Origin of the sequence: Thioalkalivibrio sp. ALJ7 (assembly GCF_000376865.1) — a bacterium.
Classification (GTDB): domain Bacteria; phylum Pseudomonadota; class Gammaproteobacteria; order Ectothiorhodospirales; family Ectothiorhodospiraceae; genus Thioalkalivibrio.
This window is the reverse complement of the sequence record NZ_AQXQ01000012.1, coordinates 57,672-286,279: the sequence shown is the minus strand read 5'-3', so window position 1 is coordinate 286,279 and position 228,608 is coordinate 57,672. Positions and strand designations below refer to the sequence as shown.

Below are 228,608 nucleotides of genomic sequence, written 5' to 3'. Positions count from 1 at the left end.
GGTGCCCGGCAGCCACGAGTCGCACGACATCCTGTGGGTCCCGTTGCAGCACGTATCGCGCTACAACAACAGCCGTTCGCTGTGGCGCATGGTGGAGAAGACCCGCCAGCTACGAACCTGGCAGCATATCCATCCGAGCCGGCGCTAACCCGGCATTCCGGACGGGCGCTGTCACGCGCTATAGTCGGGTTCCCCTCCCCGAGCTGCTGGTCTCTACCGCATGAAAACCGCCTTGTCCCTGGCCCTTGGGCTGTGGTTGCTCCTGAGCGCCGGGCTGCCGGCTGCCGCGGTCGAGCCGCGCACCCAAAGTTTCACCGACCCGGAAGGGGTCGAACTGGAGGTCACGGTGTTCCCCGCATCGGGCGAACGCCTGTATCTATGGCTATTGCCGCAGGCCGGCGAGCACCCCAATCATCGGGTCCTGGGCCAGACCCTGGCGGCGGCCGGCGTCGAGGTGTGGCAGGTGGACCTGCTGGATGCGCACTTTCTCCCGCGTACGAACGAGAGCATGCGCAGCCTGGACGGTGTCTCCGTGGCCGCGTTGTTGCGCGAGGCACACGCCCATACTGGTAAGGAAGTGATGCTGGTGGCGTCCGGGCGGCCTGCCCTGATCGCGCTTCGGGGCATGCGCCAATGGCAGGAGGACGCGCCAGAGGGTGATTACGTACTGGGCGCTGCGCTGGCGTTTCCCAATCTGATAACCGATACCCCGGTGGCGGGCGCGCCAGCGGTGCGCGAGGACGTGGTGCGAGCCACTAGCCTGCCGGTCTTCTTGCTGCAACCCACGCAGGGCGTGTACCGATGGCACCTGAACGACATCCTGGCCGACCTGCGCCAGGGCGGGAGCCCGGTGTTCGTGCAGATGGTGCCTCAGGTGCGGGATTTCTATTATCTGCGCCGTTCCGATCCCGCGCCCGAGGAACAGGTGGCGACCGACCAGCTACCCTCGCAGTTGCTGCAGGCCGGGCGCCTCCTGGCGAGTGTTCCGCGTGCCCGGACTGCGGCGCCTTTGCCGGAGGATACGCCTCGGGTCGAGGCCGGACGTGGCCTGGTGGAGCGCGATCGCGCGGCGCCCATGGCGGACTTCACGCTGACCGACCACCTGGGCGATGAGCAGTCGCTGTCCGATTACGCCGGGGACGTTGTGCTGTTGAACTTCTGGGCGAGTTGGTGCCCGCCCTGTGTCCACGAGATCCCGTCGATGAACCGCATGGCCGAGACCCTGGGCGAGGGGTTCTCGATTGTCTCGGTCAACTACCAGGAGAGCGCGGAACACATCGCGACGTTCATGGACGAGGTACAGGTGGATTTCCCGGTATTGATGGATTTCGATGGCCGCGTGGCGGCGGGCTGGCGAGTATTCGCCTTCCCCAGCTCGTTCATCCTCGACCGTGAAGGGCGCATCCGGTATTCGGTCAACAGCGCGATCGAATGGGATGAACCGGACGTGTTGGCCGATATCCAGGAGCTGATGGACGAGTAGTCCTAAGCCAGAGTTCCGGCGCGCGTTGCGAGCGCGCTAGGGAGACGCTGATTGAATCGCACGTCCGCGTTGGCGCCCCCTGTTTTCCGAGACAAGGCGCGTCGTGCAGCGGGTAGTGGTTCTACCCGCAAGCGTCGCAACGCAGTATCGGGCCATATTCATTCAGAATCGGGGGGCGCCAACCCGACAAGTGATTGAAAGAGCGGGCTCGGCCGCCCGTTGTTGATCAATAACGGGCGCGCGCACGGCGTTGCGGTTCCCTTGTGCAGAGTGACTGCACGGCAGTCACCGCGCCTTGTTTGCACGTAAAAGCGACTCGAGCGCGGACGTGCGATTCAATCAGCGTCTCCCTAGTCATCCGTCACGCCCTCTACCGTGGTCAGGCCGAAGGCATGCCATAGCTGCATGCCGCCGCGGTACCACTTGATGCGTTCCGCCGGATAGCCAAGGTTGGTCAGGGTGCGGATGTTGGTGGGGGACTGGCCGCACCAGGGTCCGTTGCAGAACAGCACCAGTGTCTTGGCCTGGCTGAAGTCGTAGAAGTCGCCGTCGAAGACCACGCCAAAATCGTCGGTCAGCACGTTTCGTACATCCTCCGGATCGGCGCCCGACGCGAAGTGCAGCCGGTCCCAGGGGATGTTGATGGCGCCGGGGATCGTACCGCGGTGGTATTCGCGCGGGGTGCGTGAATCGATGATCAGAAGATCGTCGCGCTGCGTGGTTTGCTGGAGATAGTCGATGAACTCCAGTTCGCCCAGGGTCTCGACCCCGCGCCCGAGGTTCATCGGCTGGATGCAGAAGGGCGGACAGGGGCGTGCAATCTGCGCATAGTCGAGATCGATGGTCGCGAAGGTGTCCTGATCGCGGGTGACCGTCATGCGCTCATCGCCGTGGCGCACTTCGAACTCGGCCATGTCGGTGGTGATACCGACCTCGGGTTCGGCCGGCACTGGGCCTGCGAGCCCCAGAGCCGCGGCGAGCAACAGGCCCTGGCTAGCGTGTCGGATTGTGATGGGCGAGTTCATGGTGTCCTCCCGGGCAAACGTGCCTTCTTCAAGCGTAGTCGGGCCGGGCCGCTTGCGTGTAATAGTCCGGTATTCGGGTAGGGATCGATTGGCTGCCGGGATGGAGCGGCCGGGTGCTATTGAGGATCGTTTCCGGGGATTCGACCCGGGCCACGGGGCCATGCCAGGCGGGCCCACAGCTCGTCGGCAGGCATCGCGCGGCCATAGTGGTAGCCCTGGCCGTAGGTGCAGCCGAGCGCGGCGATCAGGCGCGCGATCTCGGGGGTCTCGATGCCTTCGGCCGTTACCGCCAGCTCCAGCGCCTCGGCAATCCCGATGATGGAGCGCACCAGGTTCAGGTGGTGCTTTTGGTCGGCGACTCCGAAGACAAAACTCTTGTCGATCTTGAGGGTGTCCAGCGACAGCCACTGCAAGTAGCCCAGCGAGCTGTAGCCGGTACCGAAGTCGTCCAGTGCAATCGCAATGCCGCGTGCGCGCAGTGCGGCCATGCGCGTGCGGATGTGTTCGTCGCCTTCCAGATAGACATTCTCGGTGATTTCGAGACAGACCCGATCGGCGGGCAGGCCGGTTTCCGCCAGGATCTGATCGAGCGTGTCGAGGATGCGGTCATCCTGTAGCTGGACGGGGGACACGTTGACCGAGATCCGTTGCAGGTCACGGCCTTCATTCAACCACTGGGAGGCATGTTGCAGGGCGGTGCGTAGTACCTGGGTCCCCACCTCGTGCATCAGCCCCAGGCGTTCAAGGATGGGAATGAAGACATCGGGCCCCGGCGCGTCCGCCATCTGCCAGCGTAGCAGGGCCTCGGCTCCGATCACGCGCTCGGAAGGCAGCTCCACCAGGGGTTGGTAATACGGGGCAAATGCGCCTTGTTCCGCAGCGGCACGCACCTGTTGTTCCAGTTGCCGGCGCTGTTCGTTGCGCTGCGCGAGCGCCGGGTCGTAGGCCACCAGGCGGTCGCCACCCTCGGCCTTGGCCCGCTGCATGGCCGTCTCCGCGCAATGGGCAAGACCTTCGGCGTCGCGGGCATCGTCCGGGTAGATCGCGACACCGGCGCTTTGCGTCGGCGTCGGCGTCTGCGTGGCCCTCTTCGCGTTCAGCGCCTCCGGGGTGAGATTGCGCAACAGGCGCTGGCCCAGCGTGGTGATGTCTTCGGAATCGCCCAGGCCATCGAACACGATCATGAATTCGTCGCCCCCCAGCCGGGCGACGGTGTCGATATCGCGTATGGACGACTGGATGCGTTGTGCCAGTTCCACCAGAAAGGCGTCACCGGCGCGTGTACCCGCACTGTCGTTGATGTCACGGAAGCGGTCGACGTTGATCGCCATGACGGCGACCTTGTGCTGCTCGCGCCGTGCGCGGCGGATCGCCAGATCCAAGTGGTCGAATAGCTGGGCACGGTTGCCGAGCCCCGTCAGGGGGTCGTGATAGGCCATGTGTTCGATCATGCGGCGATCGTGTTCGCGCTTGTATACATAGCCCAAGGTCTGGGCGATGCCTTCGAAGAATTCGCGGCTGAGTGCCTGATCGCGATCCGGGACGTTGGAAAAGGCCTCGATAAGTCCGAAACAGCGACCGTGCACGCTGATGCTGCAGATGCAGCAATGCTGGAGACCGTGGCCGCTAGCCGAGGCGCCAGCGGCAAAAGGAGGTTCGTCGAAGAACTCGCAGCGCACACCGTTGGCCTGATTCAGGAGTTCCTGGCCGCAGGTCGTCCAGGGGGCTTCACGGGATGTATCCGAGCCGGCCAGATGATCCACCCACGCCACGGCCGACAGCCGGTCTGATGGGTCGCGATAGAAGATGTGGGCGCACTTCCACACCGTATGCTCGGTGAGGCTGGCCAGCCCCTGGCGAGTGGTCTCTTCGATATCGTTGCTTTCATTCGCGCGCGTGGCGACCTGGAGTATGGCCTCCAGCTTGATCTGCTCGCGGTAGAGCCGGCGGGTGGCGTCTTCGGCGATCGTTTCGGCCTCGCTGCGGGCCGTGCGTTCACGCGCGAAGCGCCGCTCCAGGCGACGCCAGGCGAGGGAATCGCCGGGGGTGGCCGGATCAGCCAATGGACCCCTCGGCGCGGATATCGAACAGGCAGCGGGCATCGCCCCGGTGCACGCATTCGTGGTGTTCGACGCGCAGCGTCTGGCCGTAGCGGTCCCCGGCACCGAGCATCAGTCCGTGTGCCAGGGAACACAGTTGGCGCTGGGAGTCGTATTCCATCATCAGTTGGTCTTCGGCGACCTTGTGATAATGGAATATGGGCACGATGGCCCCTGGATACAGCTTGGTCACCTCTGGATGGATCACGTCGTTCAGGGCACGCAACAGGGCAATGGTGTCCGGGTAGTCCTCGAATACGCCGGGGTAGATGCTTTCGAAGCGCGGCAGCATCTCGCGGCCGATCCAGCGCAGGCAGGTGGCTTCGTCCATGCCGGTTGTGGCACTGGCGGCCTCTACCAGCTTGAGCATGTCGGTGTCGTCGTAGTTGCCAAGCGAGGTGTAGGCCCCGCTGAGCTTGGCATGATCGAGCAGGTCCTCCCAGGTGTCCGTGCCGTAGTGCTCGGTCACGATCTCCTCGAGGACATTAAACACAACTCCCTTCATGCGTGGGCTTCCCTGTGGTTTGGCAGCACAATGCTGTGTGCAGAGTAAAGCATTGACCCGGTGGGCAAACAGGTGCGAATCGCAGGGGCTTTGCGCGGTATGGTTCAGGCCCCCTCGTCCAGCAGTTCGCGGATTTGTTCGATGACGCCGGTCTCCATCCACTCGATGGCGCCAAACAGGTAGTAGCGCAGCCGGCCCTGGCGGTCGATCACGTAGCTGGTGGGAAAGGCCATTGCACGCCAGTCGTCGAGCGAGTCTTGTTCCGGGTCGAGCAGGATCGCGAAATCGGTTTGAACTTCGTCTTCGATGAAACGCTGGATGGTGTCCTCGTCCTCGCCCAGGTTGACGGCGAGGATGCGGAATCCGTCTTCCCGCAGTTCATCTTCGAGGCGTTGCATGGACGGCATTTCGTGTACGCAAGGGGGGCACCAGCTGGCCCAGAAGTTCACCAGGATCACCTCGCCGTGGTAGTCCTCCAGACGTTGCAGGTCGCCCGCCAGATCGGGGTGCTCCAATGGCGGGGCATCCACCGGTTCGTCCAGCGTACTCAGCTGTGCATCACTGCCGCTGGGTGTCCGCACGGTCAGGTCGGTGCCCGCCGCGGCCACGGCGGGAACGCGCTGGTGGGGCAGGCGGGTGAGCAGGTCCATGCCGAACACGATTTCTCGATGAAAGGTCTCGCTGGCGAGCCGCTCCTCGGGGGTGGCGTCGGGCCGGAAAAAGAAGCGGTCGCGGATCTCGGGCAGCAGTCGTGCGCCTACGCTGCTGCCGCCGGCGGACAGTCCCGCCTGGATGCGTCCAAGATGCTGGCGTTGGGGCGACAGGGCAGGCTGCAGGATATACACGGGCAGGTTGGTGAGCTCGACGATGGCCTGCAGTTCGGCTGCGTCGGTGTCCGCTCCGGTGTGCAGATAGGGGCTGGCCATCAGGAGCCCGGCGAGGTGTCCGGCTTCCGGATGGGCTTGTTGCCATTGGTAGAGGCCGGTCAGCAGCCAGGGCATGGCGCGGTCGTGGCCAAAGACGAAAAGGGGTCGGTCGGTGTCGTCGTGGGCCGCCTCGATCAGGTCGGGGACAGTGGCCAGCGGCATCTCGTTGAAGCTGGATGCCGCCTCCGGCAGGAAGTGCCCGGTGAACGGGTCGACCAGCCAGACCTCGATCCCGGCAGCCTGCAGGGCCAGGGCCTGATCGCGGTGACCGTCCTGCACGCCGTGCTCGGACGGGAACCAGAGCAGCACGGCATCGCCGTCCGCGCGGTAACGTTCAACCGGGATGTCGCCATCCCCCGCCGCGATGGTGGTGGCCGACTCGACGGCGCCCGTGGGGGTGTCGGCATCCTGCGCCGTGGCGAAAGGGGTGATCGCGAGAGAGGAAAGGGTTAGCAGGAGCGAGGTGGTCATCCAATGGGGCATGCAACAGGCCTTCTGGTCGTCAGGTCTCCGGAGTAGACGCGCGAATGCCGGGATTTGCTCCTTGGGGTATGTAATCCATTCTCCTAGTTCGAGGAAGGCGCGGCGTGGTCGTCGGCGATCACGTTACGGGCACGTCCGCTGCTCTTCGCCGCATAAAGCGCCCGGTCGGCTCGACCCAGCAGGTCATCCGGCGTATCGCCTGCGTGGAAGCTGGCGATACCGGCGGAAAAGGTCTGACCATAGGGGACGACCGCCCGCAAGCGTTGCAGCAGTTGGTCGCACTGCTGGGTGTCGATGTGGGGAGAGATCAGTACAAACTCCTCGCCCCCAAAGCGGGTCAGCACATCGGTGGGGCGCAGGTTGGGACGCCAGGCATGCACCATCTCATGCAGCAGGGCATCCCCGGCGGAATGGCCGTGGGTATCATTGAAACGTTTGAAATGGTCGAGATCGAGCAGCGCCACATTGAGTGGGCCCTGGGTGCGCTCGGCGCGGGCGATCTCTCGACTCAGTTGCTCTTCCAGCTGGCGGCGATTGCCGGCCCCGGTCAGTGGATCGGTGCGCGAGAGGTGCTCCAGGCGGTGGGCCTGCCGATGGCTCTCGCGGAGCATTCCAGCCATGCGGTACAGGACCAGCACGAACATCACGATGGAGGCAATCGCGGCGCCGCGGATGGTCTCCATATCGTCACCAGCCGTGAACAGGATGATCATTGGCACCAGGACCACGGCCGCACCCAGCACGAGCAGCCGCCGGCCGGAGACATCGGCCGCCGATGTACGCGCCTGGGGTTCTATCTGCGCCGAGGGATGCCATACGGCCGCCACGATCAGGGTGTAGGCGACTAGCCAGCCGGCGTCCGTCAACCCGCCCGGGGCGTACCAGCCGGAGGCGTTGCCATGGGCATACAGCAGATCGGCGGTCAGGTAGGCGAGCATGCCCAGGAGCAAGAAAACGTGGGCGGTGAGATGGGCGCGGTGCAGGAACAGCAGACGCAGGACCAGGGGTAGCAGGATCAGGTCCGCCACCGGGTAACCGGCGGATACCAGGAGTTGCAGCCAGCTCAGACTTGGGTCGTAAGCGTACGGGGCGATCAGTACGGCCCACGCCAGCACCGCCGCCGAGATTCCGATAATCAGGGCATCCACGAAGGCGCCGTCCGCCCGAACGTTCCGGTCACCCAGGCGCCAGAGGGCGACGGCGAACAGGGGATAGACCAGCAGGTAGAAGATGTCTGCGGCGGAAGGGAAGGGTTCCAGTCCCTGCAGGTCCAGCCAGTACCAGATGCCGTGGCCGATGGCGGCCAGGGCCAGGGCCGTGGCGATCAGGCCCCAGGCGCCCGTGGCGAAGGGGCGCGGATGGCGCAGTGCGGCGACGCCTACCGCGGTGGCCGCGCCGGCCGTCAGGAGTACGTAGAGGGTGCTAGTCCACAGCCCGTGGGGTAGTACCACATAGCTGGCGGTCAGGATCAGACCAATGGGCAGCAGCAATCGCCAGGCGAGTGCCCTTGCGACAAGGTCGCTACCCCAGGAGGCCGTGCTTGCCGAGCGCGCAGGGCCGTGATCCATGCCAGCCTGTTTCCCCATTCCGATAATGGTGACAGACCAGGGCAGCATTGTCCCGCCAGGCGGCGGGAATTCTGGGTGGGGGCGGCTACAAGCCGATCAGTTCGGCATGCACTCCGGAGGCCGTGACCGTGTCCAGCAGCTTGCGGCTGTTGATGCGTTGTGGGTCGTACTCCACCACCATCAGGTGCGGACGTTCATCGTGGCTGGAGGCGGCCATTACGCCCGGGAGCTCGCGCAGGGCGTCCTGGATGCGCTCACGCGCGGAGTGATCGGTGTCTTCGTCGATATGGATGGTGACATCCGCCATGTGGTTGCTCATTGGGGGCTCCTTCGACCGACGGGCCGTGTGCCTTTCCCTGAATATAGACCTTGCAAGCGGCGGCTCAACCAGTGGGCTATGGTGAGGGGATAGAACGACCGAAGGAGAGAGACGATGCGAGCGATCTGGCTGGGGCTGGCCCTGGTCGCGGTGACAGGCACCGCGCAGGCCGAAGAGTTGACCGGGGAGCGGCTGATCGAGGCGGCCAATGCCGAGATCACCAACATCGACAAGGAAGGGCTGCAGGACCTGATCGCCAACGAGCCCGATCACGTGGTGATCGACGTGCGCACGCGTACCGAGATCGAGCACACCGGTGGGCAGATCCGCTCCAGCGAGACGCTGAACATTCCGCGCGGCTGGATCGAGTTCGAGGTCCGCGGCGAGATCCCGGACAAAGACACCCCGATTGTCGTCTATTGTGGCCAGAACCTGCGCAGCGTCGCCGCCGCGCAGACCCTGCAGCAGATGGGCTACACCAACGTGCACAACTACCCCGGTGGCTTCTTCGAGTGGAAGGACGCTGGCCTGCCGCTGTACGTGCTGGACAAGGCACGGGACTCGTTCCTCTACGACCGGCCGCGGAAGGTCACCGAAGGGGTCTGGTCCGCGATCGGCGCCACCCAGCCCTCCACCTACGAGAACTCCGGCCATAACAACAACCTGTCATTCATCATCACCGATGATGGCGTGGTGGTGATGAATGCCGGCGACAACTACCTGCTGGCCAAGTCGCTGCACCACGAGATCAAGCAAATCACCGATCAGCCGGTGGAATACGTGGTGCTGGAGAATGCCCAGGGCCACGCCATGCTGGGCATGACCTACTGGCAGGAGCAGGGCGCCCGGGTGATCGCCCATAATGATGCCTGGCGCGAGATCGAGGCCAACGGCCAGGCCAGTCTGGAAGGGGCGGCCAATCGCACCCGCGAGAAGGCCTTCATGACCGAACTGGGCATCCCGGACATCACCTTTGCCTCGCGTCTGGATCTGGAGATGGGTGGCGAGACCATTCAGATCCTGTACCTGGGTCCGGGCCACGCGCCGGGCGATATCGCGGTCTTCGTACCCGGTCGCAGCACCCTGATCACTGGGGACCTGGCCTTCCATCAGCGCATGCTGCCGATCTTCGACTACACCGATACCGCCGGCTGGGTCGACACCTGGCACAAGCTCGAGGCCCTGGGCGCGGACTACATCATCCCCGGCCACGGCGAGCCGGTGAATGACTTCGAGGCCCTGCGCCGCTACACCCATGACTACCTGGTGTATCTGCGCGAAGAGGTCCAGCGCATCCTCGACGAGGGCGGCACGCTGAACGATGCCTACAACATCGACCAGACCGCCTACCGACACCTGGACACCTACGGTGAACTGCACCGCCAGAACGCCGGCCGCGTGTTCCGCGCCATGGAGTTCGAGGACTTCTGATCGCAATCCGGTTGCGCTGACCCCGTCATTGCGAGCGCAGCGAAGCAATCTCCATCCGGAACCCGGGCCGCCAATCCCTGGCCTGGCTCTTCTCCCGCGTATCGGTCGGGCCTGAGTAACGCGCGGGCTCGGCCGTTTCTCTGCCATGCCACGCGGCCAACGTATGGCATTTCCCATATCGTCGCGCTAAATTAGAACGAACGTTCGGTTCGGTATTGACGATGACGAAAAACCCCAAGCCCTCGGTACGCGGTGCAGCCCTGCGCAAGCTGGTGCTGGACACCGCGTTGGAGCGCTTCAGCCGTGATGGCTATTTCAATACCTCGATCCACGACATCCGTCGCCAGGCGGATGTCTCCATTGGCTCGATCTACCACCACTTCGGCAACAAGGAGGCGCTGGCCAAGGCCCTGTACGACGACCTGCTGCAGCGCATGGACGCTGGTCTGGCCGATGTCATGCAACACGAGAGCGACTGCCGTGCGCGCTGTGACGGGATCATCGCCTTCATGTTCGATGCCTCCACCGAGGCCCCTCAGACCATGCGCTTCGTGCTGGAGGCGCGGCACCGCGAGTTTCTTCCCAACGAGCCGCCAGTGTGCTCCTCGCAGCCCTTTCTGCGCATGCGCGAATGCATCGAGCAGGGCATCGAGAACGGCGAGGTGCGCCCGATGGAAGTGCCGGTAGCCGCCACCGCTGCGTTCGGGGGGGCGATTCGCCTGCTGCACCTCCACCTGGACCGCGTTCTGGAACACCCGCTGGAGCACTACCTGCACGAGACGCAGGAAGCCGCCTGGCGTGCGATCGCCATGACCCCGGCAGACCCACTGTAAGTCCACTTATCCCCTGGAGAACCCCTGATGAAGATCGTTAGCTCGCTGTTCCTGCTGCTCGCGCTGTCGTTGACCACGCTGAGTGTTCAGGCCGATGCCCCCACCGATGCCCGAGCCCTGGAGGGCGTGGATCAGGGCCGTGTGGTCTTTGATCTCAACAATAATGACCCGGAGCTCATGGCGCTGTACCTGATGGTGATCCGCGAGACGTTCGAAGACCTGACCGATCAGGGCGTGGAGCCGGACATGATCCTCACCTTCCGTGGCCGGGCCGTGACCATGGTCAGCGAGGATCGCGAGCGCTTCGAGTTGACCGAGTTCGACCATCTGGACGCCATCGAGGACCACATCGCGGCGTTGCAGGAGAAGGGTGTGCATATGGAGTCCTGCTCCGTCGCCACGCGGTTGTTCGGTGTGGATCACGGCGAGCTGCTGCCCGGCATCGAGCCGGTGCGCAATACCTTTGTCTCGCTAACCGGGTATCAAGCCCAGGGCTATGCGGTGATCCCGATCTACTGACCGACCCGGTCCGACAACAAAACAAACGGACCACCACCCCAATAGGAGGAATCTCACCATGCGAAATCCAATACTGATCCTGTTGCTGGCCGTTCTGCTGCCGTTCGGACTGGTCTCGAAGGCGAGCGCCGAAGGCCTGGATAACCGCGAGGCTACCCAGGACATCGAGACCATGCGGGCCGTCTACGACATGCGCAAATCCGATCCGAACGTGATGCTCGCCTACCTGCGCGGCATCGCCACCAACCACGAGAACCTGGTCAAGGAAGGCGTGGAGCCCGACCTGCGCATGGTGTTCATCGCCGATGCGGTCAAGTTCATCACCACCGATCCGGAGCCCGAGGTCGCGATCGATCACGGTGACACCCTGGAAGAGATCGCCAAGGCGGTTGAGCGACTGGATGAGCTGGGCGTGAAGATGGAGGTCTGCGCCGCCGCGACCCGCGCCTACGGCGTGGACAACGACAAGGTGCTGGACTCGATCAAGCCGGTGCGCAGCGGTTTCATCGCCATCATGGGCTACCAGAATCAGGGCTATGCCCTGGTACCGGTCTACTAAGTACGACCGGACCCCGCACACGGGGTGTGTCTTGTCGTCGCAGGGATGCGGCGACTCTTTTGCCTGCAACGGTTCGCTGAAGGGTTCGCCAACCCGCGTGAGATTCCACACCTGGGGGCTTGGGGCAGGGCTTCCCTGTGGCGCTCGTATGCCGTAGTGGTTTGAATGGCAGGACGTCCCCCGACTTGGCGCTCTATTTTTGCGGTAACATACTGCGCGAAAGGTGGTTCCGGCCCGCCATGACCTAGCCGGGTTGTGCCACCACCCATGCGCAATGCCACACACGGTGTCGTGCACCCAATTGATTTCGCACCGTTGGCGCGGCGAATGATCGATTCTGGACGCCGGCGGTCTCCTCCGACCCGACGAGATCAGCGCCATGACCAGCGGTCGCGATTTGCTTGAGGGCCTGGCCCACCTTACGGGCATCCGCAATGCCCAGCGTCTGGAATGCAGTCTTCTCAAGACGCTGGACGGCATCTACGAGTCTGCCCATATCTGGGCGATTGCGCTGGATGCCGAAGGCCGGCCCAAGAGCTTGCACTCCTTTGACCGCAAGCACGATGCCGTAACCACGGTCCCGTTCGATCGGAGCCATCAGCCCCTGCCCGACGGGCTGCTGGAGCAGGCGTTGCGGACCGGCGAGGCGGTTGCGGATATCGACGACGCGGGCCGCCGCGTGTCGGTCTTTCCGATGTCCGGGCTCAACGAGTTCAGTATCTGTCTGGCATTTGCGTTCGAGGGTGAGGAAGCCAGCGAGTCGCTCGATGGTTTGCTGGTGCAGAGCTTCCTCTCCGTGTATCGCAATTTCGTGCGCCTGATTGACGATGCCCAGACGGATGAGCTGACCGGCCTGCTCAACCGCAAGACCTTCGACGACAATTTCCGCGAACTGGCCACGCTGGAGCGCAGTGTCCATCGGCCGGGTCTGGTCGAAGATCGCCGCCAGGAGCCCAACCCCGACGAGACTCAGATCTGGCTCGGCGTGATCGACATCGACGACTTCAAGAAGATCAACGACAGCTTCGGCCATGTGTACGGTGACGAGGTATTGATTCTGCTGGCGCGGTTGTTGCAGCAGAGTTTCCGCGAGCATGACTTGATCTACCGCTTTGGCGGGGAGGAGTTCGTGGTGCTGGCCGAAATGGCGGGTGCCGACATGGCCGCCGCGACTTTCGAGCGTTTGCAGCGCGCCGTCGCCGACTACACGTTGCCGCGGGTCGGCCGGGTCACGACCAGCATCGGGGTCACTCAACTGCGTCCTTACAAGACCGCCAGTGCCGTGCTGGACGAGGCGGATCAGGCCCTGTACTACGCCAAGGCCAACGGCAAGAACCAGGTCTGCCTGTACGACCGCCTGGTCGCCGCCGGCGCGATCCAGCGGTCCACGATCCAGCCGGGTGAGATTGAGCTGTTTTGAATAGGCCGCGGCGGGGAGCAGCAGGCCATGGTCGGAGGATGGATTGTGCTACCCGCGCGCCAGACGGCGGTTCAGGGCATAGACCGACAGGGGTGCGAACACCAGTGCGATCCCTAAGGCCCAGGCCAACGACCAAAGGGCGGGCTCCAGCGCGGGGCCGTCGGCGTTCATCAGGCCGCGGGCGGCATCGGCCAGTAGCGACACCGGGTTCGCCTGCACAAAGCCCTGCAACCATCCGGGCATCGTATCCACCGGCACGAAGGCGGAACTGACAAAGGTGATCGGGAACAGCGCGGTAAAGCCGAACAGCTGCACATGCTCAGGGTCGCGTGCGAGCACGCCGACCAGCACCATCACCCAGGAAAACGCCACCGCGAAGCTCAAGACCAGCGCGACCATCGCCAGCAGATGGGCCCAGGATGTCTCCAGACGAAAGCCCAGCAGAAAGCCGACGATCAATAGCAGCGCGATACACAGTACTTGCTTGACCACGTCGGCGAGGATGCGTCCGGCCAATGGCGCCCAGCGCGGGATGGGCAGGGCGCGAAAGCGATCGAACACGCCGCGGGTCAGGTCCGTATTCAGGCCGTGGCCGACATAGACCGTCACGAACAGCATGTTCATCACGATAACGCCCGGTAGCACGAACGCCAGGTAGTTCTCCGGCGAGCCGGCGATGGCCCCGCCGAACACGAACAGGAATAGCACCAGAAACAGGATCGGCTGGATGCTGTAGTCGCCCAGTTCCCACGGGTTGCGGCGCACCTGAACCAGGCTGCGCCAGGCGAGCGCCAGGGTCTGATCGATCGCGTTCATGCCGCGTCCTCCGCGCCCTAGGGCTGTTCGCGGCTGGCGCCGCTGCGTCCGGTCAGGGACAGGAATACATCATCCAGGCTGGCGCCGCGCAGACCCAGCTCCGCCACCTCGATATTCTGGGTATCCAGGTCGCGCAGGACGGCGGGCAGCAGGCCCGGATCCGACACCGGGACGCTGATCGTTTCGCCCTCCACGACCGGCATGCCGCCCGTGACCGTGGCCACTCGTTCGGCGGCCATCGCCGCCTGCTCTGGTTGGGCCACCATCAGGAACAGCGTGCGCCCGCCAACCCGCGCCTTCAGCTCGGCGGCCGTGCCCTCGGCGATGACGCGGCCGTGGTCCAGCACCACGATGGAGTCGGCCAGGGCATCGGCCTCCTCCAGATACTGGGTGGTCAAAAGCACCGTGGTGCCGTCGGTCTGAAGCTGGCGGACGCGATCCCACAGGTCGCGCCGGGCCCGAGGGTCCAGGCCGGTGGAAGGCTCATCCAGAAACAGGATGCGCGGGTGCCCGACCAGGCTTGCGGCCAGGTCGAGCCGCCGCCGCATCCCGCCGGAATAGGTCTGCGCCGGGCGTTGCCCCGCCTCGCGGAGGTCGAAATCGGCTAGCAGCTCATCGGCGCGGGCCCGCGCATCGCGGCGCTTCAGGCCCAGCAGGCGTCCGATCAGGATCAGATTCTCGCGCCCGGTCAGCTTTTCGTCCACCGAGGCGTACTGGCCGGTCAGGCCGATGATCTCGCGCACCCGTGCGCCCTCGCGGGCCACGTCGAAGCCGCCCACCCGAGCCGCCCCGGCGGTGGGCGTCAGCAGCGTGGCGAGCATCCGCACCACGGTCGTCTTGCCGGCCCCGTTGGGGCCCAGAAGGCCCAGCACGCGCCCCGTTGGCACCCGCAGGTCGACACCGTCCACGGCCCGTGTACCGCCAAAATCGCGTACCAGGCCTTCTACTTCGATGGCATTGCCCAAACGTTCCTCCTGAGCCGCTATTGCATCGGGATCCATCTGGCCGTCCGGGCGCCTGCCGCGTTACCGTGTCTTTAGCAGGTCACGGATCTCGGCCAGTAGTCTTTCCTCGTTACTGGGGGCGGCGGGTTCCGCGGCCTTCGGTTCTTCCTTGTGCTGCAATCGGGTGATCATCTTAATGGCCGCAAACACTACGGCCGCGATGATCAGGAAATCCACCACGCGCTTGATGAAGATCCCGTAATTGACGGTCACCGCGGCCATACCGTTCTCCGCCTCACGCAGCACGAACGCCAGCTCCGAGAAATCGACCCCGCCGATCAGCAGGCCGATCGGTGGCATCAGTACATCCCCCACCAGTGAAGCCACGACCTGACCGAAGGCGATACCCACGATCACGCCCACGGCCATATCCATCACATTGCCGCGCGCTACAAACTGCTTGAACTCGTTCACCATGCCCATGTCCATCTCCCTCGCATCGTCAAAGCAAAAGCTATAGTCCAGCGCAGGGGCTGGTGCGCAGGGCGACGGTCGCAGGGGTTAGGCGCCGTGGGCGTTGCGTGAGTCGCCCGGCGCCTGCTCGCGGTCGTGGAGGCCGTAATCCCGCACGACCTCGGCCACGCGCAGCCGATAGTTGGCGAAGATTCCGCTGCGCCCGGCCGCCTGCACCTGACGATGCTCTTCCAGATTGCGCCACTGGCTTACGGCATCCTCGTCGCGCCAGAACGACAGCGACAGGACCTTGCCGGGCTGGCTCAGGCTTTCAAAACGCTCGATGGAAATGAAGCCCTCCACTTCCTTCAGATGCTCGCGCAGCTGGGCGGCTGCATCGAGGTAGTCCTGTTTGTGCTCGGCGTGCGGTTCCACTTCAAAGATCACGGCAATCATGGCGGTTTCGCTTTCAGAAAGACGAGGAGCCGATTAAAGCACGCGCGCAGGCGCAAGGTGTGGCCACGCCCGCCTGCGGATGCTCGGGCGCAAAGCCTCTCATCGATCAGTGTTTCCTAGGTCTCCTTGGGTGAGGATGCCTCGAGGGTGTGCGGGTCCGGCCGGGTGCGGATGCCAGCGCTGCACGGCCTCTGGCCGTGATCTATGTCGGGACACCCGGCAGGAACCTGCTAATTCCCTTGTGGTCGTAGGGAGTTCAAAATATCTTCAAATCCATATATAGGAAGAGCCACATGAAAAAATCACTGATGGCCCTTGCGGTCGCCGCCGCCTGCCCGGCTCTGGCGCTGGCCGAACCCCGTCTCGTGGACACCGATCGCAATGTCTTTATTCCCGCCGAAGAGGATGCCCGCGCGGTTCTGCGGGTCGCCGCGGTCTATAACGACGAAGACTTCCGCATCCACTACGAGTACGAGACCGATACCCCCAGCTGGTATCACCAGGTCTGGCGCTACGAAGATGGTGAGTGGGTGCGCTACGGCTCCGGCGGCCCGGGGCCGGACGAGCACGGCCTGTACGAGGACCGGATCTCCATGATGCTGGACGACGGCAAGGTGGAAGGTTTCGACCGCATGGGCGGGTGGATGACCGCGCATGACGGTATGCGCAGCCTGACCTCCGAGGTGGACGCGGATGCCGTTCGCGAGCACCCCAAACTGGGTGGCGACCTCGGGCGCAGTGACGTCCGCAAATACCTCCCGCAGACTCGCGTCACGGACGATCCGGAAGAGACCTCCTGGGATCAAGTTGCCGATGATGACGCCTTGGATCAGTTGCAGTCCGATGGCGTTTTCCTCGACCTGTGGCAGTGGCGGTCGCACCGCAGCCATCCGATGGGCTATGCGGACAACAATTACGTGCTGCACTACCGCCTGTCGTCCGAGGGCACCAGCATGTTCACGACCAACTGGGACAATGACGCCGATCAGCCCGCCTGGATGTTCGATCCGGAGAAGGTCGGAGCCCCCGCCCTGGAGTGGGAGGCCCTGATCGCCCGCGAGTACCGGCAGGACGACGCCTATTACATCCACGAGGGCAACGCGGTCGCCTTTGATCCGGACCACGACTGGCAGGAAGGCGACGTGATCCCGCAACGGTTCCTGCAAGAGCCGAGCGGCAGCCGTGGCGCGATCCGTGCCGATGGTGGCTACGAAGACGGCGCCTGGCGGATTGCACTGACCCGTTCGCTCGAGGCACCCAATGACCGTGACAGCAAGACCCTGGAACCTGGCGAGTCCTACAACGTCGCCTTCGCGGTTCACAGTGCCGTGGGCGCGCGCTGGCACCTGGTCTCGTTGCCGATGACCCTGGGGCTGGAACACGGGGAGGCCGACATCGTGGCCCGGCGCGTCGATGGGGATCTGGACGACGCTGATCTGGAATGGACCGAGGTCGAGGTGTTCTACCCCGGGCAGATCACCTATCAGTTCCTGCACAGCGACAACCATCCTGGCCGCGAGCTGGTGCGTGAGGGCGAGCAGGGTGTGCGTGATCAGCACGATCTCGACACCCTGCCGGACTTCATTGTCGATATGGAGCAGCAGCTCCTGCACGACGCGGACTGAGCCGAACCGGCGCGGATCGGCGCCGTGTGTGCTCAGAACAGGCGCGCTCAGAACAGGGGCGCGTCCGACGCCCTCGCGCCACCCGGCGCGCAGGGTAAGGCACACGGTCTGACGTCGGGTCTCCCGTCCTTCGGCGTCCCGGACACCGCGCAGCGGTGATCCGGGGTCTCGGCCGCAGGGATAGGCCTGGTCGCCGGGCAATGCCGGCGCGGGAGGTCCCGGCTCTGCGCTTTGCTGCGGCCGGGGTGATGACGGGTGTCAGGCTGTTTCGGCCTTGCCGCTGGGGGCGGTTTCGCGCCGGATCAGGTAGTCCACGTAGAGAAAGCCGAAGGGCACCACGCCGAGGAACAGCACCAGCAGCCATTTCCAAACCGGCCAGCCGCTCAGGTGGCTGGCCATCACCGACGCCGCGCCGTAGACGATGAACAGGATGCCGTGGACCCAGCCGACATAGGTCACGGCCAGAGGCATGTCCGCGTAGGTGCGCAGCGGCATCGCGATAAACAGCAGGGTAATGAGCGACAAACCCTCGAGAACGCTGATCAGGCGGAAGAATTTCATGGGCGGGACCGGTGGATCGGGAAACGCGGCGGAGGGTAGCACGAAGTGCGAAAGGCGCCACGAAATGGACCCGGCAGTGTGGTTGGGTTAGTCCTTGCGCTGGTTGCGCGCGGATTGTGCGTAGCCCTTGGCCCGGGTGCGGATCTCCTCGAAGAACAGCGCCTCCCAGCGGGTGTTGCGCTCGTCCGGGGATAGCGAGCCGTCGGCCTGCTCGTCTTTCAGGCGGGTATCGGCCGCCGCCTCCGCATCGTCCAGGATCTGGCGAAAGGCCTCCTTGGCAGCCGCCGCCCTGGGATCGACACCGTTACGCTTGAGCACGTCGGCCAGTAGCGTGCCGCCCTTTTTCCACTTCGACCAGAGTCTCATGCGACCTCCCGGGTAAACGCCGGACGACTATACCGCCATGGTCGTTGTGCCCGGAAGCCCGGTCCGATGGCCGCCGCGGCGCGGGCCGGGCCTGGGCCGCCTGCGTGGGGATCAGGCGATGCGGTAGGCGGAGGCCAGGTCGCGCACGCGCGACGCGATATCCGCGACCTCCTGGCTGGCAGTCGCGGTCTGGCGCGAGCCATTGGCGGTGTCGCCGGTGATGTCGTTGATCGCGTAGATGTTGTGGTTGATCTCCTCGGCCACGGCGTTCTGTTCTTCCGCGGCGCTGGCGATCTGGGTGGTCATGTCGCTGATTCGGCCGATGGCCTGGACGATGGATTCCAGCGCCTGGCCGGCGCGCTCGGCATCGTTGCTGGTGGCCTCGGCCATCTCGCGTCCCCGACCCATCGCGGTGACCGCGTTGCGGGTGCCCGCCTGCAGGGCCTCGATCATCGCCTGGATGTCGGCGGTGGAGTCCTGGGTGCGCGAGGCAAGGGTGCGGACCTCGTCGGCGACCATGGCAAAGCCACGACCCTGTTCGCCGGCCCGGGCGGCCTCGATCGCCGCGTTCAGGGCGAGCAGGTTGGTTTGTTCGGCAATGCCGCGAATGACGTCCAGCACCGAGCCGATCTGGTGGCCCTTCTCGTCCAGGTTGCGCACGGTCTCTTCGATGGTGGCGACTTCACCGGACAGGCGACCGATGTCGCTGACCACCGTGCGCACGACCTCGCCGCCGGTGCGGGACTCCTGGTCGGCCCCTTGGCTGGAGGAGGCGGCATCGGAGGCGTTGCGCGCGACCTCCTGAACCGTCGCCGCCATCTCGTTCATTGGGGTCGAGACCTGTTCGGTCTGCGAACGCTGCTGGTCGATGTTGCCGTCGGTCTGCGCGCCGACCGCGGACAAGGTTCTCCCCTGTGGATGGGTCACGTCAGGTCTTCTTTCTCAGCAAGTCGGCGAAGCCGTGATTGACGTCCCGATGGCCGGCCTCGTCGTTGCGCACGGCGCGGATGACGTCGGACAAGCGGGCGTCTTCCGCAAGCTGCCAGTACTGGATGGCGCGGTCCGGCGCGGGGAGGTCCTCGATCGCGCCGGATTCCACCTCCTCCAGGTACTCGGTGTAACTGACGACGGCTTCCTCTTCGAAGTAACCGACGATCCTGTGGGCTGTGCGTGAGGAGACCACGTAAATCATAAAGTACAACGTATAGAAGAAGCCCTGAGCCAGGATGATCAGGAGGCGTTCTAGCCAGTTGGGTGAGGCGATTTCGACGAAGGTCAGCAGGTGCATGCGCTCGTTCTCGGCCTCGTCCATCAATTTGGCAATCCAGCCATGGTCGTCTTCCATGCGTCGCAGTGAACGCAGATGCTGTAGCGTCGCACCCACCATGCCGGGGACGCCGGCCACCGTCTCCAGCACCACGGCGCGGTGTCCGTAGCGACCGGCAAAGAACGTATCGGCGAAGAATCGCATGAGCGAGGTGAAACCCCTGGCGGCGCGATCGGAGAAATCGCGGGGTTCGTGGTGACGGCTTAGATCGATGTCTTGGTCGTTCATCAGGATGCCCCTCGGGCCGTGCATCGTTACTGGTGGCGGTTATCCAACGAGCGTAGAACCCGCAATCTGGAATGTCGTGGGGCCGCTTCACAAAGTACAAAGTATGAGCGCCCTGTGTGTCCGCGACTCATGGACAATCGCAGCCGCGAGAGTGGCCTTGGCGCAATACGCAACGTAAAGGAGAAGGCATGGTAGACGAGACAGATAAGCCGCACCTGGAGATTAGTGCGGCGGCGTCGCGCGAACTGGTCGATATTGGGCTGGCTGTCCTGTTGGACATTCGCCAGCCGTTCGAACTGGAACTGGAGGGCGCCGTGGACGGCGCGGTTCCGGTCCCCCTGTTCCGGTTGAAACAGCTGTTGGGGAGGGAGATCACGGAGGAAGAGCAGGAACTGCTCGACGCGGACGAGCCGGACGATCGGGATTTTCAGCACTTCATCGCGTTGATCAACAAGTACCACGTGACTCAGGACCAGATCCTGCTGTGCCTGTGCAACAGCGGGCGACGCAGCCTGAGGGCTGCGGAACTGCTGCGGGATCTGGGGTACGCCCGCAGTTTGTCGGTGCGGGAGGGTTTTCGCGGCTGGCAGGACTAGCAGGCCTTTATCCAGGCGCGTTGACCGGGCCCGTTGAGTATCCACTCGGGGAACCCACGGACCGGCGTGACTGTCGCTGGTGCAGACATATCGGGAGGGAAGGCATGCAGCTCACGGGGAACGGTTCGGCGGATGATTCGGAGCAACGGGGCCGGCTCCGCCATGCGGCGGTCGGGTGGATGGGTCTGCCCCTCGCGGTAGCGCTGGGGTCGCTGGTCGTCGGCGTCCCCGCCGCGAGTGCGACGGAACGCGGGGTCGAGGCCAAGGCCGTGGAGGTCGATCAGGGCCCATGGGCTCGTGGCGACGCGCCGCCGCTGCTCGAGCTGGAGCAATTCTTTCGTGATCCGCAGCATGCCGCCGGCCGTATTTCGCCGGATGGCGACTACGTGGCACTGCTCAGTGCCCACGAGGGTGCGATGAACCTGCACCTGATGGAGCGCGGCGCGCCATTGGAGTCGGCACGCCCGCTGACAGCCGAGGAGCGTTCGATCATGGGCTTTTTCTGGTCACGTGATGGGCGCTACCTGATCTTTGCGCGCGATCGCGATGGCGACGAGAACCTGGAGTTGCGTGCGATTGCACTGGAGGACGCGACTGACGCTGACGATCTACCCGAGTCGCGCAAGCTGGCTGGAGGTGACGGCGTGCAGGCGCGGGTGCTTCACGTGCCGCGTGCGACCCCGGACACCATCTTCGTCGGTCTGAACGAACGCGACCCGCGTCTGCACGATGTCTATCGCGTCTCGCTGGAAACCGGCGACAAGACCCGGGTGGCGAAGAATACCCACGAGATCGAGGGCTGGCGGTTCCACGAAGGCGAGCTGCGCAAGGCCGTGCGCACCACCGACGCGGCCGGCACCGAGATCCTGCGTGTGAAGTCCTAGGATGAGTTCGAGCCTGTGTACACCTGTGCCTTTGGCGAGACCTGTTCGGTGGCGAACTTCCATGCCGACGGAGCGCGTTTCTACCTGCGTACCAATGCAGGTGATGAGCGCGACCGAGTGGAACTGGTGTTGTTCGATCCCGCCACGGGCGAAGAGGAATTCATCCACCGCGACCCCGAAGGTGAAGTGGATCTGGGGAGTGCGATGTTCTCGGAGCGGGATCATCGCCTGCTGGCCACCGTGTACACCGGGGATCGCCAGCGTATCTACGCGCATGACGAGGCATTCGAGGCACATCTGGACTGGCTGCGCGAAGAACTGGGCGAGGGCGAGCTGGAGCTCACCTCGCGCACCCGTGACGAGTCCCTGTGGACCGTCGCGGCCATCCGCGATACCGATCCGGGCAGTGTGTACCTCGCGAACGTCGAGGCACGCGAGATCGAGCGACTGTACGAGGGGCGCCCGGATTTGCCGCGTGAGCACCTCGCGCCGATGGAACCGATCCGCTATACGGCACGAGACGGCCAGGAGATCCCCGGTTATCTCACGCTTCCGCACGGTGTGGAGGCCGAAGGTCTGCCGCTCGTAGTGATGCCGCATGGTGGCCCTTGGATCCGCGATACCTGGGGTTACAGTGGGACGGTCCAGTTCCTCGCCAACCGTGGCTATGCCGTGTTTCAACCCAACTTCCGCGGCTCCTCGGGGTTTGGGAAGGCCTTTCTCAACGCCGGCAACCAGGAATGGGGCACCGGCGTGATGCAGCACGACGTGACCGACGGCGTGCAGTATCTGATCGACGAAGGCATTGCCGATCCGGATCGGGTCGCGATCTTCGGCGCCTCCTATGGCGGCTACGCGACCCTGGCCGGTCTCACCTGGACGCCGGATCTCTACGCGGCCGGCGTCTCCATGGTTGGCCCCTCCAGCCTGATCACGCTGATGGAATCCATCCCGCCGTACTGGGAGGCGGGCATCCGTCGCATGCACGGCCGGGTCGGGGATCCGGAGGACCCGGAAGATCGCGAACGGCTCAAGGCCCAGTCGCCGCTGTTCCATGTCGAGAAGATCGAGGCGCCGTTAATGGTCGTGCAGGGCGCCAACGACCCACGCGTCAAGCAGGCCGAGTCCGATCAGATCGTCTCGGCCCTGCATGCGGCGGGCCACCCGGTCGAATACCTGCTGGCCCCGGACGAGGGCCATGGCTTCGTCGGCCAGACCAATCGTCTCGCCTTCTTCGCGGGGCTGGAGGCCTTCTTCGCCGAACATCTGGGCGGACGCCAACAGGCCGACTACCCCGAGCCCATCCAAGAGCGCCTGGACTTTCTGCGCCAGGACGTCGAGGCGGTAGAGGCGCCCTGAGCGTCGGGAGGGCCATTGGAAGGGGGGCTTCACCCGTTCGCCAGAACGTATTCCAGGTCCGAGACTCGGTGATACCCCCTGCCGTGGCCACACCCACGGGATGAGTGGCACGGCAGTCACCATCACTAGCAGCGACAGCCCCATACGCCAGTAGTCGTGGAATCCGTAGCCATCCGGCGCCATGGCGGGACAGGTAGTGAGTTGGCTGGCCTCTGCTTGCTGCGCTTAGGGTGCCCGCGCTGGTGGACTAGCGGGAGCTCTCGGTCTTGCGCGCCTCGGCCTCGCGGCGTTGTTCCGGGGTGAGCTGCTGGTGGACGTAGTCGCGGGCCTCCGCGGCCGGCTTGTGGCCCTGATCGGCGGCGCGCGCGAACCAGGCCCAGGCGCCGGGCAGGTCGGCCTCCACGCCACGGCCCTCGGCGAGCACGATGCCCATGTTGTACTGCGCCGGGGCCAGCCCCTGCCGCGCCGAGGCCAGGTACCAGGCGGCCGCGGCCGACTCGTCTTGCGTCACCCCAAGCCCCCGTTCCAGGAGGACGCCCAGATTCGCCTGAGCCTGGGGATGGCCGGCTTCGGCCGCGGCGCGATACCAGTGGGCCGCCGCCGTCAGGTCTTCCTGCGTGCCGTTGCCGTCGCGGCAGAGGTTGCCCAGGCGGGCGGCGGCGTCCGGGTCCCCGGCCTCGGCGGCTTGCCGATACCAGTGGGCGGCCCCGGTCATGTCCGTTGCTACGCCGTCGCCCTGTTCCAGGGCCAGGGCGAGGTTGAAGGCCGCATCGCGGTGTCCCGCTTCGGCGGCACGGGCGTAGTACTCGGCGGCGGCGGTCCGATCGCGGGCGCACCCACTGCCTTGCTGGTGCGCGACACCGAGACTGTTCAGGGCGTCGGGGTCGTCGTGCTCCGCGGCGCGTTTCCACCACTGGACGGCTTCGGTGGCGGCAGCCTCGTCGCCCGTGTTCTGCAGCAGCACGGCCAGGTTGTTCTGCGCCACGATGTGACCCGTCTCGGCCGCATGGCGGTACCAGTGTCGGGCCGCCTCGGTATCGGCGGGGTCGGCCTTCTCCGCCATCACGCCCAGGTTAAAGCTGGCATCGCTCAGTCCCTGCGCCGCGGCCTGCTCCCAGTACCCGCGCGCACGCTCGGCATCGACATCCAGCCCGAGGCCATCGGCATACAGAATCCCCATACCCAACTGGGCCCAGGCGGAGCCCGCCTCGGCACTGGCCGCCCACAGTTCCCCCGCTGTCCGATAGTCGCCCCGTTCGAACGCGGCAAAGCCGTCCTGATCGGCTTGGCTCGGGCCTTCGGGCTGTTCCAGGTCCGGGGAGTTGTCAGGCGTACCCATGGTGGTGGTTCTCGCTGGCAGTGTTTGCGGAGCGCCCGAGCATACAGTCTGGACACTTGGCCGCAAGCAACCCCGGGCGCTGACCGAACGTTGCGGAACGGAAACGATAGGGGTCCTCGCCTTCGTCGCCCCTGCGAGGTTTCATCACGACGGAGAAGCAAACACCGTCATCGCGAGGCGCGCAGCGTCGTGGCGATCTCTGTGGATGTCCTCGGCGCTGACAGAGGCGGACGTTTGGGGTCGCGTTCGGAGATGGCCACGGCCCCTGCGGGGCCTCGCCATGACGGGGCGGAGAACGTGGGTGCCTTCGTCTTCGTCTTCGTCGCCCCTGCGAGGTTTCATCACGACGGAGAAGCAAACACCGTCATCGCGAGGCGCGCAGCGCCGTGGCGATCTCTGTGGATGTCCCCGGCGCTGACAGAGGCGGACGTTTGGGGTTGCATTCGGAGATGGCCACGGCCCCTGCGGGGCCTCGCCATGACGGGGGCGGAGAACGTGGGTGTCTTCGTCTTCGTCGCACCATGCCACGTCTTGACCCGCAAGGGCCTATTCGAAACGCCCGAGCCTCGGCCCGTTACTGATGGTTCTCCACCGCCCGCTGCAGCATCCCCGAGAAATCGGGCAGACCGAGATCGGGCATCCAGCCGCCGGCCTCGGCCCAGGTCCACAGCCCCACCAGCAGGAACAGGCCGGAGGCCACGAAGCGCAGGGGGGCGGCCGGGATGCTGTTGGCAAAGCGCTTGCCCAGGATCAGCGCCGGGGTCGTGATCAGCAGAATCCCGACCGTGGCGCCTAGCACCACCGGCAGTAGCGCACCGGAGGCCCCGGCCAGGGTGACCACCGCGAGCTGGGTCTTGTCCAGCATCTCGAACACGAAGAAGGCCACCGCCGCGGCGAAAAAGGCGCTGCGGGCGCGGGTGTCCTTGTCGAAATCCTCGTCGTCCTCCGGGATCAGCACCCAGACCGCCATCGCCAGGAATGCGGCCCCGACCACCCACAGATGCCAGTCGGTCGCGATCACCGCGAACAGCCAGATCCCGGCCACCGCGGACAGCAGTTGATTGAGAAAAAGACCCGTGGCCATGCCCCAGAACACCGCCCAGGCGCTGCGACAGCGCATCCCGAACAGGGCGGCCAGAAACATCGAGCGGTCGCCGATCTCCGCGATCGCAACAGCCACAATGGAAAGCAGGAAGAGTTCCATGAAGATCATCCGGGGCGAGCGGCACGACAAAACCGGTGACACCGACATCGCCGCCCGCCCACGGGCCGGGCCTGCCACAAGGCAGGCCGGATATCGGTGCCACAGGTCTTGTCAGGCCCGGTGCGGAACCGGCGCCATAGCGCCTTCGCACGGGCTGCACACGCCACGGCCATGCGGCCAAGTATGTTGACGTGTGCCTCCGGCCAGGGCGGCCGGAGCGACTACTCCCCTGAGGGTGCGCGCATCTTAGCGAAGCCTTCCGGCCCCGTCCACACGTAAGTCGGTCAGGAGCTGACTTCGGATTCAGAAGGCCGGCCTCAAGAGGGTGGGTGTCCTCGTCTTCGCCCTCGTCTTCGTCGCCCCTGTGAGGTTTCACCACGGCGGAGAGGCAAACACCGTCATCGCGAGGCGCGCAGCGCCGTGGCGATCTCTGTGGATGTCCCCGGCGCTGACAGAGGCGGACGTTTGGGGTTGCGTTTGGAGATGGCCACGGCCCCTGTGGGGCCTCGCCATGACGGGGCGGAGAACGTGGGTGTCTTCGTCTTCGTCGCTCTATGCCACGCCTTGACCTGTGGGGGGCCTATTCGAAACGCCCGAGCCTCGGCGCATTACTGATGGTTCTCCACCGCCCGCTGCAGCATCCCCGAGAAATCGGGCAGACCGAGATCGGGCATCCAGCCGCCGGCCTCGGCCCAGGTCCACAGCCCCACCAGCAGGAACAGGCCGGAGGCCACGAAGCGCAGGGGGGCGGCCGGGATGCTGTTGGCAAAGCGCTTGCCCAGGATCAGCGCCGGGGTCGTGATCAGCAGAATCCCGACCGTGGCGCCTAGCACCACCGGCAGTAGCGCACCGGAGGCCCCGGCCAGGGTGACCACCGCGAGCTGGGTCTTGTCCAGCATCTCGAACACGGAGAAGGCCACCGCCGCGGCAAAAAGGCCGCTGCGGGCGCGGGTGTCCTTGTCGAAATCCTCGCGGAGCAAGTCCCGGAGAAAGGAGGCAAGACATCCGCCACTCGGGCGCGGCAATCGTAATGGCGTTCAGCTAGAAGAGTTTGTGTTGTTTGGTGCCTGGATCCCAATTTTCTGGTCCGTGCTACACCGTTTCTGCTCCCCTTCGATGCAATGGCGCGCCTAATGAGTGCGCCCCTTCGGGCTTTAGCCCTGTATGAGTGCGTTCCGCATCGAAACAGTGCAAAAAGACGAGAAAAAGTGATCTGAGGGACGTGCTGTCCGTTAAGTAGTCTTGGCACGCCTGTATGGCCCGTTAGGTCCTTAAGGCTGAGCGCGAGGCGCATTACCTCGCTCCGCTCGTGCTCACATGATGGAGTTGGTGCCAAATTTGCTTCGGTGGTGGGTATGGCGATTGTCCGCACTGAACTCAGGCCGGCTGCATGCAGTTGACGCAAGTCGATGTCGTCTGGCTGCTGGTCAGCGCGACACTCGTGTTGTTGATGCAGTTGGGTTTCCTCTCCCTTGAGGCGGGCGTGACTCGAAGCAAAAACGCGATCAACGTCGCGATGAAGAACGCGACGGATCTCGTGCTGACCCTGCTGGCTTTCTGGGCCGTGGGCTTTGGCCTGATGTTCGGGCCCAGCTCCATGGGCCTGATCGGCAGTGGATTCTGGCTGCCGGACCTGGGCGAACTGGGCGTTGAGAAGACCGCGTTCTTCATCTTCCAGGCGATGTTTGCGGCAACCGCCGCGACTATCGTATCCGGGGCGGTCTCGGAGCGGATGTCCTATGTCAGCTACGGCCTGGTGACGCTGGTCGTGGTTGTATTGATCTATCCACTCAGTGGCCATTGGGCTTGGGGCGGCGTCATCGCTCCAGGGGATGGTTGGCTGGCCGCGATGGGCTTCGTCGACTTTGCCGGCTCGACGGTGGTGCATAGCGTGGGCGGCTGGGTTGCGCTGGCGGCCGTGATCGTGATCGGCCCGCGAATCGGGCGCTTCACCGAGGACGGCGTGCAGCGAATTCCCGCCAGCAACCTGCCTATGGCCGCGCTCGGTGGGCTGTTCTTCATGCTCGGCTGGATCGGATTCAATGGTGGCAGCGAGCTGGGCCTCACTGAACGGGTGCCGGCGATCATCGGCAATACCCTTCTGGCAGCGGCGGCAGGGGCGGTCACGGCCTTTTTCCTGAGCCGGCGCATTGGGGGTGGGCATTCCGACAACCTGCTGGTGCCGCTGAATGGCCTGATTGCCGGTCTGGTGGCCATTACAGCCGGGGCGCACGCTGTTTCCACCAGTATGGCGGTGCTCATCGGTGCGATCGGCGGAGCGGTCATGCTGGCCGCCGACCTTTGGATGATCCGGCGCCGTCTGGACGACAGTGTCGGGGCGATACCGGTTCATCTGGCAGCCGGCATCTGGGGCACGCTGGCGGTAGGTCTCTTCGGGCAGCCGGAGCATCTGGCCACTGGTCTGGGGCGTCTGGAACAGGTGGGCGTGCAGGTGCTGGGCATCGTTGCAATTGGCGCGACTACCTTTGTCCTGGCCTGGTTGATCTTGCGCGGGATCGACCGTTGGCGGCCGCTGCGTGTCAGCGCGGAAGATGAAAGGGTTGGTCTCAACGTTAGCGAGCACGGTGCTCGCACCGACCTGATCGATCTCCTGAGCGCGATGGAGCGGCAGGCCAGCGATACAGATCTCGCCCGGCGCGTGCCGGTCGAGCCATTTACGGAGGTCGGACTGATCGCACGCCGGTATAACGAAGTGATGGCTGCACTGGAGAGCGCAGTAAACCGGACGCGAACGATGTTTCGCGACATGAGCGAGGGCATCGTGACCTTCGATCCGGCCGGTCAGGTGATCAGCCTGAATCCCGGCGCGGAAAAACTGCTGGCAATCGACGAGAAGGGTGTCAGTGGCCGTCCTTTGGACGAGTTATTGCAGCCCCTGCTTGGCACGCGTTTCGCTCGAGGGATCCAGCAGCGTCTCCAGTCCGGTGGTGTCGAGGAAGTCCAGGGTCAGATCGGCGATCGGAAACGCTATCTTGAGCTGCACGCCTCGCCAAGCACTGATGGGGGCCAGTCTTTCTACACGGCAGTGATTCGGGACGTCACCGAGCGGCGGATGGTGCAGAACCAGCTGGATCGCGAGCGGGAACTGGCTCAGGTAACCCTCGAGTCGATTGTGGATGCGGTTGTCGCCACGGACGAAACGGGACGGGTTCGATTCATCAATGCCAGCGCCGCAAGCCTCAGTTGCCAGCTGGCTGACAAGGCAGAAGGGCTCCCACTGTGCCGATTGTTCCGTTTCGAGGATCAGTCAATGTTGGCAGATTGCGACAACGTGATCGCCTCACTGCTGCGCGAGAGGAACGTTCAGAACAGTTCCACGACCTGGAGTCTGGTCGATGCATCCGGTGAGAAGCGGGTGGTGCGATATACCGCCGCGCCAATTCTGGATCGGGAGGACAGCGTAGCGGGCGGCATTCTGGTTTTGCACGATGTGACCGAAGCGCAGGCGATGGAGCGCCAGTTGTCCTGGGAGGCCACGCACGACGCCCTGACCGGCCTGTTTAACCGCAGGGAGTTCGAGGCGCGACTGGGCGAGTTGCTGGCGGGGGCCCGCGACCCGCACCGGCGCCATGTGCTTTGCTATATCGACCTGGATCAGTTCAAGGTCGTCAACGATACCTGCGGCCACCTTGCAGGAGACGAACTGCTCCGCCAGATCAGCCGCGTGATTGGAGACTGCCTGCGCGAGAGCGATATCTTTGCTCGCCTTGGCGGGGACGAATTCGGCGTGATCCTGCGCGACTGTCCGGTTAGCGGAGGGCAGAGTGTCGCCGAAAAAATCCGCGAAAGAGTTCATCGATTCCGGTTTCCCTGGAAGGGCCGTCAATTTGCTCTCGGTAGCAGTATCGGTCTGGTCGCCCTGGAAGCGGGCGGCAGTGATCTGGCTGAAGTGCTCGGACAGGCCGATGCTGCCTGCTATGTGGCCAAGGAGCACGGGCGCAACCGCGTGCACCTGTTCGAACCCGACGACAAGGACCTCGCCGAGCGGCAGGGCCAGATGCAGTGGGCCGCCCGCATCCGCAGCGCGCTCGACCGCGACCGGCTGCGGCTGTACTTCCAACCCATCGTTCCGGCGGCGGACCCGGACGCCCCGGCGGTCCACTACGAGATCCTCGTTCGCCTCCTTGATGACGAGGACAATCTGGTTCCGCCCAGCGCCTTCATACCGGCCGCGGAGCGTTACGGGATGATGCCCGAGGTCGACCGCTGGGTGCTGCGCAATACGCTCGCATGGATGGGAGATCTGCAACGCTCGGACCCCGGACATTCCATCATCTGCGCAATCAATCTCTCTGGTGCGAGCCTTGGGGATTCGGCCCTGCTCGCCGAGATACAAGCGTTGCTGGAGCAGCACCAGGTACCTGGCGAGTCCGTCTGTTTCGAGATCACCGAGACCAGTGCCATCGGGAGTTTCGATGCCGCACAGCAATTCATTGAGGCGCTGTCCACCAACGGTTGCCGGTTTTCGCTGGACGACTTTGGCTCGGGGTTGTCCTCTTTTGGGTACCTGCGCAACCTGCCGGTGCATTACGTGAAGATCGACGGCGTGTTCGTGCGCGAGATCGCGAACAACCCGACCGACGAGGCCATGGTCCGATCGATCCACGCCATCGCCCACACCATGGGCCTGCAGACCATTGCCGAATTTGTCGAGGACGCGGCATCCGTCGAGTGCCTGGCCGCCATCGGCATCGACTACGTGCAGGGCTACTACATCGACCGCCCGCGACCACTGGAGCAATTGGGTGGGGTGAAATGTATGCCGCGGTAACGCCTGCAACAGGCCCGTGGTCTCGGCAGCGTGGTTCTACCGGTTACTGGCCTGGTGTTCCCCTTGGCGGGGGCTGTCGAGTTCGAGCAGTTCCAGGCGGTGGTTGCCGGTCGGGTTGGGCCCCGAGGGGCCCTGGATGAGGAGGGCGAGGCCCTCATTGATGTCGTTCTCGGCGAGCCATGCCCGGGCGAAGTCGTTCCAGTCGCTGCGGTCCTCGCTGACCTCCACCGGCTCGACGCCGTAGGAGTAGGGTTAAAGGTGGGCGTCCCCTTCACGGGTGGACACCGTCATCGCGAGGCGCGCAGCGCCGTGGCGATCTCTGTGGATGTCCCCGGCGCTGATCGAGGCGGGCGTCTGGGGTCGCGTACGGAGATGGCCACGGCCCCTGCGGGGCCTCGCCATGACGGGGCAGGGAAGAAGGGTGTGTTCTTGTTGACCGTTTCTCAGGTATGCCCTGGTGCGTCCCCCTGGCGGGGGCTGTCGAGTTCGAGCAGTTCCAGTCGGTGGTTGCCGGTTGGGTTGGGGCCCGAGGGGCCCTGGATGAGGAGGGCGAGGCCGTCGTTGATGTCGTTCTCGGCGAGCCACGCCCGGGCGAAGTCGTTCCAGTCGCTGCGGTCCTCGCTGACCTCCACCGGCTCGACGCCGTAGGAGAACTGCAGGCCCTGGGCGGTTGCGGCGTTCGGGGTAAAAGCGACCGTCCAGCAGGGCAGGCGCAGGCAGGCGATACGCCGGGCGGTGGTGCCGCTGAGCGTGGGCGCCAGGGTCACCTGTGGCAGGCGCCGCTGCGCGGTGTGGAATACGCTGCGCACGATCAGATCGACGGCGCGGTCGCGCCCGGCCTCGTCATGGTCGTTCGGGCCATCAGGCATCATGCCTCGGTCGCGTTCCGGTTCGATCGAGCGGGCAATAGCCGCGAGCATCGCCACGGATTCCACCGGATAGCGTCCCATGGCCGATTCGCCGGAGAGCATCACGCAGTCGGTGCCGCCGAGGATGGCATTCGCCACATCGGTCGCCTCGGCCCGGGTCGGGCGGCGCGAGATGACCATGGACTCCAGCATCTGGGTGGCGGTGATCACCGGGCGGTGGTACTGGTTGGCGCGCCGGGTGATGCGGCGCTGGGCGAGGGCGATGCTCGCGATCGGGATCTCTACCCCCAGATCCCCGCGCGCCACCATGATGCCGTCCGCCGCCTCCAGGATGCTGTCGAGCTGCTCCAGTGCCGCGGCCCGCTCGATCTTGGCGATGATGAAGGGGCTGTAGCCCAGCGCCTCCGCCGCCTTGCGCACGGCCAGGATGTCGTCGCCGTCGACCACGAAGCTCTGGCTGACGGCATCCACGCCGTGTTCCGCCGCGAACCGCAGCCAGTCGTGATCGTCCAGCGTAAAGGCGCGGATGCCCAGATCGATGCCCGGCAGGTTCAGGCCCTTGCGCGAGCGCAATTCCCCGCCGGTCTGCACGCGGCAGGTGACGTCGTGGCCCTCGACTGACACCACCTCCAGCTCGATGTAGCCATCGTTCAGAAACAGCGCATCACCCGGCTGCACCGCCTCCGGCAGCTCGGAGAACGACACGCTCACGCGCGAGGCATCGCCGCTGCAGTCCTCCGTAGTCAGGGTAAGGCTCTCGCCGGGCTCCAGCTCGATCGGTTCCTCGGCCAGCTCACCGATACGCATCTTCGGCCCCGGCAGGTCGCCGAGGATCGCAACGCGGGTGCCGGTATCCTGCGCCGCCTCTCGGATACGGCCGATCACCTCGGCGTGGTAGGCAGGATCACCATGCGAGAAGTTCAGCCGCACCACATTGAGCCCGGCGTGCATCATTCGGCGCAGCGTGTCCGGGGAGTCGGACGCCGGCCCGATCGTGGCCACGATCTTCGTCTTCTGCGCGGGAAACGGCATGGGCAGGCCCTTACTCGATTAATCCTTACGAGGGTAAACCGTCCGTGCCAGCCTGTCGCCGCCGGTTCGCGCATGCGGCCTCATGCGGAACAAGCCGGGTGTCCTCTTCCTCCGTTCCTGTGCTGACAAAGCGGCCAAACCGGGCGCTTTGGCCGACAAAGTGCTGAATTGTCCGTTGGATACGCCGCCGGTTCTGGCCTGTATGCGGCGAAAACGGCTGTAGCAAGGGGCGGCGGGGCTGTTGGCGCGCTTTCTGCAGTGGTGATGAGTGGGCCGGCTGAATGCCGGGGAACCATAAACCCCAACCGTCAGGAGTTCGCTCGCATGAAGCACTCACGCTTGTTCGCAGCGGGGCTTGTCGCCTCGCTGGCGATGGCCGGCACCGCATCCCAGGCTATCGCCGACAATGACGAAATTACCCGTGGCCAGTTGATGGCCGCTTCCTGCAAAGCCTGTCATAACGCGGCCGCGGCCGAAAAAGGTGTTCCGGATCTCAGCCGTGTCTCGGCGGGAGTCATCCAGAGCCAGATGCGCGCATTCCGCGATGGCGAGCGTGACGCGACCATCATGGATCGTCACGCCAAGGGCTACACCGACGAGGAGATCGAAGCCATGTCGGTCTACTTCGCGCGCTTCTGATCACGGGGGATAACAACAATGCATAACTTTACGCGACGTCACTTCCTCAAGGCCTTCGGGATCACTAGCGCGGCTGCCCTGACCGGTATCGGTTTAACCCCTCATGCTGCACATAGCGCTGGCAAGGCCCACGTAGTCGTGGTCGGTGGCGGCACCGGCGGTGCCACCGCGGCGCGCTACCTGAAACAACTCTCGCCAAGCATGGCGGTCACGCTGATCGAGCCCAACGCCACCTACGTCACCTGCTACGGCAGTAACTGGGTGCTTGGCGGCTTCGAGAGCATCGAGGCGATCACGCACGGCTACGACAATCTGCGCGACCGCGACGGTGTCGATGTCATCCAGGACAAGGTCATTGGCGTAGACGCCGACAGCCGCACCGTGCGCCTGGAAAGCGGCGACAGCCAGCAGTACGACAAGCTGGTCATGTCCCCGGGTATCGACTTCAAGTACGACGACATGCCCGGCATCGAAGAGGCCGATGCAGAGACGATCCCGCACGCCTGGAAGGCCGGCTCGCAGACCGAACTGCTGCGCGCGCAGCTACAGGCCATGCCCAACGGCGGCGTCTACGTCATGGTCGCCCCGCCCAACCCATATCGCTGCCCGCCGGGGCCGTACGAGCGCGTCTCGATGGTGGCGTACTACCTCAAGACCCACAAACCACGCTCCAAGGTCATCGTCCTCGATCCCAAGGAGGGCTTTGCCAAACAGGGCCTGTTCGAGGAGGGATGGGCCGAGCACTACGGCGACATGATCGAATGGCGTGGCGGCTCCAACGGTGGGCGCGTCGAGGAGATCGACGTCAGCGGGAAGACCGCCCATGCGGACGGTGGCCAGGAGCGTGTCCGCGCGGACGTGATGAACTTTGTCCCTGCACAGCGCGCCGGCCAGATTGCCCACGATGCAGGCCTCACCAACGAACAAGGCTGGGCTTCGGTCGATCAGCGGACCTTCAAGTCCGTCATGGACGACAACATCTATGTGATCGGCGATGCCAGCGTGGCGGGTGCGATGCCCAAGTCCGGTCATGCGGCCAACAACCAGGGCAAGATCGTCGCGGCGGCCATCTTGCGCGAGCTATCGGGCCAAGAGCCGCTGGACCCGTCGTCGGCCAGCACCTGCTACGGCCTGATCACCCCGGACTATGGCGTCAGTATTGCCGCCGTGTACCAGTACCAAAACGGCGCCCAGGCGGCAGTAGAAGGCTCCGGTGGCGTCAGTCCCCTCGGCCAGTCTTCAACCTTCCGCCGCCAGGAGGCCGAACACACCCGCGCCTGGTACGCCGGCATCACCCAGGACATCTGGGGCTAGGCCCCAGCGTTCTCCCAATCACTTCGATCGGCGCCTCCGGGCGCCGAGTCCTTTTGGGCGGGCCGGCAAAAGATGGGTTTCCTCTTCTTCGCAGCCCGGGGCTAGAAAATAAATCTATCCCCAATATCCAAAAAACCGTCATCGCGAGGCGCGCAGCGCCGTGGCGATCTCTGAGGGGCTCCCCGGCGCTGGCCCCGGCCCGCGAGCAACCGGCGTCCTTTGCTTTCTCAGATTTTTGTCGGCTGCTTTCCCGATTGAATGGCTCCGTTAAGTGCTAAAGTCCGGTCCTTCGGATCCGGAAAACCTTTACTGTCATAGAGTTGTCGAGGTCCGACCCCGCGTTCGGTCAGACGAGGCACCTACTCCTTGTGTTCAGAGGCTTGTCGAGATTCGACCACGTTCTGTCGCTCTCCGTGATCCGTGTGGCCCCATGAGATGGCGCTCTTCTTTATGCGATACAGCAGTGTGTTACGGGTAAGCCCAAGCAGGCGTGCGGCACGGGAACGGTTGCCACCGGTGCGTTCCAGGGCCTGACGAATCAGGTCGATCTCAAGACGCTCCAGACACAGGCCATCGGGTGGGATGACCCACGACCCCTGTCTTTCGTCGCGCGGGGACTGGAGCCAGGCATCGGGTAGATCCTGCGGCCGGACCGTCTGGGCAGACATGAATATCACGCAGCGCTCGACGAGATTCTTCAGCTCGCGCACATTACCGGGCCATGGCCAGCGTTCGAGCCAGCGCACGAGCTCCGGTGAGAAGTGCGGCGGCTCGAGCCCGTGGGCCGAGGCGAGCTCCTTGCGGAAATGTTCCACTAGACGGCGCACATCGCCTTGCCGCTGTCGCAGGGGCGGCATTTCCAGCGGTACCACGAACAGCCGGTAGAAGAGGTCCGCTCGAAAGCGACGCTCGGCAACATGCTGGTTCAGGTCTTGGTGGGTCGCGGCGATCACTCGGACATCGACCTTTTCGGGTCGGGCCGCGCCCAGCGGCTGGCATTCGCCGCTTTCCAGAAAGCGGAGCAGTTTGGCCTGTGCCCCGGGCGGCAGTTCGGCGATCTCATCCAGCAGCAGGGTGCCGCCATCTGCCTGACGAATCAGTCCCTGCTGGGCCTCGTGCGCCCCAGTGAACGCCCCGCGCCGGTGGCCGAAGAGTTCCGACTCGATCAGATCAGCCGGCAGGGCCGCACAGTTCACGGTGATCAGAGGTGCCGCATTACGGCGGCTGTGCGCATGGATCCTGCGTGCCAGTCGTTCCTTGCCGGTACCGCTTTCGCCCTGGATTAGAACCGTCGCGTCGGTACGTGCCACAAGGTTGGCCTGCCGCAGCAGGGCCTGCAACTCCGGGGAATCACCAATCAGTTCGCGGGAGGCGTCCATGAAACTACTCAGCGCCTGGGTTATGACCGAGAAGCCTGCCCGGACCCAGCCCGTTTGACAAGGTGCGCGGTCCCTTCGAGGGGAGCGCAGTGAGCCATTTGCCGTATCGGGTGCGTCATTTCACGCACTCTGGCTCAGGCCCCGAGCCGCTCCCTGCGCCCAGGCCGCGTCGGAGCGCGAATTGTCGTGACAGAGGGGTTGGCCCCCAACTTGCTTACGTTCGGGCACCCAACGGACCAAGGAGAAATTACCATGAATACCCGACTCACCCCGCCATCGATCCGCTTGACGGTCGCGTGCCTTGCGCTTGCCGGTTTGTTTGCCGTGACGACCAATACCCATGCCCATCATGTGGATGGCCACGATGAGCCGGGATTCTGTGACTGCATGGAGGGAGTCGAGATCGACGATCGGCCCTGGGTACGTCTGATGCCTTCGGGCATGCCCAGCACTGCGGCCTACATGACCCTGCGCAACACGACGGACGAAGACATCGAGATCGTTTCCGGTTCGTCGCCGGTCGCAGCGGTGACCGAGTTGCACGATCACGAGGAAGACGAAGCGGGGGTAATGCGCATGCGCGAGGTGGAGGCCATCATCATTCCTGCCAAGGGATCGGTGTCGCTTGAGCCTGGCGGTCTCCACGTGATGTTGATCGACCTTAAAGAACCTCTCGCAGACGGGCAGGAAGTCCGAGTGGAGCTGCACACGCGCACGGGTGAACTATTCACTGTAAAAGCCGAGGTGAAGCGTTCGGATGAGCATGAACCGGGCGGACATCACCACCACGAAGGAGATCATCACCAACACTGACTCTCGGTGAAACTCTGATAATGGCCTTGGACCGAGCCCCACTTCCCCTCGGTTTACACACCCAATGGTCGTCCGGCCCAATAATGCATGCCGCCCTACCGTCGGACGTCAGAAAATAAATCTGTCCCCTTTTTTCCCTGTCCCCTTTTTTCCCTCCACTTCGCTTGGGCTTTTCGGCCCGAAAATTGGACGTTTAAGCGCCTATGGAGCCTCAAGCGAGGAAGCGCAGCCTTTGCTTTCAGCGGCTTATCGAGGTTCGCCCCCGAATTCTTTGTCCATTCTTTCCTCGAATGTTGTGACGAGGAAGAGCGACACAGTTCCCGCGAGATTGACGGCCAGTTCGGCATGTCTTGGTGCTGGCTTCACTGGGCGTTTGCCCTGCCCGTGGGCGTCGCCCAAGGAGTTCCGCAGGGAGCCGAGTCCGGTCACGATCCCGGAGCAGCCACCAAGAATCTGCTTGAAGATCTTTTCGCTGTGCTGGTCTGGGGACAGATTGAGTTCCCTTGCAGTGAGTGAGTAGAGTTGGTGCAACTCGACGTTCTTCGGGTACGCAATCAGGCGCCTATCCAGGATGTGCTTGCAGACCGACTCTAGCAGCGTCCGTGCTGCGGTGATTGCACCCTCAGGATCACGGTTCTTGCGCTCAATTGCTCGGGACCAGACACGATGAACGTTGTCTTGATCGAACTGCTGGAGAGCATCCGAAATTGGCTTGTCGGCCGGTCCACTTGTCCCTGACTCCAAGTGGTCCAGAAGTGGGCCGAATTCCTTCCAGAGGAACTCACGTCGCTGAGCGTAGTGTGCGAACTTCCCCTTGATGAATTGCCAGAACTGGGACAGGTCGCGGCTTGTTCGAACGAAACGGGGTACGAGTGCCCTCGTGTCTGGATTGTCGAGGAAGTGCCTTCGAAGAATCTGGTAGTCGCCCTGGTCGCCAGAACCTCCGGTTGCCTCGGCAACAAGTAGGTTCTGAAGGTACTCCCCGCGCTCGAATTCCGTCTCGAAATCTTCCAGCGGCATCCTGGCTCCCCTTTTTCCAGCGTCCTAATCCCGGCACACGAGCCCGACTAAAGCACTACAACGTTGGAAGACCCCTGGCTGTGGAGCCCCCTGATAGGCAAATGGTATCACTCGGGCCCAAAGCGGCGCGGGACTTACCTTTCTGGCCCTGCTGTCGCGCAGTCGGACGGGGGGGCAAACAAGATCGGGCCAAAAAGCAAGCTCTGACCCCTATGACCCTCGCTCTCGCCTCTCTTCTATGACAATTTCGATTGTCCTTCGGTGCTCTGCGGATGTTATATTGTCCATGTGGGGCACTGCAACGCGGTTCAAGAAGTCCGATACGTCGTAGTCTGTAATGATCCCGCCGAACTGGTTGTTTGCAACAGCTGCATCGAGAATTCTGATTACCTCCTTGGCAGAGAAGTACCGATAGTTTTCGAGTTTTGCAACAATGTTGTGCGTTTGTGCAAAGGAACCGGAATCGAACAACTCTTCAATTAAGGCTTCCTTGTCTTTGTCGAATGAGAACGCGACGCCGTCAAAGTGCTCGGACATAAACCCTGATAACGTGCGATAGACAAACAATCGTGCGCCCTTGACTCTCTCCCATTCTTCCGTTAGAAAAGGGTGTGCCCTCTGATCGTCCAAAGTTGCATAAAAATCCCCATCTTCGCTGATGATGTGAACGTCTTGGCCATCTGGCACTGATCCTAACAGAAGGGCCCAATTGATGGCGTCACCGATCGAGTCGTTCTTCCCCGGTGGGTTCCCAAGGGCAGATCGCATCGACCCCTCCCTGTACACCCGTGTTGTAACGGGAACAATTTCTGAGGATTCGAAGATTTGATCGATCAATCGGTCAGCCACCAAGTCTTTGACAGATATATCGGCCTCAACTTTCGTAAGAATGGACTTTTGAAGATTCCGCAAGTGGTTGCAAAGTTTCCGAATCTCCCCGTACTCGTCGTAACCCTTCATGAATGATGGGAACTGTGGCGAGAACTTCGTTTCCTTGAACTTAGTTAGAGCGTCTTTAATTTTTGACTCACGATTTCTTCGAAACTCATTACAGACCTGTTCCGTAAGATGGACCGTTGCTGATCCATGCTCGTGCGATGCGAACACGTCATTCAGTGAGTCAAGCTCGTCCTTCGTGAAGTGAAAGAAATTGAGCAAGATGTTGGTGTCGATAAAAACGTGCATTGTGATTCCTAACGCTTGCATTAAGGAGTCAATTTGTCCGCAGGGCACATGTGCCGAATGGAACCCATTGTTATATTGTGCTCAAATCGGAGGGCGGTTCGAATTCCGAGTCAACGAAGGGGTCCAACGAATGGGTCAGACGCCCCTGTCATCGTACTGAGGCAAAAGGCAAGGTCTGACCCTCCACTGACCGAGCGGCCCGCGGTCGTCTGATACACCCGCAGAAACAGCGCCGCTTTTGCGGGTCGCTTGGAGCCGATTGTTAGGTATTACGTTCTGCGACTTGAAAGCGGCCACCTTCTGTATCCATTTTTTCGAGATGGGCGTGAACGAAGAGAATCTCATCAGCCACAGGCTCTATCAAGAACTCCTCATCTAGTAACCGGAACTCACCCGTATCTACGAAGAACGCGCGAAAGAAATGCCCAGGGACGCCATCCTCTTCGGGTTTGGGGCCAACATACTCAGGAAAAAAGTAACGCACCGAAGGGGTCAGGTCTTGCCTTTTGCCTATTCCGCGCCTTATCGAGGCCCGACCCCATGATGGCTGGGTCATGTCTTGCCTTTCGCCGCTGTCGTGGCAGGGAGGCAAAAGGCAAGACCTGACCCCCATGGTGCTCGCGAAGATGGATCCTGGATATGTTGCGGCGTGGACAGGTTGCGGGAGGCGGTAGGCTGGGGCTGCGCCGTCTTGCATGACAGTTAGCTGGATTCTGGCACGGGCGTTGTGGTTTTGCGAGCTGGTCGGTGCATGGTGCGATTCGCGGCGGACGCGAGGGCCATTCAGTCGAGAAAGGCGACAGCCTTGACGAGTGCGTGTGCGCGAGTGCCGGGCTGGAGACCAAGCCGTTCGGTAGATAACTGCGTCAACTCCGCCATCAAAGTCTGCCCATCATCCTGCCGACACACGGCAAGCACGCGGGCGGGCCCGTGGTGCCCAGGCGCCTCATCCAGCGACTCGATGGTTACGGGGATGATGTTGAGGATAGAGACGTCCTGGGGCGGCGACAGGGCGATGGAGACGTCGCGGGCGTCGATGCGCAGACGTGCCTGTCTCCCGGCGCCGTTGGTGGCGCCGGGGGTGGACGGTACGCGGTAACGGGCCTCGGGAGGGCCGAAGGGGTGCAGTCCGTGTTCGTCGGCCGGTCCCAGTTCGCCTTGCAGGACGGAGACGGCGCCTTCGTCGCGGAACAGGGGGGAGTCGGCGCGGGCCAGCGCGTCGCGCAGGGGTTCCAGGCGTTCAAGCTGGCCGTCGTGCATGAAGGCAACGCGGGTGGCGAGGCGTTCGACCTCGTCGGGGGCGTGGGTGACGAGCAGGCTGGGGATGCCGGTCTCCTCGGACAGGCGGGCGAGGAAGGGCATGATCTCGCGCTTGGTCTGGGTGTCCAGGGCGTTTAGAGGTTCGTCGAGCAGCAGCAGGTCGGGGCTGGTGAGCAGGGCGCGGCCGAGGGCGACGCGCTGGCGCTGGCCGCCGGAGAGCTGGTCGGCGCGGCGCTCCAGCAGGTCGTCGATGCCGAGCAGGCGGGCGACCTCGTCCAGGTGCAGGCGGCGCAGGGGCTCCGGCGTGCGCTTGTAGCCGTAGAGCAGGTTGCCGCGCACGGACAGGTGCGGGAGCAGGGTGGATTCCTGGAACACGAGGCCGACGCGGCGGCGGTGCAGCGGGACGAAGGTCTTGCCGGACTGCCAGGCGGTATCGCGAAAGTGCACCTCGCCGCCGGGCGGGTGTTCCAGCCCGGCGATGATGCGCAACAGCGTGGTCTTGCCGCAGCCGGAGCGGCCGAACAGGGCGGTCACGCCCTCCAGCGGGAAGGCGGTGTCGACGTCCAGTGCGAAGCCGGGGCGTTCCAGCCGGGCCTGGATACGCAGTGTGTCGGGCTGGGGCCGGGTCACAGGCGCACCGTGTCGAAGCGGCGGTTGATTGCGTAGACGATGAACAGCACGGCGAAGGCGAACACCAGCAGCCCGAAGGACAGGCGGTGGGCGGAGTCGAAGTCCATCGCCTCGGCGTGGTCGTAGATCAGGATGGACAGCACCTGGGTCTCGCCGGGGATCGCGCCGCCCAGCATCAGGATCACGCCGAACTCGCCGAGGGTGTGGGCGAAGGCGAGCGTGGCGGCGACGATGAAGCCGCCGCGGGTCATCGGCAGGATCACGGTCACGAAGCGGTCGATGCGCCCGGCGCCCAGCGAGCCGGCGATCTCCACCGGGCGGCGGCCGAGGTTGGCGAAGGCCTGCTGCAGCGGCTGCACGGCGAACGGCAGGGAGTAGATCACCGAGCCGATCAGGATGCCCTGAAAGGTAAAGGCCAGGTGGTTCAGACCCCAGCTCTCCAGCGTGCTGCCGACCGGCCCGGCCGGGCCGAGCAGCACCAGCAGGTAGAAGCCGAGCACGGTGGGCGGCAGCACCAGCGGCAGGGCGACGAGGGCCTGCACCGCGGTGCGCACGCCGGGCGAGCCGCGCCCGTTGGCCAACCACCAGGCGATCGGCGTGGCGATCACCAGCAGGATCAGCGTGGTGTAGAGCGCGAGCTTGAGGGTGACCTCGATCGCCATCCAGTCCGTGGGGCTCAGGTCGAACATACAGCTCTACATAGCCTCGCGGTCGGCGCCTTTGGAGGCGTTCTCGGCGGCTTCATCGTCGGGCATGACAAAGCCGTAGCGGCGCATGATGTCCCGTGCGGTGTCGCGATTCATGTACTCGGCGAAGCGGTGGGCCGAGTCCTTGTCCTTGCCGCGGCGGGTAATCACGAAGCCCTGGGTCAGTGGTTCGTGCAGGGCGTCGTCTATCAGGTGGTGCGGGTGCTCGGCCAGATCGGGGAACTTGGCGAGCGACAAGGCGATGATCCCGATGTCCGCGCCGCCGGCCTGCACCATGCGCGCGGTCTGGGCGATGTTGTCGCCATTGACGATCTTCGGCTGCAGGTCGTCCCAGACGCCAACGGACTTGAGTGCCTCCATCGCGCGCACGCCGTAGGGCGCGTGGCTGGGCGATGCGATGGCGACGCGGCGGATGTCGTCGCCTAGCAGGTCTTCCAGCATCATCTCTGAGGTGTCCATGCGGTTACTCCACAGCACGATGCGGCCGATCGCATAGACGGACGGCTCGGTGACGGCGGCACCCTCCGCGTAGAGCCGCTCCGGGTAGGCGATATCGGCGGAGAAGAAGATGTCGTAAGGCGCGCCGTTCAGGATCTGCGTCGTCATGCGGCCGGAGGAGCCGTAGGTGACGCGTACCGCGTCTTCCGGATGGGCCTCGCGGTAGGCGTCCAGGATCTCGTCCAGGGCGAAGCGCAGGTCGGAGGCGGCGGCGATGGTGAGCGGCCCGTTGGCGCTGGAAAGGCCCGGTAGCAGGAGGAGCAGCGTCAGGAGGAGGGCGCGCAGGTGCATGCTGTGGGTTTGTTCCCTGTGGGTGCGGGTTGTAGAGGGTTCGGGTGGTTCCGTTGGGAGACTGCTTCGTCGCGTGGTTCCTCGCAGTGACGGCCTTCTGGTCAGGATGGGTGCCCGGTTCGTTATATTTCAGTTTGCATATCGATTGGGGCAATGATGCGGGGCGGGGGGAGGGCCGTCAAGGCTGGGGTCGGGGTTACGGCTTGTGGTCGTCGGCGAGGAAGTCGGCGAAGGCGTGCAGCTCGTCGCGCAGTGCCTCGCAGGCTTGGCGTTCCATGTCGCGATAGCGCCCAAGCACCGTCTCGCCAAAGTCGGTGACCTGAGCCCCGCCACCCCCAGCGCCGCCCTTGGCGGTGGCCACGACGGGCTCCCGGAAGCTCTGGTTCATGGTCTCGACCAGGTCCCAGGCGCGGCGGTAGGACATGCCCACACTGCGCGCGGCGGCGGAGATCGAGCCCTTGTCGCGGATCGCCTCCAGCAGCATCGCCTTGCCTGGGCCCATTGCCGTGACCTCGCCCAGCAGCACACGCAGGCGCGGGGCTTGGGGGTGGTCCTTGTGGTCGTCGGAGTGGTGGGTGCTCATGCGGGGGCTGGCCTGGGGTTTGCCGATACGGGTACGGGAAGGGCGTATTAACAAATGATACCCCTCCTTCCTGTCATTGCGAGGAGGCGGAACCCTCCTCCCCGTCATTGCGAGCAGCGCAGCGACGAAGCAACCTCTGAACGCTGGCACGGCGGCATTTTCACCCCCGGTGGTTTCGGGTGAAGATTGCCACGTCGGCTTCGCCTCCTCGCAATGACGGGGAGGGGGTGGTTGCCGTGTCGCGGCGCTCCCTGCAATGACGGGGAGGGGGGCTCATGGGTAGGGCGGCCTGGGGTGTGTCGATATGGGTAAGGGCTTGTGATGACGAATGATACCCCGGAATGGTAGGAGGCCAGCCCTCTGGCCGATTGAGGGCCGATCCGGCGCTCTATCGGCCAGAGGGCTGGCCTCCTACGGGAACAACAGGGCCGGGGCGTGGGGCCCCGGCCCGAGGCTCAGGCCTTGCCCTGGAGCTGCGGGATGACGGCCTCGTTTTCGAGCGTCGAGGTGTCGGAGGTGATTTCCTCGCCCTTTGCGATGGAACGCAGCAGCCGGCGCATGATCTTGCCCGAGCGGGTCTTGGGCAGGCCGTCGGCAAAGCGGATGTCGTCCGGCTTGGCGATCGGGCCGATCTGGTCGGAAACCCAGTTGCGCAGTTCCTTGACCATCTCCTCGGCCTCGTTACCGGTCAGGCGATCGCCCTGCAGGATCACGAAGGCGACGATGGCCTCGCCCTTCACGTCGTGCGGGCGGCCGACCACGGCGGCCTCAGCGACCTCCTTGTGCGCGACCAGGGCGGATTCGACCTCCATGGTGCCCATGCGGTGGCCGGAGACGTTCAGCACGTCGTCGATGCGGCCCATGATCCAGAAGTTGCCTTCCGCGTCGCGGCGGGCGGAGTCGCCGGCCAGGTAGTACTTGCCGCCGAACTTCGGGTAGTAGGTGTCCTTGTAGCGCTGGTCGTCGCCCCAGATGGTGCGCAGCATGTGCGGCCACGGCTTCTTGATGACGAGGTAGCCGCCCTGGTCCGCCGGCAGGCTGTTGCCGTTCTCGTCGACCACGTCGGCCTCGACACCCGGCAGTGGCTGGGTGCAGGAGCCGGGGACCAGCGTGGTCGCGCCGGGGATCGGGGCGATCATGTTGGCGCCGGTTTCGGTCTGCCACCAGGTATCGACGATCGGGCAGCGCTCCTGGCCGACAGCGGTGTAGTACCACATCCAGGCCTCGGGGTTGATCGGTTCGCCGACCGTGCCCAGCAGGCGCAGCTTGGACAGGTCGTACTGTTTCGGCAGGTCCGGGCCGGCCTTCATCAGCGCGCGGATCGCGGTGGGGGCGGTGTAGAACACGGTGACGCCGTGGTCCTGGCACATCTTCCACCAGCGCCCCGCGTCGGGGACGGTCGGCGTGCCTTCGTAGACGACCTGGGTGGCGCCCACGGCCAGCGGACCATAGGCGACGTACGTGTGGCCGGTGATCCAGCCGACATCCGCGGTGCACCAGTAGACATCGTCGCCCTGCAGGTCGAATACCCACTGGTTGGTGATGATGGCCCCCAGCAGGTAGCCGGCGCTGGAGTGCTGAATGCCCTTGGGTTTGCCGGTGGAACCGGAGGTGTAGAGCAGGAACAGCGGGTGCTCGGATTCGACCCACTCCGGCTCGCAGTCGACGGACTCGCCGTCCACCGCGTCCTCCCACCAGACGTCACGCTCGTCCCGCATGGAGACGTCGTTGCCGGCGCGCTTGCAGACCACGACCTTTTCCACATCGCCAGGGTTGGAGTCCAGGGCCTTGTCGACATTCGCTTTGAGCCCTACGACCTTGCCGCCGCGCTCGCCGCCGTCGGCGGTGATCACCAGCTTGGCGCCGGAGTCCACAATCCGGTCGCGCAGCGCATCCGCGGAGAAGCCGCCAAACACCACCGAGTGGATCGCACCGATGCGGGCGCAGGCCTGCATCGCGATCACCGCCTCGGCGTTCATCGGCATGTAGATGACGACCCGGTCGCCTTTCTCCATGCCCATGGTCTTGAGTGCGTTGGCGAGCTTGCCGACCTCGTTGTAGAGGTCGCGGTAGGTCAGTTTGCGGGTCTGGCCGTTCTCCGCCTCGAAGATGATCGCGGTCTTGTCCCCGCGCACCTCCAGGTGACGGTCGATGCAGTTGTAGGACACGTTCATGCGCCCGTCGGCGAACCACTTGTAACGCGGCGCGTTCGACTCGTCGAGGCCCTCGGTAAACTCGGTCTGCCAGTCGATCTTCTCGCGCGCGAGGTCGCACCAGAAGCCCTCGTAGTCGGCGGCGGCCTTTTTGTGCAGGGCCTCGAGGTCCTCCGGCTTCAGGCGGGCGTTTTCGGTGAACTCCGCCGGCGGCGCAAAGTGGCGCGTCTCGGTGAGGGTGGACTCGATGTTGTCACTCATCAGGGCCTCCAGAACGGTTTTTTGTATTCGTTGGCGGGATGCCGGATGGGCACCTCCGTTGGTGGGTGCGAGGATAGCATGCGAGCGGGCGATTGGCCGCGCTCACCAGAGCCACGCAGGACGGAACAGGACGCGCCCGAGTGGCAGGTCTCCGTCCGGTGATTGGCGACTCAGCAGCGCGGCGAATAGCTCGCCCGCAGCGATCGCGTCGAACAGCGCGTCGTGGGCCCGGTAGGCCGGAAGGTTGTAGCGTGCCCGCAGGGTGTGCAGCCGCAGCCCGTGCGCCGGGATGGGCTGTCCGGCGCGACGCAGGGCCGTCTCTGCCAGGCGCAGCGTATCCACGATGGCGAGCGGCGGGCGCACGCCGTACAGACGCTGGCAGGCCTGTTCCAGGAAGCCGATTTCCAGGGCCGCGTGATGCGCCACCATGATGCGGCCCGCGAGCGCCTGGAACAGGGCCTCCAGGGCCTCGTCCAGTGCCACGCCCCCGGCCGCCTGTTGATCAGTGATGCGGTGGATGACCGCGCTGGCCTCGGGTACCAGGCCCTCGGCGCGCACCAGCCGCTGGTCGGCGGTCGCCAGATCAATGCGTGGGCCCTCCAGCGCCACCCAGCCGAGGCTGAGGATGCGGTCGCGCTCTGGATCCAGACCGGTCGTTTCCAGGTCCACCGCCAGGAAGCGCGCGGTCGCGACCGGCTGCCGGGCATTGGGTAGCGGGGTCTCCATGCAATCGCGCAGTGCGCCGGGTGGCGTTTGGCGGGCCGCTTGGCGGCGCTTGTGGCAGAAGCGCCAGTGACCGGGTGGACGCAGCCAGTCGTTGTTGTGCAGGTGGCATTCCATCAGATGGGCGGATGCATTAGCCGTGGACCCGTTCGGCGTTGGCCAGCGTCGTCTTGCGCGCATCGCTTACCAGACGGAAGGCGGTCTTTAGATGGCTGCGTTCCAGGGAGGACAGTTGTGTCGGGTCCAGCGCGTTGTCCGGTGCCATGCCGCTGCGGATCTGGGCGGCCTGGTGGCGCGCCCGCAGCCCCGCGATGTAGTGCCAGGCGTCGATCAGGTTGTCGGTGGTGGCCTCGCCGATGACCCCGGCGCGGGTCGCTGCGCGCAGGCGATCCACCGTGCCGTGCGCCCGGCTGCCGGCGTTCAGGGCGAATACCCGGGCCATGGCGACGATCGGAAGCAGGCCACGCATCTTCAGGTCCAGGGTGTCGGCGTGTTCGCCGCTGTCTTCCAGTACGAACTGGCGGAAGAAGCCAAGTGGGGTGGGGAGGTCGCGGGCCTGATCGGCCAGGGCGGTCAGCAGGGCTTCGTGACGTTGACCTGCCTCCAGGGCGCGCCGACGCAGGGGTTCGTACAGGTCCGTCTCGCCGTGGATTACGCGCATATCAAGGTAATGGGTCGCGAGCATGGCGTCGCGTGGAGCCGGGTGGTGCAGGACGCGCTCCATCTCCCGCGCCCAGTCGGCGGCCGGGCGGCGCCAGTCCGGGTGAGTCGGGTCGACATCACCGGGGCAGGCCCGAATGCCGCAGGCGTCCAGACCCGAGGTGACGTGCCCGGCGAGCTGGGCGAACCAGTTGTCGGCCCCAGAGGGCGCATCGTCGGCGATGATGAGAGCGGTGTCCTGGTCGGTGAAAACCGTCTGTTCCAGACGCCCCTGGCTGCCGCTGGCGAGCCAGGCGTAGCCGCAGGGGGCAGAGCCGTGATCGCGCTCAAACAGCTCAATCAGGCGCTGAGTCAGGGTGTCGATCACCGTGGTGATGGTCTGGGTGATCTGGGTGGCATCCGCACCGGCCTCTACGAGCTGGACCTGGAGCTGGGGCAGGGCCTGCATGACGTTCTTGAGGGCGGCAAGGTTATCGGCCCGGCGCAGGTCGCGGACCAGGTAGACGGCACTGGTGCCCTGGTGGCGGATCAGGTCCGTACTGGAGAGGATGCCGGCCAGTGCCGAGCCCTGGTCGTCGACCACCGGTAGATGGTGGATGTCATGCCGGGCCATCAGCAGCAAGGCCTCGAACGCCGGGGTGCCGCGAGTCACGGTGGTCAGCGGAGAGGCCATGCATTCGCCCGCGGGCCGTTGCGGATCTTCGCCTCGGGCGAGTGCGCGGCGCAGGTCGGTGTCCGTGAGGATGCCGCAAGGCTCGCGCGGGCGGTCCGGGGTGTGCAGCAGCAGGGCCGAGATGTCGGCGCGGTCCATCAGGCGCGCGGCGTCGCGCAGGCTAAGGGTGGTGACACCCAGTACCGGATCCGCGCTCATCAGCGCACGCACTGGAGTGGTGAGCAGGCTGCGGTCGCCGGCGGTCCCTGCCGTATCGCGGCGCGCGTTGAGGGGGCGTGGCGCATCGTCGGCGAGATATTCCGCGATGGCACCATCCTGCGCGGCCAGTTCACGAGCGCGATCACGCGGCAGGTGATAGATCAGTGCGTCCTCGGTGACCGTGCCCACGGCGTTGTTCGGGGCATCGGGGATGTGGGCGGCATCGCCCTCGCCGAGGCGGTCGCGCAGGGTGTCGCGCTCGTCACGGATCTCCACCGTGCCGGTGCGTACGATCCACAGCCCCGGCTCGGCCTCCGGCGGAAAGTCGCTGCCTTGGCGCAGGTAGCGCAGGACGAGCCGACGCACCAGTGCGCCCCGGCTGGCCTCCGGCAAGGTGGCCAGGTCCGGGCAGCGATCGAGAAACTCGCGGATCTCTTCGAGTTCACCGTTCATGCGAGGTCCGTATGGGAGGGTTGAGGGTCGGGACAACCGGCAACCGACCATAGCGTGATCGATTGCCGGTTGTCCCCGAGACGGTTAGAAGCCTCGGAGACAAAAAGGGTCGGCTAGGAAATCCCGAGCCGACCCCGTCGTTAGTACAACTGAATGTCCATCCAGTCATGGTGGTGGGGACCCCTTCATGCCGTTGAAGCCTGGCATGAAGGGGTCGTCCATCAGCTCTCGGTACGCGGTACGCGCACGCTTTCCACCAGATCCTGGATGTCCTGCGGCGGCTCCTTGGTCAGCTTCATCACAATGTAGGCCGTGACGAAGTTAAACACCGCGCCGATGGCGCCGAAGCCGGTCGGGTTCACACCCAGCAGCCAGCCGTCCGGGTTATCCGGGAGCATGGCGGTGCCGGAGAAGAAGAACCAACCCTTGTACGTGAAGATGTACAGCAGGGTGGTACCCAGACCGACCAGCATGCCGGCGATCGCGCCTTCCTTGTTCATCTTCTTCATGAAGATGCCCATCATCAGGGTCGGGAAGAGCGACGCCGCGGCGAGACCGAAGGCGAGTGCAACCACCTCCGCTGCGAAGCCTGGTGGATTCAACCCCAGGTAGCCAGCGAACAGGATGGCGCCTGCCATCGATATACGTCCCGCCAGCAACTCGTTTTTCTCACTGATTCGGGGCATGAAGACCCCCTTCAGCAAGTCATGCGAGATGGATGACGAGATCGCCAACAACAACCCGGCCGCGGTCGACAGGGCCGCCGCGATACCACCGGCTGCAACCAGCGCGATCACCCAGCCCGGAAGCCCGGCGATCTCGGGGTTGGCCAGCACCATGATGTCGCGGTCGAGGGTCACGATCTCGGAACCGGCCCAGCCGTATTCCTCTTCCGCCATCGCGGCGAACTCTTCGTTGGCGTCGTTGTAGTACTGGATGACACCGTCTTCGTTCTTGTCCTCGAACGCGAGCAGACCGGTCTGTTCCCAGCGCTCCATCCAGGCCGGCTTGTCCTCGTAGGCCAGGTGGCCTTCCTCGGTGCCGATCTCGCCCGGATGCACGGTGTTCACCAGGTTCCAGATCGCCATCGCACCGACCGCCGGGGCGGTGGTGTAGAGGATGCCGATGAAGACCAGCGCCCAGCCGGCGGACTTACGCGCATCGCGCACACGCGGCACGGTAAAGAACCGGATGATCACGTGCGGCAGACCGGCGGTACCGATCATCAGCGCCATCGTCAGCAGGAACATGTTGAGCATGCTCATGCCGCCCTCGGTGGCCGAGTACATGGTGAAGCCAAGATCCACCATGGTCTGGTCCAGGGCCTCCAGCAGGTAGGTGTCCTGACCCTGCAGGGTGGAACCCAGGCCGATCTGCGGGAACACCTGGCCGGTGAGCGTCAGCGAGATGAAGACCGCCGGCACCGTGTAGGCGAAGATCATGATCACGTACTGCGCGATCTGGGTGTAGGTAATCCCCTTCATCCCGCCGAGCACCGCGTAGATGAACACCACCGCCATACCCGACATCAGACCGATGGCCAGCGGCACTTCGAGGATGTTGGAGAACGCGATCCCCACACCGCGCATCTGCCCGATCACGTACGTGATGGACATGGCCAGCAGCGAGATCACCGCGACCACACGCGCGACCTTCGAGTAGAACCGATCACCGATAAACTCCGGCACCGTGAACTTCCCGAACTTGCGCAGGTACGGCGCCAGCAGCAGGGCCATCAGCACGTAACCGCCAGTCCAGCCCATCAGGTAGGCACCCCCGGTGAAACCGAGGAAGGCGATCAGGCCGGCCATGGAAATGAACGAAGCAGCGGACATCCAGTCCGCGGCCGTGGCCATGCCGTTTGCGACTGGGTTGATGCCGCGTCCGGCAACGTAGAACTCGCTCGTCGATCCGGCCCGCGCCCAGATGGCGATGCCGATGTACAGGGCGAATGTCGCCCCGACCACGAGCAGACTTAGAAGCTGTTGATCCATGACAGTCTTACTCCTCGTGGACGTTGAACTTGCGATCCAGGACGTTCATGCGCCAGGCATAAACGAAGATCACGGCGATGAAGGTGTAGATCGCGCCCTGCTGAGCGAACCAGAAGCCCAGTGGGTAGCCGCCGATTGAGAATGCGTTCAGCGGCGCGGCCAGAATGATCCCCAGCCCAAAGGACACGAGAAACCAGACGGCGAGGCAGATTGCCAACAGGCGCAGGTGCGCGCGCCAGTAGGCCTGCCGGCTCAGGTCTTCTTGTGACATGACGTTGCTCCTCTCATAGGTTTTATTGTTCGCCGTGACTCGTCTATGCGATTCGTCACAGCTGGTACTGCACTTCAAGCTGGCCTTGCAGCTTGCGAGCCTGCCGGAAGGACTCCTTGAGGATGCGTCCCTCAAGAGTGCCCAGTTCCTCCGGCCGGATTCGGTTGTCGTCGTCGCGCCCTTCGCGCATGGCCTTCTGCTGGGCCCGCAGGCGCAACATCTGCAGATAGCGCAGGGCGGCGTGGTAGTCGCGTGCGTCGCCCTCGCGCATGACCTCGGCAGTGACTGCCTGGTCCAGGCGGTCGTGGGTGCGGGTGGCCGGCAGCTCGGCGGCCAGTGCGATGACCCGCGCACCATCCACGAACGGCGTCAGGCCCTGTTTCTTGATGTCGATACCCTTGGCGCCGCTCTTGATCTCTCCGAACAGCCCCAGGGGTGGGCGGAACATCTGTTGATTGGCCGCCATCTGGCGGCGGAAGCGACTGTTGAAGGCAGTCTTTTGCAGCAGGCGGGTGCGCAGGGCCTCGACCGGTCCCGTGTTGCCGTCTACCGCGCGCAGATCGAAGAAGATGCTGCTCTTCAGCAGATGCTCCGGGGTGCCTTGCTCGATCCAGCGGGTGAAGCGCTGGTCCCACTCCTCGCCGCTCAGGCAACATTCCGGGTTGCCCGCCATGATGTTGCCCGGGCATCGCGTGAAGCCGCATTCGGCCAGCGCCTGATTCACCGCCTTGGCGTAGGGCAGCAGCCGCTCGCGGATGGCGTCGGCGTCATCGGCTTCGGCGTCGAACAGGATGCCGTTGTCCTGGTCGGTCACCAGGGCCTGTTCCTCACGGGCCTGAGAGCCGAAGGCCAGCCAGGTGAACTCGATGCCTTCGATGGCCTCATGCTCGGGGCGCAGCAGGGCCAGCACGCGGCGAGTCGCGTGCTCGTTCAGACGCGTGATCAGACGCAGGACCTGATCGGCCTCGGCCCCCTGCCCGACGATGGATTCGATCAGCCGTGGCACTTGGCGCAGGCGTTCGGCAATCGCGGCGACGCTGTCCGCTCGGCGGATCTCGCGCACCAGCCCGTCCAGCGTCAGTGGTTGGCTGGTCAACAGGTCGCGTTCGCCCAGCACGCCGACCAACCGCCCGTCGCGCACTACGCACAGGTGCGTCATCCCGTGTTCGGTCATCGCCTCGATGCCTTCGAAGCCGGGTGTGCTTTCCTCCAGTGCCACCGGGTCGGGGGTCATGACCGCCTGCACGGGCGTATCCAGGTCGACATCGGCCAGTGCGACCCGAGAGAGCAGGTCGTGCAGGGTGAAGATGCCGACCGGACGTTGCTGGTCGTCGGTTGCGACCACGGAGCCGACGCGCTCGTCGCGCATCTGCGTCAGAACATCCCGCAGATGGGTGTCCGGGCGGCAGACCACGGGGCCTCGCGCAATGCGCAACGCGAGCGGTGTGTTCAGCTGGCCGGCACCGCTGTCGCGAGCCGACAGTGTGTCCATGCCCTGTTGCAGGCGATCCAGCAGGTTCGCGAGGCGTCGGGTGCAGAAGTCATTGAACACCCGGGAACGCCCGCGCAGACGGTCGAAATCCTCCAGGCTCAGCTCCAGGCAGACGGTGTCTTCCGCCGCCCGATGAACGGTGTGTACCGCCCGGCGGCCCAGCAGAGCGCCGATCGGGAAGCACTCGCCAGGGATCAACTCCCAGGCCTTGCCGGAAAGCTGTTCGTCCTCACTGGGCGATTCGCCCCGGATGCGGCCCTGGCGAATGATATGGAAGCGTTGGGCCGGACCGCCCTCGGGATCGGTAATACGTGCGCCGCGCGCGTAAAAGCGGCTCTCCAGGCGTGGGAGCAGGAACTCCAGCGCGTCCGCTTCGAGCTGGTCGAACGGAGCATGAGCGCCGAGGAATTCCCGGGTGCTGTCGAGCGCGTCGGCCATGGCGGTGCGGCATCCCAAGGTGAACGGGTTCAAGAAACTTGTTCGCCCGATGCAAAAAGCACGCCATCAATCTTCAAGTTTGGGAATCAGTCGCTTGCCTGAGAGACCTTCCTGATAGACGTTACGTACCGTAACACCCAGTGTTTCGATGCGTGACACGTCTCCCTAGCGTAACCCGAACTCAAGGAGATCCTGGTACCAACACCGGACCGTTGCATCCTCGGGCGGGTTGATCAATGCGCTCGCCTGGCGCACTTCCTCCTCGAGATCCGGGCGCGGTTGCAGCATCCATCCGATGAGCTGCATTTCCCTACGAATCAACCTGTGCTTGGGGTGCACTCCGGATCTCCGCCGTGCGTGTGAGCCGTTCCTTCAGTCCATAGCGCAAGCGGGCCTGGCCCATTGGAAAGATGGAACGATCCAGATCGATGACATGGATCGTTTGATTGTTTGATGTTGGGCACGGTTTTAGGCGTGCAGCGTGTTTCAGTTCTCAGTTCTGTCCTTTTTAACGGCGCATTGAGTCCCGGCTGAAGTCTATCTCCAGTAGGCCGCAGGATGGAAATTTATAAATTCTTTAATGCATTTGAATACGAAAGGAATGAAAAATGAACAAAGATCAGATCAAGGGTCGGAGCCAGCGTCTCCAGGCCAGGCTGAAGCAGGAATGGGCGCGTCTGAATGATGATGAGTTGATGGAGGCCGAAGGGAATATCGACGAGTTGGCAGCCCGAATTCGCGAGAAGTACGGGGAAAGCCGAGAGAAGGTGGCATCCAGGATCAACGAACTAATGGAAGAGGTTCGCCATGAAGAAAAGTCCTAAGACCTACGGAGCGCGAGCGGTGGTGGCGTGTGTTGCCGCAGTGGGTCTCGTGGTGATGGTGGGTTGTTCCGATACGGATACGGGCGAACAGGCGGATGATGCGTTCGAAGAGGCTGTCGATGCAGTGGACGAGTCAGGCGATGAGGCGCGCGGATGGATCGAGGATCTCCGTGAGGAGGACGAGATCCAACGCGAAGAGGAAGAGAACGAGGAGCAGTACGAGGAGGAAGCTTACGACGAGTATCGGGATGGAAACCCGGTTCGTATGGATTAATCGGTAGTCAGGGTTTGCCTGAGGGCTGAAGGACAAGGCTGGGGCGCGGGTGGCCATGAGCGGATGGTGACTTGCGCCTCAGCCTTTTTGTTTTAGCGAAATACTGATCGATGTGTTGAGCTACCTCTATGGGCGGGGGTCTCCAGAACAACTTAGGTTAAGGGCGATGTGCGCCTGATCAACAATTGAAATTCATGTCGTAAGGGCCATGAAGTTTTATGATTCGGTTCAATAATTAGGTCTTCCCCATTATGGGTTATTCGTGAAGAATAACCGTGCGCGTGGTTGCTCCATTCATTTTATTAAACCGCCCGTTTTTCAGGAGACATAAATGAAGCGAAATATGTTTGCCAGTGTTGCGGTGTCGACACTTTTTCTTTTCGGATCTCAGGCTGTTCTGGCTCAGCAGGATCGGGATCGAGCTCAGCAAGATCGGGATCGGACGTCCGGTTTTTATATGGGCTTGGGTACAGGTTTTGGATCGTTGGAGAATGACCGTGACGAGGTGTCTGATTTTATTGGCTCAGGCGCGTCGGACTTCAGTATTGATGATGACGACAATGTCTGGCGTGGTTTTGTGGGCTACAACTTCAATCAGTACTTGGCGGTCGAGGGGTTCTATTCGGATCTAGGTGAGGTGACGCTGCGAGGGAATGAAGATGGAGCGAACTCGAGTATTCGTTCCAGCGCCTATGGTGCCAGTGTGCTGGGTAAGTTGCCGATCGGGCCTTACGTAGAGGCCTTCGCGAAGGTCGGGGCCGCGAAATGGGACGCGGACGTACGTGGGAACCTCGGAGATGAGGGCCGTACATTGCGTAGCCAGGACGGCTTCGATCCGGTCTACGGGGTTGGGATGCAGGTGAACTTGAATGCGTTCCTGATCCGTGCCGAATACGAACGCTACGATTTCGACAGTGACTACAAGATCGATGCCTTCACGGCGTCAGTCGGCTGGAGATTCTAGCGATCCATGATGCCGAAGGGGGAAACCTGCGTGTTGCCCCCAGGCTCATCGGGTGCGTCGCCCCGGCACTTTGCTTGGGCGGCGTGTTTTTTGTGTTCAAGTTTGGGCCTTCACAGTGGGCGCAGATCAATCGGTCGGGCTGCGTTGGTATTCCCGATTGCTCCGAAACCAGTACGTAATTGGGGGTAGGTCTACGGGCAAGGCCGCAACGCGGGATCAGAGACGATGGGGAGCGAAGCTCCGAGCGGTGGGATGCAGGGGCGGTGGTGCTCCTGCATATAGTGAGCGGCCGCCCGCATGGGGCGGTTCCGTAGTGCAACGTCCATGTTCGGCGGTTGGCGCGCGCAAAAGCACATTGAGCAAGAGCGTGCGATTGCGTGCGCGGTCGCCTGGCCTGTCTGGGGGTCGGCTACAGCGGGGGGCGCCTGCCGGTGATGAAGAAGACGACCGCCAGGATCAGCCCTACGATGAACAGGATCCACGCGATTTGCGTCGCGGCCCCGGCAATACCGCTCAGTCCGAGGGCGCCTGCGACAATCGCGACGATCAGAAATAGTAGTGCCCATCCCAGCATGCTTTCTCTCCTTGCGGATTGTTTGAATCTGCAAGTGTAGGCCAGATTTATGGGTAAGGACCTGATCGACCGCACAAAACGACGCCGCCCCGGTCGTTGCACCGGGGCGGCGTTTTGTTTCAGGGGTGGTGGTGTGGGCCTCAGGCGGCCTTCGACAGCCCTTTCTGGCGGCCTGGACGGCCTTCCTTGAGGGTGACCAGTTCCTCGGCGCTGGTGGGGTGCAGCGGGATGGTCAGGTCCAGGTCGCGCTTGGTGGCGCCCATGCGCACCGCCACCGCGAAGCCTTGCAGCATCTCGTCGACGTTCGCGCCGATCATGTGGATGCCGACCACCTTTTCGTCGTCTCCGGCGCAGACCAGCTTCATCGCGACCGGCGGTACCTCGCCCTCCGCGAAGGCGCGGTTGAGGCCGCCGAACTGCGTTTCGTAGATGCGCACGCTGTCCCCGTGCTTGTCCACGGCCTGCGGTTCGGTCAGTCCGACCATGCCCGCGGTCGGGTGGGTAAAGGTGACCGTCGGGATCTGATCGTAGTCGACCGGCACCGGGTTGGACTCCGGCGCGTACCAGTGGTCGGCCAGACGGCGGCCGGCCGCGATTGCCACCGGCGTTAGCGGGCCCTTGCCGATGATGTCGCCAAGGGCATAGATGCCCTCGACATTGGTCGCCTGCCACTCGTCGACCGGGATGATGCCCCCGCGGGCGATCTCGACGCCGACCTCTTCCAGGCCCATGTTGGCGGTGGCCGGCTTGCGGCCGACGGCCCACAGGACCTTCTCATAGGGGCCCAGCTCCTGGCCGCCTTCGAGCTTGATGGTCACGGCGCCGGGCTTGCCGCCAAGGCCGGCGACTTTCACGCCCAGATGGCGGTCGATGCCCTGGTATTCCATGTGCTGGTCCAGCGCCTGCGAGATCATCGGGTCGAACATCTCCAGAACACGGTCTTCCATTGCGACTACGTCGGTCTTCACACCCAAGGAGCGCAGCATTCCGGCCATCTCCAGGCCGATATAGCCGGCACCGATCACGGCGATGGACCCCGGCAGTTCGGTCCACTCAAAGAAGTCGTCGGAGGTGGCGCCCAGCTCGGCGCCTTCCAGAGGCGGTACGATCGGCGCGCCGCCCATGGCCAGCACGATGCGTTCGGCGGTGTATTCGGTGCCGCTCTCGCTGACGACCTTGTTCTTGTCCGTCAGACGCGCACGTTCCGGGATGTGCGTGACGTCCAGCTTTTCCAGGTGCCCGGACCAGAACTGGTTCAGATCCTTCAGCATGGACTGGCGCTTGTTGGCCAGGTCGGCGTAGCGGATGCCCTTGATCTCGACATCCACGCCGAACTCGCCCGCCTCGCGGGCATGTGACATGTGCTCGGCGGAGTACCAGGTGAGTTTCTTGGGCACGCAACCCTCGTTCACACAGGTGCCGCCCAGCGGCTTGGGATCGAACACGGCGACGCGGGCGCCGTGCGGGGCGGCACGTTCCGCCACGGCCAGGCCGCCGCTGCCGCCGCCAATCACGATGATGTCGTAGTGTTCCATGTCGGTTCCTCGAAGGGTTCGGTGAAAGTGTTGCATAGCGAACGCACTCGTTGCGGTCGCCGGGGTCTGCCATCCGTGTCCGGACGTCCGATTTGCGGGATCCGGACACGGATGGCCACCCATCCGGGTGACCACCGGGGACGGGTCACGAGGACCCGTCCCGGCAGGCAGGGTTTACGCCGCCTTCTTCTCGCGGGAGATCCACTCCTGCAGATCGTCCGAGCCGCCGATGCGGTGGCCGCCCACGAACACCTGTGGGACGGTCATCGCGCCGGTGGCGGCGCGCAGGCTGCGCAGGCTGGCGTCGCGGCCCAGCACGATCTCCTCGTAGTCGAGACCGGCGTTCTCCAGCATCTCCTTGGCGCTGGCGCAGTACGGGCAGCCCGGCTTGGTGAAGACGACGACGTCTTCAGGGCAGGCCGCATCCGGCGCGACGTGGGCGAGCATGGTGTCGGCGTCGGAGACCACGAAGGGGTCGCCCGGTTCGTCCGGTTCGATGAACTGCTTCTCGATCACGCCGTCGCGCACCAGCATGGAATAGCGCCAGGAGCGGTGGCCGAAGCCGAGGTCGCTCTTGTCGACCAGCATGCCCATCTGCTCGGTGAACTCGCCATTGCCATCGGCGATGAAGGTCACACGCTCGGCCTGCTGGTCGGCCTGCCAGGCCTCCATCACGAATCCGTCATTGACCGAGATGCAGACGATCTCGTCGATGCCGTGCTTCTTGAACACCGGGGCCAGCTCGTTGTAGCGCGGCACGTGGGCCGAGGAGCAGGTCGGGGTGAACGCGCCCGGCAGGGCGAAAACGACCACGTTGCGACCCTTGAACAGGTCGTTGCTGTGCACGTCGTTCCAGTCGTTGTCCTTGCGGCAGCGGAAGGTGACGTCCGGGATGCGCTGACCTTCGCGATTTTCGAGTTCCATTTGTCGTACTCCTTAGTCGAGTGTTGATTGCAGTAAACCAGAGAGAAGATTGTTGTTCAGCCAGGCCGATGCCCGACTACGAGACTCAAGATAAGGGTTGGCTTATGATTGATCCAGTTTTTGTTTTCTATTCTCTTGTTAGGCTACGGCTATCACGGTGGTGGCCGCCTTCATCGTCGCGATTGTCCTTCAATGCAGGCCTCCAAGGTTGACGCGTTCGCCGGAAATGCGGAAGCTTGCCGCCCGGATTCGGAAACTCCGAATCGTGGACCGCGTTATGGTGGTCCGTATCAGTCCCCTCGCGACGACAGGCTGTGAACCCCGCCAGGCCCGGAAGGGAGCAACGGTAGCAGCTGCGTCGGGCGCCGGGGTGTGGCGGGTGCGGGCCACCACCTTATTCCTAGCGGATCGGATTCCTGCGGTGATGGCCCCGCTTCCCGGTTCGCGACAGACTCCACTGACGGGGGAGGCATGAGTCACCAGGTTCTGGCCCGCAAGTGGCGTCCCTCGCGCTTCGAGGACCTGGTCGGGCAGCCGCACGTGGTGCGCGCCCTGGCCAATGCCCTGAGCGGCGATCGCCTGCATCACGCCTACCTGTTTGCCGGTACTCGTGGCGTGGGCAAGACCACTATTGCCCGTATCCTTGCCCGCTGCCTCAACTGCGAGACGGGTGTGACCGCTACACCCTGCGGGGAGTGCCGTTCCTGCATCGAGATTGCCGAGGGTCGCCACCTGGACCTGATCGAGGTGGATGCTGCCTCGCGCACCCGGGTGGATGACACCCGCGAACTCCTGGACAACGTCTCCTACGCCCCGACGACCGGGCGCTTCAAGGTGTACCTGATCGACGAGGTGCACATGTTGTCGGAGAAGAGCTTCAACGCCTTGTTGAAGACGCTGGAGGAGCCGCCGGAACACGTGAAGTTCCTGCTGGCGACTACCGACCCGCAAAAGCTGCCGGTCACCGTCTTGTCGCGCTGTCTGCAGTTCAACCTGAAGCCGATGCCGCCGGCGATGATCGCCGAACACCTGACCCAGATCCTCGCCGCCGAAGGCGTAGAGGCGGAGCCGGGTGCACTGCTGCGTCTGGGCGAGGCGGCCGAGGGCTCGATGCGTGATGCGCTGAGCCTGACTGACCAGGCCATTGCCTACGGCGGCGATCGCCTGAGCGAGTCCGACGCCTGCGACATGCTCGGGTTACTACCGCGCACGCGCCTGGCGGGGCTACTCGATGCGGTGTTTGCTGGGGATGGATCGGCGCTGCTGGCGGGGCTAGCCGAGTTGGATACGCTGGGACCCGACTGGTCGCGTCTACTGGACGAGTTGGCCGCGCTGGCGCATCAGGTCGCAGTGCAGCAGGTTGCAGGAGCCCCACCAGCGGCGGGCGAGGAGGCGCAGGTCTGGGCGCATGAGGCCGCCGGCCGGGTGGATCCGGAGACGATTCAGCTGGCCTATCAGATCCTGATCCACGGCGTCCGCGATCTGCCCTATGCGCCGGATGCGCGCATGGGTGTTGAGATGACGCTGCTGCGCTTGCTGGCGTTCCGCCCGGAGCCTGCCCCGGCCGCAGGGGAAGGCGGCCACCAGACGGGTCGGGATCCGGCGGCGGCTGGTAGGGCCGCATCGAGCCCGAGTCATGCCGCGTCCTCGGCTGCACCCTCGAATGAGGCTGCCGCGCCGCCACCCCGTGAGCAGGTCAGAGAGCCCGAGCCAGAGACTTCTCCATCGAAGCCGCGCCCCAACGCGACCCGGCCCGAGGATGGCGCTCAGGCCCAAGCGGCGCCGGTCGCTCCTGTGGCGAAAGCGCCCGATGCACCGGCGCCGGAAATGGCGGCGGACGGCATGTTCGACTGGCATCGGTTTGCCGAGGCTCTGCCCATGGGCACGGTGCGCGAACTCGCCCTGCACGCCGAGCTCCGCAAGCATGACAACGAGCGTGTCGTGATCGCGGTGGCTCCGGGCACGCTCTGTACGGACCGTGCCAAGACGCGGCTGAAGGATGCACTGGAAAAGGCCCTGGGCCAGTCCCTGCGCCTGGAGATTGTCAGTCAGTCCGAGCCCCTGGATACGACCCCGGCGGCGCGGCTTGCGGCCGCCTCGGCAGAACGTCAGGCTAGCGCCGAGACGACGATGCGCGAGGACCCAGTGGTGCAGGCCTTGGGTCAGGAGTTCGGTGCGGAACTGGGCACCGTTCGTATTCGCGATCACCATTCGGGAACCACGGTGGACGACGCATCGTCGACACCGCGTTAAGGAAACACTGATTAATGTACACACTCGCGTTGGTACCCCAGGTTTTCCGAGACAAGGCGCGTCGCGTAGCGGGTAGTGGTTCTACCCGCCCGTTTCTGATGGATTTGGGGCGCAACGCAGGATCGGGGAACCTGGGGTGCCAACCCCACAAGCGATTGAATGCAGGGGCTCGGCCGCCCGTTTTTGATAACAACGGGCGCGGGAACCGCGTTGCGGCTCCCTTGTGCAGAATGACTGCACGGCAGTCACCGCCCCTTGTTCGCACGCAAAAGCAACTCGAGCGCGAGCGTGTACATTAATCAGTGTTTCCTTAAACGTTACATAGTGAGATCTCGCGCGACGCGCGGGACAGGAGATCGAAATTATGATGAAAGGTGGCATGGGTGGCCTGATGAAGCAGGCCCAGAAGATGCAGGAAGACATGCAGAAGGTGCAGGCCGAACTGGCCGAGATGGAGATCGAGGGCCAGGCCGGCGGTGGGCTGGTCAGCGTGGTCATGACCGGCAAGCACGCCGTGCGCCGCGTGAAGATTGACCCGAGCCTGTTCGATGACGACCGCGACATGATCGAGGACCTGGTCGCTGCGGCCGTCAACGATGCCGTGCAAAAGGTCGAATCCACGACCCAGGAACGCATGGGCAGCCTGACCGAAGGTATGGGCCTGCCGGCGGGCATGAAGCTGCCGTTCTGACGCAGCGGATCGGGCGCGCCTGATGGATGCGGAACTGGACGAGCTGGTCCAGGCGCTACGTTGCCTCCCCGGTGTCGGGGCCAAATCGGCACGGCGCATGGCGCTGCACCTGCTGGAGCGTGACCGCGAGGGTGCGCGGCGCCTCTCGCGGGCAATGGACGAAGCCGTGGCCCGTATTGGCCACTGTTCGGTCTGCCGGACGCTGACCGCGGCCGAGACCTGCAGCCGTTGCGCGGACCCGGAGCGGGATTCGCGGGTGGTCTGTGTGGTGGAAAGCCCCGGCGATGTGATGGCCATCGAGTCGGCGACCGACTTTGGGGGGCGCTTTCATGTGCTGCTGGGTCGTCTGTCACCGCTGGATGGCATCGGTCCAGAGGAGTTGGGGCTGGACCGTCTGGAGGCGCGGCTGCAATCCGAGGGCGTCGAGGAATTGATCCTGGCCACCAACACCTCCGTCGAAGGCGAGGTGACCGCCCATTACCTGGCGGAGATGGCGGCGCGTCACGGGGTCCGCACCACGCGCATCGCTCAAGGCATCCCCAGTGGCGGGGAGCTGGAATACATCGATGCGGGGACCCTGGCGCACGCGTTATCGGGTCGTCGGGACTATTGAGCGGCCTGCGCCAGTGGCGCATTGAATCCATTACCGTTCCCTGATATAAATCCGCTCCGTTCATGCGGGAGACGACAATGGCCGACTGCATCTTTTGCAAGATCGTCGCGGGCGAGATCCCGGCGCAGGTGGTGTTCGAGGACGAGGCCGTGCTGGCCTTTGAAGACCTCAACCCGCAGGCCCCGGAGCATGTGCTGGTCATCCCGAAAAAGCACATCGCCACGTTGAACGATTTGTCGGCCGAAGATGCCCCGGTGATCGGCGCGATGACCCGCGCGGCGGCCCGGATCGCACACGATCGCGGTTTTGCTGAAATCGGTTATCGAACCGTGATGAATTGCAACGAACACGGTGGGCAAACGGTCTACCATATACATATGCATGTCCTTGCCGGACGTGCACTGAGCTGGCCACCAGGCTAGCCAGGACCGACAACACGGATTATCGGTGTGACGCGACACGGATTGAACGGTGCAGCCTTGAAGCGGCCGCAGGCGCAAAGCCCGCGGTCTCTGCCTGTTTGTGCCTCACGTTCGTCGCTGATGTTTGTTGTCCTGGCGGTGGCTGGGCTTGCGCTGGGCGCGGGCACGGCCAGTGCCGATGACCGTTTCTCGCTGCTTGAGGCGTCCTCGTCAGGCGTGATGCCGCAAGAGAATCCGGATGCGGCCCGCGATGCCGAGTCTCGCTACCGCTTGTCGGTGCGCAGCACTGGAGATGCCGCGGCCCTTGATGAAGCGGACAATGCGTTCAGTGGAGCGCGCCTGTTCGAGGCGGTGGGTGCCTATCACCAAGACCTGGGTGCTGGCTTCGGTTACGGCCTGAATCTAGGCCTGGGCATGGAAACCCGTCCGGACTGGAACGATCTCGGGCCGGCGAGTGAAACCACCGCCTACTTTACCGACTTCAGCTTTGGGCCGACCTTCGCCTCTGGCCGATTTGATAGCCAGTTCCGCGTGGGGGTGCGTCAGCCCCTGTCCAGCGACGATCGCGGCCTCGGCTTCGGTTATGGCGACCGCTATCGCGATACGGGCCGTACCGCGGGTTACCTGAGCCTGGACGGGCGTATGCGTCTGCAGAACCAGTCCGAGCTGTCCCTGAGCTTGTATTACGACGACTATTCGCTGAACTCTGCCGACAACTGGCTGGCCGACCGCCTCGAATTCGAAGGCGCAAGCCGCGAGCCGACCTCCTCGGTCATCGGCCTCGAAATGGGCCTGACCTTCTGATCCCGGCCCCCACCGCTATTCCCCCCACCGCGGTGCCCGCCAGCCATTCCCTTGTGACTCTCACTGCACGCTATCCACGGTGCGGCCTCCCTGCGCGCGTCTGATTTTCACCACGAAGCGCACGAACTATTGTCACCACGAAGCGCACGAAGGCACGAAGAAGATCGAAACCGTGTGACCACAGAGATCACAGAGGACACGGAGAATGGCCAGACAATTGCCGGAATGCTCGAAGCGCGGGTGAAACGCCCCAGAAACCTGGACATCAGGTTTTCGCTGTTACCGTCCCCAAGGCCCACTCTGTGCCCTCCGTGGTAGAACGCCCTTGCCCTTGCCCTTGCCCTTGCCCTTGCCCTTCTTCGTGCCTTCGTGCGCTTCGTGGTGAAAACAAACGGCCCTTACCCGCGGGCGCGGGTTTGGGCGGGGATTTCGGCAGCAAGGTCATGCCAGGCCTGGAGGCGGGCTGCGGGCAGTTCGCCTGAGTCGATTGCGGCCAGTACCGCGCAGCCGGGCTCGCGTTGATGGCGGCAATCGCGGAAACGGCAGTGATCGGCGCATTCCGCGATATCGGGAAAGCCCCGTTCCAGCGTGTCCAGTGACGGGATTTCGGGTGTGAAATCGCGTACCCCCGGGGAGTCGATCCAGGCGCCGCCATTGGCCAGCGGGAACCACTGGGCCGTGACCGTGGTATGACGGCCTTCCCCAGAAGCGGCAAGCTCGCCGGTGGCGGGTGCGGTGGCGTCCGTCAACCCGTACTGATCCAGCAGCGCGGCGACCAGCGAAGATTTCCCGACACCGGATTGCCCCACCAGGATATTGGTCTGGCCGGCGGCTGCCGTTGCCAGGTCATCGAGCCCATAGCCCGTCTTGGCACTGACGTACAGCGGCTCCAGGTCCAGCTGGCGGTAGGCATTCAGCCATTCGGGTGGGGCCGCGGGGCCCGTATCCTGTTTGTTGATGAGCAGGCGGGGTCGAGCTGGTAGGTTTAGCACTGCCACGAGGAAGCGGTCGATCAGGTTGCGCGAAGGCGCCGGTTCCGGGGCAATCACGATCCACACGCAATCGATATTGGCCGCGATCACTTTGCGCCGCCCGAAGCCGTCCCGGCGCACCAGTACATTGTCGCGCTCAAGCAGGAGGTCCACCTGCTCGCCGGTGGTGTCCAGCTCAACGCGGTCGCCGCAGGCGAGATCGCGGAAGCGCCTGTGCAGGCGCAAGCGGCGCGGGGGTTCATCGTCCCGCGCGATGTCGGCCATCTGGTTGTGGCGAGCGAAGACCCGGGCGAATGGGGTCAAGCCCGAGCCTCCGTCCGTCCAGGTCGATTATTCGAAAAGGGCATCAATACGCGCGGCACAAATGAAGTCGTTTTCGCTCAGGCCGCCGATGGCATGGGTGGAGAACTCCACCGCGCAGCGATTGAACCCGACCGCCATGTCGGGATGATGATCCTCGACGTGCGCGATCCAGGCGACTGCATTCACGAAGGCCATGGTTTCGTGATAATTCTTGAATTTGAAACTTCGTTGGATGCTCTTTCCGGCTTTGTCGATGCCCCAGGCTTCTTGCAGTTGTCCCAGCGCCCCCTCCGCGTCCGCGCGGGGCATCGGGGCGGTCATGCCCTCGCAGGATTGGCAATGCCGGGTCTTCAGATCACTCATCGAACTGGTAGTACTCCGCGTTGAGGTAGGCGACTACGGCATCAACCTCGTCGTCGAACCAGTTGGTGCCGAGGTTCGCGTTGCAGTTGTTGACCTGGGCCACCAAGTCGTCGTGCGAGCCGACCATGCGGTTCTCACGGGTGTACAGCTCAGAACCATCACCTCCGACCATGTCGGCGTGACAGCTAATGCAATTATCGCTGTGCAGTTCCTGCCCCTTGCGGATGTCGTCGGCCAGCGCGGTGCTTGCGCCACCCAGGCTCAGGGCCAGCACCGCGGTGCCGGCGGCAATGTGTGCGTTGTTGAATCGCATGAATCCCTCCTGTCATCGGGAGTTGTAGCGGGGCCACAGACCCCGCAACCATGATGATAGACTCCTGCGCCAGATGAAAGGGTCCCGGCCGTGACCGATGGCCTGCCCGCGAAGGAGTACGCAATATGGCCGTGAACGCCGAAAACCTGATCTGGATCGATCTCGAGATGACCGGTCTCGAGCCGCAGACAGATCGTATCCTGGAGGTGGCGACGATCGTCACCGACAAGGAACTGAATGTGCTTGCCGAAGGACCCGTAATTGCGGTCTATCAGCCGTCCGAGGTGCTGGGGGCGATGGATGAGTGGAACCAGCGTACCCACGGAAATTCGGGGCTCATCGAACGGGTTCGCACCAGCTCGTCGGATGCGGCGGATGCCGAGCAGGTCACGCTGGAGTTTCTGGCGCAGTATGTGCCGAAGGGGGCCTCGCCGATGTGCGGGAATTCCATCTGCCAGGACCGGCGGTTCATGGCGCGCCTGATGCCGGAGCTGGAGCAGTATTTCCACTACCGCAACCTTGACGTCTCCACGCTGAAAGAACTGGCGCGGCGCTGGGCGCCGGATGTGATCGCGCAGTTGCGCAAGAATGCGTCGCACCAGGCCCTGCAGGATATCCGGGACTCGATCGACGAGCTACGCCTGTACCGCGAGAAGTTCATCAAGCTGCCGCCTGCGGCATCGCACGACTAGGGAGACGCTGATTGAATCGCACGTCCGCGCTCGAGTTGCTTTTGCGTGCGAACAAGGCGCGGTGACTGCCGTGCAGTCACTCTGCACAAGGGAACCGCAACGCCGTTCCCGCGCCCGTTTTTGATCAACAACGGGCGGCCGAGCCCGCTCTTTCAATCACGTGTCGGGTTGGTGCCCCCTGTTCCCCGATCCTGCGTTGCGCCCCGAACCCATCAGAAACGGGCGGGTAGAACCACTACCTGCTGCACGACGCGCCTTGTCTCGGAACGCTTTGACTCGAAAAACTGGGGGGCGCCAACGCGGTCGTGCGATTCAATCAGCGTCTCCCTAACCGCAGCGATCGTTTGGTTCTCGGAGTGTCCGGCGCCTTCCTCAGGTCGCCCGCCAATCAGGTCTAGACAATGGTGGCAGGTGGGATACCGGGCGATGTAATGGTGGCCGGCCTCGGGGCGGTTGGGTGTGCCCGGAGACTGAGGCAAGGACTGAAGAGCGGAGGGCGTGCGGCCGCCAAACGCGTTAGCGCGGTGAGCCGAGGCCTTTTTCGATGCGGTCGGCCAGATCGATCAGGCGCGCCGAGCTGGCGCCGGACTTCTGCTGCTGGCACTCCAGCATCTCGTGCGCCAGGTTGAGCGCGACCATCACCGCGATGCGCTCCGCGCCCACGATGCGGCCTCCATCGCGCAACTCGCGCATGCGTTCGTCCACCAGGGTTGCCGAAGCAAACAGATCGGCGCGTTCCTCCGGTGGGCAGGCAATCTGGTACTCCTTGCCCATGATGGAGATGCGAACGGGTTCGGACTGGCTCATTCGCTGTGCTCCATCGATCTCAGGCGCGCGATCATGTTCTCGACCCGGTGGCGGGCTTGTTCGTTGCGTTCCTTGAAGGAGGCGCGTTCGCTTTTGAGCTGACGGACCTGTTCCTGCAGCAAATGATGCTCCTCACGCAGGGCCGCATGCTCTTCCAGGAGGCGCGTGATCGCGGCCTCAAGGCGCTCGGTCGGGTCAGGTGCGGAATCGTCGTTTGGCTGCATGGCCTTGAGTCCCGGTTGGCAAGGGCGGCGTCCGCCGCAGGTCATTCACTACTGGAGTCTAGGAGCCGTCCGCGCAAAGCGTCAACTTGCGTGATCTTCTTGCGGGAACACCTTCACTGTATGGGCCGGTAGCAAACCCTCGCAGCGGGGTTTGTTGCGGCCTGCGGCTCAGGCTGGCCACAATAGGTCGATTTCCCCTGATTGAGTATCTGCCGCCCATGACCCAGCCGCCCGAACCCGGCCCCGAGGCCACCGTAATCGAGGGTACGGCCCATAATGGAAAGCCGTGCCGGATTGTCGACAATACGGGCACCGTGCCGCACCCGGAATTGGAGCGGTTGTTGAACGCCTTGATCGAGGACAAGCGCTTCGGTCTCAACATGCTGTCCTCCACGGGTTCCAGCGCGATCAAACTGGGCGAGCCGCAGTTCACGCACCTGCAGGTGGGGGACGAGCTTTACCGCTTTCTGCTGTTCCCCTATGAAGCCCGCCTGGAGTCGTTTTGATGGCGCGGGAATCACATGCCGGCAATACGAAATCGCTGGACGGTCTGGAGCGCGACCCCGACGCTCTGCGAGAGCAGCTGGAGCATGGCCTGCGCAGCATGGGGTATGCGCAGACGCCGGCGTCGGCACATGGTTTGTTTACCGGCTGCCTGGTGGCGGACCCGGGCGCCAATGTCGACGCCCTGGAGCGCAGCCTGGGTGATGCGTTCCCGCTAACTGAAGGGGCGGGCGATGCGTTCGGCAAGACGGTCGAGGCGATTCGCCGGGCGTTGCTGGCCCAGTTATACGACGTGGAGCTGGGGTTTGGCCCGCTGTTGCCGGACGACGAGGCCATCGAGGCCCAGGCCCAGGCGCTGTCCGAATGGGTGGACGGCTTCATCGCCGGGCTGGGGCAGACACCGCGGGTGGGCCAGCTCAAGCCCTCGGCCGAGGCCAGCGAGATCCTGCGCGATTTCGCCGAGATTGCCCGCATCGAGCTGGAACCCGACGACGACGAGGAAAACCTGGCGGCCTTCGAAGAGCTGAACGAATACGTGCGCGTGGGCGTGCTGCTGATCGCCGACGAGTTGGCCCCGGACGACCCGAAACGGATCCCAATGCAATGACGCGAACGCGACAAGCCCCCCGGCCGGGCCGGATGCCCGAGATCCCCCAGGGCGAGTTCGCCCGGCGCCGCCAGCGACTGATGCGGGCGCTTGGCCAGGACTCGATAATCGTCGTCCCCGCTGCGCATGAGCGCACCCGCAACCGGGACGTCGAATACCCGTTCCGCCAGGACAGCGACTTCCTCTACCTGACCGGGTTCCCGGAGCCGGATGCGGTCGCCGTGCTGGTGCCGGGGCGACCGGCGGGTGAATACATCCTGTTCTGCCGTGATCGCGATCCCACCCTGGAAACCTGGCAGGGCCGCCGCGCCGGGCCGGATGGCGCGATGGAGACCTATGGCGCCGAGTGTGCCTTCCCCATCGAGGACATCGACGAGATCCTGCCGGGGCTGATGGAGAACCGCGGTGTGATGGCCGCGCCGTTCGGGCGCGACGAGCCGCTGGACCAGCGCCTGTTCGGCTGGGTCAACCAGGTGCGGGCCAAGGCGCGTAACGGCGTGCGTGCGCCGCACGAATTCGTCGCGGTCGAGCATCACCTGCATGAACAACGGCTGTTCAAGAAGGCGCCGGAGCTGAAACTGATGCGCCACGCCGCAGCCATCTCCACCCAGGCGCATGTGCGCGCGATGCAGGCCTGCCGTCCGGGCCTGACCGAGTTCGCGGTGGAGGCCGAGCTGCTGCACGAGTTTCACCGCTTTGGCACCGAGACCGCGTACCCCTCCATTGTCGGTGGCGGCGAAAACGGTTGCATCCTGCACTACATCGAGAACCAGGCTGAGTTGAACGACGGCGACCTGCTGCTGATCGACGCCGGCTGCGAGGTGCAGGGTTATGCCTCCGACATTACCCGAACCTTCCCGGTCTCCGGGCGCTTTGGCGAGCGTCAGCGCGAGGTCTACGAATGCGTACTGGCCGCGCAGCTCGCGGCGATCAAAGAGGTGCGCCCCGGCAATGACTGGGATACGCCACATAGCACAGCCGTGCGCGAACTGACCCGTGGGCTCAAGGACATGGGCGTGCTCAAGGGCCGTCTCGACAAGCTGATCCGCGATCAGGCCTTTCGACCGTTCTATATGCACCGCACTGGCCACTGGCTGGGGCTGGATGTGCATGACGTTGGCGACTACCGCGTCGGCGACGCCTGGCGCCAGCTCGAGTCGGGCATGGTGATGACCGTGGAGCCGGGTCTGTACTTCGGGCCCTACAGCGAGGCACCCAAGGAGTTGCGGGGTATCGGCATCCGCATCGAGGACGACGTGGCCGTCACCCGCGACGGCCACGAGGTCCTGAGCGCCGATTGTCCCAAGAGCGTCGCCGACATCGAGGCCTGCATGGCCGGTGACCTTCCGGGTTGGGACTAACCATGCCCGCCCGCCGCGCTGTCCATTGCGATCAAAGGCCGAGGATTCGGTTCGGCGCCTTTTGCGTGCAAGCAGCCTCTTGTAGTGGGCAGCATGCACGATCCTCCGTGGGAGCCTGCTTGCAGGCGAATGGGGGAGCGACAATCCCGCTCCGCCCGTCAGGAACCGCAGGGTGCGTTGAGCTCCGCGAAACGTACCGCTCACCCCGGAGCCACGCGCCCCGTGCTGCCATTCGCTGCGCTCATCCGCATCCTGCTCAGCGGTATTTTGCCAACGGTCCATCAGGAGCCTGCGTGTTTTGGGGTCGGCATGGCCATGGCTACCAATGGACGGGAACCCACCACTCCCGTCATCGCGAGGCGCACAGCGCCGTGGCGATCGCCTGCCGTTACCATCCGGTCCCGCCAATGTACAGGCATCCAGAGGTTGCCACGGCCCCTGCGGGGCCTCGCAACGACGGGATATCTGGCTGACATGACCGAACAGCGATCCGACATCGCCATCGTCGGCGGCGGGCCGGTAGGTGGCCTCGCCGCTTGCACTCTGGCGCGGGCGGGCTACGCGGTCACGCTGTTCGAGCGGGGTGTATCCCCGGTGCCGAATGCACACGCCAACGACACCCGTGGCTATGCCCTGGCCGCTGGCACTGTGCAGTTTCTGGACGACCTCGGGTACTGGGCGCCGCTGGCGGAACGGGCCACCGCGATCCGCTCCATCGTCGTCAGCCGCCGCGGGGGCCTCGGGCGCGTCCACTTGAACGCGGCCGATCACGGGCGCCACGCGCTCGGGCAGGTGGTGCCGGCCGTCGCGCTGGAACCGATGCTGGACGCCGCCTGCCGCGAAGCCGGCGTGGACGTGCGCTACGAATCGACGCTGGCGGGGGTTGGCGAGGTCACGGACGGCCGCCGCGAACTCTGTATCCACGGCACGGAAGGCGAAGGTGCCTGGTCGGCACGCCTTATTCTGGCCGCCGATGGCATCGGCTCGCCCACGCGCAAGGCCCTGGGGCTTCCGGTCAACCGGCATCGCTACGCGGCGGATGCCCTGGTGTTCGATGTCCAGCCCGCCCGGCCGCACAATGGCCAGGCCTTCGAGCGTTTCACCGATGAGGGCCCGCTGGCGCTTCTGCCGCAGGCGGATGGACGCATGAACGTCGTATGGGTTGCGCCACCGGAGGCCTGCGAGCGGCGATTGGAACTGAACGGAGCGGAACGACTGCAGGAGTTGCAGGCCCGCTTTGGCTGGACCCTGGGGCGGCTGCAGCCGGCGGGTCGCGTGGTGCGCTTCCCACTGGAGCGTGTGCATGCCCCGGAGCCGGTTGCGGAACGCGCGCTGCTTCTCGGCAACGCCGCGCACTCGGTGCACCCGGTGGCGGGGCAGGGGCTTAACCTGTCTCTGCGCGACGTGGCGACATTGCTGGGTGCACTCCGTGAACGTCACGGGCAGGGCGGGGCGCCGCGTTTTGTGGCCGATCCCGGCGCGTCCGATACCCTCGCGGCCTATGCCCAGGCCCGACGCAATGACGTTAACGGCGTCGTTGCGGCCACCGACTTCCTTGCGCGCGGCATGCTGCATGCCGCTGGGCTTCGCGGGCATGCCCTGGGCAGCGGGATGATGGCCGTAGACCGCCTGCGCCCCGCGCGCGATCGTCTGGCGCGCGCGGCGATGGGGCTGGGGGCATTGCCGCGACATACCGCGCGGCAGCTCACGCGCCCGGATGTCGGGAGCAAAGCATGAGCCAACACCCATCCAAAGACGTGCTGGACGTCCTGGTCGTCGGGGCCGGTGCCGTGGGCGGAGCGATTGCCCTGGGTGCGGCCCGTCAGGGCCTGCGTGTCGGCCTGCTGGAACGCAACACGGCTCCCACCTTCCATGAGGTCATGCCGGTTACCCGCGTCGCGACGCTCAATATCGCCTCCATGGAGTTTTTCGCCAGGCTTGGAGTGCAAGACGCCCTGGAGGCCCGCCGTGCTCACGCCTTCTCCGGCATGAGCGTCTGGGATGCCCATGGCCCCGGCCATATCCGTTTCGATGCCGACGAACTGGGTGTTCCGGCCCTGGGCTGGACCGTCGAGCACGCCGCACTGGAGGCGGTTCTGTGGGACGAGATGGAGGCTGCGGGGGTCGCCCTGTGGCCCGAGACCGAGTGGAAGACCGTAGACACCGGCCCGGATCGGGTCGACGTCTATGGCAACGGCCATGCGTTGCTTGCTTCTGCACGGCTGGTAGTCGCGGCCGACGGGGCGCAGTCCTCATTGCGCACCCGTATGGGCATTCCGGTGCACGAGCAGGACTACCACGCCCGCGGCGTAGTCGCGACCGTGACCACCGAGCGCCCGCACGAGGACACCGCCTGGCAGCGTTTCGTCGACGACCAGATCATCGCCTTCCTGCCGCTGGCGGACGGGCGCAGCTCCATTGTCTGGTCGCAGCCTGAACTGCAGGCCGAGGACACGCTGGCGCTGGACGATGCCGCGTTCTGCGAGGCGCTGGGTACCGTGATCGACCATCGACTTGGGGCGATCACCGCCACATCCAGGCGCGCGAGCTTCCCGCTGGTGGCCCGCCATGCCCAGTACTACCACGCTGGCCGCGTCGCCCTCGCGGGCGATGCCGCCCACACCATCCACCCACTGGCCGGCCAGGGCCTGAACCTCGGCCTGGCCGACGCCCGCGCCCTGGTGGAACGCCTGTACGGCCCCGCCCGCCGCGACCCCGGCGCCGAGACGGTTCTGCGCGCCTACACCCGCGACCGCCGCGCCGAAAACGCCTTCATGCAACGCGCGATGGATGGCTTCCGCCTGATCTTCGCCACCCATGCCGCCGGCCTCCCCGAGCTACGCGGCCTCGGCATCCGCCTGGTCGACCAGGTTGCCCCCATCAAACGCCGCCTCGCCCTACGCGCCTTCGGCCTCGACTAACCACCCACCGAACCCCCCTGTAGGAGCCTGCTTGCAGGCGAAGCCCCTGCCCGCATCCACTCCTGGCGCGGCTTCCCCGCCGAAGCGGCTCCTGCAGCAGGCCCCTTGCTGTTCGGGCGCCGGCAGACGCTTCGCCTGCAAGCAGGATCCCACGGGGGCATGCGTCGCCTTTTCGCAACATCTCGCGTGCGGGATCGGTCCAGATCGCCCTTCGTTGCAAAAACGCAACGCCCGTGTGCGGCGATCATCACGTCTCATGGAGCCCGAGAACCGATAATTTTTCCCAACGCAGAAAAAATAAGTGAAATCTGATGAATTCCTCGATTTCAATGGGCACGAGCACATCAGAGAAATCTTATTGGCCCATATTTTCAGTGAGTTGAAGGTTTATTCGGGCATTCCTCGAGCGTCTGCACGCAAGTGCTTGATCCTTCAAACGGGGGTATTGGGGCCAGAACCGGGGCGACTGTGGCAAATTTTTCCCGCTTGGGGGTTGAAACGCGACACCGTGGTGTATATAAAACACCTGTCATTCGCGGCATCGACCGTGGATGCTGGCGTAGAAACATCCAAAACACCTCTCCTGGGAGACACGCAACATGAAAAAACAGATTCTCGCAGTCGCCGTTGCCGGCGCCTTCGCAATCCCGGCCTTTGCCGCCGCCGACTCCAGCGTCACCCTGTTCGGTCAGCTGCAGACGCAGATCGTCCACCACAGCGCCTCCGGCGATGATGGTGAGTTCGACAGCGGTTTCCGTCAGCACGACGCCGGTCAGGCCGGTAGCCCGACCGACGGTCAGGGCCCGAACCGCATCGGCGTGATGGTCAACCACGACCTGGGCAACGGCATGACCGCGCTGGCCAAGTTTGAAAATGACTTCACCACCGGTTCTGACGGCAGCGCCGCCTCTGGCTTCAACGGCCCGCAGCGCGACATCTACGTCGGTCTGCGTGGCGACTTCGGCCAGATCATCGCCGGTCGCATGACCTCCTCCTACAACACCGCCGGCAAGGACCCGCTGAACGGCACCTTCATGCAGGCGCGTGTCCAGGGCGGTCGCCAGGGCGGCCTGGGTGGCTTCGGTAACGGCGGCTACGTCGACCGTGGTGTTCGTTACAGCAACAGCTTCGGCATCGTGAGCATGGACGTCGGCATGTTCCTCGACAACAGCCAGGATGGCCGTGCGGCCTGGTCCGGCCGCTTGAACTTCGACCTGGATCCGGTCGAAGTCTACGTGGCTCATGTAGATGCTCGCCGTTACGAGAATAGCGACGCTGACACCTGGCGCACCACCAAGATCGGTGCCGACTGGTCTGCCGGTCCGTTCCGCCTGAATGCTGAAATCGAAGACTTCAAGCGCGACGCCGGAATTGCCGGTCCTGAGGCTGAAGGCAACACCTACTGGGCCGCCGGTACCTACTCCATGGGCCGCAACGACTTCGTGCTGAGCCTGGGTCACACCCGTCTTGACGATGCCAACAACAGCGACTTCGCCGCGCTGGCCATCAAGCACAGCTTCAGCAACCGTGTGATGGCCTATGCTGGCGTTGCCTACAACAGCACCGATGATGCTGGCGGCAACTTCGATGGAGAGTCCTACGACGGTAGCAGCGACCTGCGCTTCACCGGCGTCGGTGCCGGCATGCGGGTGTCCTTCTAAGCTCGAACGCTTATTGCAAGCGGTATAACAACAAGCATCAAGCTTGTTTTGCGGGGCCCCCAGGGGCCCCGTTTTTTGTTTGTGGGGGGGCCCGTTTTGGGGCCTTTTTGCGTTTGGGGGACCGTTAGGGCGAGTACTGGTTGCCGAACCGGTACGGCATCGCGTCGGTGGCGAGTCCGGCAAGCACTAATTACGTCCGCACTCTTATTTCGAGCGCAACGCGCCAATCTACGGCCGGGTTGTAGGCCCTGGAGATCGCTACGGCGCCGTGCGTCTCGCGCTGGCGACGATTGCGGTGTTTGGGGGCAAGGGGCTGGTAATCAACGCCGGCGGATTAGTCGAGGGCTTCTACGCGGATTTGGAGGGTCATGGCGTCGCGGTCTCGGGTGCTGCGGCGGGAAGCGAGACCACGTTCGTCGTGGGTGGTGGTCTGTGCGCTGCCGGCTAGATCGTGCCACTGGTCGGGTTCGAGGGTGAGGGCGGTCGTCACCGTCTCGCGGTGGATGTGGCCGCGGTAGGCGCCGGCGGGCTGTTCGTGCAGGTGTTCGATGGCGACGCGGATGCGTCCGTCCGGCTGGACTTGCGGGCGTACGCGGAAACCGCGGGCGGTGTCGCGGAAGATGGGTTCGGTGCCGAAACCCGCCGGCCCGACGAAGACGCGCAGGCCCTGGGCCTCGGTCTCGCCGACAAGAATCGTGGCTTCGGTGCCTTCGCGCAGACGTACCTGCTGGGTGCGGTCGTCGCGGCGGGTGGTGGTGCGGCGGGTCACGGTGCCGCGCCCGCGGGTGCCGTCCGGGCCGGTTTCGAAGTCGATGCCGGCGCCGCGCTCGCTGCGCGGTGCGTCAGCGGCGCGACGTACGTAGAGCGTCAACTCACGGGCGGGTTGGTCGAGTTCGGCGACGACTTCGCGAATCTGTTGCAGGGTGCGGGCGTCGGCGCGCACCAGCAGCCGGAAGCCATCGGCGCGCAGGGTGGCGGCCTCGCCGAACAGGCCCTGGAGTTCGGACAGGACCTCGCGGGCGGGCCGGTTGTTGAGTGGGAGCACGGCCACTTCGTCGTGGGCGTCGCGCGCGGACGTTGCGCCGGCGGGTAGTAGCAGCCCACAAGCCAGGCCTCCGATCGTGCGGAGCAACCGGCGGCGTTCAGACGTGGAGGCGGCGGATTTCGACGGCTTCATCGCTGAGGCTCCAGTTGGCTTCGAAGTCCTGGGCGGCGCGATGGGTGCCGGGGCGATCGTCCGGATCGCCGCGCAGGACGCGGCGCGCACCGGCCTGGGTCAGCTGCATCCAGCCACTGTGGTCGGCGATGACCGTCAGGGTCAGGGGGCTTTCCTCGGAGGCGTCCAGGCGCCGGACCGTTACCGCCGTGGGCAGGCGCTTGATGCTCTCGACCAGTCCGGGCAGGCGCTCCTTGAGGGCGAGGTCATCATCTACCAGGAGGCGGATATCGGTATGCCGATGCCGTCGCGCGATATTGGCCAAGAGCGAGCCGAGGTCGTCCCCGACGATCTCGGCCAGGAGGGCCACCCGCGCATGCAGCCAGAAACGTCTGCGGGTGGCGTCGACAAGATCGGCCATCAGGGCCTCGGCATCAATGAGGGTGGGATCCCTCTCGGGAGCGGTCATGGGCATGCGACCTTTGTTCGGGGGCCTGTTCCCAGCATAGGGCAAGGGCGTCGCGCCCGCACCCTGCGCCGTTCTGCGGCGGGAAGATGGTGCGAACCCGTGATTCAATCAGTGTTTCCCTATGGCGCCGGGATTCCCTGATGAGCTTTAGTTGCGATGCATGACGGGCGATAGGCAGGGCCTGGATGATGGATCCGGTGGAGCATGCGGCGATGGGGTATGCCGGCGTCCTCAAAGGTGTCCGAGATCACAAAGAAATCATGGCGGGCGTAGAAGCCAATGCGGGTGTCCTGTGCGTTCAGCCAGACTTCCCGCCAGCCGTGGCGCCGGGCGGCCTCCATGGCGCAGTCCAGCAGGCGGGAGCCGATGCCGTGGCCGCGCCAGGGTTTGCGCACGGCCATGCGACCGATCTGGCCGGAGGGAAGCATGCGCAGGGTTGCGATCGGTTCGCGGTCGGGCCCGGTAGCCAGCCAGTGCAGGGCGGCCGGGTCCAGACCATCGAATTCCAGTGGCTCGGGTACCCCTTGCTCCTCGATGAAGACCTCGCGGCGGATCAGGGACAGCGCGGTGGCATCGGCGGGCCAGGTGGCCTCCCGAAAGGTAATACGACGTTGCATGAGTGGCCTCCTCCGGAACGCGCTTAAGCTGTCCTGGCTTCGGCCCCGGACGATTAAGTCTAGCCCAGGTTGGGGCATTCTTCCTGTGCGGCGTTTCGCGGATCGGGCGACTCGAGTGTCCCGGTTCGGAAGGGTCTTCCGTCATTGCGAGCGCAGCGCGGCAGTCCATGGGCGAGCGGAGGGGGTAGGCCCTTGGCGATCGCCACGGCGCTGCGGGCCTCGCGATGACGGTTTAGGCTAGGCTATGAGGCGTCTCCGGCGCTCGCCTCGGTGCAGCCGTGTCAGCGAGTTATGCGCGGAGGCGTTAGCTAGCGCCGATCAGGGCGTCACGGACGCGGGTGGACAGCGGGTTGTCGGGGTGCAGCCAGATGCCGAAGTAGGCCTCGGCAAAGTCCGCGCCGGGGACTTCCACCAGTTCGGTGCCATTTTGCAGCAGGCGCGTGCCACGTCCAGGACGATACTCCAGGGCGTAGCGATCACCCGCCTCCATATCGCGGTAGGCGGCGTTGAAGGTCTCCAGGCGATCGGCCAGGGCCGCGAGCGTGTCGCCGCTTTGCTGATCCTCGAGCAAGGTATTGCCGCTCTTGCGGAAGTCCTCGGCGCTGATGGAGCGCAGGTATTCCAGCTCAAGCCGCTTGGGGACGTCCGCGGTCAGCACATCCTGGGGCGCGACGTCTTCTGGGACATATAGCGCGCCGACATAGACGCGGAACACGGTGTAGCGATAAAGCCGCCCGCCGCGCAGCGGCACCGGGGTCTCGTCGATCGTGATGGTGTCGGCAAAGCGCACGCCGTTGATCTCGGTATCGGCTTGCGCCGGCATCAGGGCGGCGAATAGTGCCAGTACGAATGCGAACGTGGCAGCGGAACGTGACGAAGGGATCAAACGGCTCATGATGCAGGACCTCCGGGGGCCGGTGAGGGGCGGGCATGCTCGCGCGCTTGGATGCGCTCGCGCAGGTGGTGTTGTGTGGCGGCGTCGATCGGGAAGCGCCAGACCAGGGCCATCGCGGCCAGCTTGAACAGCACCGGGAGACCGGCGTAAGCCAGGCCCAGGGCGAGCAGAGCGGTCGAACCGTTGCCGCCGTCGGTGGAAAACCCGGCCAGGCCCAGTAGCGGGAAGCTGATCCCGACGGCCAGGGCGAGCGCCAGTTTCGTCGCCATTCCCCATAGCCCGAAGAACAGTCCGGCGCGTTCGCCGCCGCCGTCGGCCGTGTCCTGGTCGATCACGTCGGCCTGCATCGCAGCGGGCAGCGCGAGATCGACCCCGAGGCTGAGGCCGGTCAGCACGGTGATGGCATAGAAGGCCAGGATGTCGCCGGCGCCCAGGAACGGCACCCAGATGAAGAACGCCGAGGCCAGTAGCATGGACAGCGTCCAAACGCGGTGCTTCGGCAGATGGCGGGCCAGCCGCAGCCAAAGAGGCAAAGCCAGGATGCCGGTAGCGAAGTACACCAGCAGCAGCGGACCGGCGTGTTCCGGCGCTTCCAGCACATGGGTGATGAACAGCAGGAACAGGGTCGCGGGGATCGCATTCGCGGTCCCGTTGAACACCCAGGCGAGGACCAGACGACGGAACGGTCGGTTGTTTGCCAGCAGCGCCCAGCCGGCGCGCCAGGGCACCGGGGCCAGGCGGCCCGCCCGCTCGGGGACGCGCCAGAGCAGAACGAACAGTGCCGGTGGCATCAACACCCACAGCAGTACGGCGAGGGCGGCCAGGGCTGCGCCGGCGTCGTCCTCCAGCCCCAGTACCGCTGGCAATGCGGCGGCGATTACGGTGCCCAGCACCACGAAGCCTTCGCGGGCGGCGGTGACGCGGGACCGCTGGTGGTAGTCGCCGGAGAGTTCGGCCCCCCAGGCGGTATAGGGCAGCGTGAACAACGTCCAGCCGAGGTAGACCAGGCTGGCAAAGCCGAGCAGGTAGAGGGCACCGGCCTCCGCGGGCGGGCGGAACAGGAGGGGCGCCGAGACGAGCAGGACCGGCACCCCTGCCAGTAGCACGGCGCGTCGACGCCAGGCCCCGGGGATGCGGTCGGACAAATACCCGACCAGTGGGTCGGTGATCACGTCCAGCAGCCGAGCCAGCAGCAGGAGAACGCCCACCAGGGTGACACTCAGACCGGTGTGCTCGGCATAGTGCGCGGGCAGGAAGACGTACAGCGGCAGGCCGAGAATGGCCAGCGGGAGGCCCAGCCCGCCGTAGGCGAACAGCTGCGTGCGCGGGAGGGCGATCACCTCATAGAGACTCGTGCGTATGGGCGGGGGCATCGGCCGCGCCCAGCCCTTCTGCAGGTTGCGGGCTTTGCAGTACGGCCTGCATCAGGTTGACCCGCGCGGTATCGAAGCCGACCTCGCAGTAGGCGAGGTAGTAGCGCCACATGCGCAGGAAGGATTGCGAGTAGCCCAGGGCCTCGATCACAGGCTCTGCCTGGCGGACCTCGCGGTGCCAGTGGCGCAGGGTGCGGGCGTAGTCCTCGCCGAAGAAGGCCTGGTCCTCGATCGCCAACCCGGCGCGTTCGGCCTCTTTGTTGAAGCGCGGCACCGAGGGCAGCATGCCGCCGGGGAAGATGTAGAGCTGGATGAAGTCGGCATTGCGACGGTAGTAGTCGAAGGCCTGCTCGGCGATGGTGATGACCTGCAGCGCCGCCCGGCCGCCCGGGCGCAAGCAGTCGCGTACCTTGTCGAAAAAGGTCGGCCACCAGTGTTCGCCGACTGCTTCGAACATCTCGATGGAGACCACGTGGTCGTAGGTCCCCTGCAGGTCGCGGTAGTCCTGCAGGCGTAGCTCGACGCGGTCGGACAGGCCGGCGCGTTCAATGCGCGCGCGGGCGTAGTCGAGCTGCTCCTGGGACAGTGTCACGCCGGTGACGCGGTAGCCTCGTTGGGCGGCCATCTCCGCGAAGCCGCCCCAGCCGCAGCCGATCTCCAGGATGTGTGCGCCGGGTTCGGGGTTCAGTTGATCCAGCAGGCGCGCATATTTCTGCGCCTGGGCCTGCTCCAGGGCCTCGTCGCCTCGGGTAAACAGCGCCGACGAGTAGCTCATGGTGTGGTCCAGCCACAGGTCGTAGAAGTCGTTGCCCAGATCGTAGTGGAAGCGGATGTTGGCGCGGCTGCCGCGTCGGCTGTTGCGATGCATCCAGTGGCGCATGCGATCGACTGCGCGCTGCCAGGCCGGACGTTGCGCCAGGGCAGTGAGGGCCTGCTCGTTATCGGTGGCCAGGCGCAGCAGGGCCTGCAGGTCGGGGGTATTCCAGTCGCCGCTGATGAAGCCCTCGGCGAAGCCGATATCGCCATGGCGCAACAGGCGCAGGATGGCTCGCCACGGGCGGCGGAAGTGCCATATAGCCTCCACGCCGGGCTGGCGGCCCGCAACGACCACGCGTTGGCCGGAGGGTCCAATCAGCGTGATCTGCCCGTATTCGATGTCCTTCAGGGCACGGGCGATCAGGCGCAGGGCCCAGTCCGGTCGCGCGGTGCTTTCCTGTGGGGTGTCGAGGTGGTCGAGGGCCATTAGTCGATCTCCTGTGCCGGTGGCGCCGGGCGGGGGTGGTAACGCCCGCCACGCCACCAGATCTTCACGGCCTGCCAGTGGATCAGGGGCAGGACCTTGAGGGTCATCCAGGGCTGGCGCAGGAAGGCGCCCAGCAGCGTGCGGTCGGTGAAGGCCTGGAGGCGGCCGTGTTGCGTGGCCACCAGCATCGGGTCCTGGTCCTGGTATTCGTTGATCGCGATGCGCAGAGTCGCGCCGGGTTCCAGACGCGGCGGCGTCAGGGTGAAGGCGTAGCGCGCGTCCATGTCGATGAAGGGTGAGACGTGGAAGGCCTTGTCTTTCTCCTGGCGGACCGGCAGCTCCATGCGAGCGCCACCCTGGTGTAGCAGGTAGTGGTGGTGCTCGCCGAAGGTGTTGCGCACCTCCAGCAGGATCGCGCGCAGTTCGCCATCGGCATGCCAGGCGTACCAGATGCTGAGCGGGTTGAAAGCGTGTCCCAGAATGCGGGGCATGGCCAGCAGGTGGATGGCACCACCGGCCAGGTCAACGCCATGCTCGGCCAGGTGCGTCTCGATCCACGGGCGCCAGGGACGGCCGTCGCGAGGGCCATGGTCACGGGTGCGCAGGCTGAACAGGTTGAAGCGATCCAGCGAGAACAGTCGGCAGCGCCGCGCCGTTTCGGCCAGGCTGTCGATGTCGAACAGAGCGCTGATGACCGGGTAGCGAAAGCGGTATTGCTGCGGGAAGAACCGCTGGTGCATTACCTGGCTATGGACCAGTGCGGCGTCCATTAAGCGCTCCGGGACTGCGCGGCGGGCGCGCTGACCGGCGTGCGGCCCCCGCCGTGGATGCCCGGTTCCGGAATGCGTTCGGGATGGGCCGGGGTGTGTGCCGGGTGCGACCAGGGGGGTTCGATGCCCATGGATTGCCCGACGGCCACCGCCGAGCGCAGCCCGTCTTCGTGAAACCCGTAGCCCATCCAGGCGCCGGCAAAGTAGAGGTTGTTTTCGCCCTGAGTGGTGACCAGGCGCTGGCGGGCGCGCTCGGCGGCGGCGTCCATGACCGGGTGCTTCCAGTGCTGTTCGCCGAGCACGGTGGTCGGGCGTGGTTCGCGCCAGGGATTCAGGCTGATGATGTAGTCCTGGCGTCGATCCAGGCGATGCAGGCGGTTCATCCAGTAGGACACGGACACGCGGTCTTCGGCCTGGGTGGTGCGACCGCTAAGATAGTTCCACGAGGACCATACGCGGCGCGAGCGGGGCATCAGTTGGGGGTCGGTGTGCAGGACGGCGTGGTTGGGCTGGAAGCGGCAGTCGCCGAGTAGCCGGTCGCGCTGGGCATCGGCCCCGTTGAGCAGCCAGCGGGCCGTGTCGGCGTGGCAGGCAAAGACCACGGCATCGAACCCGGCCGCCTGTTCATCGGTTAGCACACGCCATTGCCCTTCTTCCGGCAGCACGGCTCGCACCGGTTGATGAGCCACCGTATCCGGCTCAAGTCGGCGCGCCAGGCGCCGCACGTATTCGCGGCTGCCACCGACCACGGTGCGCCATTGCGGGCGGTCGCGCAGGTCCAGCAGGCCGTGGTTCTGGAAGAACTGCAGGAAGCTTGCGGCCGGAAATTCGCGAATCTCTTCGGGTGGGCAGGACCAGATCGCGGCCGCCATGGGCAGGAGGTAGTCCTCGGAGAAGCGCCGCCCCAGACGGTGTCGATCGAGGAAGGCGCCCAGGGTGCCGTCCGGGGTTTCGCCACGTTCGAACAGACCTTTGCCCAGCCGGTTGAAGCGCAGGATGTCGCCGGCCATGCGCAGGAAGCTTGGGCGCACCAGATTGCGGCGCTGGGCAAACAGGGTGTTCAGGTCGGAACCCGCGTACTCCACGCCTTGCGGCTGGCGTGAGTAGGCGAAGGACATGTCCGTGTCCTGGGTGTCGACGCCAAGCTCTGCGAACAGGCGGGTTAGCAGCGGATAGTTACGCTCGTTGTACACGACGAAACCGGTGTCAATGGCGACCGGGCCCTGCGGGTCCGTAACCTCGACGGTGTGGGCGTGGCCACCGAGTTCGGGTTCCGATTCAAACAGCTGGACCTGGTGTCGGGATTGGAGGATCCAGGCGGCGGATAGACCAGAAATACCTCCGCCAATAATGGCGATACGCGAGCGATTCATGGCGGTGGTTCTCCGAACCTAAGAGGCGATGTACATCTTATACAATAGCTGTACAATATTTGTAAATGCTGGCGGCGAAAAGTTCCGTGCCCGGCAATGGGCAAAGTCCAGTGACAATGGCAGGTAACCGACGAAGATAGGGGCGATGAGTAATGGAACGTTCCAGTACAGGAGGGCCGGGAATGGAATGGCCGGAAGAAGTACGCGCGGCACTGGAGAACCACGATATCGTTGGCATTACCTCCGGACTGTCGGACTTTCGTGATGCCGAGGCGTTGCTGGAGGCCACGAGCCGGGGCCGATGGGTCCGGCTGGAGTGGGGGATGGGTTCGGCCCACAATCGCGAGCAGTTCCATGCCCTGCAGCAGGCCACCGGCGCCTCGGTGCTGCCGTTCTTCATCGCGCGTGACGGGGTGATCGGGGGGCTTCCGGAGTTGCGCGAGTACCTTGGTGGTCAGGCGCTCAAGGCGCGCGGTGAACGTCTGCGGCCGGATGCGCCGGCATCCGTTTTACAGGTGCTCGGATACGGGGGCCTGATACCCTTCGCCTTCTTCGGCGCAGGCGTCTGGATGGCCCAGCCGGAATGGCAGGCTTTCGCGCTGGAGGCCCTGGCGCTCTATGGTGCGGTGATCCTGTCGTTCCTGGGGGCGATCCACTGGGGGATCTACCTGGCGGATCGGCAGCACCGGGTAGGCCCGCTGGCCGCCCCGGTCTGGGCGGTGGTGCCGTCGATTCTGGCGTGGCTGGCAGTGCTGCAGCCGTTGCCGGAGGCCCTGATGACCCTGGCGGCGTTATTCCTCGGGGTACTTTGGGTCGACCGGCTGAGTCTGTCGCGCCTGGCACTGCCGTGGGGATATCTAGGCCTGCGCCTGGTGCTGACCGTGGGGGCGATTCTGGCCCTGGCCTCCGGGCTTGCGGTTACGCTGGTAGCTTCACGATGACGAGCGCAAGAATGAGTGAACACAAAGACCTGACCATGGATGTAGACGCCCGTACGGCTGATGAGCCGACGACACGGGACGCCGCGGACCCGCCGCTGGCCGCGCCGGAACAGCTCGCCGAGCACTACCGCGCCGTTCTCGCGGGACTGGGTGAGAATCCGCAACGCGAGGGTTTGCTGGATACGCCGATGCGCGCCGCCAAGGCGATGCAGTACCTGACGCGCGGCTACCACCAGGACCTCGATTCGATCGTGAACGGGGCGTTGTTCTCCTCCGACAACGACGAGATGGTGCTGCTTCGCGATATTGAGTTGTATTCCCTGTGCGAGCACCACCTGTTGCCGATTATTGGCAAGGTGCATGTCGCCTACCTGCCGGATGGCAAGGTAATCGGCCTGTCGAAGATCGCCCGTATCGTGGACATGTTCGCCGCACGCCTGCAGATCCAGGAAAGCCTGACCCGCGAGATCGCCGAGGCCCTGATGCAGGTGACCCACGCCAAGGGCGTTGGTGTGGTGGTGGATGCCAAGCACATGTGCATGACCATGCGCGGGGTGGAGAAGCAGCATTCGTCCATGGCGACCTCGGTGATGCTGGGCGCCTTCCGCGAGGATGGCCGCACCCGCCGCGAGTTCCTGAACCTCATCCGCGGTAGCCGCGACTGAACCCCGACCGGGCGGCGTCGGGGGTGTTCAGCGCAGCGGGATGCTGAACGAGATGTAGTTGACCCCGGCCATGCGCATGTGGCGAACGTCCTGCGCCAGGCTGTTCAGCAGGTAAAGGCCCAGCTCGCGCAGCGATTGTTCGTCGCTGGCCGTCCACTGGCGTGCCTCGCGCAGTGCGGCCTCGTCGACCTCGGCCGCGGCGGTGCGATCGATCAATTCCACCGCCAGCGTCTCGCCCTCGCGTTCCAGACGTACATCGACCGGCCGGCTGCGTCCCGGCTCGCGGGCTGCCTGCTCGGACAGATGCATGAAGACCTCTTCCAGGGCGATCTGCAGTTTGACCGATTGCTTTTCCGGCAGGCTCAGGCTTTCGCCGAATTCCTGCGCCATGGCATGGACCTGTGGCAGGGAATCCGCCTCGGGCTCGAAGGTCGCGCGTCGATGCGGGCGAGGCCGCAGGTTGAAGATCATGCTGAGTGCCACCGCCACCGTGCCGCCGGTGGAGACGCCGTTATTCAGAAACGGGCTCAGCGCCTCCGGGATCAGGTGGTGGAAAAACAGTTCGTTCTGGAAGATGAAACCCGTCGAGAAGGCGACACCGATGATCAGGCCGCTCTGGTAGTTGAGGCCGTCCTGGGCGCACAGGCGTATCCCCGCGACGAACAACAGGGCCAGCAAAATGAGTAGGAACGCGCCGAAGACGGGGCCCGGCAGCGAGATCATCAGCATGTTGAGCTTGGGAATCAGCGCGATCAGCGCGAGAAAGGCGGCGAAGTAGTAGCCGACCCGGCGGGCGGCCATGCCGGTCAGTTCGATCGAGGAGACGCCAATGCCATAGGTCGTGTTGGGCAGTGTGCCCAGGCTGCCGGCGATCATGTTGCCCAGGCCGTCCGCATACAGCCCGCCGCGCACGCGGTCGTGGTCGATCTTGCGCGGGGTGCGGTAGGAGTTGCGCTGCGCGACCTGGGTATCGCCAATGGACTCTACCGCTCCGACCAGGGTCACGATCGCGAAGGTCAGAAGCAGCGTGAACCAGGTGGGTGAGAACTCGAAATAAAAGCCGGGCCATTCCAGCGGCGGCAGGCCAAACCAGGCGGCCTCGGTGACCTCCGAGAAATCCGTGACGCCGAAGATCATCGCGACCACGATGCCCGAGCCCAGTCCCATGATGGGCGCCCACAGCCGCAGCAGGCGGCCGCCGAAGACCGCAACGAGAATGGTGAACCCGAGGGTGAACAGGGCCACCACCAGCGCCCGCCAGGTCCCCTCGTAGTCTCCTTCACCCTGCATCATGTCGGCTGTGGTGGGGATCACGCCGAGCACCACCAGCATGATCACCACCCCACTGACCGTGGGCGTGATGATGCGGCGGAATAACCCGAGATAGCGCGCGAACAGAAATTGTACCGGGGCCGATAGCACGGCAAGTGTGCCGACCAGCGCCATGCCGCCGACCAGGGCGGCCTCGATGCCCACGGCCAGGTAGGCGGTCGAAGTCCCCATGAAGATCAGGTAGCCCGATCCGATCGGGCCGACGCGGCGGACCTGAATCAGTGTGGCAAGTGCGCTGCCGATCAGGGCGGCGAATACGGTCCACTGGGTCGCGGCCAGATCGAGACCGATGGCGCGGGCCAGGATCAGGGGGGCGATGATGATGGTCGGTGCGACCAACAACAGGCTCTGCAGCGCACTGATGGTGCATTTGACCGGAGGCGGGTGATCGTCCACCTCATAGAGGATCTTCGACTGGGAAGCTTCGGCCACGGTGCCCCTGTGCGCGGTTGGCGAAAGCGCGCAATCATAACAGCCACGTGCTGTCGGGAGCCCAGGACGTGTTGGTTGGGCGCTGCCCGTGAGTCGTTGGGGACGGACAACCAGGCAAAAAAAGACCCGGTTCAATGACCGGGTCGAAGATCGTCCAGACACCCGTGTGATGGAGGGTTGTGATCTGAACGGCGGGTCACCGGCTGCCGTTGCCACGAGCCGATGATTTCCGCAACTTGTATAAGTGGACAGGCGGTGTGGAAACAGGTTCCTGCCAGTGGCTGAAAGAGTGTGGTGGTGGTCACATTTTCAGATGAGCACGGCGATCCCGCCGAGGTTTATTTATTTTTCGGGTTCCTTGTGGAGGCGTGATGCGCGGTCTTGAACAGATCCCCTGGTTATACGACGCCCTGATGGCCAGTGCGGAGTGGCTGGGCTTTCGCCGCTGGCGGCGCCGCCTGGTTGCGGGCGCGACGGGCCGGGTGTTGGAGGTGGGTTGTGGGACGGGACGCGACTTGCCCCTGTATGACGACGCTTCCAGGGTGATCGGCATGGACCCCGACCTAGCGGCGTTGCGCCGCGCTCGCCAGCGGGCTCCGGGGGTGCCCCTGGTGGTTGCGCGGGCCGAGGCGCTTCCGTTTGCCGACAATGCCTTCGATACCGTGGTTTCCGGGCTGGTGTTCTGCAGCGTGCAGGATCCGCCGCGGGCCCTGGGCGAAGTGCGCCGGGTGCTGGAAACCGGCGGCCAGCTGCGAATGCTGGAGCATGTGCGTCACGCGCGGCCAGTCTTCGCCTACCTGCAGGATCGTGTGCAGCCGGCCTGGACCTGTGTGACCGGGGGCTGTCATCCGAATCGCGATACCGAGGCCGAGGTGGAACAGGCCGGGTTCTGCATCGAGCCGGACGATCGCGTGTCGCGCGGTGTGATGCGACGCTTTGCGGCGCGGGTCTGTGATGCAGCAGAGAGGCCTCGGGGCGCTGAAGGTCAAGGGCGTGATTGACCACGATGCGCACGAAGGGCACGAAGAAGGGCCAGGGCGGATTGCACTAAGGAGGACACAGAGCAGGAAATGTGGATTTGGAGGGGTCGTGGGAGTTTTGATCGGCGTGTGCAGCGTTTTGTGAAGGCAATCCGGGCAAAGTGAAAAAAGTTTTGTTCGAGGGCTCAAGTCTTGTCGGTAGAAGCCGTCAGCGGGGACAGGCCCGTTTGCGCGTTGAACGTCCACGGGCCTGAACATTCAGCGTTCGAGGAGTACCGTGATGGATGCAAGCGCGATTGCCGCAATGGCCACGCAGAACAGCCAGCAGCAGCTGGCGATGCAAAAGGATGTGGCCGTTCAGAAGAAGGCGATGGAATCGCAGGAAATGGCCGCCCAGTCCCTGCTGCAGGCGATGCCCGACATCGGCGAGATGCAGGCCGCCACACAGGGTCTGCCGGAAAACGTGGGTACCAACATCAACACCACGGCCTGATGTCCACAGCCTTTAGCCCCACAAGGCCCCGGCGCGCGAACGCACCGGGGCCTTTTCGTTTCCCGCCGCCCACAGCGGCCGTGGAAAACCCCTACCCATGTCACCCCAGCTCTCCGCGCCGCTATGGCCCGGATGACGACGGAGTCGCGATGCGCTCAGGATGGCACGTACCGGGCCCTGTCCCAGGCCATTCCATCAAGAGCCTTCACGCCCTTCCATCTTCCGGTGACCCGCCCCTTCCTTCCTCTGTGTCCTCCGTGCTCTCTGTGGTAACAAGCCCTTTGACCTTCTTCGTGCCTTCGTGCGCTTCGTGGTGAATCCTGCTATTGCCGCTGGGCCTCGAACTCGATGATCAGTTCAACCTCGTCCCCCACGATGTCGCGGGTCAGCCCGTAGGTCATGCCGAAGTCCGAGCGATTGAAGCTGCCGCGCATGGAGGCGCCCAGCACGTAGGGACGTCCAAACAGCCCGCCGAGCGGGAACGGGTAGCGCCCGACCTTGTTGATGGTCACGTCGAGATGGATGGTGCGGGTCTCGCCCAGCAGCTCCAGGCCACCACTCAGGCGCCCGGTGTTTTCCCCGGTGGGCTCGTAGCGGGTGGCGGTAAAGCGCATCTCCGGGTACTCCTCCACGTTCAGGAAGTCCTCGTTACGCAGGTGATCGTCGCGTTCCTCGTGGTTGGTGAACACACTGTCGGTCTGGATGACGAAATAGCCGTCGCCCAACTCGCCGGATTCCGGGTCGAACTGGAACTCGCCCTCGGCCTCCAGGAACATCCCCATGACCTTGGCGTAGCCGGCGTGATCGACCAGGAAGCCGACCGCGAAATGGTCGGGGTCGATCACCCAGCGATCGGCGTTGGCTTGGGCGGCGGTGCCCGACAAGGCGAGGGCGCCTGCGAGCAGAAAGGCCAGAAACGCCTGGTGCAGGTAAATGGTGGGGCGGGTGTAGCGGGCGTCAGTCATGACACACCTCCGGTCGGTGGCGATAAAGCCAGTGGATATCCACGGCAAAGGAAAGACTCAGGGCCAGCAGTCCGGCCAGGGCGATGGTGATTGCGGCGAACGCGGGCAGGCCGGGTATCAGCACCAGCAGCAGGACGACGGTCTGTACTACGCAGACGGTCTGGCGCCGCCGGCTGGGCGGCAGGTCGCCGGCCAGCCAGGCCCAGGGGCACGCGGCGAGCATGAAGGCATAGCGCATCAGCCCGATCAGGATCACCCAGGGGCCGACTACGGTCATCTGCCAGGTCAGCACCGACAGGGCGAGGATCATGGCCGCGTCCAGCTCCATGTCGAACCGGGCACCAAAGGCGGTCGTGTTGCCGGTGCTTCGAGCGATGGCACCGTCGACACCGTCCAGCAACAGCGCCAGGCCCGCAAGGCCGATCACCCAGAACGCCAGCAGCGGCTCGCCGGTGCCGGGGGCTACGAATGCCAGTGAGCCCAGCGGGGCAGTGAACGCAGCGCGCAACAGGGTGACTCGGTTGGCCGGACCGGGACCGCGGTGTCCGGGGGCGAGGGCCTCGGGGCGCGTCGTGATAACAAGTGCTGCGCCCAATGCGGCCCAGATCGCGGCATAGCCGATGAGTAGCAAGGCTCCCAGCCCGGCGTGCAGCATCAGCGCCACCGTGACGCCGATGCCGATCAGGCCCGACAGCAGCCAGTCGCCGCCCCAGACACGGGTTGCCCGCAGGACCTCTGGAGGTTGGCACGATTTGGCGGAGGAGGACTCCATGTTGCGATTGTAGCCTTCTGGTGTTGGCATCTCGGGTTTGCGACCGCGCCGCCCGGCTAGAGTTGCCGCCGATTGTGCGCTTCGCCCACACTGCGCGGATGATGATCTCGCTCTGTCCCGCCACGCTGGAGCGTTTCCGGTGAGCCGGCCCGATGCCGAACAGGCCTTCTGGGTCACGGGTCCAGGTCGTGGCGAACTGCGTTCGGAGCCGCTCGCGGAACCGAGGGATGGCGAGTTGCGGGTGCGCACCCACTTCTCGGCGATTAGCCGCGGGACTGAGTCTTTGGTGTTCCGCGGTCGCGTGCCCGAGAGCCAGTATCAGGCGATGCGGGCACCCTTCCAGGCGGGTGATTTCCCCTGGCCGGTGAAGTACGGCTATATCAGCGTAGGCGAGGTCGAGGCGGGGGGCGCGCCGGATCGGGTACCTGGGCAGCGGGTCTTCTGCCTGCATCCGCATCAAAGTACCTATGTCGTTCCGGTCACGGCGGCCGTTCCGATCCCGGAGTCGGTCCCCTCGGAACGCGCGGTGCTCGCGGCGAACATGGAGACCGCGATCAATGCGGTCTGGGATGCCCAGCCGGGCCCCGGGGACCGGATCGCGGTGGTCGGAGCCGGGGTGGTGGGTCTCTTGGCCGCGTGGCTTCTCCGTTCGATTCCCGGAACCGAAGTGGTGGTCATCGACCCGAATCCCGAGCGTGAGGCCGTGGCGGGTGCGCTTGGGCTCGCATGGGTCACGCCCGAAGCGGCCGCTGTCGAGCCGGCCCGGCAAGACCTGGATATCGTGCTGCATGCCAGCGGCCATCCGGACGGGCTCGTCCAGGCCCTGGCCCTGGCCGGGGTCGAGGCACGCGTGGTGGAGATGAGCTGGTATGGCGATCAGCAGGTACCCGCGCCACTGGGGGAAGCCTTCCACTCGCGCCGCCTCACCCTGCGCAGTGCGCAGGTGGGTCGCATCCCGCCGGAACGCGCCCCGCGTTGGGACTATCGCCGCCGCCTGACGCTGGCCCTCTCGCTGTTATCGGACCCGGCCCTGGATGCCCTGATCACCGGGGACGATGCGTTTACCGATCTGCCCGAGGTGATGGCCCGCGTCTCTGGTCCTGAGGCCGCGCGTACACTGTGCCATCGCATCCGTTACTGACGTCCGTCGCTCCACCCCTTCCACAGCAACCCTCAAGGACACCCGATGTACAGCCTGAATGTTCGCGACCACTTCATGATTGCCCACAGCTTTCAGGGCGAGACCTTCGGCCCGGCGCAGAAGCTGCACGGCGCGACCTATGTCGTCGATGTGACCTTCCGCCGCCAGGCCCTGGACGCCGACGGGCTGGTGGTGGATATCGGCCGCGCCAGCGAGGTGGTCAAGGCGATCCTGGCCGACCTGAACTACCAGAACCTGGACGAGCGCGATGAATTCCGCGGCCAGAACACGACCACCGAGTTCTTGGCCCACGAACTGCACCAGCGGGTGTCGCGGTCTATTCATGCCGGTGAGCTGGGCGATTCGGCCCGTGATCTGGACGCCGTGTGCGTGACCCTCAATGAGTCGCATGTCGCCTGGGCCAGCTACGATGCGGCCCCGTAGTCGCGATGCGCGAACTGTTCCTGGTAGTGCCGGGTTCGCTGGAGCAACGCACCGGCGGGTATCGCTACGATGCGCGTATGGTCGCGGGCCTGCGGAACCGCGGCTGGGTGGTGCAGGTTTGCGAGCTCGATGGCGATTTTCCGGGCCCCAACGCCGCCGCCGAACGGGTGCTGGAGGCCGCGCTGGCGGGAATTCTCGACGGTCGTACAGTCCTGTTGGATGGCCTGGCTGCAGGGGGCTTCCCGGACGTTCTGGCCCGTCATGCATCGCGCCTGCGCCTGATCTATCTGTTGCATCACCCTTTAGGGTTGGAGACCGGGCTGGAACCTGCGCGGGCGGCGGAGCTGATCGAGAGCGAGCGCCGGGCGGTGCAGGAGGTCCTCGGGGTTGTGGCCACCAGCACCTTTACCGCCGGACAGTTGGTGGACTGGGGTGTTTCAGCTGAGCGGCGGCGAGCGGTGCCGCCCGGGGTGGAGTCACGGCCGCCGGCCAAGGGCCCCGACCCGGACGAACCCCCGCGGATCCTTTGCGTCGGCTCCGTCGTGCCCCGCAAGGGTCAGCTGGAACTGGTGCAGGCACTCGCCCAGCTACAGGCGGACGACTGGCGCGCGGTCCTGGTGGGGTCGCGCAGCCGCGATCCGGGTTATGTACAACGCGTGGAGGATGCGGTCCTCGGGGCCGGGTTGGGAGATCGTATCGAGTGGGGCGGCGAGTGCGACGATGCCACGCTGGATGGATGGTATGAGCGGGCCTCGCTATTTGTGCTGGCCAGCGCCTACGAAGGTTTTGGGATCGCCTATACCGAGGCCATGGCGCGTGGTCTCCCGGTGATCGGTACCCACGGTGGAGCCATCCCGACGACCGTGCCGGAGCAAGCCGGCGTGCTGGTGCCACCGGGCGATGTCCAGGCCCTGGCCGCGGCTATCTCGCAGTTGCTGGCAGACCCGGATGCCCGGTGCCGTATGGGCCAGGCCGGCCGCGCATCGATGGCCGCCTGTCCGGACTGGCAGCAGGCGGTAGCGAGTCTGGAGCAGGCATTGCTCGGCTGGCGACCATGACGGAATCCTTCGATCGCGACTGGCTGGATCTGCGCGAACCGGCCGATCACGCCGCCCGTCCGCAGGCCTTGGTGGCGGACCTGTGTGAGGTGTTTGCCGGGCAGCGTCTGGACGCGCCACTGAGGATCACGGACCTCGGCAGCGGCACCGGCTCGAACTTACGCTATCTGGCCCTGAGGCTCGCAAATGTCCAGCACTGGCGCCTGCTGGATCATGATGCGGCATTGCTCGAACGGGCACAGGCGCCGCGCCCCGATGTGGTGGTCGAAACCTGCACGGTCGATTTTGGGGACAAGCCAGCGCGGATGCTGGATGGCACCGAAGCGTTGGTAACCGGTTCGGCGCTGCTGGACCTGGTATCGGAGGCGTGGCTCAGGCCATTACTCGAGTCCTGTGTCCAGCAGGGCGCCGCGGTGCTTTTTGCCCTTAGCTACGACGGCCGTATCCGCTGGTCGAAAACTGACCCGCTGGATGAAGAAGTCGAACAGCTAGTGAATCGGCATCAGCAATCCGACAAGGGGTTTGGCCGTGCCCTGGGACCTGCGGCGGCGACCTGCTGTGCGGTACGGCTCGAGGCCCTTGGGTACCGGGTTCGTCAGTGTGCGAGTGACTGGCACGTTGGTTCGACCCAGGCGTCACTCGGTCGTGCCTTGATTGAGGGCTGGGTGGTGGCCGCCACGGAGATGGCCCCGAAACGCGCGCAGGCCCTGCGCGAGTGGGGCGCAAGGCGCACGGTCGCGCTGACCGCCGGGGATGTCGAGCTGACCGTCGGGCACCAGGATGTGTTGGGGTATCCGTGAAGCTGTAATTGCATTGGCGCTTCGCAAGAGCGACGAATCGGTGCACGATAGCATTCGAGGATGAAGGCAAAGGAGGCGACGGGCCACGGTAAGGGATGTACCGGTGGTAGCTCTGGGGCCGGTCGCAGAACCAACAAAAAGGGGGAGTCATGGCACAGTCAGATAGCCGGCAGAGAAGCTTTGTGAGTCGTTACTGGATCTTGATCGTCATCGTGCTCTGGCTGGTCGCGTGGTCCGCGCGCGATCTCCTGCAACCCGGTGTCGATGAGGCGCCGCAGGAAGAGCAGGCCGATGCGGCGGCGGTTAAGGACGAGACCCCGGAGACGGCTGAGGGTCGCTTGTCGGAAGGTGATATGGACCCAATGACCGGCGAGGCCTACGAGCGTGATGACGAGACTGGAATGCACCGCGCGACCCCAGACTCGCAGGAGCCGGCCGACGCTCGTGCGCCCGAAGAACGGTCGAGCGAAGAACAGGTCGCGGGGCAGGTGCAGGAGGCGCTTGATGCCGGGCGGACCACGTACTGGCGTGATGGGCCGGGGGCCGCCGTGGAGGTCCTGCGCAAGGCGCTGGACGAGATCGATGCGACCTCGGCGCAACAGGCGGATCTCTACGGCGAACTGGGGAATGCCCTGTACGCCACGGGTGACGCCGAGGGTGCGATGCAGGCCTGGGATAGCGCTCTGGGGCTGCTGCCGTCGAGTGAACGGCGCAGGATGATCGAGCGCCTGACGCCGTTGTATGAACGTCATCATGCCGAGGGCGCGGGGCATCTGCGGCAGTACCGCTAGGACGCCACGGTTACGGTCCGGTCGAGCGGTATGAGGCGGGTCGTGTGAAGCCGCACAACAAAGGCCCCGGAGGTGAGTAACCTCCGGGGCCTTTGTCTTGGTGGGACGTAGGCTGCGCTACACCAGCTGGAAGCGATGCAGCTTGCGCCACAGCGTGGTGCGGTCCATTCCAAGAGCCCGTGCGGTTTGCGAGCGGTTGCCGGCGTTCTCGATCAGTGCCTGCCGCAGACGCCGGGCCTCGGGGTGCTCGCCAGGCGACCCATTAGTACCCGAGTCATGCCCGTTGGGCTCCCCCGACTGGATATGGTCAGCGGCCTCGGTATCCACCCGGATTGGCTGGGGCAGAGGGAAGTCGTCTACCTGGCCATTGCGAGCATGAAGCGTCAGGCATTCGAAGACGTTCTCCAGCTCACGGAAGTTACCCGGCCAGGGATGGTCCTGAAGGCGTTGTTTCAGGTGCGGGGCAATGCGGATGCCATGGCGCACCTCATAGCTTTGCAGCGTGGCGGAGAGATCCCGAGGACGCTCGCGCAGTGGCGGGATCTCGACCGTCGCGACCGCAAGCCGATAGAACAGGTCGGCCCGGAATTCACCGGCCTCCACACGGCTGCGCAGATCCTGGTTGGAGGCCGCAAGCACCCGGACATCGACCTGCCGGGTGGTGTTCTCCCCGACACGCTCGAAGGCACCATCCTGCACCGCGCGCAGCAGTTTGGCCTGCAGGCGCTGGCTCATCTCGCCAATCTCGTCCAGAAACAGCGTGCCGCCGTCGGCCGATTCGAAACGCCCCACGCGATCGCTAACCGCGCCGGAGAAGGCTCCTCGCGTGTGGCCGAAGAGTTCGGATTCGAGGAGTTCTTCGGGGATTGCGGCGCAGTTGATCTCGACAAACGGGGCACTGGCCCGCCGGCTGGACTGGTGGATGGCCCGTGCCAGGCGGGTCTTGCCGGTGCCGGACTCGCCCAGAAGCATCACGCGGACTTCGCTGGTGGCGACGCGCCGGGCGAACTGCAGCGTGGTCCTGCAGGGGGCATCGTGGGAATGGAAGTGGCTGTCGTCGAGGCCGTCGCGTCCATCTTCGCTGATGGTCTCCACCGCGGCAATGCGACGGCGCTGTGGCTGCAGGGTGATCAGGCGCAGGCCCCGGTCGTCGTCTTTCAGACGCAGCGGTTGGCTGATGACCTCCAGTGGCAGCGTTTCGTCCTCCAGCTCCGCCATCAGCGAAAAGTGCAGGGCGTGTCGGGTGTTGCCGGCATCGGCGTCGTCTTCGCCGGCCGCGATCGCGGCCTCGCGCAGGTGCTCCGCCAGGTTCAGCGGCCCGAGTCGCGCCAGGGTGAGGTGGGTTTCCGGGGGGATCTGCAGGGTTTGGTGTAAGGCCGGGTTGGCAAACAGGACGCGGCCCTGGGTGTCGCTGATGAGGTGTGGGTCCCGACTGTGTCGGATGCAGATCTCGGCCAGCTCGGTCGTGGTCATCCTGCCTCCTCGTGGTGATCTGGAGGGCAGCGAAGGCGGTGTGGTGTTGCAACGCCGCGCTCATCTGCAACACCTCGGAATTGCCCGTTTCGCCAACCCTTGTCTTGGTTATAGCGCGAAACGGGGGTGTTGCAACAGTCATCTATTAAATATCAGTACATCACAATTAAATGATTGAAAAATAAGAATGTCACAATACTGGCATATACGTTGCTTGTAGTTCGGCATGAGTTCTTCTACAAATGGGGTAATGAATACCCATCTCGGTTGTCACCCGGCATCTGTCCCCTGCCGAAAGGGTTTCAGCGCCGTACACCCCGGTCCCGGGATGTGTGCGGTCCGGTCGCTGCTGGCGGGTTCGTCCCGTCTCGCGCAGCGACCCGAATGTATGTGTGGGATCACCTCTCTCATCGCGGCTTTCGACGCGAGGTGCTGACGATCATGGTTAAGCGATTCTCTCGACTCTTCCTGAGTGCCTTGCTCACCCTGCCGCTGATCAGTCTGGGTTCAGGGGGGGTGGGGATGGCCCATGCCTCCGGGCCCGTCCTCACGGTGGAGCCGGACAAGGCCGCGACCCGCACCGTAAGCGGGACCGTGGTGCCCTACCGCGAGGTGACCCTGACCGCCCAGTCTGCCGGGCGGGTGGTGCAGGTAGCTGGCGCCGAGGGTGATCGCTTCGAGCAAGACTCGGTGCTGGTCTCGATCAGTGATGACCGGTTGCGGGCTCAGCGCCAGGCCGCCCAGGCCGAGATGCGCACTACCGAGGCTGCGATTCGCGAGGCGCAGATGCAGTACGGCCGCGAGGTGGTCTCACCGCAGTCGCGGAGCATTGGCCAAATGCCGGGCATGGGGATTCCGTCGATGTTCGACCAGATGTTCACCCAGCCGGCGGGACAGATGATGGGCATGGGCGACCCCGCACTGGACCGGCGTACGGACCTCTATTCCCGCTACATCGGCGTGGACCAGGCCCAGGCGCGTTGGGAGCAGGCGCGCGCCCGGGTGGCTGAACTCGATGCCGCGATCCGCGATACCCGCTCCGAGGCCCCGTTCGACGGGCTGGTGATGCACAAGCATGTGGAAGAGGGCGATACGGTCCAGCCGGGCCAGCCCCTGTTGACCTTCGGTCATGTCGAATACCTCCGCGTCGAGGCCCAGGTGCCGGTGAGGCTGGTCGCCGGCCTGCAGGAAGACGACTACGTGCACGTGCGCCTGGATACCGGTGATGAGGTTGAGGCCCGGGTTGCCCAGATCTTTCCGCTGGCCGATCCGCAACGTCATACCGTGACGGTCAAGTTTGATCTACCCCAGGGTGTGCGAGGCGGTCCGGGTATGCATGCGGCCGTACATCTGCCGCAGGGCGAGGCCTCGGGCAACCGGGTGGTGATTCCGCGCTCGGCCTTGATCCCCGGTGGGGCGCTGCCACGCGTGGCCGTGCTCGACGGCGAGGGCCACGTGCGTGTGCGCATGGTCCGTCTGGGCGGGTCTCGCGGAGATCAGGTGGTGGTGACCTCCGGTCTGGAGCCCGGGATGCAGATCCTGGCGCGGCCAGGTGCAGGTGTGCGCTCCGGGCAACCGGTCGGGAGCCGAGCGCCGGATTCGGGGGGTAGCGCCGACCCCTGGAGTCGCATGTAGGACATCACACCCGGCGGTGCGCCGGGGATAAAGGCCCCGGCCACGCCCCTGGCAGGCGAGCCGGTGCTCCACGCCGGAAACCCGGCGTTTGGGACGCCAGACTAACAACAGGACTGTTCAAGCTCGATGGCCGAAGACGACAGACAATCCAATACCGGTTTCCGGGAGAAGCACGGCGATCCTGGCATCGCCGGGCGTATGGCGGCGGCCTTCATCCACTCGCCGCTGTCGCCGTTGCTGCTCCTTGCCAGTATCGCGATTGGCATCCTTGGGCTGATGGTCACTCCGCGCCAGGAGGACCCGCAGATCTCTGTGCCCATGGTGGACATCATGGTGTCCTATCCGGGTGTTCCCTCGGAGCAGGTGGCCAGTCTTGCCGCGCGACCACTGGAGCGCTTGATGAGCGAGCTCTCCGGGGTGGACAACGTCTACTCCGTGTCGCATCGCGGCGAGGCGATGGTGACCGTGCAGTTCGACGTCGGCGAGGAGATGGAGTCCTCCATAGTCAAGGTGCACGACAAGCTGTTCGCCAATCGTGACTTGATGCCACCGGGCGTCAGCGAGCCCCTGGTCAAGGCCAAGGGCGCCGACGACGTGCCGGTGGTCAACCTGACGTTCTGGTCGCATGAGGTGGACGATGCCCTTCTCCGGCAGATCGCACTTGATGCTCAGCAGCAACTGAACGAGGTCCCGGATACCAACCAGAGCTTCGTGGTCAGCGGGCGCGAGGAGCGCCTTCGCATTGAAGTGTTGCCCGAACGGCTCGCGGGGTATGACGTCAGCCTGGATCAGATCGCCCAGGCCGTGCAGTCCGCAAATGTCGAGGGGTCTGCCGGGCGCATCGAAAGCGATGGACTGAGTACCGCTGTGTACACCGGGCGCTTCTTCACCGGGGCGACGGACCTCGAGCAGCTATTGATTTCCGTCAGTGACGGGCAACCGGTCTATCTGCGCGATGTGGCCGAGGTCACCTATGGCCCGGGCGAGCTGGAACGCTTCGTGCGGCATTATTCCGGTCCCGCGGCCGTCGATGCGGACGCAGCGCCGGAGGGTGCGGCGGCGGTCACGTTGGCCATCGCCAAGAAGCCCGGCAGTAACGGCGTGACGGTTGCGAACGACATTCTCGATCGGCTGGAACGCCTGAAAGGGAGCGTCATCCCGGATAACGTCGAGGTAGCGGTTTCACGGGACTATGGCAAGACCGCCAACGAGAAGGTCAACGAGTTGATCTTCAAGCTGTTCATCGCCACCTTCGCGGTGACCATCCTGGTTGGACTGTTCCTGGGGATTCGCGCCGCGCTGGTGGTGCTCATCGTGATCCCGGTGGTGATCCTGTTCACGGTGTTCAGTGCCTGGGTGCTGGGCTATACCATTGATCGCGTCAGCTTGTTCGCGTTGATCTTCTCCATCGGCATTCTGGTCGACGACGCCATCGTGGTGGTCGAGAACATCTACCGACGCTGGTTAATGAAGCGCGGTATTGATACCGAGACCTCGGTGGATGCGGTGCGCGAGGTCGGTAACCCGACCATCCTCGCCACGTTTACGGTCATCGCAGCCCTGCTGCCGATGGGCTTTGTCTCCGGGATGATGGGTCCGTACATGCAGCCGATTCCGGTGCTCGGGTCGGTCGCCATGTTGTTCTCGCTGGTCGCGGCCTTCGTGTTCACCCCGTGGCTGACCCAGCGCCTGCGCCCGAGCATGGCGTATCTGGAAAAGGCCACGGACAAGGAGCACCGTCAGGCCGAGAAGCTCGGCCGTTTTTACCGCACGGTGATCCCGGGGCTGGCGGACAACAAGGTTCGGGGCTACGCCTTTCTGATCGGAGTCATCGTCGTCTTCTTCCTGACGGCCAGCCTGTTCATGACGACCGATGTCCGCGTGAAGATGTTGCCGCTGGACAACAAGCCCGAATTTCAGGTGATGGTGAATTTCCCCGAAGGCACGGCCCTGACCGAGACCGCGACCCTGAGCCATGACATGGCCAGCGTCCTGCGCGAGATGGACGAGGTCGTGGGGCTGCAGTCCTATGTCGGCACCGCTTCGCCGTTCAATTTCAACGGCCTGGTGCGCCACTACTACCTGCGCGACAAGCCCTGGCAGGGCGATATCCAGGTGCAGCTGGTGGACAAGGGTGACCGCCGCCGAACCTCGCACGAGATTGCTACCGAGGCGCGCAAGCTGCTCACACCGATGGCGCAGGCTGCTGGTGCCCGCATTCAGGTGGTCGAGATGCCGCCGGGCCCGCCGGTTCTGCAATCGGTGGTCGCCGAGGTATACGGCCCCGATGCCCAGACCCGACGGGCTGTGGCTCGCGACCTTGAGGGCATGTTCGCCGGTGCTGAGCACGTGGCGGATGTGGACAGCTTCCTGCAAGCGCCGCACGAGGTCTGGCATTTCGACGTGGATCGCGACAAGGCCCTGCGGCGCGGTGTGACTGTAGAGACCATTAACCGCACCCTCGAGACTGCGATTGGCGGGCAGATCCTGGGTGACGTGAAGGCGCAATCCCTGGTCGAACCGCATCTGATCGAGATGCGCCTGCCAATGGCTACGCGCAATGACGTCCGGCAGCTGGAGATGCTGCCGGTGTTCACCCAACAGGGCGGATCGATCCCTCTGGCCGAATTGGGCGAATTTGTCCAGCGCCCGCAGGACGAGCCGATTTATCACAAGAATCTGCGGCCGGTGGAATATGTGACCGGCGAGGTGGTCGGTCGCCTGGCCGCACCGGTGTACGGTCAGCTCGAAATCCAGGAGCAGCTGGCGGATTACCGCTTGCCGGATGGAAGCCAGGTGCAACCCCATTGGCTGGGGCCGCCGCCCAATGATGGCTCCACTGCGTTCGAGTGGGGCGGCGAGTGGACGGTGACCTACGAGACCTTCCGCGACATGGGCATCGCCTTCGCCATCGCATTGATCCTGATCTACATGCTGGTGGTCTGGGAGTTCGGGAACTTCGTGTTGCCGGGCATCATCATGGCGCCCATCCCGCTGACCCTGATCGGCATCATTCCCGGCCACTGGCTGATGAACGCCGAGTTCACCGCGACCTCGATGATCGGCTTCATAGCCCTTGCGGGGATTATTGTCAGGAACTCGATCCTGCTGGTGGACTTCGGTCGCCAGGCGGTGGACGAGGGCCATGACGTACGCGACGCGATGATCATGGCCTGCCAGGCCCGCACCCGTCCGATCATTATCACCGCGCTGGCCCTGCTGGCCGGCTCCAGCGTGATCCTGTTTGACCCCATCTTCCAGGGCATGGCTATCTCGCTGATGTTCGGGACGGTGGTGGCCACGCTGCTGACCCTGGTGGTGATCCCGCTGGGCTGCATCTCCGGACGTCGTGCCTTCTGCCCGACCAGCCTGGATGAAAACGGCGAGGCGGCAGTGGGATGTGCGCCAGGTAATGGCAACGGTAACGGTAACGGCCATGGAGGTGCGGGCATGGCGGCCGCATCCGGCCCGGGCGCTGCAACCGAAGGCAAGGACATTTTCGGCCCCCGTGAAGGCGGCCCAGTGACTCAGGCCGTGCAATATGGCGGCTTGTACCTGAAATGCCTGGCCCTGGCCTTCCTGGAGGGACTGCGCGACCTGGCCCTGGCGGTGTGGCGCCTAATCCGTTCGTTTATCGAGCGTCGGCGCAACCGAGATGGCGGCGGCCCGCCCCCGGCCGGTCCGACGTCCACCGGAGGCCCAAGCAGTCCGGCCGGTGGTGGCAATGGTTCGCCACCCGCGGCGGGATCGGGCTCCGGCTCCGATGTGGTGGCGACCGAGCGCTCGGCAGACCCAGCACCGAAGCAGGATCCGAAACCGGCATCGCCACGTGACGCCAGCGCTGAATCCGCGAGTTCGGCCTCCGCCCAGAACCGCGCTTCGGCCCCGGCGGCTGCGGAGAGTAGTGGTGTCCGCACCGCCACCTCCGCCCCCAAACCGAAACCAAACCGTGAGTCTGGGAAGGCGCCCGCAAAGGCGAAGACGGCGACCCGGAAGAGCCCCCCCAAAAAAACGGCCGCTGCGACGAAATCGGACGCTGGCCACACGGGCTCCGGAACAGGTACCGCCTCTAGCGCTCCACCCAAGGCTACGGGTCAGGACAAGCCCTCGACTGCGAAAAAGCCCGCGGGTCGCTCCTCCGGGGCGACCGCCAGGAAGACGAGCGCTACCAACACCAAGGCGGCGGGCAAGGATGCGAGTCCGAAGTCTACGACTTCCGGTAGTGGTTCGCGGCGCGCAGCCGGCTCCAAGAGCGCGACCCAAACGAGTGCCGGGGCAGTGAACAAGCGCACTTCCACAGCATCCAACAAGAAGACCGGCGGAACCACCAAGCCCGCCACCACGAGCAGCAAGACCGACCGCAAGGACAGCGGTAGTTCCCCCAAGAGGGGAGGAAAGTCGGGGACGCCCGGCAAGGGCCGCGCCCGGCGCGGTATTCGACTTAAATGAACATGCAAGCAAGACCTCAAGGAGGTTCGTAATGAAGAAGCGATTCAATACACGAGCGATCGGTACGACGCTGGCGAGTGCCGCTGTGGTCTCGGTTCTGGCGTTGGGTGTGGCCCAGGCCGATGAACAGCAGGCTCAGGGTTACGGCCAGGGTCCGGCGATGGGCCAGCAGGGTCCGGTGCCGGGTCCGTACGGGCATGGCCCGTATGGCCAGCAGGGTATGGGTGCGCATCCCGGTGGCGGGATGATGCAGCAGCGCGAAGGCTCCGGTGACTTTAGTTTCGGCATGTCCGGGCGCGGCCATGGGCAAGGCTATGGTCGTGGCCACGGTGATGGGTACGGCCAGGGTTATGGCCGCGGTCATCAGGGCTATGGCCCCGGTCCCCAGCAGGGTGGTTTCGGTCATCCGGGGATGATGCAGCCGGGCTACGGCATGCAGCAGCGCCCGGGACCGGGTTACGGCCAGATGCCGGCGTTTGATCCGGACAACCTGCCGGAAGACATGCCGGAAGAGATGCGTGAGCGCATCAAGGCCCAGCACGCCGAGCGCCAGGAGCGCATGGAAGAGATGGAAGCCATGCGTGAGGCGCGACAGAAAGCCATGGAGGCCGGGCGCAAGGCGTACGAGGAAGAGATGGAGCGCCAGCGTGAGCAGCGCATGGAGATGATGCAGGAGCGTCGTGAGTCCATGCAGGAAGGTGGTGATTACTGATCCTGGATCGGTAATTGATTCCCGGCCGACGCGGTTGTCGGCCGGCGTGGAAACCAGATGGAGGCGGTTCGCCATGCAAGGCAGGCAGTGCGGTCAACAGGAACACCAGCGGCGCAGGATCGCCCCGATTTTCGGGGTTGTGCTGGCTGCTGGCTGCCTCTTGCCGACCGCCGACCTGATGGCGAGTGATCGCCAGAACCCCTGGGCCTCCGCAGCGCCGGAGGTTCAACGCTCGGCGCCGGAACGCTCGCATGGGCGTTTTCCCGACCGTGATTACGACCCGTCCCGACGGGCGGAATCACGCGAGGCGCCGACCGGGGGTTACCCGCCCGGCTTTGGCCCTGGGGCCTATGGGCCTTACGGGTCTCAGGGCGGGATGGGCTCTGTGCCTTTCCACGCCCCCGGCGGGATGCCGGGGGGTTATCCATACGGGTATCCGGGCCAATCCGGTTACCCGGGAATGGGCGGGCCGTTCTCGGCCTTCCCCTGGGGAATGGGCGGTTTTCCGTTTCCCTGACGGTTAAGCGTGCATTCGAGAAGCCCTCCCCGCGTGCACGCATTCAATTTGAGGGCATGACTCCTTCAGGAGGTAGCACCATGAATAAGTTCGTTAAAGCAGCAGTTCTCGCCGTTTCCCTGGGTGGCCTGGCCGCCCCGATGATGGCCTCTGGCCAGTGGGGCGGTCCCGGTTACGGTGGTCCTGGCTACTATGGCCCGGGTTACGGCTACGGCCCGAGCATGCCGTTCTTTGGCGGCCCCGGTTACGGCCGTGGTCACGGCATGGGCGACATGATGAGCGACATGATGGGCGGCGGTGATTTTGACTTCTCCGCCCGCGGTCGCGGCCATGGCCACGGCTATGGCCATGGCTATGGTGACGGCTACGGTCGCGGCTATGGCCACGGTTATGGCCATCCGGGTTACGGCTATGGTCCGGGTTACGGCTATGGTCCGCAGCAGGGCTGGGGCCCGCAGGGTCAGATGCCGCAGCAGCAACAGGGTCAGGGCAACTAAGTCCAAAACCCGTTGTAACTGGCCTGCCCGTTTTTCGGGCAGGCCCTTTTTACTGAAAGTGCTGACCAATGGATGGCTTATGAGTCCATTGGTCAGCACTCTCCCCGCAAGGAGCCGACATGCAGACCGTTGTAGCCAACCTGAAGGGCGGTACGGGCAAAAGTACAGTCGCCTTCAATCTGGCCTTATGGTTGCTGGAGGGGCGCCGTCGTGCGTTGACGGTGGATCTGGATCCGCAGGCCACCCTGAGCGATGTGTTGGCGGTGCGTCGGGAGGAAGGCTATCAGCCGGCGCTGGACGGCGTGGCCGACCTTGAAGCTGCGCGTGCGGGACAGGGCGACTATGACGAGTTGCTGATCGACGTCGGTGCGTCGGACATGGAGTCGCTACTGGAGGCCGTGAAAGGATCGGATCGGGTCCTGATTCCGGTGCCGCCCAGCCAGGCGGATGTCTGGTCCACGTATCGATTTGTGCAGCGTATTCAGAAGGCGCGAGGGTCCCGCAAGAAGCCGGAGATTCTGGTGTTCATCAACCGAGCGGATACCCACCAGGCCGTGCGCGAAACGGACGAGACCTGGGAGGCCCTGCAACAGATCGATGGAGTGCGTCTGCTGAAGCCGCGGCTGAAGCAGCGCATGGCCTTCCGCCGATCCTTTAGCGAGGGACTTTCGGTGCACGAACTGGAGCCGCGGGGCAAGGCGGCCTCGGAGCTGGATGCACTAGCGGCAGCCGTATTTGGGCGGCGCCGCCGGAAAAAACAATAGCCCATCGGTGTCCCGGCAACGACCGGGCCAGATGGGCAGGAGGGGTTTTCAATGCGCTTTATACGCAACGCACTGGTGGTGATTGGGCTGGTTTCGCTGATTGCTGTTGGGTACGCCATCTTCGCTTTTGAGCCGTATCTCAGTCAGGCGCGCTCGCTGGATTCCCAGGCGCCCAAGGTGTACGCGCAGATTGCGCGCACGGTGCTGGAGACGGGAGATGCCGCCGAGGCGATGGTCTACAAGCGCCAGGTGGATGAAGGCCTGAGTGTCGAGGAGGTCGAGGATGTCCTGCGTCTTGTGGCCAACGAGCTGAATATCCGCAACGTGGGCGAGTTGCCCATGGGCGAAGAGGTGCGCAGCGTCACGGGCGAGGATTTTCCGTTCCTCAAGATCTACATGTTCTGCGATGTCGCCATTGCTGCGCAGATGGTAGGCCACAGTCCGGCGATGGCCGCCTACCTGCCGTGCCGCATCGTTTTGCAGGAGGATGCCGACGGCAACCTGTGGCTGATGACCCTGGATCTGGACCCGATGATCCATGGAGGGCGCCCGCTGCCCGAGGAGTTGCACGAGCAGGCGGTGTTTGTGAAGGAATCACTGGAGGAGATTATTGATCGCGCCGCCGTTGGCGCCTTCTGATGGGGGTCTCGATACTGGTTTTCATGCATCTACAAAGGGCGTTCAATGAGTGACGAGAGTCGTGAAGAGTTTGAAAAGGTCCGAAGCGAGGCCGACAAGGCGGATGCCCGGTCCCACCGCTTGGAATTGATCGTTTACACCGCCCTGATCGCTTTCATTGTGTTGGCGATCTACGGCTTCTGGTTGATCACCAGCTTGACTCGGGATGTAGGACAGCTCACTCAGGAAATCACCCAGATGACCAAGGTGATGGATCGCGATATGTCGATTATCGCAGGCCACATGGCCTCGATGGATCAGCAGATGACGGACATCAACAACACTATGCGTGTGATGAACGAGGAGGTGGCCGTGATCGCCGGGAACACCCAGTCAATGGATTCCAATATCGGCTCGATGACACGCGATACCCGCGTCATGGCCGGTTCAATCACGGGTATGCAACAGGACATGTGGAGCCTGAATCGCAATGTCGGCGGTCCCATGGGTATGATGAACATGTTCAATCCATTCTCTGATCAGAGCGGTCCGGTCCGGGGTTCGCCGGGGCCGTATTACCCGCGCTGATCACGCCTTTCGTCCGACGGAGTCCCGCATGTTCAATCGACCTGGCCCCCGCGTGCGCAAGCAGCTCAAGCTGCTGAGTGATCGCCTTGCCGAAGAAAATCCGGTCCTGAAAGGGGTTGTAGATCCCTTCCGCGACCTAGATCGGGTTGGCTATGCCGCGGGTCTACTGGACCCGACCGAGGATTCGTTCGCCTTTACCATCTCCTGGTGGCCAATGATCGCCACCCTGGGCACATTCTCGGCGGGCAAGTCCACCTTCATTAACGAGTACGTCGGCACTACGGTGCAACGCAGTGGCTCTCAGGCGGTAGACGACAAATTCACCGTGATCAGCTACGGCGGCAGCGAACACGTGCAGGAACTGCCGGGGCTGGCCCTGGACGGCGACCCGCGGTTCCCGTTCTATCGTGTCTCCGACGAGATCGAGCGCATCACCGATGGTGGCGGCCGCACGGTGGACCACTTCCTGGCGATGAAGACCGCGCGCTCCGAGCGTCTGCGCGGGCGCATCCTGATCGATTCCCCGGGGTTCGACGCGGACGAACAGCGCACGACCATCCTGCAGCTGACCGATCACATCATCGATCTGTCCGACCTGGTGCTGGTGTTCTTTGACGCCCGCCACCCGGAGCCGGGCGCGATGCGCGACACGCTGGAGCATCTGGTCAATCGCGTTGCCGAACGCAACGATTTCACCAAACTGGTGTTCATCCTCAATCAGATCGATACCACCTGGCGCGAGGACAACCTGGAAGAGGTGGTCTCCGCCTGGCAGCGCGCGGTCGTGCGTCAGGGCAATGCCACCGGGCGTTTCTACTGCCTGTACAACGAGAGTGCGGCGGTGGAGATCGGTGACCCGCAGGTGCGCGAACGCTACGAGGAAAAATCCCGGCGCGACCGCCAGGAGATCCATGCCAAGATCCAGGAGATCAGCTCCTCGCGTTCCTACCGCATTCTGGGCTCGCTGCAAGCCATCGCCGAATCCATCGAGATGGACGCGTTGCCAGCGTTGAAGAAGGCGCTGGACCAATGGCGCCGCCGCGTGGTGCAGTTCGACGCCGGAATGTTTGCCGTGGTGGCGGTTATCCTGGGCCTGGTCGCGTACCAGTCCACCGGGAGCCTCGCTCCCTGGGCGGATGGCAGCGTCTGGCAGGCGATGGGCGAACGCCCGCTGATGACTACCTTCGGCCTGGTGGTGTTGGCGATCGTGCTGGGCGGGATTCACTTCTTTAACCGCCGCTGGATCGCGCGACGCATCGCGCGGACCCTGCCCACGGAGACCGCGGCCGGTAACTGGCGAGCGGCCTTCGAGAAGAACACGCGCCCCTGGCGTCCGATGCTGGGCCGTGCCCCGCTGGGGCTGGGGCGGCGCATGATCAGTCGTCTGCATCAGCTGCGCGACCGGGCCGAGTCCTACATCCAGCGCCTCAACAACCAGTTCGTCGATGCCAGCCCGGTTTCGCGCCAGGGCGGGCGGGCCTCGGCCACCGATGTCTATCACCCGCCGGAGCCGGAAGCCACGGCCCCGGATTCGACGCGAGGCACGGATGCGCCTCGCGATTACGCCGAGCCGGAGGCGCCGGAGAAGCGCTAGCCGCCCCGCACGATTGATTCCCCCAAACCCGAGCACAACAGGGGGGCGGCTATATTAGCCGTAGATGTTGTGCAGGAGGAGCACGATGACCATACTGGCGTGGCTCATGTTTGCGTTGGCCATGATTCTGGTCCCGATTTCGGTTTGGGCCAGCATGGCGGCGCTGGGGGTGTGTGCTGGTTGTGCACTGATCCGAGACTGGCGCAGGGGGCGTCAGGCATCGGGGCAGTAGGCTGGCGGATAACCCACGGGCTTTCACTAATACGAGACGGGCCGCGCAGGGGGCTGTGGCAGGTCCGAATCCTTTACCACTGGAGGAGAGAGTAGAAATGAGTGATCAGAAGAAGATGGCCATCATTGCCACTAAAGGCAGCCTGGACTGGGGGTATCCCCCGTTTATCCTGGCGTCCACGGCCGCCGCCCTGGGCTACGACTGCGAGGTGTTCTTTACCTTTTACGGCCTGCAGCTGCTGCGCAAGAAGCTGGACTTGCAGGTCACCTCGCTGGGTAACCCGGGCATGCCGATGCCGATGCCCATGCCAGTGATGCTGCAGGCCCTGCCGGGCATGCAGAAGATGATGACCGTGATGATGAAGAAGAAGATGGCGGCGAAGGGCGTCTCTGACCTGAGCGAACTGCGTGAGCTGTGCCTGGAGGCGGAGGTGCGCATGGTTGCCTGCCAGATGACGGTGGACCTGTTCGACATGGACACCAGCGAATTCATCGACGGCGTGGAATATGCCGGGGCGGCCGCGTTCTTCGAGTTCGCCGGCGAGTCCGATATCTGCCTGTTCATCTGAACCGGCCGCGCGCCTGGCGCGCCCTCAAGGCCTCGCAGCCCCGCGCTGCGGGGCCTTTTTCGTTTGTGGGGCTCGTCCGGCGAGATGAAGGGCCTTTTTCACCACGAAGCACACGAAGGCGCGAAGAAGGGCCAGGGCGATTGAACCACAGAAGACACGGAGTGCACTGAGAACGCTGCAGTTGTTCGGGTGTTCATGGCACGTTGATCACAGCGAACCGAATCGCGGCGGGTTCGCCCCATAGGATGGACGCGCTTGGATGCGATCATCGGCGTACTGCACGCCCAAGAAGGGTTTTCTCTGTGCCCTCTGTGTCCTCCGTGGTAGAAACGCTTTTGACCTTGACCTTCTTCGTGCCTTCGTGTGCTTCGTGGTGAATCACCCAGGGCTCAGTCGTGGCCGGCGTACATGGCCTCGATGGCGTTGGCGTAGTGCTGGGCGATGACCGGGCGTTTCAGTTTCATCGTCGGAGTCAGCATGCCGTTGTCGACCGACCAGGGTTCGTGCACGACGTGCACGTGGCGGATCTTGGCGTAGCCCGGGAAGTCGCGCAGCTGGTATTGAATGCGCTGGAGCAGGGCACGCTCGGCGGCGCGTGGTAGACGCCCGGCGGTGCTCGGGTCCAGACCCTGGTCCTCGGCGAAGGTCGCCCAGGCCTCGGGCTCCGGCACGACCAGGGCGGTGAGGAAGGAGTGGCCATCACCGACCACCATGACCTGATCGAACAGGGCATCCAGGGCGATGGCCATCTCCATGTCCGCCGGTGGGACCTTCTCGCCATTGGTCAGCACGAGGATATCCTTCAGGCGGCCTGTAATGAAAATGTGGCCATCATCATCAATTTGGGCTTGATCGCCGCTATGAAGCCAACGATCTTCGTCGATCGTGCTCGAAGTGGCCTCCTCGTTCTTCCAGTAGCCGAGCATGACGCAGCTGGAGCGGGTGAGGAGTTCGTCCATCTCGCCAATCTTGACCTCGATCCCGGGCAGCGTCTTGCCGATGGAGGCCGGCAGGTTGTCGTCTGGGGTGTTCACGCTGACCACGGGACTGGATTCGGTCATGCCGTAGCCGTGCAGCACGGGCAGGCCGAGCCCGATGAAGAAGCGCGCGATTGGGGGTGGTAGCGGCGCCCCGCCGCAGACGGCAAAGCGTAGCTTGCCGCCGAGGCGGTCCAGCACCTTTTTGGCCACGATGCGCTCCAGCAGCGGCCATAGCAGGAAGCCGAGGGACCAGGACGCGCGCCCCTGTTGGTACTCGAATCGGCGCCAGCCAATGCCCACGGTGGCCTTGAACAGGCCGCGGCCGATCGCGGATTTCTGTTTTAGCCCGGCCTGAATGCGGCCGTGCACGCGTTCGTAGATACGTGGAACCGAGATGAGCACGGTGGGCTGCACCGACATCAGGTCTTCGCCCAGCCCCTGGATGGAGCGGGCGAACGCGACCTCGGCGCCGATCAGCATGGGCATGTAGTAGCCGGCGGTGCGCTCCAGCATATGCGACAGCGGAAGGAAGGACAGGAAGCGGTCAGCATCCGACAGAGGGCCGGCGGTGGCGCAGGCGCAGGCATTGTCGAGGATGTTGCGGTGCGACAGCATCACGCCCTTGGGGCGCCCGGTCGTGCCAGAGGTGAACACAATGGTCGCCAGGCCATCCGGATCGAGGTCCGGGTGCTGTACGCGCTCCGGTTCGCCTCGTTCCAGCCAGGTCTCGATGCTCATGACCCGCTCGCCTTCCGGCTCGCCCTCGGTGTCGCCCAGGCAGACGATCCGCTTGAGCGACGGCATATTCCCGAAATGCTCGGAGAGGCGGCGGCTGTGTGCGCTCTCGCCCAACAGAAGCAGGCGTGCCTGGGTCTGACCAATGATGTAGGCCACATTGTCGGGCCGGTCGTCGGTGTACAGCGGTACGGTGACCAGGCCCAGCTCGGTCGCGGCCTGATCAAACGCCACCCATTCGCGGGAATTGCCGAGCATCATCGCCACACGTTCCCCAGGCTTGAAGCCCTCGTGGGCCAATGCGGCCTGCCACCGATCCACCATCGTGGCCATCTCGTTCCAGGTGGTCTGCTTCCAGGTCTCGTCGGTGGCGTCGAAATGACGATAGGCCGGTGCATCCGGGCTCATGGATACGCGGGTGCGGAACAGAGTCGGCAGGGTCGGTGCTTGGTCCGGGGTGATGGTGGTGGACGACATGAAGGCCTCGTGCGCTGGGAGCGATTGTCGGGGGTAGCGCTGCTCTGCCGGGCGCTCGAGATGAAGCGCCGTTCGCAAAACCTTTCCTGGGGACGTTAGTGGACGCCCGCGCCTGGGGCAAGCCCCGGGCCATTCGGCCGGTACGGAGACACGGATTCAATCGCACGTCCGAGCTCGAGTCGGTCTTGCGTGCGATTGAATTCGTGTCTCCCTAGCTGAGAGATCACACCTAGCGCACCCCTAGAGGATGGGCGACGGGCTGGTAGGCGATTGCGCCGAGGACCAGACTGAGCCCGATCAGGGCGATCACGCCGCCTCCGGTCAGGCCCAGAGCGGGGCCGATAAAGGTCAGGCGACCCATGTGGGAGGGGCCCAGCCAGCGGCGCGTCCAGTCGCGTGCGGAAACGGCGAGGGTTGCCAGCACCGAGACCGTCGCCGCCGTGCCGAGTGACATCGCCAGTACGGCAGCGACGCCGGCCCAGGCGAGCCCAAGGGCGGTCGAGACGGCCATGATCAGCACCGCGCCGGAGCAGGGCCGAATGCCCACCGCCAGCACGGTGGCCCACCAGGTACCTCGGTGGTTCGGATCTACGTGATGCGGGGTACCACAGCCGCAGTGCTCGTCCTGTGCATGTTCATGCCCGTGCCCGTGCCCGTGCCCGTGGTCATGGTCATGGTCATGGTCATGGTCATGGTCATGGTCATGGTCATGGTCATGGTCATGGTCATGGTCATGACCATGGTCGCGGGCGTGCGCGTCGGCGACGGCCTGCCGGTGTGCGCGATGCAGCCGCCAGGCGTGCCGCAGGGCGCGCACCATCAGCCACAACCCCAGCAGTGCGACGAGCGCAAAGCTGGCGATCTCCAGGGTTCGCACCTGGCCCAGGGTGTCGCGCGCAAGCCAGCCGAACAGGCCGATCAGCACGCCGACCAGGACGATAGCGGTCACGCCCTGGGCCAGTGCGGAGACGGTGGACAGCAGGATGCCGCGGCGCAGGTTCTGGGGCTGGGTCAGCAGGTAGGCACTGATGACTGCCTTGCCGTGGCCGGGCCCGGCCGCATGGAAGACGCCGTAGAGCAGGCTGACCAGAATCAGGGCGCCAGCGGTCTGTTTTGTAGGCCCATCGCGCAGGGCATGCAGACCCTCGGTCAGGCCGCGATGCAGTTGGCGCTGGGTTTGCAGCATCCAGCCGGTCAGGCGCTCCAGGGCGCCGGGCGGTTCAGCCAGCGGGGCGGGTGCCCTGGTGGCGGTGGGCGAGCCAAGGTCATCGCGCTCGGCCGAGGATTCTGTGGGGGCTCCCAGCGGGTGGCTGCCCTCGGCCTGCAAGGGGCCCGCACCAACGACCATAAGGAGCAGCCACAGCAACCCCTGAAGGTTCGGGCGGGAAGGGTGTTGAGACAGGCGGCCTGTGCGCATAGCGTTATAATATAACACTTGAGTCGCGGTGTGGTGTGCGCGGTGTCCGGTTGTGGAGTTGCGCCGTGATCAATCGCATTCCAGCTTGGCCGTCTCCGCGAAGTGACGTCCAAGGTTGTCGACCGGACTGCGGTCCTGACGTTCCAGGGTGGCGGCGTAGCGAATCAGTTGCGGATCCGGGCGCGCCTCGGTGATGGCCACCTTGCAGCCGGTCTGGTTCTCGACGAATACGATATCGTCGGGGTCGTGCAGGATCTCGATCCAGTATTCGGGGTCGAAAACCCGGTAGTTGAAGGGGTCGCCGGCCGCGATGCCCAGTTCGTCCAACGGCAGTTCAAAGCGCAGATGCAGCCGTTGGTCTTCCAGCGTCAGGCGGGCGTTGCGGGCCTGCGGGACCTCCAGCTGCTGACCGTCTCCACGCAGTTCGGTGAAGTAGTCGTAGGCGGCCAGATTCTCCAGCATCCGTTCGGCTGCGTGCTCCAATGCCGTGTCGATTCCGGTGCCTCCATCCAGCTCATGCGTCAGATCCTCCAGCAGCATGTGGCTGTAGGTTGGATCAATGAGCCAGGCCTGTTCCATCCGCTCAAGCTCGCCGTCGTCGCTGAAGATCAGCCCTACGCGCAGGTCGATCCAGGCGTGTGGGTGGGCAAGCGCACCCGCCGGAATGAGCAGGCCAGCCAGCAGAAGGAGACGCATGAGCGAGGGACGGAGTCGCATGGCCTTCAGGTGGCGCGCTGCCAGCGGGTGCCGTCGGGGGTGTCCTCAAGCTCGATACCGCGCGCGATCAGTTCGTCTCGGATCGCATCGGCGCTGGCGAAATCACGATTCTTGCGGGCGGCCTGGCGCGCGGCGATGCGTTCTTCCACCCAGGCGTCCAGGTCGCCATCGTCCGTCGCACCCTGGAACCAGGTCGCCGGGTCTTGTTGCAGCAGGCCCAGCAGGGCAGCGCCGGCCAGGAGTTCACCCTTGCGGCGGGCGCGCTCGGCGTCGCTGTCGGCCTTTGCCAGGGCGTCACTCATCCGGTGCAATGCGGTGATCGCCGCCGGGGTGTTGAGATCGTCCAGCAAGGCCGTGAATACCGGCGTCTCGGCGGCTACGACCGGCTCGGGTTCAATTGCCGCCGCGTCGCGCAGTGCACGATAGAGCCCGTTCAGGCTGTTTCGGGACTGCGTCAGGGTCTCGTCCGAGAAATTCAGCGGTGCGCGGTAGTGGCGCGACAGCAGCGCTAGACGCAGGACCTCGCCGGGATAGTGCTGCAGCAGATCGTGCAAGAGCTGGAAGTTGCCCAGCGACTTGGACATCTTCTCGCCGTCGATGGTCAGGTGACCGTTGTGCATCCAGTAGCGTGCGTAATGGGTGCCGTGTTCGTGGCAGCCCTCGGCCGCGCAGCCCTGGGCGATCTCATTTTCGTGATGTGGAAACACCAGATCGTGGCCGCCGCCGTGGAGGTCAATCATCGGCCCCAGGTGGCTGCGGATCATGGCGGTGCATTCCAGGTGCCAGCCGGGGCGGCCGTGGCCCCAGGGGCTGTCCCAGCCGGGCTCGTCCGCCGTGGCGGGCTTCCACAGCACGAAGTCGCCGGGATGGCGCTTGTAGTCGGCGACATCGACGCGCGCGCCGGCCTGCATGTCGGCCAGCGAGCGTCCGGACAAGGCGCCATAGTCGGGATAGGAAGTCACATCGAACAACACGTGTCCGTCGGCCGCATAGGCGTGGCCGCGTTCGATCAGCCGTTCGATCAGCTCGATCATCGGCTGGATATGCTCGGTCGCGCGCGGTTCAATGGTGGGCTCCAGTGTGCCCAGGGCCGCGATGTCTTCGTGGAAGGCCTGGGTGAAGCGCTCGGTCAGAACGCTGATTGCCTCGCCATTGTCAGCGGCCGCCTTGTTGATCTTGTCATCCACGTCCGTGATGTTGCGGGCATAGATCACGTGTTCCGGGCCGTAGAGCTCGCGCAGCACCCGAAACAGCACGTCGAATACCACGACCGGGCGGCCGTTACCGATATGCACCCGGTTGTACACGGTGGGGCCGCAGACGTAGACCGTGACGCGTTTGGGGTCCTGCGGGACGAAGGGTTCGTCGCGCCCGCCCAGGGTGTTGTGCAGGGTGAGTGTGGGCGTCTCGCTCATTGCCCGTGATCCTTGCCGTAAAGAGTCTCGGGGTCGATCTCGGGATCGCTGGTGACGACGACGGTATCGCGCTCCACTTGCAGGTAAAAGCAGCTACGCCGTCCCGTATGGCAGGCCGGGCCGGTCTGATCGACCTTCAGTAGCAAGGTGTCGCCATCGCAGTCGATGTGAAGCGAATGCAGCCGCTGGACCTGTCCGGATTGTTCGCCCTTGCGCCACAGCGCCTGGCGTGAGCGCGAGTAGTAGCAGACCTGGCCGGTCGCCAGGGTCTCGTCCAGGGCCTCACGATTCATCCACGCCAGCATCAGCACCTCGCCGGTGTCGTGCTGCTGGGCAATTGCCGGGATCAGGCCGGCATCGTTGAGTTTTAGGCGCGTCAGGACCTCGCGGGCCGGGTGGCGCTCGCCAAGGGGGTCGCTTTCGAGTTGCTTGAACATGGCCGAAATTCGCTTGCGGTGGCGGCGCAGAATAGCATCTCCGGGCCCCACGCCGAAGCCTGGCCGCGCGTGCAAACCGTGGCGGCGGGCGACGCGGTTGCGCTGGCGCTCCGAGTGGTCAATGCTCAGGATGGGGCGTTTAGCGCTGCGCGCGCGACCGCGCCCCTCCGCGACGGCCGGGGAGGCGGAATGGCGCGAGGCAACACGGAAGGCAGGCGGGCGAGTGCAGGACGCACCGCGGCGACCATCGCGATCATCTACCTGGTGTTCGGCCTGGTATGGATCGCGTTGTCCGACCGCGCCTTGCTTTGGATGGTCGACGACGTCGTACTGCTGGCCCAGATGCAGACGCTCAAGGGCTGGGCCTATGTGGCGGTGACCGCGATAGGCCTCTTTCTTCTGGTGTACTACCCGCTAAGGGCTCGGGATCGCGCGTCCCGCGAGGCGTGCCGGCTGACCGGTATTGTCGAGCGCTCTCCCGTGGTGGCCGTCGAATGGGCCGCCACCCGGGGCTGGCCGGTCACGTACGTCTCGCCGAACATCGCCCGTTGGGGACTCGATCGCAGTTCCCTGTTGCGGGGCGATTTGAACTACGCCGATTTGATCCATCCCGATGACATCGAGCGTATCGTCGGCGAGGTGGCCGCGCATATTGACCGTGGCCCGGATCGCTATACCCAGGTTTATCGGCTGCGACGCGGCCATGGCGACTGGATCTGGCTGGAAGACCGCACCTGGCTGACTCGAGACGACCAGGGGCAGGTGATTCGAATCCACGGCTTGTTGCTGGACGTCACCGAACGCCTGCGGGCCGAACAGGATCTGCGTGACTCCGAGACGCGGTTCCGGGCCATTTTCGACAATGTGCAGGAGGCGATCCTCCTGCAAGACCTCGATACCGAGGCGCTGATCGAGGTCAACGCCGCCGCCGAGCAGATGTACGGATACAGCCGTAGCGAGCTGCTGGATTGCAACGTGGACGATCTGAGCGCCGACCAGACCGGCTTCGATGTCCAGCGCCAGAAGGCGCTGATGGAGCGTGCTCGGCGCGGCGAACAGCTGGTGTTCGAGTGGCGCGCGCGCCACCGTGATGGCCACGGCTTCTGGGTGGAGGCCAATCTGAAGGCGACCGAGATTGCCGGGGAAAGACTGCTGCTGGTGACCCTGCGCAATATCGAGGCGCGCAAGCAGGCCGAGACGGCCCTGGCACGGCAGGTGGATCGCCTGAGCCAGGCGGAGCGCCACGCCGGGCTGGGCAGCTGGGAATTCATCCTGGAGACCCGCGAGATGTGGTGGTCCGACCGTCTGTACGGGCTGCTGGGCCAGGAGGCCCACTATGGCACCCCTACGCTGGAGGCCTTCGCGCGCGACTTCTTCGACCTGGATTCGGAAGACGGGGCGAGCTTTTCCACCGCGATGGAGGCCTTGCTAGCGGGCGCCGAGCTGGGTCCCAGGCGGTTGCTTCTGCGCGCTCTGCCGGTAGTACGCGAGGGCGCCTGGTTTAGCCTCACCATCGAGGCGCCGGTCGAGCGTGCCGACGGGGTGCACTATGTCCAGGGTACGGTGCTGGAGGTCAGCGAGCTCAAGCGCAACGAGATGGAGCTGCGCAATCTGAACGCGACCCTGGAGCAACGGGTAGCCGAGCGCACTGCCTCCCTGCAGGCCTTGAACCAGGAGCTGGAATCCTTCTCCTATGCGGTATCGCATGACCTGAAGGCGCCCTTGCGCGGGATTGAGGGCTACAGCCAGTTGTTGGAGGCTGACTATGCCGACCAGCTGGAAGGCGAAGGCAAGGCCTTCATCCGCAACATCCGCAACGGTGTGGCGCAGATGCACGAGCTGATCTCGGATCTGCTGGCCTATTCGCGTATGGAACGTCGGCCCCTGGAGGAGCGTGAGGTTGGTGTGCGTGCGCTGGTGGAGGAGGTGCTGGCGTCGATGGATTCGGGATTGCGTAAGCGGGCTGAGGTGAAGCTGGAAATCGATCCGGATCTGCGTTTCGTCAGCGATCCTGATGGGCTGGCGCTGATCCTGCGCAATCTCCTGGAAAATGGCCTTAAATTCAGTGCCGAACGTGATCCACCCAAAGTAACGGTGCAGGCGGAATCCCGCAGTGCTACGCTCGGTATCTCGGTACGGGACAATGGGATTGGCTTTGACATGGCGTTTCAGGATCGCATCTTCGATATCTTCCAGCGCCTGAACCGCGCCGAGGCCTATCCCGGTACTGGGGTTGGGCTCGCGCTAGTGCGGCGCGCGGTCCATCGTCTGGGTGGCGAGATTCGCGCGGAAAGCGAGCCCGGGGAGGGCGCCACGTTCCATATCGAGTTCCCGCGATGAGCCCCGCCACGCGCCAGCCTTCGATCCTGGTGGTGGAGGACAACCCGGTTGATATCGACCTGATGCGGCGCGCCTTCGAGCGGCGCAACCTCACCAATCCTCTGGAAGTTGCGCGCGACGGTGTGGAAGCCCTGGCGTTCCTCGAGCGCTGGGAGCAGGGCGAACTGGCGCCGCCGGCGGTGATCCTGTTGGACATCAAGCTGCCCAAGGTGGACGGGCTGGAGGTGCTGCGCCGTATCCGTGAACACGAGCGCTTCCGCCGCATCCCGGTGGTGATGCTGACCTCCTCCAACGAAGACCGTGACATCGCCACCGCGTACGACTCCGGCGCCAATTCCTACATCGTCAAGCCGGTCGATTTTGCGAAGTTCCTGGAGGTGGCTGAACAGGTCGAGCTCTACTGGTGCCTGCTCAATCAGGCGCCGAGTTAGCCCCTCCGCTACAACGTACGAGACCGCATGCGAATCCTGCTTGTAGAAGACAGCCTGGCGGACGCCGACCTGCAACGCCGGGTCCTCGAGCGTCAGGTGCCCGAGGCCGAGGTTGTCGTGTCCCGCACCCTGGGCGATGCACGCGCGACGCTTACGGCCGAGAAGCCGTTCGATTGCATGGTGGTGGACCTGCGCCTTCCGGACGGCAGCGGGCTTGATTTGCTCGGCGAACTGCGAGCCGCGGAGCGGGGAGAGGCGGTGCTGGTGCTGACCGGCCATGGTGAGCAGGAGACCGTGGTGGCGGCGTTCCGGGCCGGGGCCGACGACTATTTGACCAAGGCGGATGACTACCTGGAACGCTTGCCGCAACGGGTGGTGGATGCCTGTGCTCGCCGCGAGCTGCGTCTGACCGCAGGGCGCGAGCCCCTAAGGGTGCTCTATGCCGAGCACAACGAATTTGATATCGGCCTCACGCGGCGTGAGCTCGCGCGAATGGCCCCGCAGATTCATCTGGTGCCCGTACGCACGGCCGAGGAGGCGCTTGCGGCACTACCCGAGAACGCCACGGACGAGCTGGAGTTCGACCTGCTGCTGGTGGATTACCGTCTGCCCGGCATTGATGGCCTGGAGCTGGCGCGCCTCGTACGCGAGGAACGCGGGCTGGACCTGCCCACCATCCTGATCACCGGCCAGGGGACCGAGGACCTCGCGGTCCGGGCGCTGCGCATGGGGGTTGAGGACTACGCGATCAAGGCCGAAGGCTACCTGAAGACGCTGCCCACATTGCTGGACCAGGTCTATGCCCGTGCCGGTTTGCGCCGGGAGCGGGCGGCATTGGCGGAGTCCGAACGGCGCTATCGCCAGGTGATCGAGCGCGCAGGCGACATTGTCTTCGAGATCGACGCGGCGGGTTGTTGGCAGTTCCTGAACCCGGCCTGGACAGCCATTACGGGCTTCTCGGTAGACGTGGCGCTTGGCGAGGAGATGTTGGCCTTCATGCCCCTGGAGGACCGCGCGGCGGCGGCCCGTCTCCTGGTACAAGCGGCGGAGTCCGATGATGGTGCGCTGATGCAGGAGATCCGTCTGCGGACGGCGGATGGCTCGCTTTGTTGGCTGGAACTGCGCGGCCACGTGCACCTGGACCCCGCCGGGAACCCCACGGGCCTTTCCGGAAGCCTGGTGGACGTGACCCGGCGCGTGTTGGGGCAGCGGGTGCAGGAAGTGCGCGCAGATGTTCTGGCGCGTCTGGCGACGGGTGAGCGCGATCCCCGGCTATTGGAGGATGTGGTCAAGGGGCTTGAAGCGCTGGCGCCTGACCTGTATGGCTGCGTGATGCTGCTGGATGCGGACAGTCAGGAGCTCCACAGTGTCACGGCGTCGCGCATTCCCGATCCGTTGCGCAGTGCGACGCGCCGTCTTCGGGCGGACCAGGGCATGGGTTCGTGTGGCGAGGCCGCATGGAGCGGTACGCCGATGATTGTCGAGGACTGCGCCAGTCACCCGAACTGGGCAGGGTTCTGTGACCTGGCGAATAGAGCCGGTTTTCAGGCTTGCTGGTCATTTCCATTTCGTGACGCGGACGGTGGAGTCCTGGGAACCCTGGGCATCTATCTGAAGACCGCACGCGGGCCGAATCCGGGCGAACAGGTTCTGATTGACGAGTTCACCCAGATTGCCGGACTGGCAGCGCAGAAGCTGCGGACCGCACAGGCCCTGGGCGAACGCGAGCGGGCGCTGCGCACCGCGGCCGAGCTGACGGTGGAACTGCTGCGCGAGGACAATCCCGCCAGCGTAATCCATCGCCTGCTGGCGGAGCTGGGCCACGAGACGCGAGCCGACCGCGCCTATGTGCTGGTCGTGGAACTCGATCATGCCGCCCGCGAGGCGCTGGATATCCACCGCTATTACTGGGTGCGCGCGGATGCGGATCAGGCGATTCGGCCACCCCCCTTGCGCAACCTGAGCCTGGAATCGGTGCTGCCACGCTGGCATACGATCCTGCAGGGTGGGGGCGCGGTGGATGGGCTGACCCGCGAGCTGCCGGATGCCGAGCGTGAGATCCTGGAGGCCTCGCAGAGCCAGGCGGTCCTGCTGGTCCCCCTGTACGTCGAGGGGGAGTACCGTGGCTTTCTGGCACTGGACCGGGTTCTGCGGGCACAGCGCTGGACGGCCGCCGATCAAAGCCTTGCCCGCATTGTGGCGTCCAGCCTTGGGGCGGCTCTGGAACGACGTCAGGCTTTGTTGGGGCTGCGGCGCATGGCGGCGGTGTTCGAGAGTACCCGCGATGGCGTAGTCATTACGGACCTGACGCCGCGGATTGTTGCAGTCAATCCGGCCTTCGAGGAGATCACCGGCTACGCCGAGAGTGAGGCAATCGGTCGCAACCCCAGCTTCCTGCAATCTGGCCGCCACGACGCGGCCTTTTTCCAGCGCATGTGGGAGGCGTTGCAACGCGATGGACACTGGCAGGGCGAGATCTGGAATCGTCGCCGCAACGGGGAAGTGGGTCCGCAGTGGTTGAGTCTGAGTACGGTGCAGGACGAGCAGGGTCATGCGCTGCACTACGCCGGGGTGCTCACGGACATGTCCGCACTACGGCGTTCGGAGGAAGAGCTCCAGTACCTGGCGCAGCACGATGCCCTGACCGACTTGCCCAATCGTAGCCAGCTTCAAACCATGCTGGGCCAGGCGTTGGAGCGTGCACACATGCACGGGTACCGCGTCGCGGTGCTCAACCTGGACCTGGACCGGTTCAAGAACGTCAACGATTCGATGGGACACCCGGTGGGCGACCAGGTCCTGGTGGATGTCGCGCGTCGCTTGCGCGAGGCCGTGGGGCAGGCTCATGCCCTTGGGCGCCTGGGCGGCGACGAGTTCCTGGTGGTGGCGGAAAACCCGGCCAGTGATGACGCGGTTGCCCAGTGTGCTGACGATCTTTTGGCGAGTCTGGAAAAACCACTCGTCTTGGAGGATGGGCGTTCGGTCTACCTGAACGGCAGTATCGGCATCAGCTTGTTCCCGGATCATGGCGATACCGCCACCGCACTGATCCAGCACGCAGACACCGCCATGTATAAGGCCAAGGCCTCGGGCCGCCAGACCTGGAGTCTCTATACCCAGGCCCTGACGCGCGCGGCGGACGAACGTCTGGAGCTGGAAAACCGGCTGCGTCACGCCCTGGAGGCGAACAGCGGGGAGCTGCGACTGCATTTTCAGCCCCAGGTGAATTTGGTGGGTAGTCGGCCGTTCGGGATGGAGGCGTTGCTGCGCTGGCAGCCGGAAAACGGCGAGATGATTCCGCCCGACCGCTTCATCCCGGTTGCCGAAGATACCGGGCTGATCGTGGCGTTGGGTGAATGGGTACTGCGAGAGGCCTGTGATGCGGGGCGGCGGCTATTGGATCGTGGGGCTGGCAATTTCAGTATGGCGGTCAACCTCTCCCCGGTCCAGCTCCAGCGAGGTGATTTCGCGAGTCGGGTGGCCGAGATTCTTTCCCTGACCGACTTCCCGGCGGCTCAACTGGAGCTGGAGATCACCGAGACCGCGATCATGCAGCAGGGCGAACAAGGGGTGGCGCGACTGACGGCGTTGAAAGAGCTGGGGGTTCGGCTGGCCATCGATGACTTTGGTACCGGCTATTCCTCACTGGCGGCCCTGCGCACCTATCCCCTGGATGTGTTGAAGATTGACCGCAGTTTTGTCGACGGCGTGACCAACGATAACGCCGATCGCGAGATCGTGGCGACCATCATTGCGATGGGCCGCAACCTGAATATGCAGGTCATCGCGGAAGGGGTGGAGACGGCGGAACAGAGCGCCTTCCTGCTGGAGCGTGGCTGTGCCCTTGGCCAGGGTTACTACTTCAGCCGCCCGCTGGAGTATGCGGCGCTGGAAGCCTGGATGGGCGAGCACATGGACCTTTCCTCCGCGAAGCGCTGATTCAAGGTCTAGGGCTTTGTGCACCACGAAGCTCACGAAGGCACGAAGAAGGGCCAGTGCAAGGGCTAGGTCAAGAACGGGTTACAGGAAGGTAAGGAACTCGGGAAGGTTTTGGGAGCGGCGATGGGTGGCTTTCCCGGCTGCTGTGAGTTCAACGAAGATTTTGATGCTGTCTCACAATCCGGCCGATTGAGTGGAACCTCTCAGGACGACGTCGGCCACATGTACCGTGGACCGTGAAGCCCGATTTGGCATGGCTTTCGTGGGGTGGCTCGAGTAGCCTTTCTTCCGCCATTGACTGTCTGGAGTTGCCCGATGCCCGACCCGGCTCATCCCACCGCGATGCGTTCCATTACCTTCCACGGCCTGGAGCCGGGGCCGCGTCTGGTTGTGCTGGGGGCGGTGCACGGCAACGAGACCTGCGGGACCCAGGCAACCGAGCGCCTGAACGAGGAGCTGGAATCGGGTGAACGTCGTCTGCTGCGCGGGCAGCTGACGCTGGTTCCACGCACCAACCCGCTGGCCTATCGGCTCGGTCAGCGTATGGGCGAGCGCAATCTGAACCGCAACCTGCGCGTGACGGACGACCCGCAAGATTTTGAGGACCGCATCGCCAATGTTCTGTGCCCGCTGTTGGCGGCGCATGACGTGTTGCTGGATCTGCACTCGTTCCACACTGGTGGGCAGCCGTTCATTATGCTCGGCCCGCGCAATAACGCGGGCGAGCTGGAGGGCTTTGCGCACGCGCGCGAGGAAGAGGCGTTGGCTGCGTGTTTGGGGCCGCAGCGCATGGTCGAGGGGTGGTTGGACAGCTATGCTCGCGGTGTCGCGCGGCGGATGAAGAACCCGAATGCCAGTCAGCGGGCGCAGATGCTCTCCACCGACCCCAGTTACGGTATCGGCACGACCGAGTACATGCGCTCGCAGGGCGGCTATGGCGTGACGCTGGAGTGCGGTCAGCATGACGACCCCGGCGCGCCGATGGTGGCCTACAACGCGATCCTCAATACGCTGGCCCACCTGGGGATGCTGGACGCCCCGGCCACACCAGGCCAGGCGAACCCGGAGGTGCTGCGTCTGGTCGAGGTGGTCGATCGGGATCATCCGGACGACCGTTTCGCGCGGGAGTGGAAGAGCTTTGATCCGCTGGAGGCGGGCGACCTGATCGGTATCCGGGCCGATGGTGCCGAGGTGCGCGCCCCGGAGCCCGGGTTCATCGTGTTCCCCAACCCCAATTCGTTGCCGGGCAACGAGTGGTTCTATCGCGCCGAGTTCAGCGATCGCCAGGTCGTCTGATCCGGCATGGACTTTGATGTTTCCGGCCTGGCGCTGCTGCTCCTCGCCGCTGGATTCTTCGCCGGCCTGCTGAATGCCGTCGCTGGTGGCGGCAGTTTCCTGACCCTGCCGGCCTTGATGAGCGTCGGCGTGCCGCCCGTGGCCGCGAATGCCACGGGCACTGCGGCGCTTCTACCCGGCTATCTCGCCAGCGTGCTGGTGGATCGCCGGCGGTTGCGCGAAGCCTGGGTAGGCCTGGGTGGTCGATTGGCCTGGGCGCTGTTGCTGGCAGGCATGTTCGGTGGGGCCATCGGGGCCGCTATTCTGCTGCTGACCGGTGATGCCCGCTTCCGCGCACTGATCCCTTGGTTATTGTTGCTGGCGACGCTCTTGTTTGCGTTGGAGCCTTGGTTGCAGCGCCAGGCCGCGCGGGCCCAGCCCGGTCCACTGCGCGTAATGGGGGCCGGGCTGGGTTGCGCCTATGGCGGCTATTTCAACGGCGGGGTGGGCATCCTGTTGCTGGCGATCCTGCGTGGCCAGGGTGTCGTGGATCTTGCGCGGGCGAACGCGGTGAAGAATCTCCTGTCCTCCGTACTCACGCTGATGGCCGTGGTGGTGTACGTCGCGGGCGGTCAGGTCGTGGCGACCGGGTTGCTGGCGGTCGGGGCTGGCGCGATTCTGGGCGCGCGCCTCGGTATTGTCCTGGTGCGCCGTCTGCCCGAGGCGGGCTACCGCCACGCCGTGACTGCGATCGGCGCGGCGATCACGGTCCTGTTCTTCCTCGACCCCGCCTGGTTGGCACCACCTGGCTTGTAGGATGCATTGAGCGAAGCGGAATGCATCGGTCAGCGTTTGGTGTAATCGCCTTGGTGGGCGGTGTTGATGCCTTTCGCTGCGCTCAATTGCATCCTATGTTGGGTGGGTAGCGCGTTGGGCGTGCTCGAGCGTCTGCGCGAGGTGGTCCAGAGCGGCGGCATCGGACTCGGGCAGGATCGCTTCGATGCGAGGGCGCAGAGGCGTGCTGGGTGCCTTCATGGGCTCAAGGCCGCCCTGGACATCCACGCGATTGAGGCGGTGCCACCCTCGCTCGGTCTCGACGAGACCCTTCAGCCGATCGCCGGTAAAGCCGTCGACCAGGTTCGCCAAGGTCGCGTGGTCGATGGTCTGGCCTTCCGGGAGGAGCCAACTGCGGCCGATGTAGCCATCGCCGCGGGTGTCGATGGTGACCCATTCGTCCACTGTGGGCATGGCGTGGTCATGCCCGTGATCGTGCTCATGCTCATGATCGTGGGCATGGTCATGCCCGTGATCGGTCTGCTCGGTCACGGTGTCGAGAAACGCTCGGGCCTCGGGAAACAGGGCGCCACCCCGGTCCAGTCGCGGCCGGTCCAGCCACTCGCGCTCGATGCGCCCGTGGGTGGTTTCGACCACCACCGGTCGCGGCGCGGGCATGGCGGCGACAAAGGTCTGGAGTGCCTCGCGGTCGTCATCGCTGTAGAGGTCCGCCTTGTTGGCCAGCAGCACGTCCGCCAGGGCGATCTGATCCTGCCAGTTGGGGTGTTCGCGATGGCGGGGTGAGGCCAGGTGGCGTGCGTCCATCAAGGTCACGGTCGCGCGTAGGTCGAGTACACCGGCATAGGGCGGCTCGGTCAGGGTGCGGATGATCTGTGCCGGGTGGCCGAGGCCGGTGGGTTCGATCAGGATGCGGTCGGGCTTCTGGCTGCGGATCAGCCGGTTTAGCCCGACGGTGAACATCTGGGCGGAGACACAGCATAGGCAGCCGCCGGGGATCTCCTCTAGGGCGACGCCGGTATCGGCCAGCAGGCCGCCGTCCACGCCGATCTCGCCGAACTCGTTGACCAGCACGGCCCAGTGTTCGCCCTCCGGGCGCTGGGCGAGCAGGTGGCGGATGGCGGTGGTCTTGCCGACACCGAGAAACCCGGTGATCAGGTTGAGCGGGATGTCCTGGTGCCGCTGCATGCTAGGTAAACACTGATCCATGTACGCGCTCACGCTCGAGTCGCTTTTGCGTGCGAACAAGGCGCGGTGACCGCCGTGCAGTCATTCTGCACAAGGGAGCCGCAACGCCGTTCGCGCGCAAAAGAGGCCGAGCCCCTTCGTTGATTAAATTGTGGGGTTGGCACCCCAGGTTCTCCGATCCTGCGTTGCGGCCCGTTTTAGTCAAAAACGGGCCGGTAGAACCACTACCGGCTGCGCACCGCCCCTTGTCTCGGAAAACCTGGGGTACCAACGGGAGTGTGTACATGGATCAGTGTTTCCCTAGCCGGCCCCGTCGCCGGAGGGTTCCGGGCTGTCGCGGAGCGTTTCCGGGGCGGCCCCTTCGCTTTCGAGGCTGCGGTACATCGCCTCTTCCGCTTCCTGATTCAGCACAATCAGCGTGATCCGCCGGTTGATCGCGGCCTCCGGATCGTCGCGGTTGAAGGGCACGCTGGCGGCCAGGCCGACGACCCGCGCGATCTGGTCGGGTTCGGTGCCGCCGGCGATCAGGGCGCGGCGCGCGGCGTTGGCGCGGTCGGCCGAGAGCTCCCAGTTGGTGTAGTCCGGGCGCAGCAGGGGCCGGGCGTCGGTGTGGCCGGTGATCGAGACCCGATTGGGCACCTGATTAATCAGGCCGGCCAGCTCGCGCAAGATCGCGTCCGCGTGATCCAGCGGGCGCGCACTGGCGCTGTCGAACATCGGCCGGTTCTCGCGATCGATGATCTGGATGCGCAGGCCCTCGGGTGTGATGTCCAGCAGCAGCTGGTCCTTAAAGGGCTCGAGCGCCTGGCTCTGGTCCAGGGCCTCCTCCAGCGCTTCCTGCAGGGTCTCCAGGGCCTCGCGGTCGCGCGCCTCGGCCAGCTCGTCGAGGATTTCTTCATCGATGCCCGTAGGGGCCTCCATGGCCTCCGGGTCCTGAATGAGTTCCGGCATGCCCTCGAAGTCGATGATCGATGGGTCCACGCCGGTTCCGTCGCCGGGCGCCTGGCCCGGTGCGGGAGCTTCGCCCACGAAGGCGGAGGGATTCTGGAAGTACTCCGAGATCCCGGCGCGCTGGTCGTCATCCAGCGCAACGAGCAGCCACATCACCAGGAAGAAGCCCATCATCGCGAGCGTGAAGTCGGCGAAAGCGATCTTCCACGCGCCGCCGTGGTGGCCGCCCTGGACCACCTTCTTCTTGACGATGATCGGCTGGGTCTTGTCTTCGACTCCCATGGTAGTGATCCGGAGGCCGTCAGGCCCCCTTCACGTACTCTTCCAGTTCGGAGAAGCTTGGGCGCATCGCGCTTTCCATGGTCTTGCGACCGAACTCCACCGCGACCTGAGGGCTATAGCCCTGGACATTGGCGAGGATGCAGGCCTTGATGCACTGCAGGAACTTGGCTTCCTCCTGTGCGCGGGATTCGAGAGCGGTCGAGGTCGGCCCGGCAAAGCCGTAGGCCAGCAGAATCCCGAGGAACGAGCCGACCAGGGCAGCCGCCACGCTGGAGCCGATCTCCGCGATGGAGCCGTCGAGTTTGCCCATTGTCATCACGATGCCCAGAACCGCAGCCACGATACCGAAGCCGGGGAGGGCCTCCGCCACGCGGTGAACCGCGTGGGCCGGTTGGTGCGATTCCTCGTGGTGGGTCTCGAGGTCCAGGTCCATCAGGGCATCGAGTTCATGCGGGTTCATGCTGCCGGAGATAATCAGGCGCATGTAGTCGGTGATGAACTCCATCGCATGGTGATCCTGCAGGACCCGGGGGTGGGCCTTGAAGACCTCGCTTTCTTCCGGCTCCTCGATGTCGGCTTCCACCGCCATCAGGCCCTCTTTTCGGGCTTTGGTGAACAGCTTGTACATCATGGCCAGCAGGTCGAGATAGTCGTCCGACTTGTACTTGCTGCCCTTCATCAGGCTGGGGATGGACTTGAAGACGGTGATGACGACTCGGGGCGGGTTGGCGATCAGGAATGCCCCGAGCGCCGCGCCCCCGATGATCCAGTACTCGTAGGGCTGCCACATGACCCGGAGGTCGCCGCCATGAAAGTAGTATCCACCGAAGACCGATGAAAAAACGATGACGATACCAAGCAAATACTTCACGGACCCTGACCCCACGTTGCTTAAGCGCCATGTCGGACAGGCCATCCGTCCGCATGCATTGCTATAGTTGACGGGCTTTACGATAACGACTCCCCTGCGCGAGGTACAGCATGTCCCTGGACAAGGACGCGCCCTACATGGAAGAGGCCGCGCGCCTGGCGGCGCTGGAATGGCCGATTCTGGAAGCCAGCGATGCGGTGTTTGCGGACCCGGATGCCCTGGTGAATCGTTCCCTGCGCGAACTGGCGCGCTACGCCGAGCGCGATCCCGGCCTGAGCCTGCGCCTGGTGCGCCGGGCCAACGCCTCGCGTCGCGGTCTGCGCCAGGAAGTGCACTCGGTGGGCGACGCGATTTCCATGCTGGGCCTGGAGAACGTGCACCGGGAGGCGGCCGAGGCCCCGCGCGTCGAGGATGTGGTCACGAGACCCCAGGCCTATCGCGAGCTGGCGGCGCAGTCGCGGCTGGCAGCAATGATCGCAGGCGAGATTGCGCACAAGCGCCACGACACCGAGCCGGGCGAGGTGGCCCTGGCGGCCCTGCTGAACCAGCTAGGCCTTCTGGCGTTGCTGTCCGAGGGCGAGCCGCGCCTGGATCGGCTGCTCGAGATGCTGGAGCTCAGTGCCCTGCCGGACGAGGCCAGCTACGCCGCGCTGGGGTATGCGACGGACGACCTGTCGCGCGCCATGGCGGAGCAGATGGCGCTGCCGGAACTGGTTCAGGGCACGCTGCGCGCGGTCAACGCGGCCCATCACCGGGCCTATGAGGTCATGGTCGCGAGTGCCGTGGCCTGGCAGGTCTTCCGCGGCATGGACACCGGACGCGGCGATCGGGACCTTGGGCTGCTGGCCGGTCTGATGGGGCTGACGGACAAGGAGGCCGCGGACCGGGTGGGCGCGATCATCGAGCGTTTTAACGTGGATGTCGCCGTTTATCAGCGGGCGCCGCTGGACCCGCAGATCCCCGGTCGCGTCTGGCTGAGCGAGCGCTATCGCCCGCGCCTGGCCCTGATGCCACGTGCAGACCTGCTGGAGACCGGACTTCGCGCGCTCGAGCAGGAGACGAATCGCGAGGCCCGAATCCGCAGAATGCTGCGGGTGATGCAGTTCGGCGTGGGGTTGAACCGGGTGGTGTTCGCCCGTCTGTCCCGCGATGGGGAGAGTCTACGCGCCGAGCACCTGGTCGGGACCCTGCACGAACCGGAGTTCAGCCACTTTGTGATCAACCGGTCCGCGCTCGGACCGCTGGGTCGGGTCCTGGAGGAGGACGCCGCCCAGTGGTGGGATCGCCAGCGCATCCATGACGAGATGCCCGCTGCCGTCCGCCGCCTGACCGGCGGGGTGGACTGTCTGGTGGCTCGGCTGTGCGACGGCGACCGCGTGCTGGGCATGGTCTATGCCGACCGGCGTGCGCGCGAGCTGGATCTGACCCCGGCCGCCTTCGAGGATTTTCGTCGCGTGCTGGCGGCGGCCGCGCGTCCCGTTGACCCCTGAGGGATCCTTGAGCCGGGCTTTTGGCTCAAGTCCTTCGCGGGGCGGCCGATACTGATAAACAGACGCATATGGGCGATCAAAATCCGCGCCTTTGTGAAGGTTGATCACGGCGTATGGCGGATTTCGCGGGTCTCGCGCCCGCAGCTAAATCTAAAGGACGTGCGACATGCGCAAGAACCTGCCCGTTACCCAGACGGAATACTCGATTGATCAGCACGGCGACCTGATCTCTGCCACCGACGAGAAGGGGCGTATCCGTTTTGCCAATGATGACTTCGTGGATGTCAGTGGCTTCGAGTGGTCGGAGTTGGAGGGCTCAGCTCATAACATCGTCCGCCACCCGGATATGCCCGAGGCTGCCTACGCGAATATGTGGGAGACCCTGAAGGCCGACCGGGCCTGGATGGGCATCGTCAAGAACCGCCGCAAGGACGGCGACCATTACTGGGTGGACGCCTTCGTGACCCCCGCCTACGAGCACGGCCGCAAGACCGGCTACGAGTCGGTGCGCGCGATCCCCGAGCGCGAGCATGTCGCCCGAGCGGAGAAGGTGTATGCCGCGATCCTGCGGGGTCGGAGCTTCGCCCGGCGCTGGTACCACGGCCTTACCTGGCGCCTCGCCGGGACCTGGATTGTCGGCTTCCTGCTGGCGCTTGCGGCGGTGTTTCTGGTGTCCTCGCCACTCGTGCAGGCGGGCCTGCTGGTATTGATTTTTGCCGCGGGCGGCATCGCGTCGCTGGCATTCACTTCCGGAATCCGCCAGGCGGTTAATCGGGCCCGGGAGCAGTTCGACAACCCGGTGATGGAGTCGATCTACACCGGACGCCGCGACGACAGCGCCTCGCTGGAACTGGTGCAGCAGTTCGGCGAGGCGAAGCTGCGCACCGTGTTGGGCCGGGTCGCGGACAAGGCCGACGAGGTGAACGATGATGCCCAATCCATGACCAGCAGCGTGGACCAGACCGCCTCTGGCGTGGAGCGCCAGCAAAACGAGATCGACCAGGTCGCCACCGCGATGAACGAGATGACCTCGACCATCCATGAGATGGCGAGCAACTCCGCCCGCGCCGCCGAGGCTGCCAACAACGCCGAGAAGGAGACCGGCGCCGGGCAGGACGTCGTGAACGATACGGTATCCGTGATCAACCGCATGGCGGCCGAGGTGGAGGCGACAGCCGAGAAGCTGGGCAAGCTGGAGGCCAGCACCGAGGAAATCGACAAGATTCTGAGCGTGATCCGCGAGATCGCCGAGCAGACCAATCTGCTGGCGCTCAACGCCGCGATCGAGGCCGCGCGCGCCGGCGAGCACGGCCGCGGCTTTGCGGTCGTGGCGGACGAGGTGCGTTCGTTGTCGCAGCGCACCGACGAGTCCACTGTGACCATCCGCAAAATGATCGAGACCCTGCAAAGTGGCGCCCGCGAGGCAATGTCCGCGATGCGGGCCAGTCAGGAGCAGGCCGCCGACGGGGTGGAAAAGGCGCAGGCGGCAGGCGAATCGCTGGCGACGATCCGCGAGGTCGTTGCCCAGATCACCGAGATGAATACCCAGATCGCCACGGCCGTCGAGGAACAAAGCGCGGTCTCCGAGGAGATTAATCGCAACGTGACCTCGATCCGCGACGTGGCCAGCGAGACCGGTGCGGTTTCGGAGCATGCGCGCGATGCCAGCGCCCGCATGCAGGCTCAGGCCGCCGAGCTGAAGGCGCTGATACAAAGGTTTGGATAAAAGTGACGGGTAAAATTTTACTTTTCAGGGTTGCGCCATTGAATATGCGAAGTTACAATTTCGACCATCTTAGTAGCAGAGGTATGTCAATGGACTGTTGTCGATGGATGCATGAGCGTAGGGCCGGTGGTCAGTGCGAGCGTGCATATCGTTGCCAGCGGGGTCCCGCCATCCGGTAATTCGGTGGTGTATCCCCGGTGTCAGCGATATGCGTGATTCCGGGGGTGACAAGTCCTTTCCCCTACTGTCCGTTACGACGGGCGCCTCCCCAGCCTTAACTCCGTGCTGCGCCAGCCCTTGTGCGCCGCGCTCGGTTTCATGCCGTTCGATAATATTCCGCCTCTGCCCGAATCGGGGAACGCTCTGCGTGTCTCCGGTGGAGCGGGGTGCGTATTGCTGTGCGCGTGTCCGTTTTCTCTTAACCAGCCAACCAACAGGAGGCTGCCATGCCAGCACCTGAAGACGACGACCCCGGGTCTAGGCCCGAAGTAACACTGCAGGGCAGTGGAAAAAGTAAAAGTGTGTTCGTCTTGCTGACGGGGGTTTTGTAAAAGACCGCCGCCAGCGGTCACGGGATTCTTTTTTCTTTTTGTAATGCCCTGCGTGCTTTGTATGACTCTTACACGTACGAGGAGCATTACTGATGAACGACATCATCCAGAAAATGATTGACGCGGGTGAGCTGGAACGCGCCCGTTCTGAGCTGATCCACCCAGCCCCGGCCATCACGGCCGAACGTCTCGCCGAACTGGAACCGGCCGCGCGCTGGACCGTGCTGGAAGGCGTGGACTTCAATGAGCGTCGCGCCATCTTCCTGGCCATGGACGACGAAGAGCAGGCCATCCTGCTCGAGCAGATGCCGGCCCCCGCAGCGCGTGAGCTGGTCCAGCGTCTGCCGGCCTACACCCTGGCGCGTGCCCTGAATCTCGTGGGCAAAGGGCGCTCCGAGGATTTCCTGAACGCCCTCCCGGGCGCCAAGCGTGACCAGGTCCGCACCCTGTGGCGTCAGGACGAGGACACCGTGGCCCGTTTCATGCGCCGCCCGGTGTTCTGGGTGACCCCGGAGGAGACCGTTGGCGAGGTTACCGCACGGCTGCGCGACAACTCCAAGATGCCCGAGGATGTCGGGGCGGCGCTGCTGATCACAGATCGTGACCACCACTACAAGGGGCTGGTGCGCCTGGGCCGGCTATTCCGTGCCAAGCCGGAACAGCGAGTAGGTGAACTCCTTGAGATGGGAGACTTCTATACCAAGCCTGACAGCGACAAGGTGGAGGCCGCCCGGCTGCTGCAGCGCACAGACCTGCCCTGGCTACCCGTGGTGGATGGGGACGGCCTGCTGGTGGGCGTGTTGCGCATCGATGATGCGATGGACGTGCTTGAGGAAGACACCTCGGAAGACTTCTACAAGAAGGCGGGTATTGGGGATCTGCTGCATCACAAGGATGTCGTTCGCTCCGAAAAGCTGACCTCCGGGGGGATTGGCTATCCGGTCAAGGTGCGCCTGGCCTTCCTGATGGTGACCCTGGCCGGTGGTCTGGCCGTGGGTGGCGTGATCGACTTCTTTGAAGACACCTTGGCCGCGGTCGTGGCGCTGGCCATCTTTATCCCGCTGGTGATGGATATGGGCGGTAACGTCGGCACGCAGTCGACCACGATCTTTGCCCGCGGGCTTGCGCTGGGGCATATCAACCTGAACCGCTTCTTCCGCGGCCACATGGTGCGTGAGGCGGCCGTGGGTCTGGCCATGGCGGTCATTATTGCCTTGCTTGCCGGGACGATTGCCTACTTCTGGCAGGGTGCGCCGAACGACATCCCGCAGCTGGGCATCGTGGTCGGTGTTGCGCTGTTCTTCTCCGTCTTCACGGCCTCCCTCCTTGGTTTCCTGCTGCCGTGGTTGTTGCTGAAGATCGGCGTGGATCACGCGCCCGGTGCCGACCCGTTCATCACCACCATCAAGGATTTCACCGGCCTGGCCGTGTACTTCGGGATGGCCGCCTGGCTGCTGAGCGCGCACATGCCGACGGCGGGTTGAACGGAAAATCTTGATCGTGTTGTCGGGGGCGGCCCCGGCAACACCGCTGTAAACCAATCTTGATAGAAAAGGAACTGACATGACTGATCGCAAATTCCCGCGCAGCCTCCTGGCCACCGCCGTGGCGGGTGTGTTCGCCCTTGGCTTCCCGGCGGCTCAGGCGGCCGAGGCCGATTTCCACATCGGTTTGTTCACCGATTACATCGACAATGGGGAATCCAAGTCCGACAACGACCCGGTGTTGCAGGGCGGCTTCGAGTTCGACCTTGAGAGTGGCGTGTTTACCGGTGTGGAGGCCTCCACGCTGGGGAGCGGAAACGGCATCGAGGTGGTCCCGTTCATCGGCTATGCCTTCGACGCCGGGCCGGTCGGGATAGAATTCGGGTACGAGTACTTCCACTTCTCCCGCCTGGATGATGCAGACGAGGGCGAGATGTTTATCGGGGCCGATTGGGGTCCGGTCTTCGCCGAAGTCAGCTATGTGCTGCACGCCGACGATCGCGATGCCGAAGGCAGCCGCGTGTGGTTCCTGGGTGCCGAGTATGAAGTTGCCCCGCGTACCGAGCTCTTTGGCGGAGTCGGCTATGACGATCCGGCCGACGACGACAGCGCGACCTTCTGGGAACTGGGTGCGGCGTATACGTTTGATTTTGGTACGCTCTCCCTGACCTACGCATCGCGCGATGAGAGTGATGCGCAGGACCTTCTGGTTGCCGGATACACGCTGAACTTCTGAGAGGTCGTCCAACCGGACGTCAAGGAAACCGGGTTTCCTTGACCTGCGGGCCGTCTCCCGGAACTCAGCCCCGGGGTACGGCCCGTTTCTTTTTCCGGGCCTGAATCTGAACAGGCCCTGTGCTCGCCAACGCCGATTCCATAACCTGCAGTCAGGTCGCGTCAGGTTTCCGGCCGCTCGATCATGGGTCGGTTGGGCGCCAGCCGTTTGCGTGGGTGATCGGCCTGTTGTCGGATGCGCCGGGCAACCACTTTCGATGCCTGAAAGGGCACGAACCGAGTCTGAACCGTTGAGCAGGTGCCGTGATGGAAATGATCAATCTGGTGGCAGGCGTCCTGCTGATCCTGTTTGGCCTGCGCTTTCTGCGAAAAGGCTTTGCAAGGATGATGGGGGGCGACCTGATCGACTGGCTGCAGGGTTTTACCCGCACCCGTCCCCGCGCATGGGTTGGTGGCGTCGCTAGTGGGGTGGTGATGCCGTCGTCCACGGCTGCGGCACTGCTCTCGGTGCAGATGACCCGCCGCGGAAATGTCGCCTGGGAGAATGTCCTGGCAGTCCTGCTGGGGGCGCAACTGGGCACGACGGCCCTGATTCAGGTGCTGTCCTTCGATCTGCAGGCGTTTGCCGGCCTGTTCATTGCTCTGGGTGCGGTCCTGTTCCTGTATGTCGAGGCGCCGCGGCCGCGAGGTGTCGGGCAGGCGCTGCTGGCCTTCGGTTTCATGCTGCTGGGGATGGGGCTGCTGGGGGATGCCGCGCGCGCGCTCGGCAGTGATCCTGCCGTTGTGAATCTGTTTGCTGCGCTGGGGCAGCTGCCGCTGCTGTTTCTGATTGGCGCCGCGTTGCTGACACTGATGATGCAGAGTGCCACGGCGTCGATCGCGCTCGCGCTCGCCCTGGTTGCCAGCGGCCAGGTGGATCTGACCATGCTGTTGTTGTGGGTACTGGGCGCGAATATCGGCCTGGTGCTGACGGTACTGGTCGCCGGCTGGAACGATCGTCAGGGACGCAGGCTCGGTCTGGCGGGTTTGCTGGTTAAGGGCCCGCTGGCGGTGGTCCTGACCGCCGTGTTGCTGCACGTGCCACTGACATCGCTGGAAATGCTGCCCGGTACACTGCCGCAGCAGGCGGCCTGGGGGCATACGTTGTTCAACCTGGTTGCCTGCGCGGCGATCCTGTTCGCCGCCGTTCTGGGGCGCTGGGTTCGTATCCTGGTCCCCGAGCCGTCGATGACCGAGCCTTCCGGACCCACAAGCCTCGATCCGCTGCTCCTGCAGAATCCGGTGCTGGCGCTCAACGCCGTGCTGCGGGAGACATTGAAGATGTTTGACCAACTGCACCTGATTCGCGAACGGGCCATGCTCGCCCTTGCCGAGGGGCAGCTCCCTGCCGGGCTGAAGACGGAGATGGATCACCGGCGCTGGCAGATCCTGGAGGTTCGTGACGAACTGGTGGAGTTTCTGGACGGGATTCCGGACGACGCGCTGGACACAAACGATCAGATCCTGAAGGAGACCCTAGACGACTTTATGCGCGAACTGCCGGTCATCGTGCGCACGCTGGGAACGAACCTGCACGAGGATGTCGAGCGGCTGTTGCAGGCGCATCCCGATGCGCTAGCGGCCGCACGCCCGGTGTTGTCCGAGGCCGCGACGCGACTCTCGCAGCAGATGAATACAGTCGCCCGGATGCTGATGCGCGAACGCCCCGAGTTGGGGCGAAAGATCCTGGAACGCAAGCAGGAGAACAGTAGCTGGCTGATCCATGCGAAGCGCACGCAGATCGGTCTGCCGTACCCGGTCTGGGAGATCCTCGACGATTTCCAGCAACTCAATCGCCGTCTGAGCGGCGTGGCATATGTCTACTGCCGTAACGAACCGGAGGTCGAGGCGCTGGACACGTAAGCATGCTTGTTACCGAGCTGATGCGATTCAGGCACCGAGGCACTGGCCAAACAGAAAGGAGAATCCGGATGACGCCGAACAGATTGCCTCCAATTCGGACCCCTGCGGTGCCCGAGTTTCGCTCTTTTACGGATGCCGACCAGGCGGTCGCCTGTCTCGAAGAGCTCTACACGGACGCAACACAATTTCTTGTCGAAGCATTTCAAGGTGTTTCCAGAGGTGAGCCGCCGGCTGCCCGTTTCAGGGCTTGCTATCCGGAAATCCGTTTTTCCACCGCGCGCTTTGATCCAATCGATGCGCGCCTGAGCTTCGGTCACGTGACGGAACCGGGTACCTACACAACCACGGTGACCCGCCCGGATCTTTTCAGAGATTACCTGTATCAGCAGATCACGTTGCTGATGCAGAACCATGGTGTCCCGGTCAGCGTGGGTCCCTCCACCACGCCGATACCCCTGCAGTTTGCCATGGCCGGCAGGGGTGGGGTGAAGCCGCCGGAGCATGACGGGCAGGAGCGCTCGCTGCGCGACAATTTCGATGTGCCGGATCTGGCCACCATGAATGACGAAGCGGCCAACGGCGATGCCGTGGCGCGCGAGGACGGCTCCCTGCCGCTGGCCCTGTTCAGCGCGCAGCGGGTGGATTACTCGCTGGCGCGGATTGCGCATTACACGGGCACTGCGCCCGAGCATTTCCAGAACCACGTCCTGTTCACCAATTACCAGTTCTACATGGACGAGTTCGAGGCCTTCGCCCGCGCACAGCTGCGCGATCCCGACAACGGCTACAGTGCGCTGGTGGCGCCGGGGGACGTCGTAATCACCGACCCCGACGCGCCGATCCCCGCTCGGACCCGTTCGCCGCAGATGCCGGCCTTCCATCTGCAGCGACCGGGTTGCGCGGGAGTCACGCTGGTCAATATCGGCGTGGGGCCATCGAATGCGAAGACCGCCACCGACCACATCGCCGTCCTGCGTCCGCGTGCCTGGCTGATGGTCGGCCATTGCGCCGGGCTGCGCAGCTCCCAGGCACTGGGGGATTTCGTACTCGCCCATGCCTATGTGCGCGAGGACCACGTGCTGGATGCTGATCTGCCCGTATGGGTCCCGATCCCGGCGCTGGCCGAGATTCAGATTGCGCTGCAGGATGCCGTGGCGGAGATCACGCAACTCGAAGGCTATGACCTCAAGCGGATCATGCGCACCGGCACGGTCGCCAGCATCGACAACCGGAACTGGGAGTTGCGGGAGCAGTCCGGCCCGGTGAGGCGACTCAGCCAGTCCCGCGCCATCGCTCTGGATATGGAAAGCGCCACCATCGCGGCCAACGGCTTTAGGTTTCGTGTGCCCTACGGAACGCTGCTGTGCGTCTCCGACAAGCCGCTCCACGGTGAACTGAAACTGCCGGGTATGGCGTCGAGCTTTTACCGAACACAGGTGTCCCGCCACCTGCAGATCGGGATTCGCGCGATGGAGTTGCTGCGCGAAATGCCCATCGAGGAGATCCACAGCCGCAAGCTGCGTTCCTTCAACGAAACGGCTTTTCTGTAGCATCAGGAAGAGGCGTAAAGCCGTCTGCTCGGGCCATCGTTCGGTATAGCCGACGCATGGCTGCCAGGCAAATGTTGGTCCGTGTTTTCCCGTGGCACGCCGGACATGTGTGGTTTTTCTGAAATTTCGACGCACGAGGGGTTTCAGGTAAAGGCAGCCGCAGTTATAATTTTGAGTGTTCTCGGTTTGCACCGGGGGCACTTCCGAAGCATCAGAGGCCATTGCATCAATGGAAAGTGACAGTAGTCGATCTAAACACGTGAAGGCCGGTGATGGCCTGAAGCGGTTTTGTCGCCTGTCGCGTCATGAAGCACCGGGGACTCGGGTCATCTAGCCACCCGCCTTTCACTGCCTCTTGCGCGCCGCGACATCCCCGATGGCACGCAAGTGGGTACGTACCTGTATCCCTCGCCACCGTTCAACCGTTTCATTCCCGCCACCGTCCTTCACGTTTCTGTTCCGCATGTTGAGTGCGGCCGTGTTGTTGCTGCGCGTCATTTTTGACGCCAGCTCATTGGCGAGGAGAAACGCGATGAACCCGATCTACGCAGAAAACCTGAACAACAACCATTTTCCCGGGATGGATGCGGGCGCGGTGGCCCCCATCCTCTGGTGTGATGAGCGTCCGGATGCGGCGCTGGAGGTCGTAAGCCGTGCGCTGCAGGGGGGCGAGCCCGGCACTGCGCGGCTGCGCCTGATGCGGCTCACGGAGGATTCCCAGGCCCATGTGGTGCGGCAGCTGCCGGCAGAGGACGTCGACCGCCTGGCGCGAGGGTTGAGTAACTACGCGCTGGCGCGGATCTGCGAACGCCTGCCGAATGCTGACGTCCACGGGATTCTCGAGTCGCTGCCCGCGTTCAAGCGCCGGGGTGTGGAAATGATCCTGGTGCATCGACGCAATCGTTGAACGGCGTCTCGGCGGGGTGAAGGGTGCCGAGATCGGCGTCGGCCTCCGGGCGCGGGGTGGTTTTTCAACACGAAGCCCACGAAAACACGAAGAAGGTCAAGGTCAAGGGCGTTTGCACCACAGAGGGCACGGAGAAAACAGAGCAATCTAAAGAAGGTTTCGATGCGGCTGAATGCCGCTGAGCAGAGAGCAACGCTTTACCCCCATCGACCTGTCTCCGTGTTCTCTGTGTCCTCTGTGGTGCAAACGCCTTTGTTCGTGCCATCGTGGGCTTCGTGGTGAGTGTGAGTTTTTCTAGCCGTAGCGGCGTTCGATGTAGGCCTCGACGCGGGCCTGGAATTCCTCGGCGATGTGGTCGCCCTTGAGGGTTACGGTCTTCTCGCCGTCTTCGTAGACCGGGGCCACCGGCTGCTCGCCGGTGCCGGGCAGGGAGATGCCGATGTTGGCGTGCTTGCTCTCGCCGGGCCCGTTGACCACGCAGCCCATCACCGCGACGGTCATCTCTTCCACCCCCGGATACTGCTGCTTCCAGCTCGGCATCTGATGACGGATGTAGGTCTGGATGTCCTGCGCCAAATGCTGGAAGTACTCGCTGGAGGTGCGCCCGCAGCCAGGGCATGCAACGACTGACGGCAGGAAGCTGCGCAGCCCCATGCTCTGCAGGATCTCTTGGGCGACCAGGACCTCCTGGGTGCGGTCGCCGCCGGGCTCCGGCGTGAGCGAGATGCGGATGGTGTCGCCGATGCCCTGCTGCAGCAGTACGGCCAGCGCGGCGGTGGAGGCGACGATGCCCTTCGCGCCCATGCCGGCCTCGGTCAGCCCGAGGTGCAGCGGGTAGTCGCAGCGCGTGGCCAGATCCTGGTAGACGCTAATCAGTGGCTGCACGCCACTGACTTTGGCGGACAGGATGATGCGGTGGTGGGGCAGGCCGATGCGTTCGGCCTCGGCGGCGCTCTCCAGCGCCGAGGTGATCAGCGCCTCCTGCATGATTACTTCCGGCTCCAACGGCTCGGCGCGCTGGCTGTTCTCGTCCATCATGCGCGCGAGCAGGGCCTGGTCCAGGCTGCCCCAGTTCACGCCGATACGCACCGGCTTGTCGAAGCGGCAGGCGGTCTCGATCATCGCCGCGTACTGGCTGTCGCGCTTCGAGCCACGCCCGACGTTGCCCGGATTAATGCGCAGCTTGGCCAGCGCCTCGGCGCACTCCGGGTACTTGGTCAGCAGCTTGTGGCCGTTGAAGTGGAAGTCGCCCACCAGGGGTACCTCGAGGCCCATGGCTTCCAGGCGCTCGCGGATCTCCGGCACCGCCTTGGCGGCGTCTTCGGAGTTGACGGTAATGCGTACGACCTCGGAACCGGCGCGGGCCAGTTCCGCGACCTGCACCGCGGTACGCAGGGCATCAGCGGTGTCGGTATTGGTCATCGATTGCACCACGACCGGATGGTCGCCGCCGACGGTGACATGGCCGACGCGGACGGGGACGGTCTTGTGGCGAGTGGGGGTTGTCTTCATGGCGGTTCGGGGCGCGCGTCAAATCGGTGGTCGGAGTGTAACGCAGCCCCCGCTCGGTGCCGAGACGCCGCAGGCGAACCGGGGTTGGGGCTCATGGTTCCAGTTCCATTTGCCAGGGCTGGAAGGTGTTGCGGATGGACTCGCGGCTGGCCGTGTGGCGTGCCTCCACGCGGTCTTCGATGGCTTGCTGCCAGGACTTTCGGGTCTCGGCGTGCAGGGCGTCCAAGGCCTCGTGCAAGGCGGTCTCCAGGTCGTCGCGGTGACGGCTCTCGTCCAGCCGCAGCAGGGCCCAGTCGGTGGCGACGATGGTGACCCCCGCGGCGGCGATGCCACAGCCCAGGGAGAACGGCCCGCTCCAGGCGCAGATCCCGAAGCCGGCCGCCCCGGCGCGGCCGGCCCGCCCGAGGCTGCGCGCAAGCCCTGCCTGTGTGGCCCGGGTGGCCAGCCGGGCTTGCACCGCCCGTGCGATCAGCGGGGTGGCCAGGCCCGTGCCGGCCGCGGCGGTTGCGGCCAGCCCGGTGCGGCGGTCGAAGCGTTCCAGATCGATATCCAGTGCGGCGTGCAGGGTGTGACCGCGTTCGATCTCGTCCGTGACGGGTTGTCCGGCTCGTGGGGGAGGATCGGGGATGCGGGCATCCGCGAGGCGGTCGGTCAGTTCCAGGCGCCAGGCGTCGCGGATCTGGCGCTGCTGCTCGTCCAGGCCCCATTCGATCGCGCTGGCCAGCTCCTGCAACGGCTGGTCCCACAGGCTTGCGGGCAGGAGTTGCTCCCGCAACACCCGGGCCGGTGCCTCCGGGTCCGTCTGACCCAGCCACTGGGTCCCGCGCAGCCACAGGCGGTGGTACTCGGCCTCCAGCGAGAAGTAATAATCGGCGACCTCGGGGATGCGCGCGCGCAGTTCTTCGAACAGACCGTCCAGTTCATGGTCCACACGCGCCTGCCAGTGGTCCCGAGCTTCGGCATCACCGGCCTCCAGCCATTCCAGGGAGAAGCGTTCCAGTCGGGTCAGCCGCTCGCGGTCGAGCTGGTAGCGCTGCTCGCCCAATTGCAGGGTCAGCGATTCGGCAGGCGCCCAGCTTCGGGGCTCGTATTCGGTAACGAGCCACAGCAGCAGCACGCTCGCGAGCAGGGTGAGGATCAGCCACCCCCAGCGCGCATAGGCGCCTGCGCGCCGCTGGGGCGCGGTAGTGGGGGCGGAGGTGTTGGGCTGGACCATCGCGCGGCCGGCGGCGCTACTCGATCACCGGGGCGTTACGTGAATCGCCCAGGGTATCGTCCACGCGGCGCAGGGGCAGGAGCCCGTTGGTGAGCAGCAGGAAGCCGATGGCCAGGAAGGCCTGCTCCGCGAGCACCAGCAGCCAGCCGAGCAGGGCGGGCAGGGACTCGACCCCCTGGGGGAACCATTGCTGGCCCAGCCATAGGCGCAGGGCGTCCTGGGCCGCCGCCAGTTGCAGGCCGGCCTCCAGCAGGTGACTGCGTGCCGCCTCGTGCTGGACCAGGAACCACACGGATTGTTCTAGAGTCGCCCCGGTCAGGTCCGGGTAGCGCGCCTGCAGGGCCAGGATCAGCAGGGCGATGACCAGCAGCGTGGCGGTGACCAGCAGGGCGCCGCGGCGGGCCAGTTCCGGGGCGAACTGTGGGTGGGCATGGCCACGCAGATTGCGGGTGAACAGCGCCTCAACGGTCACCAGTACAAAGCCGCCGAGGAGCAATGCGGCCCAGGCCTCCTGGACCGGAATGCGGGCCAGGGCGATCAACAGCAGTCCGCCCAGAATGGCGCCGGTGATCAGGTGGCGCAGGGCCATCAGGGGGCCGCCGCGCAGGCGCCGGGGCCAGTTGCTGGTGGGCTCCAGGTAGCCGCGCAGGAAGGCCGCACGGCGAATCCGGTGACGACGAAAGCCACCGAGCGCGATCAGCAGGGTCGCACCGATCCACAGCAGGACGATGACGGCTTCGGGCAGGACCCGCAGGTACATATGCAGCAGCCAGAGCCCGATCACCAGCACGGTGACGGTGAAGGCGTGACGCAACGCGACATGGGTGGTTGGGGCGGGATTGGACGAATCGGCGGACGGTTGGCGGGACACGGCAGCTCCACGCGGATGAGAATGACCCGATGGTAGCAGGCGCAGAGAAAAGCGCCTGTCACGGGCGTTTGGGTTTCGTTCAGCCGAACCCGGTATAAACAACCCATGGCTTGTTTATCGCATTCACCGGCTTCAGTGGTCGCCGCGACTCTTCGGCGGATCGGGTTCGTCGGAGTCCTCGTTTTCTGGCTGCCGCTCGGTGCTGCTGCGGACGAACTCCGGTTACATGCGGTGTTCGGGGATCGCGCCGTGGTATCGGTCGGCGACGAGCGGGCCGTCGTGTCCGCTGGAGAGACGGGGCCCGGTGGCTTGCGAATTCTGCGCACAAGTCCCGGGGCGGCGCTGGTGGAGTATCGCGGCAAGCGACAGGAGCTGCGGGTCGAACGGTCGGGTTCTATGCGGTCGGTGGATCCGGCACAGGGCGGTGCCGAGGTTCGGGTGCACCGGGATTCCCGGGGCGATCACGCGCTGACGGCGGGTATCAACGGCACCGCCATTACGCTCGTTGTGGATCCCGAGGCGGATTCGGTCCTGCTGCGTGCCTCGGATGCCGAGCGTGCAGGTCTGGACGGCACCGATGGACGCTCGGTGCGGATTCAGCGAGCGCAGGGGATGGTGCATGGGCAGCGGGTCGGGATTGAGTCCCTGCAAGTGGGCGTCCTGCGGCGCTCAGGGGTCAGCGCGATCATCCTTCCGGATGCGGAATTGCCCCGGTCGCGTCTGGGCCAGAGTTTCCTCGAGCATTTCGCGGTTGTGGCGGACGGTGAGGCGCTGGTGATCCGCGAACGCTGAGGTGCGTTAGCATGGCGGCCGATATGCCTATCGGGAACCCTGTATGCCGCTAATTCGGCGCTACCCCGAGACCGCGCCGGCCCCAAAGCGCGAGATCTTCGGGTGGGCGATGTTCGACTTCGCCAACCAGGCCTATACGTTGCTGATCATCACGGTGATCTTCGGCGACCTGTTTACCCGGGTGATCGTCGGGGATGCCCCGGATTATCGCCTGGGCAACCTGCTGTGGAGCCTGGCGCTGGCGATCAGCTACGCCATGGTGGTGATCGCGGCCCCGTTCGCCGGGGCGGTGATGGATGCAACGGCCTCGCGCAAGCGCTTCCTGATGGCCTCGTGGATCCTGACGGTGGTGACGACGGGGCTTTTGTATTTCGTCGAGCCGGGGCTGGTGCTGTTCGGCATGGCGCTGATCATTGCGTCCAACTTCGGCTACGCGATCGGCGAATCCTTCATCGCCAGCTTCCTGCCCAGCCTCGGGCCGCCGGAGAAGCTCGGCTGGATCTCGGGGCTGGGCTGGGGCATGGGCTATATCGGCGGGCTGATCGCCACCGCCTTTGCCCTGGGCCTGCTGGGCGAGGTCAGTGCCGAGAACTTCGAGCGTATTCGCTGGGTGGGGCCGTTTGCCGCGGTGTTCTTCCTGATCTCGGCGATCCCGACCTTCCTGTTCCTGAAGGAGCGCGGCACGCGTCGGCACATGCGTCGGCGGCTGCAGCTGGGGCTGGGCTGGCGGCGGGTGCGCGAGGCGCTGGTCACGCTGGGGCAGCGCCGCGAGCTGCGCGCGTTGTATGTGTCCATCTTCTTCATGATGGCCGGGATCTACATCATCATCTCCTTCACCTTCATCTACGGCTCGCAGGTGATCCAGTGGGACGAGCCGGTGCGCATTGCGATGTTCGTGATCACCCAGGTTACCGCGATTATCGGGGCCATCGGTTTCGGCTTTCTGCAGGACCGTGCCGGGCCGGTGCGGATCTATCGGCTGACCCTGGCGCTGTGGGCGCTGGCGGTCGTGGCGATCTTCGGCACCACGACCATCGCGCAGTGGCTGAGCGCACTGCTGGGCCGGCCGGTGGAGGCGCAGATGGTGTTCCTCGGCGTGGGGATTGTCGCCGGGCTGTGCCTGGGTTCGGCACAGTCGGCTGGCCGCGCGCTGGTCGGGATGATGGTGCCGGTGCGCGAGGCCGGGCGCTGGTTCGGTTTCTGGGCCCTGTCGGCGCGCGCGGCCGCGATCTTCGGGCTGGCCGGGATCGGGCTGCTGCAGGTCTGGCTCGGGCTGGCCAATGCCATCCTGTTCTGCCTGTTCCTGTTCCTCGCCGCGCTACTCGCCTCCATCCCCGTCCACCTCGTCGATCGCCGCCGCGCCAAGCCCGCTTGATTCACCACGAAGCACACGAAGGCACGAAGAAGGGCCAGGTTAAGGGCCGTCACAGGAAGGCTGGAAGACCGGAAGGATGATTGGAATGTGAGCCTTGGGTGGCGACTCGAGCCCCCGGTGCCTGCCATACCCTCAACGCTTTAACCCAGTCCCTCTTCCATTCTTCGCGTCTTCCTGTCGAGCGCTCTTGACCTTCTTCGTGCCTTCGTGTGCTTCGTGGTGAAAATAATGGGCCGGAGGCCGGCTATTCGGTGACGTGGTGGGTGGTGGTAGCGCCGCGGTCGAACAGGCCCTCGTAGAGGCGTAGCAGGGCCGGGATCACAAACAGGACGAGGACGGTGGCGATGGCCAGGCCGAAGACGATGGAGATGGCCATCGGGATCAGGAACTGGGCCTGGACCGAGCGCTCGAACAGCAGCGGCGTCAAACCCGCAATGGTCGTTACCGATGTCAGGATCACCGCGCGCAGGCGCTGACAGGCGGCCTCGACGATCGCCTCCTGCAGCGCCAAACCGGCCGCGCGCAGGCCCTGGTAGAAGCTGACCAGGATGATGGAGTTGTTGACCACGATTCCGGTCAGGCCGAACAGGCCGAACAGCGACAGGATCGTCAGTTCTACGCCCATGATCCAGTGTCCGAGCAGGGCCCCGAGGATGCCGAAGGGGATGATCGCCATCACGATCAGCGGCCAGCCCCAGGAGGCGAACACCCAGGCGAGGGTGATGTACATCAGCCCCAGTGCCAGGATCAGGCCCGTGCGCATGTCGGCGAAGGTCTCGGCCTGGTCCGCCGCGCGACCCTCGAAGGAATATTCGATACCGTAACGTGCCGCCAGGTCATCCAGCGGACCGTCTTCGAGCGCCGCGCGGATGCGCGCGGCGTTGTTCACGCTACGGTCGACCTCGGTGGACACTTGGATCGCCAGGCGGGTGTCCGCATGGCGCAGGGTCTCGAAGCCCTGGCGCGAACGCAGGTCGACCACGCTGCCCAGTGGGGCGAATTCGCCACTGGGCAGGCGAAGGCTCAGGCGTTCCAGGCTCTCGCTGGAGTGCCGTTCGTGATCCGGTAGGCGAACGCGTACCTCCACCTCTTCCAGGCCGTCCTGGTAGAGCTGAGCCAGATGGCCGTCGTAAGCGTCGCGCAACTGGGCTCCGACCGACTCGGTGGTCAGTCCCAGGGCGCGGCCCTCCGCGTTGACCTGAAACACCAGCTGCTCGCGCCCGAACGGCGTGTCGTCGTTGGTGGCGTAGGTCCCGGCGAAATCGTCGAAAATCTCTGCCAGTTCCAGTGCCGCGTTCTTCAAGATGTGCGGGTCGTCACCGGTCAGGCGGACTTCCAGGTCGCGTCCGGGGGGTCCGGTTTGGCGCTCGTCGATACTGAAATTCTCGATCCCCGGCGCCTGGCGCACGCGGTCCTCCCAGGCCTGGATGAACTCGCGGTTGCGGACCTCACGCTGCTCCGGCGACACCAGTTCCACCTGGATGTTGCCAAACTGGTCGCCGCGTGGAGCGTTGCCGTCTCCAGGGTCGATGCCACGCCCAAGGCGGGTCACCGAGGCGCGCACCAGATTGCCTCCAAACGCCTCTTCGGTCTCGGCCAGCGCTTCTTCCGCGTGGATCAGAAAGGCCTCGACCCGTTCCGGTGGGGTGCCGGCGACAAAGTTGACGCCGGCATTCACGATGGTGCCCTCGGGGGAGGGGAAGAAGGTGAAGCCGATGCGCCCGCTGGCGGCCAGCCCAATCGCCAGGATCAGCGCCCCCACCGCCAGTGCAAGGGTGGCGCCGGAATGATTGACCGAAGTCGTGACCGCGCGGCGGAAGGGCCCGTTGCGGAAGTTTTCGAAGCCACTGTCGAAGCGCTCGCGCAGGCTGCCCGGGCGCGGCGGCTTGAGCCGGTGCATCACGCCCTTGAGGTGGGCGGGCAGGATCAGGAAGGCGATCAGCAAGGTGGCCACGATTACGCAGATCACCACCAGCGGAATATCGAACAGGATGTTTCCAATAACGCCCCCGATCAGCATCAGGGGCAGGAAGGCGGCCACCGTGGTCAGCGAGGCGGCGATTACCGGCCCGACCATACGCCGCGCCCCGTCGCGTGCCGCGCGGCTGGCCGAGAGTCCGCGCTGGTGCAGGCTGTAGGCGTGCTCGGAAACCACAATGGCGTTGTCGACGATGATCCCCAACGACATGATGAAGCCGAACAGCGAGATCATGTTGATCGAGCCGCCAACCACCCACAGCACCACGAAGGCGGCGGTAAAGGCGATCGGGATGCCCAGCGCAACGCGCAGGGCGATATGACGATTGAGGAACAGGAACAGGATGCCGAGCACCAGGAGCAATCCGCCCAGGCCGTTCTTCAGCAGCAGGGTGATGCGCTCGGACAACAGTTCCCAGAAGGCGTCGGTGACCTGCAGATCGACACCCGGCGGCAGGGTCGACCGGGTTTCTTCCAGCCACTCCTCCAGCACCTGTGCGGCTTCCAGCGAATCGCCGGTCTCCGAGCGCAGCAAACTCATCTCGATGGCGCGTTGACCGTTCGCACGGGCCCGCACCTGGCCGTCGCGATGGCGTAGGTCGATATCCGCGATATCGCCCAGGGTGAGTCGGCCTAGCTCGGCGTCGCCGCGCAAGACCAGGCGTTCGAAGGCGACGATGTCGCGGGCCTGTTCCAGGCTGCGGATCTGGCGTGCGGTGTCGTCGCGCCCCACCGAGCCGGCCGGCAGGTCCTGTGCCATCGCACGGATCTCTTCGCCGATGTCGGCCAGTGTCATGTCCAGGCGGTAGAGCGCGGAGCTGGGCACCTGGATGGCCATTTCGTCTTCGGTCAGGCCGGTAAACTCGATGCGCGCGATGCCGGCATCCAGCAGTTCGCGTTCAAATTGCCGCGCAAGGATGCGCAGTTGCTGCGGGTCATCGGGGCCCGTCAGCAACATGCGGGCCACCGGTTCGTAGCGAATGATCCGGGTCACCACCGGGGTCTCGGCGGCTTCCGGCAGGTTGCGCTGCTGGTTGACGCGGTCGTTGACCTGTTCCAGGGCCAGGGTCATGTCGGTCCCGGCCTCGAACTCCATGGTCACGACGCCAATGCCCAGCGCCGACGTGGAGGTCATGTTGCGCAGGCCATCCACCGTGCGCAGGTCCTGCTCCAGCGGATCCACGATCGCGCGTTCGACATCCTCCGCACTGGCGCCCGTCCAGGGCACCTCGACGGTCACGAAGTCGAGCTCGAAATTAGGGAAGAACTGGGTGTTCAGCTTGGTCAGGGCAAAGGCCCCGGCCAGCAACATCAGCGCGATCAGCAGGTTGGCCGCGAGGCGATGATCCAGGAATAGCTGGATCGGGCCCCGCGGTGGGCGATCGTTGTCCTGCGCACCGCCACCGGGCATGGGCCGCCCGCTGTCGGGGGCGGCACCGGAAGGCTCGGACTCGCTCATCGCTCGGAATCCGGTTCTTCGACCTCGACGCGCAGGCCGTCGACCGCGTTGGGCAGGCGGGTGGCGATCAGGGTGTCACCGGCTTCGATCTCGGGGCTTCGGATCAGGGCCAGGGTGTTGCCGTCGTCATCAATAAAGTCACCCAGGCGCTCCACTTGCAGCGATTCCAGACGCCCGTCGACTACGCGGAATACGCGGTCGCGGCCAAACAGTGATTCGAACGGGACCGCAAGGCTGTCGGGTTCCTCGGGCAGCAGCAGGCGCAGTTCGACGAAACGGTTCAGGGTCAGTCCGCGCCCACCGCTTCGAACCGTAAAGACCCCGCGCATTCCGGACTCGCCGGTGCGCGTCTCGCCCTCCAGACGTTCGAGCTCGGCCTCGACCGGGTGCCCGCCGCGCTCGGCCTTCGCTGGCAAGGCAGCGTCACTCTGTAACAGTTCTTCGATACGACCAATCAGGTGTTCGGGCAGGCTGGCACGGATCTCCAGGTCGTCGACCGCGAACAGTCGAAGCAGGGCGTCGCCGGGGCGAGCCCGTTCACCGGTCGCCACCTCGACCTCGACAATGCGGGCGTCGAAGGGGGCGCGGATCGTGGTGCGTTCCAGGTCGATGCGAGCCTGTTCCTCCGCAGCCCGGGCTCGGGTCAGGCGCGCCTCGGCCTCGGCCTGCCGCATGGGGGCATCGGCCACGGCCTGTTCCCGGCTGTCGACTGTGAGGCTGGCCTGCTGCAGGCGTTCGCGGGCGGCGTCGACATCCGATTCCGAACCGAGGTTGCGTTCACGCAAATCGCGCGCCCGCTCCAGGCCGCGTTCGGCGATCGCCATCAGATCGCGTTCGCGTTGCAGTGCCTCGCGGTCGAAGCGCGCGCGCAGGGTCTCCCGCTCGACCGCGCCCTCCATTTCGCGCCGTTCTGCTTCGCGCTGATCCAGCAGCAGCTGGGCCTCCCGCGGATCGATACGGATGAGTGCGTCGCCCTTGGCCACGCGCTGCCCGGCGCGTGCGGGAACCGCCTCGATCTCGCCTTCGACCGCTGCCCGCAGCAGAGCGTCCTGGGCGGATCGGACGCGGCCATTGAGGATGACCCCCGGGCGGTGGGTGCCGGGCTCGGCGGTCAGGCCCTGCACCGGCCAGGTGCGCTCACTGGCCTCCGGCGGTGGGGCCTCCGGGCCGGTGGCGCGCAAGATCATGAATCCCACTACAGCGATGGCGAGGATCAGGATGGGGATAATGGCTCGGCGTGGGGCGCTCGGCATGGAGGTCTCAATGTTGGCTAGTGCGGGCTTGCGTGAGCCCTCGACCCGTGGCTTGGAGCAGGGCCGGAGATAGAGGTTCCCCATTCCGGGTGGCTTATCCTACCACTGCATTTTTAGGGGAACCCACTGTGCCCTCGGGTGTCCCTCGTTGTGCCAATATTACAGTTTGCTTAACTGAGGATGAAGGCCATGAAGGGATCCCGAATGATGTTGCACGGGCTGGTGGCGGTAACCGTGCTGGCGGGCGGCTCCATGAGCCCGGTCGCGGCCGGGGAGCCGGAGCTGTGCGAATGCCGGGACGGACTCGAGATGGCCTCTGCGCCCTGGATTCGTCTGATGCCGGGTGATAGCACGGGCGGCTACTTCGAGCTGCGTAATGCAGGCGATCGCGATTACCGCATCGTGGCGGCCGAGAGCCCGATCTCGGAGGTGGTGGAACTGCATGAACATGCCCATGTCGACGGCGTGATGCGAATGCGTCAGGTGGAGAGGCTGGATGTCCCGGCAGGCGAGACGCTGGTGCTGGAGCCTGGGGGGCTGCACCTGATGTTGATCGGCTTGCATGAGCCGTTGACGGCCGGCGACTGGATTCCCGTGGTGCTGGAGTTCGCGGATGGCGAGACCATGACTATCCATGCCCGCGTGCAGCGGGGCGAGGACGCCAGGGAGGGCGCCCCGGAGTCCGGGCACGGGGGTATGCATCACGGGCACTGAGGCTGAGGCCAGCCCGTGCTCCTTTAGTGAGCCGGGCCTAGTTCGCGGGGCCTAGTTCGCTGGGCGATTCGGGATCTCGATCTCCGCGTCGGCCCGCAGGCCTTCGAGGTACTCCTGGATGGCGCGGCTTTCCAGGATCTCGATCAGTTCGGCGCGGACATCTTCCAGTTCCGGGACCTGCGTGTCCCGTGTCTCTTCAAGCCGGATGATGTGCCAGCCGAAACGGCTCTCGACTGGTTCGGCGGTGGTCTCACCCGGTTCCAGGGCTACGGTGGCATCGCTGAATGCGGGGACCATCTGCTCGGGGCTGAACCAGCCCAGTTCGCCGCCGCGGGATCCCGAACCCGGATCGATGGAATGCGTCTCGGCGAGGGCCGCGAAGTCCGCGCCGTCGCCCAGTTCCACAAGCAATTCGCGGGCGTGTTCCTCGTCCTCCAGCAGGATGTGCCGGGCGCGGTATTCGGTGCCGCGCATCATCTCCATTTGGCGCTCGTACTCCGCCTCCAGGTCTTCCTGGGTGATTTCCATCTCGGCGGTGATGCGCTCCATCAACTGTGAAGCCAGCAGGTTGGTTTCCACCATACGCAGGATGCGGCGGGTCTCGGCTTCGGTATCCAGCCCGCGGGCGACGGCTTCCTGGCGCAGTAGTTCGAGGCTGATCAGCTCCTCCAGGGTGCCCTCGCCTTCCGCCAGACCGGGGTCATCGTCCATGCCCGAGTAGGTGAACAGGTCGGCCCGGGTGATGGGCTCGCCGTTTACGGTGGCGACGGTGTCCGCATCCTGGGTGTCGGTCGCGATCCCGGCGGTGTCATCTGTGGAGGACGTGTCATTGTCCGGGCCGCAAGCGGCCAGGAGGCCGACAGCCGCCAGGGTTACGAGTGTCGTGGACCAAGTACGGGGCCGCATCAGAAGACCTGCTTGAATGGGCGCACGTCGACGGCGGTGTAGACACCGGCGGCCACGTAGGGGTCGGCATCGGCCCATTCCCGCGCGGCCTCCAGCGAAGGAAATTCCGCAACGATCAGGCTGCCGGTGAAGCCGGCCGGGCCGGGGTCATTGCTGTCGATGGCGGGGAAAGGGCCCGCAAGGATCAGCCGCCCGTCGTCGCGCAGGGTTTGCAGCCGGGCCACGTGTTCGGGCCGCGCAGCGAGGCGCGCGTCCAGCGAGTCGGGGGCATCCTGGCCCTGAATCATGTAGAGCATGGGCGATCTCCTCGGATAGACCTGTATCGTAACCGATCATCGTCGAACTCTGGTGTTCGACGGCTCGCAGTTTGACCCGTGACCCGTTACGAGGACGTTCGCCGGCGTGGGCGACCCATCCTTATGGGAGAGCTGGCTTATGGGGGAGCTGGTGGATGCGCTACACTGCGCGGCCTGTAACCGTTCCGGCTGCGACCATGCTTTCGATCCACCCCGACAATCCCCAGCCCAGGCTGATCCAGCAAGTGTTGGATCGTCTGCAGGCAGGGGCGGTGATCGCGCTGCCGACCGATGCCTGCTATGCGCTGGCGTGCCTGCCGGGGGACAAGACCGGGGCGGATCGCATCCGCCGCATCCGCCAGGTGGACGAGACCCACCACCTGACGCTCCTGTGCCGCGACCTTTCCGAACTGGGGGTGTACGCCAAGGTGGACAACACGGCGTTTCGACTGATGAAGACCCTCACGCCCGGGCCTTATACCTTCATTCTTCCCGCCACCCGCGAGGTGCCGCGCCGGTTGCAGCATCCCAAGCGGCGCACCATTGGAATGCGCGTGCCGGCGAGCCCGATCGTATCGGCGTTGCTGGACGCACTGGGCTCGCCTTTAATGTCGGCGACCCTGCAGCTGCCCGGTGATGATCTGCCGCTGAGCGAACCCTGGGAGATCGATGATCGCTTGGGCAAGGTGGTGGATCTGGTCGTCGATGGGGGAGCGGGTACGCTGGAGGCCACCAGTGTGCTGGACCTCACGGACGACGTACCCACGGTCATTCGACATGGCCTGGGCGATGTGGGATTTCTGGATGAATAGGCTCACGGGCCGGTGGGTGTGCATTGGCCATCGGCAGGACCTGGAGTGCGGCATCGCCGCAGGGAGGCGCAGTGCGTAAATGGATCATTCTGGCCGTGGTGGTGCTGGTTGTGGCCGCTGTCTGGCCGGTGGTGGTCGGCACCCAGGTCGAGGGGACCGTCAACGCCACCCACGAGGCCCAGTTGGGCGAGGTGCATCTGCGCCACGAGATGCTCGAGTACGAGCGTGGCTACCTGGGGGCCAGTGGCCGCAGTCGTCTGATCCTGGAGGACGCGGATGGCCGCCTCGAGATCCCGCTGGTACACGCTGTGCGGCATGGCCTCCTGGGCGCTCGCGGCGACTCGTTTGTCGACCTGGACACCCTGGCGGCGCCGGATGATTCGTTGATCGGCCACCTGTTGCGCTCATTGGATCTGCAGGTGCATTCCCGTGCCGGGCTGGGCGGGGGGGTGACCACCCGCGTCGCCTTCGATGAGCTGCGCGTGGATCTGACTACGGTGCCCGAAGTGGCCGAGCATACCGGGACCGATGTGCCGGTATGGCTGGAGTTGGCTGCGGGACAGGGCCGGTTCGCCTGGTCCCGGGAACAGATCCTGGTGAGTCTGGATATCCCGGATCTTCAGTTGTCCGACGACGCGTTTCTCTGGCGCGCAAGTGATCTTCGCTACGCCACCGTTTTTGAGGCCGACGACGATGGCGTCTTCGGGCGTTTGCCCGATTACGAAGGTGGACTGGCCGCCTCGCGTATCGAGTTAAACGAGGGCGAGGCCGTTCGGCTGTTGCTGGAGCGTCCGCGCCTGGATGCCTTCCAGCACACGAGCAATGACCGCATGGATTCGCGTGTGCGTTTGCAGATGGACCATGCCCGCGTGGACGATGGCGAAGGGGATGCGCTGACGCTGGAGGCGCTGGACCTGCAGCTGGGGATCCTGCGCTGGGATCGGCCCAGCCTGCTGCAATTGCTCGGAGAACTGGAGGCGCTCGAGGCGCGTGGCGTCGAGGGCGATCAGCGCAATGCGCTGATTGGCGCGGCGATGATTGACGCCCTGGGCGGAATGATCGAGCACCGTCCCGGAATCCAGCTACAGGTCTCGCTTAACGAAGAGCCTTCGCGTCAGCTTGCGTTGGATGCCGAGCTGGGCCTGCGCGGGACGCAACAGGGTTTCGCGACCCGGCCGCTGGAGGTGCTGGTGCTGGACAGTGAGCTGCGACTCGGGCTGGAATGGGTGGCCGAATTCGATGCGGCCTATCCCGATATTGACCTGGATGCCCAACTGCATGCATTGGCCGCGGACGGCTGGCTGCGACGGGATGCCGAAGCGGGTTACTGGCACGGCAACCTGGCGATGGCGGATGGTCGCGTGCACATCAACGATGTGGACCGCACTTCGATGTTGCTGGCCATGTTGTTCGCCTTCTCCGGCGGTATGTTCTGAGACGATAGACCGGGCGCGGATGCGCCCGCTTCTAAGAGGAAGGGATTGATTCCGTGAGCAGTAATCAGGGTAGCAACCAGCGTGTGCTCTCCGGCATGCGTCCCACCGGGCGCCTGCATCTGGGCCATTACCACGGTGTGTTGAAGAACTGGATCGAGTTGCAGCACAACTACGAGTGCTTCTTCTTCGTGGCCGACTGGCATGCGCTGACCACCCATTACGAAGACCCCGGTGACCTGCAGCAGCATGTGATCGAGATGGTCATCGACTGGCTGGCAGCAGGCGTAAGCCCAGGCTCCGCGACACTGTTCGTGCAGTCGCGCGTCCCGGAGCACGCCGAGCTGCACCTGCTGCTGTCGATGATCACGCCGCTCGGTTGGCTGGAACGGGTCCCAACGTACAAGGACCAGCAGGAGCAGCTGCGCGAGAAGGACCTGGCGACCTACGGCTTCCTCGGCTATCCGGTGCTGCAAAGCGCGGATGTGCTCGCCTATCGTGCCGGGATGGTTCCGGTGGGCGAGGATCAGGTGTCGCATCTGGAGGTGACGCGCGAGATCGCGCGGCGTTTCAACCATCTCTATGGCCGCGAGCCGGGCTTTGCCGAGAAGGCCGAGGCCGCCGTGGACAAGATGGGCAAGAAGGCCGCCAAGCGCTATCGCGATCTGCGCAAGCGGTACCAGGAGCAGGGCGAGGACGAGGCACTGGAAGTGGCGCGGGCGATGCTGGATTCTCAGCAGAACATCTCGCTGGGCGATCGCGAGCGGCTGTTCGGATATCTCGAGGGCGGTGGCAAGATCATCTTGCCGGAGCCGCAGGCGCGGCTGACCCCGGCCTCGAAGATGCCCGGACTGGACGGGCGCAAGATGTCCAAAAGCTATGGCAATACCATCAGTCTGCGTACCGAACCGGCCGAAGTGGAGACCTTGATCCGGACGATGCCGACGGATCCGGCACGGGTGCGTCGCACGGACCCCGGCGATCCGAACAAATGCCCGGTGTGGGAGTTGCACAAGGTCTACACCAGCGAGAGTCAGCGGGAAGAACTCTACGCCGGTTGTACCACGGCCGGGATCGGCTGCATCGACTGCAAGCGCCCACTGATCGAGGAGGTGCAGGCGGAGCTGGAGCCCATCCAGCAGCGGGCGAAGGAATACGCGGAGGACCCGGCCCTGGTGCGTTCCATTATCGTCGAGGGGTCCGAGGCCGCCCGCGAAGAGGCCCGTGAGACCCTGGAAGAGGTGCGCCGGGTGATGGGGCTGGACTACCTGCGATGAACGAGCGGCATGGACCCGCACGCTGAGGCGAGCGACGATCTCGACCTCCCCGCCACCGCCGAAACCGGGGCGGATGGGGAGGTGCTTTATCGCGTGCACGGCGAGCCAGTGGCGGAACTGCCGGCCGATCTCTATATCCCGCCGGATGCGCTGGAGGTCTTTCTTGATTCCTTCGAGGGGCCGCTGGATCTGCTGCTGTACCTGATCCGCCGGCAGAACCTCGACATCCTGGCGATCCCCATTGCCGAGATCACGCGCCAGTACATGGCCTACATCGAGGTGATGCGCGCCATGCGCCTGGAGCTGGCGGGGGAGTACCTGGTGATGGCCGCCCTGCTGGCCGAGATCAAGTCACGCATGTTGCTGCCGCGTCCGCGTGATGCCGAGGCGGACGACGACGCCGATCCGCGCATGGCGTTGATCCGGCAGTTGCAGGAGTACGAGCAGTTCAAGACCGCCGCCGAGCGCCTGGACGCGCTGCCGCGGATGGATCGGGATGTGTTTGCCGCCGTTGCCAGTGTCGAGGCGTTGGAGGGCCCGCCGCCGCCCGCGCCATCGCTGGACGAACTGATGGAGGCGCTGGCGGCCGTCATGCATCGCGCGAGCCTGATGGCGCACCATCATGTGTCCACCGAGCAGCTGTCGGTGCGTGAGCGTATGTCCAGCATTCTCGACAGTTTGCACGCCGAGCGCTTCACGGACTTTGTCTCGTTGCTGATGGCGGCGGAGGGCCGTCAGGGGGTGGTGGTATCGTTTCTCGCGGTGTTGGAGCTGACCAAGGCCGGGCTAGTCGAGTGGGGCCAGAGCGAGCCGTACAGCCCCATCCAGTTACGCCGCCGCGGTACGCCCGTGGAAGACGAGGGAGGCGATTGGGCATGAACGATCAGGCCGAGAAGACCCTGGCGGAGACGGCACCCGATTCCGATCACGACCCGCTGCGGGCGGTCGAACTGGCGGTCGAGGCCGTATTGTTCGCGGCCGCGGAACCGGTGCCGGCGCGGGATCTGAAGGCCGCCTGCGAGGAACTGGGCGAGATCGACCAGGCCCTGCTGGAACAGGCGATTGGCCACTTGCAGGAGCGCTACAGCGACCGTGCCATCGAGCTGGTGCGCACTGCGGGAGGCTACCGTTTCCGTGTGCGCGCACGCTTTTCCGCCACCGTTCAGGCGGCCCAGCCGGAACGCCCGTCCCGTCTGTCACGCGCCCTGCTCGAGACCCTCGCCATCATTGCCTATCGCCAGCCGGTCACCCGCGCCGAGATCGAATCCGTGCGCGGGGTCGCGGTCAGTTCCGGGATCATGCGCACGCTGCAAGAGCGCGAGTGGGTTCGGGTGGTCGGGCACAAGGAGGTACCGGGCCGGCCAGCACTCTATGCCACTACGCGTGGCTTTCTGGATGACCTGGGTCTGAAGCGTCTGGAAGAGCTACCGTCACTGGATCAGATCCGCGATCTGGCGGATGTTGCCTCGGATGCTGGACTGAGTCTGACGCCGCCGGACACGGAAGAAGCCGAGGCGCCGGGTACCAGCCGCCGGCTGGATTTTGATACCGACGCTGAAGGCGACTTCGTGGACCGGGAAGCCTGAAAAGGCTCTCCGATCAGGGCGTCTCGCCGCGGTAGAACGCCGCGGCATCGTCGAACAGGGCCTGGTTCGTATCCGCCCGCATGTAGAGCATGTGCCCACCGGGATAGGCGCGCGGAATGATGCGCGCGTCCGGGTCCTCGCCCGCGGCGTGCGCGATCTGGCCGAGCAGCCACTCGGTGGCGAAATACGGTGTGATCAGATCCGCCTCGCCGTGCACGCTGAAGATGCGGAAGTTTCGGTCCAGCGCGAGGGCGGTGGCCAGGTCATCCAGCGCGGAGAAGTGTCCTTCGCGGCCGGAGCCTTCCCAGTCCCAGCTGCGAAAGACCTCTCGACTGAGCAGGCGGTACTGATGCCCGTGCTCCCACTCCAGGGTGTTGCGCAGGTGATCCAGCATGGCGGTGGATAGCGGGGCGATCAGGCCTTCTAGGATCGCGTCCGATCCCTGTGGCCGGACGCGGGTGGGGACGGGGTCGGGGTTGTCGATGCCGCCGTCGTAGAGGCTCACCAGGCGCCCCTCGTCGAGCAGAAGGCCGCGCTGGGTCATGTCCAGCGGGATGCGCCCCCCGGTGGCCTTGAGGCGTTCCTGCCCCAGGCCGGTGAAGCGCGCGACTTGTGCGATCCATTCGTCATCGATTTCCCGTGGATGCATCAGGCCTTGCAGGTACGGGCCCAGGGCAAAGGACTCGGCTGCGGCCTGGTCCGGCGGGTCGTCGCCCAGGCGGTCCTGGGCTCGGGCCGCGGCGGTGATCGAGGGTAGGCCGAGCGCCCAGGCGACCGGACGCCCTGTTCCGGGCTGCAGCATTGCGTAGTCCAGGGCGGGCGAAATCAGCACCGTACCGCTGACGCTGATACCGGACTGGCGCATCAGGCGCGCCGGCAGGGCCGCAGCGCGGTAACCGCCATAGCTCTCGCCGGCCAGATAGACCGGGTCTCCGCGGCGGCCGTTGCGGTCCAGCCAGCGTTCCAGAGTCTCCTCCATCGCCTCCAGGTCGCCGTCACGGCTGAAGTAAGTGTCGGCTTCGCCTTCCATCACACGGCTGAAGCCGGTGCCCACCGGGTCGATGAACACCAGGTCCGTGAATGCCAGCCAGGTCTTCGGGTTGTCGACCAGTCGCGGAGGCGTAGTGGTCGGCAGGCCCTTCGCGTCGGTTTCGAGCACCCGCGGCCCGAGGCCGCCAACGTTGAGGTAGGCGGAGGCGGCGCCGGGTCCACCGTTGACCATGAAGCTGACCGGTCGCGGCGTGTCGTCCTCCACCGTGTAGCTGGTGGTGAAGATGCGCGCCTGCGGGTGGTCACTGTCACCTAGCGGGATGTATCCCGCGGTGGCCGAGTAGTCCAGGCGTTCACCATTGGCCAGCTCGATCTGATGCTGGGTCGTCACCGATTCCGGCAGTTCGGTGCTGGCGGTCTTGTCGGTGTCGGCCATTGCTGGCCCGGCAAGCCACAGGGCTAGCAGTGCAAGGGCCAGGAGCTGTCGCATTAAGGGCATCAGCATTGGGCCGTTTCGGCTGTCTCTGGACAGTCGTGCTGAACGATGCGGTCGTCCTCCAGCCATTCCATGATGCCGTCGGTCACGTTGTAGATGTTCTCGTAGCCGAGCCCGTCGGCCAGGGCGCGCGCCAGGGCGGCTGTGCGGTTGCCGACACGGCAAATCAGGACCACCTCTTCATCCTGGCCGACCAGTTCGGTGAACTGCCGCCCGAAATCGGGATTCAGGCTGCCATCTTCCTCGAAGGCCGTGATGCGGTGGCTGCCTTCCACTACACCGGTTTCGGCCCATTCGTCCGGACGACGAATATCCACCAGGGTGACGCCTTCATCCAGCTTCGTGGCCAGTTCCTGATTGTCGATGTTGGTGAAGGGCGCGCGGTCCGTGATCTCCATCACCTCGATCTCGAACTTCAGCGTCGCGTTGCGCGGAATGATGTTACCCGCTCCGCGTTCTCCATAGGCGAGTTCCGGAGGGATGGTGACCTCGCGTTTGCCGCCTTCGCGCATGCCGAGGATCGCGCGCTCGAAGCCGGGGATGGTCTGACCGGTGCCCGGCGTGACCGACAGCGGCTGGCCGGCGTCGCGGCTGGAATCGAACTGAGAACCGTCTTCTTCCAGGGTGCCGACATAGTGGACGAGGGCGGTGTCATGTTGGGAAATCGCCTCGCCTTCACCTGCCTCGATGTCGCGGATTTCGATTTCCTGAGCAAGGGCAAAGGCGGGCAGAAAAAACAAAGAAAAGAGGACCCAGTTGCGCATTATTATATCCTAATTTGTTGCAAAAATATGATTTTTAACTGGCGTTATTAACGACCACTAACGTCCGAGAAAAATTCCCGAAAAAATACTTTGAAATACATCTGAACTTAGTCTAAATCTCCAAGCGATCCCTACATGACAAGGACCGGCCATGGGGATCATAACTGCAAGGATTCGTGCGACGGAGGAGTATTCATGACTAAGAAGAACGATAACCAATTCTGGGACCGGCTACGTGGAAAAACGGAAGACGCTGGTGCCAGTCCTGAAACCCTGGAAGTTTTTGATGAGGCCGTTTCCCGCCGTCGTTTCATGGGCAGCATGGGCGTCGGCGGAGCGGCACTCACGCTGTTCGGCTTTGGTGCCGGTACCGATGCCGCGATGCGCGGCCTGTTCGGCCGTGGCCTGATTCCGGCGGCCTGGGCCGACGAAGCCAATGGCGTCGAAGACGATCAGGCGAAGGCCGCGATGTCGGATGCCAGCAAGGAAAGCGGCCTGATGGTGCACAACGACCGGCCGCTGAACGTGGAGACACCGCCGCACATGCTGGTGGACGAAGTCACACCGGCAAGCCGCCATTTTGTGCGTAACAACGACCTGATCCCGCAGCAGGCGCTGGACCGAGACGCCAGTGGCTGGTCATTGAAGATCGACGGTGAGGTACACGACGAACTCGAAGTCGGCCTGGACGATCTGAAGAGCATGGACAGCAAGGACCTGGTCCTCTCCATCGAGTGTGGTGGTAATGGCCGCGCCAATTTTGACCCGCAGCCGCGTGGCAATCCGTGGGATCGCGGCGCCATCGGCAACGCGCGCTGGACCGGTGTCCCGCTGAAGGATCTCCTCGAACGCGCTGGCGTCAAGGATAGCGCGGTGTACACCGCCCATGAGGGCTACGAGCCGATCCTTGGCGATCGCGGTCCGTTCTCTCGTGGCGTGCCGATCGAAAAGGCGATGGAAGAGCACACCATCGTGGCCTATCAGATGAACGGCGAGGACCTCCCGGCAGCCCATGGTTTCCCGGTGCGTCTGGTCGTTCCAGGCTGGTATGGGTCCTGTTCGCACAAGTGGCTGACGAACATCACCCTGCGCGATCAGGAACACGACGGCCGCGGCATGACGGGCTATTCTTATCGGATGCCGAAATACCCGGTCGCTCCGGGCGAACGTCCGCCGGAAGAAGACATGAAAGTCGGCGGTCCGTGGCTGATCAAGTCCGTCATTACCGGCCCCGAGAAAGATACCGGTCTGGAGCGCGGTGAGACGGTCAAGGTCACGGGTCATGCCTGGGCGGGCGAGGACGAGGTTGCGGAGGTCTGGATCTCCACCGACTTCGGTCTGAACTGGGAAAAGGCCGATCTCAAGGGCGACCCGGTCAACAAGTACGCCTGGGTGCACTTCGAGAAGGAATTGTCCTTCGAGAATCGCGGCTACTACGAGATCTGGGCGCGTGCAGTGGACGACAAGGGTAATACCCAGCCCATCGTTCAGCCGTGGAACCCGCGTGGATATGACGGCAACGTCGTGCACCGCATCCCGGTGACCGTGGCGGCGTGATCAACCTCCATGCCCAGGGCACCTGCCCCGGGCCCTGAACTGAAAAATGGAGTACGCATGAAGCGTTTTGTTTTGCCACCGTTGATGGGGGTCGCATTGCTGGCCCTGGCCGTACCCGTTTGGGGCGATGCCATCTCGGAAGAAGAGCAACAAGCTCAGGAAGAAAAGGCCGAGGAGGTATCGGCAACCAAGCAACTGTTCGAGCAGACCTGCTCGGCCTGCCACGGTATTCGTCAGGCCACCAACCAGAACCTCAATCGTGCCGATTGGCACTGGGTGATGGATGACATGGAAGACTATGGCATGACGTGGCTTACGGACGAGCAGCGCGAGGACATCGTTGACTACTTGGTGGAAAACCACGGTTACGGCGACTGAGCGGGTCCAGCAAACATCCTGTTTGCGTGGTTGTGATGTTTCCGGGCGCCCCATGGGGCGCCCTTTTTTGTGGGGGGCGTTCGCGTTCTCGAGGCCATCTATGGCCGTTGGATAACCCAGCAGCGATGAGGGGGTGGTGGGCGGCGGAAGTCTTCGTCCAGGGTCTCACGTGTGATCTCGCGGATCGCCAGTGCTTCCAGTGGGTCGGCGTTCAGTTCGAAGCGGCGACGGTTGGTGGAGAAATACAGAACACCACCCTCCGTGAGCAGACGAACGGCATCCTGAATGAGCTGGACGTGATCACGCTGCACGTCGAACTCGTCGTCGGTGCGTTTGGAATTGGAAAAGGTCGGCGGGTCGAGAAAGATCCGATCGAAGCGCAGGGCGGGGTCCTCCACTGCATCGCGCAACCAGGCAACGCAATCCGCCCGCAGAAGGGCGTGCTCATCCGGTCGGCGGCGCCCGCGGCCGTCGCGCACCTGGGCGGAAAACCCATTCGCATGCAGGTTGTCCGCAGCCCACTCGAGATAGGTATTGGAAAGATCCACCGATACCGTTTGGCTGGCACCTCCCACGGCAGCGTGGACGCTGACGGCGGCGGTGTAGCAGAACAGGTTCAGGAAGCGCAGGCCCCGGCATTCCTGCTGCAGGCGTCGACGGATCGGACGGTGATCCAGAAACAACCCGCTGTCGAGATAGGTGTCGAGCTCGACCTTGAGCCGACATCCGTGCTCCTCAACCCAGAAGGGCTGGGGTTGCGTGGTCTCGGCGCGTTGGTACTGGGCGCGCCCTTTCTGCGACCGACGTTGCTTGTAGTGCAGGTTGGCGGGTTCCACGCCGGTCACCTCCAGAGTGGCGGCCAATGCCCCACGCAGGCGTGCCTCGGCGCGGGCCGGCTCGACACTGGCGGGGGCCGCGAACTCCTGCACGTGCAGGTGGAGGGTGCCGTCCTCGGACTTGTAGCGGTCGATCTGCAGTGGGTATTCGGCCAAGTCCGCGTCGTAGAGGCGGTAGCAGGTGATCCCCTGGCGTTTGGCCCAGCGCGTCAGATGGCGCAGGTTCTTCTGCAGGCGATTGGCGAAGTCCGGTGCCGGGGCGGCCGCTGGCTCCTCACGCTGGTGGATCTCGAACTGCAGCAGGTGACAGGCGAGGGTGCCGTTGTAGAAACGGTGCTTGTGGCTGGCGCGCAGGCCCAGGCGCTGCGAGTCGGTGGTGTCCGCCACCAGCAGGGCCACATGCCAGCCGCCAAAGGCGCTGCGCAGACGCTCACCCAGCAGGCTGTAGAGTTTGATCAGTTCCGGCGTGTTGCCGATGCGCTCCCCATAGGGCGGGTTGCTGACCAGCATGCCGCGGTTAGCGGGCGCGGCCAGAGTCAGGGCATCGGCCTGGTCGAAGCGGGTACAGCCGCTCACGCCAGCGGACTTGGCGGCTTTGCGTGCCGCCGCCACCGCACCCCGGTCGTGGTCGCTGCCCAGCAGTGGCGGGCCCTCCCAGGGGCGTATCGAAGATCGGGCTTCGGCGAGGCAGTCGGCCCAGAGGTCGGCATTGTGCCCGGACCAGCCACGGGCCAGGAAGCCCTCGCGCAGCAGGCCAGGGACGGTCCGGGTAGCCATCAGGGCGGCCTCGATCACGAGCGTGCCGCTGCCGCAGAAGGGGTCCAGGAACTGGGCCTCGGGCTCGGCCTCGACCCGTTCCGGCCAGCCGGCGCGCATGAGCAGGGCCGCGGCGAGGTTCTCGCGCAGCGGGGCCTGGCCGCCGCTGCCACGGTAGCCGCGACGGTGCAGCCCACCATTGCCGATATCCAGGCTGATCTGTGCCTGGTGGCCCTGGAGCTGCAACAGGACGCGCACGTCCGGGTCTTGGGCGTCCACGTCTGGGCGTTCCCCGAGGGTGGCACGGAAGGCATCGGCGATGCCGTCCTTCACGCGGACGCCAGCGAAGTGGGTATGGCCGATATGCGAGCTCTTGCCAGTGACGTCGACTGCGAAGGTGGCATCCAGGGCGAACAGGGCGGGCCACTCCAGTGCCCGGCTGGCGGCGTGGCAGGCATCGCCGTCCGGCTCGTCAAAACGTGCCAGCGGCAACAGGATGCGGCTGGCCACGCGGCTGCCCAGCAGGCAGCGGTAGAGCGTGGTGAGGTCCGCGTGGAAGTGAATGCCGGCACGGTCCTCGCGCAGGTCCGTGGCTCCGAAGTCCTCCAGCTCCCGAGCGACCAGCGGGGCGAGTCCGCCGGCCGCGGTGGCCAGGTATTCACGGCGCTCGGCCAGCGGGTCGAAGGCGGGAATGGCATCGCCGGGAGAGGACTCGGTCATCGGGGGCTCGGGGAGGCTGGAAAGCCTTCTATTCTCTCACAGCCTGATGCGGGTACGCGGTTATCAGCGCAACAGACGGCGGCGAATCAGATACGTGGCGAGGATGATCGCGCTCAGGCCATAGGTGGCAATGACGGCCAGGTGTGGCAGCCAGGCAGTGGGCCAGGCGCCGGTCATCAGGGGGCGTACGATCTCCAGCACATGCGCCAGCGGCAGGGCGAGAGCCAGGCCCTGGACCCAACCGGGGAGCTCGGTCAGGGGGAAGAACACGCCGGAGAGCAGCAGCATGGGCGTGACCGCGAGGGTGAAGTAGTACAGGAAGAAGTCGTAGCTGCGCGCCAGGGCGGTGATGACCAGGGCCAGAGCGCCAAAGGTGAAGGCGGCCAGGAAGATCACCGGGAGCGCGAGCAATGCGCGCGCATCGCTCACCAGGCCCAGGAGGCTGGCCACCACCAGAATCGTCACAGCGCTGATCAGGCCCTTGGTCGCGGCCCAGGTGGCCTCGGCGAATACGATGTCGTCCAGGGTCAGCGGGGTCGCGAGCATCCCCAGCCACGTATTCTGCTCTGCCATGCGTGTGTAGGCGGAGTACATGCCTTCGAAGCTCGCGGTGAACATGGCCGACGAGCAGATGATGCCGGAGGCGATGAAGACCATGTAAGTCATGCCGTCGAGGTCGCCGACCAGACGGCCGAAGCCATAGCCAAAGGCCAGCAGATACAGGATCGGTTCCCCGAAATTGCCGAGCATGGAGGGCACGATCAGCTTGCGCCAGACCAGCGCGTTGCGCTTCCACACCGCGACGAAACGCAGGCTGGGGCGGGGTAGCAGAGGCATTGCGGGGTGGGCCATCAGTCGCGCAGCTCGTGTCCGGTGAGTTTCAGGAAGACATCTTCCAGATCCGCCTCGCGCAGGGTGGGTTCGTGCCCGAGCGCGCGCAGGCGTTCGCGCAGCCGGTCCGGCTCCGCGGTGTAGACCAGCCAGGTGTCGGCCACCTGGTGGGCGCGGTCCTTCGCGCCCAGCTCGCGTTGCAGGACCGCGCCGGCATCGGTGCCGCCGACGGTCAGCACCCAGGGCTCGATATGCTCCGCGATCAGGCGGCTGGGTGCGTCACAGGCGATGATTCGTCCATGGTCGATGATGGCGATACGGTCACACAGCTCCTCGGCCTCCTCCATGTAGTGCGTGGTCAGCACCAGGGTCACGCCGGAGGCGCGCAACGCGCGCAATTGGCGCCACAGGTGATGCCGCGCCTGCGGATCAAGGCCGGTGGTGGGTTCGTCCAGCACCACCACCTCGGGTTCATTGATCAACGCACGGGCCAGGGTCAGGCGGCGCTTCATGCCGCCGGAGAGGGCATCGATACGGGCGCCGCGCTTGTCGTTCAGATTGACCTGCTCCAGCAGGCGATCGATACGTGCCTGCACCTCAGCACCGGACAGGCCGAAGTAGGCGGCGTAGGTGCGCATGTTCTCGATTACGGTGAAGTCCGGGTCCAGGGTATCGAACTGCGGCACGATGCCCAGACGCTCGCGCACCGCGCGTTCGCCCTCCGGCATCGGCAGGCCCAGCACCTCGACCTGGCCACCGTCGATCGGGGTCATACCCAGGAGCATGCGCAGGGTGGTGGTCTTGCCCGCGCCATTGGGTCCCAGCAGGCCGAAGAACTCACCGGGAGCGATCTCCAGATCAATGCCGTCCACGACCGCCTTGCCGTCGTACGCCTTGTACAGCTGCTGGATGCGGATAGCGGACACGGCGGGACTCGCGGCTGCGGGGGAGTGCATACCATACCGATTCACACTCGCACCCCCAATGTCCTGACGCGGTGCCATGAAAAAGGCCCGGATCCTGCGATCCGGGCCTCCCGTGGTTGGAGTGCTTGGAACCTCAGGGCTTGCTGTAGGTATAGCCCTGGTGCTGCAGGTAGGAGATGTGCGCCACGCCGCTGGGGATCACGTCTTCCTCGGCGGCATCGAACAGTTCCTCCAGCGCGATATTGCGCCCGCGCAGGGTGTTGGCGCAGACCTGAAACTCCACGTTCTGCATCTTCAGGTTTTCGATGCGGCCACGCAGGTTCTCGTTGGTATTGGCGGTCTGGAGCAGTCCGAGGCCGTCGCCATGCATCACGACCTTGATTTCCATGTTGTCAGCGCCGACGGCATTGATATGGTTCTGGATGTTGCCCATCGCCGCCATGTAGCGCCCTTCGTCGTTGTAGTTCACGTGATAGACCACCTTGTGGTGGCCATAGTCGAAGTCCGCCGCGGCTACCAGACCGGGCAGGCTCAACAGCAGCGCGAGAAGGGTCAGCGGGATCAGTTTCATCGTCTTCATTGCACAGGTTCCTCCAGGAAAAACCCAAGCCCGGGCGGGTTTTTGGTACGCCTTGGGGCCTTGCGCCGGGGTGGCGCCCTGTAACCGGGGACTTCGGGACGAAGCCGGCGGACAGGTATGAATAAGACGTATGAGGTATGCGCCTATTCCCGTCAGTGGCCCAATAAAGAAAAGGGCCCGAGAAGTCTCGGGCCCGAAACGACGACCGGGAGATGGCGGTCGCCGGATTACAGCAAGCCGTCTTACTTACGGCTTGCTGTAGGTGAAGCCGTTGTTCTGCAGATAGGAGATGTGAGCTACGCCGCTCGGGATGACGTCATCCTCGGAGGCGTCGTAGAGGTCATCGTGCAGATCGATGTTGCGGCCGGCCAGGGTGTTGGCGCAGACCTGGAAATCGACGTCCTGCATCTTCAGGTTGTCGACGCGGGCTCGCAGGTCGTCATGCTCCTTTGCGGTCCTCAACAGATTGAGGCCGTCTCCGTGCATGACGACCTTGATGTCCATGTTGTCAGCGCCGACCGCATTGATATGGTTCTGGATGTTGCCCATCGCGGCCATGTAGCGGCCGGTGTCATCGTAGTTCACGTGGTAAACGACCTTATGTGTTCCGTAGTCGAAATCGTCGGCGGCAACGGTCCCCGGCAGAATCAGGGCCGCGGCGGCCAGGGCGAGTGGAAGGATGAAACGCTTTTTCATGATCGGTCTCCAGGATTGTTCCCGTGTGTCGCGTAGTCGAGGCGTATGTCGCGCTGAATTCAGCAGACTGGATCCGATGGCAGGCTTCCATGCTGATCATTTCCAGTTATGGGTAGGACGGGAACCGTTGGAGATTATTCCGATCAAATGTTGGTTAAGTGACTGATGTTGAGTGGAAAATTAAAATATTAGAAGGTGCGGTCCCTGTGTGGACCGGAGGCTGCATGGACACAGCCGGGGAGACGAGGACCAGCCCACCTGCCAGCAGCATGAGTGTGTCGGGGGCCTAGGACCGAAACAGCCAGACCCTGAGGGTCCCAATCGCGGCCTAGAGTACGAAAGACACGGCCACCTCGCCGGCTGGACGGAGGCGCGTGGACACGCAATCAGCGCCAGTGCCAGGGCCAGGGCCATCAGTAGGCCGCCGGCAGAAGACGATGTTCATTCCCGCCGTGTTGGCCCGGCGCACCAGCAGCCCGTCGAAACTTAGTGCCATCACGCTGGAAACGGCCAGAACCCGTGCAAGTGTTCGCGTTGCATGACCCTGTTTACCCTTCATGCGCCGTTTTTCGGGTGGGATTGCTACAGTGCCCGGATACCCTTTCAGGAGTGCCACATGTCCCAACCCATCATCCCGCCCGAGCTGCAGCCGATCGGGGCGGTCGGCCTCGGCATCATGGGTGCCCCCATGAATCGCAACCTCCTGGCTGCGGGAGCTGAGCTCCATGTGTGGGCTCGGCGGCCGGAGACCGCCCAAGCCCTGGAGGCCGATGGTGCCAAGGTGCACAACAGCCTGGCGGAACTGGTACGGGGTGTTCGTGTACTGGTTCTGAATGTCTCCGACACGCCGGATGTCGAGGCCTTGATGACGGGATCGGGCGGGATCCTGGAACATGCCCGCCCCGGTCTGATTGTGGTTGACCACAGCACCATCGACCCGATGCGCACCCGTGCCCTGGCGCGGGCGGCGGCGGAGCATGAGGTCGCGTTCGTGGATGCGCCGGTGTCGGGTGGCGAGCCGGGCGCGCGGGCCGGAACGCTCAGCCTGATGGTGGGCGGTCCGGCTGCGGCCGTTGAGTCGCTGCGACCGATTTTCGACGTGGTGGGGTCCACCCTGACGCATGTCGGGGACAGCGGGGCCGGCCAGATTGCCAAGGCCTGCAACCAGCTGGTGGTGGGCGAGACCCTGGTCGCGATTGGGGAGGCGTTTGCGTTGGCCGAACAGACCGGGGTGGACCCGGCACGCATGCGCGAGGCGTTAATGGGAGGCTTTGCCGGTTCGCGCATCCTGGAGGTACACGGCCAGCGGCTACTGGATGGCGACTTCGAGCCCGGTTTCCAGACCGGTCTCTACCACAAGGACCTGGGCATTGTGGCCGGGCTGGGCGAGGAGGTGGGGCTGAGCCTCGACGGACTCGTGCCGGTGCGGCGCGCGGTGGACGAGGCATTGGAGGCCGGCCAGGCCGATCACGATGTGGCCATCCTGGCGCGTTTTTGCCTTCACGCCCGTGACGATCAAGGGCGATAAAGGCGGTTCTTGGTGTAGCGGGTCAGCCGAACAGGCGCCAGAGGATGTAGAGCACCGAGAACACCAGGCCGAATACGATCCCGGCCCAGGACAGGGCGCGCATGCCGCGCCCTGGTCGGTGTTGCTCCGGCATGTCCGGTGACATCACCACCTTGAAGGTGATCCAGGCCAGTACCGGGGCGGACAGGAACGACAGCAGCGTGGCGAAATCGACCAGGCGGGTGAAGTGTTCCCCGGCCTGCGAGATCAGCAGCACGGCCCCGCTGGCGACCACCAGCAGCGCGATCCGGTAACCCCACCAGTCCAGGCCTCGCTCGCCCTTGCGCGAGGGATCCATGGTCTGTGGTGCGTGGCCGTCCTCGCGCAGGGTGCGGATGATCGCCACGATCACGCGGGGGTAGGCATCGGTCACGGCCAGGGTGGTTGAGAACATTGTGGTCAGGGCGGCCACGGCGATCAGGGTGCGGCTCCATTCGCCCAGACTCAGGGCGTACAGGTCTACCAGCTGAGCGGAGAAGGCGGCCGCCCCTGGGGCAAAGCCGATCCCGCTGCCATACATCAGCACCGCGCCCAGCAGCATGAACGCAAGGGCAATCACCACCGCGCCCAGGTAGCCCAGGCGGAAGTCGAAGATCGCCTCGCGTACCGTCGGGGCGTGGCCCGTCTGGCGGGCGCGCTCCTGGGTCCAGATCGAATGCCAGGCGGCCACATCGAGCGGGATGGGCATCCATCCCAGAAGGGCCAGCACGAACGCAAAGCCGGCCAGGGTCCAGAGGCTCGACCACTCTTGCGCGCCGGACAGGGTGACCAGGTCCGGAGCCTCGCGGAAGGCGAGTGCCACGGCGGCCACGGTGGAGACGCTGAGCGCCGCCATGATGATCTTCATGCCCAGATCCAGCCCGCGGTAGGCGCCGATCATCAGGAATGTAATGCATGCGGCCAGCACCAGTGCCGAGACCAGGGTGACCGACAGATCCAGGTCAAAGACCAGTGTGACCAGCCCGGCAGTGGTCAACGTGACCACTGCCTGGATGGTAAACAGGGTACCCACGGTCACCGCGATGTAGAGCCCGAGTGCCCAGTTGCCGAGCCGGTGGTAGCCGGTCAGCAGGTGATGTCCAGTGGCGGCCGCGTAGCGCGGGCCGAACTCTAGGAATGGATACTTGAACAGGCAGGCCAGAAGTACGATCGGGATGAGCAACAGCCCGTACTCGGCACCGCCTCGGGTCGCCTGGACCAGATGCGAAACGCCTACCGCAGCTCCAGCCATCAGAAGCCCGGGTCCGATGGCTGCGCGCAGGGAGGCGCGGGTGGAAGCATTCATGGGCCTGGGTCCGGCGTCTTGGATTCGGGCCGGATTATAGGGGAATTGCTCGGCCGCTCGCGCCCTTTTCTGCGCGCCGCTCTTGCAGTCAGAGCGTCAGGGGTACGCGCCGATAGGGGGCGGGCGGCGGTGGAAGTGGATCGTTGCTGTCGGGGAAGCGTTGGATCAGCTTGTCGTAGTAGCTGCGGATGTTCTGTACGTAGACCACAGGTTCCCAGCCGCGGGCGTAGCCGTAGCGCGTCTGCTCATGCCATTCGCTTTCGGCCAGGCGGGGCAGCCATTGCATCACGTCCAGCCAGCGGTCGGGGTCGTCGCCGTTGGCTTCGGCTAGGCGGCGGGCATCAAACAGGTGTCCGAGACCCACGTTGTACGCGGCCAGGGTCATCCAGGTGCGGTCGGGTTCCGGGATGCGTTCGGGCAGACGCTCGCGCAGATCCAGCAGGTAACGGGTACCCCCGTCGACACTGGCTTCCGGGTCCGTACGGTCCTGGATGCCGAGGCCGGCTGCCGTGTTCTGGGTCAGCATCATCAGGCCGCGTACGCCAGTGGGAGAGATGGCGCCGGCATCCCAATGAGATTCCTGGTAGGCGACTGCGGCGATGAAGCGCCAGTCCAGACCGTATTCCTCGCCCGCACGTTCGAACAGGTGGCGATACCGGTCCAGGCGGTTTTCGACACGGCGGGCAAAGGTCAGCGCATCCACCAGGTCATGGATTTCCAGGTGACCGAGGTAGCGATCGAGCATCTGTTCCAGCTCGCGGTTGTCGCGCAAGCGCTGGATGTAGCGTTCGGCCGCATCAATGAGGCTGCGATCAAACCCGGAGGGGAACAGCCAGGCAACCGAAGCACCGTCCTCGAATTCGTAGGCCATGCGTAGTTCGGGATGTAGACGCCGCAGGCGCCCGAATTCCAGGGAGTTCATCAGGGCATAGTCGATCTCGCCGGACTCGAGGGCTTGGCGCAATGCCTCCGCCGTCCCCTTGGGTACCAGCTCGACGGGTGGTTCGCCCGGCGCAAGGCCGACGGGTCCGAAGGCACCGGGATCTGACGGCGCGGTTTCGCCGTTGTCCTCTGTATCGACGGTGGCTTCGTCGGGATTGCTGGCGTGGGCCAGGTGCAGGCGGAGATGTTCGGGCAGGGGAGACTGTGCGGTGAACCCCAGACGGGCCCCGACCGGAAGGTCGGTGATCCTCGGCAGAACGGAGGAGCGCGCGTTATCGTTCCAGAAGACCAGAACTTGCTGGATTGAAAGGATTTCCGGGCCGCGTTCAATGGCGGGTTCTTCAGGGTCCACCAGGAACCCCGCGGCCAGATCGACGCGCTGTTCGCGCAGGCGTCGGTGGGCCTCCGCCGCTGTCTCCACTCGGGTGACCCGAATGCGGGTACCCAGTTCCTGAGCAAAGCCGTGCAGCAGGTCCAGTTCCAGCTGGTCGTGGCCGGTGGTTGTGGCGAGTTCGGAGCGCCCCAACGGGTGTTCGACCAGGACCACCTGGAACTCCTCGCGAAACGTGAGTAGTTCCAGGGCCGAGGGTGGCTGAAACCAGACCCGAAGCCCAATCATCACCAGTAGCACGATGAATACGCCCAGTTCGATCTGGCGCCAGGTAGTGCTGGGCGGGCGTAGGTGGAGGAGCGGGGACATGCGTTCGATCATACCCAATCGTCCTCACGGGGACTGCCGGGGAGGGGCGACCGATCTCTTATCGCCAGTTCAGGACCAGGCCCTGGGCACGGAGGATTTGCAGTGCGGGGTCGACGCAGGTGTCGATGAAGGCCGCCCGCCTCGGGTTGTCGCGTGCCAGGCGGCGGTAGTCCGGACCGACGGGCAGGCCCGCGAGCTGGTAGATGTCCGCCGTGGGGTAGTAGAAGGCATGCACGAACTGGCGGAACACGCGACGCATCAGGGGACGGTAGGTCGCCTTTTGCCAGGCTGGGAGCGTGTCCAGGCAGCTTTCCAGCGTGTCGCGGGCATGGGCCATATGGCGGGCCTCGTCGATCATGTGGGTGGTGACGACGTCGTGCACCGTGGGGCTGATCTGGTCGCGGCGTTGATGGATCAGGCGGTTCATCCGGTCGGGGACCTCTTCGCCGATCATCACCGCGATCCAGAAGATCGAGGACTCGAAGGGGGCGAAGCGGCCGACCAGCGTAGCGAGTTTCGGCTTCGGGAAACGCCGTTCCGGCAGTTCCAGGCCGCTGCGGCGCATGAACTCGATGAACATCAGGCTGTGACCCGCCTCTTCCCGTAGTTCGTGCAGGCGGTAATTCAATCGGTCCAGTCGGCCGGTCGAGTGCATGGAGATGCGCGAGATGCGTTCCATGAACAAGCCTTCCAGCCACAGTGCGCCACTGATGAAGTAGAGGAACTCGTATTGCGAGAGGCGCCGTTTCTGCGCGCTGGAGAGCGCCGAATACTCCGGCGTGCCGAACAGGGAGATGGCCTCTTCGGGGATCCAGTAGTCCTCCGACGACAGCGCATCCCAGCGAATCCGCGTGAGCGGATCCTGATAGGGCGAGCTGTTGCGGCTCAGATGATCGAGCAGCTCCTGGGAGGAATTCATCGTTGGCGTGCCGGACCGATGCGGATAAAGGCCGGAATCATACCGGCTCTGAAGCGTGGGACCAACGCCAACCCGTTGCAATCTGCGGTTGCTGCCCCATCATGGAGCCCATGGACAAGAACATACGTTATCGAATCAGTTTCCTGAACAATGGCAAGACCTACGAATTGTTTGCCCGCGAGGTGTATCAGGACGAGCTTTACGGCTTCGTGACCATCGAAGGCTTGCTGTTCGGCGAGCGTTCGCAAGTGGTGGTGGATACGTCCGAGGAACGTCTGCGGAACGAATTTGAGGGTGTAGAGCGCTTCCATGTGCCGATGCACGCCCTCATCCGCATCGACGAGGTCACGGCGGTCGGCACGCCGCGTATCCACGATGCGGGTGCGTCGGGCGGGAATATCCATGCCTTCCCGGGGTTGCCGGGCAAGGGTGGCAGCTGAAGCTGCAAACGCCTGTTTTCCGCCCCGTCCATTGCGCCGGTGCGGCGCCTGGTTTAGGATTTCGCGCTTCGTGACCGCCTGGCGGTTGCGGAAAACCGGAGAGGTGGCCGAGCGGTCGAAGGCGCACGCCTGGAAAGTGTGTATACGGTAACCCCGTATCGAGGGTTCGAATCCCTCCCTCTCCGCCAAGATTGAGCAAGGGGGCCCATGTGGCCCCTTTTGCATGTCTGGCCCTAGACGTTTCGGGATTCGAACCCTCGATAATTCAAAACGATGGTTCGACCGGTGGCGCTCAGCGACACCACAACAGCCCTGCCGCCTGAAAGTCCCCAGCGCCCGCGCCGCAGGCGCGGCACGCAACGGCCCAAGGCCGAGCGTGCCCCAGATGTGCGAAGACCTAGCCATCCTCCACTGGCAAGACTGTCGGGATGGCCGTTGTCTTGACCTTGATCCCCCCGTTGTCGTCGCGCCGAGCGGAGAGGGTTTTCGCGGGACGATTCTAAATAGAAACGGGGCGCTGGATGTCTGAGCGGAGCCGCAGGCGCAGCGAGTTCAGCGCCGCCCGCGAAAACCCTCGGAGCGAGGGAAACCCCGGCCCGCGCAGCGGGCCGGGGTCGCGGCAGTCGGGCGTGTTTCTTGGGTACTTCTTTGCACGAGCAAAGAAGTCACTCGGGGCGCGCTGGCGAGTCAGCGCTCGGCAGTACGTGGACCGAAGGCACGTAAACACCGGAGGATGAACCGGGACCAGCCAAAGGTGGCAGACCGAAGGCACATAAACACTGGCGACGAACCGGGGCCAACTACCGCCAGCGTAGGCGAAAGGGATCGGGGCTCGAAAAGTGGCCGTCCAGCGCCCGGGGCCTAGCCGCGTGGTTTGAAGCCGGGTGGGTGGCGGGCGATCCAGGTCGCGAAGTCGCGGATCACGGGTTCGGCGATCAGGGCCTCGCGGCTGTTCAGGCGTTCGGCCAGGGTCTGCTCGTCGAAATGCTTGTGGATGTGGTCATGGCAGGGCCGACAGACCCACAGAATGCGGCCTTCGCGCTCGGATCGACTGTAGCGGCGACGGATGCGCTTGCGTCGATGCTGCTTGCGGGGGATCAGATGATGCCGTGTCAGGTCGTCCATGACCCGTCCGCAGAGTTCGCAGGCCGGGCCTCCCTCCCGCGATTGCGGGTCGTCTGAGTTCATGGCCGTTCCGCATCGGCGCTCGGGGCAGCGGACGAGGGCCAGTCCATGCGGCAGCGCGGGGGCGGCTGCTCGATGGCGTAATCGGGTTCGGCCAGGTCCATCATGCAGGGGGCCCCTTCCGGGTCGACGATGCGCCGAACGATGGCCTGGATGGCGTCCAGACGTTCACCACGAGTGGATTCGGCGACACGCCGTGGTGTGACAGACTGCCATTCGCCATCGATTTCTTGTGCCAGTTCGAAACCGAACGGGAAATAACCGGGAGCGCCCAGTCGGATGTCGGTCGCGACCAGACGGTCGGGCTCGTCCGGGCGTTCGGCGCGGTGAAAACGCAGGAAGTCACCTGAGAACCCTTGCAGACGCTGACCATCCTCCAGTGCCAGTACGGCCTCGCGAAGCTCGCGATCACCGCGTTCGAAGCGCTCGAAGTCGGGGCGGATCGGGGTGTCGAAGATCCCGACCCAGGCCTCCAAGAACTCATCGTCGTTGATCACCGTGATCCGCCACAGCAGCAGATTGAACGGGGTCGGCTGCACGAGCCGGGGCTGTTCGTCCAGCTCCATCGCCGTCAGCACAGGCTGGATGCGGTGGTCGATCCAGGCCTTCAGGGCCAGGCCGGAACCGGCGTAGAGCGTCGACAACACCAGACCGGCGACCAGCAAGCGGGGCGCAAAGCGGTAGAACAACGCACCGATGGCCGCGACGAGCAGTGGCAGCGTGTAAAACGGATCGATCACGAAGATCGAGCCGGTCGACAACGGGCCTACCGGCAAGGGCCACAGGATCTGCGTCCCATAGGTCGTCAACAGATCATTGACGGCATGCGTCGCCAGGACCAGAAACAGAAAGAGCCACCAGCGGCCGAATCCAATCTCCCTGGTGCGCGGCAGTCGCGCCAGCAGGGCCGCAATCGCGGTCGCGAACACGAGATGGAACAGGACCGAGTGGGTGACGCCCCGGTGATAGATGAAATCGGAGAGCTCATCCCCGTAAGCTATGAAGGTATCGAGGTCCGGCAGCAGCGCAACGGCGGCACCTAACAACACGGCCTTCCGCCCGAGGCGGGAGCCGAGTACGAGGCCGCCAACGACGGCGCCCAAACTGGCGTGGGTGATGGGATCCATGCGGGACCAAATTCCTTTGTGGCGGACGCGATTGGTTCGAGCCTGCGACCGGCGGGCGCCGGGCAAGTTCGCGTGGCGAAAGGCTCACGGAGATTCATGCACCGCAATAGCCTGACAGGATGGGATTTCTGGGTCGACCGGGGCGGGACCTTTACCGACCTGGTAGCGCGCGACCCGGAAGGCCGATTGCACACTCGCAAGTTGCTATCGGAGAACCCGGAGGCGTACGCGGATGCCGCCGTACAGGGCATCCGCGATCTGCTCGGTCTGGCGGGCGACGCGGCCATCCCGACGGAGGCGATTCACGAGGTGCGCATGGGCACCACGGTGGCCACCAACGCCCTGCTGGAGCGCAAGGGCGAGCCGGCACTGCTGGTGATCAGCGAGGGGCTGGAGGACACGCTGGCCATCGGCCATCAGGCCCGGCCCGACCTGTTTGCCCGCGCGATCCGCCTGCCGCCACCGGTCTATGACCGCGTCGAGCCGGTACGGGAGCGTGTGAATGCGGCCGGGCAGGTGTTGCAAGCGCCGGACCTGGAGGCGCTGCGCCCGCGACTGCAGGCAGCGCTGGACGCTGGGATTCGCGCCGTGGCCATCGTCTGCCTGCATGGGTATCGCTATCCCGCCCACGAGCAGGCGGTCGCCGCCCTCGCTCGGGAGGTGGGGTTTGCCGAGGTGGTCACCAGCCACGCGACCAGCCCGTTAATCAAACTGGTGCCGCGCGGCGAGACCACGGTGGTCGATGCCTACCTGTCGCCGGTTCTGCGCCGCTACGTCGATCAGGTCGCCGGCGAGCTGGGAGAGGTGCCGCTGCGTTTCATGCAGTCGCATGGCGGTCTGGTCGATGCCGCGCGCTTTCGCGGTCGTGACGCAATCCTGTCCGGCCCGGCCGGGGGCATTGTCGGCGCGCTGAAGACCGCGCAGCCGCTGGGCTTCGATCGCCTGATTACCTTCGACATGGGCGGGACCTCCACCGATGTCGCGCACCTGGCGGGCGAATTGGAGCGGCGCCAGGAGAGCGAAGTCGCAGGGGCCCGGCTGCGGGTACCGATGCTGGACATCCACACCGTGGCGGCAGGGGGCGGCTCGATCTGCCGCTTCGACGGGATCCGCCTGCGCGTGGGCCCGGAATCGGCTGGCGCCCGGCCTGGCCCGGCGTGCTACGGGCAGGGAGGGCCGTTGACGGTAACCGACTGTAACCTGCTGCTGGGGCGGCTGCGCCCGGAATACTTCCCGGCCGTGTTCGGCCCGGATCGGGACCGACCCCTGGACCCCGAGCCGGTGAAGCAGCAATTCGCCGAACTGGCGGATGCGGTCGCGCAAGCCGCCGACGAGGGCCCGACCCCGGAGGCGCTGGCCGAGGGTCTGTTGCAGATCGCGGTGGAGCACATGGCGCAGGCGATCAAGACCATCTCGGTGCAGCGCGGGCACGATGTCTCGCGCTATGCCCTGGTGTGCTTTGGCGGGGCCGGCGGGCAGCATGCCTGCCGCGTCGCCGAGCAGCTGGGTATGCGGCATATCCTGTTCCATCCGCTGGGTGGCGTGCTGTCGGCCTACGGCATGGGCCTGGGCGAGCTGCGAGCATTGCGCGAGCGCAGCCTGGAACAACCCCTGGATACCGAGCACCTGCCCGCGATCAAGCAGGCGCTGGCGGCCGAGGGCGAGGCGGCGACGGCGGCGTTGGCGGAGCAGGGTGTGGCGGCCGCGTCGATGCGGGTCGAGCAGCGTCTGCACCTGCGCCTGGCCGGCTCCGATACCGCGCTGGAGGTTCCTGCTGGCGACCTCGATGCGATGATGCAGGCGTTCGCGACCGCCTACCGTGACCGCTACGGCTTTGCCCCACCGGATCGCGAGCTGGTGGTGGCGATTGCGGCGGCCGAGGCCATCGCTGCAGCCGATCCCGTGGAAGCCAAGTCAGCGGCTCGTAGGACGGCCTCGGTCGGGGCGGCGCCGGAGGCCGACTGCGTGCAGATGGTAGTCGCTGGCACGTGCCGGGATGTGCCGCTCTACCGGCGCGAGGCGTTGCAGCCGGGCATGCGCCTTGCCGGGCCGGCCATCGTGATCGAATCCACCGCGACCCTGGTGCTGGAGCCCGGCTGGGATGGGCGGATCGAGCCCGACGGGACGCTGCGCCTGGATCGTGCCGAGGCGAGTGGTCGGAGCGCCGAGCGTCCGGCCGCGGATGCGGTGCGCGATCCCGTGTTGCTGGAGGTTTTCAACAATCGCTTCATGGCGATCGCCGACCAGATGGGCTTCACCCTGCGCAACACCGCGCACTCGGTGAATATCAAGGAGCGCCTGGACTTCTCCTGTGCGCTGTTCGACGCCGACGGCCACCTGGTGGCGAATGCCCCGCACATGCCAGTGCACCTGGGCTCGATGGGGGCGAGCGTGCGTGCGGTGGCGGAGGCCTTTGCGGATGACCTGCGCCCCGGGGATGCCTATGTGCTGAATGACCCATACAACGGGGGCACCCATCTGCCGGACATCACCGTGGTCACGCCCGTGTTCGTGGATGACACCGGCGCGGCGACCGAGAATCTGCAGGACCGTTCGGCGGAGTTGGCCTTCTATGTGGCCTCGCGCGGGCATCATGCGGATGTCGGCGGGATCACCCCAGGGTCGATGCCGGCCTTCTCCAGCACGCTCGCCGAGGAGGGCGTGCTGATCCCGCCAACCCGGCTGCTGCGCGACGGGCAGTTCGCCGCGGACGCATTGCGCGCCCGGCTGACGGAGGCCGAATGGCCGGCGCGCAACCCAGAGCAGAATCGGGCCGATCTACAAGCTCAGGTGGCGGCCAACCGCAAGGGGGTGGAGGAGCTCGGGCGGCTGCTGGACGAGTACGGGCTCGGGGTGGTCACGGCCTACATGCGTCATGTCCTGGATAACGCCCGTGAAGCGGTGCAGCGGCTGATCCCCCGGCTCTCCCCCGGGTCGTTCGTCTACGCACTGGACAATGGCGCCGAGGTTCATGTGGCGGTGGAGCACACTGGTGACCGGTTGCGCATCGACTTTACCGGCACCTCGGCGGCGCGCGGGGACAACTTCAATGCCCCGGCCTCGATCGTGCGAGCGGCGACGCTGTACGTGCTGCGCACGCTACTGGAAGACGCTATACCGCTGAATGACGGCTGCCTGGAGCCGGTGGACCTGGTGATTCCGAAGGGCTGTCTGCTGAACCCCGAGCCCCCGGCCGCAGTGGTGGCGGGCAACGTGGAGACCTCGCAGGTGGTCACCGATGCCCTGTTCGGGGCGCTGGGGATGCAGGCCGCGGCCCAGGGCACGATGAACAACCTGACCTTTGGCAATGCCGAGCACCAGTACTACGAGACCATTGCCGGGGGCGCCGGGGCGGGGCCGGATTTCGATGGCGCCAGCGCGGTGCAGACGCACATGACCAACTCGCGTCTGACTGATCCCGAGGTGCTGGAGAGCCGATTCCCGGTGCGTGTGGAGCGCTTTGCCTATCGCCGCGGCTCGGGTGGAAAGGGGCGACATCGGGGCGGAGACGGCGTGATCCGACGCCTGGGTTTTGATCAGGCGATGGAAGTCGTACTGCTGGCGAACCGGCGTCGGGTGCCGCCTTTTGGCCTGGAAGGGGGCGAATCGGGTGCGCTGGGTGAGGACGCGATCCTGCGTGCAGACGGTCGCCGCGAGCGGATGGAGGGTTGCGACCGGTGCGAGGTCGAGCCGGGCGATGCAATCGAGATTCACACGCCTGGCGGGGGTGGCTTCGGCCGGACGTGAAGGCCCCGCGGCAGCCCGCCATGGGCTTGTGGCTCTCTTCTTCAAGAGGGTTTCTCTGGAGGTCGTCACGGCGCGTTGCGCCTCGCGATGACCATCTCTCAATACAGGGGCTCGTCATTGCGAGGCCCCGCAGGGGCTGCGGCAATCGCGGGCGCGGATTCCCGGCGCACGCGAGCCTGTTTAGTCCCAGCGCTGCGGTACGCGCTGGATGGCATCGGTGTCGTAGCCGAGTTCGTCCAGGTAGGCGAGGATGGACTGGTAGTCCTCCTCGGGCATCTCCGGCTCGCGCGCCATGATCCAGACGTAGTCACGCTTGCTGCGACCGATCACGGTCTGGCTGTAGTCCTCGTCAAGATAAACGATGAGAAACTCAGCCTTGAAGGGCCAGACAAAGCGCATGCCCCATTCGGCGTTGTTGTCGCTCCGCACGAAGCCGGTGGGGTTGTACTCACGGCGAGGGCCGTCGAAGCCGCCCTTGTTGAACGAGAAGGTGGTGTCGATGGTGCCGTCGTCGTTCAGCGCGTACTGCTCCAGGGCGTTGTAGGCATCGCGCTCGAGGAAGGTCGGGATGTTCGCGATCACGTACCAATCGCCCATGTAGCGTTCGAGATCGACGTGATCGACGGTGGGCATCTTCTGCGGCGAGCTGCATCCGGTCATCAAAATCCCCAGGGCCAGGCCTGCGAGCAGGGCGGTCAATGTGCGAGGCATCGGCGTTTCCGAGAGTGGTTTCGGAAGATGGACCGCTGGCGCGGGGAAAAGGTCCGGCGATGAAGGGTTCCCGGTGGCGGGTCAGGCAAACGTTCAGCCGGTCTGGCCGAGGCGTTGATCCATCAAATGGTCGAACAGAGATTCCTCGGGGATGATCTGCGCGCGCCCACTGCGGAACTCGTGGGCCAGGCCCTGGATGCTGTGCTGTCGCTTGGAGCGGCCAGCGGCATCGGTGAACAGCAGCCGGCCGGCATGGCTGCCGCGCCAGACGAGCTTCATACGGGTGACCTTGGTGCCGGCCGGGGAGGTGAACTGGATCCAGGTGCCGGAGATCAGGTTGTCGGCATGCTCGACGTGCTCGTCGTCGTGGTCGCGCATCAGGGACGGGTCGTCATCGGCATGGCGCGGCGAGCTGCCAAAGACGGCGCCGCTGCGGCTGGCCGCCCGCTTGCGCGCCTGGTCCAGACGCTCCTCGCTCGACTCGGGGGCGCGATCTGCCGCGCCCCCGCTCTTGGACGCATCGGACTCGTTGCTTTCCGTTGGTGCCGAGCGGCGCTTCCCGGCAGCCACCAGGTGGGCGCTGACCAGGTCCTGCTTGATCCGGGCGCGCTCCTCCTTGGAAAGCGGGGCGCTATCGAGGAAGCCGCGGATTCGGGCCAGTAGCGGAGCGGACTTCTGAAAGTCGGGTTCTTGCTGCATCAACGCCAGCAGTTCGTGCAGCAAGGCCATGCCATCGTTGTCGCCCGCCGCTTCCCCGTCGCCGGCTGCGGCCGCGGGGCTCTCGTCGGAGCGGTCGTCCTCTGCCGCGGCGGTCTTCTGCGCCGTCATCAGCGGGACCCAGGCGTCCATTAGCTGCTCGCGCGCCTCGTCGGGGATGTCCTGTCCCATGGAGATCACGGTGCGTTCCACCGTGGTTTCCACGTCGTAGGTGATCTCCAGCGTGCGTTCTTCTCTTTGGGCCTCGGCCTGTTCGTTTGCTGCCTGGTGGACGATCTTTTCCTCGACCTCGGCCAGGTCGTCCTGTAGCCGGGTCAGTGCCTCTTCATAGGCCTCGCTATCGCCGAGGCCTTCGTTGCGTACGCGCTCGACGTTTTCGAAGACCAGGCGGCTAAGGGGGAGCTGGCGCGCATCGTCCAGCGGCAGGTCGGGATCAATGCGCAGCGCAATATTCAGCAGCAGCCCGGTCATCTGCCGGGCCGGGTGGCTGCGGTCGCGGAAAAAGTGCGTTTCGCGCATCGCAATGCGCACCAGCGGGATCTGGAGGTCCGACAGTGGTTCCCGCAATGCCGGATTGAGGTCGTCGCGCTTCAGGATCATGTCGAACAGACCCTGCAGCAAGTCCATCACGAAAGGTTCCAGGGTGCTGGGCGAGGCACTGTTGAGCACCGTTGCGACTGCCTCGCCGGGCGAGGCGTAACCGCCTGCCCCGGTCGGAGCGGCGCCGGTGGTGGTGATGACCTGTCCGGCGACGGGGACCTGGTAGCCGAATTGTGCCCAGTTGCCCGCGCCACCGGCGGGGCCGCTGGCGGGTCCATAGGCGCCGGTGGGTGGCGGTCCATCACCGCCCACGGGTCCCTGAGCCGCGGGTCCGGAGGGCGCCGTGGCACCTGGACGGGTGCGGGCGCTGGAACGCGCCTCGGGTACGGTGAAGCCAGCGTCGCGAAATGCCTGCAGCAGGGTCTGCATCTCCGGCTGCAGCTCGCGGATCACGTCGCGGTCGAACCAGTGCAGCAGCATCAGGCAGTCTTCCGGCGGCAGGGGCACTGCCTCCAATGCCTCGAGAAAGGCCTCGCCTAGCGCGTGTGGATGCCACGGGGCATCCTCGGGCGTGGGGGCCAGGCGGTAGTCTCGCGTGACGGTCTCCAGCGCATCGATCTCGGCCGCCATGACCGAGCGGGCGCCGGCGACCAGCTTGCGCAGGGCCACCTCGCGTTCGGTGTCGGCCGCGTCCATCAGGCTCAGCTCGGGCTCGATCTCGCCAGCGGATTCTTCGGGCGCCTCTTCAGGGGTCACGGCATTGTGAAGCCGGTCACGAAAATGCTGGAGAATGGCGCCGCCGGCCATGCGGATCTGCCGCGACAGGGCGAGATTCTGAGCGGAACGCTGGGAGTCGATTGCGCGCTCGGAGGCCTCCATCAGACGATCGTCAAGCTCGCCCAGGAAGCTTTCAAGCCGCGCCTGAACGCCCTTGGAGAAAGGCGCCCACACGCGATGCAGAGTTCGGGCCGGGATCCGGTGACGTTGTGCCATCATGGGTTTGCAGCTGGTCCAAGTCACAATCTAGCACCCCTGCGGCTGCACGTGTGACCTCTATGCCGTGCGCGTACTTCACGAGTCGGGGAACCGCTCCCGTATCCCCGGGTCAACGATCCATCGAGGCGGGGGATTCCAGCATATGCAGCATATGATCGAGTGGGCGGAACAAGGGCGCATGCCCGACCCGCTGGTACGGGCCGGGATTCGGCGGTTGCTGGCCGAGCGACTACGCGAAAGCGGGGCCCCGGCCGAGGAGGCGATGGAACGTCGTTACGCCTTGATCGAGGCGATGCGAGCGGCACCCGTGGCGCTGTCCACCGAGGTGGCCAACGAGCAGCACTACGAGGTCCCTACGGAATACTTCGAGCGCTGCCTGGGGCCCTGGCTGAAGTACTCCTGCGCCTGGTGGCCCGAGGGTGTGGACGACCTGCGAGCGGCGGAGGCCGGCATGCTGCAGCTGACCTGCGAGCGGGCCGGCCTGGAAGATGGGCAACAGGTGCTTGAGCTGGGTTGTGGCTGGGGTTCGCTGTCACTGTGGATGGCGGAGCAATACCCCGGGTCGCGCATTGTGTCGGTATCCAATTCCGCGACGCAGCGGGCCTCTATTGAGGCGCGGCGCGATGCCCGTGGGTTGGACAACCTGACGATTGTGACCGCCGACATGAATACCTTCGCACCGGATCGGACCGGCTTCGACCGGGTGGTCTCGGTGGAGATGTTCGAGCACATGCGTAACTGGCCCGAGCTGTTGCGGCGGATATCGACCTGGCTGCGCCCGGGTGGCCAGTTCTTCATGCACGTCTTTGCTCACCGCGAATTCGCGTACTTCTTCGAGAGCGAGGGTGCCCACGATTGGATGGGGCAGTACTTCTTCCGCGACGGGCTGATGCCATCGGATGACCTGGCGCGGCACTTCCAGGACGATTTGCGGGTGGCCCGCCAGTGGCGGGTGAACGGCCTGCACTACGCGCGCACCCTGAATGCCTGGTTGGAGCGCCAGGACACCGCCAAGGCCGAGCTGATGCCCCTGTTCGAACAGACCTATGGCGAGCAGGACGCGGGGTTGTGGTTCCAGCGCTGGCGCATGTTCTATATGGCCTGCGCCGAGCTGTTCGCCTATCGCGACGGCAACGAGTGGTTTGTTTCGCACATCCTGTTTCGCCGGCCCGAGGCCTAGCGAGTGGCAGGCTGGGCGGTATTTCTCGCCGGGCTGGGCGCGGCCCTGGCCCTGATGACGGGGGCCTGGGCGGCCAGTGTGGTGCGTCGCGATGCCAGCCTGGTGGACCGCTACTGGGGGCTGGGCTTCGTGCTGGTCACGTTGGTGTGGTGGGGCCTGGCCGGCTGGCCGCTACAGGGGCTGTGGATCGTGGTCCCGGTGTTCTTATGGGGTTTGCGTCTGTCTGCCTTTATTGTCTGGCGCAACTGGGGGCATGGCGAGGACGGGCGCTATACCGACATGCGGGCAGGGCGCAGTGACACGGCCTTCGCCGCACGCAGTCTGGTGACGATCTTCTGGCTGCAGGGCGCGCTGGTGGCCGTGATCGGCCTGCCCATGCTCGCCGTGATTCAGGCCGATGGCCTAAGGTGGCCGCTGGCTGTCGCCGGGCTTCTGGCCTGGGGCGTGGGGTTGTGGTTCGAGGCGGTGGCCGATGCCCAGATGGCGCGTTTTCGCCGCGACCCGGGCAACCGCGGGCAGGTGATGGATCGCGGGCTTTGGCGCTACAGCCGTCATCCCAACTACTTCGGCGAGATCGTGGTCTGGGTCGGGTTCGGTCTGCTGGCCCTGGCCGCCGGTGGCTGGTGGGCCGTGCCCTCGGCGGTCCTGATGATCCTGCTGATCCTGCGTGTGTCCGGCGTCACGTTGCTGGAAAGACGTCTGCATGAATCGCGACCCGGGTACGCCGACTACGTGCGCCGCACCAACACGCTGATTCCGGGGCCGCCCCGCGGCTGACTCGGCCACCTTGGCGGCCCCGCGTCCCTTGCTGTGCTTTCCCCCTCCGCGCTATAAAGCGCACCGGTCCGGCGTCTCTGATTCCGGACGTTATCTCTTTTGATCTATGTGCCACTGCCAGCGAGCCAGCCGATCTGATGAGTGCGACCCCGAGTTCCGTCCAGGCCATTGAACTGAAAGGGCGCATGATGCTGGTCTCGGTGCTGCGGGTGTACCAGACCGATCCCCAGACGCTCGGCAATGCCCTGGCCGCCCGTCGCGAACAGGCCCCTGAGTTGATGCGCGACATGCCCATCGTGCTCGATCTGGAGGCGGTGGCGGAGGCCCCGGAGTCCGATCTGCAGGCGACCATCGAGCGCGTGCGCGCCGAGGGTTTCAAGCTGATCGGGTTGCACGCAGGGGAGGCTGCCGAACGCCTGCAAAGTTATGCGGAGCTGTTCGATGTCCTGCCGGTATTGCAATTGGGGGGCCGTGGCGGCGCGCCCACCGGCGAGGTCCCGCTGGAAGACGAGCCCCCGGCGCCCGAGAAGGTCGCCGATCCCGAGAGCGAAAGCACGCCCGCGGCGGTGTCGGCGGTTCATAGCTCGACCCGGATCGTCGATCAGCCGGTGCGTTCCGGGCAGCAGATTTACGCCCGTGGGGGCGACCTGATCGTGACCGGCGCGGTCTCGCCGGGGGCAGAACTGCTGGCGGATGGCCATATCCATGTGTTGGGACCGTTACGTGGGCGTGCGCTGGCCGGGGTGCGCGGCCTGGTGACGGCGCGTATCTTTTGCCGGCGCCTGGATGCGGAGTTGCTGTCCATTGCCGGGCATTACCGGATCGCCGAAGACATCACGGAAGTGGAGCGCGGCGAGAATCGGCTGGTGACACTGGACGGCGAAAGCCTCAAGATCGCGGAGATCTGACCGGCCACGCGCCGATGACGAATGACAGGAACCCGTCCGCACGCCACGGTACCGACGCCGGCGTGCAAGGCGACAAGGAGCTGCAGCCAACATGGCACGTATCGTAGTGATTACCTCCGGCAAGGGTGGGGTGGGCAAGACCACCACCTCGGCCGCGATTGCCACCGGCCTGGCCCAGCGTGGCCACAAGACCGCCGTGATCGACTTTGACGTGGGTCTGCGCAACCTCGACCTGATCATGGGCTGCGAGCGTCGCGTGGTGTACGACTTCGTCAATGTGATCAACGGTGACGCCAACCTGAAGCAGGCCCTGATCCGCGACAAGCGGGTGGACAACCTGTACATCCTTCCGGCTTCGCAGACCCGCGACAAGGACGCCCTGACTCAGGACGGCGTGGAGCGTGTGCTGAACGAGTTGTCCGAGGATTTCGACTACATCGTCTGCGACAGCCCGGCCGGGATCGAGCGCGGCGCCCTGATGGCGGCCTACTTTGCCGACGAGGCGATCGTGGTGACCAACCCCGAGGTCTCCTCGGTGCGCGATTCCGACCGCATACTCGGCATTCTTGCGAGCAAAACCCGCCGGGTGGAGCAGGGGGGCGAGCCGATCGAGGGCAAGCTGCTGCTGACCCGCTACTCCGCCGAGCGTGCCGAGCGCGGCGAGATGCTGAGCATCGAGGACGTGGGCGAGATCCTCGCGATCGAACTCCTCGGTGTGATCCCGGAATCGCAGGCGGTACTGAATGCGTCCAACGCCGGCTTGCCGGTAGTGCTGGACGAGGAATCCGACGCCGGGCAGGCCTATTTGGATGCGGTTGCACGCTTCCTGGGCGAGGAACGTCCGCTGCGCTTTGTCGACGTACCGAAGAAGGGCTTCTTCGGGCGCCTGTTCAAGGGGTGATCATGGGGATCTTCGATTACTTCCGCCAGCCGCGGCAGAAGAGCGCGAGTGTCGCCAAGGAACGCCTGCAGATCATCGTGGCGCGCGAGCGCGCGGCGCGTTCCGGGCCCGACTACCTCCCGGCCATGCAGCAGGAGCTGCTGCAGGTGATCCGCAAGTACGTGCAGGTGGACGACGAGGCCGTACAAATGAACGTTGATCGCGAGGGCGACTGCGAGGTCCTCGAACTGAACATTACCCTGCCGGACGATCGGGACTAGCACGATGAAAGTACTTGTGACCGGTTCGGCCGGCTTCATTGGCAGTGCCCTGAGCCTGCGTCTGCTGGAGCGCGGCGACGAGGTGATCGGCGTCGACAACCTGAACGATTACTACGACGTCACGCTGAAAGAGGCGCGTCTGGCGCGCACCCAGGATCACGCGAACTACACCGATGTGCGCGAGGATATCGCCGACCGCGCCGCGATGGAGCGGGTCTTCCGCGAGCACCGGCCCGAGCGGGTGGTGAACCTGGCGGCGCAGGCGGGGGTGCGTTATTCGCTGGAGAACCCGGCGGCCTACGTCGATACCAACCTGGTGGGCTTCGGCAACATCCTGGAGGGTTGTCGTCACAACGGGGTGGAGCATCTGGTTTTTGCCAGTTCCAGCTCGGTCTACGGCGCCAACACCACCATGCCGTTCTCGGTGCACGACAACGTCGATCACCCGCTCTCGTTGTATGCCGCCAGCAAGAAGGCCAACGAGTTGATGGCGCATACCTACAGCCATCTCTATGACCTGCCGGTGACCGGGCTGCGCTTCTTCACCGTCTACGGTCCCTGGGGTCGTCCGGACATGGCGCTGTTCATGTTCACGAAGAAGATCCTGGCCGGCGAGCCGATCGACGTCTTCAACTACGGCCATCACCGGCGCGATTTCACCTACATCGACGACATCGTCGAAGGTGTGATCCGCACCCTGGACCATGTGGCCCCGCGCAATCCGGACTGGAACGGGGACGAGCCGGATTCTGCCACCAGTGCGGCTCCCTACCGCCTGTACAACATCGGCAACCACGAGCCGGTGGAGTTGATGCGCTACATCGAGGTGTTGGAGGACTGTCTCGGCAAGAAAGCCGAGAAGAACCTTCTTCCGCTGCAGCCAGGCGATGTGCCGGACACCTACGCCGATGTCGAGGCCCTGCGCCAGGATGTGGGCTACGCGCCCGCCACCGAAGTAGAAGATGGCATCGCCCGCTTCGTCGAGTGGTATCGCGAGTACTACCGCGCCTGATGGTCCTGGCCGGGCCGTTCGGGTCCGGCCTGCTCTATTCTCCCCCTCCCAGGTATCTCCCTGCGCTCGATGTCTCCTTATGTTCGCGAGGCATGGAGAGCAGGAACCTGTATGCATACACCGAGTCCACCGGAGACAGGATGAGCAAGGAGGTATCAGGATGAGCCGGACCATTTTGATGGTTGTGACGAGTCACGACGAAATTACGCCCGGCCAGGCGACCGGGGTGTGGTTTGACGAGTTTGCCGAACCCTACGACCGCTTCCGCAAGGCCGGCTTCGAGGTCAAGGTGGCGAGCCCGAAGGGCGGGCCGGTGCCACTGGACCCGAAAAGCCTGGAATCGAGTCATTCGGGGCCGGCGGTGGTCGCGGCCCAGGAGGCCCTGGATGACACCATTGCCCTGGATGAGGACATGAATCACGGGGCCTACGCCGCTATTTTCTTCCCGGGCGGGCACGGGACCATGTTCGACCTGCCGGACAACCCGCATGTCCAGCGCCTGGTGGCCGAGTTCATGGAGAACGACAAGATTGTGGGCGCGGTTTGTCACGGGCCTGCATGCCTGGTCGGGGCGATGCTGGCGGACGGCAGTTCCGCGGTGAAGGGGCGCAAGGTGGCGGCCTTTACGAATAGCGAGGAGAAGGCGGTGCAACTGGACACGGCGATGCCGTTCCTGTTGCAGGACAAGCTTGGGGAACTGGGCGGCGAGGTCGAGACCGCCGACGACTGGGCGGACCACGTGGTGGTCGACGGCAAGCTGGTAACCGGCCAAAACCCGCAGTCCAGCAAGAGCGTTGCCGACGCCATCGTGCGCCTCCTGCGCCAGGGTGCATAGCGCCCATCCTGTCTCTGCTGCGAGGCGCAGAAGCCGACTAAGCACGGTTGGTGGCAGGATTGGCACGAGCGTGCCATTGCGCAAAGCGGGGCAGCCACATCCTCTGCAACAGACAATCCCGGAAACGGCAAAGCCGTTATCCGGGATCTCCCGGGGTTACCACCGAGGTAGCGCCAGCCCTGGGAGATCCCGGCTCTAAGCTGCGGCCGGAATGCCCCGATGCTACCCGGTCCCCAGCCGCATCCACATCCACAACCTTCATCAACTCCCCGTCTTCCTGTGACGTGTCCTTGACCTTGCCCTAGTGCATTTTCCGGGACATTCGTGAACAGGGTTCAATAATCGGCGCAAGTTCGGTATGGTGCCGTGATGGGTACCGAGGATCGCAGGCAGCGCGAGCGCGAGGCGCGTGAGGCGCTGTTTATCGAAAAGGCCTACGAGCTGATTCGCGAGGAGGGTTTGCTGGCGTTGCAGATGTCGCGCCTGGCAGCCGCCTGCGAGTATGCGACCGGGACGTTGTATCAGCACTTCACCTCCAAAGAGGATTTGCTGGCGGCGGTCGCCACCCGCAGCACGCATCGCCGAGCCGAGGGCTTTGCCCAAGTACCGGGGCTACCGCTGGGGACGCGCTCGCGGATGCTGGCGATCGTACTGTCGGACCTCGATTTCGCGACTGCCAACCCGGACTACCACCGGCTGGTCCAGTACCTGGTGACGGAGGTGGTGTGGGCCAACGTCTCGCCCGCGCGGCGGGTCGCATTGCTGGAAGCTGGCAATCCCATTAGCGAAGCCGTCCATGCGGTGGTGGCGGAGGCCCGCGAGAGCGGCGACCTACCGCCGGCGCAGGGGATTTCCGAAGAGGAGATGGGGCTTGGACCTTGGGCGCTTAACGTCGGGATGCAGAATTTGGCCAATGCCCAGGGGTTGCTGGATGCGTACGACATCCATCGGCCCTACGAACATCTGATCCGCCACTTCCATGCGCTGATGACCGGTTGGCGCTGGGAGCCGCGCCTGGACCCGGACGAGCCCTCGGTAGTGCGCGCTGAAACCGAGCGTGTCCGGACGGCCATGCGAGTGGCCGGAATCGCGACTGAATCTGCGTAGCGCTAGCGACCCACTCGCTGGCGTTAACGCACGTAATCATGCCTGTGGGGCGATGCCCGACAGGCCAGGGAGAACTCGATGAAACGCTTCATCCTGATGCTGTTGGCGGTTGCCGTCGTGCTGGGCGGGATCTTTGGCTTCAAGGCCTTTGTGGATCAACAGATCGGCGAGTACTTCGACGAGATGGAAGAGCCGGTGGCAACCATCAACGCCGCCGAGGTCACGACCGATACCTGGACCCCCCAGGTGCGCGCGATCGGCAGCCTGGAGGCGGTGCAGGGCGCAACGCTCAGTTTTGAGGCACAGGGCATCGTGCAGTCCATTCACTTCGAGAACGGGGCGCGGGTCGAGGCCGGCGATCCGCTGGTGGATCTGGATACCACACTGGACGAGGCCGAGCTCGAAAACCTGCGCGCCGCCGAACGCCTGGCGCGGCGCGAGCTGGAACGGGCCCGTGGCCTGATCGAACGCCGCGATATCTCCGATTCCGAGTTCCAGCGCCGCGTGGCTGAGGCCGAGCAGGCCGAGGCCTCGGTGAAGGCGCAGGAGGCCCGTATCCGTCAGAAGAGCCTGCGTGCGCCGTTCGCGGGCGAGCTGGGCATTCGCGAGGTGAACGTTGGTCAGTTCGTTGGCCCAGGCGATCCGATCGTGGTACTGGAGGCCCTGCAGCCGTTGTATGTGAATTTCACCCTGCCGGAACGGCGCTTGGGAGAGGTTGCGCTGGGGCAGGAGGTGACCGTGGATGTGGACGCCTACGGCGATCGGTTCATCGGCGAAGTCACGGCCATTGAGCCTCGCGTGCGCGCCGCCTCGCGCATGTTCCGCGTGCAGGCGCGTCTGGAGAACGAGGAGGGGCGTTTGCGTCCGGGACAGTTTGCCCGCGTCACGCTGGATCGTGGCGAGGCCGAGGAGGCCGTGGTGGCCCCGCAGACGGCGGTCCGGTTTGCGCCCTGGGGGCAGTCGGTGTTCGTGATCAACGAGGACGACGATGGCCAGTTGCGAGTCGAGCAGCGTCTGATCGAGACCGGTGAACGCCGTGGCGATCTGGTGCGCATCCTTGATGGACTGGAGCCGGGCGAGCGGGTCGCCGCGGGCGGCCTGCTGAAGTTGCAGAATGATACCCCGGTGAAGATCACCGAGGACGCCCAACCCGACGCCGAGCGCGATCCGCGCCCGGCTAACCGCTAGGTCAGGGCGATGGCCATGCGTTTTACCGACATCTTCATCCAGAAGCCGGTGCTCGCCACGGTGGTGAGCCTGTTCATCCTGCTGTTTGGGGTGCGGGCCGTTTTTGACCTGAACGTGCGCCAGTTCCCCGAGGTGCAGAACGCGGTCGTCACCGTAAGCACCGCATACATCGGGGCCGATGCCGACCTGGTGCAGGGCTTTATTACCACGCCGATGGAGCGCGAGGTGGCCGAGGCCGAAGGGATCGACTACCTGGTCTCCACCAGCCGGGCCGGGATCAGTATCGTCGAGGCCCATCTGGAGCTGGATTACGACCCCAATCAGGCCCTGACCCAGATCTCCGCACAGGTGGACAAGATCCGCAGTGACTTGCCGGCCGAGGCCGAGGATCCCGTTGTGGATCTCTCCGTGGGCCAGGATGTCGCGGCGATGTACATGTCGTTCTATTCGGAACGGCTATCCAACAACCAGACCACCGACTATCTGATCCGCGAGGTGCAGCCGGAGCTGGCCACCATCAACGGGGTGCAGCGCGCGGAGATCCTGGGGGCCCAGAGCTTTGCGATGCGGGCCTGGCTGGACGCCGATCGGATGGCCTCTTTTGGCGTGACCGGACGCGATGTGCGCGAGGCACTGGAGCGCAACAATGTGCTCTCGGCCGTGGGTCAGACGCGTGGCTCGATGGTCGGACTGGACCTGACCGCGGATACCGATCTTCAGGAACCCGAGCAGTTCGAGCAGTTGATCCTGTTCGAGGCCGATGGCGACTTGGTGCGTCTGGGTGACGTCGCGGAGGTCGAGCTGGGCTCGGAGAATTACGACACCTCGGTGCGCTTCAACGGCGAGGCGGCGACCTTCGTGGGTATCGAGCTGGCGCCGGATGCGAATGCACTGGACGTGATCGCCGATGTACGCGAGGTGTTCGACGAGCGCATCAAGCCGCGCCTCCCGTCGGGGCTGGAAGGGGAGATCGTCTACGACTCAACCGACTATATCCAGAGTGCAATCGACGAGGTGCTGCTGACGATTGGCCTGGCTCTGGCGATTGTATTGGTGGTGATCTACCTGTTCCTGGGTTCGTTGCGCAGTGTGATCATCCCCGCCGTGGCGGTACCGCTGTCGCTTGTGGGCACCTTCATGCTGATGCTGCTGATGGGGTTCTCGCTGAATCTGCTGACCCTGCTGGCGATGGTGCTGGCCATCGGCATCGTGGTCGACGACGCGATCATTATGTTGGAGAACATCTCCCGCCATATCGAGGAGGGGATGTCGCGCATGGATGCAGCGATCCAGGGGGCGCGGGAATTGGCCTGGCCGATCGTGGCGATGTCGACCACGCTGGTCGCGGTGTTCCTGCCCCTGGGCTTTATCGGCGGACTGACCGGTACGCTGTTCATCGAATTTGCCTTCACGCTTGCGGCGACCGTGGTCATATCCGGCATCGTGGCGATCACGCTGTCGCCGATGATGTGTTCGAAGATCCTGCGCGACGGTTCGGTCGAGCGGCGCGGGCGCATTGAGAGCTGGCTGGATGCGCGCTTCGACAGCCTGCAGCAACGCTACCGCAAGCGCCTGCATGGGGCGCTGAACGATCGCTTCACCATTGCGGTGTTCGGTGCGATCGTGCTGGTGGCCTGCTACTTCCTGTTTGTGACGTCCCAGACCGAGCTGGAGCCGCCGGAGGATCAGGGCTTTGCCTTCTCCATAATGGAGGGTGACGCCCAGATGGGACTGGACTGGCTGGAGCGTAATACGGCGCTGACCGATCGCTTCTTCGACGAGATCCCGGAACTCGAGAACATCTTTATTGTGAATGGCTTTGGCGGCGGCCCCGGCATCGCCGGGGTGGGCAACCAGGCCTTGGGTGGCTTTGTGCTGGCGCCCTGGGATCAGCGCGAACGCGATACCGAGACCATCCTGCAGGAGGATCTGCAGCCCCGTCTGGAGCAGCTGCCGGGTCTGGAGGTCTTCGCGGTCCAGCCACCGCAGCTCCCCACCCCCGGAGGGGGTACGCCGGTCAGCGTGGTCCTGGGCTCAACTGGGTCGTTCGAGGAGTTGGACGAATTTGCCCAGGAAATCATGGAGCGGGCGATGGCGACCGGGCGGTTCATCTTCATGGACACCGATCTCGATTTTGATCGACCGCAGGTGAATCTGAAGATCGACCGCGAGCGCGCCGCGCAGCTGGGCATCGACATGGCGACGTTGAACGCGGATATCTCCACGATGCTCTCCGGCGGGTTTGCCGGGCGCTTTGCGATGGAGAATCGTAGCTATCGCGTGATCCCGCAGGTGCAGCGTGCCGAGCGACTGAATCCGGAACAGCTGGAAGAACTGTTTACCCGCACGCGGGACGGCGAGCCGATCCCATTGTCCAGTGTGGTCATGCTGGAGGAGACCGTGACGCCGCGTTCGCTGCAGCGCTTCCAGCAGCTCAATGCGGTGACGTTGTCCGGTGTGCCGCGGCCCGGCGTGACCTTGGGTGAGGCCCTGGCGATTGTCGACGAGATTGCGGCCGAGGTGCTCCCGCCGGACGTCAACGTCGATTACGCTGGACAGTCCCGTCAGCTGAAGGCGGAGGGTGGCGACCTGATCGTGACCTTCTTCTTCGCGCTGGTCGTGATCTTCCTGGTGCTGGCGGCGCAGTTCGAGTCGTTCCGTGATCCATTGATCATTCTAACGACCGTACCGATGTCGATCGCGGGGGCGCTCATCTTCATCAGCCTCGGGGTGACCTCGCTGAATATCTACACCCAGGTGGGGCTGCTGACCCTGATCGGTCTGATCGCCAAGCACGGCATCCTGATCGTGGAATTCGCCAACCAGCTTCAACGTCAGGGGCGTACCTTGCGTGAGGCAATCGAGGAGGCGGCTTCGCTGCGCCTGCGCCCAATCCTGATGACGACGACCGCCACCGTGGTCGCCATGGTGCCGCTGCTGATGGCCACCGGCGCCGGCGCGGGTTCGCGCTTCGCGATGGGCCTGGTGATCGCCAGTGGCATGGCAATCGGTACGCTGTTCACTCTGTTCGTGGTGCCCGCGATCTACCTGTACCTCGCGCGGGATCACCGTGCGGCGGGTAGCGGCGAGCCGGTGACCACGGCGGCCTCCTGACTTCGGGAGGCGGCCCACAGAAGCGTGTTTGGCGGCCCCTGAGGCGGGGCTTTGCACTCCGTCGCGCAAAAGGCATGCAAGCGCTACGGTCTTGGACTACAATCGACGTCCGCATTTTGGCGAAGCCGACGTTCTGGCGCCTGGCTGTGCCATCGCGAACCCGAACCCCTGCCGGTCAGCGGTCCTCCCGCTGTCCGGCTTTTATATAAACGATAGTCTATTGGTCGCATCTAGATTATTTATTTGTTATTAGCGATTGCCCTCCCTAATCTAGTCGACCGTCACGATTAACCAACGCGTAGGAGAAAGCCACATGGCCGCCAAGAAGTACTCCGCGGGTGTCAAGGATTACCGCGAAACATACTGGATGCCGGAATACATGCCGCTGGATACCGATCTGCTGGCATGTTTCAAGATCACCCCGCAGCCGGGCATCGACCGCGAAGAAGCGGCAGCCGCTGTGGCGGCCGAATCCTCCACCGGGACCTGGACCACGGTGTGGACCGACCTCCTGACCGACATGGATTACTACAAGGGTCGGGCGTACTCCATCGAGGACGTGCCGGGTGACGACGAGTCCTTCTACGCGTTCATCGCCTACCCGATCGACCTGTTCGAAGAAGGCTCGGTCGTGAACGTGTTCACCTCGCTGGTCGGCAACGTGTTTGGCTTTAAGGCCATCCGTGCCCTGCGTCTGGAAGACGTGCGCTTCCCGATCGCCTACGTGAAGACCTGTGGGGGTCCGCCTTCCGGTATCCAGGTCGAGCGCGACAAGCTCAACAAGTACGGCCGTCCGATGCTGGGTTGCACCATCAAGCCGAAGCTGGGTCTGTCCGCGAAGAACTACGGCCGTGCCGTGTACGAGTGCCTGCGTGGTGGTCTCGACTTCACCAAGGACGACGAGAACATCAACTCGCAGCCGTTCATGCGCTGGCGTGATCGTTTCGAGTTCGTGCAGGAAGCGACCGAAAAGGCCGAGCTCGAAACCGGCGAGCGCAAGGGCCACTACCTGAACGTGACCGCTCCGACCCCGGAAGAGATGTACAAGCGTGCCGAGTTCGCCAAGGAGATTGGCGCGCCGATCATCATGCACGACTACATCACCGGCGGCTTCTGCGCCAACACGGGTCTGGCCAACTGGTGCCGCGACAACGGTGTGCTGCTGCACATCCACCGCGCCATGCACGCCGTGCTCGACCGTCATCCGAAGCACGGTATCCACTTCCGTGTGCTCGCCAAGATCCTGCGTCTGTCCGGTGGTGACCATCTCCACACCGGTACCGTGGTCGGCAAGCTGGAAGGCGACCGTGCCGCGACTCTGGGCTGGATCGACCTGCTGCGCGAATCCTTCGTGCCGGAAGACCGCTCGCGCGGCATCTTCTTCGATCAGGACTGGGGCTCCATGCCGGGCGTGTTCGCCGTGGCCTCCGGTGGTATCCACGTCTGGCACATGCCGGCCCTGGTGGCCATCTTCGGTGACGACTCCGTGCTGCAGTTCGGCGGCGGTACGCTGGGCCACCCGTGGGGCAATGCCCCGGGCGCGGCGGCCAACCGTGTTGCGCTGGAAGCCTGTGTGCAGGCGCGTAACGAAGGTCGCGAGATCGAGAAGGAAGGCAAGGAGATCCTGACCCAGGCCGCCCAGCACAGCCCCGAGCTGAAAGTGGCGATGGAGACCTGGAAGGAGATCAAGTTCGAGTTCGATACCGTCGACAAGCTGGACACCCAGCACAAGTGATCGCCCGAGTGCGGGCGGCCTGATGGGCCGTCCGCACCCTGACAGAACAAGAGCACAGGATTACCGACATGTCTGATATTCAGAACTTCAAGCAGTCGCAGAAGTACGAAACCTTCTCCTACCTGCCGGAGATGAACGCCGACCAGGTGCGCAAGCAGATCGAATACTGCCTCGCCCAGGGCTGGAACCCGGCCATCGAGTACAGCGAGAAGGCCAACGCCATGGCCCACTACTGGTACATGTGGAAGCTGCCGTTCTTCGGTGAGCAGTCCGTGGAGTCCGTCCTCCAGGAAGTTGAAGAGTGCCGCCGTGCCAATCCGGGCATGATGGTTCGCTTTATTGCCTACGATAACTACGCCCAGAGCCAGGGCATGGCCTTCGTGGTCGACCGCGGTCGCTAAGGACCCCGGTACCTGCCGGGCCCGGCATGCGGGCCCGGTAGTTCAGTTCAGCGTTATTTACCGTTGCTGCCGCCAACTGTAAGGAAGTGCCATGAGTAATCCGACATCTGCGTCTGAAGGTCTCTCGGGTCGTGAACTCGCTCGGGAACGGCGCAAGGCCATGTCTCACAATGGCAAGGCTGCCGTGAAATCGACCGGCCAAAACAAGGCGAGCGCCCGCTCGTCCTCGGCTGCGCATGACGCGCGCCAGGCGAAATCGGCCTCTGCTCCGGCACCCCAGGCGCGGGAGCCGGAAATGCCCTCCAGTGAATCCTCGTCGCAGGTCTCCTTCGAGACCCGCGATGCCAGCCCCGAACGGCGTCCTGAGCCAGGCGCGCACGCGGGGGCCTCCAACGGTCGCCAGGCCGCCCTTGAGCGTCGCCAGAAAATGGCGCGCCAGGGCAAGAAGGCCGTTGGCCGTACCAATACCCGTGCCCAGGTTTCCGGCGGTATGGCGCGAGCCGGTGCAGACCGTTCGCGCCAGCTGGAAGCGCTGGCCCAGTCGCAGAACGTGGAAGTCGATTGCTCGAACATGAGCGGTCGCGAGATCTGCCGTCTGCGGCGCCAGGCGTTGTCGACCGATGGCAAGAAGGCCGTGGCGCCCGAGCCGCGCCGTGAAGATCGGCTTAAGGGATCGGAACCGGTCGCCGCCACGAGCGAATCGTCCAAGAAGGATTGCGGCTGCGGTTGCAAGGGCGAGAAGGGTGCATCGGCTGATGCTACCCCGACTCGCGAAGAGACTGTGGTCGAGAGCGGGCTGGATCAGCTCTGCGACAAGGTCGAGTCCGGGGGCGAAGCCGCTGGCCCGCACCCGATGATTTCCGAAGTCCGAGCGATCTGCATGGCGCGCCGCGACGCGATGGCGCAGAACGGCAAGCAGGCCCTGCGCCGTCGCTTCAAGGGCGGTCAAGCCCGCGGCACGTTGCCGCAGGAAGGTGCCTGGAAGGCGGCAAAGCGTAAGGGCATGTCCACCCGGGAGGTGGCTCGCCAGCGTCGTGAAGAGCTTTGCAAGCTGGGCCGAGGTTCTTCGGAGCCGGGGCGGCCCTGTGGTCGGCCGCGCCCCATTGAAGGTGATGCGCCGCCCAAGGTGGAAGAAGGGACGACCCTGGCGGGTAGCCATGTGAGTGGCACCCAGGTTGAACGGACCTCCAGCGTCACGGGTACCGAAGCCGGTAGCTGCTCTTCGATCACCGGGACCGAGTATCTGGGCCTGGAACACTACGAGCGGTACTGCGGTGTTCGCCCCTCCGGCAACCCGCCGAAGGTGGGTGCCTCGCACACCGCCCACGGTCAGTCCGTGAGTGGCACCGAAGTCGGCCGTTCCTCGCGCGTGACCGGCGACGAGCGGGGTTCGTGCGAGACGATTACGGGTACCGAGTACCTCAGCACTGAACAGTATGAAGGCTTTTGTGGCACCCGCCCGGAGGCCGGCCCGGCCCGCACTAGCGTGATGGTCACCCGTCACGGTGAGGGTGTTTCCGGGACCTCAGTGGGGCGCAGCCCGAAGGTGACCGGTGATGAATCGGGCTCCTGCCGCGACGTAACCGGTACCGAGTACCTGAATACGGCCGCGAGCGAGGTGCCCTGCAATTCGGGAAAGTCGAACGGAGCGCCGCTGAAGGTTGGCGTCATGCACACGCTTCGCGGTCGTGAACTGACCGGAACCGAAGTCGGGCGCTCCGTGCATGTCACCGGTGACGAGTACGGCAGCTGCAAGCCGGTCACCGGCACCGAATATCTCGGTACGGAACAGTTCCAGGGCTTCTGTGGTACCCGCCCGGAGCCGACGCCGGCCAAGGTCCAGGAGTCGCACACCATGGAAGACCAGACCGTGACGGGCGTGGCCGTTGGCCGCAGCTCCAAGGTGACCGGCAACGAGAGCGGTTCCTGCAAGTCGCTCACCGGGACGCCGTACTACAACAAGGCGGACTTTGGCGATCTGTGTGACCAGCCCGCCGCGGGTGGTGTGCCGAAGGTCGGGGTGATGCACACGTTGCGGGGTCGCGAGGTATCGGGTACGCAGGTGGATCATTCCATCCACGTGACCGGTGACGAGTACGGCGGCTGTAAGCCGATAACCGGAACCGAATACGCGGGCTCCGAGCATTACGATGCGTTCTGTGGCGGTCAACGCCCGGATGCGGCGCCGGAAAAGGTTACGGTCGGCCGCACCTGGAACCAGCAGTCGGTCTCCGGGACCGCCGTGGGCCGTTCGGCTCGGGTAACGGGCGATGAGTATGGTGCCTGCAAGCCCGTGAGCGGGACCGCCTATATCGGACCCGACCAGTATGACCAGTTCTGCGAGACCCAGGATTCGCAGGCCGCCGAGGTGCGCGTGGCCGACCGTCAGTCGACGCCAGGGCACGCGGTCTCCGGGAGTCAGCCGGGCTACGACGAGCGTGTGACCGGCACCGAACGCGGCGCCTGCCAGGACGTCTCCGGGGCCCCGTATGTGGGCGCCAACGAGTTTGCCCAGACCTGCGCCAACGTGGCTGGCAATCTGCATCCGCGTCTGCGCCCGGAAGGGATGCAGGGGGCCCCGGCCCGAGCAGCCGCCCCGGCGCCGGCCGCAGCGCGACCGATGCCGAACGCAGGCTTTAGCGTGGAGACACCTGCGCGCACAGCGGCCGAACGCCGTGAACGCGTGACGGGCACCGCCTATGGCACGAGCGGCCGTCTGACGGGCTCGATCAACAAAGCGATGGGCCTGGTGTCTGGCACCGAAGAATTCCGCTACAGCGGGGGCCAGCAGCAGGTGGCCTCGGCCCCGGTGGACGAGGGCCAGAAGATCGGCGCCGATCGTGTGACGGTGAATGGCAGCAGCAATGGTATTTCCATTACCGGCGATGATTGGGGTCGCGGCGACCGGGTGACCGGTACCGAGGGGATGTCGACCCGCCGCAACGCCACACAGAAAGGGAACCCGCGGGGCGAGGGCCGTAGTGCCTACGTCAACCGGGAGCTGGAGCGCAAGGACGTGCCCGCGAGCAAGATCACGGGTTCCTCCGGGAACAGCGATGCCGGTTCTCTGGTGACGCTGTCCGGTGGGGCACGCGGTTAAGGGTTGCACAGGTCCCCGGAAGCCATGGTGCGCGGTCGCCGCAAGAACAGCCCGTTTGGCTCACGCTTTGTGAAGCCAAGGGTGGGTGCGGCCCGGTCGACGGTGACGGAGCCGGGTCCGGTGGCCCCGGTACCCGCGCCGTCGGTGCCGCGAACCGAAGCGGTCGGTGAATTGCGCCCGGGGCATCCGCTGGCGGACGCCGCGATGAACGATCGCCTGCATGCGTTCGAGCAGGGCTTTCGTGAGCGCTTCGCCCAGTTGGTCCCGGTGTTGAAGGAAGTGCATGCGCTGCAGCACGAGCGCGATTTTCAGGAGCGGGCGCAACGGATTGTGCTCGATCGGTTGGGCTACCAGTTGCCGGAGAAGGCGCTGGAAGATGCCTGGATCAATGATCTGGACACGCGCGAACTGTACCTGCATGGCACGTTCGAGCTGTTCGATCAGGTGGTCAACGAATACTGGGCCGGACGCGATGATCTGGTCGCGGAAGCGGAAAGCGCCATTGCGTATTTCCTCGACTGTGACTTCCACGAGGTGGACATCTCGCCCTGTTCCGATGGTCGGCTGCTGGGGTTGCGGCGTTTTATCCTGCGGCTGCCGGACTTGGCGGTCCGAGTGAAGAGTTATGCGGGTGCGCAGTTCGACATCGAGGAAGATGTGCGGCACTGGACCAAGCGCGAGTTGCTGCGCTTCCGCGAGGGGCGCCCGACCACGGCGGACGTGCCGAGTCGGTACCTGAAGATTGCGGCGTACCACTACAGTGGCGCCGATCCGCTGCACCAGGGGTGTGCGGCACATGGCAATAGCGAACGCGATGCGGCGGATGGTGCGTTGCACCAGTTGCGGGCCTTCCGTCAGGCGATCGAGAACACCTACTGCTGTGGGGCCTCGGTCGACACGCTGCTGATTGGCGTGGATACGGATACGGATGCGGTGAAGATCCATATCCCCGATGGCGACACGCGCATGAGCCTGTATCGGTTTGTGGATAGTGCGGCGCTTTATCGGGAAACGCAGGGTCTGGACGAGCAATCGGCCTCCCTGCGGGTGTATCAGGCAATCCAGGATGCGATCCACCAGCAAGGCTGGGGACGCGGGAATGGGGCGCCTCATGAAGGGATGCTGCGATTGATCTCGCGGTTGCTGCTGAACAATATCTCGCAGCTTGAGTATGTGGCGCGTTACCACGGAGGCCACTACGCCGATGTCGGCCATCGGGAGCGCGTGATCATCGTCGGTCAGGAGATCGAGGAGATGCAGGTACGGAACTTCGCGTACTTCGCACACCTGGAGACGATGGAAGAAGGCTCCGATGGGATCGATGTCGGGGTGAACAAGATTTTTCGGAAGTTGAATGTTGAACGTGGCCTGCCGGTGCCGGTGGTGATTCATTACCGCTACGACCGCAAGGTGCCGGGATCGCGGGAGCGGGTCGAGGCACGGTGTCGCCGGATCCGCAGAACGATCATGGAGCGCTACCGAGACCTGGCAGAGAAGGGCCTGATTGGCTGCCACATGGTCATTCGCGACAAGCGCAGCGGCAGCCGTCTGGAACCGCTGGTCGCCTGACGCATACGGGAACAGGAATGAAGATCTGCAAGGTTGAGAAGACACTGGTTTCGACCAACCGTATCCGCGATCTCGGACACCGGCCGTTGCTGGTGGTCCAGGAGAAGGCCGGTGGTCCGCGCACCGTGGCGGTGGATGCCGTTGGCTGCGTCCCAGGTGATTGGGTGATCGTGGTCGGCTCGTCGGCCGCGCGCGAGGCCGCCGGCAGCAAGGAATACCCGAGTGACGCGACGATCGTGGGGATCATCGATTACTGGGAGGAGCAGTAGCTCCATGGAAATCATGCAGGTGCAGGACGAGTTGGTGGTGACCCGTCGAGTGGACGGTCTCCAGACCATGTCGCTGCGCGTGCTAGTGGATCAGCAGGGCGCGCTTAGCGTCGCCGTGGATCCGGTTGGTGCGCACCCGGGCAACTGGGTGTTCACGATCTCCGGGTCGGCCGCGCGCTACGCGCTTGATGATCCAAAGGTAACAACCGATCTGACGATCGGCGGCATCATCGACCACTGGGACGATGGTGGAAAGAAGACGGAAGGGTCGAAGGACGAGGCTGGACGAGACCAGACCGATGCACAGCGCTCTGCTGGGCCCCGCAAGGCGGCGTGAGCGTCATTTTTTGAAAAACTGTTAATCCAGGAGAGAAAACAATGGCAACTGAACGTTTTGGTGTGGCGCTGGGCATGATCGAGACCCGTGGTCTGGTCCCGGCTATTGAAGCAGCGGATGCGATGACCAAGGCCTCTGAAGTGCGCCTGATCGGTCGTCAGTTTGTCGGTGGCGGTTACGTGACCGTGCTGGTCCGTGGTGAGACCGGTGCCGTGAACGCTGCGGTCCGCGCCGGTGCGGATTCCTGCGAGCGTGTGGGTGACGGCCTGGTGGCTGCGCACATCATTGCCCGCGTGCATTCCGAAGTGGAAAGCATCCTGCCCGAGCAGGTTGAAAAGTAATTCATCAGTAACGCTTGATAGGAGTTGAGTAATGGCTAGCGAAAACTTTGGTGTGGCCCTCGGCATGATCGAGACCCGTGGTCTGGTGCCGGCGATTGAAGCCGCCGACGCGATGACCAAGGCCTCCGAGGTGCGCCTGATTGGTCGTCAGTTCGTCGGTGGCGGTTATGTGACCGTGCTGGTTCGTGGCGAGACCGGTGCCGTGAACGCCGCGGTGCGTGCCGGTGCGGATTCCTGCGAACGTGTGGGCGACGGCCTGGTGGCTGCGCACATCATTGCTCGCGTACATTCCGAGGTGGAAAACATCCTCCCGGAGAAGCCGTAACTCACGGTAGTTGAACGCCAGCGGGCTCGTGGATGGGCTCGCTGGCTTTATCGAGAAGAGGTAAGTGATGGCTAGGGAAATTTCTGGTGTGGCCCTCGGCATGATCGAGACCCGCGGCCTGGTGCCGGCGATTGAAGCGGCGGATGCGATGACCAAGGCCTCTGAAGTGCGCCTGATCGGTCGTCAGTTTGTCGGTGGCGGCTACGTGACCGTGCTGGTCCGTGGTGAGACCGGTGCGGTGAACGCTGCGGTTCGCGCCGGTGCGGATTCCTGCGAGCGTGTGGGTGACGGCCTGGTGGCTGCGCACATCATTGCCCGCGTGCATTCCGAGGTGGAAGGCATTCTGCCGACGGCCCCGACCGCAAGCGGTTCGGCTAGCTGAGGCGACGCCCATGTCCGATCCACGGATCGTGGGGTACCTGAACCGGGCGGTGGCGCATGAGCTGTCGGCGGTTCAGCAATATCTGGCCCAGGCGCGGCTTACCGCCATGTGGGGCATGGTCGACGTGAGTGACTGTCTGCGTCGGGACGCCCAGGAAGAGCTGGACCATGCGGATCGTTTCATGACCCGCATGTTTCACTATGGGGTGACCCCGAATGGGAGCCAGTTGGCCCCGGTGCGGCTTGGTCGTTCTATGGCCGAACTGTTGGCCCGCAACCGTGAGCTGGAGATGGAGGCCGTGCGTCTGTACGACGAGGCCGCCGTCTACTGTCGCCGGGTGGGCGCGCAGGACGATGCCGCGCTGTTCGAGCGTATCCTCGAGGATGAGCTGGAACACGTGCGCGAGATCGATGCCCAGGGCCAGCCGGCGTAGGTACGTCGGTCCAGTCATACGAATGGAGTAGCCAATGGCGGATTCCGATCTCGTCGTCCCGTCCGGGTGGGAGCCTGGCAAGGGGACTTCGGCGTCCATGAGCAAGCAGTTCACATTCGACCGCTACGGCATTACGCGGGAGTTTCTGGACCGTGTGGCCGAATTGTCCGAGCAGGATGGCTATCATCCCAATATCAGCTTCGGCACCACCTATGTGAACATCACCATTGATGCTCGCGACGGGGAAAAGCTGGGTGAAGCCGACAAGGGGTTTGCCCTTGAGGTGGACCGGCTAGCCGAGGCGACCACCGGTTGAACCGGCGGCGCTGGTGATTCGAGGGAGCCGTCCTGGCTCCCTGCTGCAGGAGGCTGTTGCGTGGGTTCGAGGGTAATCGCGGTAGTCAATCAGAAGGGTGGGACGGGCAAGACCACCCTCACCATGAACCTCGCCGCCGGTCTGGCGCGCGCAGGGCGAACCCTTGTTGTGGATGCGGATCCCCAGGGTTCGGCCGGCCAATGGGCGCGTATGGCGACGGACGAACGCCCATTCCCGGCCTCGGTGTTCTCCGTCGCAGGTCCCCTGGACCGCGAGCTGAAGGCCCTGCGCAAGGACTACGACAACATCGTCGTCGACTGCCCGCCTACCCTGGAAGGCGGCGCCGTGAACGGGGCACTTGCGGCTTCCGACGTGGTCCTGATTCCCGTGTTGCCGTCCCCTGTCGATCTGTGGGGCAGCGTCCGTATGGGTCGAGGGTTGGAAGAGGCCCGACTCAAGAACCCTAAACTGCGCCCATTCATCGTCGTCAATCAGCTCGAGGTCCGCAGTGCGCTGTCGCGTGCGATGAAACACGCACTGATGGAGATTGACATCCCCGCCCTGGAGCAGGCCTTGCGTCGGCGGGCAATTTATCGGCGTTCTGCGCTGGAAGGGTGTTCCGTCTTTGACCTCGGCAAGCCCGGGGAAGCCGCGGCCGCGGAGATCGAAGCCATCATCGAGGAGGTGTCGTAATGAGCAATCTGCAAGACAAGCTGGCAGCCGGTGTGCGCAGTGCGCGTGAGGACCAGGACAAGGACAGCACCCAGGGCAACACGGCCAAGGCCGAACCGCCGAAGGATACGAGCCAGGAACCCGCGAGCCGTTCGCCGCGTGCGGCGGCCAGCACCAAGAATGCTGCCACCAAGAAGGCAGCAACGACGACCCGCAAGGCACCTGCGCGCAAGCGTACGACGGCACGCAAGAAGCCGGCTGCTGCCCGCAAGACCGGATCGACCACCCAGGCGAAGAGCGCTGCGGCCAAGAGTACCCCGGCACAGAAGAAGCCGGCCGCCAAGAAGGCGACAAAACCGGGTCACACCGGTAGCCAGCTGCACCCGGAACGGATCTGGCCGGATTAAGGCATATCCGCGCCGGTGGCCGGGGCTTGCCCCGGCCTTTCTGATTGAGGAGTCGAAAAATGCAGGACGAATTACGCGATCACCTGATTACCCAGGAGCCGTACTATCAGCCGACCGCGGATGAGGTGGAGCTGTACGAGGCGGCCTATTCGGTTCGCATGCCGATGATGCTCAAGGGCCCGACGGGTTGCGGGAAAACGCGATTCGTCGAGCATATGGCCTGGAAGCTTGGGAAGCCGTTGATTACCGTCGCCTGCAATGAGGACATGACGGCGTCTGACCTCGTTGGGCGCTACCTGCTGGATGCCGATGGCACCCGCTGGCAGGACGGTCCCTTGACCAAGGCCGCTCGCTTCGGCGCGATCTGCTACCTCGACGAGATTGTGGAAGCGCGTCAGGACACGACGGTGGTGATTCATCCACTGACGGACAACCGCCGCGTGCTGCCGCTGGAGAAGAAGGGCGAGATGGTGGAGGCGCACCCCGATTTTCAGGTGGTGATCTCGTACAACCCGGGTTATCAAAGCCTGATGAAGGATCTGAAAGAGTCCACCAAGCAGCGCTTCGGCGCGCTCGACTTCAACTATCCCGATCATGAGACCGAGGCCCGCATCGTGGCCCATGAGGGCGGGGTGAACGAGGAGATGGCCGGTAAACTGGTCAGCGTCGCGGAACGGGCACGCAACCTAAAGGGGCACGGGCTGGATGAAGGGATCTCCACTCGGATGCTGGTCTATGCCGCCTCCCTGATCGCGAAGAACGTGGCCCCCCTGGCCGCCTGCCGTATGGCCCTGGTGCGTCCCATTACGGACGACCCGGACATGCGCGACGCGCTCGACTCCGCCGTGACGACGTTCTTCTAGGCCGACCCCGAGCCCGGCGCGATGAGCATCCATCTGGAGGACTATCAAGACCTCCTCGAAGACCTCGGGGATCACGCTGGCGGATTGCTGGAAGCGTCGTGGCAGGAAGCCACGCGGGCGTTCAGTGCGACGGGTCTCAAACGCTACTACCTGGAAGGCGCGCGCAGCCTGCATTCGCTCGGACGTGGTTCGGACATGGTCACCGCGTTCATTCAGGAGGCGCCGGACCTGGCTCAGGAGTTGGGCGAAGACGCCGTGGCCGAGTTGGTCAGTTCGGCGATCAAGATGTACTCCAAGACCAGTGCCGCAGTCATCACCCTGGTGATTGCAACGGGCCCGATCGCAGCCCGCCGCCTGGGCGATTTCAACCTCTTCTCCGGTTATCTGCGGTTGCTGGACAGCCTTCTCGCGCAGGCACCACGGGGTGTGCGTCCGATGCTGGAGCGTCTGGACGAATTGCTGTCCCACTTAACGCTGGGCGGGCTTCGGCGCTGGGCGAGTTGGGGCGCGCAGGCCCACCGCACGGACCTCGAAGCCCAGGTGGCCTATTTCGGTCTGGAATCTCCGGAATCGCGTTCGGTGTTCCAGAAGGAACGGCGGGGAACGCTGTTCGTTGATGTCCAGCGGCGGATCAATCTCTACCTGCGGTCGCTGTGGGCGCGCGATTTCTTTATGCGGCCGACCAGTGGCGACTTCGAGTCGCGCGAGGGATACAAGCCCTATATTGAGGGCTTTACGATGTTCCTCCCGGATGCCTTTGATGACTGGGAAGGCCTGACGGGGTTGGACTTGTACCGGGCTGCTGCCGCGCATGCGGCGGCGCATGTGGTCCACACCCGCGAGATGCAGCCGGACGAGGCCCCGCGCGGTGTCGTCGGTGTTCTGACCGAGCTATTCGAGGATGCGCGGGTAGAAGGCCTGGCGATCCAGGGCTTTCCCGGCTTGCGCAACCTGTGGACGCCGTTGCACATCGCGACACCGGAGGAGGGTGAAAGCCCGCAGGCACTTTTGGCGCGTACGGCGCGTGCGCTGCTGGATCCGGACTACCGTGACGAGCACCCGTTTGTGGGCAAGGCCCGATCGGCGCTGGCGGGGCGTGCAGGAAATCTTGAGGCGCCGGGGCTGGCTCGCGAGCTGGCGGAGGCGCTGGCACCGGACTTCCCCGAACAGGGCTATATGAACCCGCGCCAGGTCGCACCGGATGTGCAGTATCGCGATGACAACCGCTATATGTGGGCGTTTGGCCGCGAGGAAGACGACTTCGAGACGCTAATGGCGAGCCGCACCAACCAGGAGCGTGTCTATGTCTCGCCCATGGAGATGATCAACACCCTGGATGTGCCCGGGGCGGGCGACGATGCCCAGATGATCATGGTGCTGGCCACCGAGTGGTTCCGTGACGGGGAAGAAGAGAGCATCAATCAGCAGGAGGGCAAGGAGCCGATCTCGCTGCCCTATCACTACCATGAGTGGGACTACCAGATGCAGCTGGAACGCCCGCACTGGGTAACCCTGCTGGAGCGGCGCCCGCAGAAGGGTGATGTAAAAGAGATCGACGCGATCAACGAGAAGCACAAGCCGTTGATCTCGCGTTTGAAGTTCCTGATCGAGGCGATGCAGCCGCAGGGCGTGAAACGCATGCGAAAGCAGGCCGAAGGCGACGAACTCGACGTGAACGCCCTGGTGGAGGCGCAGATTGATCTGCGTATGCGTCGCCAGCCCGATGAACGGATCTACGTGCGTAATATCCGCCAGGTGCGGGATCTCTCTGTGTTGGTACTGCTGGATCTATCCGAGTCGACCAACGAGATGGTCCAGGGGACGGAGACCAGCGTCGTCCAGCTGGCGCGTGAGGCCACCACGTTGCTGAGCGGGGCCATCTCCAAGATCGGTGACCCCTTTGCAATTCACGGCTTTGCCTCCGACGGGCGGCACGACGTCGAGTATTACCGTTTCAAGGACTTCGACGCCCCCTACGACGAGACTGCCCGTGCCCGACTGGCCGGGATGAAGGGGCAGCTCTCGACCCGCATGGGGGCCGCCGTCCGTCACGCCGGGAATCTGTTGCATCAGCAGGGCACCCAGAAAAAGCTGTTGCTGATCATCACCGACGGAGAACCCGCGGACACGGATGTGCGTGATCCACAGTACCTGCGCCAGGACGCCAAGCGGGCGGTGGAGGAGGTCGGGAAGAACGGTGTCTATAGCTTCTGCATTAGCCTGGACCCGAATGCCGACGAATACGTTGAACGAATCTTCGGTCCGCAGCATTTCATGGTGCTCGACCAGATCGAGCGCCTGCCGGAAAAACTGCCCATGCTGTACGCGGGCCTGACCCGATAGGGGTCATGATACGAACATGGCCAGGAAAGGGACCAGCACGACCGAGCCGAAGGATCCCAGCCTTCCCCAAGTGATGCTGAAGTCCGAGCTGCCGGCCCATTTGATCCGGCATGCCACTTTGCGCCAGTTGCAGGTGTTCGAGGCGATTGTGCGCCTGGGCAGCTTCACGCGCGCGGCGGAAGAGCTCTACCTGACCCAGCCGACGGTCTCCATCCAGATCAAGAAACTCTCCGGGGCCCTGGGGCTGCCGCTGTTCGAGTATGTCGGGCGCAAGGCCTTCCCAACCGAGGTCGGGCTTCTGCTGTATGACACCTGCCGTGAGATGTTGGGCGCGCTGACCAACCTCGAGATGAAGCTGGCGGAGATGCACGGCCTGAAGCGAGGGCGCCTTCGCCTGGCGGTGATTACCACCGCGCAGTACTTTGCCCCAACCATTCTCGGGCAGTTCGCGAAGCGCTATCCGGACATCGAGCTGTCACTGGAGGTCAGCAACTTCGACCGGGTGTTGCATCGCCTGGCCAGCAACGATGACGACCTCTACATCATCGGCCATGTGCCGGAGCGGCTGACCGATATCGCGGTGTACCCGTTTGCCCCGAACCCGTTGGTCGTGATGGCCAGCCGCGATCATCCCCTTGTTGGACAGCGCAACATCCCGATCGAGCGACTGGAGCAGGAGACCTTCCTGATGCGTGAGCCCGGCTCCGGCATCCGCGAGGCGACCCTGAAACTGTTTCAGGAGCACGGCATCAATCCGACCGTGCGCATGGAGCTCGGGTCTAACGAGGCCATCAAGCAGGCGGTGATTGGCGGGCTGGGGATCGCGGTGCTGTCGTTGCATACCCTCAGTGCCGAGGGTGCGGGTGGACCGGTCGCGCTGCTGGATGTGGAGCATTTCCCGATCCATCGCCAGTGGCACATTGTCCACCCCAAGCAGAAGGTATTGTCGGTGGTTGCACAGACCTTCCTCGACTTTGCCATTCAGGACGAGGCCCGTGTGCGTGGGCAGGTCGAGGACCTGCTGGCGGCCTTCAAGGCGCAAGCGAGCTGAATGTGTCCGGATGACCCGTCAAGGCGAGCGCCGCGATGCACTGCGGCATGACAGGCCCTAGAGGGTCCCTTACAATTCACATCTTTCCCGGCCGGAGACGGCCGTATGCGGAGATCAGTCAGTGAGCACGAGCACCCGGCCGCGGATCAGCGGTACCCAGTTTATCAGCGCCGATGAGGCGCCCCGTTCGCGCCTGAGCCTGAGCGCCTCCCACCGCGACCAACACCACCCGGTGACCGGCACCGGCGGTGATCCAGGGTTCGGGGCGATCGACACTCCGGCCAACGAAAGCTGCGTGGTCTGTGCTCCGGCCACCCGCCGCCTGGCTGAAGAGCTTTTCGAAGGGTGGAATGATGCCCTTCAGACCGGTGATGCGCATAAGGTAGCCGAGCGCTATGCGGAAGACGCGGTCTTGTTGCCGACGGTGTCCAATGTTCCTCGGACCAGTCATGCCGAAATCCAGGATTACTTCGAACACTTCCTGGAGAAAAAGCCCTTTGGCACGATCAATACCCGCAACGTGAAGCTGGGCTGCAACAAGCTGACCGATGCCGGCACCTATACTTTCCGCGTCACCGATGGCGGCGAGACCAAAGAGGTCCCCGCACGCTACACCTTCGTCTACGAGAACCGAGACGGGGAGTGGAAGATCGTGCATCACCACTCTTCGATGATGCCGACTGCGTAGCCATGCACGTCGCCCGGAACTCGCTGGGCCTGTTGGTCCGGTCATGCGGTTGGCGAGACACCTGGCTGATTGTGTTCCTAACCGTTTGGTTGGCCTTTCCGTCTGGGGCCGCTGCGGGTGAATGGCAATTCTTGTTGGGGGGCTGGTCGGCCCACGAAGGCGGCACGTCACCCGCAGTGAACGGTCTTCCGGCCGGGACGTCACGTTGGGAGGATGGCTCGGGGCGATGCCCGACGGGCCGTTGCGGGTGGAATGAACGTCACGAGTCGTTCGTTGCGGGCTATCGACTCAGCGACAGTCGATGGGGCCTTGCGGGAGGGGTGATGCGCGACTCGCTTGGCTATCGTGGTCCGCTGGGGGCCGTCACTTTTGAAGTGGGGGCGTATCGGCGCGAAAACTTCCGGGTACGACTGGACGGCGTGGTCGGTGCGCATTATCGGCAAACGGCTTGGCGCGCCGAGAACGTCACGCAATTCGGCCGTACGGCGCGAGTCGATGACTGGTCGCGCGAAACCCAGTGGACACCCTTGGTGATGCCGGCCCTGACGATCGACTACCGAGGGGTGGGCGTCACCGGTTTTGCCATTCCGCCATTGCGCACGTCCGGCTGGGATGTGCCTGGCGTGGTGGGTGTGTTCCTCTCGGTCAGCTTCGACTAGGTGTGGAGTCTCACAAGGTTATCCTCGGTCTACCTGAGGACAACCTTGTGAGACTCCACACCTAGACACCTCTGTGCGGTTTGCACCATTGCGCGGGCAATAGCCAACAATGCTCGAGTACTGGCCGGGAATCACGGGTACCCGTCGCGGACAATGAAAAGGCCCGGCAATGCCGGGCCTTGTTCGGGGGTGTCTCAGGAGGCGAGACGCTTGTATTTGACCCGGTGGGGCTGGTCGGCTGCGGCGCCCAGGCGTTGGTGGCGGTCGTCTTCGTACTCCTGATAGTTCCCCTCGAAGAACACCACGTTGCCGTCTTCCTCGAAGGCGAGGATGTGCGTGGCGATGCGGTCGAGGAACCAGCGATCATGCGAGATCACGATGGCGGAGCCGGGGAAGTCCAGCAGCGCCTCTTCCAGCGCGCGCAGCGTTTCCACGTCGAGATCGTTGGTCGGTTCGTCGAGCAGCAGGAAATTGCCGCCGCTTTGCAGCAGCTTGGCCAGGTGCACGCGGTTGCGTTCCCCGCCGGACAGTTCCTTCATGCGCTTTTGCTGGTCGGTGCCCTTGAAGTTGAAGCGGCCGACATAGGCGCGTGACGGCATCTGGAAGTTGCCGACCTGGATGATGTCCTGGCCGTTGGAGATCTCTTCCCAGACGGTCTTCTCGTCCTGCAGCGCGTCCCGGTTCTGGTCGACATAGGCGAGCTGCACGGTTTCGCCCAATTCGATCGAGCCATCATCCGGCTGTTCCTGCCCCGAGATCATGCGGAACAGGGTGGTCTTGCCGACGCCGTTCGGGCCGATCACGCCGATCAGGGCCCCACGCGGAACGCTGAAGGACAGGCCCTGGTAGAGCACGCGGTCGCCGAAGTTCTTGGACAGGTTGTCCACTTCCAGCACCTTGTCGCCCAGGCGCGGGCCCGGCGGGATGTAGATTTCCTTGGTCTCCGAGCGCTTCTGGAAATCGGTGGAGGCGATCTCCTCAAAGCGTTTCAGGCGCGCCTTGCTCTTCGCGCCCCGGCCCTTGGGATTGGAGCGGACCCATTCCAGTTCGGACTCCATCGCCTTCACGCGGGCGGCCTCCGACTTCTCTTCTTGCTTCAGGCGCTTTTCCTTCTGTTCCAGCCACTGCGAGTAGTTGCCCTGGAACGGAATGCCCTGGCCGCGGTCCAGCTCGAGGATCCAGCCGGCCACGTTGTCGAGGAAGTAGCGGTCATGGGTGACCGCGACCACGGTGCCCTGGAACTCCTGCAGGAAGCGCTCGAGCCAGGCCACGGACTCGGCGTCCAGGTGGTTGGTCGGTTCGTCGAGAATCAGCATGTCCGGACTGGATAGCAGCAGACGGCAGAGCGCGACCCGGCGGCGCTCACCCCCGGAGAGGTTCTTCACATCCGCGTCCCACGGCGGCAGGCGCAGGGCGTCTGCGGCGACCTCCAGCTTGCGCTCGAGGTTGTGGCCGTCGGCCGCTTCGATCTTCGCCTCCAGCTCGCCCTGCTTGGCGGCCAGGGCATCGAAGTCCGCATCCGCTTCGGCATAGGCGGCATACACCTGATCCAGCTCGGCCAGCGCCTCCTTGATTGGGGCCACGGCCTCCTCGACGTTGCCGCGCACGTCCTTGCTCTCGTCGAGTTGCGGCTCCTGCGGCAGGTAGCCGATGTTGATGCCCGGCTGCGGGCGCGCCTCGCCGACGATGTCGGTATCCACGCCGGCCATGATGCGCAGCAGGGTGGATTTCCCCGCACCGTTGTAGCCCAGCACGCCGATCTTGGCGCCCGGGAAGAAGTTCAGGTTGATGTCCTTGAGGATGTACTTCTTCGGCGGGACGATCTTGCCCACGCCGTTCATCGTAAAGATGTACTGCGCCATGATGCTCCTGCGACCAATGCGGTTTGAATGAGGGCAGGCCCTTTACGGTCCTTGCTGGGTCCGCACTTTACCATCCCGGCAATCTGGAGGCGCATGTCCCCGGTGATCCCGGACCTTGTGAACGCCTCCTGGCCGTCAGGTCGCCGGGGCCGCATCGACAAACACGGAAAAGGGCGGGAGCCGCGATGGCCACCCGCCCTGATGGCCCATGTATCAGGCTTTGCGCGCGAAGTAGCTGGTCATCAGGTTGCGGTAGTTGGGGATGTGCTCGGAGAGGAGCGCCCCCAGGCCTTCGACGTCATTGCGCCAGTCGCGGTGCAGTTCGCAGGCCATCGCAAACCAGCCCATCAGTTGCACGCCGGCGGCCTCCATGCGGGACCAGGCGGAATCGCGGGTGGTCTTGTTGAAGGTGCCCGAGGCATCGGTCACGACGAACACGTCGTAGCCCTCTTCGATGGCGGACAGCGCCGGGAAGGCCACGCAGACCTCCGTGACGACCCCGGCGATGATCAGCTGCTTCTTGCCGGTGGCCTTCACGGCAGCCAGGAATTCCTCGTTGTCCCAGGCGTTGATGTTTCCCGGGCGCGCGATGTAGGGGGCGTCGGGGAACATCTCCGTCAGTTCCGGCACCAGTGGCCCATTGGGGCCGTCCTCGAAGCTGGTGGTCAGGATGGTGGGCAACCCGAAGTACCGGCCGCAGGCCGCTGTGGCCAGCACGTTGTTCTTGAATTCGCTGGGTTCGAAGTCCTGGACCAGCGAGATCAGACCGGACTGGTGATCGACCAGCAGCAGCGCGGCATCGTCCTTGTCGAGGCGGCGGTAGGTGTAGTCGTGATTCATGTCGTTCTCCTTGTGCATGCCTGCCGGGCAGGCATGAAATGCCGCGACGCGGGTGCGCCGCGGGGTGGGGTCAAGTGGATGGGGCGGAGTGTTGCAGGCGGCCCTCGCGATAGTCTCGGATGGCCTGGTGGATCTCGTCCGGGGTGTTCATGACGAAGGGCCCCTGGCCGACGATGGGCTCGTCGATGGGTTCGCCGGACAGGACCAGTACAGTGGCCTCGTTGTTGGATTCGACGATCACCCCATCGTGCTCCGCACTCAGCATCACGAGCTGGCCGCCGCGCGCGATCTCGCTGCCGTTCACCTGAACGGTGCCGTGCAGTACCACCAGCATGGAGTTCCAGCCGTTCGGCAGGTCCAGGCGGACCTCGCCATCGCGCTCCAGGCGCAGATCCCACACCTGCATCGGGCTGAAGGTGCGGGCCGGCCCTGGCTGCCCGGCATACTCGCCGGCAATGACTCTTAGCCGGCCGGCGGCGTCCGGCAGTGCGATCTCCGGGATGTCGGTGACGCCCAGGTGTTGATAGCGCGGTGCGGTCATCTTGTATCGGGACGGCAGGTTGACCCAGAGCTGCACCATCTCCAGCCGCCCGCCGGTGCGGGTGAAGCGCCGGGAATGGAACTCCTCGTGCAGGATGCCGGCACCGGCGGTCATCCACTGCACGTCGCCCGGTCCGATAATGCCGCCGGCCCCGGTGGAGTCGGCATGCTCCACCTCGCCATCCAGCACGATGGTGACGGTCTCGAACCCCCGGTGCGGATGTTCTCCGACGCCGCGCGGTTGGGTCGCGGGTTCGAAATCCATGGGTCCGGCATGGTCGAGCAGCAGGAACGGGCTCACGTGGCGGCCGTGAGTCTGGTAGGAAAACAGCGAACGCACGGGAAAGCCGTTGCCGACCCAGTGGCGGGGTGGGGCGCTGTAGACACCCAGGATGGTCTTCATGTCGTCCTCCTCGAAAGGCCGTGGTTGGTGACCTGACGAGAATCCTGACAGCGGGACGATGGCGCTGGTAGTACATAAAAATTACACTCACCGTTCCATCAACGGAACGATAAAGATGCAGGACCTCAACGATCTCTACTATTTCGCCCGTGTGGTCGAACACGGCGGGTTTGCCCCGGCTGCGCGGGCACTGGGCGAGCCCAAGTCCAAGCTCAGCCGCCGGATCGCGGCGCTGGAAGAACGACTGGGGGTGCGCCTGTTACAGCGTTCCACCCGGCATGTCGGCGTCACCGAGATCGGGCGCATCTACCATGGCTTCTGCAAGGCCATGCTGGTGCAGGCGGAGGCCGCGCAGGACGCCATCGACGGCCTGCGCGACGAGCCCTGTGGCACGGTCAAGCTGAGCTGTCCGGTCGCGCTGCTGGATGCCCGGGTGGCGACCATGCTGGCGGAATACCAGCGCCGTTACCCGCGGGTGCAGCTGCACCTGGACGCGACCAACCGCCGCGTGGACGTCATCGAGGAAGGTTTCGATATCGCGATCCGCGTGGAGCCGCCGCCGCTGGAGGACAGCGACCTTGTCCTGCGCGTCCTGGCCGACCGGGCCCAGCGGCTGGTGGCGAGCCCCGACCTGCTTCAGCGCGAGGGCTCGCCGCAGGTGCCCGCGGATCTCGCAGACCTCCCCAGTCTCGCACTGAGCCGGCCGCAGGCACGCTATCAGTGGCACCTTGTCGGGCCCGACGGTGGCGAGGCCTGGATTGCCCACCAGCCGCGCCTGGTCACGCGCAGCATGACGGCCCTGCGGATTGCCGCCTGCCACGGGGTCGGTATCGTGCAGTTGCCGACCATGATGATGACCACGGAGCTGGCGGATGGCCGTCTGCTGCCGGTGCTGGACGGCTGGGCCCCGCCGCGCGAGATCGTGCATGCGGTGTTCCCGTCGCGGCGCGGTCAGCTGCCGGCCGTGCGTGGCCTGATCGATCATCTGGCCGAAGGCTTTGCCGCTCTCGACGAGGATTGAGCTCTGCGGCGCGTGTGTCTGGACGTGCGCTCAGTTGCCATCGCGCCTCTGTCGACGGGGTGTTGCTTTGGTTGGCGGTTCCGGACCCGCGGCGATCGCGACGGGTGGCCCCCAGGCGTCTGCGCTGTAACGTTGTCGCGTGAAGGGTACGCGGGCGCGTTCATGAGTCAGTGTTGCTCTGACCCCGATGCTCGACAGCTTGGGCGGTGCCGCTGACAATGGGGCCATGATCGCGTGGTGGGAGGGACTGTTGCTGGTGGGAGCCGGGGGTGCGCTTGGGGGGGTGGCGCGCTTCTGGCTGTCGCAGTGGATCGACAACCGCACCGGGGGCGGCCGCTTCCCGTGGGGGACGCTGGTGGTGAATGCCTCCGGTGCGCTGCTGATCGGGCTGGCGCTGGGATGGGCCTCGGGGCCGGCGCTGGCCTCCGGGCTCTGGCTGCTGCTGGTGGTGGGTGTGCTCGGTAGCTTCACCACGGTCTCCTCGTTCAGCCTGCAGGTGGTCGGGGTCGCGGAACAGGACGGGCTGCGCCCGGCGCTCGTCTACGTCCTGCTGACCCTGGGCGGGGGGCTGGCGCTGGTGGCCATCGGACACGCGCTGGGCCGCTTGGCAGGTGGCGCGGCGTGACCGGGTATTCGCTGCGTCTCTCGCTGTTCGTGGCGCTGGGGGCCGCGCTCGGCAGCATGGCGCGCTACGGCGTCTCCTGGACCGGGTTGCACCTGGCCGGTACCGGCTTTCCGTGGGACACGCTGGCCGTGAACGTGGCCGGATCGTGGCTGATTGGGCTGTATGCGGTGATCAGCGCGCCGGGCGGCTGCCGCCCGGCCGACCCGGTGTTTCGTCATTTCATGCTGGCGGGGGTTTGCGGCGGCTTTACGACCTTCTCGGTGTTCAGCCTGGAGAGCCTGTGGCTGGTGCAGACCGGGGATCCGGCGCGTGCGGCGCTCTATGGCGCCGTCTCCCTGGTGTTGTGGATTGTCGGGGTGTGGCTGGGCAGCCGCATGGGACGGCGCCTGAACGCCGCGGCGGCGCAGGGTTGAACGTCGCGGCGGTGCCGGCCGCGTTGTAACCCAGCACGTCGATCTTGGCGCCCGGGAAGAAGTTCAGGTTGATGTCCTTGAGGATGTATTTCTTCGGCGGGACGATCTTGCCTACGCCGTTCATGGTGAAGATGTGCTGCGCCATGGTGTTCCTGAAAAACTCGATTTGGGTGGGGCGGCTTGGGAGCCTTCGCCGCGTGCCAGCGCAGTTCACTAGTAGCGCACCCCGGAGGATGCCTTCACTCCCCGCCGGCGGATGCGGGTGGCCGCCTTGCAAGGGACTGCTGGGTGCGGGCCAAGCAATCGCGCACTTGTACCGTTAATATGTGACGGACATCACAGGGATGGCCCCTTGCGGGCCGCATGACGTGATCAATAGGACCTGCCGCTTCTTATCCATTTGCATAGAGACGGCGTATCGAAATACCAAGGTATTCAATGGCGAAGCAACAGGAACGTGACATAGAAGGCGCCTCTCGGGTCGTAACCTTTTCCCGACGTCCGGGATTCTCCGACGCGCTCGGTGCGACTCTGCCAACGGATCAGTTTGCCTCGCTTGAGGAACTCCACTCCGAGGGGTTGGAAGAGGTCCTGGAACAAGCCACGTTGGCCTTTGTGGTGGATCTGGATTCGCTGTCGGGTGCGCTGGAATTGGTACGGGCGCTTCGCCGCCATCCAGTTTGGCAGTTGCGATTGATCTGGACCGAGGGGGATGCGGGCCCGGAGATTAAAGCCCTGACCGACGGGGAGTTTCGGACGGTGGACAACCCGCGCGAGCGGATCGAAAGCTGTGCCGCGCGCCTGGCGACGGCGAACGGTGGACAGCCGATGCGGAGCCAGGACCAAGTCCTGCTGTCGTTGTTGTGGAGTCACCCTTCGCTGAGTCTGCAGCCGCTGCGGGATTGGTCGGCGCCGGAACTTTATCGTTATCCGTTACTGGATGCGCTGCTGGAGGAAGACACGACCGAGTTCTGGCTGCGCGGGTTGAAGCATCGACGGCTGATCGAGGGACAGGACCTTGTCGACCGGGTGCGCCTGTGTCCGGGGTGTCGCCACGGACACCTCAGTTTTGTCGATGTGTGTCCGGAGTGTGACTCCCTGGATATCCGGACCGAGCCGGGGTTGCATTGCTTCAGTTGCGGGCATGTCGGGCCGCAACGGCTGTTCCAGGACAACGGCATGCTGAGCTGTCCGAACTGTTCGGCGGTGTTGCGCCACATTGGCGAGGATTACGACCGTCCGCTGGAAAACCATGTCTGCGGCAGCTGCCAGCATATGTTCATGGATGGGCGGGTGCTGGCTCGGTGCATGGCCTGCGGACAGGCGCATGACCCGAATGAACTTGAGGCGTTTGGGATTTACCGCTACCGCCTGTCCGAAGCCGGGCGTCTGCTGGCGCGTACCGGTGATATTGGCGATCTCTATGGGGTCTTCGATGAGATCAACTACGTTACGCCGGAGCATTTCGAGTTTTCCTGTGATTGGCTCCTGAAGCTGCGTCAACGCCACGATGAGATGCGCTTTGGCCTGATTCTGTTGCACCTCAATGGCCTGGCGCGTGTGATCGACACCTTGGGGCATAGCCGGGGGGCCGCGCTGGTGGATGCGTTTGCCGAGCGCGTCAAGGCACTGGTGCGCACCACGGATCTGGTCACTCGTACCGCCGATGACCGGATCTGGCTCTTGCTGCCGCAGACCTCCGCGGATGGGGTGGATGTGCTGGCCGGCCGTTTGGCCCAGTTGATGGAGGACAGTGTCGAAGGGACCGAACTTGATCGGCTGGGGCGGGTGTATCACGAGTCTTCGTTCGGCATGAGCGAGGCAGAAAACGCAGCGGCCGTGATGGCCCGGATGGTCTCCCTCTCGCAATGACGGCAATCCTCGAATTTTTCGCCGAGGTGGCCACTATCCTCGGCGGGCTGTTCTACGAGACGGATGCGCTGGCACTGGCGTACATGTTTATCCCGTTTGTGCTGTTTCTCGAGCTTCCTCTCAACCTGATGATCTGGCTGGGTGTGCTGCGCTACTACACGCGCCGGATCTATGCCGTTCCCACGCAATACCCCTTCACCCCGAGAGTGACCTGCGTTGTGACTTGCTACTCCGAGGGCGATGCGGTCAAGGGGACGGTGCGATCCCTTATGGAACAGATGTATCCGGGACAGATCGAGATCATCGCGGTAGTGGACGGGGCGGACCAGAATCCGAGTACGTTGCGCGCCTTGCGCGAGATGATGCCCGAGGTTGAACAGTACGCCAGTCGGCGTCTGGTGGTTGTGCCCAAGACGCCTCGAGGCGGGCGGGTTTCATCCCTCAATGCAGGATTGGCCATGGCGCGGGGTGAGATCTTGCTGGCGCTGGATGCGGATACCTCATTCGATAACACCATGGTGACCGAGGTCGCCGGGCATTTCCGCGACCCCAACGTGATTGCCGTGGCGGGTTCACTGCGAGTGCGGAACTGGCGGCGCAACCTGTTGACTCGGTTCCAGTCGCTCGAATATATGATCACGATTCACCTGGCCAAGGTGGGGCTGGGAGAGTTGCACGGGGTGAACAACATCTCCGGTGCGTTCGGTGTGTTTCGGACCGAAATGGTGCGCAAGATCGGGGGCTGGACGACCGGGTCGGCGGAGGACCTCGACCTTACCCTGAGGCTCAAGCAGTACTTCGGCCGCTACCCGGGGTTTCGTATCGTGTTTGAGCCCCGAGCCATAGGGCACACCGATTGTCCTGAAACCTGGAAGGGCTTCCTGATGCAGCGTCTGCGCTGGGACGGGGATCTTTTTTATATGTACATGCGCAAGCACCGATCGGCGTTTTCGGTGCGGCAGATGGGCTTTTGGAATGTTCTGCTGGGGGTGTGGTACGGCATGCTGTTTCAGATGGTTATGCCCGTCCTGATCGTGATGTACACGTTGTGGCTGGTCATCGCGGTGGCGCCTGCGGTTGTCGTGGCCACCTTTACGATCATCATGGGTTTGTACGCGGTACTGACCTTCCTGATGTACATCACAGCCCTCGTGTTTATCTCGGAACGTCGCAGCCGCGACGCGCGCCTGGCTTGGCTCATCCCGATCTTCCCCTTCTTCGCGATGATCATGCGGATCTGGTCACTGGTGGCCATCATCAACGAGTGGTGGCGCCACTCGAATCAGGAATCCTCCATGGCCCCCTGGTGGGTGCTCCGCAAGGGCAAGCGCTGATATGACGCTACGAATGCTTTCCATGGGTTTGTGCTGTCTGTTGGGGGTTGCCCTGGGTGGAAGCGTGGGCGCCGGGGATCGCTTGCCGGAGCTCTTGGAGGACGCCGTATATTCGCCCTCGTTGTTGGCGGAACAGGCCGAGGCCGATCGTTTGCGGGCACAACAAGATCGCCAGTATGAAAGCCACGGCTGGGAGCTGTTCGGCAGCGCAGGTGCGGGGCGTTTCGAAGAGCCTGTCGCCGCGGGTATTAACCGCCGTTACACCGGCACGAGCGCATCGGTTGGGGTGCAACGCCCCTTGCTGGGTAGCGACGAGGAGCAGCGGCGGGCATTCCTGCAGGCGCAAGGGGAGGCGGGGGCGGCCGAATACCGCTATCGGGAACAGCTCCAAGAGATCCGCCGCGATATCGCCGAGGCCTATGCCCGAGTTTGGCATGCCCGCCGTGTTCAGGCGCTTAGCCGTGCGCTGCAGTCGGTGGAGGCAGACCTCGAGAGCGCCCTGAGGGAACGCCGCGATCAGCAGTTGATGCGTGAGGACGAGATCGGACGTTTGCAGCAAACACTCGACACCGCGCGCATGGATGCTGATCAGGCCGCGATCGATGAGGAAGAAGCCCTTCTTGAACTGGAGAGTCTGCTGGGACGCCCCGTCCATTTGCGGCAAGTGCCGGCCTGGTTCGATCCTGACCGGACGACCTGTCCGCTCCAGGAGGCCCACCAGGCGCCCGAGGTCAGGGCCGTCGAGGTGGAGCTGCAAAGCGCCGTGGACCGCGAGGAACTGACACGCTTTGATGCGTTGCAGTCCAATCTGCAGTTTCGCTATTCGTCGACCTATGAAGACGACGTGAGCCGCTTGGGTGGCGGACTCGAGTTTATTTGGACCGTGTCGATCCCGTTGCGATCGTTCAGCGGCGATAGTCCCCTCCGGCGCGAGCTGCAAGCCGAACAGCGCCGCCTTGAACATCTCAAGACCGAGGCGCGCGGTTCCGTCCAGCAGCGCCAGAGTCTGGCCGAACGGCGACTCAGTGTTCACCAGCGCCGGCTAGAGAACCGGGCGGCCGAGGTCGATCGGGCTGCGCGGTCCCTTCGCGTGGCGCAGGACCGAACCGAAGAGGCCCTCGCGGTACCGTGGGAGGAGGTATTGCCCGCCCGCGCGGACTACTACCGCGCCGCCAAAGACTGGCTGGATGCCAGCCTGGAGATTTGGTTGGCGCAGGTTGGATGTGATCAGCTGGCAACGGATCAGCCGCGCAGCCTCGAGCGTGAGGCGCAGGCACGCCATCAGCTCGGAGAACCCGTGCAGACCATACGCCCACTTAGCGGGCCGGCACGCCTTTATGTCTGGCAGAGCGAGCCGGTCATTACCGGCCGTGACACGGATTTCTGGCCCATCGTGGAACGAGCCGGCGTGGACCATGTCTGGTTGTCACTCGACGGTGACCAGATCGATCGGTACGGAGAGACCCCGGCCGATCTGGAACGATTCCTGGGCGAGGCCGAAGGCAAGGGGGTCGAGGTCGGCCTTCTTCTGGGCGAGCCCACCTGGACGCTGCCGGACTACCGCGATGATCTCCTGGACATCATCCGGGACCTGGCCCATATCGGGTTCAGCGATCTGCACCTGGATATCGAGATTGATCAACTCGACACCGAAACCCACGACCGCGATTGGCTCCTGGAGGAATGGCTGGCGACCGTCGCTGCCGCAACCGGAGTCTCTCCATGGCGAGTGGGCATTAGTGCGCATCCACGGGATTTTGGGCAGGCGGATCGCTGCTTGAGTTGCGAATTCGCCGATCGTGGCGTGGATGAGATCGCGCTGATGGCCTATGTGACGCGCCCCGCGAGCCTGCGAGATCGCCTGGAGCCCATCCTCGCACGCGAACCGGGACTGGACTGGGTGCTGGCGCAAAGTGTGGAGCGGGTGTTGCCGCCGGAGAACAGCTGGTTCCAGCACGGCTGGTCGGCCATGCGCGAGGGATTGCAGGCCGCGTTGGAGCCACTGGGTCAGTCGCAGCTCCCGATCGCCATCCAGAGTTATTCGGATTTGAAGGACATGTGGGCAGATGAAGATTCGCTTTGATGGTAACGAGCGGCGGCGAGCAGGCCAGGACTCAGGGCTGCGCGTTCGCTATGGGCCCGCGCGGCGGGCGGCGTTCCGCCTGCGCTGGTATCTGATCCTGCTACTGGTGGCCAGTCCGGTCCTGTACTTCCTGTACTCGCTGATCAGTGACCAAGTATCGACCGAGGTCCCGGCGATGATCTGGTATCCGCAGCACCAACTTCTGGCGCGGGTCCCGGGGTTTGTCGACTCGGTCGAAGTCGAGCCCTGGGACCGCGTGACTCAGGGTGATCAGGTCGTGGCGCTGCGGAGTCCGGAACTGACCAGCAAACTGCTGCAGGTTGAGGTGGATCTCGTGGATTTGCGGCAACGCGTGGCGCATTCAAGACGCGAGCAACAGTCGGACCTGGAGCGACGGATCGGGCTCCTGGAGGTCAATTTGGCCGACCTTCGTGACCACGAAGAACGCCTGGGTCGCTTGATTGAACGGGGGTCGGCCAATCAGGGGGAACGGATACCGATTCGCTCCGAGCGGGGGCGGCTCGAAGAGCGCCTGGCCGAGCTAGAAGGCGAGTTGCAAAGCCTTCCGGAGGTCGATGCTGTCGCCACCTGGCCCGATACCATGCAAATTCGCCACGCCCAGCTTCAATCCGAACGGGCTGGGCTTGAGCAAGAGCGGGCCTTGCTGGTGAAAGAGGCCGAGCTGGATGGCGTGATTACGGAGCAGCTCGTCGAGCCCGGGCAGTTCGTGAACGTTGGAACCCCCTTGTTGCGTTACAGCGGCACCCGGCTGCGTATCGTGGCGTACATCGAGCCGCGCCATCTGGAGCGGCGAATCGTCCCTGGTCGGGAAGTGACGCTCATCCTCCCCGACCGCACGCAGCGGGCGGCGGTGGTGCGGGACACCTTCGGTGCGGCGAATCGTTTGCCCGCCGAGTTGCGAACGGGCATTGGGGATGGTCAGAGTGCGGTACCTGTGATCGTGGAGCCGGAAGAGGCCTTGCCCGAGATTTGGCGAGTGGATCGTCTGCCGGTTCGAGTGAAGTTCTGAATCCGACAGTTGGCGGGGCGTGGACAACCTGTTGAGGGCGATCTCCGGCAAGTGCTGTGCCGAGCGCGATATGTCTCCAGGGAATTTTCCTGCAGCCAGTGAGTCTATTTCAGGATTCCACAATCAGGAGGTCCCCATGTCTCGATGGATTGCAACAACCGCGCTGGCGGTTGCCGGCCTTTTCGCTTCTTCTGCCATGGCTGCGGAGAAGGTCACGCTAGAGCACGACGACCTGACGCTGGTCGGGCATATGAAAGAGGGCATGGGGGCCAGTCCGTCCGATGGCGTGGTGCTGATGCTTCACGGCACCCTGGCCCATGGCCGAATGGAGGTAATGGCTGCGGTGCAGGACCTCCTGGCCGACCACGGGCTGAATTCCCTGTCCATCAATCTTAGCTATGGCATCGATGCCCGCGAAGGGATGTTTGAATGCGACGCCCCAGTGGGCCACGGTATCGATGATCACATGCAGGAAGTGAGCCTGTGGCACCAGTGGCTGCAGGATGAGGGGTATGGCCCCGTGACCCTGTTCGGGCATTCCCGCGGTGCCAACCACATGGCGCGCTATCTGACCGCGCACGAACCGGAGGACATCAAGGGGCTGGTGCTGGTGGCAGCGTCCACCTTCGACGAGGAAGAGGCCGCCGCCGAGTACGAGGAGCAGGCCGGGACGCCACTGCAGGTGCTGCTGGACCGTGCCAAGGAGCTCCAGCGCATGGATCAGGAAGAGACCCTGATGGAAGACGTGCGCTTCCTCTTTTGCGAGGAACTGGACGTCACCCCGCGCGCCTTCCTGGGCTCCTACGAGCCGACCAGCGAGAACGACACTCCGACTGTCATTCGTGGCATTCAGACCCCGACATTGGTGATTGTGGGTTCCGAGGATGACGTGGTGCCGGATCTGCCGGAGAAGGTCGAGGCGGTGAAGGACTCTGGCGATATCAGCGTCATGACGGTGGACGGTGCGGATCACTTCTTCCGCGACTTCTTCGCCGATGACGTGGCCGACTTTGCGGCGGACTTCATCAACCAGCAGTGATCGCTACGCTTTGACCCTGAAGGCCGGTTCCGGGCTTGGAGCCGGCCTTTTTTGTGCGCGCCCATCCGCCTCTGATTGCTACGGCAGCAAGGTCAGGTAGAGGCCGAGCAGGGCGCTGGCGAACAAAAGGCCGATGGTCTCCCAGCGGGTTAATACGCGTTCGGCGGCCTCCAGGCGTGCGCGCCAGAGCAAGCGGATGCCACGCAGGCGTGCCGGAATGCGGCGCGGCCGTGGAGGGGGCAGGGCCAGGCTCCGGCGCTTGTGCCGGGCCGTCCTCCAGGCGGCCTCCATCAGGATCGCAAGGTCGCCTTCCGGCAGGCGTGGGGTGGCGCGGTCCCGCACACAAAGATAGGTGAGCCATCCAAGTCCGAGCCCGAGGGCGATGGGCCAGAGTAGGCTGAATCCAAACAGATCGTGGACCTCGGCAGGCAACGCGCCGGGTGCGGTCCAGACGATCCAGATCGGGATCAACAGCGCCATCAGGGCGAGACTCCCCCAGGCCCACCACCGGCTATGGTCGAGTCCCTCGATGGGCGCCTGGAGTCCGGCTCGCCAGCGCCACAGAAAGCGCAGCAGCACGAGGGTGGTTGCGGTGGCGGCCAGGGTCAGCAGCAGCTCCGTGTGGGCCAGCCAGCCCGGCAGGGCCTCGGCGTCCAGTGGTCCCTTGAGGACATTCTTGGCTACTGCGCCGCTGGTCAGAGGGGCACCGACCAAGGCCGCGGCCGGTAACAGGACGAACAACGCGAACAGACGGCTGGCCAATGGCCCGGTCGGCCGCTGATCCTGCATGCCGGCCGCCAGGAACAGCGCCCCCTTGGCCAGCCCGTGGTGAACGGCGTAGAGCGTGACCGCGGCCAGCAGCCAGCCACGGACTTCCGGCAGCAGCAGGGCCAGTCCGATGCCCGTTGTCATCAGGCCCATCTGCGAGATGCTGGAGTAGGCCAGGATGGTCTTCGGACGGACCTGAAGTGCGCCGATCACTGCCCCGAGGAAGGCCGCGGTGAGGCCCAGTGCGACCAGGAGCTCGCCCAGAATCATATGACCCGTGGCGTCAAAGGGGAGCAGGCGCATCCAGCCGAGCAGGCCCGCCTTGATCATCGCCCCGGATAGTACCGCGCTGGCGGGCACCGGGGCTGCTGGGTGAGCCAGTGGTAGCCAGAAATGCAGGGGTAGCATGCCGGCCTTGATTCCGAGTCCCAGGACCAACAGTGCGAGTGCCCAGCCTTCGGGGCGCGCCGCCGCGACCGCCGCAAGCCCCGATTGCCCGGCCGCATGGACGGCCAGGACCAGGCCCGCGAACAGCAGCACCTCGCCCAGCACCGCGAGAATCAGATAGATGCGTCCGGCCCGCCAGGCCTCGGGTTTGCCCGAATGTACGACGAGCCCGTACGCGGACAGGCTCATGAGCGCGAAGAACAGATAAAAGCTCAGGGCGTCCTGCGCAAGGATCAACCCCAGGTTGCCGGTCAAGGCCAGCAGCCAGAACACGTAGAAGCGATGGCGCTGAGGGTCCTGGCCGCGATCGCCTAGCGCGAACAGGCCGGCGGCCAGCCACAGTCCGGCGGTCAGGGCAAGGAAGGCCCGGCCGGTCGGGTCGAGGGCCAGCTGCGTCCCCATCAACAGGCCATCGATCGAGGCCTCGAGACCGGGCGGCGCGAATGCGGCGAGCAACAGCCCAGGCAGTGCGACCCAGGGCACCAGATGGTTGAGGCGAGTTCGGCCCGGACGCAGCCCGATCAGTACCGCTAGCATCAGCGGTAGCAAGGGGACGGTGAGGAGCAGCGCGGCCGTCACAGGCTGAACTCCGGGAGGGAATAGTCGCGTTGCACGATCAGGCTAACCCAGCCCAGCGGGCTCAGGCCCAACCCGGAGAACAAGCCGACGGCCAGGCCCAACACGGCCGTGAAGACGACCGGGAACAACAGCATCCAGTGGGTCTCGAAGCGGGTCGGACCCGCGTGATCTCTTAGGGGTTCGTGCCAGGGTTCGCGGCGTTCACCCAGCCAGCCGCGGATGATCGGGGGCAGGAAATAGGCCGCATTCAGCAGGCTGCTCAGCACCAGGACGCCGAGTACCCAGTGGGCCTCGGCCTCCAGTGCCCCCAGCCCCAGGTGCCACTTGGTCACGAACCCGGCCAGCGGCGGCAGGCCGATCATGCCCAGCCCCCCGAGCGTAAAGGCGAGCATGGTCAACGGCATGCGCCGCCCAATCCCGTTGAGCTCGCTGATGCGGTGAATCCCCAGGGTCTCGGCGAAGTTGCCCGCGCAGAAGAACAAAGTGATCTTGGTGATGCCCTGGTGCACCAGGTGTACCAGTCCCCCGATGATCCCGAGCGGTCCCGCCAGTGCCACCCCCAGGATGATGTAGGAGACCTGGCTGACGGTGGAGAAGGCCAGGCGTTGTTTCAGGTCGTCGGCCCGTAATGCCTGGATGGACCCGTAGATAATGGTGAAGGCCGCGACGACCAGAAGTCCGGCCGTCAGCCCCAGCTCGATCGCGAGCTCCGCGCCATAGACGTCGTTGACCACGCGGATGATGCCGAAGGCCCCGGCCTTGACCACGGCCACCGCATGCAGCAGCGCACTCACCGGGGCCGGCGCCACCATGGCGATCGGCAGCCAGGAATGCAGGGGAAACAACGCAGCCTTGACCCCGAACCCGATCATCAGAAGCACGAACAGCACCTGTAGCGAGAGGGCGTGGGTCTCGCTCAGGTCACCCAGGTAGCCACCCGGCGTGAAGCCCTCGGCCCCGGCCAGGAGGGTAAGCCAGACGATGGCAGTGAACAGCACGAGCCCGCTGGTCAAGGTGTAGCCAAGATAGAGCCGGCCGGCCCGCAACGCGGCTGGGGTCCCGCGGTGGACCACCAGTGGCCAGGTCGCCAGGGTCAGCATTTCGTAGAAGATCAGGAAGGTGATCAGGTTGCCGGACAGCGCGATCCCCACCGTGGCGCTGACGCACAGCGAAAAGAATCCGAAGAAACGGCTGCGCCGAGGGGATCCCTCCAGGTAGCCGATCGCGTAGACCGTGGTCACGAACCACAGCACCGCGGACAGCGAGGCAAATAGCAGCGACAGGGCATCCGCCGCCAGCACCAGGTCGATCCCCGGCATCAGGGGCAGGCTGAATTGGTACTCGTCGCCGCGCAGGACCCCGGCCAGCAGAACGCCGACCAGGGCCAGCTTGATACCCGCACCGCCGAGGTTCAGCGTGATGCGCAGTCGGTGCCGGTGTTCCGGCAGAAAGAAGATCGCGATCCCCGGCCCGAGGGAGCTGAACAGGATCGCCAGTAGCAGCCAACCGCCATCCATTACGGGGCCCCTGGGGTCAGCGTGAGGGTGTGCAGGGTCAGGGTGCCGGCAAAGCCGGCCAGGGCGGCGACGGTTGCGAGACCCAGCGGAACCCAGTCCATCCAGGGCGAGACCGCTTCACCTGCGCGCTCAGGGCCGCGATGGAACGCCGGGGCCACCATGCGCAGCACGTAGGCGGCGGCCAACAGGCCTCCCCCGGCGATCGCCACCACCCACAGCACGCCAATCACGCTTCCCGCCAGGATCGTGCCCAGGCCGGCCTCCAGCAACAGGTACTTGGCGATGAAGCCGCCGGTAAACGGCAGTCCCATCAGGCTGACGCCGGCCAGTCCCAGGGCAAAGACCGTTCGCGGTCGGGCGCGCAGCACGCCGCCCAGTTCCGCCAGGCGGTCATGGCCAGCGGCATGTTGCAGGGTCCCAGCGGCCAGAAACACCGAGGCCTTGGCCAGGGCATGTACCACCGCGAAGAACACCACTACGCGCCACGCGTCGGGATCGACCAGCATCAGCGGAAAGGCCACGAGCAGATAGCCGAATTGAGCAACCGTGGAGTAGGCCACAATCGACTTCAGGCGCCCGGCACGCAGGGCCTGCGCGGAGCCCCAGATCAGGGCGGCAACCCCCAGCAGGCCAATCAGGATGCCGAAGGCCGGCGTCGCCAGCGGGGCGAATACGCCCATCCACAGGCGCAAAAGGAGATAGAACGATCCGGTGACCACCAGGCCCGACAGCACTGCACTGACTGGAGCGGGGGCGGAGCCATGGGCCGGCGCCAGCCATACATGCAGCGGGAATAACGCCGCCTTCAACATCAGCCCGGCCGTCATCAGCACGGCCGCCATGCGCTCGGTGGGTCCTGCCTCGCTGCGCGCCTCCAGCAGCACCAGATCGAGTACCCCGTGCTCGCCAAACAGCAACACCACGCCCATGAGGAAGCTGAGCGATCCGAGAATATTGATCAGCAGGTAGCGCACGGCGCCGGAGACGGCCGCGGCCGTCCCGGTGAAGGCGACCAGCGCGACCGCGGATAGCGAGACCACCTCCAGGGTAATGTACAGATTGAAGGCATCCCCGGAGAGGAACAGCATGTTCAGCCCGGCCCAGAGCCACAACCAGAGGGGCCAGAACTGGCGCCGTTCGATGCGGTCGTGGATATAGCCCAGGCTGTAAAGGCTGGTCGCCAGCGCCACGATGGCGGTCAGTACCAGCAGGGTCATGGAGAGTCCGTCCAGGTGCAGCATCAGACCCAGAGGCGCCTCCCATCCACCCAGTGCCACGCGGGTTGCGGCGGCCTCGGCCTCGGGCCCTGCCGCCACGAACAGCGCGCTGAGTCCGAGCACCCAGGCGAATACCGCCAGGGCCCCGAATAGCCCAATACGATGCGCCTGGCGCGGCCAGGCGGTGGCCACCACGGCGACCGCCAGCGACAGGCCGACCAGTCCGGCGATGGCCGTCGGCAACCACGTCTCAGGGGCCTCGATCACGGGTTGCGGTCCTGATCCGGGTGCGGTGCGGCAGGCCCGCCGTCGGCGTGGTGTTCCTCGCGCGAGATGTCCTCCACCGGGGCATCGTCGTCCGGTGGGCCGGGCAGCATGACCGCATGACCGGTCAGGCGGGTGAGGTGTACGACTAGGGCCAGGGCGAAGGCGGTGGCACTGACCGCGACCACGATGCCGGTCAGCGTGAGTGCCTGCGCCACCGGATCGGGCGGGCCCTCGCCGCGGGCGGCAACCCCGAGCAGGACCATGAATACACCCGAGCCCATGATGTTCAGAGCGAGGATACGCAGCACCAGGTGATGTCGTCGGATCAGTCCGTACAGCCCCATGGCAAACAGGATGGCACCGCCAGTCGGATACAGCAGGCCCGGGGCCAGCGTATGCGCGAGTTCGGCCAGTCCGTTCATGCGTCATCTCCCGCCGGGCGCCCGGCCACGAACAGGGCGACCAGGGTCAGCGCGATGGAGAGTGTCGCGGCGACCTCGATCAGGATGATCAGTGGATAGGCCCAGGCGTCGGCATAGCCCAGGAATCCGTGCCCGGCGCCGAGGCCGTACAGCCCCACGAGCAGGAACAGTGCGACCCCGGCAGTAATGCCCAGGCGCAGAGGAATGCCCGGCGCCATTGGCAACTGCCGGGGCCGCGCCAGCACCAGGAGGATACCCGCCGCGCCGAGGATCGCCCCGGCCTGAAAGGCCCCGCCGGGCGCGTGACTCCCGGCCCAGAGCACGTATACCCCGGTGACGATCGCCACCGGGACCAGAAGGCGCAGCGTGCCGGGCAGGATCGGCCCCGGTGCCGGGCGCGCCGGGATCAGGTCATGACGCCCCAGGGACCAGGCGCCCAGCAGCGCGATGAGCACGATCGCCAGTTCCAGGAAGGTGTCATAGGCACGGAAGTTCAGCAGTACCGCCGTGATCGGGTGATCGACACCGGAGACATCCATGTGGGCATCGACGACCGGTTCCAGCCCGGTGGATTGCGGCTGATGCCACAAGGCAGTCACCAGCAGGCTGCCCACTACCAGCGCAAAGATCAGCGCCGGGAAGAAGCTGTGGCGTTCGGGTGGTGGGTCATGCAGCGCGCGTAGCAGGGCATGCGGTCCGCTCGGGTCGGGCGGCGGCGTGTGGGGTCGCCCGCTATGGCGCTCCGCCATGATGCTGCGCAGGCGTTCCAGTGTGACCAGGAGCAGGGCCCCGGTGATGCCGGCGCCGATTGCGGCCTCGGCCAGCGCGATATCCGGGGCCTCCAGGCGCACCCAGGCCAGGGCCAGCAACAGCCCGAAGGTGATAAACAGCACCACCGCCCGGAACAGATCCGTGCTTGCCAGGCAGCGCCAGGCCACCCCGATGATCCCGGCCAGAAGGACCAGATCGAAGATCACCAGCAGCAAGCTCATCGGTCCGACTCGAACTCCCCGTGGGTCCAGGTGCGCTGGGCAACCATGTGCGCGGCGGTGGTCCCGGCGGCTAGAACCAGCACCCAGATCAGTATCAGTTTGAGGATGTCCGCCGGCCCGCCCGCCTGGAACATCAGTCCGAGGATGACCAGGCCCAGCCCGACGTTGTCGGCCTTGGTCAGCGCGTGCAGTCGCGAGTAGACATCCGGGAAGCGCAGCAGCCCGGCGGTTCCCGCTGCGAAGAAGACCAGCCCCGCGAGTACCAGGATGACAGTCAGGGTGTTAGCGATCATCGCGAGGGCCCCTATCTTCGGGATGCTGACGATGGACGGGTGTATCCGGCGGTTCCGGCAAGCCGTGCTGACGGACAAAGGCGACGGCCGCGACCACGGCCAGCAGCGCGAAGACCAGGGCCACATCCACCAGGGCCGATTCGCCCAGGGCCATCGACAACAGGAGCAGGATGGTCACACCGGTGGTGCCGAACAACTGTGCCGCGAGCATGCGGTCGCCGGAGCCCGGACCGCGCAGGACCCGGATCAGGCCAAGCAGGATGGTGGCGAGTAGGAATAGCGCGGCCGCCAGATAAAAAGCACTCATGCGTTCTTCTCCTCGTGACGTCCCCGTTCCTTGCGCGGGTCGCGGAAGGCCGCCCGGATGCGCCCCTCAAGGGCGATCAACGCGGATCGGGTGTCCGCATTACGGTCCAGCACATGAAGCGTCAGCAGGCGCCCCTCCAGGCGCACGCTAAGCGTACCCGGTAGCAGACTCACCACCGCCATGAACAGCGTCAGTGGCGGGCCGTGGGCCAGCTCGCTGCGGTAGGTGACAAAGGCCGGCTCGATCGGCAGACGCGGGTGCAGGGCCCGGCGAGCAACATCCAGCCCACCCACGAAAGAGCTGCGCAGGAAGAATCCCAATAGCGCAGGGATGGCTCGCGGCCGCAGCGGCAACGGGCGCCCGACTGGCAGCAACAGGCTGGCGCCGCCCGCCAGGAGCATCGCCAGCAGGGCCAGCGGCTCAAGCAGGGCTTCCGGACCGGCCAGAATCCACCACAAGATGGCCGCACCCACCACGGTCGCCACGGCTCGCCGACTGCGCGAGCGTGTGCGGCCGGCGAAGCGGGTTTTGGTGGGTCCCGAGCGGGTCGTTGGTGTCATTTTGTGCAGGTGGTGCAGCCCGCGTTGGGTGAACCCCTAGAGTTCGTTGCTCGCGTCGGTAAAGCCCATCAGCGAGATGTCGAACACAAACGGCTGTTCCTGTTGCAGTGCGCGGAAGGCCACGGTCAGCGCGCGGCCCCCGCGCAGTGCGCTCATTTGGTCGCTGCTCAGTTCACGGCCCGCCACACAACCCTGCTGCACGCAGGTCACGAATCCGGCATCCATTTCCTCGCCGGCATCATCGACCTGCATGCGGATGCCGGGGCGCAGGTCCACACCCAGCGGGACCAGTACCTCGATCACGTGCTGGTCGCCTTCACGGCGGACCGTGGCCTGCAGGAATAGCCCCTGTGCCTGTTCGTCCTGGATCTCGAGCGTCTGCTGCATACGACAGCGCTCGCCTTCCTGGGTGTCGAAACAGGCGACCTCCCAATCCTGATACACCGTGGTTTCCGGCTCCTGCTGCGCAGGCTGCTGTGCGCCGGGTTGTCCCATCTGTTGCGCCGCCCCTGGCACGGCGAGGCCCAGGAGGAAAAGGGCGAGAAGGGCGATGAAGGGCCCGCGGCGGATGCGGCGAACGCACTGGATGGCCTTATGCATGAGTCGAGGGGTCTCCGGTATTTGAATAACGTCCCCACTGTATCGCGCCGAGCAAGGTATTGCCTCGAACTGGCTTTGAGTGAGGGACCTTTCGGAGTGTTGCAGTTGCCTGCGCTCTTGTCCGGCGATACCGGTCATAAGCGCAGGCAGGGATCGCATGCTTGATTACTCCGACCAAGTCTGCGAGCGTGCCTTATGGGTGAGGGGCTGAAGCGCGGCGTGCTGCGATTCCATGCGCCGACACCATGGCTACTAGGACGAGGTAACGTGTGTCGGACAAGCGATGTAAGCGGTTTTCCTGGTTCGCGGCCTTTTGCCGAAAAGGGTTTTTTCTTGTTGGGTGTGTCCTTGCAGGAAGTCCTGTCGTCGCGGATACCCGCGACGGGATTACGTTTGCGGTAACCGACCAACATGGCGAGCCGTTGGCGGATGTTGTCGTGTACGCCTTGCCCGATGACGACATGGGTCCCGCAGCACCGGCCATTATGGACCAGGTGAATCATGCGTTTTTGCCACACGTGCTTCCCGTTCAACGCGGCGCCGCGGTCGACTTCCCAAATAGCGACGACGTTCGGCATCACGTTTACTCGTTTTCGGAGGCCAAGTCCTTCGAGTTGCCTCTCTACTCGGGTGTACCTGCAGAGCCGGTTTTTTTCGAAAAAGCCGGTGAAGTCGTACTGGGTTGCAACATCCATGACCGCATGCTGGGCTATATCTACGTCGTTGATACCTCGGTTTTTGCGCATACAGGACCCGACGGTCGCGCGCGGCTGGACCGATTGCCGACCGCTGCAACGGCTGTGTATTTCTGGCACCCACGTGCCGAGGGACCCACAGAAACGCTTGGCGTTTCGCGCCTGGAAGGCCGCGATGAATCCATTGTCGAACTGGAAATGAGCGTTACGCCGACCCCTGCCGCCCGTCACGATCACGAAAGTAGTGAGCCAGACGGCCTGCAGCAGCGGTTTCGCCGTTTTCGGTCGCCCTAGCGAATCCCTGTGCTGAACAGTTTCGCAACCCGGATTTTCCTGTCGATCGCGGTCGTTCTCCTGATGGTGGTTGCGGGGGGTACGCTGGCCGTTTTGACGGCTGCCCAGAATACGGCGATCAACCAGGGACAACGCGCACTGGAGGTGGCCGCAAGCGTTTTCGAGGAACTCTTGCTTGCGGATCTCTCGACGGCGCTGCAAAACGCGGAGATCACCGCGAGCGACTTTGGGTTCCGCCAAACGGTCGCAAGCCGTGACGCCGCGACCATGCGGTCGGCGTTGGATAATTTTGGTCAACGGATTCAGGCCGACTTCGGTTTCGTTCTGAATCCGGAGGGTCAGGTCGTGGCAACGACGGATGATGACGCCGTCCCCGCAGATGCGGATTTCTTGGCACCCGCTCTGATCGAGCAGGCACGCCACTTTAATGGTTCGGCGGGTATTTACGAATTGGCCGGTCAAGCCTACGAGACGGTGCTGGTACCCGTGCGTGCACCGCAGCAAATTGGCTGGGCGGGCTTTGCGTTCCATATCGACGATGCCTATGCCCGGCGCATCCATAGCCTGACAGGGCAACACGTCAGTATCTGGTCTGCGAACGAGAAACATTCTGAACCCCTGGCGGATTCGCGGCGGTTGCTTGGCGGAGAAATTCCGCGCACGCGGCCGGATGCGCTGGATGGCGCCCGTGGGGCTGAAGGACCCAGGCCGGATTTTTCCGATGTCTCGGACGACGGGCTGGTTCACGTGGTGAGTCTGGATCCCACCTATGCCGGTGCGCCATTGGCGATGCTCGAGAACGACTTGTCCGAAGCCATGAGCGCGTACTTCACCCTGCGTGACCAAATGTTGCTGATCGGTGGACTGGCGCTGTTACTGGCTATCCTGTCCGCCTCGTGGATGGGAAAGCTTATCTCGCGCCCGGTCTCCGATCTAGCCGGGCGGGCACGCGAGATTGCCGCCGGCTCATATCACATACCGGTCCCCACGCGTCGCCGTGACGAGATCGGACAGCTTGGACAAGCCTTTAATACGATGAGCGAGGCTGTCCGGGATCGCGAGGACAAGCTGCTCTATCGTCTTTATCACGATCCCCTGACTCAACTCCCCAATCGCACGCGTCTGACGATCGATCTCGCTGACGAGGTGGCGGCGCTTGGTGCAGATCGGAGGTTGACGGTCGCGCTGATTGACCTGCGTGACTTTGGCGAGATCAACAACCTGTTGGGACCGACTGTTGGCGACCGCCTGCTGCAGGCCGTCGCCCAGCGACTGCGTGAGCTCGAACCAATGCTGGTGGCGCGCATGGGAGGTGATGTCTTTGTCTGGATATCCGAACGCGCGGTGGTGGATTGTGGCACAGAGGGCGAGAGGCTTCTTGCACAGATCAACGGTACCTATGTGTTCGACGATGCCAGCATTGAACTCGAAGTCGTCGCCGGTCTAGTGGGTGCGCCGGAAGATGGCGACTCGGTCGAAGCCATCCTGCGTCGGGCCGAAATCGCCCTGAACCGGGCGAAGCGTGATCGACAGCCCTTTGGTATCTATGTCACGGGCGAAGAGGACCGGTATATGCGATCGTTGGAGATCGTTGCGGCCCTGCGCCAACTGGCGGATGCGGTGCGATCCCAGGCAGGCCTCAGCCCAGCGGCGACAGGGCTGGAATTGGCGTTCCAGCCCAAGCTGGACCTGTGTCAAGGCCTTGCCAACCAGGCTGAAGCACTGCTGCGGTGGACGCACCCCCAGCTGGGCAACATTTCGCCGGCCGAGTTCATTCCCCTGGCGGAGCAGTCGGGCACCATCACCGCTCTAACCGACTGGGTGCTGGAGCGCGCTGTCGGTCAGATTGCCGATTGGCAGGGTTCCGGGGTGGACGTACGACTATCGGTCAATCTCTCTGGACGGGATCTCCAGGATGAGCGTCTGGCCACCCGGATTGGCGATATTCTGTACGCCCACGGCGTTTCCGCGGGTCGATTGGTGGTCGAGGTGACCGAAACCTACCTGATGGAGGATTTGGACCAGGCTCTGGCCACGATTGCGGAGCTCAAGTCCCTGGGTGCGGCGATCTCGATCGACGACTTTGGCACCGGGTATTCGTCCCTGGCGCAACTACAGCGTGTCCAGGCAGACGAGTTGAAGATCGACCGGGAATTCCTGCTGCGCCTCGACGATAGTGATGATGCATGGAGAGTCATTCAGTCCATGATTCGTATTGGTCACGATTTCGGGATGACCGTGGTCGCCGAGGGTGTCGAGACGGACGCTGTTCGCGAGCAGCTTGCAAGCTTTGGTTGCGACTATGCCCAAGGCTTTGGTATTGCGAAGCCGTTGTCCGCAATGGCCTACCAGGAATGGCTCGCCGCTCGGTCATAGGCGCAAGGCCAGAATCACAAGAACATAGGCGACGGGAGACGCAGCGATGATGCACTGGCGCAGGATCACAGCGGGATGGATCGCCGGAATGGCTCTGATTGGGGTATCCGTTCCGGCATCATCGGATACCGGAGGTCGGCTGTTGGCCACTGGCGGTGGGACTCAGATCGAGGGTGCCGCTGGCGGAGGGGTCGTCCCCTGGGCCGTGATTGCGGGCTATGGGGCGGAGGACGAGTTTGGCGCGGATGCGACGGTCTCATATGCCACCACGCGCGACCTCGACCTCTCGGTATTGGCGCTTAGCGTGGGATTCGATAATCGCTTCGAACTCAGCTTCGGACATCAGCGTCTTGACGTGGGTCCGCTAGATACTCAGGTGCGGCAGAACGTATTTGGGGCCAAGATGCGGCTCGCCGGCGATTTGATCTACACGGATATGCCACAGATTTCTTTAGGGGTGCAGCACAAACGTCAGCAGGATTTCGTGATCCCTTCTGCGCTGGGGGCGCGTTCGAGTTCTGGTACCGATGTCTACCTGTCGGCTAGCAAACTCTTCCTGGCGGGACCGGGTGGCCGCAGTCTGTTGCTGAACGGTACCGTGCGGGCCACGAATGCGAACGAGACGGGGCTCCTGGGATTCGGGGGCGCAGAGAACGATAGCCACCGGCTGGTCGGGGAGGCCTCTGCGGCCCTGTTTCTGAGTCGCAACACTGCCGTTGGCATTGAGTATCGGCAGAAGCGAGCGAATCTCTCGGGTGTCGACGAGGATGACTGGTGGGACGTGTTTATCGGGTATTTCCCGAACAAGAACTTCTCGGTCATCGGCGCATTCGTGGATCTCGGTTCGGTAGCGGGTCTGGAACGTCAGTCCGGGGCTTACCTGTCCCTTCAGGCGAGCTTTTAGGGGAATGCCGATGAATCGATGGGTAGCCAGCGTCGCGGCGAGCGTGGTCACATTGTCCTTGATCGCTCCGGCGCAGATCTTGGCGGACGAATCTGAACGTGATGACCGGCTGTTTCAGCAACTTGGAGGATTGGGTGGCATTGACCTCATCGTCGAGGAGCTGTTGGTCGAAATCTCGCGCGATTTGCGCATTGTGGAACAGTTCGCCGAAACGAACGTCGAGCGCTTCAGGCGTCTTCTGGTTGAGCAGATCTGCGATATTTCGGGCGGTCCCTGTGAATACTCCGGAGACAGCATGGAGCTTGTGCATGGCGGCATGGAGATTACCGAGGCCGAGTTTAACGCCCTAGTGGAAAATCTCATCACCGCGATGGACACGGCGCGTGTCCCGCTTGCCGCTCAAAACCGTCTGCTACGGAAGCTGGCAGAAATGCGTTCTGACATTATTCATCAGTAACTTGCGACGTTCTGCCTTGCTTAGGGGGTGCTCGTTCGATGTCGCCGGAGCGCGATTGTGGAGAAATCTCGTCACCGCTAACTTTAAGGGGCGGTGAACTGACCGCTTCTTCGAACGTGGTTGGATGACCGAGAAGAAACCCCTGCCCGTAGTCGATCCCCATCGATCTCAGCGCCTCAAGGGTCTCCTCGTCCTCGACATATTCGGCGATCGACAAGCGCTCGACGGAGTGAGCGATCTCGTTGATGGCTCGAATCATGGCGCTACTCATGCGGTCGTTCCGCATGTCACGAACGAACTCGCCGTCGATCTTGACGAAGCTAACCGGCAAGGCCTTGAGATAGCTGAAACTGCTGTAGCCCGACCCGAAATCATCGATCGCGAAATGAACGTCAAGTACGCTCAGCTGCCTGATGATCTCGGACGTTCGATCAAGACTTTCCAGGGCGGCGGTCTCTGTAATCTCGACGACCAGGTGATGTGCACACTCGGGCAAGCGTTTCAAGGTCTCCGTGATCGCCTTGAGGAATGCCTTGTTGTTCAATGACCGCCCCGATACGTT

At 64.6% G+C, this 228,608-nt stretch carries 203 protein-coding genes, 1 tRNA gene, 1 other RNA gene, 5 pseudogenes and 1 riboswitch (2 of these 211 cut by a window edge); of the genes and pseudogenes, 114 read left to right on the top strand and 96 right to left on the bottom strand.

Annotation, left to right across the window (positions count from 1 at the left end; genetic code table 11):
* A protein-coding gene (locus tag D002_RS0109995; RefSeq protein WP_018141785.1) for an NUDIX hydrolase crosses the window boundary here: on the top strand, positions 1 to 148 show its end. Its footprint begins 431 nt before the window's first position; 148 of the gene's 579 nt are visible here — the last part of the coding sequence; its start codon lies beyond the left edge, outside the window; it ends in the stop codon at positions 146 to 148.
* 72 nt (positions 149 to 220) lie between these two features.
* Positions 221 to 1,483 (top strand): redoxin domain-containing protein, encoded by a 1,263-nt coding sequence (locus D002_RS0109990; protein WP_018141784.1) that lies wholly within the window; start codon positions 221 to 223, stop codon positions 1,481 to 1,483.
* Between the two features lie 350 nt (positions 1,484 to 1,833).
* Here D002_RS0109990 and D002_RS0109985 read toward each other — a convergent pair whose 3' ends face one another.
* The 6 genes from D002_RS0109985 to D002_RS0109960 all read right to left on the bottom strand — a co-directional run bounded on the left by D002_RS0109985 (position 1,834) and on the right by D002_RS0109960 (position 8,408).
* Positions 1,834 to 2,508, bottom strand: a complete 675-nt coding sequence (locus tag D002_RS0109985; RefSeq protein WP_018141783.1) for a rhodanese-like domain-containing protein — start codon at positions 2,506 to 2,508, stop codon at positions 1,834 to 1,836.
* 116 nt (positions 2,509 to 2,624) lie between these two features.
* A complete protein-coding gene (locus D002_RS0109980) occupies positions 2,625 to 4,571 on the bottom strand; it encodes a bifunctional diguanylate cyclase/phosphodiesterase (RefSeq protein WP_018141782.1) in 1,947 nt (648 codons plus the stop codon).
* Entirely contained in the window at positions 4,564 to 5,112 is a 549-nt protein-coding gene (locus tag D002_RS0109975; RefSeq protein WP_018141781.1) for a heme NO-binding domain-containing protein, read from the bottom strand. Before D002_RS0109975 ends, D002_RS0109980 begins: the two co-directional genes overlap by 8 nt.
* 104 nt (positions 5,113 to 5,216) lie before the next feature.
* On the bottom strand, positions 5,217 to 6,509 hold the full coding sequence (locus D002_RS0109970) for a TlpA disulfide reductase family protein (protein ID WP_026181654.1): 1,293 nt from the start codon (positions 6,507 to 6,509) through the stop codon (positions 5,217 to 5,219).
* Between the two features lie 95 nt (positions 6,510 to 6,604).
* Positions 6,605 to 8,107: a diguanylate cyclase domain-containing protein gene (locus tag D002_RS0109965; RefSeq protein WP_026181653.1), complete on the bottom strand. Its 1,503-nt coding sequence runs from the start codon at positions 8,105 to 8,107 to the stop codon at positions 6,605 to 6,607.
* Positions 8,108 to 8,174: 67 nt separating this feature from the next.
* Entirely contained in the window at positions 8,175 to 8,408 is a 234-nt protein-coding gene (locus D002_RS0109960; protein WP_018141778.1) for a hypothetical protein, read from the bottom strand.
* A gap of 114 nt (positions 8,409 to 8,522) precedes the next feature.
* Between D002_RS0109960 and D002_RS0109955 the strand changes: the two genes are divergently transcribed.
* From D002_RS0109955 to D002_RS0109935, 5 genes are all read left to right on the top strand, one after another.
* Positions 8,523 to 9,839: a rhodanese-like domain-containing protein gene (locus D002_RS0109955; protein ID WP_018141777.1), complete on the top strand. Its 1,317-nt coding sequence runs from the start codon at positions 8,523 to 8,525 to the stop codon at positions 9,837 to 9,839.
* 221 nt (positions 9,840 to 10,060) lie between these two features.
* A complete protein-coding gene (locus tag D002_RS0109950) occupies positions 10,061 to 10,672 on the top strand; it encodes a TetR/AcrR family transcriptional regulator (protein WP_018141776.1) in 612 nt (203 codons plus the stop codon).
* A gap of 27 nt (positions 10,673 to 10,699) precedes the next feature.
* Positions 10,700 to 11,191, top strand: coding sequence for a DsrE family protein (locus tag D002_RS0109945; protein ID WP_018141775.1), 492 nt, complete (start codon positions 10,700 to 10,702; stop codon positions 11,189 to 11,191).
* A gap of 58 nt (positions 11,192 to 11,249) precedes the next feature.
* Entirely contained in the window at positions 11,250 to 11,750 is a 501-nt protein-coding gene (locus tag D002_RS0109940; protein WP_018141774.1) for a DsrE family protein, read from the top strand.
* A gap of 379 nt (positions 11,751 to 12,129) precedes the next feature.
* Complete coding sequence (locus D002_RS0109935; protein ID WP_018141773.1) at positions 12,130 to 13,170, top strand: GGDEF domain-containing protein; 1,041 nt, start codon at positions 12,130 to 12,132, stop codon at positions 13,168 to 13,170.
* Positions 13,171 to 13,218: 48 nt separating this feature from the next.
* Here D002_RS0109935 and D002_RS0109930 read toward each other — a convergent pair whose 3' ends face one another.
* From D002_RS0109930 to D002_RS0109915, 4 genes are all read right to left on the bottom strand, one after another.
* Positions 13,219 to 13,986 (bottom strand): ABC transporter permease, encoded by a 768-nt coding sequence (locus D002_RS0109930; RefSeq protein ID WP_018141772.1) that lies wholly within the window; start codon positions 13,984 to 13,986, stop codon positions 13,219 to 13,221.
* A 17-nt stretch (positions 13,987 to 14,003) separates the two neighbouring features.
* A complete protein-coding gene (locus D002_RS0109925; RefSeq protein ID WP_026181652.1) occupies positions 14,004 to 14,951 on the bottom strand; it encodes a daunorubicin resistance protein DrrA family ABC transporter ATP-binding protein in 948 nt (315 codons plus the stop codon).
* Positions 14,952 to 15,011: 60 nt separating this feature from the next.
* Positions 15,012 to 15,413, bottom strand: coding sequence for a large-conductance mechanosensitive channel protein MscL (mscL, locus tag D002_RS0109920; RefSeq protein ID WP_018141770.1), 402 nt, complete (start codon positions 15,411 to 15,413; stop codon positions 15,012 to 15,014).
* Between the two features lie 78 nt (positions 15,414 to 15,491).
* Positions 15,492 to 15,839 carry an antibiotic biosynthesis monooxygenase gene (locus D002_RS0109915; protein ID WP_018141769.1) on the bottom strand — a complete coding sequence of 116 codons (348 nt, stop codon included), beginning with the start codon at positions 15,837 to 15,839 and terminating at the stop codon, positions 15,492 to 15,494.
* A 293-nt stretch (positions 15,840 to 16,132) separates the two neighbouring features.
* Between D002_RS0109915 and D002_RS0109910 the strand changes: the two genes are divergently transcribed.
* On the top strand, positions 16,133 to 17,464 hold the full coding sequence (locus tag D002_RS0109910; protein ID WP_018141768.1) for an ethylbenzene dehydrogenase-related protein: 1,332 nt from the start codon (positions 16,133 to 16,135) through the stop codon (positions 17,462 to 17,464).
* A 258-nt stretch (positions 17,465 to 17,722) separates the two neighbouring features.
* Here D002_RS0109910 and D002_RS0109905 read toward each other — a convergent pair whose 3' ends face one another.
* The 4 genes and pseudogenes from D002_RS0109905 to D002_RS0109890 form a co-directional block, all read right to left on the bottom strand.
* Positions 17,723 to 18,025 carry a DUF3817 domain-containing protein gene (locus tag D002_RS0109905; RefSeq protein ID WP_018141767.1) on the bottom strand — a complete coding sequence of 101 codons (303 nt, stop codon included), beginning with the start codon at positions 18,023 to 18,025 and terminating at the stop codon, positions 17,723 to 17,725.
* An 87-nt stretch (positions 18,026 to 18,112) separates the two neighbouring features.
* Entirely contained in the window at positions 18,113 to 18,391 is a 279-nt protein-coding gene (locus tag D002_RS0109900) for a hypothetical protein (protein WP_018141766.1), read from the bottom strand.
* 111 nt (positions 18,392 to 18,502) lie between these two features.
* Positions 18,503 to 19,294: pseudogene (locus D002_RS13150) on the bottom strand (methyl-accepting chemotaxis protein); the annotation flags it as partial.
* Between the two features lie 25 nt (positions 19,295 to 19,319).
* Positions 19,320 to 19,946: an alternative oxidase gene (locus D002_RS0109890; protein WP_018141764.1), complete on the bottom strand. Its 627-nt coding sequence runs from the start codon at positions 19,944 to 19,946 to the stop codon at positions 19,320 to 19,322.
* Positions 19,947 to 20,134: 188 nt separating this feature from the next.
* Here D002_RS0109890 and D002_RS0109885 point away from each other — a divergent pair, with 188 nt between their 5' ends.
* Positions 20,135 to 20,542 carry a rhodanese-like domain-containing protein gene (locus D002_RS0109885; protein WP_018141763.1) on the top strand — a complete coding sequence of 136 codons (408 nt, stop codon included), beginning with the start codon at positions 20,135 to 20,137 and terminating at the stop codon, positions 20,540 to 20,542.
* Positions 20,543 to 20,721: 179 nt separating this feature from the next.
* Positions 20,722 to 22,785: pseudogene (locus tag D002_RS13145) on the top strand (S9 family peptidase).
* 247 nt (positions 22,786 to 23,032) lie between these two features.
* Here the strand turns inward: D002_RS13145 and D002_RS0109875 are convergent.
* From D002_RS0109875 to D002_RS13140, 3 genes and pseudogenes are all read right to left on the bottom strand, one after another.
* A complete protein-coding gene (locus tag D002_RS0109875) occupies positions 23,033 to 24,124 on the bottom strand; it encodes a tetratricopeptide repeat protein (RefSeq protein ID WP_018141760.1) in 1,092 nt (363 codons plus the stop codon).
* A gap of 574 nt (positions 24,125 to 24,698) precedes the next feature.
* Entirely contained in the window at positions 24,699 to 25,328 is a 630-nt protein-coding gene (locus tag D002_RS0109870) for a TMEM165/GDT1 family protein (protein ID WP_018141759.1), read from the bottom strand.
* A 114-nt stretch (positions 25,329 to 25,442) separates the two neighbouring features.
* Positions 25,443 to 25,563, bottom strand: a riboswitch (yybP-ykoY riboswitch).
* Between the two features lie 373 nt (positions 25,564 to 25,936).
* Positions 25,937 to 26,281, bottom strand: a pseudogene (locus tag D002_RS13140) (TMEM165/GDT1 family protein); the annotation flags it as partial.
* Positions 26,282 to 26,718: 437 nt separating this feature from the next.
* Here D002_RS13140 and amt point away from each other — a divergent pair.
* Complete coding sequence (gene amt / locus D002_RS0109860; RefSeq protein WP_018141757.1) at positions 26,719 to 30,120, top strand: ammonium transporter; 3,402 nt, start codon at positions 26,719 to 26,721, stop codon at positions 30,118 to 30,120.
* A 36-nt stretch (positions 30,121 to 30,156) separates the two neighbouring features.
* Here amt and D002_RS0109855 read toward each other — a convergent pair.
* Both D002_RS0109855 and pyk read right to left on the bottom strand, forming a co-directional pair.
* A pseudogene (locus tag D002_RS0109855) lies at positions 30,157 to 30,369 on the bottom strand (pyruvate kinase); the annotation flags it as partial.
* Positions 30,370 to 30,563: 194 nt separating this feature from the next.
* Positions 30,564 to 32,021: a pyruvate kinase gene (gene pyk / locus D002_RS0109850; RefSeq protein WP_018141755.1), complete on the bottom strand. Its 1,458-nt coding sequence runs from the start codon at positions 32,019 to 32,021 to the stop codon at positions 30,564 to 30,566.
* Between the two features lie 324 nt (positions 32,022 to 32,345).
* Here pyk and D002_RS0109845 point away from each other — a divergent pair, with 324 nt between their 5' ends.
* Together D002_RS0109845 and D002_RS0109840 are read left to right on the top strand one after the other, a co-directional pair.
* Positions 32,346 to 32,660 carry a c-type cytochrome gene (locus D002_RS0109845; RefSeq protein WP_018141754.1) on the top strand — a complete coding sequence of 105 codons (315 nt, stop codon included), beginning with the start codon at positions 32,346 to 32,348 and terminating at the stop codon, positions 32,658 to 32,660.
* Between the two features lie 18 nt (positions 32,661 to 32,678).
* Positions 32,679 to 33,974, top strand: coding sequence for an NAD(P)/FAD-dependent oxidoreductase (locus tag D002_RS0109840; protein ID WP_018141753.1), 1,296 nt, complete (start codon positions 32,679 to 32,681; stop codon positions 33,972 to 33,974).
* A 359-nt stretch (positions 33,975 to 34,333) separates the two neighbouring features.
* On the opposite strand, the gene D002_RS0109835 is transcribed toward D002_RS0109840, so the two are convergent.
* Entirely contained in the window at positions 34,334 to 35,353 is a 1,020-nt protein-coding gene (locus D002_RS0109835; protein ID WP_018141752.1) for a sigma-54-dependent Fis family transcriptional regulator, read from the bottom strand.
* A 252-nt stretch (positions 35,354 to 35,605) separates the two neighbouring features.
* Between D002_RS0109835 and D002_RS0109830 the strand changes: the two genes are divergently transcribed.
* Positions 35,606 to 36,166 (top strand): copper chaperone PCu(A)C, encoded by a 561-nt coding sequence (locus D002_RS0109830; protein WP_018141751.1) that lies wholly within the window; start codon positions 35,606 to 35,608, stop codon positions 36,164 to 36,166.
* A gap of 246 nt (positions 36,167 to 36,412) precedes the next feature.
* Here the strand turns inward: D002_RS0109830 and D002_RS0109825 are convergent, their stop codons facing one another.
* The 13 genes from D002_RS0109825 to D002_RS0109765 form a co-directional block, all read right to left on the bottom strand.
* Complete coding sequence (locus D002_RS0109825) at positions 36,413 to 37,186, bottom strand: abortive infection family protein (RefSeq protein WP_018141750.1); 774 nt, start codon at positions 37,184 to 37,186, stop codon at positions 36,413 to 36,415.
* Between the two features lie 210 nt (positions 37,187 to 37,396).
* On the bottom strand, positions 37,397 to 38,371 hold the full coding sequence (locus tag D002_RS0109820; RefSeq protein WP_018141749.1) for a PIN domain-containing protein: 975 nt from the start codon (positions 38,369 to 38,371) through the stop codon (positions 37,397 to 37,399).
* Positions 38,372 to 38,633: 262 nt separating this feature from the next.
* Entirely contained in the window at positions 38,634 to 38,927 is a 294-nt protein-coding gene (locus D002_RS13585; protein WP_231362941.1) for a hypothetical protein, read from the bottom strand.
* Between the two features lie 227 nt (positions 38,928 to 39,154).
* On the bottom strand, positions 39,155 to 40,261 hold the full coding sequence (gene modC, locus D002_RS0109810) for a molybdenum ABC transporter ATP-binding protein (protein WP_018141747.1): 1,107 nt from the start codon (positions 40,259 to 40,261) through the stop codon (positions 39,155 to 39,157).
* Positions 40,258 to 40,950, bottom strand: coding sequence for a molybdate ABC transporter permease subunit (gene modB, locus D002_RS0109805; protein WP_018141746.1), 693 nt, complete (start codon positions 40,948 to 40,950; stop codon positions 40,258 to 40,260). Before modB ends, modC begins: the two co-directional genes overlap by 4 nt.
* A gap of 6 nt (positions 40,951 to 40,956) precedes the next feature.
* Positions 40,957 to 41,757: a molybdate ABC transporter substrate-binding protein gene (gene modA, locus D002_RS0109800; protein ID WP_018141745.1), complete on the bottom strand. Its 801-nt coding sequence runs from the start codon at positions 41,755 to 41,757 to the stop codon at positions 40,957 to 40,959.
* Between the two features lie 196 nt (positions 41,758 to 41,953).
* Positions 41,954 to 42,340 (bottom strand): winged helix-turn-helix domain-containing protein, encoded by a 387-nt coding sequence (locus D002_RS0109795; RefSeq protein WP_018141744.1) that lies wholly within the window; start codon positions 42,338 to 42,340, stop codon positions 41,954 to 41,956.
* Between the two features lie 455 nt (positions 42,341 to 42,795).
* Complete coding sequence (gene acs / locus D002_RS0109790) at positions 42,796 to 44,754, bottom strand: acetate--CoA ligase (RefSeq protein WP_018141743.1); 1,959 nt, start codon at positions 44,752 to 44,754, stop codon at positions 42,796 to 42,798.
* Between the two features lie 102 nt (positions 44,755 to 44,856).
* Entirely contained in the window at positions 44,857 to 45,480 is a 624-nt protein-coding gene (locus D002_RS0109785) for an exonuclease domain-containing protein (RefSeq protein WP_369772100.1), read from the bottom strand.
* 130 nt (positions 45,481 to 45,610) lie between these two features.
* Entirely contained in the window at positions 45,611 to 47,461 is a 1,851-nt protein-coding gene (locus tag D002_RS0109780) for a putative nucleotidyltransferase substrate binding domain-containing protein (RefSeq protein ID WP_026181649.1), read from the bottom strand.
* A 221-nt stretch (positions 47,462 to 47,682) separates the two neighbouring features.
* On the bottom strand, positions 47,683 to 49,455 hold the full coding sequence (locus D002_RS0109775; protein ID WP_018141741.1) for a sodium:solute symporter family protein: 1,773 nt from the start codon (positions 49,453 to 49,455) through the stop codon (positions 47,683 to 47,685).
* Between the two features lie 7 nt (positions 49,456 to 49,462).
* Positions 49,463 to 49,726 carry a DUF4212 domain-containing protein gene (locus D002_RS0109770; RefSeq protein WP_018141740.1) on the bottom strand — a complete coding sequence of 88 codons (264 nt, stop codon included), beginning with the start codon at positions 49,724 to 49,726 and terminating at the stop codon, positions 49,463 to 49,465.
* 55 nt (positions 49,727 to 49,781) lie between these two features.
* The gene (locus D002_RS0109765; protein ID WP_018141739.1) at positions 49,782 to 51,656 is read right to left on the bottom strand and encodes a DUF294 nucleotidyltransferase-like domain-containing protein; all 1,875 of its coding nucleotides are present in this window, start codon (positions 51,654 to 51,656) and stop codon (positions 49,782 to 49,784) included.
* Positions 51,657 to 52,264: 608 nt separating this feature from the next.
* Here D002_RS0109765 and D002_RS0109755 point away from each other — a divergent pair.
* From D002_RS0109755 to D002_RS0109745, 3 genes are all read left to right on the top strand, one after another.
* Positions 52,265 to 52,480: a CsbD family protein gene (locus tag D002_RS0109755; RefSeq protein WP_018141737.1), complete on the top strand. Its 216-nt coding sequence runs from the start codon at positions 52,265 to 52,267 to the stop codon at positions 52,478 to 52,480.
* Positions 52,464 to 52,754: a hypothetical protein gene (locus tag D002_RS0109750; protein ID WP_196800120.1), complete on the top strand. Its 291-nt coding sequence runs from the start codon at positions 52,464 to 52,466 to the stop codon at positions 52,752 to 52,754. The genes D002_RS0109755 and D002_RS0109750 overlap by 17 nt, the downstream gene beginning before the upstream one ends.
* Positions 52,755 to 53,085: 331 nt before the next feature.
* Entirely contained in the window at positions 53,086 to 53,718 is a 633-nt protein-coding gene (locus tag D002_RS0109745; RefSeq protein WP_026181648.1) for a porin family protein, read from the top strand.
* A gap of 409 nt (positions 53,719 to 54,127) precedes the next feature.
* On the opposite strand, the gene D002_RS13580 is transcribed toward D002_RS0109745, so the two are convergent.
* From D002_RS13580 to D002_RS0109730, 3 genes are all read right to left on the bottom strand, one after another.
* A complete protein-coding gene (locus D002_RS13580) occupies positions 54,128 to 54,292 on the bottom strand; it encodes a DUF1328 domain-containing protein (RefSeq protein ID WP_018141734.1) in 165 nt (54 codons plus the stop codon).
* Between the two features lie 140 nt (positions 54,293 to 54,432).
* Entirely contained in the window at positions 54,433 to 55,827 is a 1,395-nt protein-coding gene (gene gorA, locus D002_RS0109735) for a glutathione-disulfide reductase (protein ID WP_018141733.1), read from the bottom strand.
* Between the two features lie 174 nt (positions 55,828 to 56,001).
* Complete coding sequence (locus tag D002_RS0109730) at positions 56,002 to 56,751, bottom strand: glutathione peroxidase (protein ID WP_018141732.1); 750 nt, start codon at positions 56,749 to 56,751, stop codon at positions 56,002 to 56,004.
* A gap of 288 nt (positions 56,752 to 57,039) precedes the next feature.
* Here D002_RS0109730 and ffs point away from each other — a divergent pair.
* From ffs to D002_RS0109705, 6 genes are all read left to right on the top strand, one after another.
* An RNA gene (gene ffs, locus D002_RS13575) (signal recognition particle sRNA small type) lies at positions 57,040 to 57,136 on the top strand.
* Positions 57,137 to 57,222: 86 nt separating this feature from the next.
* Positions 57,223 to 59,004: a DNA polymerase III subunit gamma/tau gene (gene dnaX, locus D002_RS0109725; RefSeq protein WP_018141731.1), complete on the top strand. Its 1,782-nt coding sequence runs from the start codon at positions 57,223 to 57,225 to the stop codon at positions 59,002 to 59,004.
* A gap of 364 nt (positions 59,005 to 59,368) precedes the next feature.
* On the top strand, positions 59,369 to 59,695 hold the full coding sequence (locus tag D002_RS0109720; RefSeq protein WP_018141730.1) for a YbaB/EbfC family nucleoid-associated protein: 327 nt from the start codon (positions 59,369 to 59,371) through the stop codon (positions 59,693 to 59,695).
* Between the two features lie 22 nt (positions 59,696 to 59,717).
* The gene (recR, locus tag D002_RS0109715; protein WP_018141729.1) at positions 59,718 to 60,308 is read left to right on the top strand and encodes a recombination mediator RecR; all 591 of its coding nucleotides are present in this window, start codon (positions 59,718 to 59,720) and stop codon (positions 60,306 to 60,308) included.
* A 77-nt stretch (positions 60,309 to 60,385) separates the two neighbouring features.
* Positions 60,386 to 60,730 (top strand): histidine triad nucleotide-binding protein, encoded by a 345-nt coding sequence (locus D002_RS0109710; protein ID WP_018141728.1) that lies wholly within the window; start codon positions 60,386 to 60,388, stop codon positions 60,728 to 60,730.
* A gap of 27 nt (positions 60,731 to 60,757) precedes the next feature.
* Positions 60,758 to 61,534 (top strand): hypothetical protein, encoded by a 777-nt coding sequence (locus D002_RS0109705; protein WP_026181647.1) that lies wholly within the window; start codon positions 60,758 to 60,760, stop codon positions 61,532 to 61,534.
* 398 nt (positions 61,535 to 61,932) lie between these two features.
* Here the strand turns inward: D002_RS0109705 and rsgA are convergent, their stop codons facing one another.
* From rsgA to D002_RS0109690, 3 genes are read right to left on the bottom strand one after another with little or no spacing between them, the layout of a single operon-like run.
* Entirely contained in the window at positions 61,933 to 62,829 is an 897-nt protein-coding gene (rsgA, locus tag D002_RS0109700) for a ribosome small subunit-dependent GTPase A (protein WP_018141726.1), read from the bottom strand.
* 27 nt (positions 62,830 to 62,856) lie between these two features.
* Positions 62,857 to 63,192, bottom strand: coding sequence for a 4a-hydroxytetrahydrobiopterin dehydratase (locus tag D002_RS0109695; protein WP_018141725.1), 336 nt, complete (start codon positions 63,190 to 63,192; stop codon positions 62,857 to 62,859).
* Positions 63,185 to 63,505, bottom strand: coding sequence for a cytochrome c (locus D002_RS0109690; RefSeq protein WP_018141724.1), 321 nt, complete (start codon positions 63,503 to 63,505; stop codon positions 63,185 to 63,187). Before D002_RS0109690 ends, D002_RS0109695 begins: the two co-directional genes overlap by 8 nt.
* Positions 63,506 to 63,630: 125 nt before the next feature.
* Here D002_RS0109690 and orn point away from each other — a divergent pair, with 125 nt between their 5' ends.
* Positions 63,631 to 64,197 (top strand): oligoribonuclease, encoded by a 567-nt coding sequence (gene orn / locus D002_RS0109685; protein WP_018141723.1) that lies wholly within the window; start codon positions 63,631 to 63,633, stop codon positions 64,195 to 64,197.
* Between the two features lie 516 nt (positions 64,198 to 64,713).
* On the opposite strand, the gene D002_RS0109680 is transcribed toward orn, so the two are convergent.
* Entirely contained in the window at positions 64,714 to 65,004 is a 291-nt protein-coding gene (locus tag D002_RS0109680; RefSeq protein WP_018141722.1) for a cell division protein ZapA, read from the bottom strand.
* Entirely contained in the window at positions 65,001 to 65,228 is a 228-nt protein-coding gene (locus D002_RS0109675; RefSeq protein WP_018141721.1) for a hypothetical protein, read from the bottom strand. Before D002_RS0109675 ends, D002_RS0109680 begins: the two co-directional genes overlap by 4 nt.
* A 218-nt stretch (positions 65,229 to 65,446) precedes the next feature.
* Here D002_RS0109675 and D002_RS0109670 point away from each other — a divergent pair, with 218 nt between their 5' ends.
* From D002_RS0109670 to D002_RS0109645, 6 genes are all read left to right on the top strand, one after another.
* Entirely contained in the window at positions 65,447 to 65,734 is a 288-nt protein-coding gene (locus D002_RS0109670) for a hypothetical protein (RefSeq protein ID WP_018141720.1), read from the top strand.
* The gene (locus D002_RS0109665; RefSeq protein WP_018141719.1) at positions 65,734 to 66,339 is read left to right on the top strand and encodes a UPF0149 family protein; all 606 of its coding nucleotides are present in this window, start codon (positions 65,734 to 65,736) and stop codon (positions 66,337 to 66,339) included. Before D002_RS0109670 ends, D002_RS0109665 begins: the two co-directional genes overlap by 1 nt.
* Positions 66,340 to 66,371: 32 nt before the next feature.
* A complete protein-coding gene (gene pepP / locus D002_RS0109660) occupies positions 66,372 to 67,700 on the top strand; it encodes a Xaa-Pro aminopeptidase (protein WP_018141718.1) in 1,329 nt (442 codons plus the stop codon).
* A 474-nt stretch (positions 67,701 to 68,174) separates the two neighbouring features.
* A complete protein-coding gene (locus tag D002_RS0109655) occupies positions 68,175 to 69,437 on the top strand; it encodes an FAD-dependent monooxygenase (RefSeq protein WP_018141717.1) in 1,263 nt (420 codons plus the stop codon).
* Positions 69,434 to 70,621, top strand: a complete 1,188-nt coding sequence (locus tag D002_RS0109650; protein WP_018141716.1) for an FAD-dependent monooxygenase — start codon at positions 69,434 to 69,436, stop codon at positions 70,619 to 70,621. The genes D002_RS0109655 and D002_RS0109650 overlap by 4 nt, the downstream gene beginning before the upstream one ends.
* A gap of 599 nt (positions 70,622 to 71,220) precedes the next feature.
* Complete coding sequence (locus D002_RS0109645) at positions 71,221 to 72,282, top strand: porin (protein WP_018141715.1); 1,062 nt, start codon at positions 71,221 to 71,223, stop codon at positions 72,280 to 72,282.
* A 334-nt stretch (positions 72,283 to 72,616) separates the two neighbouring features.
* On the opposite strand, the gene D002_RS0109640 is transcribed toward D002_RS0109645, so the two are convergent.
* The 8 genes from D002_RS0109640 to D002_RS0109605 form a co-directional block, all read right to left on the bottom strand.
* Complete coding sequence (locus D002_RS0109640) at positions 72,617 to 73,459, bottom strand: secretin N-terminal domain-containing protein (protein ID WP_018141714.1); 843 nt, start codon at positions 73,457 to 73,459, stop codon at positions 72,617 to 72,619.
* The gene (locus D002_RS0109635; protein ID WP_026181646.1) at positions 73,425 to 73,907 is read right to left on the bottom strand and encodes a hypothetical protein; all 483 of its coding nucleotides are present in this window, start codon (positions 73,905 to 73,907) and stop codon (positions 73,425 to 73,427) included. Before D002_RS0109635 ends, D002_RS0109640 begins: the two co-directional genes overlap by 35 nt.
* A gap of 119 nt (positions 73,908 to 74,026) precedes the next feature.
* Positions 74,027 to 74,524: a GNAT family N-acetyltransferase gene (locus D002_RS0109630; protein WP_018141712.1), complete on the bottom strand. Its 498-nt coding sequence runs from the start codon at positions 74,522 to 74,524 to the stop codon at positions 74,027 to 74,029.
* Positions 74,525 to 74,828: 304 nt separating this feature from the next.
* The gene (locus D002_RS0109625) at positions 74,829 to 75,419 is read right to left on the bottom strand and encodes a chalcone isomerase family protein (RefSeq protein ID WP_018141711.1); all 591 of its coding nucleotides are present in this window, start codon (positions 75,417 to 75,419) and stop codon (positions 74,829 to 74,831) included.
* The gene (locus tag D002_RS0109620) at positions 75,416 to 76,792 is read right to left on the bottom strand and encodes an MFS transporter (RefSeq protein ID WP_051068452.1); all 1,377 of its coding nucleotides are present in this window, start codon (positions 76,790 to 76,792) and stop codon (positions 75,416 to 75,418) included. Before D002_RS0109620 ends, D002_RS0109625 begins: the two co-directional genes overlap by 4 nt.
* Complete coding sequence (locus tag D002_RS0109615) at positions 76,761 to 78,035, bottom strand: cyclopropane-fatty-acyl-phospholipid synthase family protein (protein WP_018141709.1); 1,275 nt, start codon at positions 78,033 to 78,035, stop codon at positions 76,761 to 76,763. The genes D002_RS0109620 and D002_RS0109615 overlap by 32 nt, the downstream gene beginning before the upstream one ends.
* The gene (locus tag D002_RS0109610; protein WP_018141708.1) at positions 78,035 to 78,805 is read right to left on the bottom strand and encodes a DUF1365 domain-containing protein; all 771 of its coding nucleotides are present in this window, start codon (positions 78,803 to 78,805) and stop codon (positions 78,035 to 78,037) included. Before D002_RS0109610 ends, D002_RS0109615 begins: the two co-directional genes overlap by 1 nt.
* Complete coding sequence (locus tag D002_RS0109605) at positions 78,805 to 80,178, bottom strand: NAD(P)/FAD-dependent oxidoreductase (RefSeq protein WP_018141707.1); 1,374 nt, start codon at positions 80,176 to 80,178, stop codon at positions 78,805 to 78,807. Before D002_RS0109605 ends, D002_RS0109610 begins: the two co-directional genes overlap by 1 nt.
* A 182-nt stretch (positions 80,179 to 80,360) precedes the next feature.
* On the opposite strand from D002_RS0109605, the gene D002_RS0109600 reads away from it, so the two are divergent.
* Both D002_RS0109600 and folE read left to right on the top strand, forming a co-directional pair.
* The gene (locus D002_RS0109600; RefSeq protein WP_018141706.1) at positions 80,361 to 81,119 is read left to right on the top strand and encodes a DUF3429 domain-containing protein; all 759 of its coding nucleotides are present in this window, start codon (positions 80,361 to 80,363) and stop codon (positions 81,117 to 81,119) included.
* Between the two features lie 11 nt (positions 81,120 to 81,130).
* Positions 81,131 to 81,784 carry a GTP cyclohydrolase I FolE gene (gene folE, locus D002_RS0109595; RefSeq protein ID WP_018141705.1) on the top strand — a complete coding sequence of 218 codons (654 nt, stop codon included), beginning with the start codon at positions 81,131 to 81,133 and terminating at the stop codon, positions 81,782 to 81,784.
* A 27-nt stretch (positions 81,785 to 81,811) separates the two neighbouring features.
* On the opposite strand, the gene D002_RS0109590 is transcribed toward folE, so the two are convergent.
* Positions 81,812 to 83,548, bottom strand: a complete 1,737-nt coding sequence (locus D002_RS0109590; RefSeq protein WP_018141704.1) for a uracil-xanthine permease family protein — start codon at positions 83,546 to 83,548, stop codon at positions 81,812 to 81,814.
* Between the two features lie 371 nt (positions 83,549 to 83,919).
* On the opposite strand from D002_RS0109590, the gene D002_RS0109585 reads away from it, so the two are divergent.
* Both D002_RS0109585 and D002_RS0109580 read left to right on the top strand, forming a co-directional pair.
* Entirely contained in the window at positions 83,920 to 84,549 is a 630-nt protein-coding gene (locus tag D002_RS0109585; RefSeq protein WP_018141703.1) for a class I SAM-dependent methyltransferase, read from the top strand.
* 259 nt (positions 84,550 to 84,808) lie between these two features.
* Positions 84,809 to 85,021, top strand: coding sequence for a YjfB family protein (locus D002_RS0109580; RefSeq protein ID WP_018141702.1), 213 nt, complete (start codon positions 84,809 to 84,811; stop codon positions 85,019 to 85,021).
* 323 nt (positions 85,022 to 85,344) lie between these two features.
* Here the strand turns inward: D002_RS0109580 and D002_RS0109575 are convergent, their stop codons facing one another.
* Positions 85,345 to 85,986: a YceI family protein gene (locus tag D002_RS0109575; RefSeq protein WP_018141701.1), complete on the bottom strand. Its 642-nt coding sequence runs from the start codon at positions 85,984 to 85,986 to the stop codon at positions 85,345 to 85,347.
* On the bottom strand, positions 85,979 to 86,758 hold the full coding sequence (locus D002_RS0109570) for a CDP-alcohol phosphatidyltransferase family protein (protein WP_018141700.1): 780 nt from the start codon (positions 86,756 to 86,758) through the stop codon (positions 85,979 to 85,981). Before D002_RS0109570 ends, D002_RS0109575 begins: the two co-directional genes overlap by 8 nt.
* 139 nt (positions 86,759 to 86,897) lie before the next feature.
* Between D002_RS0109570 and D002_RS0109565 the strand changes: the two genes are divergently transcribed.
* From D002_RS0109565 to D002_RS0109545, 5 genes are all read left to right on the top strand, one after another.
* Positions 86,898 to 87,899, top strand: a complete 1,002-nt coding sequence (locus D002_RS0109565; RefSeq protein ID WP_018141699.1) for a zinc-binding alcohol dehydrogenase — start codon at positions 86,898 to 86,900, stop codon at positions 87,897 to 87,899.
* Between the two features lie 45 nt (positions 87,900 to 87,944).
* A complete protein-coding gene (locus tag D002_RS0109560; RefSeq protein ID WP_018141698.1) occupies positions 87,945 to 88,343 on the top strand; it encodes a 6-carboxytetrahydropterin synthase in 399 nt (132 codons plus the stop codon).
* Between the two features lie 5 nt (positions 88,344 to 88,348).
* Positions 88,349 to 89,401 carry a glycosyltransferase family 4 protein gene (locus tag D002_RS0109555; RefSeq protein ID WP_018141697.1) on the top strand — a complete coding sequence of 351 codons (1,053 nt, stop codon included), beginning with the start codon at positions 88,349 to 88,351 and terminating at the stop codon, positions 89,399 to 89,401.
* Positions 89,398 to 90,201, top strand: a complete 804-nt coding sequence (locus D002_RS0109550) for a hypothetical protein (protein ID WP_018141696.1) — start codon at positions 89,398 to 89,400, stop codon at positions 90,199 to 90,201. The genes D002_RS0109555 and D002_RS0109550 overlap by 4 nt, the downstream gene beginning before the upstream one ends.
* Positions 90,202 to 90,350: 149 nt before the next feature.
* Complete coding sequence (locus tag D002_RS0109545; protein WP_026181643.1) at positions 90,351 to 90,992, top strand: hypothetical protein; 642 nt, start codon at positions 90,351 to 90,353, stop codon at positions 90,990 to 90,992.
* A 117-nt stretch (positions 90,993 to 91,109) separates the two neighbouring features.
* On the opposite strand, the gene D002_RS0109540 is transcribed toward D002_RS0109545, so the two are convergent.
* Positions 91,110 to 92,465 (bottom strand): sigma-54-dependent Fis family transcriptional regulator, encoded by a 1,356-nt coding sequence (locus D002_RS0109540; RefSeq protein ID WP_018141694.1) that lies wholly within the window; start codon positions 92,463 to 92,465, stop codon positions 91,110 to 91,112.
* A 441-nt stretch (positions 92,466 to 92,906) separates the two neighbouring features.
* Between D002_RS0109540 and D002_RS0109535 the strand changes: the two genes are divergently transcribed.
* From D002_RS0109535 to dsrE2, 9 genes are all read left to right on the top strand, one after another.
* Positions 92,907 to 94,100 (top strand): efflux RND transporter periplasmic adaptor subunit, encoded by a 1,194-nt coding sequence (locus D002_RS0109535; protein ID WP_026181642.1) that lies wholly within the window; start codon positions 92,907 to 92,909, stop codon positions 94,098 to 94,100.
* 126 nt (positions 94,101 to 94,226) lie between these two features.
* Complete coding sequence (locus D002_RS0109530) at positions 94,227 to 98,549, top strand: efflux RND transporter permease subunit (protein WP_018141692.1); 4,323 nt, start codon at positions 94,227 to 94,229, stop codon at positions 98,547 to 98,549.
* Positions 98,550 to 98,580: 31 nt separating this feature from the next.
* Positions 98,581 to 99,261 (top strand): sulfur globule family protein, encoded by a 681-nt coding sequence (locus D002_RS0109525; RefSeq protein WP_018141691.1) that lies wholly within the window; start codon positions 98,581 to 98,583, stop codon positions 99,259 to 99,261.
* 597 nt (positions 99,262 to 99,858) lie between these two features.
* Complete coding sequence (locus tag D002_RS0109520) at positions 99,859 to 100,275, top strand: sulfur globule family protein (protein WP_018141690.1); 417 nt, start codon at positions 99,859 to 99,861, stop codon at positions 100,273 to 100,275.
* Between the two features lie 119 nt (positions 100,276 to 100,394).
* Complete coding sequence (locus tag D002_RS0109515) at positions 100,395 to 101,039, top strand: ParA family protein (protein WP_018141689.1); 645 nt, start codon at positions 100,395 to 100,397, stop codon at positions 101,037 to 101,039.
* Positions 101,040 to 101,090: 51 nt separating this feature from the next.
* Positions 101,091 to 101,678 carry a DUF302 domain-containing protein gene (locus tag D002_RS0109510; RefSeq protein ID WP_018141688.1) on the top strand — a complete coding sequence of 196 codons (588 nt, stop codon included), beginning with the start codon at positions 101,091 to 101,093 and terminating at the stop codon, positions 101,676 to 101,678.
* A gap of 45 nt (positions 101,679 to 101,723) precedes the next feature.
* Positions 101,724 to 102,245, top strand: a complete 522-nt coding sequence (locus tag D002_RS0109505; RefSeq protein ID WP_018141687.1) for a hypothetical protein — start codon at positions 101,724 to 101,726, stop codon at positions 102,243 to 102,245.
* A gap of 28 nt (positions 102,246 to 102,273) precedes the next feature.
* Positions 102,274 to 103,839: a dynamin family protein gene (locus tag D002_RS0109500; protein ID WP_018141686.1), complete on the top strand. Its 1,566-nt coding sequence runs from the start codon at positions 102,274 to 102,276 to the stop codon at positions 103,837 to 103,839.
* A gap of 329 nt (positions 103,840 to 104,168) precedes the next feature.
* Positions 104,169 to 104,639, top strand: a complete 471-nt coding sequence (dsrE2, locus tag D002_RS0109490; RefSeq protein WP_018141684.1) for a sulfur carrier protein DsrE2 — start codon at positions 104,169 to 104,171, stop codon at positions 104,637 to 104,639.
* Positions 104,640 to 105,028: 389 nt separating this feature from the next.
* Here the strand turns inward: dsrE2 and D002_RS0109485 are convergent, their stop codons facing one another.
* The 5 genes from D002_RS0109485 to hisI all read right to left on the bottom strand — a co-directional run bounded on the left by D002_RS0109485 (position 105,029) and on the right by hisI (position 110,817).
* Positions 105,029 to 106,831, bottom strand: a complete 1,803-nt coding sequence (locus D002_RS0109485) for a long-chain fatty acid--CoA ligase (RefSeq protein ID WP_018141683.1) — start codon at positions 106,829 to 106,831, stop codon at positions 105,029 to 105,031.
* Between the two features lie 229 nt (positions 106,832 to 107,060).
* A complete protein-coding gene (locus tag D002_RS0109480) occupies positions 107,061 to 108,248 on the bottom strand; it encodes a nickel/cobalt transporter (protein WP_038055467.1) in 1,188 nt (395 codons plus the stop codon).
* A 69-nt stretch (positions 108,249 to 108,317) separates the two neighbouring features.
* The gene (locus D002_RS0109475) at positions 108,318 to 108,965 is read right to left on the bottom strand and encodes a DUF1007 family protein (protein ID WP_026181641.1); all 648 of its coding nucleotides are present in this window, start codon (positions 108,963 to 108,965) and stop codon (positions 108,318 to 108,320) included.
* 5 nt (positions 108,966 to 108,970) lie between these two features.
* Positions 108,971 to 110,380 (bottom strand): cysteine--tRNA ligase, encoded by a 1,410-nt coding sequence (gene cysS, locus D002_RS0109470; RefSeq protein ID WP_018141680.1) that lies wholly within the window; start codon positions 110,378 to 110,380, stop codon positions 108,971 to 108,973.
* Entirely contained in the window at positions 110,377 to 110,817 is a 441-nt protein-coding gene (gene hisI / locus D002_RS0109465; protein ID WP_018141679.1) for a phosphoribosyl-AMP cyclohydrolase, read from the bottom strand. Before hisI ends, cysS begins: the two co-directional genes overlap by 4 nt.
* A 252-nt stretch (positions 110,818 to 111,069) precedes the next feature.
* Between hisI and D002_RS0109460 the strand changes: the two genes are divergently transcribed.
* From D002_RS0109460 to D002_RS0109440, 5 genes are all read left to right on the top strand, one after another.
* The gene (locus tag D002_RS0109460; RefSeq protein ID WP_026181640.1) at positions 111,070 to 113,157 is read left to right on the top strand and encodes a PAS domain S-box protein; all 2,088 of its coding nucleotides are present in this window, start codon (positions 111,070 to 111,072) and stop codon (positions 113,155 to 113,157) included.
* Entirely contained in the window at positions 113,154 to 113,588 is a 435-nt protein-coding gene (locus D002_RS0109455; protein WP_018141677.1) for a response regulator, read from the top strand. The genes D002_RS0109460 and D002_RS0109455 overlap by 4 nt, the downstream gene beginning before the upstream one ends.
* A 27-nt stretch (positions 113,589 to 113,615) precedes the next feature.
* Positions 113,616 to 117,527, top strand: a complete 3,912-nt coding sequence (locus tag D002_RS0109450; protein WP_018141676.1) for an EAL domain-containing protein — start codon at positions 113,616 to 113,618, stop codon at positions 117,525 to 117,527.
* 315 nt (positions 117,528 to 117,842) lie between these two features.
* Entirely contained in the window at positions 117,843 to 118,823 is a 981-nt protein-coding gene (locus tag D002_RS0109445) for a M14 family metallopeptidase (protein ID WP_018141675.1), read from the top strand.
* Between the two features lie 6 nt (positions 118,824 to 118,829).
* Positions 118,830 to 119,618 (top strand): sulfite exporter TauE/SafE family protein, encoded by a 789-nt coding sequence (locus D002_RS0109440; RefSeq protein WP_018141674.1) that lies wholly within the window; start codon positions 118,830 to 118,832, stop codon positions 119,616 to 119,618.
* Between the two features lie 93 nt (positions 119,619 to 119,711).
* Here the strand turns inward: D002_RS0109440 and D002_RS0109435 are convergent, their stop codons facing one another.
* The 3 genes from D002_RS0109435 to motA all read right to left on the bottom strand — a co-directional run bounded on the left by D002_RS0109435 (position 119,712) and on the right by motA (position 122,886).
* Positions 119,712 to 120,782 (bottom strand): GTP-binding protein, encoded by a 1,071-nt coding sequence (locus tag D002_RS0109435; protein ID WP_018141673.1) that lies wholly within the window; start codon positions 120,780 to 120,782, stop codon positions 119,712 to 119,714.
* Positions 120,783 to 121,082: 300 nt separating this feature from the next.
* On the bottom strand, positions 121,083 to 122,015 hold the full coding sequence (gene motB / locus D002_RS0109430) for a flagellar motor protein MotB (RefSeq protein WP_018141672.1): 933 nt from the start codon (positions 122,013 to 122,015) through the stop codon (positions 121,083 to 121,085).
* A gap of 19 nt (positions 122,016 to 122,034) precedes the next feature.
* Complete coding sequence (motA, locus tag D002_RS0109425) at positions 122,035 to 122,886, bottom strand: flagellar motor stator protein MotA (protein ID WP_026181639.1); 852 nt, start codon at positions 122,884 to 122,886, stop codon at positions 122,035 to 122,037.
* A gap of 110 nt (positions 122,887 to 122,996) precedes the next feature.
* Here motA and D002_RS0109420 point away from each other — a divergent pair, with 110 nt between their 5' ends.
* The 7 genes from D002_RS0109420 (at position 122,997) to D002_RS0109390 (ending at position 133,231) form a co-directional block, all read left to right on the top strand.
* On the top strand, positions 122,997 to 124,376 hold the full coding sequence (locus D002_RS0109420) for an HDOD domain-containing protein (protein WP_018141670.1): 1,380 nt from the start codon (positions 122,997 to 122,999) through the stop codon (positions 124,374 to 124,376).
* Between the two features lie 166 nt (positions 124,377 to 124,542).
* Positions 124,543 to 126,102: a methyl-accepting chemotaxis protein gene (locus tag D002_RS0109415; RefSeq protein ID WP_018141669.1), complete on the top strand. Its 1,560-nt coding sequence runs from the start codon at positions 124,543 to 124,545 to the stop codon at positions 126,100 to 126,102.
* A 643-nt stretch (positions 126,103 to 126,745) separates the two neighbouring features.
* The gene (gene mgtE / locus D002_RS0109410; protein ID WP_018141668.1) at positions 126,746 to 128,137 is read left to right on the top strand and encodes a magnesium transporter; all 1,392 of its coding nucleotides are present in this window, start codon (positions 126,746 to 126,748) and stop codon (positions 128,135 to 128,137) included.
* Positions 128,138 to 128,216: 79 nt separating this feature from the next.
* Positions 128,217 to 128,873 (top strand): TorF family putative porin, encoded by a 657-nt coding sequence (locus D002_RS0109405; RefSeq protein WP_018141667.1) that lies wholly within the window; start codon positions 128,217 to 128,219, stop codon positions 128,871 to 128,873.
* 305 nt (positions 128,874 to 129,178) lie between these two features.
* Positions 129,179 to 130,774, top strand: a complete 1,596-nt coding sequence (locus D002_RS0109400; protein ID WP_018141666.1) for a Na/Pi cotransporter family protein — start codon at positions 129,179 to 129,181, stop codon at positions 130,772 to 130,774.
* Between the two features lie 68 nt (positions 130,775 to 130,842).
* A complete protein-coding gene (locus tag D002_RS0109395; protein ID WP_026181638.1) occupies positions 130,843 to 132,324 on the top strand; it encodes an AMP nucleosidase in 1,482 nt (493 codons plus the stop codon).
* A gap of 532 nt (positions 132,325 to 132,856) precedes the next feature.
* Positions 132,857 to 133,231 carry a magnesium transporter MgtE N-terminal domain-containing protein gene (locus D002_RS0109390; protein ID WP_018141664.1) on the top strand — a complete coding sequence of 125 codons (375 nt, stop codon included), beginning with the start codon at positions 132,857 to 132,859 and terminating at the stop codon, positions 133,229 to 133,231.
* A 294-nt stretch (positions 133,232 to 133,525) separates the two neighbouring features.
* Here D002_RS0109390 and ispG read toward each other — a convergent pair whose 3' ends face one another.
* From ispG to D002_RS0109375, 3 genes are all read right to left on the bottom strand, one after another.
* Positions 133,526 to 134,743, bottom strand: a complete 1,218-nt coding sequence (gene ispG, locus D002_RS0109385; protein ID WP_018141663.1) for a flavodoxin-dependent (E)-4-hydroxy-3-methylbut-2-enyl-diphosphate synthase — start codon at positions 134,741 to 134,743, stop codon at positions 133,526 to 133,528.
* 91 nt (positions 134,744 to 134,834) lie between these two features.
* Positions 134,835 to 135,959 (bottom strand): hypothetical protein, encoded by a 1,125-nt coding sequence (locus D002_RS0109380; protein WP_018141662.1) that lies wholly within the window; start codon positions 135,957 to 135,959, stop codon positions 134,835 to 134,837.
* A gap of 16 nt (positions 135,960 to 135,975) precedes the next feature.
* Entirely contained in the window at positions 135,976 to 136,830 is an 855-nt protein-coding gene (locus D002_RS0109375; protein WP_018141661.1) for a hypothetical protein, read from the bottom strand.
* 105 nt (positions 136,831 to 136,935) lie between these two features.
* Here D002_RS0109375 and D002_RS0109370 point away from each other — a divergent pair, with 105 nt between their 5' ends.
* A complete protein-coding gene (locus D002_RS0109370; protein ID WP_081610848.1) occupies positions 136,936 to 137,622 on the top strand; it encodes a TIGR02281 family clan AA aspartic protease in 687 nt (228 codons plus the stop codon).
* 43 nt (positions 137,623 to 137,665) lie between these two features.
* Positions 137,666 to 138,997 carry an MFS transporter gene (locus D002_RS0109365; protein ID WP_018141659.1) on the top strand — a complete coding sequence of 444 codons (1,332 nt, stop codon included), beginning with the start codon at positions 137,666 to 137,668 and terminating at the stop codon, positions 138,995 to 138,997.
* A gap of 244 nt (positions 138,998 to 139,241) precedes the next feature.
* Here D002_RS0109365 and D002_RS0109360 read toward each other — a convergent pair whose 3' ends face one another.
* On the bottom strand, positions 139,242 to 142,433 hold the full coding sequence (locus D002_RS0109360; protein WP_018141658.1) for an efflux RND transporter permease subunit: 3,192 nt from the start codon (positions 142,431 to 142,433) through the stop codon (positions 139,242 to 139,244).
* Positions 142,430 to 143,686 (bottom strand): efflux RND transporter periplasmic adaptor subunit, encoded by a 1,257-nt coding sequence (locus D002_RS0109355; RefSeq protein ID WP_018141657.1) that lies wholly within the window; start codon positions 143,684 to 143,686, stop codon positions 142,430 to 142,432. Before D002_RS0109355 ends, D002_RS0109360 begins: the two co-directional genes overlap by 4 nt.
* 189 nt (positions 143,687 to 143,875) lie before the next feature.
* Here D002_RS0109355 and D002_RS0109350 point away from each other — a divergent pair, with 189 nt between their 5' ends.
* Positions 143,876 to 144,400: a copper chaperone PCu(A)C gene (locus D002_RS0109350; RefSeq protein WP_196800119.1), complete on the top strand. Its 525-nt coding sequence runs from the start codon at positions 143,876 to 143,878 to the stop codon at positions 144,398 to 144,400.
* A gap of 51 nt (positions 144,401 to 144,451) precedes the next feature.
* Here the strand turns inward: D002_RS0109350 and D002_RS0109345 are convergent, their stop codons facing one another.
* The gene (locus D002_RS0109345) at positions 144,452 to 145,306 is read right to left on the bottom strand and encodes a peptidylprolyl isomerase (protein WP_018141655.1); all 855 of its coding nucleotides are present in this window, start codon (positions 145,304 to 145,306) and stop codon (positions 144,452 to 144,454) included.
* A complete protein-coding gene (locus D002_RS0109340) occupies positions 145,306 to 145,602 on the bottom strand; it encodes a YciI family protein (protein WP_018141654.1) in 297 nt (98 codons plus the stop codon). The genes D002_RS0109345 and D002_RS0109340 overlap by 1 nt, the downstream gene beginning before the upstream one ends.
* A gap of 197 nt (positions 145,603 to 145,799) precedes the next feature.
* Between D002_RS0109340 and D002_RS0109335 the strand changes: the two genes are divergently transcribed.
* The 5 genes from D002_RS0109335 (at position 145,800) to scpB (ending at position 150,710) form a co-directional block, all read left to right on the top strand.
* Entirely contained in the window at positions 145,800 to 146,414 is a 615-nt protein-coding gene (locus D002_RS0109335) for an L-threonylcarbamoyladenylate synthase (protein WP_018141653.1), read from the top strand.
* Positions 146,415 to 146,485: 71 nt separating this feature from the next.
* Positions 146,486 to 147,850 (top strand): DUF945 family protein, encoded by a 1,365-nt coding sequence (locus tag D002_RS0109330; RefSeq protein WP_018141652.1) that lies wholly within the window; start codon positions 146,486 to 146,488, stop codon positions 147,848 to 147,850.
* Between the two features lie 53 nt (positions 147,851 to 147,903).
* Complete coding sequence (locus tag D002_RS0109325; protein ID WP_018141651.1) at positions 147,904 to 149,124, top strand: tryptophan--tRNA ligase; 1,221 nt, start codon at positions 147,904 to 147,906, stop codon at positions 149,122 to 149,124.
* Positions 149,125 to 149,133: 9 nt separating this feature from the next.
* Positions 149,134 to 150,003 carry a ScpA family protein gene (locus tag D002_RS0109320; protein WP_018141650.1) on the top strand — a complete coding sequence of 290 codons (870 nt, stop codon included), beginning with the start codon at positions 149,134 to 149,136 and terminating at the stop codon, positions 150,001 to 150,003.
* A complete protein-coding gene (gene scpB, locus D002_RS0109315; RefSeq protein ID WP_018141649.1) occupies positions 150,000 to 150,710 on the top strand; it encodes an SMC-Scp complex subunit ScpB in 711 nt (236 codons plus the stop codon). The genes D002_RS0109320 and scpB overlap by 4 nt, the downstream gene beginning before the upstream one ends.
* A gap of 13 nt (positions 150,711 to 150,723) precedes the next feature.
* On the opposite strand, the gene D002_RS0109310 is transcribed toward scpB, so the two are convergent.
* Together D002_RS0109310 and D002_RS0109305 are read right to left on the bottom strand one after the other, a co-directional pair.
* Complete coding sequence (locus D002_RS0109310; protein WP_018141648.1) at positions 150,724 to 152,205, bottom strand: S10 family peptidase; 1,482 nt, start codon at positions 152,203 to 152,205, stop codon at positions 150,724 to 150,726.
* On the bottom strand, positions 152,199 to 152,960 hold the full coding sequence (locus tag D002_RS0109305) for an FKBP-type peptidyl-prolyl cis-trans isomerase (protein ID WP_018141647.1): 762 nt from the start codon (positions 152,958 to 152,960) through the stop codon (positions 152,199 to 152,201). Before D002_RS0109305 ends, D002_RS0109310 begins: the two co-directional genes overlap by 7 nt.
* A 195-nt stretch (positions 152,961 to 153,155) precedes the next feature.
* Between D002_RS0109305 and D002_RS0109300 the strand changes: the two genes are divergently transcribed.
* Together D002_RS0109300 and D002_RS0109295 are read left to right on the top strand one after the other, a co-directional pair.
* The gene (locus D002_RS0109300) at positions 153,156 to 154,517 is read left to right on the top strand and encodes a sulfite oxidase (protein WP_018141646.1); all 1,362 of its coding nucleotides are present in this window, start codon (positions 153,156 to 153,158) and stop codon (positions 154,515 to 154,517) included.
* A 57-nt stretch (positions 154,518 to 154,574) separates the two neighbouring features.
* The gene (locus D002_RS0109295) at positions 154,575 to 154,895 is read left to right on the top strand and encodes a cytochrome c (protein WP_018141645.1); all 321 of its coding nucleotides are present in this window, start codon (positions 154,575 to 154,577) and stop codon (positions 154,893 to 154,895) included.
* A 98-nt stretch (positions 154,896 to 154,993) separates the two neighbouring features.
* Here D002_RS0109295 and rlmKL read toward each other — a convergent pair whose 3' ends face one another.
* The 6 genes and pseudogenes from rlmKL to D002_RS13970 form a co-directional block, all read right to left on the bottom strand.
* Positions 154,994 to 157,207, bottom strand: coding sequence for a bifunctional 23S rRNA (guanine(2069)-N(7))-methyltransferase RlmK/23S rRNA (guanine(2445)-N(2))-methyltransferase RlmL (gene rlmKL / locus D002_RS0109290; protein ID WP_018141644.1), 2,214 nt, complete (start codon positions 157,205 to 157,207; stop codon positions 154,994 to 154,996).
* Positions 157,208 to 157,270: 63 nt separating this feature from the next.
* A complete protein-coding gene (locus D002_RS0109285; protein ID WP_018141643.1) occupies positions 157,271 to 158,059 on the bottom strand; it encodes an ABC transporter permease in 789 nt (262 codons plus the stop codon).
* Complete coding sequence (locus tag D002_RS0109280) at positions 158,059 to 158,964, bottom strand: ABC transporter ATP-binding protein (RefSeq protein WP_018141642.1); 906 nt, start codon at positions 158,962 to 158,964, stop codon at positions 158,059 to 158,061. The genes D002_RS0109285 and D002_RS0109280 overlap by 1 nt, the downstream gene beginning before the upstream one ends.
* 133 nt (positions 158,965 to 159,097) lie before the next feature.
* Positions 159,098 to 159,544: a DsrE family protein gene (locus tag D002_RS0109275; protein WP_018141641.1), complete on the bottom strand. Its 447-nt coding sequence runs from the start codon at positions 159,542 to 159,544 to the stop codon at positions 159,098 to 159,100.
* Between the two features lie 246 nt (positions 159,545 to 159,790).
* Complete coding sequence (locus D002_RS0109270; RefSeq protein ID WP_018141640.1) at positions 159,791 to 160,240, bottom strand: DsrE family protein; 450 nt, start codon at positions 160,238 to 160,240, stop codon at positions 159,791 to 159,793.
* A gap of 300 nt (positions 160,241 to 160,540) precedes the next feature.
* Positions 160,541 to 160,780: pseudogene (locus D002_RS13970) on the bottom strand (hypothetical protein); the annotation flags it as partial.
* 76 nt (positions 160,781 to 160,856) lie between these two features.
* Between D002_RS13970 and D002_RS0109265 the strand changes: the two are divergent.
* Positions 160,857 to 161,768 (top strand): NAD(P)-dependent oxidoreductase, encoded by a 912-nt coding sequence (locus D002_RS0109265; RefSeq protein ID WP_018141639.1) that lies wholly within the window; start codon positions 160,857 to 160,859, stop codon positions 161,766 to 161,768.
* 22 nt (positions 161,769 to 161,790) lie between these two features.
* On the opposite strand, the gene D002_RS0109260 is transcribed toward D002_RS0109265, so the two are convergent.
* From D002_RS0109260 to D002_RS0109250, 3 genes are all read right to left on the bottom strand, one after another.
* On the bottom strand, positions 161,791 to 163,092 hold the full coding sequence (locus D002_RS0109260) for an NRAMP family divalent metal transporter (protein WP_018141638.1): 1,302 nt from the start codon (positions 163,090 to 163,092) through the stop codon (positions 161,791 to 161,793).
* A gap of 88 nt (positions 163,093 to 163,180) precedes the next feature.
* Positions 163,181 to 164,734: a membrane-bound lytic murein transglycosylase MltF gene (mltF, locus tag D002_RS0109255; RefSeq protein WP_026181636.1), complete on the bottom strand. Its 1,554-nt coding sequence runs from the start codon at positions 164,732 to 164,734 to the stop codon at positions 163,181 to 163,183.
* A 58-nt stretch (positions 164,735 to 164,792) separates the two neighbouring features.
* Positions 164,793 to 165,653 carry a diiron oxygenase gene (locus tag D002_RS0109250; RefSeq protein WP_018141636.1) on the bottom strand — a complete coding sequence of 287 codons (861 nt, stop codon included), beginning with the start codon at positions 165,651 to 165,653 and terminating at the stop codon, positions 164,793 to 164,795.
* Between the two features lie 110 nt (positions 165,654 to 165,763).
* Here D002_RS0109250 and D002_RS0109245 point away from each other — a divergent pair, with 110 nt between their 5' ends.
* Both D002_RS0109245 and D002_RS0109240 read left to right on the top strand, forming a co-directional pair.
* Positions 165,764 to 166,093, top strand: a complete 330-nt coding sequence (locus D002_RS0109245; protein WP_018141635.1) for a DUF1820 family protein — start codon at positions 165,764 to 165,766, stop codon at positions 166,091 to 166,093.
* A gap of 97 nt (positions 166,094 to 166,190) precedes the next feature.
* Positions 166,191 to 166,281 (top strand) — tRNA-Ser (locus tag D002_RS0109240).
* Positions 166,282 to 166,954: 673 nt separating this feature from the next.
* On the opposite strand, the gene D002_RS0109235 is transcribed toward D002_RS0109240, so the two are convergent.
* Positions 166,955 to 167,218: a hypothetical protein gene (locus tag D002_RS0109235; protein ID WP_018141634.1), complete on the bottom strand. Its 264-nt coding sequence runs from the start codon at positions 167,216 to 167,218 to the stop codon at positions 166,955 to 166,957.
* Between the two features lie 59 nt (positions 167,219 to 167,277).
* A complete protein-coding gene (locus D002_RS0109230) occupies positions 167,278 to 168,405 on the bottom strand; it encodes a metal-dependent hydrolase (RefSeq protein ID WP_018141633.1) in 1,128 nt (375 codons plus the stop codon).
* A 96-nt stretch (positions 168,406 to 168,501) separates the two neighbouring features.
* Here D002_RS0109230 and D002_RS0109225 point away from each other — a divergent pair, with 96 nt between their 5' ends.
* Positions 168,502 to 172,152, top strand: a complete 3,651-nt coding sequence (locus D002_RS0109225) for a hydantoinase B/oxoprolinase family protein (RefSeq protein WP_018141632.1) — start codon at positions 168,502 to 168,504, stop codon at positions 172,150 to 172,152.
* Positions 172,153 to 172,332: 180 nt separating this feature from the next.
* Here D002_RS0109225 and D002_RS0109220 read toward each other — a convergent pair whose 3' ends face one another.
* Complete coding sequence (locus D002_RS0109220) at positions 172,333 to 172,863, bottom strand: lipocalin family protein (RefSeq protein ID WP_018141631.1); 531 nt, start codon at positions 172,861 to 172,863, stop codon at positions 172,333 to 172,335.
* A gap of 93 nt (positions 172,864 to 172,956) precedes the next feature.
* Positions 172,957 to 175,113 carry a DUF1631 family protein gene (locus tag D002_RS0109215; RefSeq protein WP_026181635.1) on the bottom strand — a complete coding sequence of 719 codons (2,157 nt, stop codon included), beginning with the start codon at positions 175,111 to 175,113 and terminating at the stop codon, positions 172,957 to 172,959.
* 145 nt (positions 175,114 to 175,258) lie between these two features.
* Here D002_RS0109215 and D002_RS0109210 point away from each other — a divergent pair, with 145 nt between their 5' ends.
* From D002_RS0109210 to D002_RS0109075, 28 genes are all read left to right on the top strand, one after another.
* The gene (locus D002_RS0109210; RefSeq protein ID WP_018141629.1) at positions 175,259 to 176,296 is read left to right on the top strand and encodes a cyclopropane-fatty-acyl-phospholipid synthase family protein; all 1,038 of its coding nucleotides are present in this window, start codon (positions 175,259 to 175,261) and stop codon (positions 176,294 to 176,296) included.
* A gap of 3 nt (positions 176,297 to 176,299) precedes the next feature.
* On the top strand, positions 176,300 to 177,073 hold the full coding sequence (locus D002_RS0109205; RefSeq protein ID WP_018141628.1) for a DUF1295 domain-containing protein: 774 nt from the start codon (positions 176,300 to 176,302) through the stop codon (positions 177,071 to 177,073).
* A gap of 185 nt (positions 177,074 to 177,258) precedes the next feature.
* Positions 177,259 to 177,981, top strand: a complete 723-nt coding sequence (gene minC / locus D002_RS0109200) for a septum site-determining protein MinC (RefSeq protein ID WP_026181634.1) — start codon at positions 177,259 to 177,261, stop codon at positions 177,979 to 177,981.
* Positions 177,982 to 178,072: 91 nt separating this feature from the next.
* Positions 178,073 to 178,882, top strand: a complete 810-nt coding sequence (gene minD, locus D002_RS0109195; RefSeq protein WP_018141626.1) for a septum site-determining protein MinD — start codon at positions 178,073 to 178,075, stop codon at positions 178,880 to 178,882.
* A 2-nt stretch (positions 178,883 to 178,884) separates the two neighbouring features.
* Entirely contained in the window at positions 178,885 to 179,142 is a 258-nt protein-coding gene (gene minE / locus D002_RS0109190; RefSeq protein ID WP_026181633.1) for a cell division topological specificity factor MinE, read from the top strand.
* 4 nt (positions 179,143 to 179,146) lie between these two features.
* The gene (locus D002_RS0109185; RefSeq protein ID WP_018141624.1) at positions 179,147 to 180,154 is read left to right on the top strand and encodes an NAD-dependent epimerase; all 1,008 of its coding nucleotides are present in this window, start codon (positions 179,147 to 179,149) and stop codon (positions 180,152 to 180,154) included.
* A 160-nt stretch (positions 180,155 to 180,314) separates the two neighbouring features.
* Positions 180,315 to 180,989, top strand: a complete 675-nt coding sequence (locus tag D002_RS0109180) for a type 1 glutamine amidotransferase domain-containing protein (RefSeq protein ID WP_018141623.1) — start codon at positions 180,315 to 180,317, stop codon at positions 180,987 to 180,989.
* 369 nt (positions 180,990 to 181,358) lie between these two features.
* Positions 181,359 to 182,096, top strand: a complete 738-nt coding sequence (locus tag D002_RS0109175) for a TetR/AcrR family transcriptional regulator (RefSeq protein ID WP_018141622.1) — start codon at positions 181,359 to 181,361, stop codon at positions 182,094 to 182,096.
* Between the two features lie 78 nt (positions 182,097 to 182,174).
* Entirely contained in the window at positions 182,175 to 183,284 is a 1,110-nt protein-coding gene (locus tag D002_RS0109170; protein ID WP_018141621.1) for an efflux RND transporter periplasmic adaptor subunit, read from the top strand.
* A 15-nt stretch (positions 183,285 to 183,299) separates the two neighbouring features.
* The gene (locus D002_RS0109165; RefSeq protein WP_026181632.1) at positions 183,300 to 186,398 is read left to right on the top strand and encodes an efflux RND transporter permease subunit; all 3,099 of its coding nucleotides are present in this window, start codon (positions 183,300 to 183,302) and stop codon (positions 186,396 to 186,398) included.
* A 313-nt stretch (positions 186,399 to 186,711) separates the two neighbouring features.
* On the top strand, positions 186,712 to 188,133 hold the full coding sequence (locus tag D002_RS0109160) for a form I ribulose bisphosphate carboxylase large subunit (protein ID WP_018141619.1): 1,422 nt from the start codon (positions 186,712 to 186,714) through the stop codon (positions 188,131 to 188,133).
* Between the two features lie 68 nt (positions 188,134 to 188,201).
* A complete protein-coding gene (locus tag D002_RS0109155; protein WP_018141618.1) occupies positions 188,202 to 188,534 on the top strand; it encodes a ribulose bisphosphate carboxylase small subunit in 333 nt (110 codons plus the stop codon).
* Positions 188,535 to 188,694: 160 nt separating this feature from the next.
* The gene (locus D002_RS0109150; protein ID WP_026181631.1) at positions 188,695 to 191,634 is read left to right on the top strand and encodes a CsoS2 family carboxysome shell protein; all 2,940 of its coding nucleotides are present in this window, start codon (positions 188,695 to 188,697) and stop codon (positions 191,632 to 191,634) included.
* Between the two features lie 24 nt (positions 191,635 to 191,658).
* Positions 191,659 to 193,203, top strand: coding sequence for a carboxysome shell carbonic anhydrase (locus D002_RS0109145; RefSeq protein ID WP_018141616.1), 1,545 nt, complete (start codon positions 191,659 to 191,661; stop codon positions 193,201 to 193,203).
* A gap of 17 nt (positions 193,204 to 193,220) precedes the next feature.
* Positions 193,221 to 193,472 (top strand): carboxysome peptide A, encoded by a 252-nt coding sequence (locus D002_RS0109140; protein WP_012982273.1) that lies wholly within the window; start codon positions 193,221 to 193,223, stop codon positions 193,470 to 193,472.
* 4 nt (positions 193,473 to 193,476) lie between these two features.
* Positions 193,477 to 193,809 (top strand): carboxysome peptide B, encoded by a 333-nt coding sequence (locus tag D002_RS0109135; RefSeq protein ID WP_018141615.1) that lies wholly within the window; start codon positions 193,477 to 193,479, stop codon positions 193,807 to 193,809.
* 41 nt (positions 193,810 to 193,850) lie between these two features.
* The gene (locus D002_RS0109130; RefSeq protein WP_012982275.1) at positions 193,851 to 194,150 is read left to right on the top strand and encodes a BMC domain-containing protein; all 300 of its coding nucleotides are present in this window, start codon (positions 193,851 to 193,853) and stop codon (positions 194,148 to 194,150) included.
* 31 nt (positions 194,151 to 194,181) lie between these two features.
* Positions 194,182 to 194,475 (top strand): BMC domain-containing protein, encoded by a 294-nt coding sequence (locus tag D002_RS0109125; RefSeq protein WP_012982276.1) that lies wholly within the window; start codon positions 194,182 to 194,184, stop codon positions 194,473 to 194,475.
* Between the two features lie 67 nt (positions 194,476 to 194,542).
* Positions 194,543 to 194,857 (top strand): BMC domain-containing protein, encoded by a 315-nt coding sequence (locus tag D002_RS0109120; protein WP_026181629.1) that lies wholly within the window; start codon positions 194,543 to 194,545, stop codon positions 194,855 to 194,857.
* 10 nt (positions 194,858 to 194,867) lie between these two features.
* A complete protein-coding gene (locus D002_RS0109115) occupies positions 194,868 to 195,290 on the top strand; it encodes a bacterioferritin (protein WP_018141613.1) in 423 nt (140 codons plus the stop codon).
* 34 nt (positions 195,291 to 195,324) lie between these two features.
* Complete coding sequence (locus D002_RS0109110; RefSeq protein ID WP_018141612.1) at positions 195,325 to 195,606, top strand: 4a-hydroxytetrahydrobiopterin dehydratase; 282 nt, start codon at positions 195,325 to 195,327, stop codon at positions 195,604 to 195,606.
* A gap of 60 nt (positions 195,607 to 195,666) precedes the next feature.
* On the top strand, positions 195,667 to 196,299 hold the full coding sequence (gene parA / locus D002_RS0109105; RefSeq protein WP_018141611.1) for a ParA family partition ATPase: 633 nt from the start codon (positions 195,667 to 195,669) through the stop codon (positions 196,297 to 196,299).
* Complete coding sequence (locus D002_RS0109100; protein ID WP_018141610.1) at positions 196,299 to 196,685, top strand: hypothetical protein; 387 nt, start codon at positions 196,299 to 196,301, stop codon at positions 196,683 to 196,685. The genes parA and D002_RS0109100 overlap by 1 nt, the downstream gene beginning before the upstream one ends.
* 59 nt (positions 196,686 to 196,744) lie before the next feature.
* Entirely contained in the window at positions 196,745 to 197,548 is an 804-nt protein-coding gene (locus D002_RS0109095; RefSeq protein WP_018141609.1) for a CbbQ/NirQ/NorQ/GpvN family protein, read from the top strand.
* A gap of 21 nt (positions 197,549 to 197,569) precedes the next feature.
* A complete protein-coding gene (locus tag D002_RS0109090; RefSeq protein WP_018141608.1) occupies positions 197,570 to 199,891 on the top strand; it encodes a nitric oxide reductase activation protein NorD in 2,322 nt (773 codons plus the stop codon).
* Positions 199,892 to 199,964: 73 nt separating this feature from the next.
* Positions 199,965 to 200,942: a LysR family transcriptional regulator gene (locus tag D002_RS0109085; protein WP_018141607.1), complete on the top strand. Its 978-nt coding sequence runs from the start codon at positions 199,965 to 199,967 to the stop codon at positions 200,940 to 200,942.
* A gap of 121 nt (positions 200,943 to 201,063) precedes the next feature.
* Positions 201,064 to 201,630 carry an SgcJ/EcaC family oxidoreductase gene (locus D002_RS0109080; RefSeq protein WP_018141606.1) on the top strand — a complete coding sequence of 189 codons (567 nt, stop codon included), beginning with the start codon at positions 201,064 to 201,066 and terminating at the stop codon, positions 201,628 to 201,630.
* Positions 201,631 to 201,953: 323 nt separating this feature from the next.
* A complete protein-coding gene (locus D002_RS0109075; protein WP_018141605.1) occupies positions 201,954 to 202,289 on the top strand; it encodes a hypothetical protein in 336 nt (111 codons plus the stop codon).
* Positions 202,290 to 202,483: 194 nt separating this feature from the next.
* Here the strand turns inward: D002_RS0109075 and ettA are convergent, their stop codons facing one another.
* The 3 genes from ettA to D002_RS0109060 all read right to left on the bottom strand — a co-directional run bounded on the left by ettA (position 202,484) and on the right by D002_RS0109060 (position 205,934).
* Positions 202,484 to 204,151: an energy-dependent translational throttle protein EttA gene (ettA, locus tag D002_RS0109070; RefSeq protein ID WP_018141604.1), complete on the bottom strand. Its 1,668-nt coding sequence runs from the start codon at positions 204,149 to 204,151 to the stop codon at positions 202,484 to 202,486.
* Positions 204,152 to 204,364: 213 nt separating this feature from the next.
* Positions 204,365 to 204,991 carry an isochorismate family cysteine hydrolase YcaC gene (ycaC, locus tag D002_RS0109065; protein WP_018141603.1) on the bottom strand — a complete coding sequence of 209 codons (627 nt, stop codon included), beginning with the start codon at positions 204,989 to 204,991 and terminating at the stop codon, positions 204,365 to 204,367.
* A 70-nt stretch (positions 204,992 to 205,061) separates the two neighbouring features.
* On the bottom strand, positions 205,062 to 205,934 hold the full coding sequence (locus D002_RS0109060) for a pirin family protein (RefSeq protein ID WP_018141602.1): 873 nt from the start codon (positions 205,932 to 205,934) through the stop codon (positions 205,062 to 205,064).
* A 115-nt stretch (positions 205,935 to 206,049) separates the two neighbouring features.
* Here D002_RS0109060 and D002_RS0109055 point away from each other — a divergent pair, with 115 nt between their 5' ends.
* From D002_RS0109055 to D002_RS0109015, 8 genes are all read left to right on the top strand, one after another.
* Positions 206,050 to 206,955, top strand: a complete 906-nt coding sequence (locus D002_RS0109055; RefSeq protein ID WP_018141601.1) for a LysR family transcriptional regulator — start codon at positions 206,050 to 206,052, stop codon at positions 206,953 to 206,955.
* A 226-nt stretch (positions 206,956 to 207,181) separates the two neighbouring features.
* Entirely contained in the window at positions 207,182 to 207,580 is a 399-nt protein-coding gene (gene crcB / locus D002_RS0109050; protein WP_155996181.1) for a fluoride efflux transporter CrcB, read from the top strand.
* Positions 207,577 to 207,993, top strand: coding sequence for a fluoride efflux transporter CrcB (gene crcB / locus D002_RS0109045; protein WP_018141599.1), 417 nt, complete (start codon positions 207,577 to 207,579; stop codon positions 207,991 to 207,993). Before crcB (D002_RS0109050) ends, crcB (D002_RS0109045) begins: the two co-directional genes overlap by 4 nt.
* A 438-nt stretch (positions 207,994 to 208,431) precedes the next feature.
* Entirely contained in the window at positions 208,432 to 209,865 is a 1,434-nt protein-coding gene (locus tag D002_RS0109035; RefSeq protein ID WP_018141597.1) for a diguanylate cyclase domain-containing protein, read from the top strand.
* Positions 209,862 to 211,199 (top strand): glycosyltransferase, encoded by a 1,338-nt coding sequence (locus D002_RS0109030; RefSeq protein ID WP_018141596.1) that lies wholly within the window; start codon positions 209,862 to 209,864, stop codon positions 211,197 to 211,199. Before D002_RS0109035 ends, D002_RS0109030 begins: the two co-directional genes overlap by 4 nt.
* A gap of 22 nt (positions 211,200 to 211,221) precedes the next feature.
* Positions 211,222 to 213,282 (top strand): TolC family protein, encoded by a 2,061-nt coding sequence (locus tag D002_RS0109025; RefSeq protein WP_018141595.1) that lies wholly within the window; start codon positions 211,222 to 211,224, stop codon positions 213,280 to 213,282.
* A complete protein-coding gene (locus D002_RS0109020) occupies positions 213,266 to 214,312 on the top strand; it encodes an HlyD family secretion protein (protein ID WP_018141594.1) in 1,047 nt (348 codons plus the stop codon). The genes D002_RS0109025 and D002_RS0109020 overlap by 17 nt, the downstream gene beginning before the upstream one ends.
* A 136-nt stretch (positions 214,313 to 214,448) precedes the next feature.
* On the top strand, positions 214,449 to 215,351 hold the full coding sequence (locus tag D002_RS0109015) for an alpha/beta hydrolase (RefSeq protein WP_018141593.1): 903 nt from the start codon (positions 214,449 to 214,451) through the stop codon (positions 215,349 to 215,351).
* A 78-nt stretch (positions 215,352 to 215,429) separates the two neighbouring features.
* On the opposite strand, the gene D002_RS0109010 is transcribed toward D002_RS0109015, so the two are convergent.
* The 9 genes from D002_RS0109010 to D002_RS0108970 are packed head-to-tail and all read right to left on the bottom strand — an operon-like array spanning position 215,430 to position 223,320.
* Positions 215,430 to 217,145: a complex I subunit 5 family protein gene (locus D002_RS0109010; protein WP_018141592.1), complete on the bottom strand. Its 1,716-nt coding sequence runs from the start codon at positions 217,143 to 217,145 to the stop codon at positions 215,430 to 215,432.
* Positions 217,142 to 218,662 (bottom strand): complex I subunit 5 family protein, encoded by a 1,521-nt coding sequence (locus tag D002_RS0109005; protein WP_018141591.1) that lies wholly within the window; start codon positions 218,660 to 218,662, stop codon positions 217,142 to 217,144. The genes D002_RS0109010 and D002_RS0109005 overlap by 4 nt, the downstream gene beginning before the upstream one ends.
* The gene (locus D002_RS0109000; protein WP_018141590.1) at positions 218,662 to 220,146 is read right to left on the bottom strand and encodes a complex I subunit 5 family protein; all 1,485 of its coding nucleotides are present in this window, start codon (positions 220,144 to 220,146) and stop codon (positions 218,662 to 218,664) included. Before D002_RS0109000 ends, D002_RS0109005 begins: the two co-directional genes overlap by 1 nt.
* Positions 220,143 to 220,568 carry a cation:proton antiporter subunit C gene (locus tag D002_RS0108995; protein ID WP_018141589.1) on the bottom strand — a complete coding sequence of 142 codons (426 nt, stop codon included), beginning with the start codon at positions 220,566 to 220,568 and terminating at the stop codon, positions 220,143 to 220,145. Before D002_RS0108995 ends, D002_RS0109000 begins: the two co-directional genes overlap by 4 nt.
* Positions 220,565 to 221,560, bottom strand: coding sequence for a hydrogenase subunit MbhD domain-containing protein (locus D002_RS0108990; protein WP_018141588.1), 996 nt, complete (start codon positions 221,558 to 221,560; stop codon positions 220,565 to 220,567). The genes D002_RS0108995 and D002_RS0108990 overlap by 4 nt, the downstream gene beginning before the upstream one ends.
* Positions 221,557 to 221,853 (bottom strand): monovalent cation/H(+) antiporter subunit G, encoded by a 297-nt coding sequence (locus D002_RS0108985; protein WP_018141587.1) that lies wholly within the window; start codon positions 221,851 to 221,853, stop codon positions 221,557 to 221,559. Before D002_RS0108985 ends, D002_RS0108990 begins: the two co-directional genes overlap by 4 nt.
* Positions 221,843 to 222,160, bottom strand: coding sequence for a monovalent cation/H+ antiporter complex subunit F (locus D002_RS0108980; RefSeq protein ID WP_018141586.1), 318 nt, complete (start codon positions 222,158 to 222,160; stop codon positions 221,843 to 221,845). Before D002_RS0108980 ends, D002_RS0108985 begins: the two co-directional genes overlap by 11 nt.
* Positions 222,157 to 222,720 (bottom strand): Na+/H+ antiporter subunit E, encoded by a 564-nt coding sequence (locus D002_RS0108975; protein ID WP_026181626.1) that lies wholly within the window; start codon positions 222,718 to 222,720, stop codon positions 222,157 to 222,159. The genes D002_RS0108980 and D002_RS0108975 overlap by 4 nt, the downstream gene beginning before the upstream one ends.
* Positions 222,721 to 222,756: 36 nt before the next feature.
* Positions 222,757 to 223,320: an invasion associated locus B family protein gene (locus D002_RS0108970; RefSeq protein WP_018141584.1), complete on the bottom strand. Its 564-nt coding sequence runs from the start codon at positions 223,318 to 223,320 to the stop codon at positions 222,757 to 222,759.
* Positions 223,321 to 223,757: 437 nt separating this feature from the next.
* On the opposite strand from D002_RS0108970, the gene D002_RS0108965 reads away from it, so the two are divergent.
* From D002_RS0108965 to D002_RS0108950, 4 genes are all read left to right on the top strand, one after another.
* The gene (locus D002_RS0108965) at positions 223,758 to 224,309 is read left to right on the top strand and encodes a methylamine utilization protein (RefSeq protein ID WP_018141583.1); all 552 of its coding nucleotides are present in this window, start codon (positions 223,758 to 223,760) and stop codon (positions 224,307 to 224,309) included.
* Positions 224,310 to 224,318: 9 nt separating this feature from the next.
* A complete protein-coding gene (locus tag D002_RS0108960; RefSeq protein ID WP_018141582.1) occupies positions 224,319 to 226,685 on the top strand; it encodes a bifunctional diguanylate cyclase/phosphodiesterase in 2,367 nt (788 codons plus the stop codon).
* An 88-nt stretch (positions 226,686 to 226,773) separates the two neighbouring features.
* Positions 226,774 to 227,589 carry a DUF3034 family protein gene (locus D002_RS0108955; protein WP_018141581.1) on the top strand — a complete coding sequence of 272 codons (816 nt, stop codon included), beginning with the start codon at positions 226,774 to 226,776 and terminating at the stop codon, positions 227,587 to 227,589.
* A gap of 10 nt (positions 227,590 to 227,599) precedes the next feature.
* Complete coding sequence (locus tag D002_RS0108950) at positions 227,600 to 228,046, top strand: group 1 truncated hemoglobin (RefSeq protein ID WP_018141580.1); 447 nt, start codon at positions 227,600 to 227,602, stop codon at positions 228,044 to 228,046.
* Here the strand turns inward: D002_RS0108950 and D002_RS0108945 are convergent.
* A protein-coding gene (locus tag D002_RS0108945; protein ID WP_231362940.1) for a bifunctional diguanylate cyclase/phosphodiesterase crosses the window boundary here: on the bottom strand, positions 228,033 to 228,608 show its end. It continues 1,659 nt past the right edge of the window; only the last 576 of its 2,235 coding nucleotides appear in the window; its start codon lies off the right edge, out of view — the gene reads right to left on this strand; it ends in the stop codon at positions 228,033 to 228,035. The genes D002_RS0108950 and D002_RS0108945 overlap by 14 nt on opposite strands.

Bases quoted from the DNA above. Each gene is read 5' to 3' on its own strand.
- D002_RS0109990 (WP_018141784.1), top strand. From the start codon at position 221: ATGAAAACCGCCTTGTCCCTGGCCCTTGGGCTGTGGTTGCTCCTGAGC.
- D002_RS0109985 (WP_018141783.1), bottom strand. From the start codon at position 2,508: ATGAACTCGCCCATCACAATCCGACACGCTAGCCAGGGCCTGTTGCTC.
- D002_RS0109975 (WP_018141781.1), bottom strand. From the start codon at position 5,112: ATGAAGGGAGTTGTGTTTAATGTCCTCGAGGAGATCGTGACCGAGCAC.
- D002_RS0109970 (WP_026181654.1), bottom strand. From the start codon at position 6,509: ATGACCACCTCGCTCCTGCTAACCCTTTCCTCTCTCGCGATCACCCCT.
- D002_RS0109965 (WP_026181653.1), bottom strand. From the start codon at position 8,107: ATGGGGAAACAGGCTGGCATGGATCACGGCCCTGCGCGCTCGGCAAGC.
- D002_RS0109960 (WP_018141778.1), bottom strand. From the start codon at position 8,408: ATGAGCAACCACATGGCGGATGTCACCATCCATATCGACGAAGACACC.
- D002_RS0109955 (WP_018141777.1), top strand. From the start codon at position 8,523: ATGCGAGCGATCTGGCTGGGGCTGGCCCTGGTCGCGGTGACAGGCACC.
- D002_RS0109950 (WP_018141776.1), top strand. From the start codon at position 10,061: ATGACGAAAAACCCCAAGCCCTCGGTACGCGGTGCAGCCCTGCGCAAG.
- D002_RS0109945 (WP_018141775.1), top strand. From the start codon at position 10,700: ATGAAGATCGTTAGCTCGCTGTTCCTGCTGCTCGCGCTGTCGTTGACC.
- D002_RS0109940 (WP_018141774.1), top strand. From the start codon at position 11,250: ATGCGAAATCCAATACTGATCCTGTTGCTGGCCGTTCTGCTGCCGTTC.
- D002_RS0109935 (WP_018141773.1), top strand. From the start codon at position 12,130: ATGACCAGCGGTCGCGATTTGCTTGAGGGCCTGGCCCACCTTACGGGC.
- D002_RS0109930 (WP_018141772.1), bottom strand. From the start codon at position 13,986: ATGAACGCGATCGATCAGACCCTGGCGCTCGCCTGGCGCAGCCTGGTT.
- mscL (WP_018141770.1), bottom strand. From the start codon at position 15,413: ATGGGCATGGTGAACGAGTTCAAGCAGTTTGTAGCGCGCGGCAATGTG.
- D002_RS0109915 (WP_018141769.1), bottom strand. From the start codon at position 15,839: ATGATTGCCGTGATCTTTGAAGTGGAACCGCACGCCGAGCACAAACAG.
- D002_RS0109910 (WP_018141768.1), top strand. From the start codon at position 16,133: ATGAAAAAATCACTGATGGCCCTTGCGGTCGCCGCCGCCTGCCCGGCT.
- D002_RS0109905 (WP_018141767.1), bottom strand. From the start codon at position 18,025: ATGAAATTCTTCCGCCTGATCAGCGTTCTCGAGGGTTTGTCGCTCATT.
- D002_RS0109900 (WP_018141766.1), bottom strand. From the start codon at position 18,391: ATGAGACTCTGGTCGAAGTGGAAAAAGGGCGGCACGCTACTGGCCGAC.
- D002_RS0109890 (WP_018141764.1), bottom strand. From the start codon at position 19,946: ATGAACGACCAAGACATCGATCTAAGCCGTCACCACGAACCCCGCGAT.
- D002_RS0109885 (WP_018141763.1), top strand. From the start codon at position 20,135: ATGGTAGACGAGACAGATAAGCCGCACCTGGAGATTAGTGCGGCGGCG.
- D002_RS0109875 (WP_018141760.1), bottom strand. From the start codon at position 24,124: ATGGGTACGCCTGACAACTCCCCGGACCTGGAACAGCCCGAAGGCCCG.
- D002_RS0109870 (WP_018141759.1), bottom strand. From the start codon at position 25,328: ATGGAACTCTTCCTGCTTTCCATTGTGGCTGTTGCGATCGCGGAGATC.
- amt (WP_018141757.1), top strand. From the start codon at position 26,719: ATGCAGTTGACGCAAGTCGATGTCGTCTGGCTGCTGGTCAGCGCGACA.
- pyk (WP_018141755.1), bottom strand. From the start codon at position 32,021: ATGCCGTTTCCCGCGCAGAAGACGAAGATCGTGGCCACGATCGGGCCG.
- D002_RS0109845 (WP_018141754.1), top strand. From the start codon at position 32,346: ATGAAGCACTCACGCTTGTTCGCAGCGGGGCTTGTCGCCTCGCTGGCG.
- D002_RS0109840 (WP_018141753.1), top strand. From the start codon at position 32,679: ATGCATAACTTTACGCGACGTCACTTCCTCAAGGCCTTCGGGATCACT.
- D002_RS0109835 (WP_018141752.1), bottom strand. From the start codon at position 35,353: ATGGACGCCTCCCGCGAACTGATTGGTGATTCCCCGGAGTTGCAGGCC.
- D002_RS0109830 (WP_018141751.1), top strand. From the start codon at position 35,606: ATGAATACCCGACTCACCCCGCCATCGATCCGCTTGACGGTCGCGTGC.
- D002_RS0109825 (WP_018141750.1), bottom strand. From the start codon at position 37,186: ATGCCGCTGGAAGATTTCGAGACGGAATTCGAGCGCGGGGAGTACCTT.
- D002_RS0109820 (WP_018141749.1), bottom strand. From the start codon at position 38,371: ATGCACGTTTTTATCGACACCAACATCTTGCTCAATTTCTTTCACTTC.
- D002_RS13585 (WP_231362941.1), bottom strand. From the start codon at position 38,927: ATGACCCAGCCATCATGGGGTCGGGCCTCGATAAGGCGCGGAATAGGC.
- modB (WP_018141746.1), bottom strand. From the start codon at position 40,950: ATGTTCGACCTGAGCCCCACGGACTGGATGGCGATCGAGGTCACCCTC.
- modA (WP_018141745.1), bottom strand. From the start codon at position 41,757: ATGCACCTGCGCGCCCTCCTCCTGACGCTGCTCCTCCTGCTACCGGGC.
- D002_RS0109795 (WP_018141744.1), bottom strand. From the start codon at position 42,340: ATGAGCACCCACCACTCCGACGACCACAAGGACCACCCCCAAGCCCCG.
- acs (WP_018141743.1), bottom strand. From the start codon at position 44,754: ATGAGTGACAACATCGAGTCCACCCTCACCGAGACGCGCCACTTTGCG.
- D002_RS0109785 (WP_369772100.1), bottom strand. From the start codon at position 45,480: ATGGAGACCCCGCTACCCAATGCCCGGCAGCCGGTCGCGACCGCGCGC.
- D002_RS0109780 (WP_026181649.1), bottom strand. From the start codon at position 47,461: ATGAACGGTGAACTCGAAGAGATCCGCGAGTTTCTCGATCGCTGCCCG.
- D002_RS0109775 (WP_018141741.1), bottom strand. From the start codon at position 49,455: ATGGATCAACAGCTTCTAAGTCTGCTCGTGGTCGGGGCGACATTCGCC.
- D002_RS0109770 (WP_018141740.1), bottom strand. From the start codon at position 49,726: ATGTCACAAGAAGACCTGAGCCGGCAGGCCTACTGGCGCGCGCACCTG.
- D002_RS0109765 (WP_018141739.1), bottom strand. From the start codon at position 51,656: ATGGCCGACGCGCTCGACAGCACCCGGGAATTCCTCGGCGCTCATGCT.
- D002_RS0109755 (WP_018141737.1), top strand. From the start codon at position 52,265: ATGAACAAAGATCAGATCAAGGGTCGGAGCCAGCGTCTCCAGGCCAGG.
- D002_RS0109750 (WP_196800120.1), top strand. From the start codon at position 52,464: ATGAAGAAAAGTCCTAAGACCTACGGAGCGCGAGCGGTGGTGGCGTGT.
- D002_RS0109745 (WP_026181648.1), top strand. From the start codon at position 53,086: ATGAAGCGAAATATGTTTGCCAGTGTTGCGGTGTCGACACTTTTTCTT.
- D002_RS13580 (WP_018141734.1), bottom strand. From the start codon at position 54,292: ATGCTGGGATGGGCACTACTATTTCTGATCGTCGCGATTGTCGCAGGC.
- gorA (WP_018141733.1), bottom strand. From the start codon at position 55,827: ATGGAACACTACGACATCATCGTGATTGGCGGCGGCAGCGGCGGCCTG.
- D002_RS0109730 (WP_018141732.1), bottom strand. From the start codon at position 56,751: ATGGAACTCGAAAATCGCGAAGGTCAGCGCATCCCGGACGTCACCTTC.
- dnaX (WP_018141731.1), top strand. From the start codon at position 57,223: ATGAGTCACCAGGTTCTGGCCCGCAAGTGGCGTCCCTCGCGCTTCGAG.
- D002_RS0109720 (WP_018141730.1), top strand. From the start codon at position 59,369: ATGATGAAAGGTGGCATGGGTGGCCTGATGAAGCAGGCCCAGAAGATG.
- recR (WP_018141729.1), top strand. From the start codon at position 59,718: ATGGATGCGGAACTGGACGAGCTGGTCCAGGCGCTACGTTGCCTCCCC.
- D002_RS0109710 (WP_018141728.1), top strand. From the start codon at position 60,386: ATGGCCGACTGCATCTTTTGCAAGATCGTCGCGGGCGAGATCCCGGCG.
- D002_RS0109695 (WP_018141725.1), bottom strand. From the start codon at position 63,192: ATGAGTGATCTGAAGACCCGGCATTGCCAATCCTGCGAGGGCATGACC.
- D002_RS0109690 (WP_018141724.1), bottom strand. From the start codon at position 63,505: ATGCGATTCAACAACGCACACATTGCCGCCGGCACCGCGGTGCTGGCC.
- orn (WP_018141723.1), top strand. From the start codon at position 63,631: ATGGCCGTGAACGCCGAAAACCTGATCTGGATCGATCTCGAGATGACC.
- D002_RS0109680 (WP_018141722.1), bottom strand. From the start codon at position 65,004: ATGAGCCAGTCCGAACCCGTTCGCATCTCCATCATGGGCAAGGAGTAC.
- D002_RS0109675 (WP_018141721.1), bottom strand. From the start codon at position 65,228: ATGCAGCCAAACGACGATTCCGCACCTGACCCGACCGAGCGCCTTGAG.
- D002_RS0109670 (WP_018141720.1), top strand. From the start codon at position 65,447: ATGACCCAGCCGCCCGAACCCGGCCCCGAGGCCACCGTAATCGAGGGT.
- D002_RS0109665 (WP_018141719.1), top strand. From the start codon at position 65,734: ATGGCGCGGGAATCACATGCCGGCAATACGAAATCGCTGGACGGTCTG.
- pepP (WP_018141718.1), top strand. From the start codon at position 66,372: ATGCCCGAGATCCCCCAGGGCGAGTTCGCCCGGCGCCGCCAGCGACTG.
- D002_RS0109655 (WP_018141717.1), top strand. From the start codon at position 68,175: ATGACCGAACAGCGATCCGACATCGCCATCGTCGGCGGCGGGCCGGTA.
- D002_RS0109650 (WP_018141716.1), top strand. From the start codon at position 69,434: ATGAGCCAACACCCATCCAAAGACGTGCTGGACGTCCTGGTCGTCGGG.
- D002_RS0109645 (WP_018141715.1), top strand. From the start codon at position 71,221: ATGAAAAAACAGATTCTCGCAGTCGCCGTTGCCGGCGCCTTCGCAATC.
- D002_RS0109640 (WP_018141714.1), bottom strand. From the start codon at position 73,459: ATGAAGCCGTCGAAATCCGCCGCCTCCACGTCTGAACGCCGCCGGTTG.
- D002_RS0109635 (WP_026181646.1), bottom strand. From the start codon at position 73,907: ATGACCGCTCCCGAGAGGGATCCCACCCTCATTGATGCCGAGGCCCTG.
- D002_RS0109630 (WP_018141712.1), bottom strand. From the start codon at position 74,524: ATGCAACGTCGTATTACCTTTCGGGAGGCCACCTGGCCCGCCGATGCC.
- D002_RS0109625 (WP_018141711.1), bottom strand. From the start codon at position 75,419: ATGAGCCGTTTGATCCCTTCGTCACGTTCCGCTGCCACGTTCGCATTC.
- D002_RS0109620 (WP_051068452.1), bottom strand. From the start codon at position 76,792: ATGCCCCCGCCCATACGCACGAGTCTCTATGAGGTGATCGCCCTCCCG.
- D002_RS0109615 (WP_018141709.1), bottom strand. From the start codon at position 78,035: ATGGCCCTCGACCACCTCGACACCCCACAGGAAAGCACCGCGCGACCG.
- D002_RS0109610 (WP_018141708.1), bottom strand. From the start codon at position 78,805: ATGGACGCCGCACTGGTCCATAGCCAGGTAATGCACCAGCGGTTCTTC.
- D002_RS0109605 (WP_018141707.1), bottom strand. From the start codon at position 80,178: ATGAATCGCTCGCGTATCGCCATTATTGGCGGAGGTATTTCTGGTCTA.
- D002_RS0109600 (WP_018141706.1), top strand. From the start codon at position 80,361: ATGGAATGGCCGGAAGAAGTACGCGCGGCACTGGAGAACCACGATATC.
- folE (WP_018141705.1), top strand. From the start codon at position 81,131: ATGAGTGAACACAAAGACCTGACCATGGATGTAGACGCCCGTACGGCT.
- D002_RS0109585 (WP_018141703.1), top strand. From the start codon at position 83,920: ATGCGCGGTCTTGAACAGATCCCCTGGTTATACGACGCCCTGATGGCC.
- D002_RS0109580 (WP_018141702.1), top strand. From the start codon at position 84,809: ATGGATGCAAGCGCGATTGCCGCAATGGCCACGCAGAACAGCCAGCAG.
- D002_RS0109575 (WP_018141701.1), bottom strand. From the start codon at position 85,986: ATGACTGACGCCCGCTACACCCGCCCCACCATTTACCTGCACCAGGCG.
- D002_RS0109570 (WP_018141700.1), bottom strand. From the start codon at position 86,758: ATGGAGTCCTCCTCCGCCAAATCGTGCCAACCTCCAGAGGTCCTGCGG.
- D002_RS0109560 (WP_018141698.1), top strand. From the start codon at position 87,945: ATGTACAGCCTGAATGTTCGCGACCACTTCATGATTGCCCACAGCTTT.
- D002_RS0109555 (WP_018141697.1), top strand. From the start codon at position 88,349: ATGCGCGAACTGTTCCTGGTAGTGCCGGGTTCGCTGGAGCAACGCACC.
- D002_RS0109550 (WP_018141696.1), top strand. From the start codon at position 89,398: ATGACGGAATCCTTCGATCGCGACTGGCTGGATCTGCGCGAACCGGCC.
- D002_RS0109545 (WP_026181643.1), top strand. From the start codon at position 90,351: ATGGCACAGTCAGATAGCCGGCAGAGAAGCTTTGTGAGTCGTTACTGG.
- D002_RS0109540 (WP_018141694.1), bottom strand. From the start codon at position 92,465: ATGACCACGACCGAGCTGGCCGAGATCTGCATCCGACACAGTCGGGAC.
- D002_RS0109535 (WP_026181642.1), top strand. From the start codon at position 92,907: ATGGTTAAGCGATTCTCTCGACTCTTCCTGAGTGCCTTGCTCACCCTG.
- D002_RS0109530 (WP_018141692.1), top strand. From the start codon at position 94,227: ATGGCCGAAGACGACAGACAATCCAATACCGGTTTCCGGGAGAAGCAC.
- D002_RS0109525 (WP_018141691.1), top strand. From the start codon at position 98,581: ATGAAGAAGCGATTCAATACACGAGCGATCGGTACGACGCTGGCGAGT.
- D002_RS0109520 (WP_018141690.1), top strand. From the start codon at position 99,859: ATGAATAAGTTCGTTAAAGCAGCAGTTCTCGCCGTTTCCCTGGGTGGC.
- D002_RS0109515 (WP_018141689.1), top strand. From the start codon at position 100,395: ATGCAGACCGTTGTAGCCAACCTGAAGGGCGGTACGGGCAAAAGTACA.
- D002_RS0109510 (WP_018141688.1), top strand. From the start codon at position 101,091: ATGCGCTTTATACGCAACGCACTGGTGGTGATTGGGCTGGTTTCGCTG.
- D002_RS0109505 (WP_018141687.1), top strand. From the start codon at position 101,724: ATGAGTGACGAGAGTCGTGAAGAGTTTGAAAAGGTCCGAAGCGAGGCC.
- D002_RS0109500 (WP_018141686.1), top strand. From the start codon at position 102,274: ATGTTCAATCGACCTGGCCCCCGCGTGCGCAAGCAGCTCAAGCTGCTG.
- dsrE2 (WP_018141684.1), top strand. From the start codon at position 104,169: ATGAGTGATCAGAAGAAGATGGCCATCATTGCCACTAAAGGCAGCCTG.
- D002_RS0109485 (WP_018141683.1), bottom strand. From the start codon at position 106,831: ATGTCGTCCACCACCATCACCCCGGACCAAGCACCGACCCTGCCGACT.
- D002_RS0109480 (WP_038055467.1), bottom strand. From the start codon at position 108,248: ATGCGCACAGGCCGCCTGTCTCAACACCCTTCCCGCCCGAACCTTCAG.
- D002_RS0109475 (WP_026181641.1), bottom strand. From the start codon at position 108,965: ATGCGACTCCGTCCCTCGCTCATGCGTCTCCTTCTGCTGGCTGGCCTG.
- cysS (WP_018141680.1), bottom strand. From the start codon at position 110,380: ATGAGCGAGACGCCCACACTCACCCTGCACAACACCCTGGGCGGGCGC.
- hisI (WP_018141679.1), bottom strand. From the start codon at position 110,817: ATGTTCAAGCAACTCGAAAGCGACCCCCTTGGCGAGCGCCACCCGGCC.
- D002_RS0109455 (WP_018141677.1), top strand. From the start codon at position 113,154: ATGAGCCCCGCCACGCGCCAGCCTTCGATCCTGGTGGTGGAGGACAAC.
- D002_RS0109450 (WP_018141676.1), top strand. From the start codon at position 113,616: ATGCGAATCCTGCTTGTAGAAGACAGCCTGGCGGACGCCGACCTGCAA.
- D002_RS0109445 (WP_018141675.1), top strand. From the start codon at position 117,843: ATGCCCGACCCGGCTCATCCCACCGCGATGCGTTCCATTACCTTCCAC.
- D002_RS0109440 (WP_018141674.1), top strand. From the start codon at position 118,830: ATGGACTTTGATGTTTCCGGCCTGGCGCTGCTGCTCCTCGCCGCTGGA.
- D002_RS0109435 (WP_018141673.1), bottom strand. From the start codon at position 120,782: ATGCAGCGGCACCAGGACATCCCGCTCAACCTGATCACCGGGTTTCTC.
- motB (WP_018141672.1), bottom strand. From the start codon at position 122,015: ATGGGAGTCGAAGACAAGACCCAGCCGATCATCGTCAAGAAGAAGGTG.
- D002_RS0109420 (WP_018141670.1), top strand. From the start codon at position 122,997: ATGTCCCTGGACAAGGACGCGCCCTACATGGAAGAGGCCGCGCGCCTG.
- D002_RS0109415 (WP_018141669.1), top strand. From the start codon at position 124,543: ATGCGCAAGAACCTGCCCGTTACCCAGACGGAATACTCGATTGATCAG.
- mgtE (WP_018141668.1), top strand. From the start codon at position 126,746: ATGAACGACATCATCCAGAAAATGATTGACGCGGGTGAGCTGGAACGC.
- D002_RS0109405 (WP_018141667.1), top strand. From the start codon at position 128,217: ATGACTGATCGCAAATTCCCGCGCAGCCTCCTGGCCACCGCCGTGGCG.
- D002_RS0109400 (WP_018141666.1), top strand. From the start codon at position 129,179: ATGGAAATGATCAATCTGGTGGCAGGCGTCCTGCTGATCCTGTTTGGC.
- D002_RS0109395 (WP_026181638.1), top strand. From the start codon at position 130,843: ATGACGCCGAACAGATTGCCTCCAATTCGGACCCCTGCGGTGCCCGAG.
- D002_RS0109390 (WP_018141664.1), top strand. From the start codon at position 132,857: ATGAACCCGATCTACGCAGAAAACCTGAACAACAACCATTTTCCCGGG.
- ispG (WP_018141663.1), bottom strand. From the start codon at position 134,743: ATGAAGACAACCCCCACTCGCCACAAGACCGTCCCCGTCCGCGTCGGC.
- D002_RS0109380 (WP_018141662.1), bottom strand. From the start codon at position 135,959: ATGGTCCAGCCCAACACCTCCGCCCCCACTACCGCGCCCCAGCGGCGC.
- D002_RS0109370 (WP_081610848.1), top strand. From the start codon at position 136,936: ATGGCTTGTTTATCGCATTCACCGGCTTCAGTGGTCGCCGCGACTCTT.
- D002_RS0109365 (WP_018141659.1), top strand. From the start codon at position 137,666: ATGCCGCTAATTCGGCGCTACCCCGAGACCGCGCCGGCCCCAAAGCGC.
- D002_RS0109360 (WP_018141658.1), bottom strand. From the start codon at position 142,433: ATGAGCGAGTCCGAGCCTTCCGGTGCCGCCCCCGACAGCGGGCGGCCC.
- D002_RS0109355 (WP_018141657.1), bottom strand. From the start codon at position 143,686: ATGCCGAGCGCCCCACGCCGAGCCATTATCCCCATCCTGATCCTCGCC.
- D002_RS0109350 (WP_196800119.1), top strand. From the start codon at position 143,876: ATGAAGGGATCCCGAATGATGTTGCACGGGCTGGTGGCGGTAACCGTG.
- D002_RS0109345 (WP_018141655.1), bottom strand. From the start codon at position 145,306: ATGCGGCCCCGTACTTGGTCCACGACACTCGTAACCCTGGCGGCTGTC.
- D002_RS0109340 (WP_018141654.1), bottom strand. From the start codon at position 145,602: ATGCTCTACATGATTCAGGGCCAGGATGCCCCCGACTCGCTGGACGCG.
- D002_RS0109335 (WP_018141653.1), top strand. From the start codon at position 145,800: ATGCTTTCGATCCACCCCGACAATCCCCAGCCCAGGCTGATCCAGCAA.
- D002_RS0109320 (WP_018141650.1), top strand. From the start codon at position 149,134: ATGGACCCGCACGCTGAGGCGAGCGACGATCTCGACCTCCCCGCCACC.
- scpB (WP_018141649.1), top strand. From the start codon at position 150,000: ATGAACGATCAGGCCGAGAAGACCCTGGCGGAGACGGCACCCGATTCC.
- D002_RS0109310 (WP_018141648.1), bottom strand. From the start codon at position 152,205: ATGCTGATGCCCTTAATGCGACAGCTCCTGGCCCTTGCACTGCTAGCC.
- D002_RS0109305 (WP_018141647.1), bottom strand. From the start codon at position 152,960: ATGCGCAACTGGGTCCTCTTTTCTTTGTTTTTTCTGCCCGCCTTTGCC.
- D002_RS0109300 (WP_018141646.1), top strand. From the start codon at position 153,156: ATGACTAAGAAGAACGATAACCAATTCTGGGACCGGCTACGTGGAAAA.
- D002_RS0109295 (WP_018141645.1), top strand. From the start codon at position 154,575: ATGAAGCGTTTTGTTTTGCCACCGTTGATGGGGGTCGCATTGCTGGCC.
- rlmKL (WP_018141644.1), bottom strand. From the start codon at position 157,207: ATGACCGAGTCCTCTCCCGGCGATGCCATTCCCGCCTTCGACCCGCTG.
- D002_RS0109285 (WP_018141643.1), bottom strand. From the start codon at position 158,059: ATGGCCCACCCCGCAATGCCTCTGCTACCCCGCCCCAGCCTGCGTTTC.
- D002_RS0109275 (WP_018141641.1), bottom strand. From the start codon at position 159,544: ATGAAGACGATGAAACTGATCCCGCTGACCCTTCTCGCGCTGCTGTTG.
- D002_RS0109270 (WP_018141640.1), bottom strand. From the start codon at position 160,240: ATGAAAAAGCGTTTCATCCTTCCACTCGCCCTGGCCGCCGCGGCCCTG.
- D002_RS0109265 (WP_018141639.1), top strand. From the start codon at position 160,857: ATGTCCCAACCCATCATCCCGCCCGAGCTGCAGCCGATCGGGGCGGTC.
- D002_RS0109260 (WP_018141638.1), bottom strand. From the start codon at position 163,092: ATGAATGCTTCCACCCGCGCCTCCCTGCGCGCAGCCATCGGACCCGGG.
- mltF (WP_026181636.1), bottom strand. From the start codon at position 164,734: ATGTCCCCGCTCCTCCACCTACGCCCGCCCAGCACTACCTGGCGCCAG.
- D002_RS0109250 (WP_018141636.1), bottom strand. From the start codon at position 165,653: ATGAATTCCTCCCAGGAGCTGCTCGATCATCTGAGCCGCAACAGCTCG.
- D002_RS0109245 (WP_018141635.1), top strand. From the start codon at position 165,764: ATGGACAAGAACATACGTTATCGAATCAGTTTCCTGAACAATGGCAAG.
- D002_RS0109235 (WP_018141634.1), bottom strand. From the start codon at position 167,218: ATGGACGACCTGACACGGCATCATCTGATCCCCCGCAAGCAGCATCGA.
- D002_RS0109230 (WP_018141633.1), bottom strand. From the start codon at position 168,405: ATGGATCCCATCACCCACGCCAGTTTGGGCGCCGTCGTTGGCGGCCTC.
- D002_RS0109225 (WP_018141632.1), top strand. From the start codon at position 168,502: ATGCACCGCAATAGCCTGACAGGATGGGATTTCTGGGTCGACCGGGGC.
- D002_RS0109220 (WP_018141631.1), bottom strand. From the start codon at position 172,863: ATGCCTCGCACATTGACCGCCCTGCTCGCAGGCCTGGCCCTGGGGATT.
- D002_RS0109215 (WP_026181635.1), bottom strand. From the start codon at position 175,113: ATGGCACAACGTCACCGGATCCCGGCCCGAACTCTGCATCGCGTGTGG.
- D002_RS0109210 (WP_018141629.1), top strand. From the start codon at position 175,259: ATGCAGCATATGATCGAGTGGGCGGAACAAGGGCGCATGCCCGACCCG.
- minC (WP_026181634.1), top strand. From the start codon at position 177,259: ATGATGCTGGTCTCGGTGCTGCGGGTGTACCAGACCGATCCCCAGACG.
- minD (WP_018141626.1), top strand. From the start codon at position 178,073: ATGGCACGTATCGTAGTGATTACCTCCGGCAAGGGTGGGGTGGGCAAG.
- minE (WP_026181633.1), top strand. From the start codon at position 178,885: ATGGGGATCTTCGATTACTTCCGCCAGCCGCGGCAGAAGAGCGCGAGT.
- D002_RS0109185 (WP_018141624.1), top strand. From the start codon at position 179,147: ATGAAAGTACTTGTGACCGGTTCGGCCGGCTTCATTGGCAGTGCCCTG.
- D002_RS0109180 (WP_018141623.1), top strand. From the start codon at position 180,315: ATGAGCCGGACCATTTTGATGGTTGTGACGAGTCACGACGAAATTACG.
- D002_RS0109175 (WP_018141622.1), top strand. From the start codon at position 181,359: ATGGGTACCGAGGATCGCAGGCAGCGCGAGCGCGAGGCGCGTGAGGCG.
- D002_RS0109170 (WP_018141621.1), top strand. From the start codon at position 182,175: ATGAAACGCTTCATCCTGATGCTGTTGGCGGTTGCCGTCGTGCTGGGC.
- D002_RS0109165 (WP_026181632.1), top strand. From the start codon at position 183,300: ATGCGTTTTACCGACATCTTCATCCAGAAGCCGGTGCTCGCCACGGTG.
- D002_RS0109160 (WP_018141619.1), top strand. From the start codon at position 186,712: ATGGCCGCCAAGAAGTACTCCGCGGGTGTCAAGGATTACCGCGAAACA.
- D002_RS0109155 (WP_018141618.1), top strand. From the start codon at position 188,202: ATGTCTGATATTCAGAACTTCAAGCAGTCGCAGAAGTACGAAACCTTC.
- D002_RS0109150 (WP_026181631.1), top strand. From the start codon at position 188,695: ATGTCTCACAATGGCAAGGCTGCCGTGAAATCGACCGGCCAAAACAAG.
- D002_RS0109145 (WP_018141616.1), top strand. From the start codon at position 191,659: ATGGTGCGCGGTCGCCGCAAGAACAGCCCGTTTGGCTCACGCTTTGTG.
- D002_RS0109140 (WP_012982273.1), top strand. From the start codon at position 193,221: ATGAAGATCTGCAAGGTTGAGAAGACACTGGTTTCGACCAACCGTATC.
- D002_RS0109135 (WP_018141615.1), top strand. From the start codon at position 193,477: ATGGAAATCATGCAGGTGCAGGACGAGTTGGTGGTGACCCGTCGAGTG.
- D002_RS0109130 (WP_012982275.1), top strand. From the start codon at position 193,851: ATGGCAACTGAACGTTTTGGTGTGGCGCTGGGCATGATCGAGACCCGT.
- D002_RS0109125 (WP_012982276.1), top strand. From the start codon at position 194,182: ATGGCTAGCGAAAACTTTGGTGTGGCCCTCGGCATGATCGAGACCCGT.
- D002_RS0109120 (WP_026181629.1), top strand. From the start codon at position 194,543: ATGGCTAGGGAAATTTCTGGTGTGGCCCTCGGCATGATCGAGACCCGC.
- D002_RS0109115 (WP_018141613.1), top strand. From the start codon at position 194,868: ATGTCCGATCCACGGATCGTGGGGTACCTGAACCGGGCGGTGGCGCAT.
- D002_RS0109110 (WP_018141612.1), top strand. From the start codon at position 195,325: ATGGCGGATTCCGATCTCGTCGTCCCGTCCGGGTGGGAGCCTGGCAAG.
- D002_RS0109100 (WP_018141610.1), top strand. From the start codon at position 196,299: ATGAGCAATCTGCAAGACAAGCTGGCAGCCGGTGTGCGCAGTGCGCGT.
- D002_RS0109095 (WP_018141609.1), top strand. From the start codon at position 196,745: ATGCAGGACGAATTACGCGATCACCTGATTACCCAGGAGCCGTACTAT.
- D002_RS0109090 (WP_018141608.1), top strand. From the start codon at position 197,570: ATGAGCATCCATCTGGAGGACTATCAAGACCTCCTCGAAGACCTCGGG.
- D002_RS0109085 (WP_018141607.1), top strand. From the start codon at position 199,965: ATGCTGAAGTCCGAGCTGCCGGCCCATTTGATCCGGCATGCCACTTTG.
- D002_RS0109075 (WP_018141605.1), top strand. From the start codon at position 201,954: ATGCGCGACTCGCTTGGCTATCGTGGTCCGCTGGGGGCCGTCACTTTT.
- ettA (WP_018141604.1), bottom strand. From the start codon at position 204,151: ATGGCGCAGTACATCTTTACGATGAACGGCGTGGGCAAGATCGTCCCG.
- ycaC (WP_018141603.1), bottom strand. From the start codon at position 204,991: ATGAATCACGACTACACCTACCGCCGCCTCGACAAGGACGATGCCGCG.
- D002_RS0109060 (WP_018141602.1), bottom strand. From the start codon at position 205,934: ATGAAGACCATCCTGGGTGTCTACAGCGCCCCACCCCGCCACTGGGTC.
- D002_RS0109055 (WP_018141601.1), top strand. From the start codon at position 206,050: ATGCAGGACCTCAACGATCTCTACTATTTCGCCCGTGTGGTCGAACAC.
- crcB (WP_155996181.1), top strand. From the start codon at position 207,182: ATGATCGCGTGGTGGGAGGGACTGTTGCTGGTGGGAGCCGGGGGTGCG.
- D002_RS0109035 (WP_018141597.1), top strand. From the start codon at position 208,432: ATGGCGAAGCAACAGGAACGTGACATAGAAGGCGCCTCTCGGGTCGTA.
- D002_RS0109030 (WP_018141596.1), top strand. From the start codon at position 209,862: ATGACGGCAATCCTCGAATTTTTCGCCGAGGTGGCCACTATCCTCGGC.
- D002_RS0109025 (WP_018141595.1), top strand. From the start codon at position 211,222: ATGGGTTTGTGCTGTCTGTTGGGGGTTGCCCTGGGTGGAAGCGTGGGC.
- D002_RS0109020 (WP_018141594.1), top strand. From the start codon at position 213,266: ATGAAGATTCGCTTTGATGGTAACGAGCGGCGGCGAGCAGGCCAGGAC.
- D002_RS0109015 (WP_018141593.1), top strand. From the start codon at position 214,449: ATGTCTCGATGGATTGCAACAACCGCGCTGGCGGTTGCCGGCCTTTTC.
- D002_RS0109005 (WP_018141591.1), bottom strand. From the start codon at position 218,662: ATGGATGGCGGTTGGCTGCTACTGGCGATCCTGTTCAGCTCCCTCGGG.
- D002_RS0108995 (WP_018141589.1), bottom strand. From the start codon at position 220,568: ATGAACGGACTGGCCGAACTCGCGCATACGCTGGCCCCGGGCCTGCTG.
- D002_RS0108990 (WP_018141588.1), bottom strand. From the start codon at position 221,560: ATGAGCTTGCTGCTGGTGATCTTCGATCTGGTCCTTCTGGCCGGGATC.
- D002_RS0108985 (WP_018141587.1), bottom strand. From the start codon at position 221,853: ATGATCGCTAACACCCTGACTGTCATCCTGGTACTCGCGGGGCTGGTC.
- D002_RS0108980 (WP_018141586.1), bottom strand. From the start codon at position 222,160: ATGAGTGCTTTTTATCTGGCGGCCGCGCTATTCCTACTCGCCACCATC.
- D002_RS0108975 (WP_026181626.1), bottom strand. From the start codon at position 222,720: ATGACACCAACGACCCGCTCGGGACCCACCAAAACCCGCTTCGCCGGC.
- D002_RS0108970 (WP_018141584.1), bottom strand. From the start codon at position 223,320: ATGCATAAGGCCATCCAGTGCGTTCGCCGCATCCGCCGCGGGCCCTTC.
- D002_RS0108955 (WP_018141581.1), top strand. From the start codon at position 226,774: ATGGCTCTGATTGGGGTATCCGTTCCGGCATCATCGGATACCGGAGGT.
- D002_RS0108950 (WP_018141580.1), top strand. From the start codon at position 227,600: ATGAATCGATGGGTAGCCAGCGTCGCGGCGAGCGTGGTCACATTGTCC.